Below are 230,686 nucleotides of genomic sequence, written 5' to 3' on the forward strand. Positions count from 1 at the left end.
TCACTTTTGGTGAGTTCATTCTTCTTTATCTCGTAGCCTATGAAATCTTTGCCCTACTCGGTATGGCTTCAGGTAGAGGTCTTAGTCATCTTACAAACAAGCAGAAAAGTAAAAAAATAGGATAAAAGCCTTGAAAAATCTCGCAATCATGCTATAATAATCCATAGAGACAAGTCACTTAGTCCCTTTCTACTAGAGAGTGCGTGGTTGCTGGAAACGCATAGAAAGCCTAAACTGATACTACTCTACTGACTTTTATGCAAACATAAAACGGTGGCTACGTTAAAGCCAATCTGAGGTGTCCCTCTTTTTTGAGGAACATAAATGAAGGTGGAACCACGTTGCGACGTCCTTTTAGGATGTCGTTTTTTGTTTGGAGAATAGAGATATTGCCAGATTAAATGAAACATAGCTAAAAAAAGAAGATGGAGGTTGATATGAATAAATCATTGTCTTGGGTGATTCCCTGTGCCTTCCTTGTCGTCTATGTATGGCTAATGAAAACTCTCAGTCTATGGGGGTTAGAGTACATTGTTGTCTTTTCATTTTTTGCATTTGTTCCTCTTTTGCCATTTCTAGCTCCTTTTTTTGGTATCTTAATGTTTTTTAAGAAAAAGAAACTCATCCTATCAGGATATTTCCTAAGTCTAACTGCTGGTATTTATTTGGTTAATGCTATAAGAAACTATCCACTAAGGATATACATGAGAGGTGAGATGACTGATGAACAATATCTGTCTCTAATCCTTTCCTTAGTATGCTATCTATTCATTTCTACAGCTTTCTTTATCTTTAGAATGAGAAAGTTAAACTATCATTTATTTAGATAATCAACCGTTATCATTCTTTGTAGATAACGAATCCTCTACTTCTTCAACCTCAGTTTTTAAATATGATAATTTTTTAAGGAGAAAACCATGATTAAGATTACTTTCCCAGATGGCGCTGTTCGTGAATTCGAATCTGGCGTTACTACTTTTGAAATTGCCCAATCTATCAGCAATTCCCTAGCTAAAAAAGCCTTGGCTGGTAAATTCAACGGCAAACTCATCGACACGACTCGTGCTATCACTGATGATGGAAGCATCGAAATCGTGACACCTGATCACGAAGATGCCCTTCCAATCTTGCGTCACTCAGCTGCCCACTTGTTCGCCCAAGCAGCTCGTCGCCTCTTCCCAGACATTCATTTGGGTGTAGGTCCAGCTATCGAAGATGGTTTCTACTATGATACGGACAATCAGGCTGGTCAAATCTCCAACGAAGACCTTCCTCGTATCGAAGAAGAAATGCAAAAAATCGTCAAAGAAAACTTCCCATCTATTCGTGAGGAAGTCACTAAAGACGAAGCACGTGAAATCTTCAAGAACGACCCTTACAAGTTGGAATTGATCGAAGAACACTCAGAAGACGAAGGTGGGTTGACTATCTACCGTCAGGGGGAATACGTGGACCTTTGCCGTGGACCTCACGTTCCATCAACAGGCCGTATCCAAATCTTCCACCTTCTTCATGTAGCAGGTGCTTACTGGCGCGGAAATAGCGACAACGCGATGATGCAACGTATCTACGGTACAGCTTGGTTTGACAAGAAAGACTTGAAAAACTACCTTCAAATGCGTGAAGAAGCTAAAGAACGTGACCACCGTAAACTTGGTAAAGAGCTTGACCTCTTTATGATTTCACAAGAAGTTGGTCAAGGTCTACCATTCTGGTTGCCAAACGGTGCGACTATCCGTCGTGAATTGGAACGCTACATTGTCGACAAGGAGCTGGCTTCTGGCTATCAACACGTTTACACTCCACCACTTGCTTCTGTTGAGCTTTACAAGACTTCTGGTCACTGGGATCATTACCAAGAAGACATGTTCCCAACCATGGACATGGGTGATGGGGAAGAATTTGTCCTTCGTCCAATGAACTGTCCACACCACATCCAAGTCTTTAAACACCATGTTCATTCCTACCGTGAGTTGCCAATCCGTATCGCCGAAATCGGGATGATGCACCGTTACGAAAAATCTGGTGCCCTTACTGGTCTCCAACGTGTGCGTGAAATGTCACTCAACGACGGTCACCTCTTCGTTACTCCAGAACAAATCCAAGAAGAATTCCAACGTGCCCTTCAGTTGATTATCGATGTTTATGAAGACTTCAACTTGACTGAATACCGCTTCCGTCTCTCTCTTCGCGACCCTCAAGATACTCACAAGTACTTTGACAACGATGAGATGTGGGAAAATGCCCAAACTATGCTTCGTGCAGCCCTTGATGAAATGGGTGTTGACTACTTTGAAGCTGAAGGTGAAGCAGCCTTCTATGGACCAAAATTGGATATCCAGGTTAAAACTGCCCTTGGAAAAGAAGAAACCCTTTCAACTATCCAGCTTGACTTCTTGCTTCCAGAACGCTTCGACCTTAAATATATCGGAGCTGATGGTGAAGAACACCGTCCAGTTATGATTCACCGTGGAGTTATCTCAACTATGGAACGCTTTACAGCTATCTTGATTGAGAACTACAAGGGCGCCTTCCCAACATGGCTTGCACCACATCAAGTGACCCTCATCCCCGTTTCTAACGAAAAACACGTAGACTACGCATGGGAAGTGGCTAAGAAACTCCGTGACTGTGGTGTCCGTGCCGATGTGGATGAGCGCAATGAAAAAATGCAGTTCAAGATTCGTGCTTCACAAACTAGCAAAATTCCTTACCAATTGATCGTTGGTGATAAGGAAATGGAAGACGGAACTGTCAACGTTCGTCGCTACGGCCAAAAAGAAACACAAACTGTCCCAGTTGATGACTTTGTTCAAGCTATCCTAGCTGATATTACCAACAAATCACGTGTTGAGAAATAATACTCTTCGAAAATCAAATTCAAACCACGTCAACGTCGCGGCTAGTTTCCTAGTTTGCTCTTTGATTTTCATTGAGTATAAGAGCCTAGCATAAAAGCCTCCATTCGGAGGCTTTTTCTCATTTATGTTTACTCAATAACGAGCTTCACTTCAGCGAATTTAATCCTTACTATCGTTCCTTTTCCAACCTCAGACTCGATGCGAATCTGGTGACCCAGTTCTTCAGAAATTTTCTTAGATAGATAAAGTCCAAGTCCAGATGACTGCTGGGTCAAACGCCCATTGTAGCCTGAAAAGCCACGTTCAAAGACTCGGAGCACATCGCTGTTTTTTATCCCGATTCCCGTATCCTTGATACAGAGTTCCTGACCCTCCATATAGATCTCTAGCCCACCTTCCTTGGTGTATTTGAGACTGTTTGAGAGGATTTGTTCAATGACAACCAACAGCCATTTCTTATCAGTCACGATGATTTTGTCAAGGTCATGGAGATTGAGCGCCAGTCCTTTTTGGATAAAGAAAAGGGCATATTTGCGAACCACTTCCTTCACCAGATCCTCCACTTGAACCTTTTCAAATACCAAGTCATCGTGGAAGCTCTCCAAACGAAGATACTGCAACACCAGATTGGTATAGGAGTCAATCTTAAAGATTTCCTGTTCCAGTTGCTGCTTGGCCTCACGATCAGAGACTTCTGCTACCAAGAGACGACTCGCTGCAATGGGGGTCTTGATTTGGTGAACCCACAAGGTGTAGTAGTCCAGCAAATCCGTCAGTTTGCCCTGCGCTTCCGACTTCTTTTGATACAATTCAGACTCACGCTCTTCGAGCTTTTCTGCTAGCGCACATTCCAGAGGAGACTTGGGGTCTCGCTCAGCATAGAGTACTTCCTGCCGGTAAACCTGAGCTTCTGCAAATATATCCCAAGCCAAAAATAAGAAGGTCAAAAAACTACTGAGCAGAAAGAAATAAAGAAAATAAGTTCCTAGACTAGCAAATAAAAACTGAAAGAGAAGGACGAGAAAGTCTAATGAAAAAATATAGGTAAAAACGCGACTGCGAGAACGCAGGTAGGCTAGAAAAAATGATTTCCAATCAAGCATGTTTCAGTCCGTATCCTATCCCTTTCTTGGTTTCGATAAAGCCTGCTAAACCTTGCTCCTCCAACTTTTTACGCAAACGAGCCACATTAACAGACAGGGTATTGTCGTCGATAAAAAAGTCGCTGTTCCAGAGTTCCCGCATCAGGTCATCACGCGCCACGATATTACCCGCATGTTCAAACAAGACCCGCAAAATTTGAAATTCATTCTTGGTCAAGCTCAGGACTTCACCCTGATAGTGCAGATCCATAGACTTGGTATTGAGAATCACACCTGCATACTCTAGCAAACTTTCATCCCGCCCAAACTCATAGGAACGGCGCAACAAGCCTTGAATCTTGGCAAGGAGCACCTGCTGGTCAAAAGGCTTGGTCACAAAGTCATCCGCTCCCATATTGATCGCCATGACAATATCCATAGCCTGATCTCTCGAAGACAGAAACATGATAGGTACCTTGGAAATCTTACGAATTTCCTGGCACCAGTGATAACCATTAAAAAGAGGCAAACCGATATCCATGAGGACCAAATGAGGCTCCGACCGGACAAATAAGCTCAACACTTCCATAAAATCCTCTACCAAAACGACTTCAAATCCCCACTCAGAGAGCAATTTCCCAACTTGTTGCCGAATAACTTGGTCATCTTCTACTAGTAAAATCTTGTGCATGCGCTCCTCCTTTACTCTTGTTCAAAATATCAAATACCTTAATAAAAAATCTATGGATTAGTATCTCTTACCTATTTTTCAAATTCAGATTAGTAAACGGACGCTAAATAGAGAATCATCCCATTGATATCATACCTTATTTTTAACTATAGTTCCAGCCTTATCCTATATTTTCCTTTTTGTGCTCATTTAGTTAGCGTTTCTTTAACTTATTTAATAGATCTAGCCTTCTTATTGACAAGCTAGCCATGATTTGTTAGAATATGAATGAACAGATTTATTTATTCATTCATGGAACAAAGGAGGTTAAATCATATTGGACAAAAAACAATCTTTAAAGACAGCAGCCTATGAAGTTTTTTCGAAAAAAGGTTACAAGGCAACAGGAATTTCAGAAATTGCTAGACAAGCTGGTATGGCAGTAGGCTCTTTTTATAACTATTACGAGAGTAAAGAAGCCATTTTTCTAGACATCTATATAGATGAAAACAACCGTGTTCGCCAAACTATGATCGAAGAACTGGATTGGGAAATTGATATGATTGATCTTATTAGTCAACTCTTTGCTCAGTCCAGAGCACTCGTTTCTTCCAATAAAATCCTTGCAGAATGGTACAATCCTGCCATAGCCGATGACTTGCATAGCTACTATTCCTCAGAAGAGGGCAAAGTCGCAAATCCATTTCATCAGTTTCTAGTAAAAACTTTTACAAACCGTATGCAGGCTGAGGGGTATTCTCCAGAAAAGATTCAAGAGATTTTACAAGTTTACAACCTATTTTACTACATGGATATGCATATCACGGAAAAAGATTTTCCAGATATTGGCAAAACTGTCGAAATACTTGCAACCAACTTCATAAAAGGAGTTCTAAAATAAAGAAAATGGTTTTCTTTATTTTTTTTTTGGAAATGTATGAATGAATTTATTTTTCGTTCATTCAGTGATTAAAATTAGGAGTCATAAAAAATGAAAAGAGGTAAAAAAATGTTTATTATCATTCTATCAACACTTGGATTACTAGCCCTTATAACTTGGGGTGCCATCGCCTATCTTGGACGAAGTCAAACATTATCGATAAAATCCATCGAAAACCCCAGCGGAGATTTATATTTAATTCATATCACAAAACCGAGTCATCAAATCTGGAAAGCTGGGGCTTATGCTAAGTTTACACTCCCTGATACCTCGTCCGCTACTAGGAAAAACGAAGCTAAGGGAGAGCAGACCAGTCGATGGCTAACCATTGCCTCCACACCTGATGAAGATGAAATCCTCATTTTAACGCATAATAGTGGTAGCCACTTTAAGGAAACCTTGACACATTTACCGACTGGCAGTGAGATTGAGATGAGTTGGCTTGATTCCTCTTTAACCGTTAAAGATACGAATCAGCCACTAGTTTGCTTTGCATCTGATGTTGGTATTTCTGCTCTACGCCCCCTTATCAAAGAATGGGCTGGTAAAGCACCAATTATTCTCAACCATTTTGACAAAGGAGTTACTATTTTCGATAATGAGATGAAGGAACTGGCTCAAAAAACATCGAATTTTACTTATAAAACTAGCGATGAATTTTCTCAAAGTCAAGCATTTTTAAAACACGCTATTGATGAATACGGCAATCAAGCCAGCTATCTCATCACAGGTCAGCCTGATGATGTAAATGAGATGAAGAATTTTTTAAAGGAAAATGGCATTGATAACAAAAATATCCAAGCAAGCTCGTTTAGGGGGTTGAAATAAAAGCAATCTGTCTTCTCTATATCTGAATCAAACCCTAACTACTAGGTCATTATGTAGAGCGGCTAAACAAGCCTACTAGCTAATTCTATGTAAATGTGGTAGGATAAACATAGAGAAAGGAGCTTTTATGGCCAATATTTTTGATTACTTGAATGATGTAGCATACGATTCCTTTTATGACCTTCCCGTGAACGAGTTAGATGTTCTTGCCTTGACCGAATTAACCTACCTTGCTTTTGATGATGTAGTTACCCAAGAACCACAGCGTCTCATAGATCTTGCACCTCAAATCCCTAGAGACACGACGATGTTGACCAATAAAAACCGTCTCCAGTTGTTGGATCAGCTCGCTCAACACAAACGCTTTAAAAATTGCAAGCTCTCAGACTTTATCAACGATATCGATCCTGAATTGCAAAAACAGTTTGCGGCTATGACTTATCGTATCAGTCTCGATACTTATTTGCTTGTTTTTCGTGGGACGGATGACAGTATCATCGGTTGGAAAGAAGATTTCCATATGACCTATATGAAGGAAATCCCAGCTCAAAAACATGCCCTCCAGTATTTAGAAGACTTTTTTGCTCAACATCCTAATCAAAAGGTTGTCATGGCAGGACACTCAAAAGGGGGCAATCTAGCTGTCTATGCTGCCAGTCAACTTGATCCAAACTTACAGAAAAACATTGTCGCTGTCTACACTTTTGATGCCCCTGGGCTTCACAAGGAACTAACCGAAACACCTGGCTATCAAAACATGATGGAAAAAACGAGAGTGTTTATCCCGCAAGGGTCTATCATCGGAATGATGCTGGAAATTCCGGATAAAAAAATCGTCGTTCGAAGCACCGCCTTAGGTGGCCTTGCCCAGCACGACACCTTTAGTTGGCAGGTTGAAGACAAACACTTTGTCCAACTGGACGAGACCAATAGTGACAGCCAGCAAGTCGATACTACCTTCAAGGAATGGGTTGAGACGGTCCCTGATACGGAACTGCAGCTCTACTTCGACCTCTTTTTTGGAATCATTCTCGATGCAGGTATCTCTTCTATCAACGACCTTTCTTCCTTCAAGGTCATTGAACACGTTCACCATCTCTTTGTCCAAGCCCAGTCCCTCACTCCTGATGAAAAAGAAATCATGGGGCGCTTAACCCAACTCTTGATTGACACCCGTTACCAAGCTTGGAAAAATCGAGAATAGACAAAAACCAACTAATCCAATGATTAGCTGGTTTTTTGTTTAAGAAACTAAAGGATACTACTTAGAATCTCGAGTATAGAATTAGTCTTCTTTTTTCTTGCGAGACACAAGTCCAAATCCGCTCATCAAACCAAGTACTCCTAGAGTTGCCAAAGCTGCATGATCTTCCGTACCAGTATTAGGTAATTCTTTGGTTGCTTTAGTAGTTAGAGATTGCTCAGTCGGTTTTTGTTGAGGAGCAGTAACAACTTTTTCGTAGACATGTTCTGTGTCACCGTTTGGAAGTTTCTTAGTCTCTATGGAATATCTTTCTTAGGTTGTTCACCGTCTTCGCTTGGAATTAATGTATTCCCCTTAGTATCTACAAATGAAGTAATTGGACGGACAGTCGGAGTGTATTTTGCAGTTATTTCTGTTCCGTTCTTATCAACTCGTTTGACTGTAACTCCTGAAGCCTTCCCAACAAAGTCTTTTTCTGGTGTGAAAGTTACCACACCATTTTCATCAATGGTATAAGTTCCTTCTCCCGGAACAACTTTCTTAGTTGTGCCATCATCAAAGGTTGGTTTAACATTTTCATCAATTTCAACAGTCTTCTCTACACCGTTTACTTCAACTTTACCACCAGTAAAAGTTGGTGTACCGTTTTGTGTTTGTCCTTTAGGTCCTTCAGACTCATCATCTGTAGAAGTTGGTTTAACAGGTATTACAGTCGGAGTATACGTTGCTGTAGCAGTTGCTGTAATATCCGTATCATTAGCATCTTTTCCTAATTTTGCAGTAAGTGAAACTGTGACAGGTGTAGCTGTACCGGTAAATGTCTTCAATGGAACAAAAGTTACTTCACCTGTTTCATTATTAATTGAGTACGTGCCCTGACCATCAATTGTTAGTGTATCAACAAATCCACCTGTTTTTGGATCTACTAACTTAGCAGGCGAAGAAGCACTTGGTTTTACTGGCGATCCATCTCCAACAGATGTAAAGGTTGGAGTTTCTTTTTGAGTAGCACCTTGAATATCAGTCGAAGTCACATTATGTCCTTCAATCGTATCAGTCACTGTAATATGGTAGGTTGTTGTAGCGGTTGATGAATCAACTCCATGATCAACTCCCGACTCAGTTCCACCGATTGTTGCTTCAGTAGTGTAATTTCCATTACTATCAATAACATCAATCTTAACAGTATATACTCCTACTTCATTTAAGCTATATCCACTAGCAATATTGTAGTTATTTGTATCTTGTTTAGTATCAAATACTTTTTGAACTCCTGAAGGCGAAGTTACTGTGATTCGAGTGATATAGGTAGTTTTTCCATATTTAGCATCTTCAGAGTCTGAGATGCTTACTGCAGCTTTTGCTTCATTACGAAGGTCGACAGCTGTACCTTTTGTTGAAGTATAATCTTGTGAAGTTGCTGTTGGTTTTGTATTTACAACCGTTGCCACATCCGTATTTGTGGCAATAGTCCCTCTAATAATACCACCAAATCCTGACTTAGTATGAACTTCCCAAGAGTCATTTCCAAGCTTAGTAGCAGTCACTTCCGTTCCATCAGATGACGCCCAGGTATTTGAATGTTTGTCATAAGTGACAGTTACTGACATTCCATCACCTACCTGATTAGTATTCTTAGAAACATAAATCGTTTCTGGGCGAGTTGGCGTTTCTACACTTGTCACTTTCCCAGTGCTATCAAGCTGTCGAATGTACTCATAGATATAAAATTTCATACCACCGTCTTGCTGAGCTTCTGTGTACACTTGACGTTTAGTCCATCTTGTCGTACCATCACTATTCAGTGTTTTACTTTCAGCATAGTCGCCAGGTAACTCCCAGTGTCCGGTAGCCTTATTAAAAGTAGCAGTATGTTTTTGCCCATCCGTTCCATTTAACTCAACTTGTTCACGTAAGAAAGTTCCCTTAACATTTTCAACAGATGCTTCCACTTTAATATTGTCCACACCAACTTTGGCAGTTGCCTCTGATGTCACAGGAATATTAAAGACTGTATCGGAATCTACAATACCTAATTCTTGATTTTCAGAAACAGCTGTGTTGGTTGAGGCACTGTCTACGAGCCATTTGCCATTAACTGCTTTTAGATTGGTTACAGTACCATCAGGCATTGTTACCTTAGCACTTGATGCACCTTTAGAAATTTTAACTGGTACAACCGTTGAGTAAGTCTCAACGTTTTGAACCTCAACCTTTGGTTTCACAACTAATGTTACGGTAGCATGTGCTTCTTGTCCAGATTGGTTCCAGACATTATTATTAGCCAACTTATCATAATCTTTTGCAAATACGGAGACTGTGTAAATTCCTGCTTCAGTTAATTTTCCAGAAATGATTCCTCTCCCCATATTCGTTTGATCAGCAGCTTGCTCATCAGAAGTACTGTTTGCAACACTATAGCTAGTACCTGGAATTAGGACTTTAGAATCATCTAATTGTTCACCAATGGTGTTATATCCTGAAACTCCTGTCACTGCTCTAGAAAATCTTTGAGGTACTCTTACAACTTTTCCTTCAACCGTTGTATAGTTATAAGTTCCTCGACTATTTGCTGGTGTTGCACTTGCACCTGACTCATCATAGAATTGAATATTTACATTAGCATCATCACCTACTTTACGATCATAACGCTCAGAGTCTGACTTTATTTTAGGAGGCGTGCTATCTTGCCACCCGACCCAACCAGCACGAAGATTCTGAATTTGGAAAGTTACTGTTCGACCATCTGTATTGGTCGCAGTAATATTAAATCGTAAATCATAAACTCCATTTTCAATATCCGCTATGACTTTTCCTTGAATTGTGTCTGTTTCTGAATCGTATGTCAAGCCCGGCACAAGGTTAGTTGGGGTTACAGAAGTTAAACTCCAACCAGCTTGCTTGGCACTTTCAGAAACAGCAATACGATTTTTCAAACCTTTAATATATACACGATCAATTCCTTGTTCATAACCCAATCCATAAATTTCTGTAGCTAGGTATTCATAACCACCATTAGCAGAGTAAATCGAAGTTGCAGCATTTGAAATTCTTGACCCATCCGCACGAAGTTTGTTTCTCCAAAGAGGTGCTTCTTCTGCTAATTTTTTAGCGGCATCAGGAGTTAATGGATAGTCTACACGTCCTTTGTTGTTATGACCTGTCTTTCCACCTTGTTCTGTATGCATCCCGTTTCCAGCATTTGTATCATTGCCAACTCGCTGATTAGAATAGACTTCTATCTCTAACCCTGTAGCATCAGTACCCGTAATTAATTTAATTTCTTGGACTGGAATCGTATAGGTATCCTTACCTGTATGATTTGCAGCGTTTGTTTCCGATGCATGAGTTGTGTTAGAACCCTCTTCAGCATAGAAATCTTGAGCAGCCAAAGCGACTCCAAAGTTTCCATCTTTTCCGATTCCTGCTTTCTTCAAATCATTGTAGACAGCAATAATGGAATCATTTAAGCGTGACAATTGATCATTGATTTGTTTAGCTGTAACGCTATCCGTAACTAACACTTTTTTAGCTTCCGCAATAACTTCCTTATTATTAGCTATCGCCGCCTCAATTGCCGCTTTGTTTTCAGCCTCAAGCTTATTTTTCCGGACTGCTTCAGTTGCTAAAACATTGGTTACCTCAGCTTCAGAGGTAACTTGTTCTAAGACTTTTTTACCTTCTTGGACTGGTTCGACAGTTTCTTTTGTTTCTTCTACTTTTTCTGCTTTTTCTGTAGATTCCGTTATTTTCTCAACTTCAACAGACTCAGCAAATACCGTAATTAAATCTTTAATCTTAGCAAGTTCAGTATCCACTTCCTCTTGCTCAACTATCTCTTTTGAGATGACAGATTTCGCAGAATCTAATAGTTCTTTAGCAGATGTTAGTACCACGTCATCTATATTCTTTACAGTATTTACTTTCTCTTCAAGTTCTGTAATTTTTTTAACTAAATCCGTTTTATCAACCGTCTTAAAGGCAACTTCTTTTTCTTTTTTTATCGAATTTTCGGGTGTTTTTGTTTCCGTAGAAGATTCCGTATTCAATGTCGATGTTGAAACAAGCGTAGTATCTGCTCCTTGAAGTTCCATCGCAGATACTGCTCCATTGCCCAAAAACATCAAACCTGCTGAAATTGCTACTGATGCTACTCCTAAACTATACTTTCGAATCCCGTATCGAATGTATTTCTCCGTTCTAAAACCCTGTTGCTTACTCTTCATAAGATACACAACCTCCCTATTTTTATTATGTTGATATTGAAATATAGAAAAACAAAATTTCTTTCTCTCCTTAAAAAGGCTTTTAAATTTTGATATTTCAAAAGGATTATATCCTCATATTCAATATGCATATTCATACTAACACTTTTCCCTATCTTTTTCAACAATTTATATAATTTTATTTTAGAAAAATACAAAAATAATTTAATGGTAAATACTTTAAAAAACCAATATTCATGCAGGTTTACAGCGTGTAAATTCCAGGAACCATTTATCTTAAAATTAAATAAAATACACTTTAATGTATCAATTTATTTTTTAGAGTCTTGTAGAAGTTAAATTTTTTCAAGCCTTACATTGTTATAACAAAAAATTTTCTATAAGAAGTGCATAAATTTAACAGTATATTTCTTAGCCATTATTTATAGATTATCATGAAGATTTGACTTAGAGGCCTAGAACCTAAACCTTGACTAGAGATTCTTTTTTTGTTAAAATGTAACAAATCTTATTACATCTAATATAAGATAAATCCATGAAAGGAATTCTACTATGAAATCATTAAAAGGTATTTTATTTATCGGACTTAGTATGCTTCTGACTATTCTAGCTTGGCTCAGTTCAGGTGCTAGTCAGTTTCTAATCCCTGGTTTAGCTCTCACTACCCTCTCACTTACTTTTATACTAGCTAGCCGTTTACCCTTGCTTGAGGCTTGGTTTAACGGACTTGAAAAGATGTACCTAGCTCATAAATTCACGGCTTTTCTATCCATTCTCCTACTAACCCTACACAACTTTAGCATGGGCGGTCTCTGGGGTTCGCATTTAGCCGCCCAGTTTGGAAATATCGCTATCTATATCTTTATCAGCATCGTTCTGGTTGCCTATCTGGGACAATATATCCAGTATGAAGCATGGAGATGGATTCATCGATTGGTTTATCTAGCCTATATCTTTGGCCTTTTTCATGTTTTGATGATCATGGGAAATCGTCTCCTCTCCTTTAGTTTCCTAGGTCTTATCTTTGGAATCTATGCTCTTTTAGGCTTGCTTGCAGGTTTTTATATTATTTTCCTTTATCAAAAGGTCGGTTTCACCTATCTTGGAAAAATCGTAGGAATCAAACGCCTCAATCACGATACAACTGAAATTGAAATAGAACTCAGTCACCCTTTCACCTACGAATATGGACAATTTGCCTTTCTAAAAATTTTCCAAAAAGGTTTTGAGACTGCTCCACACCCTTTCTCCATCTCTGGAGGGCAAGGACGAACTCTTTATTTTACGATAAAAAACTCTGGTGACCACACCAAGAATATCTATGACAATCTTCAAGTTGGTAGCAAGGTTGCAGTTGATCGCGCCTATGGACATATGACTATGGAACATGGTCCAAAGCAGCAAATCTGGATTGCAGGTGGAATTGGAATGACACCTTTCATCTCTTATATCCGAGAACACCCTATCCTAGACAGGAACGTCCGCTTCTACTATAGTTTCCGTGGAGAGGAAAATGCTGTCTACCTAGATCTACTTCGTGACTACGCCCGTCAAAATGCTAACTTTGACCTGCAGCTGGTCGATAGCAATGAAAAAGGATACCTGACTTTGGATCAAGAAGAAATCCCTGACCAGACTACAGTCTATATGTGTGGACCTCTTCCTATGATGAAGGCCCTTGCCAAGCAAATCAAGAAAAAGAATCCCAAAACAAAACTCATTTACGAAGGTTTCAAGTTTAAATAAGATTATTGTCCCTCTAACACAAAAGAGAGACTTTCTTTTCACTTTATTTCTCTCTTCTATGCTATACTTAGTTTAGTACATTCTTTGAGATTGGAGCCAGTATGAAAATCCATAAAACCGTGAATCCCGTTGCCTATGAAAACACTTATTACCTGGAAGGAGATCAACACCTGATTGTGGTTGACCCAGGTAGCCATTGGGAAGCTATCCGCAAGACTATCGAAAAAATCAACAAACCAGTCTGTGCGATTCTCCTGACCCACACCCACTACGACCATATTATGAGTCTGGACTTGGTTCGTGAAACTTTTGGAAATCCTCCAGTTTATGTAGCAGAGAGTGAAGCTAGCTGGCTTTACACTCCAGTCGATAATCTCTCTGGTCTCCCTCGTCATGATGATCTGGCAGATGTGGTCGCAAAACCAGCAGAACACACCTTTGTCTTTCACGAGGAATACCAGCTTGAGGAATTTCGTTTTACAGTTCTACCAACCCCAGGGCACTCTATCGGCGGTGTTTCTATCGTCTTTCCTGATGCTCATCTAGTCTTGACGGGAGATGCTCTTTTCCGAGAAACCATCGGACGGACAGACCTTCCTACAGGTAGCACGGAACAACTCCTCCATAGCATTCAGACGCAACTCTTCACTCTTCCTAACTACGATGTCTATCCTGGACATGGTCCAGCTACGACTATCGCTCACGAAAAGACTTTTAATCCCTTTTTTTAGAAAACAAAAAACCAAGGATAACATCCTTGGTTTTTGTCTTACCAAATAATCACACGGTCTTCTGGTGAACGCCACATGCCGTCGCCTTCTTTGACATCATAGGTTGTAAAGAAGTCATCGAAGTTTGGTACTTGAACGTTGACACGGAGTTTGGCAGGCGCGTGCACATCGACACTGGCCATGAGTTTCATCAACTCAGGACGGCCTTTCATGCGCCAGATACGAGCAAAGTTGTGGAAAAATTCTTCAACTGAGAAGTCTGGTTCTCTCTTAGCAGCTTCAAGGGCTGCAGCAATTCCGCCCAAGTCAGCAACGTTTTCTGATACAGTTAGTTTTCCGTTGATTCTTGCTCCGTAAGATTCTTGGCCATCAAACTGGTCGATAACTTTTTGTGTTTTTTCTTTAAAGGCAGCATAGTCACTCTCTGTCCACCAATCCTTGAGGCTACCATTTTCATCAAAGGACGCACCATTTGTGTCAAAGGCATGAGAGATTTCATGGGCAATAACAGCACCAATACCACCGTAGTTGGCAGAAGACGACTGATGCAAATCATAGAATGGAGCCTGTAAAATGGCAGCTGGGAAGACAATCAAGTTCTTCTGAGGATTGTAGTAGGCATTGACCATATGAGCTGGCATGCCCCATTCCTTGTAATCAACAGGCTGATTCCACTTGCTCCAGCTGTGCTTGATTTCCACACGCGCAAAGGCTAGGGCATTCTCAAAGAGACTGACAGTTTCGTCCACTACCTTGTCCTTATAGCGTTCTGGCAATTCCTCTGGATAACCGATATAAGGCTTGATGACATTGAGTTTGACAATGGCCTTATCTCGTGTTTCAGGCGTGAGCCAGTCGTTCTTAGCCAAACGTTCCTTATAAACGTCAATCATAGTCGCCACTTTTTTCTCTACGTCTGCCTTAGCTTCTGGAGAGAATTTTTCATGCGCATACCAGAGACCAAGGGCTTGCTTAAAGGGACCTTGGGCCAAGTGATAGGCTGCCTTGACCTTATCCTGAGCTTCTGGAACACCTGAAAGGGCACGACCATAAGCACCTGACAAGACACGAATCTCGTCTGTGAGATAGCTTGTTGAGAGATTGACCACACCCAAAATCAAGGTTGCTTTAAATAGAGGCCACGCTTCTTCACTATAAAACTGATCTGCTGCTTGCCAAAAACGTTCCTCGTCTACGATAACCTTATCTGGAGTTTGTCCAATTACTGCTTGGAAGAAGTCATCTAGAGGTAGTGCAGGGGCAAACTTTTTGAAATCTTCATAAGCGTATGGATGATAGAGTTTGGCATATTCTGAACTTTCTTCGTTTGAAAGAACCACTGCTGCGATACGACGGTCCAATTCCAATCGTTTCTCTAAAAGATCTTCGATTTCTTCATCTGAGAAGTTATAGGCTTTGAGGAGATTAGAAGTACTTTCTTTCCAAAGATTCAATAATTCCTCACGCTGAGGATGGTCTTCGGCATAGTAGGTTGTATCAGGCAAGATAGTTCCTGGAGCACTAGCCCAGAGAACATTGGTTCTAGCATCCATAAAGTCTGGTGATACGCCAAATGGAAGGAAATTTGGTTTGCCAGCTAATTCAAATGCTGCTAATTTGCTGGTAAAATCCGCAAAACTCTCCAAATCTTGGTATTCCTTGAGCAGAGGAAGAACAGGTTTGATCCCATCAGCTTCTCTCTTATCAAAATCACGTACCATACGATGGTACTTAACAAAGTTTGCGAGGATAGCGTCCTCTGGAACATCTTCCCCTTCCAACCACTTGTCCGTAGTTGCCAGCATTAACTCTTCAATCTCCTCATCAAGGTCAATAAAGCCACCTGTTCGAGATTTATCAGCTGGAATGACAGCTGTCTTTTCCCATTCGCCATTGATTGCATCATAAAAATCGTCTTGATAACGTGTCATCTTGTTCTCGCTTTCATTTTTTCACTTATTCTTAGCTTAGCAAAAAACACTTGGGAATGCAATTAAAAATGGTCTCTCTTTTTTCTTCATTTTTCAGTTATTATTTTAAATTTTTTAAAAATTAACTTGACTTAATTTTTTTTTTAAGGTATATTAAAAGACAGGAGGAAAATAACTGTATGATACGTATCGAAAACCTCAGTGTCTCCTACAAAGAAACGTTGGCACTAAAGGATATTTCACTAGTGCTCCAAGGACCAACTATTACCGGAATTATTGGTCCAAACGGTGCTGGAAAATCAACTTTATTAAAAAGTATGTTGGGAATTATCCCACACGAAGGCCAGGCCTTTCTCGATGACAAAGAAGTCAAGAAATCTTTACATCGAGTTGCCTATGTCGAGCAAAAAATCCATATCGACTACAATTTCCCTATCAAGGTCAAGGAATGTGTCTCACTGGGACTCTATCCATCTATCCCGCTCTTCCACACTTTAAAGGCCAGCCACTGGAAAAAAGTGGCGGATGCACTTGAAATCGTTGGACTCTCAGACTATGCTGATCGCCAAATCAGTCAGCTCTCTGGAGGACAATTTCAACGTGTGTTGATTGCCCGCTGCTTAGTGCAGGAAGCTGACTACATCTTTTTAGATGAGCCTTTTGTCGGGATTGACTCGATCAGTGAAGAGATTATCATGAATACACTGAGAGACCTTAAAAAAGCTGGTAAAACAGTTCTCATCGTCCATCATGACCTCAGCAAAGTCCCTCATTATTTCGACCAAGTTATGCTTCTCAATCGAGAATTGGTTGCTATTGGTTCAACTGAAGAAACCTTTACCGAAGTCAATCTCAAAAAAGCTTATGGTAGTAAGCTCTTCTTTAATGGAGGTGACCTATGATAGTAGAATTTATCGATGGATTGCAACATTTCCATTTCCTACAAAATGCCTTGATCACAGCTATAGTCATCGGGGTGGTTGCTGGAGCCGTGGGATGTTTTATCATCTTACGTGGAATGTCTCTCATGGGGGATGCCATCTCTCACGCAGTTTTGCCCGGCGTAGCCCTTTCCTTTATCCTGGGAATTGATTTCTTTATTGGAGCGATCATCTTTGGCTTGATGGCTTCCATCATCATTACCTACATCAAGGGGAACTCTATCATCAAGAGTGACACTGCCATTGGTATTACCTTTTCATCTTTCTTAGCCTTAGGTGTCATCTTGATTAGTGTTGCCAAGAGTTCGACAGACCTCTTCCATATCCTTTTTGGGAATATCCTCGCTGTCCAAGATACGGACATGTGGATCACCATTGGTGTGGGGGCATTGATTCTCTTGATTATCGGGATTTTCTTTAAACAACTATTGATTACATCCTTTGACGAGCTTTTGGCTAAAGCCATGGGAATGCCTGTTAATTTCTATCACTACCTCCTCATGGTACTCTTGACCCTTGTGTCAGTCACTGCCATGCAAAGTGTTGGAACGATTCTTATCGTGGCCATGTTGATCACCCCAGCTGCGACGGCTTACCTTTATGCGAATAGCCTAAAGAGCATGATTTTTCTTTCATCAACCCTAGGGGCAACCGCTTCTGTTTTGGGACTCTTTATCGGCTATAGCTTCAACCTCGCAGCAGGATCCAGCATCGTGCTCACATCTGCCAGCTTCTTCTTAATCAGTTTCTTTATCTCTCCAAAGCAACGATACTTGAAACTAAAAAATAAAAAAATCAATAAATAAGGGGAAACCCTTCTGGAGGAATCTAATGAAAAAATTAGGTACATTGCTCGTTCTTTTTCTTGCTATCATTGGATTAGCTGCCTGTGCTAGTGGGAAAAAAGATACAGCATCTACAAACCAAAAACTAAAGGTTGTAGCGACTAACTCTATCATTGCTGATATTACTAAAAATATCGCTGGTGACAAGATTGATCTTCATAGTATCGTTCCTGTTGGTCAAGACCCACACGAGTACGAACCACTTCCTGAAGACGTAAAGAAAACTTCTGAGGCTGACCTCATTTTCTATAACGGTATCAACCTTGAAACAGGTGGCAATGCTTGGTTTACCAAATTGGTCGAAAATGCCAAGAAAACTGAAAACAAAGACTACTATGCAGTTAGTGACGGCGTAGATATCATCTACCTTGAAGGTCAAAACGAGAAAGGCAAAGAAGACCCACACGCTTGGCTCAACCTTGAAAATGGGATAATTTATGCTAAAAATATCGCTAAACAGTTGATTGCAAAAGACCCTAGCAACAAGGAATTCTACGAAAAAAATCTCAAAGACTATACTGAAAAGCTAGACAAACTGGACAAGGAAGCCAAAGAGAAATTTAACAATATCCCTGCTGAGAAAAAACTCATTGTAACCAGCGAAGGATGCTTCAAATACTTCTCTAAAGCTTACGGAGTTCCAAGTGCCTACATCTGGGAAATCAACACGGAAGAAGAAGGTACTCCGGAACAAATCAAGACCTTGGTTGAAAAACTTCGCCAAACAAAAGTTCCATCACTCTTTGTTGAATCAAGTGTCGATGACCGTCCAATGAAGACTGTTTCACAAGACACAAATATCCCAATTTACGCACAAATCTTTACTGACTCAATCGCTGAAGAAGGTAAAGAAGGTGACAGCTACTACAACATGATGAAATACAACCTTGACAAGATTGCTGAAGGTTTGTCTAAGTAATCCATTAAAAACGTCGTTCTCACATGAACAGGCGTTTTTTATCGCTTAATTTCCAGTCAAATCATTGGAAAAATCTGACAATTCTCGGTAAAATAAAAGAAAAAAGAATGGAGTAGTTTCATGACCACTTTTCTCGGAAATCCTGTAACTTTTACAGGTAAACAACTGCAAGTCGGAGACAAGGCACTTGACTTTTCTCTTACGACAACCGATCTCTCTAAAAAAACGCTAGCTGACTTTGATGGAAAGAAAAAAGTCTTGAGTGTTGTCCCTTCTATCGATACTGGTATCTGCTCAACGCAAACACGTCGATTCAACCAAGAACTAGCTAACCTCGACAATACCGTCGTTCTTACTGTTTCTATGGACCTACCATTTGCCCAAGGACGCTGGTGTGGGGCTGAAGGCCTTGACAATGCCATCATGCTCTCAGACTACTTTGACCATTCTTTCGGACGCGATTATGCCCTTTTGATCAACGAATGGCATCTCCTTGCACGTGCCGTCTTTGTTCTCGATACTGACAATGTCATCCGTTATGTAGAATACGTTGACAACATCAATACAGAACCAGACTTTGAAGCTGCTATTGCTGCAGTAAAAGAACTGGACTAAAATCAAAGCCATTAGGGCAGAAGGCTAGAGAAATCTAGCTTTTTTTGATATACTAGATGGAGAGAAAAGACAAGAGGAAACGAATGACTCCAAATAAAGAAGACTACCTAAAATGTATTTATGAAATCGGTACGGAGATGCAGAAAATCACCAATAAGGAAATTGCTGCCCGTATGCAGGTCTCTCCGCCTGCTGTAACAGAGATGATCAAACGCATGAAAAGTGAAAATCTCATCCTCAAGGATAAGGAGAATGGCTATCTATTAACAGATATTGGTCTCAAACTGGTCTCTGAGCTCTATCGTAAACACCGTTTGATTGAAGTCTTTCTAGTTCACCATTTGGACTATACTAGCGATCAGATCCACGAAGAAGCTGAGGTCCTAGAACACACTGTCTCCGACCTTTTTGTAAAGAGACTGGATAAACTGCTTGGTTTCCCTCAAACCTGCCCCCACGGTGGAACCATACCAGCCGAGGGAGAACTCTTGGTTGAAATCAATAACCTGCCACTAGCAGCCGTCCAGGAAGCTGGAACCTATCTCCTGACTCGTGTTCATGATAGTTTTGAACTACTCAAATATCTAGAAAAGCACGCAATTCATATCGGTGACCAAGTCCATGTCAAGCAGTTTGATGGCTTTTCCAATAGCTTTACTCTGGTCAACAAAGACGAAGACCTCCAAGTTAGTATGGATATCGCCAAACAACTCTATGTCGAAAAAATCAACTAACCCCTTATTCCTGAAAGAAATTCCTTTCAGGGATTTTTTATTATGTTAGTTGCAACTCCCATTCATTTGGTGTAGAATGAAGGTAGATAAAAGAGGGAGGTCATCCTATGAAAAAGCTCTTTAGAATCCATTTTGCAGCTATTGCAGTCAGCGATTTGCTACTATTAGCAATTTTTATCTCCAAAACCGACCCCTCTGTAGACTGGCTCCTGCTGTCTGGTTTTATTTTCATCCTTGCTCAAGGACTACTGCTATTTCGCTTGGTCAACCGACTCAAAAAACATTTCTCTGAGATTTATCCTCAAATCAATAAAAAGTTTCGCTTCTACTATTTAGGAGTGCTCATCAGCGATTTTCCTCTCTTATGCCAATCGTCACTTCTTGCCATTCTACTTTTTATTATATAATGGCTAGCCACATAAGAGAAAACTATCCAGACTTTTACGACAAACACATCTCTTTCTGGGAGTGTCTATAAACAAAAACCAAGCCAGCTGGGCTTGGTTTTCTTATCTATTTTTAGTATCAAGGATAATGGTGACTGGTCCGTCATTGACCAGCTCAACCTGCATATCTGCTCCAAAGATACCTGTCTGAACGGGCACTTCTTGCGCTAGCTTTTGATTGAAAGCATCATAGAAATCTGATGCCATATCAGGCTTGGCTGCACCTGTAAAGGCGGGACGATTGCCTTTCTTAGTGTCCGCAAAGAGGGTAAACTGAGAAATAGAAAGAATTGCGCCCTCAATATCCTTAACAGACAGATTCATCTTGCCTTCTGCATCTGAAAAAATCCGCATGTTGACGAGCTTTCGGACAGCATAGTCCAGATCTTCCTCTTGGTCCTCTGGTCCTACTCCGACCAACAATAAGAGCCCCTGATTGATTTTTCCCTGAACCTGACCTTCAATACTCACTTGAGCTTTCTTAACTCGTTGGATAATAATTTTCATAATAGCCTTTCTAGTAACTGAAGGGAGAATTAGCCGTTGGTCCGTTTGACAGAGTAGACCTCTGGCACACTCTTAATCTTGTCCACGACTGTAGTCAGTGTAGAGAGGTTGGAAATACCAAAGGAGACATGGATATTGGCAAATTTCATATCCTTGGTTGGTTGAGCATTAACGGTCGAGATATTCTTAGTTGTGTTGGAGAGAACTTGTAAAACATCGTTCAAAAGCCCTGTACGGTTGAGACCATAGATATCGATGTGAGCAGTGTATTCCTTGCTTGAGAATTGATCTTCCCACTCCACATCAAGGAGACGTTGCTCGTAGTTTTCTTGGGCACGGAGGTTCATACAGTCCACACGGTGAATAGCCACACCGCGTCCCTTAGTAATGTAGCCGACAATGTCGTCACCTGGCACTGGATTGCAACACTTGGCAATCCGAACTAGGAGACCTGAAGCCCCTTCAATGACCACACCACCCTCATGCTTAACCTTGAGGGTTTCTTTATTTTCAACCTTAACTTCGCCACCTTTGACAAGCTCTTCTGCTTCCGCCTTGGCCTTAGCGCGTTCTTCCTCACGACGTTCCTTTTCTGTCAAACGGTTAAAGACGGTAATAGCGCCAATTTCTCCAAAACCAATGGCTGCGTAGAGAGCCTCCTCTGTCTTGTAGCTGGTCTTTTGAAGAACCTCATCCATATGGCGCTTGTCCATGAATTTATTGGCTACATAGCCGTTTTCTTGGAACTGGGCCATCAACATCTCACGGCCCTTATTTACAGATAATTCCTTGTCTTGATTTTTAAAGAACTGACGAATCTTGTTGCGCGCCTTACTGGTCTTGACCATGTTGAGCCAGTCACGACTTGGACCAAAGGAGTTGGGGTTGGTGATAATTTCAACCTGATCCCCTGTCTTAAGCTTGGTTGTCAGTGGAACCATACGGCCATTGACCTTGGCACCGGTCGCTTTTTCACCGACTTTGGTGTGGATTTCATAGGCAAAGTCAATCGGTCCTGAATCTTTTGGAAGGGAGCGAACCGCACCATCTGGAGTAAAGACGTAAATCTCCTCCGCCAGATAGTTTTCTTTAACAGAGTCCACAAATTCCTTGGCATCATCAGCCTGGTCTTGGAGCTCCATCATCTCCTTGATCCAGTTCATCCCAATAGCAGATTCCTTGCTATTGACCTGCCCTTTAATACCTTTCTTATAAGCCCAGTGAGCCGCAACCCCGTACTCAGCCACTTCGTGCATTTCCTTGGTCCGAATCTGGAATTCAATCGGCCCTTTTGGCCCATAAACAGTCGTATGAATAGACTGGTAACCGTTGGCCTTGCGGTTAGCGATATAGTCTTTGAAGCGGCCTGGCATGGGTTTCCAAAGTTCATGCACATAACCCAGCATGGCGTAAACATCACTCTGGGTATCTAAGATACAGCGAATGGCAATCAGGTCATAAATTTCCTCAAAGCGTTTCTTCTTATCCTGCATCTTGCGGTAGATCGAATAGATATGCTTAGGACGACCATAGATTTTCCCTTTGAGATTGCGTTCGGTAGCATAGTCCTCCAACTTGGTTACGACTTCGTCGACCAGAGCCTCACGTTCTCTGCGTTTTTCCTTCATCATGTGGGTGATCTTGTAAAACTCAGTTGGATTGAGATAACGGAAAGATAGATCTTCCAACTCCCACTTGACACTGGAAATCCCTAGACGATGAGCAAGTGGTGCGTAAATTTCCATGGTTTCTCTGGAGATACGTTCTTGCTTGTCCTTTCGCAGGTGTTTGAGAGTCCGCATATTGTGCAAACGGTCCGATAATTTAACCAAGATAACGCGGATATCCTCAGACATGGCCATAAGCATCTTGCGGTGATTTTCAGCCAATTGTTCCTCGAGTGATTTGTACTCAACCTTACCAAGCTTGGTCACCCCGTCAACGATAATCCGAACATCATGACCGAACTCTCTCTCCAAATCATCCAGTGTCGCATCTGTGTCTTCAACCACGTCATGCAAAAAACCACAGGCAACGGTTACAGCATCCAGCTTGAGCTTAGCCAAAATGCCTGCTACCTGAATGGGATGGATAATATAGGGCTCTCCTGATTTCCGAAACTGCCCACTATGACAATCAACTGCGTAAATCAATGCTTTTTGTACAAAAGCAACGTCTTCCTTTGTTAAATATTCTTTCGTTAAAGCGACTACCTGATCGCCCGTCAAATTCACTTCTTTCGGCATCTATACTCTCCAATTCTTCCTACCATTTTATCACTTTTTTAAGGATATGAAAACTAGAAAAGCCTGTTTTTATGCCAATACCAATCATTAAAAAAACACTACCAGATTTCTATAGTAGTGTTTTGACATTTCATTTTCTTAGTAGACTGTTTTTTCAGTTTCTACATCGAAGAAGTGTGCTTTGTTCAAGTCAAATCCAAGTTCAACTGTTGCACCTGTTTGCAAGTAGTCACGAGCATCCACTTTTGCAACAAATTCATCTTTACCAACTTGGCAGTAAAGGTGAGATTCTGAACCAAGCAATTCTGATACAGAGATAGTTGCTTTAACAACTGATTCTGGGAATGTTTCAAGGAAAGCAGGTTCTGCATTCACATCTTCTGGACGAATACCGAAGATCAATTCTTTTCCTTCGTAGCCTTTGTCACGAAGAACTTTCAAAGCACCTTCTGGCACTTTCAAACGGAAACCGTCAGAAACAATTTCGCTACCAACCAATTTCACATTGATGAAGTTCATAGCTGGGCTTCCGATAAATCCTGCTACAAATTTGTTAACTGGGTTTTTGTAAACTTCTTGAGGGGTACCGATTTGTTCAACACGTCCGATAGTACCTGTACCAGCAGGGTTCTTAGTAGCTGACATGATAACAATACGGTCTGCAAGAGTCATCGCTTCTGTTTGGTCGTGAGTTACGTAGATAGTTGTAGCTCCGATACGACGGTGGATTTTCGCGATTTCAGCACGCATGGATACACGAAGTTTGGCATCCAAGTTTGACAAAGGTTCGTCCATCAAGAACACTTTTGCATCACGGACGATCGCACGACCCATGGCAACACGTTGGCGTTGACCACCTGAAAGGTCAGCTGGTTTACGATCCAAGAATTCTTTCAAACCAAGGATTGCTGCTGCTTCTTGCACACGTTTGTCGATGTCTTCTTTGCTGTATTTACGCAATTTCAAACCGAAAGCCATGTTGTCATATACAGTCATGTGTGGGTAAAGAGCGTAGTTTTGGAATACCATGGCGATGTCACGGTCTTTTGGAGCTACGTCGTTGACAACCACGCCATCGATAGATGCAGTACCTTCTGTGATGTCTTCAAGACCAGCAATCATACGAAGAGTTGTTGATTTACCACATCCTGAAGGACCTACGAAAACGATAAATTCCTTGTCTTTGATGTCCAAGTTGAAGTCTTCAACTGAGTAGTGTTCGCTGTTTGGATATTTTTTGTAAATGTTTTTAAGATTTAATTCTACCATCGAGGTGAACTCCTTTTGTCTTTTGATAGTTTTATTATAGATGAAAACGCTTTATTTTTCTATGGCAAGGTGACCAAAAAAATAAAAAAGTTCTGTGCAACTTGCACAAAACTTTAAAGAATATCTGGTAAAATCAACTGATAACAAAGAGTGAGATCCGTCAACTCCTTCAACTGAAGTCCTGTCAATTCTTCCCATCTATCAATCTTGTATTGGAGAGAGTTGCGGTGCAGATAGAGTTGCTGGGCTGTTTTAGTCAGAACAGCACTGTTTTCCCAGAGAGAAAGGATAATTTCCTGAATCTGGTCTTGATCCAAGATCATCTGGTGCAGGCATTCCTTGGTTACCTTCAGGTCCACTAGTCTTTCTCCCATACTCCATAGATAGAGTTGTGAAAAGGTGTGTACACCTTGGTGACCCTGACGCCACCAAGTCTTAAACAAATCTCGCTCCGCTTTGATTAAGTCTGATAGGGCCTGAGGACCTGTCTGAGACCAAACCTGCCCCAACATGATCGACAGACGAAGACCAAAATCATACTCAACTGCCTCAATCGTATCAGATAAGATCGAGCGAACAGAGGTGTACTTATCTTGTTGAAGCACAAATACATAATCCTGAGCCCCGACCTGCAATACTGTCTGGCAGTTGGGAAAGAGGGTCCGCATCATGTCTAGCCAAGAGGATAGATTTTCCTGTTGGAAATAGGAAAGATGGCAATAAACCAGTTGTATCTTTTTAAATGTTTGCGGTGCCTGCCCCTTCCCCTCAATCAGATAGGGATACCAAGGATTGAGCGAACGAGCCTGCTCTTGCTGGGTCAAAAGGGCAACCAGCTGCTTTTCACGCTCGCTGAGCCCAGCTTCCTCCAGTAAAATCCACTGCTGAGAAGCTAAAGGGAGAGTGAGATAGCCTGGTTTCTCTACTGGCTGATCTGAAATCTGAGCTTCAGGAAACCAGTCTTGTAATTCCTTTGCAATCATGTCCTAGCCCTCCACTTTTTGGATGCACCAAGAAATTATAGTCTCTAGACGCTCCACATTTTCAGTCAGATGGAGATAGCCCATCACTGCTTCAAAACCTGTAGACATGCGGTAAGTCACCACATCTGCATTTTTAGCCTTTGTGTGACTATTGGTATTGCGGCCACGTTTGTAGATTTCTTCTTCTTTTTCCGTCAGGACTTGCTCTTCCAACATGAGGGAAATCAAGCGAGCCTGAGCCTTGGCTGACACATACTTAGTCGCCTCTTGGTGGAGTTTGTTGGGTTTGGTCATGCCTTTAAGGATGAGATGGCGACGGATATACATGGAATAAACCGCATCTCCTTCGAAGGCAAGCGCAATCCCGTTAATGAGATTGACATCAATCACGAGTCCACCTCACTCCATCCTTGGTGTCAAGGAGCTTAATTCCTTGAGCCGCTAATTGATCACGGATTTGGTCTGCTGTCGCAAAGTCACGATTAGCACGCGCTTCTTGGCGCTTTTGGATCAAGGCTTCAATGTCTGCATCCAAAACTTCCTCAACAAAGACAATCCCAAAGACCTCTAACATAGCCGCAAGAGCTTCCTTAACACTTGCATCATAGTTTCCTGAGTTGATCCATTTGGCCATTTCAAAGACAACTGTGATACCGTTGGCAGAGTTGAAATCCTCATCCATAGCGGCAACAAACTTATCTTTAAAAGCCTGTAACTCTTGAGCATCTACAGTCCCAGAAAATGGTTGCTCATAGGTGTTCTTTAGATACTTGAGATTGGTCTCGGCATCACGCACTGCTTTTTCTGTAAAGTTGATCGGCTTGCGGTAATGCTGAGTCGCAAAGAAGAAACGAAGTACTTGCCCATCAATGGTCTTAAGAGCATCATGCACGGTAATAAAGTTGCCCAAGGACTTGGACATCTTGACATTATCGATATTGACAAAACCATTGTGCATCCAGTAGTTGGCAAAGATCTTGCCTGTTTTGGCTTCTGACTGGGCAATTTCGTTGGTATGGTGAGGAAACTCCAGATCAGCTCCCCCACCGTGGATATCAATGGTATCGCCCAAAATCTCTGTTGACATGACCGAACACTCGATATGCCAGCCCGGACGACCAGGTCCCCAAGGACTGTCCCAAGAAATCTCGCCTGGTTTTACAGCTTTCCAAAGGGCAAAGTCTACAGGATTTTCCTTGCGAGCCGTTTCTTCATCGGTACGACCTGATGCACCTAGCTCCAAATCTTCCAAGGTTTTGTTAGCCAACTTAGCATAGTTATGGGATTTTTCCACTCGGAAGTAAACATCTCCTTGACTCTCGTAGGCATAACCTTTTTCAATCAAGTCTTCCACAAAACGAATGATGTCAGCCATAAACTCTACTACACGCGGATGACGAGTCGCAGGTTTCACGCCCAAAGCCGTCACATCCTCACGAAAGGCAGCGATGTACTTGTCCGCAACCTCCAGAGGCGTGATACCTTCTTCCTTGGCACGGTTGATAATCTTATCGTCTACATCCGTGAAATTGGAAATATAGGCAACTTCGTAGCCACGGTATTCGAAATAACGACGAATGGTATCAAAAGCTACTGTTGAGCGGGCATTGCCGACATGGATATAGTTGTATACAGTTGGCCCACAGACATACATCTTAACCTTGCCGTCCTCAATAGGTACAAATTCTCGCAAATCACGAGACATGGTGTCATAAATTTTAATCATGCGGTCCACTCCCTTCTCTATTTCTGACTTTTTCGGCTGAAAACCAGCTCTGCAAAAGGGCCAAATTGTCTGAGGCTATCCAGTTGGTAAAAGTGCTGCCCTTCCTCTTGAGTAAAGAGGGGAACTCCCTTTCCTAGGATAAGGGGCGCTATCTGAATAATGAGGTGGTCGAAAAGATCCGCATCCAAGAGCGGTCCTACCAAGGAATTACCACCAATCACAAAGACATTTTTGCCTTTGTCAATCTGTTGAACAAAGTCCACCACATCCCCAGCTACTGGCTGGTAATTGCTGACAGGCAGGTGCCTATCATGTGTAAAGACATAGTTTTCCGTAGCTTGATAAAAACTTTCTACATCTTGCAAATCTTGGATTTCCTCAAAGGTCCGCTTGCCCATGATGGTGATATCCATTTGCCTGTAAAAGTCATCATAGCCTGTATCCTCTACAGAACCAAGCTGATGCAGCCAGTCTATCCTGTGCTGACTGTCTGCCAAGTAGCCATCCATGGTGATACAGCCGTAAAAATATACTGCCATTCTTGTAGTTACCTTTCTAGTTCCTCGGCTATTATCAAAGCGATAGTGAAAAAAGTCATGGCATCAGCTGTCCGCTCTTCATGGCGGGCATCCCAGATTCGGTTATGATGATCCACATAGTCAGCTGTGTAGAAGAACTGATAGACTTTACTCTTGCGAAATTGACTCCAAGCCATGATAGCTGAAGCTTCCATGTCCACCACTTTGGCTCCAGCAGCCAAGCGACGCTTGACCTTATCAGGCGTTTCTCGATAAAAGGCATCAGTCGTCCAAGACTTGGTGCGGATATGTTCGATATTGTGCTTGTCAAAGATGGCTTCCAGCTCGATCAGCAGAGACTCGTCATAGGCGACTTCGTCACCCGGTGGGGCATAGTGATAGCTAGTTCCTTCATCACGCAATGCAGCTGCAGGCAGAATAATCTTGTCAGCCTCAATTGAGCGGTCCAAAACGCCACAGGAACCTAAAATGATGAAATTTTTGAAGCCTCTGGCCGCCAACTCCTCCAGCTGGCCGACTATCATGGGAGCCCCAATTGGAGCCAACATAACTGCTAGCTTGCTAGGTCCTTGGCCATAAATATACCATGGATGATGGCCGTTTATGCTTTTCAAATAGCCTCCCTGATAGACATTTTCTGACTCAATCAAACGTTTCAGAATCTCGCCATTAAAGGACAGGATGATGGTTTCGCACACCTCACCCTTGTCAGGGACTGGCTTTTCAGTTGGCTCAATAACTGCTGCTACATCTTCAAATTCCTCTAATAGCATAACTTCTCTTTCTTTAAGGCTTCAGCAAATCCGCCTTCATTTTATTTAGACGGCGCAGTTTGGTCTCATCTTTTTTGGCTTCACTGATATAATGAGCCCATTCACGCTGGTGGCTAGGTGGCAGTTTAATAAAGCGCTCCTTAGCAAGACCATCCAAGCGTTCTTGCAACTCAAGAACTGCCTGGTTCAAAATTGCATCTGATAAATCTGACATAGTTCTTACCTCCTGTCATACTTCACCTCGATAACTTTGCTACCCTATCCTACAGACTTGATGAATGGTGACTGGCTTCACGGGCATGTTCTAGCTTGTCTAGATAGTATTCTCGTTTTTCTTCAACTTCGTGGATCATCGGCTCATCTTTCTGTCCATGAACTCGGACGATCTTAGCTGGGATTCCGACAACTGTCACATCGCTCGGAACATCTGCCACAACCACTGCACCCGCCCCAACTTTGGCTTTCTCTCCAATTTCAATAGGGCCAATCACCTGAGCATGGGCTGAAATCAGCGCCCCTTTTCGGACAGTCGGATGGCGTTTACCAACATCCTTCCCTGTTCCACCAAGAGTCACTCCGTGATAGAGAAGAACGCCTTTTTCAACAATCGCCGTCTCTCCAATCACCAGGCCTGAGCCATGGTCGATAAAAACACCTGATTCTATCTGAGCACCCGGATGAATCTCTATCTGAGTCCAAAAGCGCCAAAACTGACTATGCAGCCGAGCCAGGAGTTTGAAGCCGTGCTTCCAGAGAAAATGCGAGAAACGGTGGGCAGCTAAGGCCTTGACACCTGGATAAGTCAGCAAAACTTCCAAACTGTTGCGTGCCGCTGGATCATTTTCTTTTACAATATCAATGGTTTCGCGCCACCATCCCATACATTTCTCCTTTTCTTATTCTGAATCTTTTGGTGTTTCTGTAAATTCTTTCTTAGGTTTGTGGTCCTTGTGATGACGTGGACGGTGAGGTCGCTCAGACTTTTCGCCTTTTTCATCATGATCAGGTTTTGGAGGACGAGGAAGAAGAGCCTTCATAGAGGCATCGATACGGCCTTTTTCATCAATCTTGATAACCTTAACGTCGACTTCATCACCGATAGCTACCAAATCTTCGACACGGTTGGTACGAGTCCAAGCCATTTCAGAAATGTGCACAAGTGCATCTGTCTTATCAAAGAGGTTGACAAAGGCACCAAATTTCTCGATACGAACAACCTTAGCATGGTAAACTTCATCCACTTTGGCTTCACGAACCAAGCCAGCGATGATTTCTTTGGTTCGGTTAATAGCAGCTTGGTCGCTAGAGTAGATAGAAACATTACCTTCTTCGTCGATATCAATCTTAACGCCTGTTTCAGCGATAATTTTGTCGATGGTTTCTCCACCCTTACCGATGACAATCTTGATCTTGTCCACATCAATCTTGATAGTATCAATTTTCGGTGCAGTTGGAGCCAATTCTGGACGAACTTCTGGAATAGTTGCTTCAATCACATCAAGGATTTCAAAACGAGCTTTCTTGGCTTGAGCAAGGGCCTCAGTCAAGATTTGTGCAGTAATCCCTTGGATCTTGATATCCATTTGAAGGGCTGTAATCCCGTCACGAGTACCGGCAACCTTAAAGTCCATGTCTCCAAAGTGGTCTTCCAAACCTTGGATATCTGTCAATACAGTGTAGTTATTTCCATCTGAGATAAGTCCCATGGCAATACCAGCTACTGGCGCCTTGATTGGCACACCACCAGCCATAAGGGCGAGCGTTCCCGCACAGATAGAGGCTTGAGAAGATGAACCGTTTGATTCTAACACTTCAGCTACCAAGCGAATCGCGTATGGAAATTCTTCCAAACTTGGCAAGACTTGAGCAAGAGCACGTTCACCGAGAGCCCCATGACCAATTTCACGACGACCAGGCGCACCGTAACGACCAGTTTCCCCTACAGAGTATTGAGGGAAGTTATAGTGGTGCATAAAGCGTTTCTTGTACTCTGGATCCAAACCATCAATGATTTGAGTTTCACCCATTGGAGCCAAAGTCAAAACTGAAAGAGCCTGAGTTTGTCCGCGAGTGAAGAGACCTGAACCGTGCACACGAGGAAGGAAGTCAACAACCGCATCCAAAGGACGGATTTCATCGACCTTACGCCCGTCAGGACGCACCTTGTCTTCTGTAATCAAACGGCGCACTTCAGCGTGTTCCATTTGTTCCAAGATTTCAGCCACATCACGCATAATACGGTCAAATTCTTCGTGGTCTGCATATTTTTCTTCATACACCGCAGTCACTTGGTCTTTAACTGCTTGAGTCGCAGCTTCTCGAGCCAATTTTTCTTCTACTTGGACAGCTTTTTGGAGGTCACTGTTGTAGGCTGCGATGATTTCAGCCTGCAAGTCAGCGTCTACATGAAGCAATTCCACTTCTGCTTTTTCCTTACCAACTGCCGCAACGATTTCTTCTTGGAAGGCAATCAATTCTTTGACTGCTTCGTGCCCTTTGAGAAGGGCTTCCAACATGATTTCTTCTGACAATTCTTTGGCACCAGACTCTACCATGTTGATGGCGTGTTTGGTACCAGCTACTGTCAATTCAAGGAGAGATTGCTCTGCTTGTTCTTGCGTAGGGTTGATGATGATTTGACCATCTACATAGCCCACTTGCACCCCAGCAATTGGTCCGTCAAACGGAATATCTGAGATAGAAAGTGCCAAGGATGAACCAAACATAGCCGCCATTGGAGCAGAGGCATTTTCATCATAAGAAAGGACGGTGTTGATAACTTGGACTTCGTTACGGAAACCTTCCGCAAACATAGGACGGATTGGACGGTCAATCAAACGCGCTGTCAAAGTCGCATCTGTTGAAGGACGTCCTTCACGTTTCATAAAGCCACCAGGAAACTTCCCAGCCGCATACATTTTTTCTTCGTAGTTGACTTGAAGAGGGAAGAAATCCCCAGTTGCCATTTTCTTAGACATAACGGCAGCAGTCAAGACAGTTGACTCACCGTAACGCACGACAACAGAGCCATTTGCTTGCTTAGCAACCTGACCAGTCTCTACAATTAACTCACGACCAGCAAAAGTCGTTTGAAACACTTGTTTTGTCATTTTAATCCCCTTTGGATTGATGAAATTATACGCCTTGCCTACAAAGATCAAGATACTAAAGTCGCAAAAAGCAAAGTAAAAATAGGAAACTGGCGAAGTCTTCGATAAAGACAAGACAGTTTATCTTTTTTACACAGCTTTTCGGCCGTGTTCAATTACTCATGATTGCATAAATTAACGCAGTGTGCGATGCACACCAGGAAATCTATCTTTTTCACTAGGGATTTAGCCCGTGTTCAACTATCAAGATACAAATCATTAGAAAGGTTTGATGCTAAAGCATCTAATCCTTTCACGCTAATCGCTATTAGGCGATTAGCTAAATACTTTACTAACTCTCTCGTCAAATAACATCGATTTGACTCGTTCGTGTCGCTCAAACTAAATACTGAAAAGAACAAATTATGAAAAAATTTCTATCATAAAATTGAGAATCGACAAAGCCTTTAAAACTTTTATACCCTCATCTTTGTATCAAGTACGTACAGAGTCTATTTTATCATATTTTTCTTAAAAAGTACGGGCTTTTCTATTAAAAAGGAACCATTCCCCTCACCTGAGAAGAATGGTTTGCTTTTTATTATCCTAAAGACTGATGATTAAACAAGGCATGGGTTGCTTGGTGGATGTATTTTGCTGTTTCAGCATTGTTCATGGTGTAGAGATGCACACCAGCAACATCCTGAGTTACCAAGTCCACGATTTGATCCACTGCATAGGCAAGTCCTGCTGCTCTGAGCGACTCAGGGTCATGCTCATACTTGTCTAAGATGGCTTTAAATTTACGTGGAAGGTGGATATTCTCACAAGTCTTCAAGAGACGAAGCGCTTGGTTACGGTTAAGAATGGGCATGATCCCCGCATGAATGGGAACATCAATCCCTGCCAAGGTACACTTATCTTGAAAATCATAGAAGCGCTCATTGTCAAAGAAAAGCTGCGTTACGAGGCTGGAACAGCCTGCATCCACTTTCTTCTTGAGATTTTGAATATCTGAGATCTGGTTTGGAGAGTCAGGGTGCCCCTCTGGGTAGCAAGCGCCAATAATATCAAATTGAGGGGCTTGTTCCTTGATGAACTCGATCAAATCCGTTGCGTAGCGGAAATCCTTTTGTGGTTCCACATCAGGGATAATATCCCCACGCAAGGCCAAGATTTTCTGTACCCCAACCTTATCCAAGTCTGCAATGGTTTCAGCAACTTTATCCTTGGTCAGATAGATAGCTGGCAAGTGGGCAATAGTTGGAATCGCCAAGTCATTCTGGATAAAATCAGCCAAACGAACCGTTGTTTCCTTGATATTAAATTTATTATTGCTGGCAGTCACACTGATAAAGTGAGGTGTCAGCTCCCGCATATCCTGCAAGGCTGAAATAATTTTATCATTACCCACTGCTGGGTTTGGAGGGAACACTTCAAATGAAAGTGACGGTGTTTGGCGTGACATAGTCATTATCCTTTTCTTTTTGATTTCATGATTGCTGAGCCGGCTTGGGCCAAGCAGTTCCTTGATCAGTCAGTGTCAAGAGAGAAATCTTATCTTACAATTTCTCACGCGCAGCTTTTGCTGCTTCGACAAGGCGGATCAAGCTTTCTTTTGTTTCTGGAATACCACGTGTTTTCAAACCACAGTCAGGGTTGATCCAAACTTTCTTGCTTGGTACTTTGGCAAGAATAGCATCAATCGTGTGGTCGATTTCGCCTTCGTTTGGCACACGAGGTGAGTGGATATCGTAAACCCCAGGTCCCACTTCTGTTTGGAAGTTTTTCGCTTTGAGTTCGTCCAAGATTTCAAGGTTTGAACGGCTTGCCTCAAATGAAATAACGTCCGCATCCATGTTGTCGATAGCTGGGATGATATCTGTAAATTCTGAGTAACACATGTGAGTGTGGATTTGAGTATCTGGCGCAACTGTAGAGTGTACCAAGCGGAAGGCTGGAATAGCCCAGTCAAGGTAGTCTTCGTACCAGTCGCTACGACGGAGTGGCAATTTCTCACGAAGAGCAGCCTCGTCGATTTGGATGATTTTCACACCTGCAGCTTCAAGGTCAAGAACTTCATCCTTGATAGCAAGGGCGATTTGAAGAGTTGAGTCCTTGATAGAGATGTCTTCACGTGGGAATGACCAGTTGAGGATGGTAACCGGTCCAGTCAACATACCTTTGACAGGCTTGTCTGTACGGCTTTGTGCGTAGCTAGACCATTTGACAGTGATTGGGTTAAGACGAGTGACGTCACCCCAGATGATTGGTGGTTTCACCCCACGCATACCGTATGATTGTACCCAACCATTCTTAGAGAAGAGGTAACCGGACAAGTTTTGACCGAAGTACTCAACCATGTCGTTACGCTCGAACTCACCGTGTACAAGCACGTCAAATCCAACTTCTTCTTGCCATTTGATCCATTCGTCGATGGTTTCAGCAAGGAAAGCGTCGTACTCTTCTTGTGACAATTCACCCTTACGAAAGGCCAAACGTTTGGCACGGACTTCCTTAGTTTGAGGGAATGAACCGATGGTTGTTGTTGGAAGAGCTGGAAGTTTAAAGGCTTCTTCTTGGATGGCTTCACGTTCTGCAAAGGCTGGCAAACGAGTGTAGTCTGCGTCAGTCAATCCAGCGATGCGCGCACGAAGTTCTGCATTTTCACCCACACGCTCAGTCGCAAAGAGTTCTTTGTTAGCTGCAAGAGCTTCTGCACCTTGACCATTGCGGATAGCATCCAAGTCACGGATCTCATCCAATTTTTCAACTGCAAATGCAAAGTGGTTCAAGATAGCTGGTTCAAATTCTTCGTTAGCAGTTGTAAATGGCACGTGAAGAAGTGAGCATGAGCTTGTCAATACGATGGTTTCAGCTGGGATTTGCTCAAGAACAGCCAAGCTCTTTTCGTAGTTGTTGCGCCAGATGTTTTTACCATTGACGATACCAGCATAGAGAGTCTTGTCAGCTGGGAAACCACCTTTAACGAGTTCAAGAGTTTTCTTACCTTCAACGAAGTCCAAACCAATGGCATCTACTGGCAAGTTCACAAGATCAGAGTAGACGTCACGAACGTCACCGAAGTAAGTTTGAAGCAAGACTTCAAGACCTTTCTTGTCAGCCAAAAGCTTGTTGTAGAGGTTCAAGAAGAGAGCTTTTTCTTCAGCTGTCAAGTCTTTGACAAGAGCCGCTTCGTCGAGTTGGATGCGAGTTGCACCAAGCTCCGCCAATTTAGCAAAAACTTCTTGGTATGCAGCCACTAAGCTATCTACGAAGTCTTCAGCTTTCACGCCTTCTTCAAAGTCTGACAATTGAAGGAAAGTGAATGGACCTACAAGAACAGGACGAGTGTTGAGACCAAGTTCTTTTGCTTCTTGGAACTCATCAAAGATCTTGTGACCAGCCAATTTAACTTGAGTGTCTTTTTCAAATTTAGGAACGATGTAGTGGTAGTTGGTGTTGAACCATTTCTTCATCGGAAGGGCACGAACATCCCCTTTTTCTCCTTGGTAACCACGTCCCAAAGCAAAGTAACGCTCAAGGTCAGACAAGTCCAAGTTTTGAACTGAAGCAGGTACCACGTTGAAAAGGAAAGCTGCATCTAGGAAGTTGTCATAGTGAGAAAAGTCATTTGAAGGGATTTCAGTGATGCCTTTTTCTTTGACAATGTTCCAGTGTTTAGCACGCAAGTCTTTTGCTGCTGCCAAGAGTTCTTCTTCTGAGATTTCTTTTCTAAAGTATTTTTCAGTTGTAAATTTTAATTCGCGGAATTCGCCCAAACGAGGGAAACCGATGATCGTAGTTGACATGATGTGTCCTCCAAAATTTGTTGTTGAAACTATCTTAACAGAAAAGAAAGGGTCTGTATAATTGTAAATAATTAGGCTTTGATATAGTTTGAAACTATATCATTCTTTTGGACAAAAGAAAAAGACTTGAGACCAGTGTCTCAAATCCTTTGTATTGCTTATTTTATGACTGTATTTTAGTTGGAATGCTCAAACGAGCTATTGACAATTCTCATCAGCGACTATGGCTTGCTATTAGAAAAGACTATAGGGTGGTTTTCTTTTGTAATTCTGATATTTCCCTGAAAAAATGCGGACGGGAGATGAAATTGTCCAGTGGATGATTTTAGAAATCCAAGGAATTTCATCCTATCAATTTTTTTCCTGTTCAAGTGGGACGACTGCTAGTGTCTTTCCTAAACTGGCTAAGACTTTTAAGACCGTATCCAACTGAGGACTAGTCTTTCCTGTTTCCATCCTAGCTATGACAGGCTGGCTTACTCCACTGAGTTCCTCTAGCTTTTTCTGACTGATACCTTGCTCATGTCTAGCCTCAATCAACTCACTCATAATAGCCACTCGCATATCACTTTCAAGAATTTCTTCCTTGGTAAAGAGTTCTGTTCGGACATCCTTCCAATTACTTCCAATGGTACTATTCTTCATCACTTAACCCTCTTTCTTTTATGTCCTTCAGTTCACGCTTGGCTTTTTTAAATTATAACTTAAAAGTTATTAAAAATAAATCCTAATATTCATAAAAAGAAGACCTTCAGAAAAACTCTAAAGGTCTCATCTTTATTATTCGAAAAAATTATGAGAAGAGTTATAATGTGGAGCTAATCCTGACTCTTACACCAACTCAATGCCTTTCTCACGGAGATTAGCCAGACATTCCTCATAGTATCCTGCATCATGCTCACTATAGATGGGCTTGCCCAACTTTTCCTCAGGCAAGTCTTCATAAGGAGGGCAGGTCTTACCTCGGTAGTTCTTGTCCAACCACTCTGGACTGACATTGTAGCCACGGTTAGCCATCTCCTCCATGATCAAGCGATGATAAGCATAGAGTTGATAGGGCGAGTGAGTAAAGACATAGTCCACCGTCGCATGCTTTCTCCCCCAGCCATTGCCACGCAGGGCACAGCACTCTCGATGTTGTCCCAAGAGTTGCGGACGGGGAAGTTGTGAAATCAAATCCTCATGCCAAAGTCTCATTGGAGTCTCCTTTCAGTAAGGTCGAATATTGCAAGTAGGTATTTGGATAGTGTTCAAGCAAGTCTCGAGTTTTAACGACTAAGTCTTCCTTGGAAGCCTGACCAAAGCGGTAGCGATCCAGCAAGAGCATATAGTCCTTACGCTCAACATCTGTCGCTTTCTTTTTGAAATAGCCCCAAATATGCTGAAAGGCATTGCAAACCTGACCCCTGTGTTCGGGGATTTGACAGGCACGGTCAATCATCTCTTGAACCTGACTCACCTCCACCTGTTCATTCTTCAAGTATTGGCGAATCTCATTATAAATATTACTGGAATGGCTCAAAACGAGGTATTTGTTTCTAGCCCAGAGTTGTTGGCACTGGGATTTTTGGTTAATTTGTTCCATGTTCCTCCTTGCTGTCTATCAGTTTCCAGGAAATATGGAAACAAAGTTGTATCTAAAAAATGAGCGAATTACGAGCGGATCAATTAAGCCCATCACCCTTTAAAGTTTTTCAAAAACTCTTTAAGTTCAGCATCGGCTTCTGGTGTGGTTCCGTGGAGTTGGTTGAGTATTTCCAATAATGAAGCTGTTTGGCTTTCGATAGCTTTATTTGTCTCGTTAATCTTGCTGACGATTTCTGTCAGTGGCTCTACTTCTTCTTCCTCAAAGGTATCTACATAGCGAGGGATATTGAGGTTGTAGTCATTTTCGACGATTTCTTCATAGCTTGCTAGGTGGGCAAACTTATCCATCTCCTCACGTGACTTGTAGGCTTCCAAAATCTTCTCAATATGAGCATCCGTCATGATATTTTGGTTTTTGCCTTTATCAAACTCCTTAGAAGCATCGATAAAGTAGACATCCCGATTGGTACGGTTCTTTTTGAGAATGATAACCGTGGTCGGAATGCTGGTATTAAAGAAGATATTGGCAGGTAGACCGATAACCGTATCAATAGCACCTTCTTCTAGCAAAGCCTTACGAATGGTCCCTTCCGCATTACCACGGAAAAGGACACCGTGGGGAAGGACGATAGCCATAACACCATTATCCTGCTTGAGATGGTAGTAACCATGCAAAAGAAAGGCAAAATCAGCCTTGGATTGGGGCGCTAGTTTCCCAAAAGGAGAGAAACGAGGATCATTCAGGAAGCCAGAACTTGCGGACCACTTGGCAGAGTATGGAGGGTTCATGAGAACCCCGTCAAAGTTGGTCGGTTCCTGTGTCGGCCAGTCTTCGTCTAGTGTATCGGCATTGTGGAGAAATTGATTCTCAACTGGAACACCGTGTAGAATCATATTCATCCGAGCTAGGTTATAGGTTGAGGTATTGAGCTCCTGACCAAAGTAGACCACTGTCTGCGGTTTATGAGAGTATTTCTTGGCATTGAGCAAGAGAGAGCCAGAGCCCATGGTCGCATCATAGATGGTAAATCCTTGCTGGTCCTCACGATCTAAAAAGGCAATCTGAGTCATGAGCTTGGCAACAGGTTGAGGCGTATAGAATTCACCTGCTTTCTTACCCGAGTCAGTCGCAAACTGACCGATCAGATACTCATAGGCATCCCCCAGCATATCACCAGCATGACCAGCCACATCTAGCACAGCCAACTCTTTCATGACTGCCGCCACTGTTTGGTTTTGCTTTTGTGGAGTTGCCCCTAGCTTTTTGGAATAGAGATCAATATCTTCAAAGAGGTTTTCATAAAGGTCGTCACTCTGCTCGATATCACGAAAACCTTGAGCCAGATCTTCTAGCTGAAAAGTCCCCTCATTGACACGTGCTACCAGAGCCGTAAAGGTCAGGTCAGGCTTGATACTATAGTTGAGTTCGTCCTTCATGACTGCAATAAGATCCTCGTGAGTGTCCGCATCCTCGTAGTAGTTACGATAGACCTCAAGAGCATCCTCAAGACTATCCGTCCCTTCTTCCATAGTCTCCGCCACGAAAAAGAGCATCTTGTCTGACAGATACTTATAAAAGACCATGCCCAAAAGATAAGACTTGTAGTCGTTGGCATCCATCTTAGAGCGGAGAACATCCGCTGAGTTCCACAGGGCTTGATAGAGCGACTGGGAAGTTTGTGTTGTTTCCATAATGTTTCTTTCTAAGTTTTGCAATTAATTTTTTTAAACAAGCAATCATTTATAACAAATCACTTCTTTTTCAATCGTTCGAATCAAATCTAAAGGAATAGAGGAGACTGGAAGTTGATAAACGATGTTTTTTCGAGGGTTATAAAATCCAAGATTTTCGATAGAAAGGAAGTCAGGATCATAGGAATGTAAACCCATGATGTAGTATACAAGTACTTGTAGCGTATGGTCTTTATTTGGAGCTGTTTTAGTAACCTTAAAATCCCACAGTGTATCCTTGGTCAGAAAATCTCCATCACCCTTATCAATCGTTTCTGTATAACCTCCAAGAAAATGAAAGCCATCCTTTACCAAAGGACCATAGAGGTCGAAAAAGCAAAGACTTCGTTCTACCATGATACGAATATTCTCTATCGTTTCTGCATCCACCAAAATTTCCTCAAAAGGCTTATAATACTGTTTCCCCGCACGATAAACAACATCAAAAGAAACCAAACGACACGCACTTTCTATCGATAAATCGTCCAATCCTGTCACCAAATCGAGCAGTGCTTCTGCTAGGTCTCCCATGCCCACCATCTGAGCTCCCTTGAGAGAAATTCTGAAAGCATCATGGGCTTCTGTCCCTTTCATAAAGCGTGTCAAGTAGTCCACACAAATGCCCACTAAACTAGGAGATACAGACTCTACAGGATGCAGAACTCTATGGTCTTCGAACTGCTCTACTGAAAATAACTTGATGGGCAGATAACCACCTCGAGGTTGGTTAATTTCTTTTATACGTTGTGTTACAGATACCATTAATACTCCTCTTTATAGATAATTTTTTAAAGAATGTTACTTCAGTTTTCCTTCTTCCGTAATCGCCTAGCAGAGCTGGCTTCCATCTGATGACTTGTAATTGGATTAGTATATAATCTCCCTAACGCCAATTTTAAGAAACTTGTCAATCGTTTGTTGGTATCAATAATAAATTTTCCTTCTGAAACCTTGAAATCCTGCTCTGGATATTGTTCATATGATGTTAATAAGGTGCTAATTATTGAGGTATCAGATAGGTCAATTTCATCATCTTTTAGAATTGCCACCATTTTTAAATTATTAGATTTAATTTCAAAATCTGAGAAAGTAACTAAATCAATTCTTTTTAATTCATCAACTTCTGCAAGACTAGCTATACGGTAATAATCATCAATACCTTTGAATAGACTATGAATCGTCCTAAAACTTCTAAAGTACAATTTATTATTTCCATCAAAATAGGCATCGTTCTCAGATTTTAATTCTATACCATTTTCAATAATTGTTCTCTCAGCTTTTCTACGTCTCCATTTCAAGATTGACTTATCAACCATTCTCTTTGATTTAGTTATTTTTTGAAAAACTAAACCGTCATTTTCAACTTTTCGAAAAATCAAATCAATTTTCGAGAACTCTTCCTCAGTTACATCATTTAAACTTACAGTACTTGAAAACTTATCCCCATATTCTTTGACCATAGACATATGTTCATCATCAATTTCAATATAGAACCATTCCTCATGTTCTAACTTTATTTCTGGATCAAATTCTCTACTATTTTCAGGATCAATCTCCGGAGCAACTAATTCAGAAATATCATCCGTGTTATCCAATTTTCTATACGTTCGACCTACTTTTACTAAAAACATACTATTCCTTCTCCAAAAAAGTAAAATTATTTATTCTAACTAGTCCTTTTATAGTCCCAGTTTCTTTAACATCTTTTTTCTTACTATAAATAATAAAGACATTGCCGTTTTTATCAGTGACTCTGTAATAACGATATGAGAGCAACCATATCAAATTAAAATAGTATGACCTCTCCATAAGAATCCACCATATTAGAAAAATGAGGACTATTACTACAATCTGATATAAGAATGTTAATTCACCTAAACCCAGCATAATTACAAAAAGGCCTAAGTAAGTTGGAATGATTTCATTTTCTACTGGTTGTATACTTTCAACTTGAGCAGTATCATTTGCTTCTTTAAATCTTTTCAAATACTGTAAGACTCCAAAAGAAAAAGAAAGCATCAGGAAAATCAACACTCCTATTTTTAGAAAACTACATACATAAGAATCCTGTGAGGGAAAAATATCTATAGTAAATAGATACAAGACTAAACCTGGCGAAAAAGAACAAATTGATAAACAAAACGACAAACATAATCTTCTAATTTTTTTCATAACAAAATTCTATATAAACATATCCCGCAAGAGTTTCTTTTTCAAAGTCTCAAGCTGAGAAATTTTTTCTTGATGAGAATTGATGAGGTTATCAAGGTTAGAGAAATAGGAGCCGATAGCACGTTGTTCCTCCATAGAAGGATAGTGTAAGACAACTTTTTCTAAATCGTTATTTCTTAAGTGTACGACTGACTTCCCTTGTGCTCTTTTAATCAATTCTTTCTGTTGACTTCCATTTGAAATAGTTAAAGCTAAGAAAATAGAGTCCACTTTATTTTCATCTGGATAGATTATATTTAAATCACCACCCAAAATAATTCCTGATTTCTCAACAACTGATGCTCTTGAAATATCTTCTGCAGTTTCACCAGATGCTGGAACTATAACTTCTCCACCTTTACTAATCACAGTATTTACTTTTACTGATGTGACAAAAGTGTTAACTTTAGAAATTATAGTTTGATAATTAGTATAAAGTCGACCATATAGAATTATCTCTTTGCCCGAATTAACCAAATCATTTTTGGTATAACCATTCCCTTTAGAAAAACTAGCTAATTCTTTTAAAGTTTGAACTTCCCACTCACCTTCAAATCCATCCAAGCGAATCTCAGGTACCGTATGTCCAGTCTTCGGAAACATCTTTGAGAGCATGGTCGCCTTGAGAGATTGGTAGTTGGCGAGATTGTCCTTGTAGCTAGACAGAAGGTCATCGAGGGTGTGGAAGAGGGAGCCGATGGCGGATTGTTCGTCTTGACTTGGTAAATAAATTTCAGCTGATTTTATATCACTTGAATTAATGCTCTCAAAAGTTGAACCTGTAGAAAATTTTGCCCAATAATTTGTTTGCTTCATCCTTGACAATAATTGAAATATAAACTCATTTCCTCTTATTGCCGCTACCCCACGTCCGATAACAACATTATAATCTGTCTTACCTATATCTCCAACAGGTGCTCGAACACTTAATATAAAATCACCTTTTTCAGCTAACTTTGTAATCTGTGTTGTCCAGACTCTTGGGACAACCCTACCATTCTGCATATCTGCATTACCTTGTACTAATATATAATCATTTGGATTATCAGTATAGTTTTTACTATCGGGTGATTGCCCCATAATTATTTCGACAGTTTTTCCAAGGCTTTGGCGAATCCATTCATCATTAAAGCTACTATTTCTATATTTAGGAACTTTTTTGGAATAAGATTCTCTTAATGATTTGAGTTCTTCTTCATAACCAAACAATGAAATTTCTTTACTATCATTCCCTTCAATATTAGAGCAAGAGTTGCATGTTTGTTCTCGGTAAACAACTTGCAGAAAATTCTCTTTACTAGATAAAGCATAATCTAGCAAATTACTCTTGTATAAGTAAACATAAATAGAGCATGCTTCAGCTTGACAATTTTTTGATTTATTTGGATTAAATTCTATATCAGTAAATGTATCATAATTTATAATTTGATTAGCCAAGAATTGGTTTTTGTGAAGAGAGTTAATATAAAGCCAATTATAAAAAAATGTTTGAGGTTTTAGTGGAAATATTTGACCAAAAGATTCAAAAGAAACTAATTCATCAACTTGGTGAAGTTTACCAATATACTTTTTTAATTCTTTTGACGTCATTTGATCTATCAAGTGCAGTTGAGAGCCACCTCGCCTAAATTTCTTACTCCCTTGAAAAATCTGTTCAACAGAAAACTCTTTTCCAGATTTTAAAATTACATTTAAGTTAAATGCACTAGCTTGTCTACCTATTTCGTCAAGAGATTTACTAGATACTTCTAGTATCTTTCTACCTGGAAAATTCCTAATAATACTATTATGCAAGGATTGAATTGACTTTTGTTTTTGAGACAAAGAAAATCCTGTGAAAAACTCAAAATCAATCATGTGCTTTTTATACCCAAAAGCATCTCCATAAAATACTGGTCTATAAGCCATCTTTACTCCCTATAATCATTTAAATTTACTGGAAAGTCGAATGGAACTCTTCCACTATTTAACCATCTAAGTGTCTTGTAACTATCAAATAAATCTGTTGATTGTCTTAACTCAATATTTGCTTGATTTACTAATTTAAAGATATCATCGTCAAAAAAATTTTCATGAAAAATAATAGCTTCAATTTGGCTAACTGGAATGCACTCTTTTATCAATACTTCTGCCTGTAAATTAGAAGGGATACTAGAAATCCATTTAGAATTCCTATCCCATCCATCATTCAGAAATATAGATTCATAAGCTTCAACTCCATCACTCACATATTTACCACATTCCTTAGCTGCATTGACAGGGCAAAACAGGCTTGTATCGTCAATAATATAAGGATTAATTTTAAAGATAATCCAGTCTTCAATATTCGTTCCGGTTTTCTGTACCATGTTATTCAAACAATATGTATTAGGTAATTCTACAGATGTACATACGTACTCTGTATAACCATCAGCTCTATCTTTATCATTCCATTTACTATAAGGAATATTTCTTGATGACAAAATACCATTTTTTAGTATATTACTTAAATTTGAAACATGTGTGAAATGACAAAGCCTATGGATTTGTCTAGATTTAGTAATTAAATCATATGGATTGTTATAAGGCATTTTTTATCCTCCACTTTATAAATTATTTTAGTATAAAATCACTTATTTCTCAAAATATTCTAGAAATTTATCTCCAAATATTTCTTTAAAACCATTCAACAATTCCTGCATATATTTCTTATTTCTCAGTCTCCCATAAAACTAAGTCTTACATCAAATAAAATAATAGTCTTTTCATATTGTTTACAAAGATATTTTAATTAATCCTTGGTAGAGATATATTTTTGTTCTACTAAAATTATACCATGAATCCACCAAAAAACGCCTTTAGATAATAATATATCTAAAGACGTTTATTTTTTATCCTGCCACTTGTGTCGCTTCTTCTGTTTTCACTTTCTTCTCCTTCTTATTGAAACCAGTCAATCGTCGCTTACTATCTCGGATTGTATTCAGGTCTTTAAGGAGTTTAGTCAGGTGTTCTTTTTCTGGATAGGCTTCTGCACTGGCTGCGGTATAGCGCATAAAGAGATCGTAGATACTGGTTAGTTCGGTACGGACTTGTCTGGTCTTGCCGACTTCCTTGGCAGACTTATGCGCACGCGCCTGACTTTCCACCTTATCATAGTCTTCCTGCGCACTGATCACCGCCTGTAGCATAGGTGTCAGTCCTAGGCTGGTCACTGCCGTGTGGTAGGGTTCTTCACTGAGGGTTTTGAGCAAACTCTTGATTTCTGCCGTTTCCACATCATTGCTGTGCTTGGTGATATCCTTGTACTTGGCAAAGACTGGTTTCAAGATCTCATGAGCTTCTTTGAGTTTGGTCTCCTTGATCTTAGCAAATCCTCGATGAAGAGTAAAGAGACCGACTAGGGCGCTGTCACGATTGCGATCGACTTCGGTCAGGTTCGTCGCCTCTTTCTTTTCTACGATAGCGAGTTGGCCTTGGAAGTCTGCTAGCTTGCTCTTGAAGGAATCAAGGTGCTTACTATACATAGTCTCGTCCTTATGAGCCTTAGCAAAAACTTCTAGTACTTGACCCGTGTCTACCATGAGACTTTCAAACTCACGGTTGGTAAAGTTGGTATAGCTTAGCGGACGGATATTGAATATTTTTGTCATGATGATAACCTTTCTATTTAACGAATCATTTCGTTTTTTCTTTATCAAATAAAGACTGGATTAGTTCTGGAAGATAGACCTGTTTTTGATCTGTTTTTACAATGCTTCCTTGTCTAGGAGGTTGAATCAAAGGTCTATCCTTTCTTACATAGACTTGAAGCAATACACAGACCAAAAATAGGAGTCCCCATAGAGGAAGGGCCGATAGAAAACTCTCCTCATTTTCTTTATCTTTCTTCATCAGATTTCTCCTTTAAGTTGATAAGACAATTCTAACAAATAGCAAAGAACTTATGACACTCATCCGCTCAACTGTCTACTTTATCATCCCAACAGCACTTTTTTGGGCTATTTTTTACTTTTATAGAATAAATCCGTCATTTCAAAAACAAAAATCCCTATCTGACTGGAAATACACTCCGTCTGTCAGATAGAGACTCTTACTATTTTCAGATTTTAACTTTTCTAGCCTTAGAATACATCTAAACTTTAGGAAAGACGACTATTCGAAAGTTCGAAGACCCCAAAACTTTCTCAGATAGACTATTCGAAGCTTAGAATACTCATAAATTTATGTATTTCTTATCATTCTAAGTTTAGAATGCATATAAACCTTAGGAAGTCTATGTCTTCGAAACTTAGAAGGACTATCTCCCCACCCTCAACGGCTCAATCACTTCTTCGACAAGTTGCTTATAGGCTTCCTTGATTTGTTTTTTATAGAGGAGAGGATTGAGGGCGTCTGCCACTTCTATCTTATAGTCCTGATAACGCTGGCTCTTGGTCAGCTGGCTCTCTCCTAGTTGTTTTTTGGCTCCCTTGCGGTAGTGTTCGACATAGTAACGGAGTTCATCCTCTCCGACATACCAACGCTTGCTAAAGACTTGGATGTGTTGCTGGATAACCGCCTCGATCATCTGATCCAAGATATTTGCGATAGACTGACCACGATAGCTTTCTGGATTTGCTTGGACTTCTCTCCACAGTTCAGTGATAATCTGGGCAAGATTGGGGTTAGTCTTCTCCAGACTTTGGATATAGGTATCCACCGCTTCTCTATCTTGAGCGCTTAGGTTCTTTTCTTGACTCTGACCTTGCTCGATCAGACTTTGGATTAAGGTTAGGATATAGGCATAGTTGATCTCATCCACTTGGATAGACTCTAGTTCATAGTGGATATCAAGGGGTTCCCCATCCTCATCACCATCATCTCTTCGGCTTTTTAATTCTGCAAGGATATTTTGATAAAAGCCTAGATAGTTTTCCAATTCTTCTGCGCTTAGTCCTGTCTGGGCGTAAATTTCTTCCTCATCATACTCTTTATACACTCGGATAGAGGCTAGATATTTATCAAAGACTTGATAGGCCTTGGCGAGCTTTCTCAACTCAGGTGTAGAAATTTGCTCGATTTGAAGCCCTTCCTCCGGATCATCTGTGATGAGATTTTGGAAATCACTGCAACTCCGCAAAAAGTTTCTCTTTTCCTCTTCCCAGCTAGGCGCTAGAACCTCATTTTCTCCACCATTTGAGTAGAGCTTGAGGGCATTGTCCACCGCTTCCTTAAAAGCTAGAGGCTTTTGGAAGGTGATGATATGACCATAGGTCTTACTAGAATCAAAAATACGGTTGGTTCGACTAAAGGCCTGAATCAGATCCTGTGGTTGCATGGGCTTTCTGTCAATAAAGAGGGTCGATAGACAAGGCGCATCAAATCCTGTTAAGAGACGATTGACCACGATAACCAAGTCCAACTGCTCATTGCGATAGAGGTATTTATCCTGTTTCCTAGCTAGACGGTTATTGACATCGGTGTTAAAGCCACGAAGATCCGCCATGGTAAAGTGAGTATCAAACTCTTGGTTGTAGTCCTCTAAGACCTGCTTCATGTGGTCTTGGTTGGCTCTTGACTCTTCTTCATTTTCCGTAACGGAGTAGGTGATGGTCGCCTTTGGAAAGTCTGGAAGGACCTGCTTGACCCTCTCAGATACCTTGACACGTGTCTGACCAGCCTTGACTCGTTTGAGCAAGTCATAGTAGGCTTGGGCTTGAGGGATGGATTTGACGGTTAGGATGGCATTGTAGGTCTTACCTACTCCCTTTTGGAAGCCTAGCTGTTGGCGGGATTTATTGATAATGGCATCCAAGACTTCCAGCATGTGCTCCTCATTCTCATAGACGCTATCAGGTATTTCATTTTCAGACTGGTCTGTGATGAGGGTATTGCGATAGTCTACCTTAAAGCCTAAGACAGCTCCGTCATGGATGGCTTCCTTGACTGTATACTCATGGAGACGGTCTCCATACTGTTGCTGGGTGGTTTGGGCGAGGTCGCCGACCTGCTGGCGTTTATTTTCCTTAAAGATAGGCGTTCCTGTAAATCCATACCAGAGGGACTGAGGGAAAAAGGCTTTAATGTCTTTTTGTGTTTGTGGTGTCACTGCACGGTGGCATTCATCCACGACAAAGACCACTCGGAGACCCTTGATTTTATCCGCATCTCTTTGGTAAAGACCTTGGTCAAACTTGCGCATCATGGTGGTGATTTTCTGGATGGTGGTTACCACCACACGCTTATCATTGCTTCCTAAGCGCTTGACCAAATCATGGGTATTATCCGTCTCATCAATATCAATGACATCATTGGTCGCATAAGAGAGAAAAGATGAAGTGGTCTGTTGGTCCAAGTCCCTGCGGTCAACGACAAAAATCGTCTTTTGGATGGAAGGAATCTGAAGGAGATTCCTCGCTACCTTATAAGAAGTCAGAGTCTTTCCTGAACCTGTCGTATGCCAAACATAGCCTGATGCTTGCTGACGAGATGCTTCCTGCACTGCTTCAATAGCATGAATCTGGTAGGGGCGCAAGAGGATGAGAGCTTTCTTGCTATCATCAATGACAGAATACTGCATGACCATCTGGTGAGCACGAGGGATAGAAAGGACTTCGTGGGCAAAGCTAGTCAGGTTTGTCACAGGATGATTGTCCTTATCCACCCACTTGGTTAGAAATTGCTTGTTGAGTTTATTTTCACGAGCTGCAGCGATATAACGAGTATCGACCTTGTTAGTCACAACAAACATCTGCAAGCTAGAGTAGATACCACGGAACTTGCCTTCGCGGTCATATTTTTTAATTTGGTGAAAAGCATCGATAAATGCTGCTTGGGAACTCTTAAGTTCGATTTGAATCATGGGTAAACCGTTGATGAGAAGAGTAACATCCAGTCTACGGTCTTGGTCCATAGGATTTACTTTTTCTCGTTGGACTTGATTGACAACTTCATAGCTAGACTTACCAGCAGCGATATTATCTCGCCAGATGACGGATAATCGGATGGTTCCTAGGCTGGCATCCTCTCTCTGAACTTCAACCTTGGCAATGCCGTTTTCACCGACCAACCACTTAGCAGCATCGTAGTAGCTGATAAAGTTGAGTTGGTTTTGAATCTGGCGTTTTTCCTGTTCAGTCAAGGGATGGTCTGCCAGCAGGGAAACGTTGTTTTGGGCTAGTTTCTCAAAGAAATTGTCCCATAGTTGTTCTTCTGTTTTGAGGTCTTCTCTATAAGTCCATTGGCTTTCACCAGTTACCAGTTGGGTGATTAGTTGTTTTTCTATCTCCAGTTCTGGTTTTACTTGCATCATTCTCTCCTTTATAATGCACAATTTTACTATATTATATCATGTTTCAGATAGATTTTCCCATACGCCCCTACTCCAACCGGCTTTTAACCTTCTTCTTAGTCAAGGTACGATCATTTTTGTTAGAGAGAGCTTTGATACGAGCTTCGAGAAGGGTTTTCCGTCCGGCCTCTGTTCGTGTGTAGACGAGGTGATAGCGTCCGATAGTTGGCCTCAGAAAGTCAAGGAATTTCTGTGCTTCTTCCTTGCGCTTATCAAAAAGACTAGGCACGACATAGTAAGGTGACTGACCTTGTCGGACTTTCTCTGCCTTCAAGAGATAGCGCTGATTGTCCACTGGAGCAAAGAACTCTCCCACAGTCTGCGCAAACAGCTCCTTGTCCCTCATGCTTCCTCCCTTGAGATAGGCAAAGACCATGTAGTTTTCCTTGTCCTCCTCTACCTGAACACGGGATTGATCATCCGTTAGATGCCCCGAATCTAGCAGAGCCTTTCGGATCTGCTCACCCAGAGACTGCAAACGTTTATAAGGACTCTTATAGCGTAGGTAGCGCCAAGATGCAAAGGCCAAAAATAGGAGACAGGCTGTCGTAAGCCACCAAACACCGATTAGTCTCAGTCTAAATAGCAAAACCAACAAATCCACTGCCAACAAGAGTAATGACATGCGAACCCATTTTAATGCATCAAGCAAGAGCATGACTGGGATCTTCTGTTTTTGGGTTGCGACTTCTGTAACTATCTCAAATTGATCCGCTACGACAAGAGCTTCCTGCCATTTTTTTCTCAAGCCTGCTCGATCCTTGGAGAGACTCTTAACTCGCTCATTGTACTCACTAATTTGCTTTTTCTTAAAAGGGGGCTTTGGAAAATCCAAACGATCCAAACCGGTCTCAATACTCTCCTGATTATAGGCCAATCCAAGAAAATGCTCCATCCGTCGCGACAAGGTCTGCAGATCTTGATTGCTCTCTGGTCTAGGCTCCTCACCAGGAAGAGTGATAAGTGCTTGCGCTTGAACGGCTACCAGATGCCAGATGTTGCTAGTCTTTTCTGGATGTCCCGGCCAGATACGAATGGCACGCCCGCGCATCTGGTTACTCAGCATAAAGCTCCCCACAAAGCTTCCGAGGATTAGGGAATTAACACAAGGAGCATCCCAACCCTCTCCGAGGAGAGATTTGGTTCCGACTAGGACTTGAATCCGTCCTCGTTGAAAAAGCTCCGTCACTGCCGTTACGATTCCCTTAGCTGAGCTCGGAAAACCTACCTGAACATAATCTTTTGGATCTAAGTGACCAATAGATGAGAAACTAAGAGGAACCTGAGGCAAGAGCTCCTTCAACTCTGCTGCCACATCGGTAGGCAAAATAACGACACTACCTGACAAGACAGCCAAAGACACAGGTATCTCTTGCTCCTGAGCTTTTCGACGAATGCTTTCAAAATAAGGGAGAACCCCCAACTGAGAAATGGTTGCTTGATTATCTCCCAGATAGGTGGCAAAATCCTTGCGAATATAGTCAGCTAGTACTAACTGTCTCAGTTCCTGACCTAGACTCTCATACTCTGTCAAGAAGATATCGGCAATGGCAGACAACTTCCCCAGAGATTGGGTTAAAAGCTGGTCAGAAGCCTTGGACTTAACTAGATAAACCTGACGTTTTTCCACCAAGCCACGCGCCTTCAAGTCAGCCTCTAACTTTTTCCTATATCCATTTGGATCCTCATACCAATCTGGTGTCTGATAGAGGATGCTCTGCAACAGCATCTCCAGCCAGTAGGAGGTCAATGCAGGAAGCTTCTGGGTTCCCAGTAAATTTTGCAAAGATGGAGGAATCGTTAATCCCTGAGAATGCATATAAATCAACATAGCAGACAAGTACTTGGGATCTTCTAAGAGCAAATCAGATGATATATCCCCTTTGAGGACCTTAGACCCTGCTACAAATGTTTGAAAATCAGGATCGACTATAAGGTGATGAATATAGTCCCACTTAGTCTCCTCAAACCGTTTGAGACGTTCCGACTCTTCAGCTGTTGGTGAACACATATAGACAAAATCCTGATGAGGGCAAAGAGTGTCTTCCTTGACTAGTTCAGGTACCGTGATTTCTTGATCAATCTCCCCACACATACGGATATAGCGTTCCCAGAGTTCAGGCTCACTATCGTAGGGTGGAGTCGCCGTCAGGGAGATGAGTTTCAGCGGTCCATACTGCTTGCGAAAGACTTCCAGACTTTTCCACCATTCATTGCGCAGGTGGTGGCATTCGTCCAAACAAAGAGTCGCAACTTTCTGAGTTCTTAGACTTGCAAGCAAATCAAACCCCACAAAATCCTCTGCTTCTCCATCTTCTTGTGATTGCAGTTGGTTCATGGCACTATGAAAAGCCTGATAGGTCACAATCGTTAATGCCTTCATCTCCTTTAAGTTTTGGGAAACGAGGTCTGAAAGCCTCTGACCCTCCCCTAGAAATGCAGTTTGAATCCTATCTACCCATTGTTCACGAATGATGACAGTCGGAACTAAGATGAGGGCTGGGTTGCCAAAACGAGCGATTAGCTCGATACCAATGGTGGTCTTTCCAGACCCTGGGGCAGCCACTAGATGAACATGACCGTCTGCTTGATAGTCCTGAAAACGATCCAATACCTGTTTTTGATATTGGCGCCAGCTTCCTTTAAAGTTTAAACCTAACATGATACCCCTCATTCTATACCGTCATTTTCTTATTCTCATTTTACCACACTTATTTCGCCAGTCAGATAATCCAGATAGTTTTTCTCCATAAAATATGGTATAGTAGAATCATACTATCTATGAGGAGTTTACATGTCACAGGATAAGCAAATGAAAGCTGTTTCTCCCCTTCTACAGCAAGTCATCAATATTTCATCTATCGTCGGGGGAGTCGGCACCTTGATTTTCTGTATTTGGGCCTATCAGGCAGGAGTGTTACAGTCAAAGGAAACTCTATCGGCCTTTATCCAGCAAGCTGGGGTTTGGGGGCCACCACTCTTTATCTTTTTACAGATCCTACAAACCGTCGTTCCGATCATTCCGGGAGCTTTGACCTCAGTGGCTGGGGTCTTTATTTACGGCCACATCATCGGAACCATCTATAACTATATCGGCATCGTGATTGGCTGTGCCATTATCTTTTACCTCGTCCGTCTCTATGGAGCTGCCTTTGTCCAGTCCGTCGTCAGCAAGCGCACCTATGACAAGTATATCGGTTGGCTAGATAAGGGCAATCGTTTCGAGCGGTTCTTTATCTTTATGATGATCTGGCCTGTCAGTCCAGCTGACTTTCTCTGCATGCTGGCTGCCCTCACCAAGATGACCTTCAAGCGCTATATGATTATCATCATTCTGACCAAGCCCTTTACCCTAGTGGTTTATACTTATGGTTTGACCTATATTATTGATTTCTTCTGGCAGATGTTTTGATAATAGAAAATAGCCTGATACTAAATATACTTTGGTATGGAAATCATGCCAACTTTTCGATAGTGAATCGAGGACTAACCTAGCCTTTCCGCCGTGATAAAAACACCTGAAATCTCATGGTTTCAGGTGTTGGGAAACTTTGAGACAGTAGGCTCAAAGTTTCGATATGGAATTTCGAAGAAAGTCGCTACCGTCCATAATCACTTAAGGAAAGGCTCAAAAAAATTGTCTTCAAACAAAACATCCGTTTGGTTGCCCAAGCGGATATTTTCTTTGTTTTATTTTGCGACACTCTTAGCAAGGACAAAGTTCCCAAGTGTGGCAGAACCATTGCCTGCGACTGCTGGAGTCACGATATAGTCACGCACGTCTGGTACTGGTAGGTAACCATTTAGAAGAGCAGTGAATTTCTCACGTACACGGTCCAGCATGTGTTGTTGGGCCATAACCCCACCACCAAAGACGATGACGTCTGGGCGGAAAGTCACAGTAGCATTGACCGCAGCCTGAGCGATATAGTAGGCTTGAACATCCCAGACAGAGCTGTTGAGTTCGATGTTTTCGCCACGAACACCTGTACGAGCTTCTAGACTTGGTCCAGCCGCAAAGCCTTCCAAACAACCCTTATGGAAAGGACAGACGCCGTTAAATTCTTTTTCTACATCCATTGGGTGTTTAGCCACATAGTAGTGACCCATCTCAGGGTGACCGACACCACCGATAAACTCACCACGTTGGATAACACCTGCACCGATCCCTGTACCGATCGTGTAGTAAACCAAGTTTTCGATACGGCCACCAGCATTGTTACGAGCAACTACTTCACCATAGGCAGAGCTATTTACGTCTGTGGTGAAATACATGGGTACGTTGAGGGCACGACGGAGAGCCCCAAGTAGGTCTACATTTGCCCAGTGAGGTTTTGGAGTCGTTGTGATAAAGCCATAGGTTTTTGAGTTTTTGTCGATATCGATCGGACCAAATGAACCGACAGCAAGACCAGCAAGATTATCGAATTTTGAAAAGAACTCGATGGTTTTATCGATAGTCTCGATAGGAGTTGTTGTTGGAAATTGTGTTTTTTCCACAACATTAAAGTTTTCATCACCGACAGCACAGACAAACTTTGTACCGCCCGCTTCTAAGCTTCCATATAATTTTGTCATGATAAACCTCTTATCTTTGTTTTCTCTATTATAGCACATTTTAAAGGGCTAGATTTCTCAATATTTTAGATTTTCCTCTGTAAATCTTACCATCCAAGTAAAAACGAACAAACATAATATTTGTTCGTTTTATTTTTAAATCTGATTTTCGAAGAGGACTAGGCTTTCACTTCGATGATAGCGTCACCCTTGACAACTGAACCGCTTGCGACTGGTGTCACAGAAGCGTAGTCTGCTGTGTTGGTTACGATAACCATTGTTGTGTCGTCAAGACCTGCAGCAGCGATTTTGTTTGAGTCAAAGGTTCCGAGAACATCACCAGCTTTGACCTTGTCGCCTTGAGCAACTTTTTGTTCAAAGCCTTCACCGTTCATAGTCACCGTGTCGATACCAACGTGGATCAAGATTTCAGCTCCGTTTGCTGTCTTCAAACCGTAAGCATGTCCTGTAGCAAAGGCGATTGATACTTCTGCATCAGCTGGTGCGTAAACCACGCCTTGGCTTGGTTTCACTGCAATCCCTTGTCCCATTGCACCACTTGAAAAGACTGGGTCATCAACATTCTCAAGGGCAACTACGTCCCCAACGATTGGAGTTTGGATTGTTTCATTTTGAGGAGCTACTGGAATGTTACCAGTTGTTTCTTCTTGAACCAAACGTTCTGTCGCTACTTCACTAGCAACTTCTTCTTCGTCCTCGTAACCAAACATGTAAGTAAGTGCAAAACCAAGAACGAATGATACAGCTACCATAAGGATGTATTGGAATAATTGACCGTTACCAATGTACAACATTGTACCAGGGATGATGGTGATACCATTACCAGTACCAGCAAGACCAAGGATTGAAGCCAGTCCACCACCGATAGCACCAGCAATCAATGAAAGGAAGAATGGTTTACGGAAACGCAAGTTCACCCCGAAGATAGCAGGCTCTGTAATACCGAGGAAGGCAGAAAGAGCAGCTGGGAAAGCAAGTGTTTTCAGTTTAGGATTTTTAGTTTTGACACCAACGGCAACAGTTGCAGCCCCTTGAGCTGTCATAGCTGCAGTGATAATGGCGTTGAATGGGTTGGCATGATCGGCAGCAAGCAATTGCACTTCAAGCAAGTTGAAGATGTGGTGTACACCTGATACGACAATCAATTGGTGAACCCCACCAATCAAGAAACCACCAAGACCAAATGGCAAGCCAAGAATCGCTTTTGTACCGATAAGGATGTAGTTCTCAACAACATGGAAGACTGGTCCGATGACAAAGAGTCCAAGGATAGACATCACCAAAAGTGTCACGAATGGCGTCACCAAGAGATCCAAGACATCTGGAACAACCTTACGAACTGCTTTTTCAAACTTAGCTCCGACAACCCCGATGATGAAGGCTGGAAGAACTGAACCTTGCAAACCTACAACTGGGATAAATCCGAAGAACTGCATTGCAGTTACTTCACCACCAGACGCAACAGCCCAGGCATTTGGAAGTGAATCAGAAACGAGCATCATACCAAGAACGATACCAACAGCTGGGTTACCACCGAATACACGGAAAGTTGACCAAACAACCAAACCTGGCAAGATAATAAAGGCAGTGTCTGTCAAGATCTGAGTATAAGTTGTCACATCTTCTGGAAGTGTCATTCCAAGAGCAGTCAAGAGACCACGCACACCCATGAAGAGACCAGTTGCTACGATAACTGGAATGATTGGAACGAAGACGTCACCGAAAGTACGGATGGCACGTTGGAACCAATTTCCTTGTTTTGCAGCTTCTGCTTTCATATCTTCTTTAGAAGATGTTGGCAACCCAAGAGCTACGACTTCATCGTACATCTTGTTTACTGTACCAGTACCAAAGATGATTTGGTATTGACCTGAGTTAAAGAAAGCACCTTGAACTTTTTCCAAGTTCTCGATAGCATCTTTGTTAATTTTCGCTTCATCTTTAACCATCACACGGAGGCGAGTCGCACAGTGCGCAACACTGTTAACGTTCTCACGTCCACCTAAGGCTTCGATGACTTTTTTTGCAATTTCTGTATTGGTCATTTGCAAAAATCTCCTTATAAAAAAATTTGTTCTTATTTGAAAGCGATTTTACTCGCCCTACGAGTATTATTTTATCATCTTTCAAAAATATGTCAAGCGTTTTGCAGAAATTTTTAAACCCTTTCTTTTTTCTCTGATTATTTTTGCTCGTTTTTGAGGGAAATTCTCTTTTTCCTCAAAAAAATATCTTTATACTTGAGGAATAAAGGTTTTTATTTACATTTTCTTTCATATTTTCGTGAAAATTTGCCAGATTTCCTTTACTTGATTTTTGGCAATCGTTTGACATATTTTTCTCTTTTTTAACATAAAAGGCTTGCTTTTTTTGCCGAAAACGTTTACTATTAATAATAGAATAGAACTTATGGAGGAAAGATAAAATGGAATGGACAACTGAGCGTCGTTACAGACGCTACGAAGACTGGACAAATGATGAAGTCAAGCAAATCAAGGAAAAGATGGCACAATCTCCTTGGCATACTCGTTACCATGTTGAGCCTAAAATGGGGCTTCTCAATGATCCAAATGGCTTTTCTTATTTTGATGGCAAATGGATTCTCTTTTACCAAAACTTCCCCTTTGGTGCAGCCCATGGGTTGAAGTCTTGGGTGCAGCTTGAAAGTGATGATTTGGTGCACTTTACAGAAACTGGAGTCAAAGTTTTGCCAGATACTCCATTTGATAGCCACGGTGCCTACTCTGGTTCTGCCATGCAGTTTGGCGATCAGTTGTTCCTATTCTATACAGGAAATGTCCGTGATGAAAACTGGATCCGTCACCCATACCAGATTGGCGCTTTGATGGACAAGGATGGCAAGATTACAAAGATTGACAAGATCTTGATTGACCAGCCAGCAGACTCTACTGACCACTTCCGTGACCCACAAATTTTCAACTTTAAGGGACAATATTATGCTATCGTCGGTGGACAGGACTTAGAGAAAAAAGGCTTCGTCCGTCTCTACAAGGCTGTGGACAATGATTACACAAACTGGCAAGCAGTTGGCGACCTTGACTTTGCTAATGACCGCACTGCCTACATGATGGAATGTCCAAATCTAGTCTTTGTAGGGGAGCACCCTGTCCTTCTCTACTGTCCACAAGGATTGGATAAGGGTGTTCTAGACTATGATAATATCTATCCAAACATGTACAAAATCGGTGCTTCCTTTGATCCTGAAAATGCCGAAATGGTAGATGTGTCTCCATTGCAAAATCTAGACTATGGCTTTGAAGCCTATGCAACTCAAGCATTCAACGCTCCAGATGGACGTGCACTAGCAGTAAGTTGGCTTGGGTTACCAGATGTTTCTTACCCATCTGACCGTTTTGACCACCAAGGAACCTTCTCATTGGTCAAAGAACTCACTATCAAAGATGGCAAACTCTACCAATATCCTGTCGCAGCCGTCAAAGAACTTCGTGCTTCTGAAGAGGTCTTCTCAAATCGTACTCAAACCAACAACACCTATGAACTCGAGCTCAACTTGGAGGCCAATAGCCAAAGCGAGATTGTCTTACTTGCTGATAAAGAAGGCAAGGGGCTTTCAATCAACTTTGACCTTGTCAATGGACAGGTGACAGTGGATCGTAGTCAGGCTGGTGAACAGTACGCCCAAGAATTTGGTACGACTCGTTCTTGCCCTATCGATAACCAAGCTACTACTGCCACTATCTTCATCGACAAGTCAGTCTTTGAAATTTTCATCAATAAAGGAGAAAAAGTATTTTCTGGTCGTGTCTTCCCACATGCGGACCAAAATGGTATCCTGATCAAGTCTGGAAACCCAACTGGAACTTACTATGAATTAGATTATGGTCGCAAAACTAACTGATGTCGCAAAACTTGCAGGCGTCAGCCCCACTACCGTCTCACGGGTCATCAATAAAAAGGGTTATCTATCTGAGAAAACCATCCAAAAGGTTAATGAAGCCATGCGAGAATTGGGCTACAAGCCCAATAATCTGGCTCGAAGTCTCCAAGGAAAATCTGCCAAGTTGATTGGACTTATTTTTCCAAACATCAGTCATGTCTTTTATGCAGAGTTGATTGACAAGTTGGAACACCAACTCTTCAAAAATGGTTACAAAACCATCATCTGTAACAGCGAACATGACTCTGAAAAAGAACGGGAGTACATTGAAATGCTGGAGGCCAACCAGGTCGATGGTATCATTTCTGGAAGTCACAACTTGGGAATCGAAGACTACAATCGTGTGACGGCACCGATTATTTCCTTTGACCGAAATCTATCACCAGACATCCCTGTCGTCTCCTCTGATAACTACGGTGGCGGGGTCCTCGCAGCCCAAACTCTGGTCAAGACTGGAGCCCAGTCTATCATCATGATTACAGGAAATGATAACTCTAACTCACCGACTGGACTGCGTCATGCTGGCTTTGCCTCTATTCTCCCAAAAGCGCCTATTATCAATGTTTCGAGTGACTTTTCTCCCGTCAGAAAAGAAATGGAAATCAAAAATATCTTGACCCATCAGAAACCAGATGCGATTTTTGCTTCGGATGATTTGACAGCTATCCTGGTTATCAAAATAGCTCAGGAGCTAGGTATCTCTGTTCCTGATGAGCTCAAGGTCATCGGCTACGATGGGACTTACTTTATCGAGAACTACTATCCTCACCTGACAACGATTAAGCAACCTATGAAAGAGATTGCCCAACTCACTGTTGATCTTCTCTTGCAGAAGATTGAAGGCAAGGAAGTTGCGACAACTGGTTACTTCTTACCAGTCACCCTATTACCTGGAAAAAGTATTTAAGTACAAAAAACTCAGACGAATTCGTCTGAGTTTTTTATGATCTTAAGTTTTCGAGATAGCGCTGGGCTGTCTCTAAGTTAAAGGTTTTCTCCGATATTAAGCGCTCAACTAGGGGAACAACTTCAGACTCGCTAGCACCAGCTAGTAGAGCTAAGGATTTGGCCTGCAACTTCATGTGGCCTTGCTGGATGCCCGTACTCACCAAGGCTTTCAGAGCCGCAAAGTTTTGTGCCAGTCCGATAGAAACGATAATTTGAGCTAATTCTTTGGCAGAAGGATTTCCCAGTAGTTCATGACTAAGAGCTACACGGGGATTGAGACCGATAGAGCCACCCTTGGTCGCTACAGGCATAGGTAGGGTCATCTCACCGACCAATTCTTCTCTTTCCATGTCCAGCGTCCAGCGACTAAGACCTTGATAGCGTCCGTCTCGACTGGCAAAAGCATGACCCCCGGCTTCGATGGCACGCCAGTCATTACCCGTGGCGATTAAAATGGCATCAATACCATTAAAAATCCCTTTATTATGAGTAGCTGCTCGGTAGGGATCAGCCTGCGCAAACTGGCTGGCCAAGGCTATTTTCTCCGCAATTTCTCGTCCTTGATCCTTTTGAGGGTTCAAGTAGCGAAAGGCGATACGACAGCTTGCAGTCACCAGAGAATCGGTCGCGTAATTGGACAGGATTCCCATGAGACTCTGTCCCTGACTGAGTTCTTCTAAGACTGGTTTCAAGGCTTCAAGCATGGTATTGAGCATATTGGCTCCCATGGCTTCCTGGGTATCGATATGGAGATAGACGACGAGAAAGTCTGTTTCTCCCTTAATCTGCTCTACACGCAAATCACGCGCACCACCTCCTCGTTTAACGATAGAAGGATAGGCTTGATTGGCAAGTTCCAAGAGTTCGGCTTTCTTACTGGCAATCTTCTCTTGCGCTTGTTCAGGATCAGCAACTTGATAAAGGGCTACCTGACCAATCATCTGGCGCTCATGTACTTGAGCAGTAAAGCCGCCTGCTCGCTTGATGATTTTACTAGCATAGCTGGCCGCAGCAACCACTGAGGGTTCTTCTGTCACATAGGGAACTGTGTAGTCCTGACCGTTCACCAAAAGCTCTGGAATGATGGAATAAGGTAGAGAAAAAGTTCCTACCACATTCTCACTCAGCTGGTCTGCAACAGCCAAGCTGACTTGTTCATCCTGCTCCAGACTGGTTTGCTTTTCAGGACTAAGGAGCGCCTGAGCTCGCAACAACTCCAGGCGCTCATGGTATGATTTTTTAGAAAATCCATTCCAACTTATCTTCATTATTTTTCAACCTTGCTATAACGGCGTTGGTGGTCGACAATTTCAACCAAGGCATAATCTTGATGTTCATAGCCTGCAAATTGGGCTGAGCCAGACTCATCCAACTGTACCTCTTCGAAGAAGACTTTTTCATAGTCTGCAACAGACAGTGCTGTACGTTGTTTGAGTTTGCTCAAGCGATCTTTGTCGAGATAGGCCTCATAGCCTTCGACCAATTCACCACTAAAGAACTCTGAAACCGCTCCACTTCCGTAGCTGTAGAGGGCAATTTTATCTCCAGCCTTCAAAGTTTCTGTATTTTCCAAAAGGGAGAGAAGGCCGAGGAAGAGGGAACCTGTATAGATATTTCCAATCATCTGACTGTAGAGAATGGACTTATCAAAGTTTTCTTGCAGACTATCCTTTTTCTCTTGAGATAAGTTCTTGTCCATCATCTTGCGCAAGCCTTTTAGGGCCAACTTAGGATAAGGCAAGTGGAAGCAGATAGCCGCAAAGTCATCCATAGTCCAATCATAGCGTTTCTTGTATTCATCCCAAGTCGTTGTCAGGCAATCAAGATACTGTTGGGTCGAGTACATGCCGTTTACATAAGGAGTGCTTGAATAGTTCGGACGCCAGAAATCCATGATGTCGCGCGTTTGGGCAACGTTATCATTGTTAAAGGCCATAATGCGCGGATTTTGGGTGATCAACATCGCCACACTTCCAGCACCCTGAGTTGGTTCGCCCGGAGTTCCGACACCATACTTGGCAATATCACTGGCAATAACCAAAACCTTAGACTCTGGAGAATTTTCCACATGCAATTTAGCATAATGAAGGGCAGCTGTCGCTCCATAGCAGGCTTCTTTGATTTCAAAGCTACGGGCGAAAGGCTGAATGCCTAATAGGCCATGAACAAAGACTGCCGCTGCCTTACTCTGGTCAATCCCTGACTCAGTCGCCACGATGACCATATCGATTTCTTCTTTTTCTTTGTCTGTTAAAATAGAGTTGCTTGCACTAGCTGCCAAGGTAACAATGTCCTCAGTCAGTGGAGCAATACTAATTTCATTTAACAAGAGTCCCTTGCTAAATTTTTCGGGGTCAACTCCCCTCGCTTCTGCTAAGTCTTGTAATTTCAAGACATATTGACTGGTCGCAAAACCAATCTTATCAATACCGATTGTCATATTTACCTCTGTTTTTTCATTCATTGTAAAAAATCGTTTCATTCTATTTTATCACAAATAGGAACAAAAGAGAGAAAAAAGACTTGATTCAACAAATCAAGTCTTTGCTTTGACTGCATTAGGAAGAGATTCCTCGTTGTTTGCGGATGTAGTAATAAAGCTTTAGAATTACCGTTCCACTTGCCATTCCAATAGAAATAACAAGAGCTAACATAACCACCAAAGTCGCGCTGGCAATAGCATGGCTGTAATCGCCTGTCACAAAGAAAGCTGTCGTTCGATAGGATAAATAACCCGGCACCAAGGGGGCAAGAATGGCCAAGACAAAAACTACCGCTGGTGTCTTATAGACAATACTTAAAATCTGGCTGATGCAAGAGCCAATTACTGCTGCGATAAAGGTCGCGACAATAACATTGGTTGGTTCTTTGAGCACGAGATAGAGGAGCCAAACGCCCATTCCCAAAATACCACCAGGTAGGAGCATGGAGCGTTGAACATTCAGTACGATTAGAAAGGTGATAATGGCGAGTAAACTCGCTACTGCTTGGAGTAAAATACTTGTTAGAGTCATCTTATGTCATCAAAACTAGGGCGACGGAGGTACCGGCCCCTAAAGCGAGGGTAATGAGCAGGGATTCAAACATCTTGCTCATACCAGAGTTGATATGGTTGGTCATGATATCCCGTACCGCATTTGTCAGAGCAATCCCTGGAACAAAGGGCATGACCGCTCCTGCTATAATCAGGTCTGCTGTCGAAGGAAAGCCTGTATAGCGGGCCCAGAACTGGGCGATCAAGCCGAAAACAAAGGCACCTGCAAAGGCCGTTACAAAAGGAATGCGGACAAACTTCTCGACATAGAGAGAGAAGGCAAATCCAAATAAAGTTGCAATAGCTGCACCAAAAGCGTCATAAACATTGCCCCCAAACATAATCGAGAAGAAAGGGGCACTGAGGGTCGCTGCTACAGTCACTTGGAACTTTGTATAAGGAAGGGCTTGATTACCAATTTCTTTGAGCTTTTTAAAGGCTGTCGAGAGATCAATCTGCCCGCCCACAAGCTCCCGTGATACTTGGTTGACATCGCAAACTTTTTCAATGTTATAAGAGGATGAGGTCACCCGTTTCATCCGAGAAATATTGGTATTTTCAATAGAAAAGAAAATAGCTGCGGGCATGGCAAGAACATTGCAATCCAATATTCCCTGCGAATGGGCAATACGGATCATCGTATCCTCGACCCGATGAATCTCTGAGCCACTTTTCAGGAGAATGGTTCCTGCTAGCATAATCACATCAATGACGGCATTCAACTCTCTCGATTCGTCCATTTTCTCCTCCTTTTTCTACTCCCTATATTTTATCACAAAATCTTGTGAAAAAAAATCTTTGTCATGAAATCATGACAAAGATTCGTCTAATCTCGAGAACTTTCGTGAGATCCTTCACTATTGGATGAACTGCTAGAAGGAGTGTTCCCTTGTTGATTTCCTTGTTGGTTCCCCTGGTTTGGACTTGTAGGAGAACCCTGGTTCCCACGTTGGGCAGGATTAGAGGATGAAGTTGATGGTGGTGTTTTTGGTTTGTAGATGGAAAGTTTGATACGTGTACTTGCAAGATCAACCAGTTCTCCTGCTCTTGGCGTTTGACTTACAACAGTTCCTTCTGCCGTTCCTTCAGGAGCAGTCGATACTTCAACAACCTCAATATTTGCTTCCTTCACACCGACAATCTGAGTCAAGTTATTCTTTGTAAATTCGAGGCTTGAACCAATGTAGTTCGGCATGCTGACACTAGTCACCTTCTTAGCCACTGTTAAGGTAATCGTAGTGGCTTTTGAGAGGTCATAAGTCGAACCTGAAGCAGGGGTTTGTCTGAGGATAGTTCCTGGTTCGCTTTCGCTGGATTCTTCCTCTTCCATCTTGATTAGATTTTCAGGAACCTTCTTCTCCTTGAGTTCAGCTACAACTTCTGTATACTTGCGTCCGACGTAATTGCTCAATTGGAAGGATTGCTTTCCAGAAGAAACAACCAAATTGACCTTGGTCCCTTCTTTTCGGCCGCTACCAGCTTCTGGATCCGTTCGAATAACACGTCCTTCTGCTACTGTATCGCTGGCCTCTGACTTTTCTTCACCAGCTTCAAACTTGGATTTTTTAAGAGTTTCCTTAGCCTCTGCAACGGTTTGTCCAGCTACGTCAGGAATAGGAATCGTTGCTGGTGTCCTTGATAAAATCCAGACCAAAGAGGCTACAACCAATAGAAGACTGGCCAAAAGAATCATATAGCGAGCCTTAAACTTCCGTTTCTTGGCTGGTTTTGGCGCTGGAGCCGGCTCTGCGACCGGTTGAGTTGGTTTCTTTGGCTGAGGGCGTTCTTCTTGCGCCGGAGCTTTAGGAATCGATGTCAGTGTACTTTGTGGAACTTTAGGTAAAGTCTTCGTGTCTGCCTTACTCGCATCGTCAAAGACCAGCTTCGGTTCATTCCGACGATTATAAGACAAGCTAGTTGACAAGTCCACATACATTTCTGAAACAGACTGATAACGGTCTGACAGCTTCTTAGCGGTTGCCTTGATGACAACATTTTCTAAAGCCTGAGGGACAGATGGATTTTCAGCTATGACGGACGGAAGTGGTTTCTGGAAATGCTGGAGGGCAATCGTAACCGCACTATCCCCATCATAAGGGATATGTCCCGTCAGCATCTCATAGAAGATAATCCCCATTGCATAGATATCACTCTGGAAGGTCGCTTTAGAACCACGCGCTTGCTCAGGTGACAAATAATGAACAGAGCCTAACATTGAGTTTGTCTGGGTCAGACTGGTCTCCGCAAAGGCTACGGCAATCCCAAAGTCCGTGACTTTAGCTGTGCCGTCAGGTGTCAAGAGGATATTTTGAGGTTTCAAATCCCGGTGAACGATTCCTCGAGTATGGGCTAAGCGCATGGCCAAGAGGATTTGCCCCATAATCCGAACCGCTTCTTCATTTGAAAGAGGATAGTGTTCTTTAATATAACGCTTGAGGTCAAGGCCTGCTACGTATTCCATAGCTAGGTACTGTTGACCATCTTCCTCACCAATATCTGTTATCCGAACGATATGAGGATGGTCCAGATCCGCCATGGCCCTCGCTTCACGCTGGAAACGTGCCACAGCAATCGGGTCCGTCTGGTAGTTGGTCCTCAGGACCTTCACTGCCACTTCTTCCCCGTCTAGGATCAAATCCTTGGCCAAGTAAACATCTGCCATGCCTCCTCGACCAATCTGCTTGACAATCCGATACCGCCCGGCAAAAATCTTGCCGATTTGGATCATTCTGCTGCCTCCTCGTTCATGTAAACAAGGGCAACCGTAATGTTGTCTAAACCTCCTGCATTGTTAGCGAAACGAATAAGGGTTGCCGCCTTGTCTGCTAGGGAAATATCGCTGATTACGATATCATAAATCTCGCTTGCCGAAATCATATTGGTCAAACCATCACTATTGAGCAAGAGATAATCTCCTGACTCCAGTGTAATCATCCCAAAATCTGGCTGGATTTCATCTTTTTGTCCGATAGACTGGGTGATGATATTCTTTTGAGGGTGAGTTTCTGCTTCTTCTGGAGTCAATTGACCAGCCTTGAGCAATTCATTAACCAAAGAATGGTCACTCGTCAACTGGTGGTATTCTTCTCCACGAATCAAACCGATACGAGAATCTCCAATGTGAGCATAGATGGCTTGGTTGTCAATAAACGCAACAGCTTCTAGCGTTGTTCCCATGCCTCTGTAAGCTTCGTCCTGACCTAGTTGATGAATTTTTTGATTTTCAATCTCCAGGTAGTGGGCAAACCACTCACGAACTTCATTGACTGAGTCAATTTGGGTATCCACCCAAGCCACACCAAGGTCTGTTACCGCCATCTCACTAGCGATATTTCCTGCACGGTGTCCCCCCATCCCGTCAGCCAAGATGATCATAGTGCGTCCTGCTCGGTTGACAAAGTGATTGACATAGTCCTGATTATTTGTCCGTTTCTGACCAACATCTGTTAATAATGCTATTTCCATTGTGTCAGTTCCTTCCTATTCTGATATCTTGCGAAATTGGCTGATAAAGAATCCATCACTTCCATACAATTCAGGAGTAATCAGGATGCAGCCATCTTTCAGGATATCTTTACATTCGTGTTCTAGTTTAACCTGCTCGAACTCGGGATGACTTTCTAAAAACGCCTCAACGACTTGAAAGTTCTCCTCAGAGACAATAGTACAGGTACTATACGTTATTATACCACCTTTACGTAGTGTTTGACAAACACTACCTAATATTTCCAGCTGAATTTCCTGTAAGGATGTGAAATCTGCTGTTTCTTTATTGTATTTGATGTCTGGTTTGCGGCGTAAAAGTCCAATCCCAGAACAGGGAGCATCTACCAAAATCTTATCAAAAGAATCCCGACCGAAAAACTCATGAACCTTTCTGGCATCCAATTTTTGCGTTTGCACTCGTTCTGCCACACCTAAACGCTCCGCATTTTCTTGGATCAAGTCCAACTTATGGTCATACAAGTCCAGAGCAGTTACCTGACCTGTAGCGAGATAAGAAGCTATATGAGCTGTTTTTCCACCCGGAGCGGCACAGGCATCCAGGACCTGCTCATCGCCTTGTAGATCAAGAGTCGGAGCAACCAGTTGACTGGACTCGTCTTGGATGGTTATAGCCCCTTCTGCGAACAAATCATGTCCTGCAAAGTGGCCTTGCTCCTTGACCAGACCAGTGGCCGCTAAAGGGGAATCGGTCGCCTCTAACAAAGCTTTGATTTCCTCTTTTCGGCTCAAGTTGGTCACCCGGATGCTAGCTTTGTTGCGCACCAAGAGACTTTTAAAGATGGCTTGTGCTCTCTCTTCACCGTATTCTTCCTTGAGTTTAGACACGAGCCAAACTGGGAGAGAATAGGCAATGGAATCACGCTTGTTTTTGCGTTTGATACTGTCAATGTCTGGCCAGCCTTCTCGCAAGATACGACGAAGGACGGCGTTGACTAATTTTTCACTGCCTTTTTTACGCGCTTTGGCTAGTTCCACTGCTTCATTAACAACAGCGTGATTAGGAATCTTATCCAGATACCGAAGTTGGTAAGCGCTCAGAAGGAGCAGGATATAGAGCCAGTTATCTAGCTTATCCCGGTCTTCGATAAAGTGGGACAGGTACCATTCCAGAGTCAGTTTTCGGGCTACCGTACCGTAGACAATCTCTGTCACCAACCCCTTATCTGTTGCTGAGAGGTGACTGCACTTGAGGTGTTTGTTTAAGGCAATATTGGAGTATGCTTGGTTGATAAAAACATCCTCTAATACTGCTAGAGCTAGACTTCTAGCCGTTTCTACTTTAGTCACCAAATCGTTCTCCTACAGTCAATGTACGTCCCACTCCGTTGAGGAAGGAAGCAATATCCATCTTAGGTTTACCAGCTGGCTGCACTTGCTTGAGAGATAGAGCTCCTTCAGCCGCTGCAACGATTAATTGTTTCTTGCCAATAGAGAGGATCTCACCTGGAGCTCCCTGACCTTCTACTGGCAGGGCTTCATAAATCTTAAAGCGGTCGCCTTTAAGGAAAGTGTGGGCAACAGGCCATGGATTCATGCCACGTATTTGGTTGAAGAGTTGACGGTTAGTCTTATTCCAGTCCAATTTTTCTTCCTCTGGTTTGATATTTGGCGAGAAAGTGACCTGACTAGGATCCTGTGGTTCAGGTTGGATTTCTCCTGTTAGGTAGCCAGGTAGCGTATCCAAAAGCAAATCACGACCAACAATGGCTAATTTCTCAAACAAGGTGCCGACATTGTCTTCATCTGTGATAGGAATACTGCGACGGGAAATCATGTCTCCTGCATCCATTTCCTTAACCATCTCCATAATGGTCACACCAGCTTCCTCATCCCCTTGAATCAAGGCATAATGAATGGGCGCGCCACCACGGTGTTTGGGAAGGAGGGAGGCGTGAACATTGACCGCAAAGTCCATGCTATCAAGGAGTTTACTAGGGAGAAATTGTCCAAAAGCAGCGGTCACAATCCCATCCGCTCCTAAATTCATAATGGCTTCCAGCTCTGGGCTTCCAGATAATTTTTCTGGTTGGTAAATAGGAAGGCCTGCTTCTTTTGCAGCCTGCTTGACTGGAGTTTCTTGGATCACTTTTTTACGGCCGACAGCGCGGTCTGGCTGGGTCACAACAGCTAGAATCTCGTAACAATCATCTGATAACAACCCCTTCAAAACTGTCGCTGAAAAATCAGGGGTCCCCATAAAGATTAGTTTTGTCATTTCTTCTCCTTCTTATAAAAATTGCTGCGGTTCATGGTCAATACTGAGACGAAGCTCGCTATTTTCCCGTTCTTGAGTCAAGGCCAAGACCTGGTTGAGAGTCTGTCCCAGCTCATCTTCTAAACGGTATTTAATCAAAATCTGGTAATGATAAAGGTTGTGAGTACGGGTGATGGGTTTTGGCGTTGGTCCAAGGATTTTACTAGTTTCCGATAAACCTGAGCGCAAAATTCCCATGACTTCATAGGCACGTTTGACAACCTCTTCTTCTTTCTTGTGAGAGAGGGTAATCCCAATCGTAAAATAATAAGGCGGATAGCCGAGTTGGCGTCTGATACCCATTTCATAGGCATAAAAGCCTTCATAGTCTTGGTCTTTAGCAAAACGAATGGCATAATGCTCTGGATTGTAGGACTGAATCAAGACCTGTCCAGCCTTTTCTGCACGACCTGCGCGACCAGCAACCTGAGTTAAGAGCTGGAAGGTTCTCTCAGAAGAACGGAAATCAGGCAAGTTCAGGGCTGTATCTGCATTGAGGACTCCGACTAGGGTCACATTTGGAAAATCCAAGCCCTTAGCAATCATCTGAGTTCCCAACAAGATATCTGCTTCCCCTCGGCCAAACTGGTCAAGAAGAGCTTGGTGACTGCCTTTCTTGCGGGTCGTATCCACATCCATCCGCAGAATGCGAGCCTGAGGAAAGAGTTCTGCCAGTTCATCGTAAGCTTTCTGAGTCCCCGTCCCGTAGTAACGAATACTGCGGCTCTGACAGTTGGGACAGACATGAGGAATTCCCTTCGAAAAGCCACAGTAATGGCAGTTCATGGTCTTGGTATCCATGTGGAGAGTCAGAGAAATGTCACAGTTGGGACAAGTATCCACCGTCCCACACTCCCGACACATAACAAAGCTAGAATAACCCCGACGGTTGAGCATGAGGACTACCTGCTCTTTTTTATCCAAGCGGTCTTGGATGGCTTCTAGCAAAGGGGGCGTAAAGTTTGACGTCTCATTCTGCCCGATATAGTCCCGAAAGTCAATCACTTGAACCTCAGGAATAGTGGCTAAAGGATTGGCCCGTTGGGTCAGACGTAAGTGTTGATAGACGCCTTTTCCAGCCCGCGCACGGCTTTCTAAGCTCGGTGTTGCCGAACCAAGGACTAGGGCTGCTTGATTGTACTGGGCCCGTAAAATGGCGACCTCTCTGGCATGATAACGGGGATTGCTGTCTTGTTTGTAGCTAGCTTCATGTTCTTCATCGATAATCATGACACCCAGATTTTTCAAAGGAGCAAAGATAGCTGACCGAGCGCCAACAACAACTTGGGCATCTCCACGCTCAACCTTGCGCCATTCGTCGTACTTCTCACCATTGGATAGGCCTGAGTGAAGAATGGCTACTTTCTCACCGAAACGAGCAATGAACCGCTCCGTCATTTGTGGCGTCAGAGAAATCTCAGGTACCAGTAAAATAGCCGTCTTACCCTTATCCAAGGCTCCTTGGATAATCTGCAAATAAACCTCTGTCTTCCCACTTCCTGTAATTCCTTGAAGGAGGAAAGGAGGCTGTTGACTGCCAATAGCACTGACAACGGCATCACGCGCCTGTCTTTGTTCTGGATTCAATTCCAAAGGTTGGCTGGCTTCAATGCCTTCAAAATAAGCAGCTGAGCGTTGCACTTCCTTTTGGACTATGGACACAGCACCTTGTTCCACAAGGAAGTTGACTTGCTCGCGTGAGTAGGATTCTAACAAGCTAGCCAGAGGAGCACTCTTAGGATGAGACAGCAAATAGTCTCTCAGCTCTGCCTTTTTCTTAGCACGCGCAGAAATCTCAATCTGCTCTAGTCGAGTAGTATCAACCTCATACCAAGACTGGGTCTTGACCTTCTTTTGATCGACTGCCTGGTATTCTAAGCGGAGCAAACCTTTCCTGGTCAAGCGCATCATTTCTGCCTGCTTGGCCAAATCTAGGGAAGAAAAGGCTAGCGAATCTTCTGAACCAAACAGACGCTCTCGTTCTGCCTGGCTCAGACCTTCCAGAGGATAGAGAATCTTATCATAACTGGAGTTTAAAAATCCTGGAAGCATGGCCTTTAGGATGGAGATTTTGTAAGAAAAGACGGACTTGCGTAATTCCTCAGCCAACCAGAGTTGCTCTCGAGTCAATACTGGAGAAAAATCCAGCACTTCCGCAATCTCTTTCAAGTTCTGATTGGCAGCTTCTTCATCCGACTGGGACTCCAAGCCTAGCACAATCCCTTGAATCAAACGATTGCCCTTGCCAAAAGGAACATGGACCCGCATACCGACTTCCAGCATCTCTACAAATTCCTCTGGGACCTTATAACTATAGGGCTGGTCCGTCTGCATCAGGGGAACATCCACGATAATCTTTGCGATAGCCATTCTCTCACCTCCTTCTTGTCAGTAAATTCTTGCAATAGAAAAAATAAGATTGAGTCCCCCCAACCTTAAATTTTTTCACCATCTTCTTTTTCTTTAGCAATTTGCTCTTTGATTTTCTTTTCTTCTTCTTCTTTGCGGCGTTTTTCTTCTTCGATACGGAGACGAACCGCTTCACGTTTTCCTTCTGGATCTGGGTGAATCGTAACATTTCCTGACTCGATTTCTTCTAAAGCACGAAGAGTTGATTTTTCGGACTTAAACTCTTGAGTCGCTGGCGCACCTGCTTCTAGTTCGTGGGCACGTTTTGCTTCCAAGATTACGAGTGAATATTTTGATGGTACCTTGTCTAGCAAGGTATCAATAGAGGGTTTTAACATCATTTGCTTGTACCTGTTTCCTATAGTTTATCGAGTAGTTGGAGATTTTGGCAACATCTCCTGGTAGTGACCAATGACACGGTCCACACGGAAGTGTTCTGCTTCGATCACACGCTTGACACGTTCAGCAGCGAGGGGCACCTGATCGTTGACAATGGCATAATCATACTCACGCATGAGAGCAATTTCTTCCTTGGCTTTTTCGATTCGTTGGGCAATCACTTCTGCACTATCTGTTCCACGACCTACCAAGCGGTCTTGCAATTCATCCAAATCTGGTGGCGTTAAAAAGATAAAAACAGCATCTGGAACCTTTTTCTTAACCTGAAGTGCTCCTTGGACTTCAATCTCAAGAAAGACATCGATTCCCTTGTCTAGGGTTTCGTTGACATAGGTCAGCGGAGTTCCATAGTAGTTACCGACATATTCTGCATATTCCAACATCTGACCTTGACGGATCAGCTCTTCAAACTCTTCACGAGTACGGAAGAAATAGTCCACTCCGTCCACTTCACCAGGACGTTGCGCACGCGTCGTCATCGATACAGAGTATTGAAATTGATTCTCAGAACTCTCAAAAATCTCTCTTCTAACCGTTCCTTTCCCAACTCCTGAAGGACCAGAAAAAACGATTAGCAAGCCTCGGTCTGCCATTATGTCTCCTTTAGTTAGTCTGTGAAATAAAGTGAAATTTCTCTTGGATACTGATGATAGCGTCAGTTATCCTTCTACAGTCTTTCTATCTAGTGTAACAAAAAAGCAGTAATATTTCAACTGCTCTTTCTTATTTATTTAGCATAATCTACTGCACGAAGTTCGCGAATCACGGTTACCTTGATATTTCCTGGGTAATCGAGATTGTTTTCAATTTTCTCACGAACTTTGTGAGCCAAGATTGTGACTTTGTCGTCTTTGATTTGTCCTGGATTAACCATGATACGGATTTCACGTCCTGCTTGAAGGGCAAAACTATTTTGCACTCCTTCAAAGCCATTGGCGATTTCTTCCAAATCATGGAGACGCTTGATGTAGCTTTCAAGAGATTCACTACGAGCACCTGGACGCGCTGCACTCAAGGCATCTGCTGCAGCAACGATCACTGCAATGACGCTTTCGGCTTCCACATCGCCGTGGTGGCTAGCAATGGTATTCACCACAACTGGGTGTTCCTTGTACTTGCGTGCCAACTCTGTACCAATCTCAACGTGGCTACCTTCAACCTCGCGGTCAATAGCTTTCCCGATGTCGTGAAGGAATCCAGCACGACGGGCAAGAGCTGCATTTTCACCAAGTTCACTGGCGATGATACCAGATAACTTAGCAACCTCAATCGAATGACGCAAGACATTTTGTCCGTATGAAGTACGGAACTGCAAGCGTCCCATAATCTTCATCAAGTCCGGATGGAGGTTTGGCGCACCAATCTCATAGGCAGCAGCCTCACCATATTCACGGATTTTATTGTCAATCTCCTGACGGTTTTTCTCCACCAACTCCTCGATACGAGCTGGGTGGATGCGACCATCCTTGAGCAACATTTCCATGGTCATACGAGCAATTTCACGACGAATCGGATCAAATCCTGACAAGGTTACCACTTCTGGCGTGTCGTCAATGATGACATCTACCCCTGTCAAACTTTCAAAGGTACGAATGTTTCGACCTTCGCGTCCGATAATGCGTCCCTTCATGGTATCATCTGGTAGGTGAACTGTCGAGTTTGTTGACTCTGCTACATAGTCACCAGCGATACGCTGCATAGCCTGAACCAAGATATCTTTCGCAATCTTGTCTGAACGTTCCTTGACTTCTTGCTCTGCCTCACGAATGCGGCTAGCAATTTCCTTGGTTAAGTTTTCCTCTGTCTGAGCCAAGATAATATCTCGAGCCTCAGTTTGGGAAAGGGAGCCGATACGTTCAAGTTCAGCTTCTTTTTGTCTTTCGACTTCCTCTAATTGCTCTTCACGTGCATCAAGGTTTTTTGCTCTATCAGAAATACTTTGTTCTTTTTGTTCAAGTGTTTTTTCTTTGTTCGTCAAATTGTCGTCCTTACGGTCAAGGCTCGCAGCTCTCTCCGTCAAACGACTTTCAATTTGCTTGAGCTCCTGACGTTCTGACTTAAATTCAGCGTCCACTTCTTCACGGTATTTTCTGGCTTCCTCTTTGGCCTCCAATAGTGCTTCTTTTTTAAGAGACTTGCTTTCGCTCTTGGCTTCATTTAGCAATAAATCCGCTTCGCGCTCAGCTTGTCCTCGTAAATTAGTTGCTTCTTGTTCAGCATTTAGAAGCATCAACTCTGCAGCCTCTTGAGATGATTTCATCTTAGCTGAGATGCTGACATATCCAATGACTAAACCAATGATGACGGCAAAAACAGCAATCGCAAGTGTCATGATTTCCATGTTTTTACCTCATTAAATTTGTTTATCGAATGACATACATTCCTTAATATTCTATCATAAAAAACCGATTTTCACAAACCCAAATTGAAGAGTTTTGTGTGAATTTTAGGACTACAATTCTTCGGATCCCTTCAAACTTTTATACACATCATCAAAAAATATATTTGCTACTCTCTTCTTGAACGAATCATTATTTAATAGAGCACCATACAAATCCTGACTCTGAGAGTACCCTTCTATCAAGACATTGTCAATTTCTTCTTCAAAGGCAAATACGAAATCATCCCTAGAATTAACACGCGCAGATTGTTTAAGCCTTGGATTCTTTTTCATCAATTCACGAATCGAAACAGCTCCACTTAAGCCAACTTGCTGGTCAATGTTCAAATTTAACTGTTCGTTCATTTCGTCTAAGATTTCAGATAAATGTTTTTCTTGATCTCCAGTAACATCGCTCAAACTTGGTTTAGGAAGAGTTAATTCAGGCTGATATTCTAATTCAGAAACTGCCCTGAAAGAACCTGTTTGCTTATGTTTCATATAATCAACGACAATCTTATCTGCAATTGTAAAATCATTTCCTCCTAAACGAACATCAATCATCTTAACAAGACTTTGAAGATAGTTATATCGTTCGTGTAAAACCTCATTTTGATAAGCCGTTGCCTGAATCAAGAAAGTATACATCCGAAGAAAACCGCGAATAACCTTTCGAATAGACAATTGTTCTTTTTCATCAAAGCGTTTCACTCTATCATAACCTTTATTCAACAAAGCGACCATCTTTTGTTTTTCTCTACTTGAACGTTTTTCTTGATATAAAAATTGATTAAACTCTTGAACCTCTTCGCTGTCCAGAATACCATATTCATCAATTTTACGATCCAACTTTAAGACATCACTAGGAGCAATGGTATCAGCTAAAATCGTCTCTCGATAGTAGGGAGCAAAGGCTGAGCGAATATCGTCGTAGGTATTTTTAAAATCAAGGATAAATGTTTTCTTGTTATAGCCTCTAAAGATCCGATTCAGGCGCGACAACGTTTGCACCGCAGCCACACTACGCAATTTTTTATCCACATACATGGCAACCAACTTAGGTTGGTCAAAACCAGTCTGATACTTGTTCGCAACTATCAACACCTGATAAGCATCAGTATCAAAACGTTCTTTTAAATGCTCTTCCTTAAACTGATTCATTTGAGATTCCGAGAACTCTCTCCCTAGATAATCAACCTTACCAGAAAAAGCAATCAAGGTACCAATGCTGGTGATACTGTGATCTTTAAAGTATTTTTCAAAAGCCAACTGGTACTTGACCGCCACTTCACGACCAGATGTCACAAGCATGGCTTTTCCTTGACCACCCAACTCTGCCATAATATCATGACTGATAAAATGGTCCATGATAATTTCAACCTTTTGATTGATATTCTCATCAGATAATTCCACGAATTTAGCAATCTTACGCTTAGCAAGCGTAGTTTTTAGTTCAGGATCTTCTTCTACTACTTTATTAAGTTGGTAGTAGGTTTTATAAGTCGTATAGTTATCTAAGACATCTAGGATAAAACCTTCCTCTATAGCTTGCTTCATACTGTAGACATCAAAAGGGGCTTTAGAGCCATCGGGCTGTGTTGTACCAAACAACTGTAGGGTAGTTGCCTTAGGAGTTGCCGTAAAAGCAATGATTGAAACATTGTCTTGCTTTCCTGTACGCGCAATCTCCTGCTCAATGGCATCCGCAACTGTCACTTCCTGAATCTCATCAATAGTTCCATCCTCCGTATCCGTTTCAGTCAAGACCTGACTAACTGAACTCATGTAGGAGCCTGTCGTTGAACTATGGGCTTCATCAATCAGGATGGCAAATTTCTTTTTCGCAGTATTCCCTACAGACATCCAGTTGGATTGGTTGATTTGGGCAAACTTATGGATAGTCGTTGCAATGATCTTTGTGTTCCCAGCAATGGCATCAGCTAAATCACTAGATGTCTCACGATCACCCATCACCTTCACAACACCGTTCTTATGGTCAATCTGTCTAACAGCATCTTGTAACTGACGGTCTACTACTATACGGTCTGTGACAATTAAAACTGTATCGACGATATTTCTATTTTGGTCATCATGAAGTGAAACCAGACTATGAGCTAACCATGCTATGGTATTGGTTTTACCAGAACCAGCCGAATGCTGAATCAGATAATTACTATCAGTATGGTTGACTTTCATGTCTTCTAGGAGACGACTAACAGCTCTACGCTGATGGTACCTAGGAAAAATTAGTGTTCTCTTTTTAGCATCATTCTTATCAAGCTCAAAGAAGATAAAACTTTCAATCAGCTGAAGAATACTATCCTTGGTCAATACATCAAGCCACAAGTACTCTGTATCTACACCATTAGGGTTGTGAGGATTGCCACTCCCCATATCAATACCTTCCCCTTTCCCCATATTAAAGGGAAGGAAGTAGGTTTCTTGACCCTTTAACTGAGTTGTCATGTAGATTTCCATAGTATCTACAACAAAGGAAGCTAAGACTCCCTGCTCAAAACGAAAGAGACGATTATTAGGATTGCGACCTTTGAGTTGTTTGATGGCATCCTGAACTGACTGACCACTAGGATTAAACTTGAGCTCGATAGCAAATAGCGCTAACCCATTGATAAAGATAACAAGGTCAATGCGGCCACCCTCTTCATAAACCACTTCCTCAATTACCGACAAACGATTGGCATTATATTGCTGAACAGCTTTTTCATTAAAACTAGTAGCTGGTTTACGATAGAGGAGGCGCAGTTGCTTGTTTTCAATAAAGACTCCCTCTTTTAAGGCGAACAAAAAACCACCCTTGACGATTTCCTTATTGATAAGAGTGATAATCGTCTCCTTGCTCAGTTTTTTAAGGAGATAATCCACGGTCTCTTCCTGAGTCTCCATCAGAAAATCCCATAGGAGTTCCTCATCCATGGCTAATCGAGGATTGTACTGAGCATTATCCCGCTGAATATAGCCATTCTTATCTTTCAAGTCTTTGATAATCCACTGCTGGAAATCATAGCGCTCCTTCAAGCCCAAATTTGCCATAGTTTCTCACTTTCTTGATTTTAAAATTATATTATTCGATACATTCCAATCAAATTTCTATCAGTCAAATAAGGTCATTTGACCAGAAATTTCTTTATTCTTAGATTTTATACGGTGTTCAAATTCGACGACATGTTCATCATCTACAGCATAATGAGTAACTTCCAGAACTTCCCATGCACACTGCTCCTTACCAGCAATACTTTTATCAATCTTTCGTAATTTACATCTTATGAAAAAACCTGTGTTGAACGAGATAACTTTGTTTTGTGATTTTTCTAAAAAATCCTTGTCCTTGATACTAAAACGTATTTTATCCCCTTCATACTCACCTGTCCACTTTTCTGTTACACCAGCTACTAACACAGGAGATATAATATAAACTTTAGCATCGTAAATAACTGTCTCACTAGTCTGGTTATTAGAAATGTAATTATTAAATTCGCCACTACCTATATTACTGGTTACTTGCCCTTCTTGTGTTATCTCGATTTCTGAAATCTCTTTATCAATTTTATTTGCTTTAAAAAAAGCATTTTTGTACTTAGCAAGGCTAGAAAATTCTTCAATGTATGTCTTTGCCTGTTCTAGTGTCAGATCTCCCTTATTTATTTTTTCTTGTAAATCAAGTACTAATTTTTCACGATCTAACGTTGTACTTTTAGGTTCTTGAACTTGTTGAAAAAAAGCAGTAAGACTTATTGAAATAATAGACGTAATACCAGCTATAAAAATTTTGTCTAGATTCTTTTTCCATAAAATTTTAAACTCCGATTTAAAACTGCCTTTATCTCTCGCCAATGCTCTAATTTCAATTGAGAGACCAAATTGATTGGTTATTTCATATAAAAAATCAGCTAAATTTTGTTCAGATTTTAATAGTGTCTTAGCATCTAACTCATGTTTTTTAGAATCCTCAAAAATCCATCGAATGGAATAACTATATTCTCCTATTTCTGTATCCATTACACCCTCCTCTTCCCTGTCACATAATCATAAATAAGAGTTTGTCGTTGTTTGTTAATATTTTTAATTTGCTGATTCTTGATTTGTATAAGGTTATCAATTTGAGCGGTTTTTTCATACAAAAGATTAGCAATTTTTTGTTGCTCAACAAGACTTGATGGAAAAGTAATTTTCATATTTTTTATATATTCCCAACTTGCTCTAGGCATTTTGTTTCAACAAATTTCCCAGTTTGACTTTCTATATTTTCTAGTCCTATATAAGGTACAGAAGAGTCTGTTATTCTTTTTTCACTTCTAGTAGCTACTAAATATCTTATTTTAGACATCTCCCACTCTTCTGGTATCTGTCCGATCCAGTCGATGCCACTCTCTTTCATCCTAGTCATGTTTTAGTTCCTCCAAGAGAGTCTGTAGCTCTGCTTCTAGGTCATAGAACTCTTCCAAAAGCTTCTCTGCACTTTCTGGTGCTTGGTATTTATAGAAATAGCGGGTAAAAGGAATCTCGGCTCCATAGCCCTTTTCTTCATCAAACCAGTAGTGGGCGTCAGGTACATGGGGATAGACCTCACGAGCAAAGTAGTCTTCCACATCCTCTGTCAGTTTGACGATTTCACTGTCCTTGGTGGTCTTATCATAGACAATCCCTCCAGCAATCTCATTTGGCTTGTCCTTCTTCTTAGTACGGATGACTTCTGCCGTCTTGTCCATTTCACTCATAGCCAAAGCTAAAGCATTTATGTTGGCAGGCGTTACCTTGATGTCTCCCAACAAGTCCTTAATGACTTGGACAAAGCTTTCAAAGTTAGGATAACTGTCATCTGTAATTCCCTCACGAAGAGCATCTAAGATAGCTTCTTGCTTGGCCTTCCCAGCTTCAAAGTCTTGTAATTTCTTCTCATCCTTGGCTGAGCGTGGTTCCATCTCTAGCAATTCTTGAAACTGGTATTCGTCAAACAGTTTAGCTAGGAAAGGAACGCTTTTTGCCTTTTCAATGGTTTCTTCAGTAATCCAGCCACGACGTTGCAGAGGTTGCATGACTGTATATTCTCGGTAAAGAAACTCTTCCTTATCAAAGATTTTCACATGGTCATTTTCTTTGAAATCATCATACCATTGGAGGATCTGGCGGATATTGTCTTGAGACAACTCACGACGTTTTTGTCCAAGTGACTTACGCAAAGGGACAAACTCCTCTGTCGCATCGATAAACTGGACCTTGTTTTGACGCTCAGGAGATTTATTTTTATTGTAAATCCAGATATAAATTCCAATCCCTGTATTGTAGAAAAACTGTCCTGGAAGGGCAATAATAGCTTCCAACAAGTCATTCTCAAGGATGTAACGGCGGATCTGACTTTCCCCAGATGAAGTACCTCCAGAAAAGAGAGGGGAACCATTTGAGATGATAGCAGCTCGACCATTTTCTTCTAATTTCGCTAACGCATGAAGATGAAAAAGCAGTTGGGCATCGCCAGTTCCCGGAGTCGCTACAAAACGTCCTTGTTGACCTTCTGTACTCTCAAAGAGATTATGGTCTCTTTTAACTGCGTCTTCTACGCCATCATCTGCATCTTTCCCGCCCCAGGATTGACCAAAAGGAGGATTGGCAATGACAAAACTCATCTTCTTATCTGGGAATGGATCCGGATCTTTTAAGGTATCGGTCTTCACGAAATAGTCCGAGTCTTCCTGACGAATCAACATATCCGCTTGACCAATCCCGAAAGTCTCAGGTAAAACTTCCTGACCAAAAAGACGGACAGTTGCCCCTGTATCGAGCTTACGGATATAACTTTTGGCTGTCGCTAGCATACCACCTGTCCCAGCAGCCATATCTAAGATTTTCAACTCTTTTTTATCGACAAATAATTCTTCATCGGCTTCGATCAAGAGAAGATTGACCATTAGAGCAATTACTTCACGAGGCGTATAGTGGGAACCTGCTTCCTCATTTTCAGAAAAACGGCGGATAATATCCTCGAACATATAGCCCATCACCATAGAGTCAACAGAACTTGGCGATAAATCAATCTGAGAAAATTTCTTAATCACTGTAAAAAGACGTCCAGACTGTGCAAGTGTGCGGACCTGCTCTTTAAACTTAAGGTTTTCGATAATGTCCTTCACACGACAAGAATAACCATCTAGGTAGTCGATGAAATTTTCTTCTATCGCATTAGGATCATTTTGGAGATTTTCTAGCGTGAAAGAACTGGTATTATAGTATTTGTAGCCAGATTTATTCTCAAGAACTTTTTCAGGCGTATTGGGATTTGACTTATAAAGTGCAACTACTTCATCTTTCGTTGGCAATAAAGCAGCTTCTAAGCGAGTCAAGACAAACATCGGAATGATGACATCTCGATACTTATCTGCACGGTAAGCCCCACGTAAGGTATTGGCAATCGACCAAACTGCATTGACTACATTTGAAATCTGAACATCGTTCGACTGGAATAGCGGTAGTTTTTCTTTGAAATTAGACATTTGCTTCCCCTGTTTTTAATATTAACAATTCTCTTCATTATACCACAAAATAAGAGTTATAAAGCGGATTCAAGGGACAAGAATCTAATTATTATACTAATAATTTTTCACTGATTTTCTAACTTAGGAAATCTATCATTTTCCAAAAAACTTTATCTTCAATTGACTATCTAAAATTTCTAAAATAAAAAAGCCTACCTTTCAATAGACTTAGTAATAATCTTTAAAGGATAAGAAAGCCACGCTATCTCCATCCATCATATAAATCAAGCGATTTTCTGCATCAATGCGCCGCGACCAAGCTCCTTGATAGTCATACTTGAGTGGTTCTGGTTTCCCCATTCCTACAAAAGGATCGCGTTGAATATCCTTGATTAATTTATTGATTCTTTTTAATGTTTTCTTATCTTGGTTTTGCCAATAGCAATAATCCGCCCGGGCATCTTCTGTAAATTTGAGCAGCATTCCTCACTCCTCAATCACATGCACCTGAGTGCTTCTAGCACGAACTTGAGCCATTCCTCGCAAGACCTTGTCAGAAAGTTCCTTATTTTGAGCGATTCTCAGGGTTTCCTGAATACTATCCCACTCGCTCTTTGAAAGGACTACAATATCCTCATCTGGATTTTTATTGACCACCGTTAAAGGCTCAAACTCATCGTTTACCTTTTTCATGTAGTCCTTTAAATGATTTCGGAATGTTGAGTAAAGAACTGCTTCCATAACCATACCTCGTTTTACCTCTTTTCCACTATTATACACAAAAAGAAAGAAATTGTCAGGAACTTGTACAAGATTTTTCTTTTCCATCTATTTATTCGAAAATCTTCTAAAAAAGCCTACCTTTCAGTAGACTTAGTTTGATTCGATTTTGATAGGCACTCTGCCAAAATTCTGCTCTGCGATACTTGGGTGTCCTAGTTGGTAAATCTGGTCTGCCTTTTGAGTCATAGCATCCCAAGGTTCTTTGCCAATTCGACTGACTAGATGGACCTGCCCTTTCAGAGACTTGAGGTGTTGTCTGCCTTTCTCGGTAAATCCAAGGACATGAATGGCTTCTGGCAAGTCGCTTTCTCTGGCCTGCACCAAAATATAGGTCAAGAGGCGTCTGACACGCGCCTTGGTATAACGCTTGGTGGCAACTGTCTCGACCAATTCGTCAACAGACTGGGCTGTTTTGATAACTTCCTTGATGCGCACAGCCATTTCTTGATTGACCTGATAGATGGTCGTTAGTTCTGGATTTGACAAGATTTGATAGCGGAGAAATGGAAAATAGTCATCCCAGCTTACCTTACTGGCCTGTTCAAAGAGAGCAACAGAAGGCATAAAGCGTTCTAAGAAACCTTGGTCTGATTGATGCTGACGAAGGGCTGTCGCCGAGGCAAAGTCCACATCCTTGTCCACAGAATGATAACCCGCTCCCTGACGCTGAATCGGATGGAGTTTGATTCTACGTCCCGCAACCGCCTTGGCATAGGCCAAAGCTAGAACATGATTGGGCGTATTGCCAGAAAAATCAAGGCCTGCAAATTCCTTCCACATAGCTTGAGTTTTCTGGGGATAGGAGAGGGAATCAGGCAGATTTTCCACAAATTTCTCCATCTCAGTACCTTGCTCTGTGTATAAGTCAGATATCTTTTGATAATCCAGAACTTCCTCTGTCCCAAAGGCTAGGGTATCAATGCCCAAGCGAGCCAAGATATCCACGGCTCCTTGACCGAAGAAATCTGCTGCCTGAACACTGACTAAAAAGGGCAATTCCACTACCAGATCCGCTCCATTTTCCAGCGCCATCTGGGCCCGTGTCCACTTGTCCACGATAGCAGGCTCTCCACGCTGCATGAAATTTCCAGACATGGCAACGATTTTCAGTCCCTTCGCCTGATCCAGCAGGTATTTATGCCCATTATGAAAAGGATTAAACTCCGCGATAATACCTGTGATGGTCATGATATTCTCCTACTTCTGCGCGACAAAAAACCAACGGGTGCTGGTTTCTGTCGGCTCCTTGTCCTCAAAGTCCGCAAAGAGTTTGAAGGACTTGAAACCAGCCTGCTCCAGCAAAATATCATAGGTCAAAACCTCATAAGTCCGCTCCTCATGCACTTCATCGTGACGACTAAAGGAACCGTCAGCCTCCTTGATAAAGAAAGTCAACTCATGCACGATGGAGTGAGGAGCTTCGTCCTCATAGGTGTCCCAAAGCATGGCAAAATCTTCCGCATTTTCATGGTAAGAATAGCCTGGAAAAACTTCATCTGTCTGGTAGGTCGAATGTACATCAAAGATAAATACTCCGTCTTCATTGAGGGCATTATACACTTCCTTAAAGACGTCTCCTACTTCCACCTCATCCTGCATGTAACAGATCGAGTCCGAATAACAAGTAACAAAATCATATTTCCCTGCTTTGGACAAATCCAGCATGTTGCCTTCAATAAAATCAATCTTTTGCTTGGCTGAAGCAGCTCTCTTCTCCGCAATCTTCAGCATATCTGCGCTCAAGTCAAGCCCCGTCACATCAAAGCCTGCTTGAGAAAAGCGCACAGACTGGATACCTGTCCCACAAGCCAATTCCAAAAGCTTCTTTCTCTCCTTGGTCTTAGGCAAATGACGCAGAGAAAAATCCGTCCATTTATCGTATAAACTGTCATCCATGACCGCATCATAGACTGCCGCAAAGGTTTCATAAGTCGCCATATTCATGATACCAAGTCCGCCCGTAATCGGAATGAAAATTAGGAGCTTGACGATGGAGCCGAGCTCCAAGGAAGGCTATCTATTTTCCGACGATTACAGGACGGGTTCAAATCCTTTCTAAGATACAAAGAGCGTTAAAAGCTAAGAGAAAATAGGAATCTTACCGACGTAGCGTCAGATACAAAGGAAGTTCCTCTTTTTCTCACAGCTTTTAGCTCGTGTTCAGTTTCAAGATCAACCAAACACGACGCCCTCACCTTTCTATCAATTTTTTCTAAAATAAGCAAAGAAACCCAGTTGCCTGCAACTGAGTTCATCTACTATGCTAAGGCTTCTGAAATGTCTATTGAGCTCGCCTCATGCCATAGTTTTTCTAGGTTATAATGGGCACGCATTTCTTCTGAGAAGATATGCACAACAACACCGCCGAGGTCCAACAAAACCCATCCTCCAGCTGCATCACCTTCAACATGACTGCCTTTAAAGCCTGCTTCCGCTACTTTTTCACGGATATTATCTGCGATAGCGTCCAACTGACGGCTATTCATCGAGCTCGTGATGACAAAGTAGTCCGTCACGCTAGTCAAATCTTGTACGTCAAGTGCGAGAATATCCTCCGCACGTTTCTCATCAGCCGCTTTCACGACTAGTTCTAGTAATTCTTTTTCGTTCATTTAGTCCTCTTTCAAATAGTGTACAAAGGCGTTATAGGTTTCAAGGGTTTGGGGATAGATGGGAAATCCCTGATGAGCTAGATGCTCCACGGTACGAGCTGTTTCGTAGGCCACTGCCTTATTGAGCGATAGCACAGCAATCTCACGTGCCTCGTCCACTCCAGGAAAGGCACGATTGTGCTCGATATAATCTGCGACGTAGATGACTTTGTCTAGATCGGTCATCTGACCAGCTCCGACTGTATGGATTTCAATAGCTCGCAGGATTTCAGAGTCTTGCAAATCCAAGTCCTCCTGAATCTTGTAAATTCCAACCATGCCATGCCAGACATTATTGCTCCAGTTTTTGAGATCAGAATCTAGCTGGTAACGGTCAATCAAATCCAGAAATTCCTGATCTGACAGCTTTTTAGCATAGTCATGAAGAAGGCCTGCAAGACCTGCTTTCTCAGTATCCACACCGAATCGCTGGGCCAGTTCTATGGCTGCACGCTCCACACCCAAACAATGGGTTAAGCGTTTTTCAGGTAGAAGCTCTGCCATTCTTTCCAACAAAGCCTCTCGGGAACAGTTGATATAGTCTTGATAGGCCATCAGTAAAGCCCCTCCTTCTCTATGTAGTCTAGCACTGGCTGAGGTAGGAGAAAGTTGGGTTTCCGACCTTGGGCAATGAAGTCACGCACCATGCTGGACGAGATGTCCATGAGAGGCACATCCACCCAGATAACTGGATAGGAAGTCCCTGCCTTGTAGCGCGGGCGCTGAACTCCAACAAACTGAACCATGTCGACCAGCTCATCAATTCGGTACCATTTAGGCAGATAGTCCACCATATCAGCCCCGATAATGAAGTAATAATCCGTATCTGGATGTTGCTCTGTCAAAATCTTCATAGTGTCGTAGGTGTAGGAAATGCCCTTGCGCTCCAGCTCAATAGTTTCAATGGCTAAGCCTTCAATCCCCTCAATCGCCAACTCAAGCATCTTGAGACGGTGGTGCTCGGGGATGGTTTCCTTTTTATCCACATGAGGTGGTTGGTATTCGGGCATAAGCAGGACCTGGTCCAGTCCTAACTGTTGTCGTACTTGGTCCGCCACAACAAGATGGGCATTGTGAACAGGGTTAAAATTCCCCCCTAAAATCCCGACTTGTTTGCGTTTTTTCTCCTTGATTTCTGGCTCCAACTCTACCTTGGTAAAGGGAGTCAATAATTCGATTGCCATAGGCTCGTCTTCCTTTAATTCTCTGTAAAAACAGTTGTTTGGAGTAGGTTTTAGATTTCTTTGACTTTCTTGGAAATCTTGCGATTTTCTTTCTTGCTGGATTGTTTAAACAAAATCAAGATGCGTCCGATTTTTTGGACAGTATCCACACCGATTTCTTCTTCCAAGATTTCAGCTACTTCGTGGATGTTTTCATCTGTGTTTTGCAAGAGCGTAACTTTAATCAATTCGCGGGCGTCAAGGGCTTGACGGACGCTGGTTTTGATTTGGTCGTTGAGTCCATTTTTCCCGATTTGGATGATGGGTTTGAGGGTATGTGCCTGGCTGTTGAGGAAGGCACGTTGTTTTGATGTTAATGACATAATTTCTTTAAAAGAGTTTCTTTTAATACTTTTCTGAAGTGGTGACGGACGTCAGCAAAGTCCTTCGGACTTTCATGACTAAAATTTGAGCCTAAGGTCTCAAATTTTCCGCAGTTGGTACAACTCCTTGTACCAACTGACACCACGGCGAAAAGTATTCGTTATGGGCTCGCAGAGCTCGCCCGAATCCAGACAACTCTTTCCTTTCTGTATTTAAATGATTGCTTTTCGTGTGACGACGGCGACGCCTTCTGGTGCCCAGATAGCAACTTTGGCGGTGCCTGTTACGCGGATCCAGCCTAGGCCTGAAATGACTAGGTCTGTCTTGTCCTTGATGGTAAATACATGTTGGACTAGTTTTGGAAAATCTTCTTTTTCTTTGCTATTTGGTGGTGTCAAAAGGATTCCCAGGTGCTTGTCATAAAAGGCACTAGCGCCTTCTAGCTTGGTACGGTGGAGTTTGAGTTCGTTGTCAAAGAAAGCTGTGAATCCTTGCTTTTCTCCTGATATGAAGTCAAAGCGTCCGAGACCACCTAGAAACAGGGTTTGTTCAGGGTTAAGCTGATAGGTTTTGGGCTTGATTTCCTTTTTAGGGCTGACATACTTGAGGTTTTTGGCCGTCAAGTAGTGGGCCATCTGGTGGCGGTGAATGATTCCCGGTGTATCGTAGATATAAGATCCGTCATCAAGTGGGATTTCAATCTTATCCAAGGTTGTCCCCGGGAAACGCGAAGTCGTGATGACATTCTGGTCACCTGTGATTTCTTGGATAATAGCGTTGATAAGGGTTGATTTTCCAACGTTGGTTACCCCAACTACGTAGACATCGCGGCCCTTACGGTAGTGTTCAATCTTGTCAATGACTTCCTTAATAGCATGCTTATTCTGTGCTGAAGTCAGGACGACATCCACTGGACGAAGTCCTTCTTCGTGGGCACGCTCCATCAGCCACTGGCTAATCTTGCCCGGTTTAACAGACTTGGGCAGGATATCTTTCTTATTTCCAACCAAGAGGACATCATTGCCCGATACAAAGCGTGGCAAGCCAGGGATGACAGAGCCATTAAAATCAAAAATATCAATGACATTGACCACCAAGGCATCACTGTCTCCCACCTCGTGCAAGAGCTTGAGGAAGTCGTCGTCCGTCAACTGGACATCTGTGATTTCATTGTAATGACGAAGACGGAAACAGCGTTGGCAATAAACTTCGCCTGTCTCCAAACCTTTTTCAAGTGCCGACTGGGGAGTGAAACCAAGACCAGCCTTGTCTGCCGTCTGAATGGTTGCTCCACAACCAATACAGAGAATTTCTTCCATAGTTAAATTCCTTTTTTATATGTAATCGGTCCGTACTTTTCAGTGATTTTTCGCATAACACGGCGCTCGCGAGCCCGGTTGATTTGCGTTTTGATAGAGTCATGTTGGACCAAGGGTTTGACTAAGATCGAGCGAATACCTGCACGGTGGGCTGCTCGTATATCCGTCATGAGCTGGTCGCCGACCATGACCACTTCATTTTTCTCATAGTGGAATTCCTTCATGGCACGGTCAATCCCAAATGTGAAAGGTTTCAAGGCCCAATAAATGTAATCAATTCCAAACTTTTCAACTGCTCGTTGGACTCGTTTTTTAGTGTTATTTGAGACCACGATGATGCGAATACCCGCGTCCCGAAGATCATGTAGCCATTGTTTCATCTCTGGCGTCCCATCAGGGTTGTTCCAAGCAATGAGGGTATTGTCCAAATCGACCAAAACAGCCTTGATACCATGCGCTTGCAGGCTTGGGACTGTCAGATCATAAACTGCTTCCACAGCAAAGTCTGGCATATAATTTTCAATCGCCATTCTGGCTCCTTTTCTTTTTAATTTCTAGCAATATTCTTTAAATATTGGGCTAAGACTACCCATAAAATGAGACTAGCTATCAAAATATAAATCCAAGCATTTGGTTCATCTGCAAACGGTAAGGGAACATTCATTCCGAAGAATCCTGTAATAACCGCAAGGATAGCTAGCAAGACTGAGATAATTGTCAAAGTTGTCAAATTATCATTTAGATTATTATTTAGGATGTTGTTGTAAGAGGCTGAGAGTTGTTGCAAAACTTGAGAAATCAAGTCTGTCATCGAAACCAACTGATGCGCTTCAATCATGGCATCGTCAAACTGCTCTCTTTCTACCTCATTAAAATTGCGATAAAGAGCATGCCCTTGGATGTGTTCCAAGAGGAGACGATTTTGTTTGGCAGCTGCTGTCAGGTAAACCATACCAGTTTCCAAGTCAGAGAGGGCAAAGAGATTTTTTTTAGTTGTTTTCTGACGAAGAAGTGCACTGATTTCATCCTTACTTTTATCCATCTCTTCAATCACTGGATAATAAGCATTGCTTATAATCTCTAAACTGGCAAAAAGAAATTTGTAGATTGAAACAACTTCATGGCTTTCAAGGTAGGTTGCCATACGTTTAATCACATAACTATTCTTGTGATTGCTAATTGTGATCAGCCGTTGTTTTTCAACGATAAAGGTCATCGGAATCGCTTCATAATATTCTTTGTCTTTTTCTAAATCAAGAACATTATAAATAAAGGTTACCGTTCCCGTTTCACGGTGATAGTCCATGTGGGCACGCTCATTTCTATCCAGAGCATACTCGATAGTTTCCTTGTCCAATCCATAGACATCCGAAAGGTCTTCCATGTTTTTAATTTTGTCCACATCAAGGTCTATCCACGTACAATCGTGACCTAATTTTTTCTCTACAAATAGCATACTCTCTCCTTTACCAAACTCCTTCTATTGTACCACAAATCTGCTAAAATAGCCGGCCTATTCAGTACGAGATAGATTGCTGACGACGGTGATATTACGATTGGGAACAAAGTGAAGGGCTTGATCGTCACCTCGCAGTTGCGTTGTACGGATCCCTACGCTAACGACCTTTCCAGAAACGGTAATCGGTCCATTTGTGAGAACGACTTCATCACCCACATCAAGCTGGCGTTCAAAAAGGATGAAGAAACCATTAATGACATCGGATAGAAAGCCTTGCGCCCCCATACCAATGGCCACCCCAGCAATCCCCGCACCGGCAAGGAGGCTGGAAACTGGCAGTCCTAAAATAGACAGGATACAGTAGAGCAAGAAGAAATAAAGAATGTAATTAAAGACATTCTCTAGCAAACGCGAGATGGTCTTTTGTCTTCCTGCATCTCGATTTGAAAATTTAAGTGAGGGTTTGACAATCTTTCGTACAGTCGCATGAAGCATCTTTTTAGCTATATAAAATAGTAAAAACAAAATCAAAAGAGAAATCACCTTGGTTAAGAGATTCTCTAACATGGTTGTTAAATCAAGTTTATCAAAATAGCGTTGAAAAAAATCTTGCATATAAAACTCCTTTCCCCTATTATACCATAAAATCGTCCTTCTCTTTTCTTTCATAATTATTCAATTATCGGCCCTATTTTCAAAATATCACTTGCCTCTATAGCATATTTATACTATAATTATAAACAATACATTTTGAAGGAGACTGCTATGAAACGAATCATTAGAGCCTGGATCAAGGCAAGCCTCATCAAACGAATCCTTATTGGAATGATTTTTGGAGCGACATTGGGGATGCTCTTTCCAAACCTTACAGGAATTGGCCTGCTTGGAGATCTCTTTGTAGGTGGACTGAAAGCCATCGCTCCTATTTTGGTTTTTGCCCTTGTTGCCAATGCCCTTTCCCAACACCAAAAGGGACAAAACACCAATATGAAGACGGTTATTTTCCTATACTTGCTCGGAACCTTTGCTGCTGCATTGGTAGCCGTTCTAGCTAGTTTCTTACTGCCTGTACAAATCACCCTGACCAACGCAAATACAGAAGTTGCTGCTCCTGATGGTATTGGTCAAGTCCTCAGCAATCTACTACTCAAACTGGTGGACAATCCCTTGAATGCCATTGTTGAAGCCAACTATATCGGGATTCTCTCTTGGGCAGTTATCTTTGGCTTGGCTATGAGAGAGGCAAGTAAACACAGTAAAGAATTACTGAAAACCATGGCGGATGTCACCTCTAAAATCGTAGAATGGATTATCAACCTAGCTCCCTTTGGGATTTTAGGCTTGGTTTTCAAGATCATCTCTGACAAGGGCATTGCTAGTTTGGCTAACTACGGTGTCCTCCTAGGACTTTTGATTGCTACTATGGCCTTTGTTGCTCTCATCATCAACCCGCTCATCGCCTTTCTCTTTATGAGGAAAAATCCCTATCCCCTTGTTTTGAAATGTCTACGTGTCAGTGGTATTACAGCCTTTTTCACTCGTAGCTCTGCCGCCAATATCCCTGTCAATATGAAACTCTGCCAAGACTTGGGACTGAATCCTGACACCTACTCTGTCTCCATCCCGCTTGGTTCGACCATCAATATGGCTGGCGCTGCAGTTACCATAAATGTCCTGACCCTGGCTGCTGTCAACACACTCGGAATCTCGGTAGACTTTGGGACAGCATTTGTGCTCAGTGTCGTGGCTGCCATTTCTGCCTGCGGAGCCTCTGAAATCGCTGGGGGATCCCTTCTCCTTATTCCTGTAGCTTGTAGCCTCTTTGGGATTTCCAACGACTTGGCTATGCAGGTTGTCGGAGTCGGTTTTGTGATCGGAGTCGTGCAAGACTCCTGCGAAACAGCCTTGAACTCTTCAACAGATGTCCTCTTTACAGCGGTTGCCGAGTATGCTACAAACCGAAAACTTCGCCCCTAGTCTCCGACTCCTCGTTAAACACTTGACTCTATTAGTTTAGGAAATTTTCATGTCTCTCACTCAACGTACGACAAAACTGATCTTAGCGACCTGTCTCGCTTGTTTTCTCGCTTATTTTTTAGATTTATCATCAGCAGTTTCAGCTGGAATCATCGCTCTCTTAAGCCTCTCCGACACGCGCAGAAGCACGCTGAAATTAGCACGTAACCGCCTCTTTTCCATGCTCCTAGCGCTCGCTATCGGTGTTCTAGCCTTTCAGCTGACGGGCTTTCACATCTGGAGTCTGGGCCTCTATCTGGCTCTCTATGTCCCTCTTGCTTACAAAATGGGTTGGGAAATTGGCATCACCCCTAGCAGTGTCTTGGTCAGTCATCTCTTGGTACAGGAGTCTACCTCCCCAGATCTCTTGCTTAATGAAGTACTCCTCTTTCTCATAGGGACAAGCTTTGCTCTATTGGTCAACCTTTACATGCCCTCTCGTGAGAAAGCCATCCAAAGTTACCACCTTCAGGTCGAAGAAAAGTTAAAAGACATCTTGCTTCGCTTTAAATACTATCTGTCAAGAGGAGACGGGCGCAATCAAGCCCAACTCGTTGACCAATTAGACAAGCTCCTCGATGAAGCCCTCAAGCTGGTTTATTTGGATCACTCGAATCATCTCTTTCACCAGACGGACTACCATATCCACTACTTTGAGATGAGACAGCGACAAAGTCGCATCCTACGAAACATGGCTCAGCAGATTAATACCTGTCACCTGGCCGCCAGTGAGAGTTTGATCTTGGCCCAGCTCTTTTCTAAGATTGCTGCCCAGCTAAGCCAGACCAATCCTGCTCATGACCTACTTGATGACATCGAACGCTATCTGCAAGTCTTCCGCAATCGGAGTCTCCCTAAAACACGTGAGGAATTTGAGACCCGTGCCACTCTCCTGCAACTACTACGCGAAGCCGAAACTTTTATCCAGGTCAAGGTCGATTTTTACCAGAAATATGGAAACTAGAATGCAAAGAACCTCAGAGGAAGTCCTCTGAGGTTCTTTTGTTTTGCATTTGGAAGGGAATTTTATTCCCTCACACTGTTCTCAAAAAAGAAATAGCAACTCCTAGTCGTCCATTACTCCGCCTGTAAGTTGGTACATGAGGTAAATGTGCTCCAAGACTTTTACCTTATCCATGTGGTCTACATCTTTTACGCCTCCCAAGGCCAGCAAAGGAACAAAACCGAAACACTCATCGTAGGCTAATCGACCATGTTTGGCGACCGCTTTTTTGTAGAGTGGAATATCGAAATAATCGTCTTTGAAATCTTCATCATCAACATACTCTATGAAACGGTCCATACGCTTAATCATAATATCCAAATCTTGAATATTATATTGGACAATTCCCACGTAGGTATTCTTTTCCCAAGTAATAATATCTCCAAATGCTGTTACAAACATAGGAAAAGCGACATCTCCTCTGAAATAACTATCTTGGAGAAGTTCAAGATAATCCTCTGGATTAATCACCTTCAAATAACCATCTAAAAAGGTTCCCAGACCATCCTCCTGCCAAATTTGAACCAACTCAGCTGGAACTTGATTTTTATATTTTTCAATAACATCTTTGGGCATATCTGCCACTTTTATAAAGTTTTCTAACATTTTTTCCTCCTTTTTCAGTTTATAGACAAAAATATTAGATGCTATTCCCCTCATTCGTAGAAAATCTAAAATAGGTTGCTTTCCCTCCCAAATAAGTCGGGTAGCTTTACAAAGAGGAAAAAATTTCCTCATCTTGCTCATTCAGAATCGTCTGAATATCTCCACCATTAACTACTACTAGGTAGTCCTCTGGTAGAATCAAAGATTTTATTAGTTTTGGATTCTTTTTCAATATTTCAAAAGCATACATAGCAACAAAATCATCTGTATCTTGATTTTGATAGCCAACAAACCATCCCGAATCACCTTTTCGATCAGTATCTTGTCTCTGCAAATAGTAATGTTCACACTCAAAGACACCTTTAGCCAACACTATTTTCTCATCAAATCTGATTTCAGAAACTTCAATCTTAATCTCTTTAGCTAGTGTACTTTGTTCAGACTGAATCCAAAGAGCCAAGGTCAAATCATCAGTAAACTCTTTAAAAGGATTTGTTTCATAGTTGACTGACACTATCCTAAATTGGTCCATGTTCAATTGAGCAAGTTTATATATGCTGAAACCGATTTGTATTAGCAGGCCATCTTGTATTCGTTCCTTCGAGGGCAGTACATTCACAACTTTGAGCCATTCCTCAAAAAGACCTTCAGAGAATGTCCCGTAAAAGATCAAACCATTCTTCTCTACTTTTGTATCAAGCACTTCCGTCATTTTTCAAACTCCTGAAAATTTCATTTTGTAGCTTAGTTCTAGCTTCACGCTCCAAAGCTATCATTTTTTCTCTTATCTCAGCCGGAATATCTCCTAATTTGGAATGCCCCTGCCAATCACTCCAAGTTTTAGACCCTTTGGAACTATTGGTAGGTTTACCTAATCCCATAAAATTATCCTCAAGATTCAAAACCTCTACCTTATCAACATCAGATAGAGGAGCAAATCCATCCATTTCGGTAATTTCTTTCATAGAGACAATATGGTCTGCTTCGAGGGTTTCAACTGGATAACCATAAATTGGATCAAATTTTTCTCCATCAATATTATTGACATGATCGCGTATCTCTTGACTTGGTGTTTTCTTGCGAAGAGAATTATATTCTTCTTTTGAAATTCCTTTAGAAGTACTCGCTACATCATCACTATGCTTAGCCAACTGCTCGCTGGCTTCTTGGCGGAATTCTTTAATTGCTTTCTTGCCGACTTGTTCTGCCGCTTCTTTCATGCCTCGAGCGACATCATCAGATGCATTGTGGACACGGGCACCACTTTTTGTAAAGTTGTCACTAAAGTTTGCTGGCTCTACAAACCTAGTATACCATAAAACCTATAGACCAACGTTTGATAAACCAGAAAAGACCACCATTAAGGTGGTCTTTTCTCCAATTTCGTGCCTTATTTCCAATTACGAAGGTCGCATGTCAACTGGGAGCGAGGTTGGACTCACAACTGATATTGATGAGGTTAAAAATAGGAAAAACTCCCCTCCGACCCCCTAGACGAAGATAAAAAATTTATTACACTACAGAAGGTCTCATAAAATCATAAACATCTATCTGATGTTCTTCAAACAATTCCTCTAACTTCTGTGCTCCCACTTCGGCTCCATGCTTTTCTATAAATTGAAGCTCAGCTTCTGTAATCGGGATAGCTTGTAACCACGTAACATACTCTTCATCAAAATCAAAAGATTCTAAATCCCACAAGAAAGGCTGAGTGAAGAATATATGATTTACTTTCGCATTGGGATAGTAATTTCTAATAATATTTGGATAGACTGCACCTGGAGAGATGCTGTACTCTCCCCTCACAATATTAAAACCACAGTCTGCTATAATATTTGGAAAATATTCCAGCTCCGCATCAGCTGCTCCAATGATTTCAACTCTTAAAGGCTTACCATTTATTCGACGATAAATGGTATATTCTGATAAACCGATTGTTGCTGCAGTTGTTAAATAATCATCCGGACAATTCTCTCCAATGAATAAATCTAATTTGTTATCGTGATTTCTAAATGTATAGGCTTGAGGAACTCCCCCTACAGCCCTTGCAATTTCCTGTGCAATTTTAATTTTATCGTATTTCATTTGATTCTCCTCTTAAAGTTTGCTGGCTCTACAATCCCAGTATACCATAAACCTTATGGACCAGCGTTTGATAAACCACAAAAGACCACCTAAATGGTGGTCTTTTATCAAACAAACTATTTCCCATTATGTTCTCTTTGGAAGGCTTCCATAGCCTTGAACTGTTCTAGTTCTTTTTCATTAGCTGGTTGCTTGCCGAGATATTTATATTCAAACAAGTCCATTCGAGCACTTGGACCATAACCACTTTCCAACCATGGGGCATAATCGAAGTCTACTGATAATTTATTATTTTCATCTAAGTGAATAATACAAATATACCAATCTGCCAAGTCGTTCTCAACAAATACTTTTTTTAATTCTTGCGACTTCTCAAACAATCGATCTGTTTGACTATAAATTTCGAATTTATCTACACCAAAATCTCTAGGAATGTATAAATAATAGTGATATTCATTCTTATATTTAAAATAAAAATAAACTTCTCCACTAAATGTTTTGTCCATTTCAATTACAATATACAAATCATCCCACTCTACTGGAATCATATCGTTGGCTTGATGCACGATTTCGATAATTTTTTCATTCATTAGTTCTTCCATTCTATCCTCCGATTTGCTTGGATCTTTTTTTCGTGTTTAGTTTTCCTCATCTGTGAATGGAACTGCATCCTTACTGATAGGTCACCAACATAAAAACGAGGAGCAATACAAACAAGGCTATGCTAATCAAGAGAGTTAAAACTTTCACCAAGCGGTTGTTCTGCCAGTAGCCTGGTTTTCCGATATTGCTAGTCGCATCCATGGAAAAGAGTTGGCTTTGGCGAGGTTGGATGAGAACCAGGACAATTAAGGCGACGGCTAGGATTATTCCTATAAGCATCAAAACTTCCATCATTTTCACCTCAAGATTCCTAATAATGTAAAGATCAGGGTAAGAAGGATGAGCAAGCCGAGTAAAATGGAGAAGGTTTTACTGATCTTTTCTCCTCGGGTAGGCTTTTCTTTCTTAAGCGCTCCTTGCTTTAACTCTTCCATACGTCCTTCGACATCCTTGTAAAATAAATCTTTTTTAGTCATGTCCTTCCCCTATTATCCTTTCCATCCTCTCTTGGTAAGTAGCCAAGTCCACATAGTTGGCATGGCGGCCTTGATGTCCAAGGGCTTGGCCCATCTTGTCAAGACTGCTGAGAGCTTCTTGAATCCTCACAATCATGTCTCCAACAGCCTGCACATCAAAGAGGTGTTCTGGAGCTGTGTAAAGTCTGTTATGAGCTGTCTGGTCAAAGGCTAGGATGAGCATATTGTGCTCGAAGGCTTGACGGGCAGCATCCAAAAGCTCGTTTCCGTAATTGATGTCTAGATAGAGATCCGACAGCTGGTAGAGTTCTCGAATCTTTTGCGGACTAGCGTTTTGATAGAGAACGACATTGGGATAGGAAAGCAAGGTCAGCAACTTGGACGACATTTCAGTCACTGCCGCGATTCGGAAGGTCACCATTGGCAAGGACTCAATCAGAGTTTCGATATGCTGGATCTGATCTGAGTTGGTAACGATCAAGGCATCTGGTCGAACGAAATTTTCTCTCTTAAATTGATAATGATAACCTAGATGGAAAAACTTGTCATGATAGGCTGGGTTGGTCAAGGCCAAGGCCTTTTCATAGGTAGCCTTATCTGGTATGAGGATCTGCTTGGCTCTCAGCTCCTCTTGCTCCAAGAGCAGCTGCATATTCCCAGGAAGACAATCATCTAGCGGTTCTTGCCAGACTAAAGTGTCCCGTCCACTCTTGTCTGGATAATGGTATGAGACCAAGAAAGAGGTTGCGAGAGTGTTAAAGAGAAGGTGGCGAGTGTCGATTCCTAAGTCTTGCAAAAAGAAAATCGTGAATTCTACTCGATTTTTAAAATGGCGCAGGGCTTGTCCGGGCAAGGTTAGGAGGATATCGCCTGTCACATGGTTTTCTAGTACAATTTCCTGTCCCTTTGCATCCTGGTACTTGGTCAGGATAGCCTGTCCATCTGCACTATAGGTGGTCTTGGCAAAGCAGGCTCCGTATCGGTTATAGTGGTCTGCTTGGTAGATGCGACCAGATAGGTCCTTCCAGTCGACTTGCTTGACCAGACGGGCCTGAGGAGCCTCCACATAGTGAATCACGCCCCTCTCCCGAGAATCCTCTAGGATATGCGCAAACTGGTTATTACCCGCAATCTCCCAAAATTCAGGTACAGCTACTTGGTTGAAATAAAGAGCTTTTCCCGACTCGTAACCTAGATAGTAGGTAAAGGGAGAAAGAATCCCATCTGGGAGAAAGCCATCTGGCTCGATCACAACCGTGACATGGGACAGGCCAGCAGCTTCTAGACTTTCATGTAAATCTCGACTTTCCTGGCCATATCGATCAAATAGTTGAATCATGCAGGACCTCCTCTATCGTTTTCTTCCACTTGTCCCTTACTTTGTCTGTTAAAAATTCTCTCGCTAGGTCATAAGATGCTGTTCGCATAGCTGGCAAATGATTTTCCTGATAGAGCTGGCAGATCTTTTCCGCGAAGGCCCTTTTAATTTCCATTTCAACATGGTCGTCTGAACTTGGAATCAAGTAGCCATTTTGACCGTCCTGGATAAAGGTTTGGTTGCCATAAGGCACATCAAAGCCAATCAGGGGCAAGCCTGAACCAACTGCCTCCATCAAGGTCAGACCAAAGCCTTCACTGGTTGAGGCTGTCAGATAGACCTCATACTGGGGATAGATCTGAGCCAGGTCTGCATGCCCCTTGAGCTGGATATAGTTCTCCGCTTGGTGAGCCGTGATGATTTCCCTTAAAAGGGACTCCTCACCCCCACTACCATAAATGTCAAAGGTGAGCTCAGGGAGGACTTGATGCGCTTGGATAACCGCCTTGACGAGCCAGTCAATGTGTTTTTCCTTGGCTAGACGCGAAGCCGTAATGAGAGAAAAGGGTTTGCGTTCCCTAGCAGGATCAGTCAGCTGATCAATGCTCCCAACTGGAATCGTGACGATTCGTGGGCGATGCTGGCTGTACTGGGCAAATTGACCTTCGAGAATCTCCTTCTGCCGATCCGTAGACACGATAAAACAATCGACCTTGTCTGCATTTGTAAACTGATACTCATAATAGTTATTCCAGAGGAGATAGTCTTCGTTACTAGCATTTTCACTATAGTGTTCTGCGTGAACGACAACTGCTAGATGGGCCTTTTGTGCTTCTTCAAAAACAGCCTGACCAATCCCTGTTTCCCTATCCAAGATGACCAAATCAGACTTGCTCAAGTTCAAACTTTGCATAAAATAGCGCATAAGGGCTGGTTTTCCGTACAGAATCCGGTCCTTAAATCGATAGACCTCTTCCTGGCCTTCAGTCAGCAAGATATCGTAAGCGGTGCTGCCGTCTTCATTGAAAAAGCTTCGTTGATAGAGCCTAGCCATCTGGTCTTTGGGCGCGAAATATTCTGTACAGTAACGTGTGTAGGAGAAATAATCCTTGCGAATCAAGTTCCCCCCAAACACATACTCTGCATGCTGTACTAGATTCTTAGCCGAGTCTACCAAGTAGCAGGTCACAAATTTATCCTCATCTGAAAAGTAGACACGCAAGATCTTGCCATCTTGCTCCCTATGACTCTCAAGGCCACCGAAAGAGGCCAAGACTTCGTCAACTGTGACACTGGTCGGGGCTAGCTTGATATCTGTAAAATGATTGTAAAGCCAGATTACCTGATCATCCGCAAAGCCGATATTGGCCGTTAAATGCTGGATATTATCTGCCAAAATCAAGTCGGTAAAGATAAACTTAGATGCTAGGTCTAAACTTCTAAGAATCCCTGCTCGGTAGGCCTGGGCATACTCGACACCACTACTCGCCCAACCGATTCCTAGATTTATGTTGTAAATTGTCATATGATCCTCTTTTTATGGAAAATGGGTGAGAATCTCACCTTTGGGCGTTACTTCCACAATCCCCATGAGAAGATTGCGAACCATATCTGTACGGATTTGTTGCTTCATGATTTCAAAGCCTGCATAAGCCTCCTGATAGTACTCCACGATAGGGTTCTTTTGAGAAGCAGACTGGCTCCCAATTGCTAGACTGAGCTGTTGGAGATAGTCGACTTGCTCAACCCAGTTGTCATCAATAGCCTTGAGCATGGATATTCTCAGAAAAGAGTCATAAAGCTGGTGAGGTTGGAGGACTTCCTTTTTAGCTGCGATTTCCTTGGCTATTATTTTCTCTAGTAACTCCCGAATCTGATCTGCATCAGCTAAATCCAGATCAGCCGGTAATTCTCTCATCCCAAAGCTAATATTGGTCACGATGAAGTGAAAGAGCTCTTGGGGACTGCTATAGGCTTTTTCTGAGATTTGTTTGGTATAGTCTGCTAGTATGTCCTCAAGAATATGCTCTAAATCACGGCTCCCATCCAGCAAGCGATCTCTTTCTTGGTAGACCATCTGACGCTGGATATTGACGCTTTCCGCATACTCTAAGGTTTGTCTGCGTACTGAGCGACTGGCACTATCACTAGCCTCTTGGGCTTTTCTGACGAGATTGCGGTACTTGCGAGCCTTGAGTAGGATAGGTTTGCTGATATCTTCCACTTGGTAGTCTTGATACAGGTCGTGAACCCAAGACGGCCCGAACTTTTTGATCACATCATCTTCAAGCGACACGAAAAATTGAGACATGCCTGGATCGCCCTGGCGGCCAGAACGACCTCTGATTTGCAGGTCAATTCGTCGGCTCTCCATCCGCTCGGTACCAATCACAATCAAACCGCCCAATTCTGCGACTCCTGTACCTAGTTTGATATCTGTCCCTCGACCTGCCATAGAAGTCGCAACGGTCACTGCCCCCATCTGTCCAGACTCTGCGATGATTTGGGCTTCACGCGCCGCATGATTGGCATTAAGGACATTGTGGGAAATCCCCTCTCGCAAGAGCAAGGACGAGTAAAGCTGGGACATTTCTACAGATCCGACAAAAATCAGGAGTGGATTGCCTTTGGCGTGGTAAGTCTTGATAGCATCGAGAGAAGCATACACCTTCTCAGGGAGGGTCACATAGAGATTGTCCGGATGGTCCATTCGCCTAAGTGGGCGATTGGTTGGGATGCGAATGACGGCCATGTTGTAGGTTTCGAAAAACTCTTTTTCTGCAACCTTTCCCGTTCCTGTCATACCTGAGATTTTGCGAAACATCTTAAAGAGACTCTGGTAGGTGATTGAAGCCATGGCTCTGGTTTCAGGAGAAAGCTTCACATGTTCCTTGGCTTCGATGGCTTGATGAAGACCACCTTGAAGCTTGGTCATTTCCATCAAACGCCCTGTGCTCTTATCCAGCAAAACCATCTCTTGCCCTCGAACCAGGTAGTCCTTGTCCTTGGTAAAGAGCGTATGGGCTCTAAGAGCATAGACCAGATGCCGAACATAACTGGCGTACTCTTCCTTATAGAGATGATCGATTCCTAGGAAACCTTCGACCGTATGGGCACCTTTTCGGGTCAACCAAACCTGGTCTTTTTCTTCCTTGTAGATGTAGTCTTCTCCCTCAACCAAGGTCGTCACTAGGGTATCAATCATCCCATAATAGTTAGACTGGACGCGGGGAGAACCTGCGATAATCAAGGGAGTTTGGGCACTATCGAGTAGAATATCATCGATCTCATCAATGATGACATAGTTAAAGGGAGGCAGGAATTTCCCCTCACGAGTGGAGGCAAGATTGTCATTGAGATAGTCAAATCCCAGTACACTATTGGTTGTGTAGACGATGTCTGAGGTGTAGATCTTTCTTTTCTCTTCGGCAGTCAAGTCCTCTTTTGGATCCTCTGAAAAGGGCAGACCGACAGTTAGACCTAAAAATTGGTAGACTGGGCCCATTTCACTTGCGTCCCGTCTAGCCAGATAGTCATTGGTCGTGACTAACATACTGCCTTTTCCCGTTAGGGCATTGAGGTAGAGGGGCATGGTTGCAGTCAAGGTCTTACCTTCACCCGTATTCATCTCAGCCACATTTCCTTGGTGGATCACAATGGCTCCCATGACCTGCACATCATAGGGAAAGAGACCCAAGACACGTTTATCGGCCTCACGGACAAGGGCATAGGCTTCTACCAATAGCTCATCCAAGGTTTCTCCCTGGGCAAGGCGCTGGCGAAACTCCTCTGTCTTTGCAGCCATTTCCTCATCACTGAGGGCAGCCATCTCTTCTTTGAGGGCGTTGATTTGGCTTAAAAGTTTCTTGACCTTTCTCAGTTGTCTTTCCTGATACAAACGATTAAACACCAGCATCCTCCTCAATAGAAAACGAAACAAAGTCAAGAGCCTCAAAACCTGCGCTAATCAAGGAAAGGCGGTAGGTGTAGGCCGCTTCAGGATAGGTGAAGCTAAAAGAAAATTGTCTTTCAATCTTCTCCTCGATGATTTCCTCATAACGGTTTAAAAAGGTCAGTTTGAGATAGAGGCCATTGGTCGGTTGAACCTGCATCTTCATAGAGAGACGGTAGGTGAGAGTTTTCTTGAGAAGAGGGAGGCTCGGTTGGCTTCTGGTAGCCTGGTAGTTGACACTGGAAAACCAGGTTTTAAGGGTTTCACCTGAAGCCAGTAAAGGGTTTTTTAGTGTAACGCTACCATCTGCATGATAGGTGATCTGGCTGCCATAAAGATAAGTGGCTCCCATCTCGCCCCACCTAATATCCTCTCTCTTAATGATAATCATGTCTCACCTCTTCCGTATTCTTCTAGTATCATCTTGTAAAAATGAATAAACCAGGAAACGTTTGTACCTGTGTCATCATTGTGTCGACCTGCGGTACCTTTGGACAAGATCTTGGCTCCTGTCTGACAAAGTGTCTCCACTAGCTGGTCATAGGCTCCACTATCCATATCCTCGTCCTTCATGTAAGAAAGACCAAAGGTCGTCTGGGAAAAATCAGCTTGTTTAAATCGGGTCCAAAAACGTTGATCCAATTCCTTCATGTCTTTTTGGCTCACTCCTCCTGTCTGAAGGTGCAAGACATCAAAGCTGGTCGGGAAAACTCCTGGCGCTTCTAGTCGCCCCCTCTGTGCGATGGTTCCTAGATTTGTCAAGGGTTTTCCGACTACGATTCCTTTGGGCTCAAAGTGAGAACCATAATAGAGGGCCGGGAAGGTTCCCATTGACAGCCCAGATAAGATCAAGTCACTTCTATCCAAACCTAGATAATCTAAATAGTACTGGATGGTTGCTTGAATCTTATCTTCCAATTCCTCACTTCCTAGGTAAAAGGCTCCTCCTTCTAATCGAGGGTCCGAAAAGAGGAGAAAGGGGCATTGGAGATTCTTCATCATCCAGTAACCCTCAAAACCCTCTGCGGGACGGTAACCAGAAAAATAGACTGCTAGAGGAGGCTTGAAATCTCCTGGGTGAAGGAAATAGTTGATTTCCTCACGTTTTTTGTCATGTAGGATATTGCCTCCGAGAACAAATTTTCCAAACTGTTTCCGGCTCCAGCGTTGGTGGAGATTGCCGATGTTGACCTTTCCCTGACCACGCGCTTCAAGAGAAATGCTCAGATAAGCGTCATAGTCTTGTTCCACAATGATTGCTTGGGAAAAGTCTGCTTCCTCAAGGAGAATGTCCTGACTAATCTCTGAGATAGAGCCTGCTGGGATTTTTCGCAAACGCAGGCGCAAGTCTACCGTCTCAGTCTTTTCATATTCGAGCCAGAGTTCAATAGGTGCATGGGCTTGGACAGACTGATTATAGGCCCAAGAGACTAGCTGGGTATAGGTTTTCCCAAAATCACCTTCTAATTCCAGATGCTCAAATCCTTGATAGGAGATAGATCCTTGGAATCTAGGGTGAATCCGTATCGTAGCTGGACTCAGCTTGTCCCCATAACCACCTTCAAAGAGGGAGGTGGAAAGGTCCCGAACAAAGCCCTGTCGGTCTGACAGGTCCATCGCCTGCATGCAGTGCTGTTTTATGAACTTCTGAATGTTTTTATCCTGACTTACAAACGGTTCTGGATAGAAAACTGTATAGGGTTCCAAGCTAGATGCAAAAGGCAACAAATCTACTAGGTAAGCCCCATCCGTGAGAATGACAGCATGAAAGTGATCCAGGTCATTCTCATCCATGATTTTCTGGATGGCAGACGGTGTGTTGGGAGGAACATGATACCAGTCTAGTTGGGCTGGTAGGGCAAGTGTATCCCGCCAATCCTCAGGACCGATTTGCAAGATCTTATACTTCTTTTCCATGAGTCACCTCCTCCAACCACTTTTCTAGCTTGATCAGGAATTGCTCCCCAGTGTGTTCCTTTATCTTTTCGATGGAATGGATCAGAGCATCATTCCACACCTGCAGGCTATCGAGATAGTAATGGGCAGCTTGCGCAAAATCAGCTATATTTTCCAACAGATAGCCATTCTTCTGATGGCTGACATACTCTGTTTTGACCCTATTGATTTGAGGGATACCAGCACTGATCCCCGCTATCTGGGTATAAAGAAGAGGTTGCCTGTTCAAATCGACAATCAAACGAACAAATTCCAGCTGCTTGATTAACTCCGATTCATCCTTCATATTGACAAACGAATAGCGCTTGCTCTGATGGCGATTGTCCTCAAGCGGATTTTCGGCTCCTTGGTAATCAACTTCCTTCTCCAGTTCCTGGTCTTGAAACTGCTCTGAGACCATCTCAGCAACTCGTGTTTCCAGCTGCTTCACTTCTTCTTGACTAGCAGCAAATGCTCCAAAGACCAGCTCTGTATCCTTGTTTTCAGAAAGGAAATGCAAGACCTGATAGAGCTCTTGGTCCTCTATCCCCTGCTCAAAGTCCAGTTGATAGTAGATGAGCGACTCCTTCCGAGTCTGGCTCTTTCCCAGCTCCAAGCGGGTATCAAAAGGCGATAAATGACGAAACTTCGTTGCTTGATTTGGAAAGGCAGACTGAGCCAAGTGCAAGGTGTCCTCTCTGTCGACCAGAACAAGGTCCACCTTAGGCAACAAATTCGCCAACTGAGGTAGTTTCTCTTGGGGATTTCGTCCGATAAAAAGGCTGAGAACCTTAGTGGTTTGGTGAGGCAATCGTTCTAAAAGGAAGTCATTGTGCTGATCACAAGCAGGCAGAAAATAGGTCGCTCCTTCCTCAGGGAGTTGAGCTAATCTCTTCTCAAAAAACTCCGAAATCAATTCCCCCATATCTCGGTAGGCCTCTTTTTGGAAGCGAAAAGCAAAGATAGGATTGACCTCGATACGGCCCCCATCTTGCAAATGCTCTCTAAACTGCCACAGTCCCTTGGGATTGAGGTAGTCTTGGCAGAGAGCCTGACCCTCTTCGTAGTAAATCACACTGGAAACCAGGCCCCGATCATCCATCAGGTAATTAGCAGACAATAGCCCATCTTCCTTGAAATACTGAATCGTACTGATGAAACCTTCAATTCCATGCTCCACCTGAGCATAGGGCTTGCCATTCTTCAGCACCAGAATAGTAAAGGGACTGTAAACAAAGTCGCAATCCTTATCCCACTCAATATCTCTGAGCTGCAAGACCTGCGGTCGAATCTTATGAAAATCCTGCAATTCATCAAATAAGGAATAAACCGGTGCTTCTAAAATGCCTTGGCGATGGAGAAAATAGCGCAGATGAGGCTGATAGGACAAAAGGAGGACCTGTGCAGAGATCCCTTGGCGTTGCATCAAGCGAATCTGATTAAAGGTGTCATCAAATTCTAGCTTAAAATGAGAATAATACCAGGGTGTCAAATCAGCATGCCAGGGACGCTCCTTGCCATACCAAGCTGGGATAAAGTAATACATCAAAACCTCCTAGAATAGTGGCCGATACCTTTCATTTAGTCGGAGCGCTTGCAGTTCATCATGAATCGTAAACAACATGCCACTCAAAATTAAAAAGAGTCCAGGAATCATGCTGACTTTGAACAAACTCTCATCCTTCAAGACAAACAAGATCGGAAGTCCAGCCAAGGTAACGTTAATGACTGCACCTATCAGAGCAAATCGGAGAACCAAGCGATTGATAAAGCGACTGGTATCCTCACCAGGATAGACCCCGTAGATGTAATCTCCTGATTGCTTCATCCGATCTGCGATTTGTTCGCCACTCACATTAACAAAGGCAAAGGCAATGCTAAAGACAAAGAGGATAAGGATATAAGCGTATATCCACAAGGGTTTCCTCATCGCATACTGCTCCAGTAGGGCAGGGTAGAGAGGATTACCCTTATCCAGATGTTGAAGCAAGAGCAAGAGATAAGAAGGCAAGCCCATAAGACTCATCACATACATATAAGGCATGCCACCTGCAGGATTGAGCATGATTTCCAGATAAGAATAGCGTTTAAAGCGAGAATGAAGCCCGATTTTATTGATAGGGATGCGGTATCGCGCTCGGTAAAAGAGCACGACTAGATAGGTAAAGAGGACACCAAGCACTACCAATAGGAAAAGCAGCCAAGGGGAGATCTTATGAACCTGGACCGATTGGATGATGTCCTGAGGGAGTGAAGCCACCATACTTGCCAATAAAATAACGATTGGGCCTCCAACTCCGATAGACGCATTGATGTCTGACAGCCAAACTAAGAAGAAGGTCCCCGCAACCAAAAGGCTGGTATTGAGGAGAAAGACCAAGAAGGGATTGTAGGGAGCTTGGACAGGAAGGTTTGTAGTCAAGGCCAAGGCCTGAATTAAGGCAATCCCTAACGTCAAGTACATTTTCCGTCTATCTTGGACTTCCGAAGAAACCGAGTTTAAGCCCAGTTTCTTTGAAAAGGAAAACATCTGCCACAAGATCATAGCTGACATCCAAGGGGAGAGCCCGATGGAAAAGAGAGAGAGGCTCCGAAGATTTCCACCAGTCAGGGCTACTGAAAAGTCCAGATAGGCTGCGCCTCCTCCGAGAAAATCCCGACTATTGAGGTCAACAAAAGGAAGAGCCAGACGACTCCCGAGCACATAAATAAAGAGCAAAAACAGGGTGTGCATCCCTTTTTTTACTGCTATCGATGAACGAAATTCTTTCACTAGCTCCTCCTTTTCTTTTTATCTTTCAATTGTCCTGTCATACGGGACCAATCCAGCCTTTTTATCTTAGCATCTTCAAATCTCTATCTCAGTTTTCGTGAGTTTTCTCGTCCAGATAAACCTTCAAAGTAGCCACCATTTCTTCTGGTCTTTCTGCTGAGAAGATACCCGCATAGGCACTTTCAGCTAGTTCCTGGGACTGGGTATTGTCAAAAGTCAAGATTGGTTTCTCAAAGCGTGAAATATAGTCATAAACAACACTCAACTTGTCATCGTGGTTAATATCAAGATAGACATCTGTCTGCTGAACCAGTTTCTCAACCAAGAGAGGGAAGGTGTTAGGATAGAGAGTAACATTTTCAAAACGTGACAAGAGCATGAGTTCAGGTGCCATCGTCGTATAGGCTGCAATGTAGAAATGCAACTCTGGCAAGGCTTGAACCAGATAGTCGATTTTCTCAAGATGCCAGGAGTTAGTCAAATTAACACAAGACATAACTGGCTGATAGACTGTGACTGGATAGTCAATTCCAGCCTGACGCCATTTTTCAGTAATGGTAGACCACTCCATCAGATGATAGTGCCACCAAACCTCACGCAAACGCCCAACCGAATGAGTGTTCCAAGGTTTGTCCTGAGAGAGGAAATGCAAGATAGCTGGCAGGGGCTCTAGGGGAATCTGGAAGATAAATTCATGTCCATGTGAGGCAGCCCCACTATCAAAACCAATCTGGAAATTATAGTTCTGATCCAGAGGAGCATAGCTGTCATGAAAGAGCATATTGAGGATGGACTGGTCTCCCTCACTCACATGTTGGTGTTCCCGCTCTGTCAACTCAACTAGCTCTTGTCTCACAGCTTCTGCCCGCCATTTTTTGTTATTGATCAAGAGCACACCTGCATTAAAACCAACCCCAACTCCAAAACAAGATGGTGCAGCAGCCAGGTAGTTTTCTCCTAAGTCCATTTCAAAGAGGGACGTCAAATCAGCCGTCACTACCAGATCGCTGTCCAAGTAAAGTACCTTGTCCTCTTCAACAAAATCAGGGATAAAATAACGGGCAAAGGTCATGTGGTTGATATGGGGCAATTTGTTACTCCAGTTCATCTGAAACTGGGCACCAAGCATCTTGACATCCACCAACTCACCACCCATTTGCTCTACTATCGGTCTGAGAGCGCGGAACCATTCTTGGGGAACATCCTGGTTAAAGATATAGACCTTGACATGGCTATTATGATAGCAGAGAGACTTGAGCGCTGTTTCAATCTGGCGGATATAGGCATAATCTCCTGCGAGAACAATTGTTTTTTTCATTTAGTTTCCTTCAGTTCACAACGACTGCTTCTGTGATTCCAAAAGCGTGCGGATAGACTCGATCATTTGATCTACGGCTGCTGGTGAGTAAACGTGACTGTAACCACTCGAGTCATGACTAGTGGTTTCAAAAGCAAATATAGGGATTTCTCTTTGCTGCACCTCTTGGATAATGTTTGCAATTTCATCCTCATGATTGATATCCAAGTAAAAGTCAATCTTTTCTAAGACTTTTTTGACATTCATGGGATTAAAGTAAGGATAGAGGCGTACATTCAGATGCGATTGCAAGTTCATGATTTCCGGCGCAAAATTGGTATGAGCTAGGATAGAGAACTCTACATCAGGCAGTTCTTGGATCAGGTGTTCGATTCTCTCTATGTGACACGTATTGGTAAAAATTGCGGTCGCATACTGGGGAGCTTGAACTAAAGATGCTAATCCTTTATGGAAATCACATTTTTTCATGACAATATCAGACCACTCTAGTCCGTAGTAAAACCACCAGTCCTCCCTGAAACGATTGAGGTTGATTTGGTACCAAGGCTTGTCCCCTGTATAATGGATAATCTTGGCTGTTTTCTCAGTAGCAAGAGAATCCCTATACCAAGAATCCATCTGGTAATTTCGAGCCACTGTATCCATACCAACCATAAAATTATAGGTAGCTGGCAGCGATTTCCAACGACCTTCAAAGAGGTGATTTAACACGCCCTGATCACCAAAAACTTGGTCATGCAGTTGGTCTGTCAAACTCAACAAGTGCTCCGTCACCTTTTCTTGACGCCAGAGAGCCACATTAATCAGTAAGACACCTGCATTAAAAGTGCTAGGAACTAGAGCATCTGCTACAGCAGCTACTGGCCAGTCCTCCATGTCTTCTAAAAAGAGTTGATCCAGGTCTGATCTAACGATGATATCCGAATCCAGGTACAAGGCTAGGTCTTCGCTAACAAACTGAGGAATAAAATAACGAAAGAAAGTTGCATAACTTAGGTGGGCTAGTGGCAAACTATACTCTTTCAAACCTTGATGACTAATCTTGACATTGACGATTTTTGAGGCTAGAGGCTCTAGACGTCTCTCCATGAGCTGAAACCATTCAGATGGCAAATCATCATTGAAAACATAAAAAGTCACTGCTCGGTTATGGGCACAGATTGACTTGATTGTTGTCTCAATCTTGTCCATATATGCATTATCACCACCGAGTACAATGGCTTTTTGAAGCTCTTTTTTCATTTCGTCCCCTTTTCTTTTCACATTCTTTTGGCTACTTTTCTACTACTGTAGTTCTGATTTTTTCGATGATTATCTCACCTTCCTATTATACCTTTTCCCCTAGTTTATTTCAAACTCGAAAGAGGATTTTCCCCTTCTCACATATAGAAAAAACCTTTGAAAAATCATGTTTTCAAAGGTTTTCCATTTTACTATTTATTCATTGATTTTTATATCTTATCAATGACTTTCTTGATCGTCACTCTGACTCTTCTTGGCAAGAAGACCGATACCTGTCACAGCTGCCAATGCTCCCAATAAAGCAGATGCTACGGAAGTCGACGCTCCTGTATTTGGCAAGACTTGTTTCGGCTTGCTTGAAGCGGATTGACCTTGGCTTGCAATGTTTGCCATTGAGAGAGAGGTGCTTGTTGAAGTAGATACCAGAGCACTTGCTGACGCAGATCTACTAATAGAATCTGAAGTCGAGAGACTAGCGCTAATCGACGCAGACTCGCTCACTGACATACTTGCTGAAATCGAAGCACTTTCTAGAGTCGATTCACTGGCTAACATGCTAGCTGAGAGTGATGCGCTCGTTGAAGTAGATTCGCTCACTGATGTACTTGCTGAGATCGAGGCACTCTCCAACGCCAACTTGTCTGCTAGCATACTTGCAGAAGTTGAAGTACTTGTTGAAGCAGATTGACTCGAGCTGACTGAGGCGGACTGGCTTGAGCTGACTGAGGCTGATTCACTTGAGCTTACCGATGCTGACTCACTGGCGCTCGCTGAAGCAGATTGGCTAGCACTCACCGATACAGATTGGCTTGAGCTTACAGATACTGATTGACTCGCGCTGGCTGAGGCTGACTGACTAGAACTTACCGAAGCAGACTGGCTCGCACTTGCAGATGCTGATTGGCTGGCACTCACTGAAGCAGACTGGCTAGCGCTAACTGAAGTGGATTCGCTGGAGCTTACGGACGCAGACTGGCTCGCGCTCGCTGATGCTGACTCACTTGCACTCAATGATGCGGATTGGCTCGAACTTACAGAAGCAGATTGGCTAGCGCTCACTGAAGCGGATTGACTAGAGCTCACTGACGCTGACTGACTAGCACTTGCAGATGCTGATTGGCTCGCGCTGGCTGAGGCCGACTGGCTGGCGCTCGCTGATGCAGATTCGCTGGAGCTTACAGACGCTGACTGACTAGCACTCAATGAAGCGGATTGACTTGCGCTCACTGAAGCGGACTGGCTAGCACTCACTGAAGCCGATTGACTTGAGCTCACCGATACAGATTGGCTCGCGCTCGCTGAAGCGGATTCGCTAGCGCTGGCTGAAGCGGACTGACTAGCACTTGCTGATGCAGATTGACTGGCGCTCACTGAGGCGGATTGACTAGAACTTACTGATGCGGACTGGCTTAAGCTTGCCGACGCAGATTGACTCGAGCTGACTGAAGCGGATTCACTTGAGCTTACTGAAGCCGATTGACTCGCGCTGGCTGAAGCGGATTGGCTTGTGCTTACAGACGCTGATTGACTGGCGCTCACGGATGCTGATTGGCTGGAGCTTACTGAAGCGGATTGGCTAGCACTCAATGAAGCCGATTGACTAGAGCTCACTGACGCTGATTGACTTGAACTCATTGACGCTGATTGGCTAGCACTCGCTGAAGCTGACTGGCTTGAACTTACTGAGGCTGACTGGCTGGAGCTCGCTGAGGCTGATTGGCTAGCACTCACTGAGGCAGACTGACTTGCACTTGCTGAGGCCGATTGACTCGAGCTCGCTGATGCAGATTCACTTGCACTCAATGATGCAGATTGACTCGAGCTTACTGAGGCAGACTGACTTGCGCTCACTGAGGCTGATTGACTTGAGCTCGCTGAAGCGGATTGGCTTGCGCTCGCTGAGGCGGATTGACTTGCGCTTACTGAGGCGGACTGGCTAGCACTCAATGAAGCCGATTCGCTCGAACTTACTGAGGCGGACTGACTAGCGCTGACTGAAGCTGACTGACTCGAACTTGCAGATGCAGACTGACTGGCACTCACTGAAGCCGATTGACTCGAACTTGCCGACGCAGATTGACTAGCGCTGGATGAAGCCGATTGACTTGAGCTTACAGACGCTGATTGACTAGCGCTGACTGAAGCTGACTGACTTGCGCTGACTGAAGCGGACTGGCTGGAGCTTGCAGATGCAGACTGACTGGCACTCACTGACGCTGACTCACTCGCACTTACTGAAGCAGATTGACTAGCACTCAATGAAGCGGATTGGCTTGAGCTTACGGAAGCAGACTGGCTGGCACTCAATGAAGCAGATTGACTCGAGCTGACTGAAGCAGACTGACTTGCGCTCGCTGATGCAGATTGACTGGCGCTCGCTGAAGCTGACTGACTCGAACTTGCAGATGCAGACTGACTTGCACTTACTGAAGCTGATTCACTTGTGCTTACAGATGCTGACTGACTGGCACTCAATGAAGCAGATTGACTCGAGCTGACTGAAGCTGACTGACTGGCGCTCGCTGATGCAGATTGACTGGCGCTGGCTGAAGCGGATTGGCTTGAACTTACCGATGCTGATTGGCTAGCACTCGCTGAGGCGGATTGACTTGAGCTTACAGATGCCGATTGACTCGAGCTGACTGAAGCTGATTGACTGGCACTCACTGATGCGGACTGACTCGAACTTGCAGATGCTGATTGACTCGAGCTTACTGAGACAGACTGGCTCGCACTCGCTGAGGCTGATCGACTAGCACTGGCTGAGGCGGATTGACTTGAACTCATTGACGCTGATTGGCTAGCGCTCACTGAAGCTGATTGGCTGACACTCGCTGAAGCTGATTCACTTGCACTCACCGATGCTGACTCACTTGCGCTTACTGAAGCTGATTGACTCGAACTCAATGATGCAGACTGACTCGAGCTTACAGATGCAGACTGACTCGAGCTTACTGAAGCTGATTCACTTGAGCTTACTGAAGCAGATTGGCTATTACTTACTGAAATTGACGCTTGATTTGGCGTAATTTGTCCATTAAACACATCTGAAACCAAACCATCTACTGTCGTACTAGCAGTCACTGGTCCACTTGGAAGTCGTCCTCCATTGCGATCATATACTTTCTTCAAGTCAGTTGCAGTAAAGGTTACACTGGTAGAACTCCCCGTTGCCTGTTTGGTAAATGTTTCACCTGCAATTGTTAAAGTAACTGTCCCACCTGGAGCAACCCCATCTACCGTAATCGCTTGATTTGAGAGCCCACCTTTTTCGTTAAGATATTGATTCTCTATCCTTGGCGTCTGAGGGCGCACAGTAAAGCTCACGTCAATTTCATCCGTACTTCCATCTGGATAAGTTACCACCGCTGTCAAAGTATGCCGACCAGCAGACAAATTCGTATTGGTTCCAGATTTCCAAGTATAGGTTGTTCTAGTTCCCTTAGTAATTCCTGTAGTAGGTAATTCTGGCGTCCCTGTAGCATTCGTGATGTACTGACTAGCTTCACCAACAGAGATTGTCCCCGAATTTGTCGTAAGAGTAAAGTCTCGATTACTTTCAGCATTGATAGCTGGTTCGTACTTTTCAGACTGAGCATGGACTTCAAATTGAATTGCGGCAGGGTTGGCTGTTAAATCTTTTACAAGTCCAACGTCAGTAGTATTTCCGTTAAAATTACCTTCCTGATCATAGGTGAAAACATAACGAGTCCACACACTATTTACTGCTTGATTTTTTCCAACAGAACCCGTGATTGAAACTGTGAAAGGATTTGAAGCTGTAGCATTTCCATCTTTGGCTAGTTTATTTGTCGGAACAATCATTCTGATACTTTGACCATTACTCGTAGTGAATGAGACAACAGTTGAAGTAGCCGGATATGCCGCGGGTACAGAAGTGGGTACAAATTTTGCATGTTCAATTCGACCACTGTTATCAGTAAACTCAATGGTCCCAGAAAAATTTTCTTCTCGATAAATTTTAAATTTTTGCCCTTCTAGAACTGCGCCACCTGTAACGGTTATTTTCTGAAGTTCTGGCTTCTCAGTATCCCTAGCAGCTCTGAAGCTAGCGGTATTTGAAGCTTGGGTCAAAGCTTGTCCATTTCTGCTGTCACGAAGTCCAGAGTTGGCACGTAATACAGCATTTGCAATACTGTTTCGAGCTTCTGTAGCCTTATTCAAAATAGGAGTAAGATCAGAAAGCTCCCCTTTCAAGGACTTTTCAATCTCATTGTTGACAAGACTAGCCTTGGCAATTGCCTCATCCGAGTTTGGAAGTCCCTGCGCTTGAGCTAGAAATTGCCCAATCTCGGCTGATAAGGACTCTAATTTCTTCCGTTTTTCTTCACTTTGCTTTTCTGTCAAGGCTACAGAAGTCATTGTGAAACTCGATTCAGCCGTCACACCTTCATTCTTTACACGACCAGACTGACTTTGAGGCAAGGATTCTGTAGAAAAAGCAACTGCTTTTAATTCTTTTGAAGGTTGTGATTCTTTCACTGTCTCCCGAGCTGACTCACTTGCTTGGTACTGACTTTGAACACCAACTGAAGCTCTCTCTGACAAACCACTATTCGCTTGATTTTGTGTTCCAAGGGATTCACTTGAACTAGCAGTTACACTTTGACTGTTTGCCAAGGATTGACTAGTAGAAGCAGATTGGCGCATCGACTGGCTCACGCTAGAAGAGCTTGAAGCACTGATAGACTGACTCGTAGAGGCAGATTGACTGGCGCTCTGCGAATTGAATTCTGACAATGACTGGCTTTGACTGGTAGACAAAGACAAGCTAGCAGCATCTTGATGATCCTGTGTCGTCCCTAGCACTACTGAATCTCTCGTCGCCAGGGTATCTTTTGATTCGACAGTCTTTTCAACAGCGACTGCATCATTGGCATAAACACGCGTTTGCGTCGCAGCAAAACCACCTAAGATCGTTCCCGTAGCTGCTATCCCTTTCAAGACATCCAAGCCGGTCAACTTCTGACCTTCTTGCTTTTCAACCATTTCTGTCTTTACTTGGCTCGTATCCGCACTTCCACGCATCACCTTAAATAAGCCAAAAAGGGAAGTCGAGGCCCGTAGCCAATGCTTCCCTGATTTGATTAATTTGAACCGAGTTACACGGTCTGTTTCTCTATATTCACCCTTCTGGCGTCTAAAAAACATGTTCATCCCCTCAACTTGAAAAAGATCTATTCACCTATAAAATACTATCTTCTTATTATATACCAAATATACCGACAATTCAATATCTATAACATATCCTAAAGAAAGAAAATGATTTCAAAAATGACTTTATTTCAAATCTATTCTGTTTTTTCAATATAATTTTCATTTTATTATTCTGTTAATATATTTTATTTATTTTTTAACCATTTCTATATGCTTTAAAAATTGAGCAAATAATTCCAATCACTCAGGGAATTGATTTTTATTCAAAATATAGAAAAAGTCCATGAATCAATAGCATCCACAGACTTTTAGGAGTAGAGTATTTAAAGGCAGTTTCACAAATGAATCAATGAGGCCAGTAGCTGAAGTAACTTTCTATCCTTTCCAACAAAAAATTCCATACTAATTAATAGCCGTAATCTACGACACTGAGTTTTACAAATCGATTTCATTTGTAAAACGTGGTTACGACGGAAAAATCCACGAATCGATAATATTCGTGGACTTTTCTTACGACGCATTTAAGCAAAATGCCATACTAATTAATAGCCGTAATCTACGACACGAAGAGGCGAAAACGATTATTTTTCGCCGATGAGTTAGTGAGGCAGTTAGGCAAGTCTAATAGGACTTGCTGTAGCCTACTTAGATTGCTTTGCAATCAAGTAGGCTTACTGAATCACATCTTCTCCTCCAACTCTACGTCTGGATACTTATCCGCAAACCAGCGGAGGGCAAAGTCATTTTCAAAAAGGAAGACTGGCTGGTCGAAACGGTCCTTGGCCAAGATATTGCGGCTTGAGGACATGCGCTCGTCCAAGTCCTCAGGCTTGATCCAACGAACGGTCTTTTTACCCATTGGGCTCATGACCACTTCTGCATTGTACTCGCCTTCCATGCGGTGCTTAAAGACTTCAAATTGGAGTTGTCCGACAGCCCCTAGCATGTACTCGCCTGTTTGGTAATTCTTATAAAGCTGAATGGCTCCCTCTTGCACCAATTGCTCAATCCCCTTATGGAAGGATTTTTGTTTCATGACGTTCTTAGCAGAAACTTTCATGAAAATTTCAGGGGTAAAGGTTGGCAGTGGTTCAAACTCAAACTTGTTTTTTCCAACCGTCAAAGTGTCTCCAACCTGATAAGTACCGGTATCGTAAACCCCGATGATATCTCCTGCCACGGCATTGGTCACATTCTCACGACTTTCCGCCATAAACTGGGTGACATTAGACAGTTTAGCCCCTTTACCAGTACGAGGTAGATTGACACTCATACCACGCTCAAATTCACCCGATACGATACGAACAAAGGCGATACGGTCACGGTGACGAGGGTCCATGTTGGCTTGGATTTTAAAGACAAATCCTGAGAAATCCTTGTCATAAGGATCCACAATTTCGCCATCTGTTTTCTTGTGTCCATGTGGTTCTGGAGCAAACTTAAGGAAGGTCTCAAGGAAGGTCTGCACCCCAAAGTTAGTGAGAGCTGAACCGAAGAAGACCGGAGTCAGTTCTCCTGCAAGAATAGCTTCTTCTGAAAACTCATTCCCTGCTTCTTGCAACAGTTCGATGTCGTCCTTAACCTGAGCGTAGAAAGGATTGCTTCCAAAGAGCTTATCCCCTTCTTCCAGACTGGCAAAACGTTCATCCCCTTTATAAAGTTCCAAACGTTGGTTATAGAGGTCATACAATCCTTCAAAGGCTTTCCCCATCCCGATTGGCCAGTTCATAGGATAGCTCGCAATGCCAAGGACTTCTTCTAGTTCTTGCAAGAGGTCCAGTGGCTCACGACCATCACGGTCTAGCTTGTTCATAAAAGTAAAGACTGGGATGCCACGGTGCTTCACAACCTCAAACAATTTCTTGGTTTGGGCCTCGATACCCTTGGCAGAGTCCACGACCATGACCGCAGCATCCACCGCCATCAAGGTCCGATAGGTATCTTCTGAGAAGTCCTCGTGCCCTGGTGTGTCGAGGATATTGACGCGCTTGCCATCGTAGTCAAACTGCATAACAGATGACGTGACCGAAATCCCACGTTGTTTCTCGATATCCATCCAGTCAGACTTGGCAAAAGTCCCTGTTTTCTTTCCTTTAACCGTACCAGCCTCACGAATCTCGCCCCCAAAATAGAGTAATTGCTCTGTAATGGTTGTCTTACCCGCGTCCGGGTGGGAGATGATGGCAAAGGTACGGCGTTTCTTGATTTCTTCTTGAATAGTCATAAGTTCTCTTTCTTTGATTTCTATTTTTAGTTGTTTCAGTTGCTAAGAATGATGTTTACATTGGATTGTACTATTCCTTTCAACTCTCCATTATAGCGGATTTTGGGGAGTTTTTCAATTGCTCATCTGATGAAAAGGCAAGCTAGAGCACAGATTGCACCTGATTTCTCTTTTTCCACCGTTTCTTAAACAAGATATCAAAAAGAACAAGAGCCAGTGAAAGGATGACCGACACAAGGAGGTACTTTATCCATAGAGGAGCATTCGAGATAAACGGGGTATCTCTTAAGAGACCATAATTTCCACCCGTCACCTGATTAACCCCAACTAGAAAGAGATTGAGGATAAAGGTATAGGCTACAATCATATATTTCTTGAGCAAGGTCTTGTCATAGTGATTCATCAAATAAACCAAGGAATTCACTAGAAGGGCATAGTGCCCAATCAAAAATGAAAAACTGGTGATATGGGGGAAATCATAGGGATCAAAAACAGGGTAAACCAAGGCAAAGACAGCTCCGCTTGCTCCTAAGAGGGCAAAATATTGCTTGCTCCGCCATTTATCTGGCAAGAAAACCACCGCAAACATAGCCAAACGGCAATGATAAAAAGGAAGGCTATTAGAAAATGGAATCCCAAAGCCAACATACCAGCTATATAGGGCTAGTAACTGGAGAATCTGAATCCCCTTAAACAAGCGAACAAATTTTGGATTTTTGTGATAAGCAAGTGCTCCATAAATACAAAGCACTAAGACAAGCATCATAACCCCATACCAAAAAAGCGAAATGGGAGGAGGAACCGTCTGAGATCTGGTGATAAATTGATGGAACATATTTCTATTCTAATTCTTATTTTCTCTATTCTCTAGTTTAACCATTATAGCGAATTAAAAGCGATTTTTCAATTTCTATTTCTTTTCAGTTTGGCTCCCTTATTTATAGGAAAATATGGTAAAATAGAACAGACTAAAAATCATCATTTCACGAAAGGATGCAAGATGAAAATTACGCAAGAAGAGGTAACACACGTTGCCAATCTTTCAAAATTAAGATTCTCTGAAGAAGAAACTGCTGCCTTTGCGACAACCTTATCTAAAATTGTTGACATGGTTGAATTGCTGGGTGAAGTCGACACAACTGGTGTCGCACCTACTACAACCATGGCAGACCGCAAAACTGTACTCCGCCCTGATGTGGCTGAAGAAGGAACAGACCGTGACCGCTTGTTTAAAAACGTACCTGAAAAAGATAACTACTATATCAAGGTACCAGCTATCCTAGATGATGGAGGAGATGCCTAATGACTTTTAATAACAAAACGATTGAAGACTTGCACAATCTCCTTGTCTCTAAGGAAATTTCTGCAACTGAATTGACCCAAGCAACGCTTGAAGATATTAAATCTCGAGAAACAGCTATCAATGCTTTTGTCACTATCGCTGAGGAGCAAGCTCTTGCTCAAGCTAAGGCTATTGATGAGGCTGGAATTGACGTGGATAATGTCCTTTCAGGAATTCCACTGGCTGTTAAGGATAATATCTCTACCGACGGTATCCTTACAACTGCTGCCTCAAAAATGCTCTACAACTACGAGCCTATCTTTGATGCGACAGCCGTTGCCAATGCCAAAGCTAAGGGTATGATTGTCGTTGGAAAAACCAACATGGACGAGTTTGCCATGGGTGGTTCAGGTGAGACTTCCCACTATGGTGCCACTAAAAATGCTTGGGACCACAGCAAGGTTCCTGGTGGTTCATCAAGTGGTTCTGCTGCAGCTGTAGCGTCAGGGCAAGTCCGCTTGTCACTCGGTTCTGATACTGGTGGTTCCATCCGCCAACCTGCCGCCTTCAACGGGATCGTTGGTCTCAAACCGACCTACGGAACGGTTTCTCGTTTCGGTCTCATTGCCTTTGGTAGCTCTCTAGATCAAATCGGACCTTTTGCACCTACTGTTAAGGAAAATGCGCTCTTGCTCAACGCTATTGCCAGCGAAGATGCCAAAGATTCTACTTCTGCTCCTGTCCGCATCGCTGACTTTACTTCAAAAATCGGGCAAGACATCAAGGGAATGAAAATTGCTTTGCCTAAGGAATACCTTGGTGAAGGGATTGACCCAGATGTTAAGGAAACCATTCTAAATGCAGCCAAACACTTTGAAAAACTTGGTGCTATCGTCGAAGAAGTCAGCCTTCCTCACTCTAAATACGGTGTTGCCGTTTACTACATCATCGCTTCATCAGAAGCCTCATCAAACTTGCAACGCTTTGACGGTATCCGTTACGGCTACCGCGCAGATGATGCAAGCAACCTTGATGAAATCTATGTAAACAGCCGTAGCCAAGGTTTCGGTGAAGAGGTGAAACGCCGTATCATGCTAGGTACTTTCAGCCTTTCATCAGGTTACTATGATGCCTACTACAAGAAAGCTGGTCAGGTCCGTACCCTCATCATCCAAGATTTCGAAAAAGTCTTTGCGGATTACGATTTAATCCTAGGACCAACTGCTCCAAGCGTTGCCTATGACTTGGATTCACTCAACCACGATCCAGTTGCCATGTACTTAGCTGACCTTTTGACCATCCCAGTCAACTTAGCAGGTCTCCCAGGAATTTCGATTCCTGCTGGATTTGCTCAAGGTCTACCAGTCGGTCTGCAATTGATCGGTCCTAAGTACTCTGAGGAAACCATTTACCAAGCTGCTGCTGCTTTTGAAGCGACAACAGACTACCACAAACAACAACCCGTGATTTTTGGAGGTGACAACTAATGAACTTTGAAACAGTCATTGGACTTGAAGTCCACGTAGAGCTCAACACCAATTCAAAAATCTTCTCACCTACTTCTGCCCACTTTGGAAATGACCAAAATGCCAACACTAACGTGATTGACTGGTCCTTCCCAGGAGTTCTGCCAGTTCTCAATAAAGGGGTTGTCGATGCCGGTATCAAGGCAGCTCTTGCCCTCAACATGGACATCCACAAAAAGATGCACTTTGACCGCAAGAACTACTTCTATCCCGACAATCCCAAAGCCTACCAAATTTCTCAGTTTGATGAGCCAATCGGCTACAACGGCTGGATTGAAGTGGAGTTAGAAGATGGTACAACCAAGAAAATCGGTATCGAACGCGCTCACCTAGAGGAAGATGCTGGTAAAAACACCCACGGTACAGATGGCTACTCTTATGTTGACCTCAACCGTCAAGGGGTGCCCTTGATTGAGATTGTATCTGAAGCAGACATGCGTTCCCCAGAAGAAGCCTATGCTTATCTAACTGCCCTAAAGGAAGTCATCCAGTACGCTGGTATTTCTGACGTTAAGATGGAAGAAGGTTCTATGCGTGTGGATGCCAACATTTCCCTTCGTCCTTACGGTCAAGAAAAATTCGGTACCAAGACTGAGTTAAAGAACCTCAACTCCTTCTCAAATGTTCGTAAGGGTCTTGAATACGAAGTTCAACGTCAAGCTGAAATCCTTCGCTCAGGTGGTCAAATTCGCCAAGAAACGCGCCGTTACGATGAAGCTAACAAGGCAACTATCCTCATGCGTGTCAAAGAAGGTGCTGCAGACTACCGCTACTTCCCAGAACCAGACCTACCACTCTTTGAAATCTCAGACGAGTGGATTGAGGAAATGCGAACAGAATTGCCAGAGTTTCCAAAAGAACGCCGTGCGCGCTACGTATCTGATCTTGGCTTGTCAGACTACGATGCTAGCCAGTTGACTGCAAACAAAGTCACTTCTGACTTCTTTGAAAAAGCTGTTGCCCTCGGTGGCGATGCCAAACAAGTCTCTAACTGGCTCCAAGGCGAAGTCGCTCAGTTCTTGAACGCCGAAGGTAAAACACTGGAACAAATCGAATTGACACCAGAAAACTTAGTAGAAATGATTGCCATCATCGAAGACGGCACGATCTCTTCTAAGATTGCCAAGAAAGTCTTTGTCCACCTAGCTAAAAATGGTGGTAGCGCGCGTGAATACGTGGAAAAAGCAGGCTTGGTGCAAATCTCTGATCCAGATATCTTGATCCCAATCATCCACCAAGTCTTTGCGGATAACGAAGCTGCCGTTGCCGACTTCAAGTCAGGCAAACGCAACGCAGACAAGGCCTTCACAGGATTCCTTATGAAGGCAACCAAAGGCCAAGCCAACCCACAAGTTGCTCTTAAACTGCTTGCACAGGAATTGGCGAAGTTGAAAGACAGTGAGTAATTTACTCTTTATACACTTTTTTCTACGTTTAAAACGAGAATGAGACAAGGGGAATGAATGAACAAATTTTTACGATTGCTATTTGTCTTAGTCATCATCGCTATGTTAGGCGCTTCTATACTACAAATTTTCTTTCCATCGTACATGGGAAGTCACTCCGGGTATGGAATATCTGCTGGTTGGCAACGAGAAATTGGAATATGGAATTTAGCCGTATTGATTATTATTCTCGCTGTCAATATTAAATACGATTGGTTCTATCTACGAATCGCACTTCTTGCTCTCATTATTGGCGGAATTGGAATAGGAACAAATCACTTACTCAATTATATGGAGTATCACTCTCCTGTAAATGCTATCGGTGCTTTTGAAAATTACTTGCTGGCAATAGGATGGATTGTGGGATGGCTCATCGAGCGCCATTCCATAAAGAAGCTAAATGCTAGTAAATAACGCCTAGTATATCTTAGATGATTTTTAAAGGTTATTAAATAGTTTAATAATCATTCGAATGCAGAATTCTACCTTTTCAATCATATAGTTAGGAGACACATGAAAAAGTTTTACGCTCTTTTAATGACCTGTTTATTACTTGTTTTTCTATCCGTGCCTCAAATCGTTGATGCGGGTGTTGGACATTCCAGAAGTGGAGGGAGCAGCCGCAGTAGCTCCAGAAGTAGTAGCCGCTCAAGTGGAGGTGGAAGTCGTTCTGGCGGCTCATCCTACCACTACTACCGCTCTGGATACGGATCATCCTCTGACAGTTCTACTAGCTCTCCCTATCTAGGATTTATGTTCATATTAGTCGGAGGAATCATACTAGTTGTTATCGTCAAATCCTTGCAGAATAAGTCTGGAGATTCGAGTTCAACCTACACTAATAATGATTATCAAACGCTCCATCGTCGAGTTGAACACAACACGCTGGCCATTAGTCGTGTGAAATATGGGGATCCAAACTTTGACGCGGAAGCCTTCACATCTTGGGTTAAGGAAGTCTACCTTAAATTGCAGGTTGCCTGGACTGAAAAAAATTGGAACTCTGTCCGCGCTTTGGAAAGTACCAGTCTCTACTCTCAACATAGCACCCAACTCGAAGACCATATTCGTGCTAAAACAACCAATGTTTTAGAGAAAGTTTGTATCGAAAATGTTCGCATCAAGGAGTTTATTGAAAATCCTGACGGAAACGATACCTTAGTGGTGATTCTATCATCAATTTTACGAGACTATGTCATTGACGATGAGACTCGTCGTGTCATTGAAGGAGACCCTAAAAAAGATCTCTTCACCGTGTATCAATTGAACTTTATCCGTCAACACGGTAGCCAAACGCAAGCAGTCAATCCAGACGAAGTTGTGAGCGACCACTGTCCAAACTGTGGCGCCCCATTGAAAATCTCTGCAGTTAGCGAGTGCGACTACTGTGGTGCCAATCTCTCTCGCAGTCCAAACCAATGGGTACTCGATACCTATGATGTTGTGGATGAAGACGAGCTTTATAATTAGGAGGAATTATGGGATTTATACGTGCAGCCTTATCAGCAGGCTTAAATAGTTTTAATGATAGTAAATTCAAGGAAGCCATTGTCCTTCCAGATAATGTCTCTGGCGACGCTTTGGCCGTCAAGGGTCAATTACTCACAAAAGACCCAGATGGACGTTCTCGTCACAGCAATCAAAATACTGGACTTTTGTCAGATGGCAGTGTGGTTATCGTTCCCCAAGGTTATACCGCTGTTTTGGTAAACAATGGTACCTTCCTTGGTGAAGTCCTCGAAGCTGGTAGCCACGAATGGCAAGCTGGTGATAACGCCTGGCTCCTTGAAAAAGGTGGTTTAAAAGGCACTTGGGAAAACTTTAAAAACCGTTTCTCTTTTGGTGGACAAGTCATCACCCAACAAGAAATTATCTTTATCCGCATGCAACCCATCGCGGGCAATAAGTTCGGCACACAAAATGCGGTCGAATACTTCAGCGAACGTTACCAACAACTGCTCAACATCCGTTTCTATGGCTTGTTTGATGTAAAAATAGCAGATCCAGTCCTCTTCTACGTGAGTTCTGTTAGCCGTCAAATTACTGACGGACAGCCATTTACTCTCCAAGATGTAGCTCAAGGAACGCTCCGTCAAAATATCGCACCAAAAATCGCGATTGCCATTGCCAAGTATACCAACGAAAACAAGGTTGATATCTATAGCCTCAATGCCAACCAAGACACCTTTAACGAACTCGCTAAACAAGAGGTCAACAAGGTTTGGACAGGCCTCTACGGTATTGAAGCAACTAATATCTTGCTTGAAGACCTCAGCTACGACCAAGAAAGTCTTGATATCGTTCGCAAGCTTGATAGTGAGCTCGTGGCAATGAAGTACAACACGATTGAAATCGAAGAACGCCGTGCTCGCAACGAAGCGCTTATTGCTGCAGCTGCAAACGAAGGGAATGGCAATGGGATGAACATGTTTATGGGCATGAATCTTGGCCAAACTCTGGGTGGTCAACTAAGCCAACAAGTTCAAAATCAAGCACCGGCTCAAAATACTGGACAAACTGCCAGCAAGAATTTTTACATCGAAGTCGATGGAAAATACGTCCTCGTTACCAAAGACGAAGATGGAAATATCGTACCAGTCAACTAATTAAGCTCCTTCTGACATTTGAGTAATGTTGTCTTTTATGGTACAATAAAGAGTAAATTATTTTATTAAAGAGGTAAAAACATGATTGAAGCAAGTAAATTAAAGGCTGGTATGACCTTTGAAACAGCTGACGGAAAATTGATCCGCGTTTTGGAAGCTAGCCACCACAAACCAGGTAAAGGAAACACAATCATGCGTATGAAATTACGTGATGTCCGTACTGGTTCTACATTTGACACAAGCTACCGTCCAGAGGAAAAATTTGAACAAGCCATTATCGAGACTGTCCCAGCTCAATACTTGTACAAAATGGATGACACAGCCTACTTCATGAACACAGAAACTTACGACCAATACGAAATTCCTGTAGTCAATGTTGAAAACGAATTGCTTTACATCCTTGAAAACTCTGATGTGAAGATCCAATTCTACGGAACTGAAGTGATTGGTGTTACCGTTCCTACTACTGTCGAATTGACAGTTGCAGAAACTCAACCATCTATCAAAGGTGCTACTGTTACAGGTTCTGGTAAACCAGCAACGATGGAAACTGGACTTGTCGTAAACGTTCCAGACTTCATCGAAGCAGGACAAAAACTCGTTATCAACACTGCAGAAGGAACTTACGTTTCTCGTGCCTAATCTCTAGAAAGAGGTCATTCTATGGGAATTGAAGAACAACTTGGCGAAATCGTTATCGCCCCACGTGTACTTGAAAAAATCATTGCTATTGCTACTGCAAAAGTAGAGGGTGTTCACTCTTTTTCAAACAAATCAGTATCTGATACCCTTTCAAAACTTTCACTCGGCCGTGGCGTTTATCTAAAAAACGTGGACGAAGAGCTCACAGCAGATATCTATCTCTACCTTGAGTACGGAGTAAAAGTTCCTAAGGTAGCTGTTGCTATCCAGAAAGCTGTTAAAGATGCCGTCCGCAATATGGCTGATGTAGAACTCGCTGCTATCAATATTCACGTTGCAGGTATCGTTCCAGATAAAACACCAAAACCAGAATTGAAAGATCTATTTGACGAGGACTTCCTCAATGACTAGTCCACTATTAGAATCTAGACGCCAACTCCGTAAATGCGCTTTTCAAGCTCTCATGAGCCTTGAATTCGGTACGGATGTCGAAACTGCTTGTCGTTTCGCCTATACTCATGATCGTGAAGATACGGATGTGCAACTTCCAGCCTTTTTGACAGAGCTAGTTTCTGGTGTTCAGGCTAAAAAGGAAGAACTAGACAAGCAAATCACACAGCATTTAAAAGCAGGTTGGACCATCGAGCGTTTAACACTCGTGGAGAGAAACCTCCTTCGCTTGGGAGTCTTTGAAATCACTTCATTCGACACTCCACAGTTGGTTGCTGTCAATGAAGCTATTGAGCTTGCAAAGAACTTCTCAGATCAAAAATCTGCCCGTTTTATCAACGGACTGCTCAGTCAGTTTGTAACAGAAGAACAGTAATTAGAAAAAGTGTTTGACAGCTATCAAACACTTTTTCTTTACTTCCTACTATCTAAAAAAATGATAATAGATATAATTATAAACAAAAATCCAGATGGGTTTTGCATAAATAAGGAAGTTGAAAAAACTATGGCACAGGATGGTAATTTTTAAGTTCTTTGTCCAACGGTAGACAAGGGCATAGAAGAGACCGCCTAAACTATAAATAATCAAACTGATAGGATCTCGATGAGTTAGGATCAAATGACTAAGTCCAAAGATAAGAGCAGATAGGATAACATCCAGATAGTACTTGGACTGGGGGAAAAAGGTATTCATAAAATACCCTCTATGAATCAGTTCCTCTAATATAGGTGCGAAGACTACTGTTAAACTAAAACTGAGAACAGTTGATAGAAAAGTTGGTTGCCCATTGGAGTATAGAATCGAAAGAAGGTCTTGAAAGATATACTTGTTATCAATTAGGTGATGAAACCGTAACTGAAAAGCATCCACCAATTGACGATCAAAATAAGTAGCCACTAGACCAACTATAAGGTAAAAGAATCTTGACTTCTTCGAGCCCTTTTTTTCAAAAATATAGAGCATCTCTTTCTTTTTGAGCCAGTAGATAAATAATAGCAAAAGAGCTATTACTTCAACTGTTAAAAAGATAGAATAGCCGTCTATCCCCCATCCTAAAAACTTAGTTAGATGCATAATCCCTAACTCTGGTAGATAAACCGATAGAAATACCAGTGATGTATAGACTCCCAAATGCCCTAGTTTTTTCATACTTACCCCTTTAATTTATCAATAGCCAATACCATAAGCACGTCTAGTCGCATGATTCAGTATTGTAATCCATTCTGTCGCCAAACTATATGCATATGGCGAAGCCCAATGTCTATCATCAACTAACCAAATCATACTACCACCTGAAACTTACTCTAAGTCTTCAGATGGAAGAACTGTAAATGTATCTGTACCTATCATATCAAGTAGCTCCTTAAAATAAATTTTTGTCAGCTTACATCTACAGTATACATCTTTTTTGTCTTTTTTATAGTCTATCTCTTAAACTGTCAATTTTTTATCCTAAACGGCAGCTTTACTCATCGAGAAATAAGAAATTGATAAAAGAGATTTCTCCATCTTCCCATTAAATCATAACCACCCGTCTAACGGGTGGTTTGCACCAGGGGCACCTTACGGAGCGAGACGGACTAATAGTCACATAATTAGAAAAAGTGTTTGATAGATATCAAACACTTTTTTCTTTGCCTACCACTATCTAAAAATCAAATAATAGATATAAAATAAGAGCGACGGAGCATAGGGAATAACATTATAGAAACTATGACAAACAATGGTAAAACGAAGACTGCCTGTAACTCGATAAGCGACTGCAAATAGAAGACCGAGAATACTATAAATTATGAGACTGATGGGGTCACGATGGGATAGAACCAAGTGACTGAGCCCAAAGATGAAAGAAGACAAGATCACATCCAAATAAAACTCCGACTTCGGAAAGAAGGTATTCATAAAATAACCTCTATAGATTGTCTCCTCAACAACAGGTACAATCGAAATGTTAAAGATTAAAAATATAAGACTTGATAGAGTCGTTTCTCTTCCGTTTAAGTAAAGTTCTGAAAGAAGGTCTTGGAAAATAAAACTATGGTCAATCAATCGAATATTCTGCATTCTAAATCCATTTAAAAAAGAATATATAAGAAAGCAAGCCACTAAGAAAGCGAGATAAGACCAGCGCCAACCCTTTTTCTCGAAGATAAAGAGCATCTTCTTCTTTTTCAACCACAAAACGAATAAAAAGAAAATAAGCAACACTTCTCCAACTAGGAAGATTATATAGCTGTCCATTCCTAAACCAAATGTCCTAGCTATAGTTATAGCTCCTAATGGCGTTAAATAAATGTACAGGAACATTAAAATCATACAGATTCCTAAATGTATTGTCTTTTTCATTCTTTCTCTCCTAATGGTAAACTCTCTATTAGGGGAATATAGAGGATATACTATTGATTGTTTTTCTTATTTATCTAGAGTATTCATGTTTATCCATGCTCTATTATCAAAATAGCTAGAACACATAGTTCTAGCTTTTAAAATTTCTTAGTATTTTCTAAAGCGTTGGTAACGTTCTTCGATAAGTTGGTCGAGTTGTAGTTCTTGCAACCTATCTAGTTCTACACGCAATTCATTTTTAACGCAACCTAGCAGTTCTTTACTTGACAGCCCTGCTTCTGAGATTACCTTGTCTACGATTCCCATTTCTAGGAGTTCGTGTGAAGTGATTTTCATCAACTCCGCCGCTTCCATAGCACGACTTCCATCCTTCCAAAGGATAGAGGCAAATCCTTCAGGGCTAAGTACGGCGTAGATTGAGTTTTCTAACATCCAGACACGATTAGCTACGGCTAGAGCTAGAGCCCCACCAGATCCTCCTTCACCAATAATAATCGCGATGATTGGAACCTTGAGGTCACTCATTTCCATCAGGTTTCGGGCGATTGCTTCACCTTGTCCACGTTCCTCGGCACCAACACCTGGGTAAGCACCCGCCGTATTGATAAAGGTCACAACTGGACGGCCAAACTTTTCTGCCTGTTTCATCAGGCGCAAGGCCTTACGATAGCCTTCTGGATGTGGTTGCCCAAAATTTCGTTTGAGGTTATCATGAAGACTTTTTCCCTTTTGGATACCAAGGACAGTTACTGCCTGTTCACCTAACCAGCCAATTCCACCGATAACCGCACCATCATCACGGAAAGAGCGATCTCCATGCAATTCGATAAACTCGTCAAAGATTCCATTGGCAAAATCAAGTGCAGTCAAGCGACTCTGCTCGCGTGCCTCTCTGACTATTTTTGCAATATTCATCCGCGACTTCCTCCATGCAATCTCACTAATTTAGCAATTGTTTCAGGCAATTCTCTCCGTTTGACAATTGCATCAACAAATCCATGTTCAAGCAGAAATTCTGCCTTTTGGAAGTCATCCGGCAAGGTCTCCCGAACTGTATTTTCGATAACACGACGCCCAGCAAAACCAACCAAACTTTGGGGTTCCGCTAGGATAATATCCCCTTCCATAGCAAAAGAAGCGGTCACTCCACCCGTTGTCGGATCGGTTAAAATAGTTAGGTAAAAAAGTCCTGCCTTGGAATGACGTTGAACTGCTGCAGAAATTTTAGCCATCTGCATCAGGCTCATGATTCCTTCTTGCATACGGGCTCCACCAGAAGCTGTGAAGAGAACGACTGGCAAGTTTTCTACCGTTGCATACTCAAACAAGCGTGTGATTTTTTCACCCACAACGGTTCCCATAGAAGCCATGATAAAGTTTGAATCCATGATCCCAAGGGCAACTTTTTGTCCCTTGATGCTAGCTGTACCAGTTAGTACTGCTTCATCCAAACCTGTCTTTTCACGCATAGTAGCCAATTTTTTCTGGTAGCCAGGAAAGTTTAATGGATCTTGAGTTTCAATACCCGTAAACATCTCCACAAAGCTGTCAGAATCAATCGTCAAATCCAAGCGTTCCTGAGCTGAAATACGGAAAGTATAGCTACAATGGGGACAAATTCGTTCGCTTCCAAGATCCTTTTGGTAAATGGTGTGTTTACAACCAGGACACTGGGAGAAGAGTTCATCCGGAACCTCAGGCTTGGCTTGTGGTTTCTGCCTTACGGAACGGTTAGGGTTGATCCGAATATACTTATCCTTTTTACTAAATAGAGCCATAACTCCCCCTTTTAGTTCTCATACTGTTTGAAAGTCTATTCTTTTTCTTGGTATTTTGGCAAGAAAGTTTCCATCAAGAAGGAAGTATCGTAGTCACCAGCGATAACTCGGCGGTCTGAAATCAGATCCAACTGGAAGTCTGCATTGGTTTGCACTCCTTCAATATCAAGTTCATAAAGTGCCCGTTGCATCTTCATAAGAGCATCAAAACGATTCTCCCCATGAACAATGATTTTGGCAATCATACTATCATAGTAAGGGGGAATGGTATAGCCTGGATAAACTGCTGAGTCCACGCGCAAGCCAACTCCACCACTTGGTAGATAGAGATTGGTAATTTTCCCTGGGCTTGGAGCAAAGTTAAATGCTGGATTTTCTGCATTGATCCGGCACTCGATAGCATGGCCTCGTAGGACGATATCTTCTTGTTTGAAAGGTAAAGGTTGCCCGGCAGCAATGCGGATCTGTTCTTTCACGATATCAACACCTGAAACAAACTCTGTGACTGGGTGTTCAACTTGCACACGAGTATTCATTTCCATGAAGTAGAAATTGCCACTGGCTTCATCGAGAAGAAATTCAATCGTCCCTGCATTTTCATAGCCTACAGACTCTGCTGCACGAACGGCTGCAGCACCAATTTCATTACGAAGGGTTTTACCAATCGCAATAGATGGGCTTTCTTCTAAGACCTTTTGGTTATTCCGTTGGAGTGAACAGTCCCGTTCACCAAGATGGACAACATGACCCTCTTGATCTGCAAGAATCTGAACTTCGATATGGCGAGCTGGATAGATCACACGCTCAAGATACATAGCGCCATTTCCAAAATTGGCCTTGGCTTCACTGGATGCTGTTTCAAAGGCTGCGACCAAGTCTTCTGCCTTTTCAACCTTACGAATCCCTTTTCCACCACCACCTGCCGATGCCTTAAGCATGACTGGATAGCCAATTTTTTCTGCAACTGCAAGCGCCTCTTCAGCCGTGTGAACTTCACCATCAGATCCTGGGATAACTGGAACCCCAGCCTTGATCATTTGCTCACGCGCATTGATCTTATCTCCCATGGTATCCATTACAGCCCCAGAAGGGCCGATAAACTTAATCCCCACTTCATCACACATCGTGGCAAACTTGGAGTTTTCGCTAAGAAAACCAAAGCCTGGGTGGATGGCTTCTGCTTCTGTCAAGACTGCAGCAGACAAAATTGCATTGATATTGAGATAAGATTCTGTCGCCTTACCAGGTCCGATACAGATAGCTTCATCCGCTAGGAGTGTGTGAAGGGCTTCCTTATCAGCAGTTGAATAAACTGCCACGGTCGCAATGCCCAATTCACGCGCAGCTCGAATAATGCGAACCGCAATCTCACCACGGTTGGCAATCAAAATTTTACGAAACATGGAGATCCTCCTTAGTTTCCAATTGCAAAGGTAAGAGTACCACTCGCTGCAAGCTTACCATCTACTTCAGCCTTTGCTTCAACCACAGCAATCGTACCACGACGTTTAACAAAAGTAGCCGTCATGACTAATTGGTCACCTGGTACAACTTGCTTCTTGAACTTAACCTTATCCATGCCAGCATAGAAGACCAGTTTCCCTTTATTTTCAGGTTTGGACAATTCCAAGACACCAGCAGTCTGAGCCAAGGCCTCCATGATAAGAACACCTGGCATGACTGGGTATTGAGGAAAATGACCATTGAAGAAAGGTTCGTTGATGGTCACATTTTTAATGGCAACAATGGTATCTTCGCTCACTTCCAAGACACGATCCACTAGGAGCATGGGGTAGCGATGGGGTAGAGCTTCTTTGATTCCTTGAATATCGATCATTTGATGCGTACCAATCCTTTACCGAACTCAACCATTTCTTCATTTGAAACGAGAATTTCTGTCACCACACCATCCTTAGGTGCAGGAATCTCATTCATGACTTTCATGGCTTCGATGATCACCAAAGTCTGACCTTTTTTAACACTGTCTCCAACTGTGACAAAGGCAGGTTTATCTGGTCCAGCGGCCAAGTAAGCCACCCCTACAAGTGGGCTCTCAACGACATCACCCTCTGGAGTAACCGTCGTTTCAGCTGGTGCTGGTGCTTCTTCCACTGCACTCTCAACTGGAGTTGAAGGGGTAGAAACTACTGGACTTGCAGCTACTGCAGCTGGCGCTGGAACAACTTGAGCTGGTACTTCAGAAGCCATTCTTGCTTCATTCTTACTGAACTGCAATTCGTCCGTTCCATTTTTATAAGAAAATTCTCTCAAACTTGATTGGTCAAATTGAGCCATCAAGTCCTTGATCTCATTTAAATTCATAATTATTTATTCTCCCAACGTTTGAAAGCAAGAACCGCATTGTGTCCACCAAAACCAAAAGTATTTGAAATAGCATAAGGGATTTCTTGCTCCAAGCCTTGTCCATAAACGACATTCGCTTCGATATAGTCTGATAACTCACTTGTTCCAGCTGTCATTGGTACATAGTTATGACGCATGGCTTCGATGGTAGCGATGGCTTCCACTGCTCCTGCAGCACCAAGCAAGTGTCCTGTGAAGGACTTAGTTGAAGATACAGGTACTTCTTTACCAAGAACAGCTACGATAGCACCACTTTCTCCTTTTTCATTAGCAGGAGTTGAAGTTCCGTGGGCATTGACGTAAGCCACTTGCTCTGGAGAAATTTCTGCTTCTTCCAAAGCCAACTTCATGGCCTTAATCGCACCTTGACCCTCTGGATGAGGTGAAGTCATATGGTAAGCATCACAGGTATTACCGTAGCCAACTACTTCAGCCAAGATAGTTGCGCCACGTTTTTCAGCATGTTCAAGACTTTCAAGAACCAACATACCTGAACCTTCTCCCATCACAAAACCATTACGGTCTTTGTCAAATGGGATAGAAGCACGAGTTGGATCCTCTGTAGTTGATAGGGCAGTCAACGCTTGGAAACCAGCGATGGCAAAAGGAGTGATAGATGATTCTGATCCACCAACTAACATGACATCTTGGAAACCAAACTTGATTGAACGGAAGGCATCTCCGATGGCATCATTTGATGAGGCGCAGGCTGTATTGATTGATTTACAGATACCGTTTGCTCCGAAGCGCATGGCAACATTTCCTGAAGCCATATTTGGCAAGGCTTTTGGAAGTGTCATTGGTTTAACGCGTTTTGGACCTTTTTCATGAAGACGGATAACCTGATCTTCGATTTCCTTGATACCACCGATACCAGAAGCCACGATGACACCAAAGCGATCTTTATCGATTGCTTCTACATCAAGATTTGCATTTGTCACCGCTTCTTGAGCCGCATACAAGGCATACAAAGAATAGTTGTCAAAACGGTTAGTATCTTTTTTGACAAAGTATTTATCAAATGGGAAATCTTGAACTTCTGCCGCATTGTGCACAGCAAATTCGCTGTGGTCAAACTTAGTGATTTCTCCAATTCCAATCTTCCCAGTTTGCAAACTGTTCCAAAATTCTTCTGGAGTATTTCCGATAGGAGAGGTCAATCCGTAACCTGTTACTACAACTCGATTTAGTTTCATCTGTCTTACCTATATCTTTCCTTATTTTTTACATGCTAAGTCCGCCATCAACAGCGAGAACTTGTCCAGTCAAATAATCTTGTCCAGCCAGGAACACTGTAGCATCTGCGATATGTTCTGCTTGACCGAAATGTTTCATTGGGATTTGGGCCAATGTCGCTTCCTTGACCTTATCAGATAAAACAGCAGTCATATCTGACTCAATCATCCCTGGTGCAAGAGCATTTACGCGTACGTTGCGATTGGCAACTTCACGTGCAACTGACTTGGTAAAACCAATCAAACCTGCTTTAGAAGCTGCATAGTTGGCTTGTCCGATATTTCCCATCAAACCGACCACACTAGACATGTTGATGATCGCACCTTCACGTGCCTTGATCATCTGTTTCAAGACTGCTTGCGTCATGTTGAAAGCACCTGTCAAGTTGATCTTAATCACTTTTTCAAAGTCTTCTTCGGTCATCTTGAGCATAAGCGTATCCTGAGTAATCCCAGCATTGTTGACCAAGACATCGACAGAACCGAGTTCTGCAATCGCTTGATCTATCATACGCTTGGCATCTGCAAAGTCTGAAACATCACCTGATATCGGTACTACTTTGACGCCGTAGTTTGAAAACTCAGCCAGCAATTCTTCTGAGATTGCTCCTCGACTATTCAAGACTACATTAGCGCCTAGTTGGGCAAATTTGTGAGCAATGGCAAGTCCGATACCACGACTTGAACCTGTTACAAAGACATTTTTGTTTGTAAGTTGCATTCTATTTCTCCTATTTCCTGTTGTATTTTGTGGGAGAAGGGATCATTAGTTTCCTAACAAAGCATCCAAGCTTGCTTGGTCTTCAACGTTAGCTAGCTGAGCTGTTTTATCGATTTTTTTGACAAAGCCTGATAGGACCTTACCAGGACCAATTTCAATAAAGTTGGTTACCCCAGCATCCTGCATCACAGCAATACTTTCATAAAAACGAACAGGTTCTTTGACCTGACGCGTCAAAAGCTCTTGGATTCGATCTTTTTCCATAACAGCAGCTTCCGTATTGCCGACTAGTGGGCAAGTAAAATCAGAGAAACTCACTCCCTCAAGAGCTCCAGCTAGTTGCTGACTGGCTGGCTCAAGAAGGGCTGTATGGAAAGGACCAGATACATTTAAAGGAATCAATCGTTTAGCTCCTGCTTCCTGCAAGAGTTCAACTGCGCGGTCAACCGCAGCCACCTCGCCACCGATAACGATTTGGCTTGGGGTGTTGTAGTTAGCTGGAGTCACTACTCCAACTTTAGAGGCTGTTTCACAAGCTTCCTCAATCACTTCAACTGGAGTATTGAGAACCGCAACCATCTTCCCAGAGCCTGCAGGTGCAGCCTCTTCCATATAAGCACCGCGCTTAGCAACCAAGGCAACTGCATCCTCAAAGTCCAAGGCCCCACTTGCTACAAGAGCAGAATATTCCCCAAGAGACAATCCTGCTACCATATCTGGCTGGTAGCCTTTTTCTTTCAATAGTCGGTAAATAGCAACCGAAGTCGCTAAAATAGCTGGCTGCGTATAACGAGTCTGGTTTAACTTGGTTTCTTCCTTATCAATCAAGTCACGAAGGTCATAACCCAAAACCTGACTGGCTTGGTCAATTGTTTCCTTGACGATAGGATAGCGATCATAGAGATCACGCCCCATTCCTAGATACTGAGCACCTTGACCCGCAAATAGAAAGGCTGTTTTAGTCATTTCTTACAACTCCTGCCCAACGAGAGGCTTCTTCTTGAATTTTTTTGGCTGCGCCATAGTATAAATCTTTTAGGATTTCTTCGACAGTTTCCTCTTTAGAAACCAAACCAGCGATCTGACCTGCCATGACAGATCCACCTTCAACATCTCCATGAACAACGGCTTTAGCAAGAGCACCAGCTCCCATTTGTTCAAAGATTTCTAAATCTGGATTTTCTTGTTTAAAGGCATCTTTTTCAGCCTGCTCAAAGTCACGTGTCAACTGATTTTTAATGGCACGAACAGCATGTCCAAAGTGTTGAGCGGAAATAGTCGTATCGATATCACGCGCTTTTAAGATTTTTTCCTTGTATTTTGGATGGGCGTTAGATTCCTTAGCTACTACGAAACGCGTACCAACTTGAACGGCCTCGGCACCAAGCATAAAGCCTGCAGCGACACCTTCACCGTCCGCAATTCCTCCAGCTGCGATAACTGGAATTGAAACAGCTGCAGCAACTTGGCGAACCAAGGTCATCGTTGTTAATTTACCAATATGTCCACCGGCTTCCATCCCCTCTGCAATAACTGCATCTGCACCAATTTTTTCCATGCGTTTTGCCAAAGCAACACTTGGAACAACAGGAATAACTGTAATTCCTGCATCATGGAAACGAGTCATGTATTTACTTGGATTTCCTGCACCAGTTGTCACCACCTTGACCCCTTCTTCAATCACGAGATCAACGATGTCTTCTACAAAAGGTGACAAGAGCATGATGTTAACACCAAAAGGTTTGTCCGTAAGTGATTTGATTTTATCGATATTAGCCTTTACGACCTCTTTAGGTGCATTCCCACCACCGATGATCCCTAGACCACCAGCTTTTGATACTGCACCAGCCAAGTCACCATCCGCAACCCAGGCCATTCCTCCTTGAAAAATAGGATAATCAATGTTCAATAATTCTGTAATACGTGTTTTCATAGTGCCTCCATCATTCCTTGCTTACGTAATAGTTCGATGAGTTTATCATTTGAGTTTCAAACTATTACCTAAACAAGAGGGAGTGGGTTTCCCCTACTCCTTCTAGTAATATGTTAATTATTTTGTTTGCTCTTCAACGTAGGCAACCAAGTCACCAACTGTTTTCAAGTTATCTTCTGCTTCGATTTGGATATCGAAAGCATCTTCGATTTCAGAGATTACTTGGAACAAGTCCAATGAATCTGCATCCAAATCATCAAAAGTAGATTCAAGTGTTACTTCTGATGCGTCTTTCCCAAGTTCTTCAACGATAATTTCTTGTACTTTTTCAAATACTGCCATGATAGGACTCCTTTAAAATATAAAAAATTTATAACTATGTGTTTACCACATGATTACCTAGATTGTAAGAATGAGTGTGCCCCATGTCAAACCTCCACCGAAGCCTGATAGGAGAATCGTCTGGCTACCATCTAAACGAATCATGCCATTCTCCACACACTCTGAGAGCAAAATCGGGATACTTGCTGCACTGGTATTTCCATACTCCATCATATTGGCAGGAAGCTTGTCTCGGTCTACGCCGATCTTCTTAGCCATCTTATCCAAAATGCGGATATTTGCCTGATGAAGCAAGAGATAATCCAATTCCGATGCTGCGATTGGACCATTTTCTATGGTTTCTTTGATTGATCTAGCAACATCACGATTTGCAAAATCAAAAACTGCTCGTCCATCCATCTTCAAAAAAGCAGGAACTGCTTCTTGATCTGAGAAAGGAGAAGCCAAAGCCGTTTGACCATAGGTCAAACACTCGCTCCGAGAGCCATCTGTATAGAGACTTTCCACAAGGAAGTGACGTATTTCGCTCGCTTCCAAGAGAACCCCTCCAGCACCATCCCCAAAGAGAACAGCTGTCGAACGATCTGACCAATCAACTGCCTTGGATAAGGTCTCAGCCCCGATAACAATCCCTTTTTTGAACTGTCCAGAACTTAAAAACTTTTCTGCAGTTGAGAGAGCGAATACAAAGCCACTGCAAGCTGCTGTCAAATCAAAGGCGAAAGCTCTATGCGCTCCGATATTTGCCTGAACTCGAGCTGCTGTGGAAGGCATCATCGAATCTGGGGTAATCGTCGCTACAATGATAAAATCAATCTGATCTGCTGTTAAGCTCCCTTTAGCCAACAGGCTCTTAGCTACTTCTGTCGCCAAATCACTTGTAGACTCTGTTTTTGAGATATGTCTCTGTTTAATTCCTGTCCGACTTGAAATCCACTCATCGCTTGTGTCCATGATTTGGGCTAAGTCATGATTAGTGACCACTTGCTCTGGAACATAATGAGCAACCTGGCTTATTTTTGCAAAAGCCATTATTTCAAATCCTCCAAAAATTGATAAAGGTTCGTTAAACCTCTGCCCATGACCTCTTTTTCCTCAGGGCTCATGCCATCGATGATTTTTTCGACCATAGCCTTGTGGAACCGTTTATGAAGGCGGTGAACCAAACGACCTTGCTTTGTCAAATGCAGATAGACCACTCGACGGTCTTGGTCAGAACGAATACGCTCAATATAACCTTTTCTCTCCAGGTTATTCAAACTCGTCGTCACTGTCCCAAGAGTTACCATCAGTTCTTTTGAAACCTTACTTGGCGTTGCCTCCGGGAACTTCCCAATCACATCGATCGTGTGCATTTCTTTGATGGAGATGTCTTTGAATCGACTACCTCGTAAGCTAACCTCCTCAATCACAAGGACGTTATTAAAAATAGATGTTAGATAATCATTTACTTGTTGGTAGTCCAAATCGTTTCCCTCCCCCTCAAAAAGCTTTTACAATCAAAACATTTGATAAAAGAAGTATAACAAACTTCAAAAAATTGTGCAAGTATTTTTTTACATTCCTGTAAATTTCGGTCTTCTTCTTTCAGAATGTGCTCGAACCCCTTCTTTAAAATCTTCAGTTAGAGATAACGATTCTTGTAGTTTCAATTCTAATTCAGCATAATTCTGCCAATCCTTAAATTGACTTTCCCAAACTAACTTTTTAATCGCTGCGTATGAGTTTGCTGAACCTCTTCTTAATTTTTTCAGAACTTGTTCTCTTGTTTTTTCTAATTTGTCAACTTCACAAACACGGTATACCACGCCCCATTCTAGCGCTTTTTCAGCAGTCAAAGCTTCACCTGTCATAGCAAGTTGTGCAGCCCGTGTTACCCCGATACTACGACTCAAGAGATGAATCCCACCAGCGTCTGGCGCCAATCCAACTCCAACAAAGGCTTGAATGAATTTTGCCTTGTCAGTCGCTAAACAGAAATCAACTGCTACTGCCATATTTGCTGCAGCACCAGCGACCGCTCCATCTACCTCCATCAAAACAGGTTTTGGAATTTGCTTGATTTTAAAAGAAATTGTATTGACTAATTCTGCAATCTTATTCAAAGATGGGATATCATCTTCGTCCACTGCGCGTTTCATCTCAACCAAGTCTCCTCCAACTGAAAAGACCTTCCCATTCGCATTAATCAAGATGAACTGCACAGCTTGATCCTGCTCTGCTAGGGTCAAAGCTTCTAAAATTTCCTCACACATTGGGATATGAAAACCATTTGCCACTTCGGGACGATTCAAAGTAATGATAGCCAGATCATCTACGATCTGATATAAGATATGATTCATAGCTTCTCCTTTTCTTTTATAAGGCAATGAAATTGTTTTATCATCAAAGTATACCTTTTTTTGGATAAAGAGGCAAGGAAAAACTAAAGGAAAGTGTCTCAGCTGATTATTTACCCATCATTTATGAGTGTGAGTAAAATTTGACACTCTTACTTTTAAATCGTTATCGCTTTTCAGAATAAGTTAGTGTTTTCTTCTATTATAATAGGAAGTTATTTTCGTCATTGAAAAATGCCCCTCTTTCTGCTATAATCGTATAAAATACTTACTTGAGGAGTCCTTATGAAGGTTGTAAAATTTGGTGGAAGCTCGCTTGCCTCTGCTGGTCAGTTAGAAAAAGTTTTAAACATCGTTAAAAGCGATAAAGAGCGCCGTTTTGTGGTTGTTTCTGCACCCGGTAAACGCAATGCTGAAGATACCAAGGTAACTGATGCCTTGATCAAATACTATCGCGACTATGTGGCTGGAAATGACATCAGCACTAGCCAAAATTGGATCATTGACCGTTATGCCGCTATGGTTAGTGAACTAGGGTTAAAACCTGCTGTTTTAGAAAAAATCTCTAAAAGTATTCGGGCCTTGACAACTCTTCCTATAGAGGACAATGAATTTCTCTATGATACCTTCCTAGCGGCTGGAGAAAATAACAATGCCAAATTGATTGCAGCCTACTTTAACCAAAACGGCATCGATGCACGCTATGTTCACCCAAGAGAAGCTGGAATTGTTGTCACAAGTGAACCAGGAAACGCACGCATCATTCCATCTAGTTATGACAAGATTGAAGGCTTGGCTGATAGCAACGAAGTTCTTGTCATCCCTGGTTTCTTTGGTGTGACTAAGGAAAATCAAATCTGTACTTTTTCACGTGGTGGTTCAGATATCACAGGTTCTATCATTGCAGCAGGTGTTAAGGCTGATCTCTATGAAAACTTTACGGACGTAGATGGTATCTTTGCTGCCCATCCTGGTATTATCCACCAACCTCACTCCATTCCTGAATTAACCTACCGTGAAATGCGTGAGTTGGCTTACGCTGGATTTTCTGTCCTTCATGATGAAGCCCTTCTACCCGCTTACCGCGGAAAAATTCCTCTTGTTATCAAGAATACCAACAACCCTGACCACCCAGGTACGCGTATTGTTTTAGAACACAGTAGTGATAAATTCCCAGTAGTAGGGATTGCAGGTGACTCAGGATTCGTCAGCATCAACATGTCAAAATACCTCATGAACCGCGAAGTCGGGTTTGGTCGCAAGGTTCTGCAAATCCTTGAGGACCTCAATATCGGTTGGGAACACATGCCTACAGGTATCGACGATCTTTCAATCATCCTCCGCTCCCGTGAATTGACTCCTATCAAAGAAGAAGAAATTCTACGTCAACTCGTTCAAAAAGCTGAAGTAGACCATGCTGAAATCGAACATGACCTTTCCATCATTATGATTGTTGGAGAAAAGATGAAGAGCCATATCGGGGTAACTGCTACTGCAACACGTGCTTTGTCTGAGAATAAAATCAACATCCAGATGATGTCCCAAGGTTCAAGTGAAGTTTCCATCATGTTTGTTGTCAATAAAGAGCAAGAAAAAGCAGCTATCAAGGCTCTCTATCATGCCTTTTTCGGTGAAAGTAAGGAAGACTAATCATGGCCCAATCACTCAATCAAGTCATTGACCTCCAAACTACTGGGACATCTTACCTCTCTATCTCTGGAAAAGTTGGAAAATTTCTAGTTGGTGATCAAGCCTTAGAGTTTTATCCTGATGTCAATGTCGAACAATATATCCAAATCCCTTGGTCCAGCATTCAACAAATCGGAGCCAACGTAAGTGGTCGCAAGATCAGCCGTCACTTTGAAGTCTTCACCGATCAAGGAAAATTCCTTTTCGCTTCAAAAGACTCTGGAGCTATCCTAAAAATCGCTCGGGAAAAATTAGGAAACGACAAGGTTGTGAAACTTCCGACTCTACTCCAGACCATTGGACAAAAACTTAAAAATCTATTTGCAAAAAAGTAGAAACTTTAGTATAATCATAGCAACGGATAAGTAGGTTATCCTCTTCTTTCAGAAAGTCTGCGGGTGCTGTGAGCAGATAGGAGGGATAGGTGAAATTCTACCGTTATTCACAATCAAATACACAATCAAGTGCACACCTGTGAAGTTGGATGGAACCGTGGCCCTGCCACTCCAACGCTTTGTCAGGTGTGCTTTTTTCATAAAGGAGTTCTTATGTTAGATATTAAACGTATTCGCACAGATTTTGATGCTGTCGCTGAAAAATTAGCTACACGTGGTGTAGATGCTGCTATCTTAAATGAGATGAAAGAAATCGATGCTAAACGTCGTGACATCTTGGTCAAGGTTGAAACTCTAAAAGCAGAACGTAACACAGTTTCTGCTGAGATTGCCCAAGCCAAGCGAAACAAGGAAAATGCCGATGACAAGATTGCTGCTATGCAAACCCTATCTGCTGAAGTCAAAGCCTTGGATGCTGAATTGGCGGACATCGATGCTAAATTGACAGAATTTACCACTACTCTTCCAAACATCCCTGCCGACAGCGTTCCTGTTGGGGCTGATGAAGATGACAATGTGGAAGTTCGCCGTTGGGGGACTCCGCGCGAGTTTGAATTCGAACCAAAAGCTCACTGGGATCTTGGTGAAGACTTGGGTATCCTTGACTGGGAACGCGGTGGTAAAGTAACAGGCGCTCGCTTCCTCTTCTATAAAGGACTTGGGGCTCGTTTGGAACGTGCTATCTACAACTTCATGTTGGATGAGCATGGTAAAGAAGGCTATACGGAAGTCATCACGCCTTACATGGTTAACCATGACTCTATGTTTGGTACTGGTCAATATCCAAAATTCAAGGAAGATACTTTTGAATTGAAAGACACTAATTATGTCCTCATTCCTACAGCTGAAGTTCCTCTTACAAACTACTACCGTGATGAAATCCTTGACGGTAAAGACCTACCAATCTACTTTACCGCTATGAGTCCATCATTCCGTTCTGAGGCTGGTTCTGCAGGTCGTGATACACGTGGTTTGATTCGTTTGCACCAATTCCACAAGGTTGAAATGGTCAAATTTGCCAAACCAGAAGAATCTTATGAAGAATTGGAAAAAATGACAGCTAACGCTGAAAATATCCTTCAAAAGCTCAACCTTCCATACCGTGTCGTTGCCCTCTCTACTGGAGATATGGGCTTCTCAGCAGCCAAGACTTACGACTTGGAAGTTTGGATTCCAGCCCAAAATACCTATCGTGAAATCTCAAGCTGTTCAAATACAGAAGATTTCCAAGCCCGTCGTGCCCAAATCCGTTACCGTGATGAAGCCGATGGCAAGGTGAAACTCCTTCACACTTTGAACGGTTCTGGACTTGCAGTTGGACGTACGGTGGCTGCCATTCTTGAAAACTACCAAAATGAAGATGGTTCTGTAACTATTCCAGAAGCTCTTCGTCCATACATGGGTGGCGCTGAAGTTATCAAACCATAAAAAATAAGGCCTAGCTATTTCTAGCTAGACCTTTTTTCGTAACCAAATCAGATAAGCACCCAATACAAAGAATAAAATAGTGAGGCATATAACAGTTTCAGCAAACACCAGACAATCCAGAAATGGAAGTTTCAAGATCCCCTGAGCCATCTTGAGCGAAGTAGCTGTGATAATGGTTGGAAAGGTGAGGGCTGAGAAAGCTGGTTGAAATCCTTGTTTTAAAATATTGGGCAGGCGAGTCAAAACAAAGAAAAAGAAGGACTGAGATGCCAAAATCATGACAATCAAGAGCCAAGTCGGTAGGCCTGCTCCTCCAACTCGAACTAGAGAAGCCAAGAGTAGGGAAAAGGGAGCACAGTAGATTCCTTCCTGTCCAAGCAAGGCCACTGGGAGTGGATCTTTCTTTAAATCACTATAAATAAGGGGATAGAGATAGAAGGTCAAGACAAAACCAAAACTCAAGGTTGCATAGGCAATTTCAATGATACCGACAAGAGGATAGGTCAGGGCTGCTACTGCTATCCCTACATAGAGTACCGTCCAGCTAGGAGTCGCATTAACCCTCCGACCTGGACAGGCAAATTTGATGGTGAAAGTCGCAATCAAAGCCAAATCCAAGAGAAAGGAAAACCACCAGATCCCTTGTGCTAGCAAAGAAAGAGCAGGGAATACGCGAAAGACATAGGTCGATAAAATCATCCCAGCCATAGGAAAAGTGGCCATCCCAGACAAAAGAGGGGGCTTGGTCAATTCTTGCTTGGTTTCTTCCCAATTAAAAAGATGAAGAATCAGAAAGAAAAGCCACAAAACTAAACCAATCAGACTCAATAAATGCGACAGAACAGGCCAAGTATCTGCAATCAGATTTCCTGCACCTGCTAAGCCTAGTAAACAGCCAGAAAATACCAAGGGGAGTTTTTTCATCCGAGCCTCCAATAATCATGTTATTATTAGTATAGCATAAAAGCACTTAAATGAGGACTTAAAAAACGAAGTTGGAAATTCAAACTTCGTTTTTATTCTACTATTTTTTAACTCGTTGCTAAGATATGGCGCAACTGAACAGCGCTTGGAGAGACAATCGGAAGAAAGGCTCCTTCATTCCAACGACGGGTAAAACCAGATGTTGATTTGCTAAAGTAGCCTCTACCTCCACCAGCTTGTAACTCTAATAGCAGACTCTGAGCAACCACATCCACAATGTCTATTCTTAACTGAAAGAGTTCACGCGGATTGGTAACGAAATAGGAATGGTCAGACAATCCCTGATAAAGAGCTTGCCGAATAGCATCTAACTGCTCTATCTGGTATTGCCATTCATCTGTTAATACACTTCGTTTCCCCAATTCTTTTTCTACTTCTGATAGGGAGCGTCCAGCTAATCCAAAAGCCAAACCAAATTGGTAACCTAAAAATGTGGGACGATTTTGAGTTAAAAATTCTTTAGCATTCTTGGATAGAATCCACTCTTCTTTTAAAGGAACTCGATTAAAGGTCAAAGCAGCAGTGTTTCCTCCCTGAAGAGAAACGAATTCTAAGTCTTCCGAACGACTAAAATTCTCTGCATCTGATGGCACAGCCACCACATAACTTTTACTTGGATCATCAGCAAATCCTGCTACAAAAATGGTTAAGAATCGATTTCTACGGGCATTGGTTACCCATGGTAGGCGCCCTTTTAGATAAAATTGTCCATTTTCTTCGACGATATAAACATTCAGCTCTTCTAAATCAGATAAATACTTGACAGCATTAGACAGGGCGGTTGCGCCTGCATATTCACCGGACAAGAGTTTTTCCAGATAGTTTTCTTTCAAATAGGAATTCTCTGAATGGAGAATATTGTCAATTAGGGTGCGTTGTCCCCAAGAAATAAAGGAGGCCGTCAAGGAATGTTGAGCGAGCTCTGCTAGGATATCAATGACATCATGATTGCTTCCGCCTGAACCACCGAGAGATTCCGGAACACCTACACGAAAAGCTCCTTCTGCTGCAATCCTTTCAATCAGTTGCTCTCCAGCCTCACAAGACTGTTTATCAATTTCATCAGCATGCTGGTCTAACCAGCTCAAAAACTCTTCGGAAAAAAATCCCATACTCTTCCCTCCTTTTATGCATAAGGCTGCAATTCTGGGTTAATAGGGGTATTGGCTAGGTTGTTAGCATAGTTGCAAAGGCTAGCAAGACTAACACCGAGAACCACATCCAAGGCATTTTGTTGTGTGTAGCCAGCTTCCAAAAATTCAGCCAAGGCTTCATCACCTACACGCCCTTTGGTATTGATGACCGCCAAGGTAAACTTAGCTAGGGTGTCCAATTTAGAATCTGTTTCAATCGGAGTACGGTTGCGGAGGGCTTGAAGAAGATCATCATTCATCTGGATTTGTTTGATTGAAAAGGCTGTGTGACCTGCGACGCAGAAAGCACAACCATTGGTTACGGCAGCTGTGATTTGCACCACTTCACGTTCTACTGGTGTCAAGCTATTGCGGCGGTTGATGGCTCCGACAGTTCGGTAGGCTTCAAGCGCGGTTGGGGCATTGGCCAAGAGACCGATTAGGTTGGGAATATAGCCATTGTTATCTTTTTGTACTGTTTCAAGAACTTCTTTTACTTCTGCTGGTGCTGATTCTACTGTGTGGATGGTAAATGTTGTCATAAGAAACCTCTTTTCATTTTATTGTCATTTAGTCTATCATAGAATTTTCCCCTTGGATAATATATATTTTCAATCGCCTTGATAGGAAATGTCTATGAAATGAAAAAATCACACTAAAAGTGTGATTGGGTTAGTGTTTAAAATACTTTTTAGTCTCAGCAATGACGACTGGCGACAAGACTAAGAGGGCAATCAAGTTTGGTAAAGCCATCAAGGCATTGACGATATCTGCGATAATCCAAACCATATCCAACTCGATAAATCCTCCCAACAAGACCATGACTACAAAGACTACACGATAGAGCCAGATAAAGCGGACACCAAAGAGAAACTCAAAACAGCGTTCTCCGTAGTAGTTCCATCCGAGAATCGTCGTAAAGGCAAAGAGGACGAGGAAGATGGTCAAGAGGGCAGGTCCAAAGTGTGAAAAAACTGTTGAAAAGGCTGACTGAGTCAAGACAACTCCATTCAAATCACCACTCCAAACACCAGTTACCAAGATTGTTAAACCAGTCAACGTACATATAATGAGGGTATCAATAAAGGTTCCTGTCATGGAAATCAAGCCTTGCTCGACCGGTTCATTTGTCTTAGCTGCAGCCGCTGCGATGGGAGCTGAACCAAGACCAGATTCGTTAGAAAAGACTCCTCGCGCCACACCATTTTGGATAGCCATCCGAATGCTGGCACCTGCAAAACCACCTACCGCAGCAACTGGACTAAAGGCTGAAGTAAAGATGAGAGCAAGTGTAGCTGGGACTTTCTCGATATTAAAGAGAATAACTGTAAGAGTTCCTAAAATATAGACAATAGCCATAAAAGGAACCACTGCTGTCGAAACTTTTGATATGGATTTGAGGCCACCAAAGACAGCAATCCCTACAAAAATGGATAAAATCAGAGCCGTGATAGCTGGATTAACTTGGGCTGTATTTTGAATGGATTCTGTAATCGAATTGACTTGGGTAAAGGTACCAATCCCTAGGAGGGCTACCAATACACCCGCTAGGGCAAAGAAGATAGCAAGTGGACGCCACTTTTCTCCCATCCCCAAAAGGATGTAATGCATGGGTCCTCCAGCTACAGCTCCATTTGCATCCTTAGTACGGTATTTGATGGCCAGCAATCCTTCGGCATATTTGGTCGCCATCCCAAAGAAGGCCGCCATCCACATCCAAAAGAGGGCCCCTGGTCCTCCAACCTTAATGGCTGTCGCTACCCCGATGATATTTCCCGTACCAACTGTGGCTGCTAGAGCCGTACAGAGAGCAGCAAAGCTCGACACATCGCCGTGCCCCTTGTCCTTGGTAAAGATCAACTGAAAGGCCTTAGGGAGACGAGTAACCTGCAAAAGGCCCAGTCGGATGGTCAAATAGATACCCGTTCCGACCAATAAGATCAAGAGGGGAGGCCCCCAAGCAAAAGCATCAAGCGCTTTAAGCAATTCTAACATGTCCTTCTCCTATCTTTCAACCCCAAAAGAAAGAGTACATGCAAGATACATGTACTCTGGAATGCTTAGATAAATGCCAAAAAGCGGTCTATCCTAGCTCTGTCCTTTTACCTGAGAGTTTGAGCAGTTACCTGCCTTGCCCCTTCGGTGCCTTTACGGTCTCTCCAGAGTTCCGTCCATTTACAGTCATGGAAAACAAACCTTTCTCCACTTCTATTAAACTTCATTCGGTGTTGGTATTTTATTTTTTATTATTCTACAAGAAAAGTTAGCCCTTGTCAATATATTCTATGAAATTTTTTGACTTTTCACTTCTTTTTTCAGAAAGAGTGAATCCTTCTTCTCTCTATCCTTTAAAGGTTACAATGGTGGCGCCACTGCCTCCAGCATTTTGTGGAGCATAGCCGAAACTCTTGACATGCTTGTTTCTTTGCAGGTATTTGGTGACGCCCTCACGGATGACTCCCGTACCGATACCGTGGATGATGTCGACTTGCGCCATGTTATTGAGCAGGGCTTGGTCGATAAAGGCGTCCAGCTCATTCATGGCCTCTTCGTACCGTTTGCCACGAAGATCCAGTCTGGCTTGTGGGCCACGACCAGATGCACGTTTCACGACATTGACTTGTTTTTTCTTGACTGGGGCTTCTTGCTGGGCCTGAACAAGGTCAAATTCTTTCTCTTCCAAGGTCATCTTGATCAAACCAACTTGGGCTTCCCAACGGCCGTCCTTAAGTTGATTGGTCAAGGTTCCACGTTGTCCATAACTGAGGACCACAATATCATCCCCCACCTTCGGAGCTCGTTTTTTCTTGGCCTTTTGAAGGACCTTGTTTTTAGACAAGTCGACTTTTTCAGGAGCCAGTTTTTTCAGCTCAGCCTTGGCTTCAATGATTTCGTGGGGTTTGAGTTGAGACTTACTGTGAAGATTCTTGAGAATCTGGTCACTCTCATTTAGAGCGAGTTCCACAATTTCAGCAGCTTGTTCACGCGCCTTGTTGAGCTCAGTTTCCTTCTCGCGATTGAGTTCGTTGTAAAGTTTTTTGAGTGCTCGGTTCATCTTGAGGTTTTCTTGCTCCACCTCACGGATATTGTCCAAGCGTTTGCGACTTTCAAGCGTTTGCTCTTCTAATTGCTCAATGATACGGTTGACATCATTATCTTGATTGACCTGCTGGCTGGCATCTCCTACGATGACATCTGACAAGCCCAGACGTTTTGCAATTTCAAAGGCATTGCTTCGACCAGGAACTCCCTGCATAAAGCGATAGGTCGGACGCAGGCTGGCTGTGTCAAACTCCATGCTGGCATTTTGCACAAAGGCTGTCTCAATACCATAAGCCTTGAGTTCTGGATAGTGGGTCGTCGCCATAGTCTTGACCTGACGCAGACGAAGATCCTCCAGAATAGCCATAGCAAGCGCTGCTCCTTCCTGCGGATCGGTACCTGCCCCGAGCTCATCTAGCAATAAGAGCGAGTGCTGATTGACCTTGCCAAGAATATCTACGATATTGGTCATGTGGCTCGAGAAGGTAGACAAGCTTTGCTCGATAGACTGCTCATCCCCAATATCTGCGAAGATTTCTTCGAAAATACCAACACGGCTCCCCTTATCAGCTAAAATGGGCAAGCCTGACTGGGCCATGAGTTGAGTCAAACCCAAGGTTTTGAGCATGATGGTCTTCCCACCTGTATTGGGACCTGTAATGACAATGGCCGTTAATTCCTTACCAAAGTGTACATCGTTTGCCACTGCATTTTTGACCAAAGGATGGCGAACATGAAGGAGTTGAATCTCTTGGTTCTCTGAAAGTTGAGGAACGACTGCTTGTCTTTCTTGAATAAAGCGAACCTTAGCACGAATCAGGTCTAGATGGCCGATAATCCATGCGTCATTAGCAATCTCTGCCGCATGAGGGCGGACGCGTTCCGAGAGCTCCTGTAGGATGCGAATCATCTCATAGCGTTCGTCAGCTCGCAGACTAGCGATTTCTTCGCTCAGCTTGACCACCTCACGTGGCTCGATATAAACCGTATTACCACTAGCAGAGATGTCATGGACAACACCTGCAATCTTATTGCGATAGGTGTTCTTGACTGGTAAGACTTGACGGCCATTTCTGCTAGCGATTATGCCTTCCGTCAACATCTGCGCTTTTTGCTTGAGCAAGTCTTGCAAGACATCTCGAACTTGACTCTCGCTATCATGGATTTTCCGACGGATACGTGCTAGCTCTTCGCTGGCAAAATTATCGATAAATCCTGCATCATTTAGGGCTTGGAGACTCCCTTGCAAGTGTGGGAACTCATGTAGTTTTTCAAACCATCTCGCCAGCTGCTCCAAGCGTACGTTTTCGAGATTGGTATAAAATCCTTGCAACTCTCTGCTAGCCAGCAAGACCCGTTTGAGGAGCAAGAACTCCTCGATATTGAGGTCCGCCCCCATCTCCAGACGCTTGCAAACAGCTGATATCTCACGCGTCGCTAGGATGGTAAAGTGAGGTTGCTCCACAAATAGGGCTTGCATTTCCTCCATCTCTGTAAAGGCTTGTTTGATCTTATCCGCCTTGGCAGTTGGAGCCAAGCCTTTTAGCTCCTCTAGTCCTTGTTCAGTCAGGAGATGAGGTTCAAACAAAGCTTTGATTTTATTGAATTCTAAAGTTTCTAGTATTTTTGTATTCATATTTTTTCCTTGTGTACTGGTTTACAAGATTATAGCAACTAGAGGTTTTGACCTAGTCCTCCAATCTGTAAACAAAGGGCTAGGAAAAATCCCGCCCTTTTTATCCGATTAAATTTGTCACCCAGAGTTGTTTGATAAGGTTTGTCGTAAAAGGGACACTTTGGATGATGTGTTTGGCTACTGTACTTTTTTCGAGTGAATTTTGAATGACTGCCAGAGGCACTGTTGCAAGGATGGTCAGAGCCATTTGCAAGACAAATAAGGTTACCAATAGAGACAAAACGCCTGATCCGATACGCAACCATTTGACATCAAGCTTTTTAGTTGGAATCAAGTGCAGGAACAAACCGATAAAACGTCCGATACTATAACAAATTCCGAAAACTAAAAGGTAGGCTAGGCCTGCATAAAAGACCTTGTCTAGGTGAAACAGCTGGTCTGAAGGGAAGAAAAAGGTGCCCTGTCCTTCTTGAGGATTGGCATAAGGGACAAGTAAGTGGAAGTGATCTCCCAATGATTTATAAAACTGTCCCGCAACAAAGGCTGAAATCACTGCAACGAGGAAATAATAAACTTGCAGGACCAAACCTCTACGGTAGCCGATGTAAAAGCCCCAAGCCAGAACCAATAAGAGTAGGATTGAAATCATAGGGAATCCTCAATCTTGCTCTGTTCTTGTTTGACAGCAATCAACTTGTGGCGGAGTTCTAACAACTCTTGCTCCTTGTCATCAAATTCAATCTCACGGTTGAGCTGTGTAGACAGACAATTGACCGCCAAAAGAAGCGCAATGGTTTCATCATCCGCCCCAGGCATTTGTTCTTTAATTGCTTGGTATTTTTCAGTCGCAACCTTGGCAATTTCCTCCATAAAGAGGTTGTCATGCTCGGTTGTCAAGGTTAATGTCTTTTTCCCGAATGTAAACTTATATCGATTTAGATTTGCCATAAAATTCACCTCACGATATTATACCAAATTTCGCTAACTTTGTCAGTTTTTACCAATTCTCCTGCTTTTGTGGTACAATAGAGACTATGGTAAGTATCACACTCACACCAAGTGAACAGGAAATTCAGAGCTTTTTAAGTCAGTATCAGAAGGCTCTCAGTCCTAGTAAAAATCCTTATATTCGCTATTTTTTGCGCCTGCCTCAGGCAACGGTTTCCATCTATACTTCTGGAAAAGTCCTCCTGCAGGGCGAAGCTGCTGAACAGTACGCTAGTTTCTTTGGCTATCAAGTTGTAGAGGAAACCAGTGGACAAGATTTTCCTATGATTGGGACTGATGAGGTGGGAAATGGTTCCTACTTTGGTGGGCTGGCTGTCGTGGCCTCCTTCGTGACACCTGACCAGCACGACTTCTTGCGAGAACTTGGTGTGGGGGATTCAAAAACCCTGACAGACCAAAAGATTCGTCAGATTGCCCCTATCCTCAAGGAAAAGATTTCGCACCAAGCGCTCCTCCTTTCACCGAGCAAGTACAACGAAGTTATCGGAGAGCGTTACAATGCTGTTTCTGTAAAAGTTGCTCTTCACAACCAGGCTATCTTTCTCCTCCTCCAAAAAGGAGTCCAGCCAGAAAAAATCGTGATTGACGCTTTTACAAGCCCTAAAAACTATGACAAGTACTTGGCGCAAGAAGCCAACCATTTCCCAAACAAGATTACTTTGGAAGAAAAAGCCGAGGGAAAATACCTGGCTGTTGCCGTTAGCTCCATCATCGCGCGGGAGCTCTTCCTCGAAAACTTGGAAAATCTTGGACGAGAACTGGGCTATCATCTGCCAAGTGGCGCTGGAACTGCATCTGATAAGGTAGCTAGCAAAATCCTGCAAGCCTATGGCATGAAAGGACTTCATTTCTGTGCCAAACTACATTTTAAAAACACTGAAAAAGCCAAAGCACTTCTAGAAAGGTGAGTTATGAATTTGTTTAAAACATTTCTAAAAGAATGGGGAGTTTTCTTCCTGATTATCGCACTGGTAGGTCTTAGCCGTATCTTTCTATGGAGCAATGTCCGTGTGGAAGGACACTCTATGGACCCTACCCTAGCTGACGGAGAAGTTCTCTTCGTTGTTAAACACCTCCCAATTGACCGCTTCGACATCGTGGTTGCGCATGAGGAAGACGGAAATAAAGACATTGTCAAAAGGGTTATCGGTATGCCTGGAGATACCATCCGCTATGAAAATGACAAGCTCTTTATCAACGGTGAAGAAACGAATGAACCTTACCTAGCTGAATATCTCAACTTGTTCAAAACAGAAAAGTTGCAAAACACCTATACTGGAAAAGGATTTGAAGGCAATAAGGGAGTTTACTTTAGAGAACTTGCTCAAAAAGCACAAGCCTTTACGGTCGATGTCAATTCCAACACTAGCTTCAGCTTTACTGTCCCTCAAGGCGAGTACCTTCTTCTTGGTGACGATCGTCTAGTCTCTAGCGACAGCCGCCATGTTGGTACCTTCAAGGCTAGCGAAATCAAAGGCGAAGCAAAATTCCGTTTCTGGCCACTTAACCGTATCGGAACTTTTTAAGATAAGGAAGAGGCCGAGAATGCTAAGTCTCAGTCTCTTTTTCTATTGCGAGAAGAAGACCTTTTAGTCTCCTAGCTTGTTGAAAGAAGCTAAGGGTCCAACTCTCACGAACTCATGTAAAGGAAAACTATGGAAGTTTATTTTTCAGGCACCATTGAACGGATTATTTTTGAAAATCTCAGTAATTTTTATCGCATTCTCCTCCTAGATATTGAAGATACGGACGCGGAGGACTTTGACGATTTTGAAATCATTGTTACAGGAACTATGGCGGACGTGATTGAGGGTGAAGACTACACTTTTTGGGGGCAAATCATTCAGCACTCCAAGTATGGAGAACAGCTACAGATCAGTCGTTATGAGCGAGCAAAACCAACTAGCAAGGGCCTCGTCAAGTACTTTTCTAGCAGTCATTTCAAGGGAATTGGTCTCAAAACTGCTCAGAAAATCGTCGATAGCTATGGTGAAAATACCATTGACGAAATTCTGGAACATCCTGAAAAGCTAGAAAGTATTGCAGGACTCTCTGCCAAAAACCGTGAGGCTTTTGTTTCCACCCTTCGTCTTAACTACGGAACCGAGATGGTCTTAGCTAAACTAGCTAACTACGGCATTCCCAATAAACTGGCCTTTCAGATTCAAGACTTTTACAAGGAAGAAACGCTGGATATTGTCGAAAACTATCCCTACCAACTGGTTGAAGATATCAAAGGATTGGGTTTTACCATTGCAGACCAATTGGCTGCCGAACTAGGCATCGAAAGTCAAGCTCCCGAGCGCTTCCGTGCTGGCCTTGTCCATAGTCTCTTTCAAGGTTGTATGGATACAGGCGATACCTATATGGAAGCCCGAGATTTGCTGGAACAAACCCTGACTCTCCTCGAGTCTTCCCGTCCTGTGGAACTAGACCCCAGTCAAGTAGCTCAGGAATTATCTCATTTGATCGAAGAAGACAAGGTTCAGCAGATTGATACCAAAATCTTTGATAACAGCCTCTTTTTCGCTGAAGAAGGCATTCGCAGTCACTTGGTTCGTATCCTTGAAAAAGGAAAGCAGAAGAGTCAGAACTTAGAAACCATTCACAAGTATATCGCTACTGTCGAGCAAGAACTGGGCATTCAGTACGATACCATTCAAAAACAGGCTATCTGCGACGCTATCCAGAACAAGGTCTTTATCCTGACAGGTGGGCCTGGTACAGGTAAGACGACTGTTATCAATGGAATTATCGCTGTTTATGCCCTTTTAGAAGGGCTTGATCTCAGGAAGAAAAGCAACCTGCCGATTCTTCTCGCTGCTCCAACTGGTCGAGCGGCTCGGCGCATGAATGAATTAACAGGTTTGCCTAGCGCGACCATACACCGTCATTTGGGGATGACAGGAGACGATGATACCAGTCATCTGGAAGATTATCTGGATGCCGACTTTATCATTGTAGATGAGTTTTCCATGGTGGATACTTGGCTAGCTAACCAACTCTTCTCCAACATCTCTTCTAACAGTAAAATCCTCATCGTGGGAGACAGCGACCAGCTACCTTCTGTCAGTCCTGGCCAAGTTCTGGCCGACCTGCTCCAGATTGCACTGATTCCCCAGACTCGCTTAGAACGGATTTACCGTCAGAACGAGGAATCAACCATCGTCACCTTGGCAAGTCAGATTCGACAAGGCATCTTGCCAGCCGACTTTACCCAGAAAAAAGCAGACCGCTCCTACTTTGAAATCGCTAGCGGCCATATCCCAGCTACCATTGAGAAAATTCTTGGCGCTGCCCTCAGAAGTGGTATTTTGGCTCGCGATATTCAGGTGCTAGCGCCTATGTATCGAGGAACTGCTGGCATTGACGCCATCAACCAGCTTATGCAAGACCTGCTCAATCCTCAGCAAAAGGGGCAAGTTAGCTTTGAAGCAACTCAGTGTCACTATCGAATAGGTGACAAGGTCATTCACCTAGTCAACGATGCCGAAGTCAATGTCTTTAACGGAGACCTAGGCTACATCACAGATTTGATTCCTGGAAAATACACCGAGTCTAAACAAGATGAGATTGTCATTGATTTCGATGGCAATGAGGTCATCTATCCTCGAAACGAATGGTACAAAATTCGTCTAGCCTATGCCATGAGTATCCATAAGTCGCAGGGAAGTGAGTTTCCCGTTGTCATCCTTCCCATCACCAGTTCCAGCAAGCGCATGCTGGAACGCAATCTCATCTATACAGCTATTACACGGGCCAAGAGCAAACTCATCCTTCTTGGCGAATTACAGGCCTTTGACTATGCAGTCAAGCATATCGGAACTGCCCGCAAGACCTATCTGATTGAGCGCTTCAGTGATTTAATTGAAAATAATATTGAAGAAAGTAAACAAGCCTTCTCTGAAACTACCACAGCAAGTGACTCTGAACAATCCTACATCCTCACCGAGGAAAACTGGTCTAGTATTCCAGCCATGATCGGGATTACAGACGCAGACCTCAAAGAGATTTTTGGAAAATAGACCAGCAGAAAACCCACCTAGTCAGGTGGGCTTTTTATCTTTTAAGATTATTTTACAGTTGCTGTGCTTGTGATCAATTCAACAGCTTTTTTGATTGCGATATCGTGTTTCAACATATCAGCTGAAAGCAAGTTTTGAACTTGTGCCACTTCCATGTTGTAATCTGCTGCTAATTGCTCGATTTCTTTTTGGATTTCTTCTTCTGAAGCGTCAAATCCTTCAGCTTTGGCAACTGCTTCGATAACAAGGTTAGTCTTCGTACGTGACTCAGCCTCTGCTTCGTATTGTTTGTGAAGGTCTTCTTGAGTAGTTCCTGTGATTTGGAAGTACATGTCAGGGTTGATACCTTGACGTTGCAAGTTTCCAAGGAATTCATTTACTGAACGGTGAACTTCTTCGTGGATCATTTCTTCTGGAAGTTCTACGATTTCAGCATTTTCTACAGCTTTATCGATTGCTGCACCTTCAACGGCATCTTTGTATGCTTCTTCTTTTGCAGCAGTCAATTCTTTGCGGTATTTTTCTTTCAATTCGTCAAGAGTTTCCACTTCTTCGTCGATATCTTTTGCAAGTTCATCATCAAGAGCTGGAACTTCTTTAGCTTTTACTTCGTGGATAGTTGTTACGAATTTAGCTTCTTTACCTGCAAGGTCTTCTGCTTGGTAGTCTTCTGGGAATGTTACGATAACATCAACAGTTTCACCAGCTGAGTGTCCAACCAATTGGTCTTCAAAACCAGGGATAAATTGACCTGATCCAAGTCCAAGTGAGAAGTTTTCACCTTTTCCGCCGTCGAACTCAACACCGTCGATAGAACCAACGAAGTCAATAACAACAGTGTCGCCATTTTCAGCAGCGCCTTCTTTGATAACCAATTCAGCCAAGTTGTTGCGTTCACGTTCGATACGTTCTTCAACGTCAGCGTCAGTTACTTCTTTTTCTACATCAACTGATACTTCAAGGTTTTTGTAGTCGCCCAATTTAACTTCAGGTTTTGTCACGACTTCAGCTGTGATAACCCAGTCTTGACCTTTTTCCATTGAAGTTACGTCAATTTTTGGTTGCGCAACGACTTCAAGACCAGCTTCTTTTACTGCAGCTTCATAAGCGTTTGGCAAAAGTGCGTTCATTGCATCTTGATAAAGAGCTTCTTCACCAAATTTTTGGTCGAAGATAGGGCGTGGAAGGTGACCTTTACGGAAACCAGGAACGTTAAGAGTTTTCTTTACTGAGTTAAATACACGGTCCAATTCTGGTTTGATTTGGTCTTGAGAGATAGTGAAAGTCAAGACACCACGGTTTGTTTCTTTGTTTTCAAATGATACAGACATTCTGTCATTTCTCCTTAAAATTTTTAATACAGTCCATTATACCATATAATAGCGACTTTTTTCAAGTAATGAATGCGCTTTTCAATAGTGCTAGAGGTACTTGCTCGCTTCCTTTATACTAAGTTCAGCCATTCGTTTCTTATTTTTCTCAATATAACGTGCTACCCATTCGGGATTGGTTTTAGAGTAGTCTCTTAGAGCCCAGCCGATGGCTTTGTTGATAAAAAATTCTGTCTGGTCCAGATTGTTGACCAGGATCTTTTCCATCAGTTGGACATTTGTTTTTTCTTTTCTTAACAACTGGTGGTCAATAGCGACTCGCCTCAACCAGATATTGTCTGATAGGCTCCATTTTAAAAGCACTTCTTCAAGTTCCGGATGGTTAGCCACTAAACTTCCTACTACTCGATCTAGAATATCTACCGTGTCCCACCAGGACTTGGTCACGACCAGACGCTCAAGTTTAGGCAAATCGTCCTTCGTTAGATAAGTCTGCATGGCTTTCAAATAGTTGGCAGCCACATATTGGTATTCTCTAGGCTCCTTTTCCCAGCAAGTGTCTACAAAATCCCAATCGATAATCTTTGTTTTTTTCGCTTCTGGAAAATACTTTTTATAGAGTGAATTTCTTTCAGGACCTGCAATACCTAGAAAGGGAAACTGATGGCGCATATAGGCTTCCATTGGGCCTGCTTTCTCAGGGTCTTTTCCCGCTTCTAGCTCCACAAGTAAATCTGTAAGATTCATCTAAAAATCCTCCTGCCCTACCAAGTGGTGCTGAAAGGCATAGACTGCAGCCTGAGTGCGATCGCTGACCTCAAGCTTGGCTAGGATGTTGGATACATGGGTCTTCACCGTCTTTAGGGAGATAAAGAGTTCATCTGCAATGCGCTGATTTTCATAGCCCTTGGCGATGAGTTGAAGCACGTCTCGCTCACGCGCAGTCAGTTCTTCATGAAGCTCTATATGATTGCGGTGGTATTCGACTTTCTTACTAACTTCTTGCTCAATGGCCAACTCCCCAGCAGCAACCTTACGAACTGCATGAAGCAGTTCGTCTGCACTAGAAGTCTTGAGCATATAACCTTTGGCACCAGCGTTCAAGACTGGCATGATTTTTTCATTGTCCAAGTAAGAGGTCACAATCAAAATCTTGGCTTCAGGCCATTCTTTGAGGATGGACAAGGTTGCATCAATCCCATTTATCTCAGGCATGACAATATCCATGACAATGACATCTGGACGCAATTCCAAGGCCAAGTCAATACCTTGAGCCCCATTGGCAGCTTCGCCCACAACTTCTACATCGTCTTGGAGGTCAAAATAGCTTTTCAAGCCCAATCGGACCATTTCATGGTCATCTACCAGTAAAATTTTCATCTCTACTCCTTTATGATTCCTTATCTAACAGGGGAATACGGATATCGACCGCCAGTCCTTGCTTAGGTGCTGTCAAGAGTTGAACCGTTCCTGCCATATCTTCGACTCGCTCCTTGATGTTTCGCAGTCCATAACTCAAGTCATCTAAACTCCCCAACAGGAAACCAATCCCATTATCCACCACCTTCAGCTGCAATTCAACATCTGTCTGATAGAGGTAGACATCCAAACAAGATGCCTGGGCATGGCGAAGGGTATTGCTAATCAATTCCTGCAAAATGCGGAAGATATGCTCTTCGATTTTCTTGGGCAATTTAGACACATTTTGCTTGAGACTAACCTTGAGATCACTCTTGTCCTCAAGCTCTTTTAAGAGGATTTGAATCCCCTCAATCAAACTCTTCTCTTCCAACTCAACTGGTCGCAAATGTAGGAGCAAGACCCGCAAATCTTTCTGGGCTGTTTCTAGGATAGCTGCGACACCTTGCAACTGGGTCTGCATCTTTTCTCTATCCAGCTTCAAAGCCTGCTGACTGACACCTGATAAAATCATATGGGCCGCAAACAACTCCTGACTAACCGTATCGTGCAGGTCACGTGCTATCCGCTTCCTTTCTTTCTCGATGATTGCTTCTTCCTTGACCAGGCTTTGATTTTCAGCCTTTTGAACAGCCTCTGTCAAGAGGTTAAGCTTGCCAGACAAGGACTTAAAACTGGCATCCAAGTCTGGATCTGCAAAGGCAACCACCTCTTTTCCTGCTAGCAGTCGCTTGAGATTGACCTGCATTTTTCTGCGAGAGACTTCTTCTATCACGCGCCAAAAGAGGACAAAAAAGAAGGTCATGGAAAGGCTAAAGACCAAGATCAAGAAGATGATTTTCTCTGTTTTCTCGATATCCTGTAGCAAATAGGACCAATCAAGATTTAGAATATCAAGCAGACTATTAGCCAAAAAGAGAATAAAGAGGAGTGAAGTCAGGCCGATTAACAGATAAGATTGCTTTTTCATCCTCTGACCACCTCCACATCGCCAACCATAGTAGTTAGGAAAATCTTGACGCTCTTGTTACTCTTGAGATAGTCCCTGGTTTCCTGATGATAGTGTTCATTGCGAAGGGATCTCTTAGGCTGATGAAGGAAGGTAAGATCTCCATAGAGGCAGTTGACACTGAGACTGATTTCCACATCTACAGGTACGATAATCCTAGTCGTTCCGATCATCTTTCTAAGGATAATGACATTGTCATGATTGGTTAGGATAACTCTTTCCAAATGAATGGTGTCCTTGCCCATGAGGCGAAAGAGGTTGATATCATCAAATTGGCAGGTCTGGTGGCTAGAAAAATGATGGAGATTGCCAAACCAAGGATTGCGTTCATTTTTCACCGTTACCACCTCTTCAAAGACCAAGTCGGTCTCCTCTCTTTCTTGATTCATCATCGGATAGAGAAGAAAGAGACTGTATATGACCGCTACAAAGATGGCTAAAATCACAAAGGGATTGAGCATGACGATGAAAAAGAAAAGAATGGTTGCTACAAGGAGGAAAACGTTGTTGCCCTCTTTACCTGTATAATAACGAAGCAAAAGCAAAAAGAGGAATAGAATCAGCAGAAAACGCGAAAAATGCTCTGATACCATCAAAATCAGAGCTCCCGTCAATAGACAGGCTTCGATAAATAAAAAGATTTGAAATTTTTTCATAGATGCATCCTCTCCCTTCTATTTTATCACAATTCAAAAAAGTCACCTCGGTCTGAGGATGGAAAAAGGAGATTGGGCAGAAATCGCTCCTACAAGCTTGGTTCTTTCAGCTCACTACAGTTGACAAAAGGCTACAAAAAAGGGCGGGATTCTTGTCCCGACCTCTCTACATCTGATCTTTTGCTTCTTTTAGTTTACCATAAAGAATATAGTCTACGTTTTGCAGATCCGCTATGGTGGCACAGTTAAGGGCACACATGATCAAGCGTAAATCTTCTTTCCAGCCTTGGACAATGCTAATCACCTCTTCGACGGAGTAGGTTTCAATCAACTCAAGAACGGTACGTGACAGTCCTATAGCCTTGGCACCAAAGACCAGGCACTTAATCATATCAAGAGGATTTCGAACCCCTCCGCTGACCAAGAGTTCGACCTTTTCTTTCCAGTCTTGGGCATTGAGGAGGGCTTGCATGGTGGACTGGCCCCATTGATTGAGGTAATCACGCTGACCACTGCGACGGTTTTCGATATAAGCAAAGCTGGTACCACCACGACCCGACAGGTCAACCGTTCGAACACCCAATTCATAGGCTCGTTCGATGGTCTTCACATCCATCCCAAAACCTACTTCCTTGAGAATAATAGGAACGGGGATTTGCTTGCTATAGTCTGCCAGATGCGATTGCCAGCTTCGAAACTTTCTTTCTCCCTCTGGCATGAGCAATTCCTGCATAACATTGACGTGCACTTGTAAAAGAAGAGGATTCATCTCTTGCACAGTCTGAAGTCCCAACTCAACAGGCTTGTCCAATCCAATATTGGTTCCAAGGAGCAGCTTTGGATGGCTGGATTTGACAGAAAAAGAATCATCTGTTGGATCTTTTAGGACTGCACTATAAGAGCCCGTTACAAACAAAATCCCACAGGCTTCTGCCACCTGAGCCAGTTTTTGATTGATTTCTTTACCTTTTTTGCTCCCACCTGTCATGGCATTGATATAAAAAGGAAAGTCCCACTTTCGACCTGCAAACTCTGTAGACAAATCAATCTCATCCAGGTCATAAAGAGGCAGGGAAGAATGAATCAACTCCACCTCATCAAAGCTATTATAGGAACTTTTCTGCTCAAGGGCATAGCGGATGTGCTCATCCTTACGATTTGTCGTCATGTCCTATCCTTTCTTGGTATAAGAGCTCAATCCCCAGATCGGCCCAACGGTTTTTTAAGGTTTCAGTTGATTGCTCATCAAAACTCAAGGCAATGCCACAGTCACCACCACCAGCGCCACTACTTTTGGCAACAGCCAGCAAATCTTGACTGGCTTCTTTCAACTGTCTCAGCGAAGGCGTGTAAATATCTGGGCTCAAGCCTTCTAAAAGCTGACTGGCTGTTTCCACCTGATCGATAATTTTTTCTGCATTCCCCTGCTCCAAGGCTTCTACCAAAGTAACCACTGTTGCTTTTGAGGAAGTTAAAAAGTTCTGGTCTATGTTTTGTTTGATTTGCTTGACCATTTGACTCGATACGGCCACTTGCTTGGTCCATCCCACTAGGAAATCACATTCTAGGCCCGGTTGCACTTGTGAGATAGAAAAGCCCCAGTCACGCTCCAAAACCGTCGCCAAGCTTTCTTCTTCCAACCACGCAGCTATCTTCTTTCGATCAAAAGACTGGTAGAGAACCAAATCTTCTGCCACAATACAGGCAAGGTCTCCCATAGAACCATTGTCGCCTCGCTTGAGCAAGACCGCGCTAGCCAGCTTAAACAAGAGTTCCGGATCAACCGTAATATCATATAGAGCCAGCAGGGCCTTAATCACCAAGACAACGACGCTACCACTAGAACCTAGACCAAACTTTTTGCCTTCCCGTTCCATTTTTCCACGGATTTCCAAGGAAAAAGGTCGCAAAGTCTGACCACGATTGGCGAGGAAGTCCCCCATCAAAGCAATAGTTTCTTGAATCAAACTGTAGTCAGGATTTGGCGTCAAGTCCACTGCAAAATCAAACAGATCTGAGTAGATACGGTAGCTGTCAGAAAAAGCAATCTCAGCCTTCATATAGATGGGGATGGCCTTTATCAAGGCCAACTGCCCTGGCTCTAGAATAGCATATTCACCTGCCCAATAGAGTTTCCCGCAAGTTTTAACAGCAATCATCTTGGCTCAAATCCTTTGTTTTTGACACAATCAAGCGATAACGTTGACCAAAGATTTCAGATAGATGATCCAAATCTTTCTCCTGACAGAGGACCTTGACATTGGGACCGGCATCCATTGTAAAGTAACAGGCTTCACCTTGCTCACGAAGCTGACGAACAAAGTCCATCGCTTCATAGGACGCATCCGTTAGATATGAAAAGGCTGGACTAGCAGTCTTGGTCGTAGTGTGCATAGCAAGGGCATTTTTCTCCGTTAGTTCCCCAATCTTGGCAAAGTCATTATCTTTGAGATAGACCAGCATCTCCTGATAGTCCTTTTCAGACTGGCGCACCCAGTCGTCAAAAGTCGTCGAGGTTTCCACACAGAGTTTCATCCCATCACGGCTAGAGATTGGTTTTTTCTTGTCCTCCAGCACCAACATAATCATAGCTAGTTTCAAGTCTGTTTCTACAGGGTAAATTTCCCCGCTATCCTTATCCCAAGCACCTAGCGGTCCATAAAAACTGCGAGAGGACGACCCTGAGGCAAACTTAGCCTCCTGCGCCAACTGGCTCCGATTCAGACCAAGCTGGAAATAAGCATTGCAAGCCTTGACCAAGGCGGACAAACCACTAGAACTGGATGACAAGCCAGCCGCAGTCGGCATGTTGTTTTGGGTATCGATACGAACAAATCCCTCACCTTCTGGACGGTAACGGTCGATGATTTTGCTCATCTTGGCATGTTCAGCCTCACTCTGAAGCTGACCATTGATATAAAATGTATCCGCCGTCGCATGGACTGGTAGAGGCGACAAGGTCGTTTCCGTATACATGTTTTCCAAAGTCAATGAGATACTGCTAGTAGCAGGCACCATCTCTTTTTCTTTTTTCTTTCCCCAGTATTTGATAATGGCAATATTTGCGTAGGAACGTACGGTTACAGGCTTTCGATCCATGTCTGAACAGCTCCTTTCTCTTCTAATCGTTTTGCTAGTTCTTCTGCTTGATCCAGATTGGCTACCAAGGCGATAATACAGCCTCCTAGCCCACCCCCACTCATCTTGGCACCTAGAGCACCATGGCTAAGAGCCGTTGCAACAAGGGAGTCTGCTTCAGGGCTACTGACACCAATTTCTTTTAAATGTAAATGCGCTTGACTGAGGATTTGTCCCAGTTCCTCAGCATCTTTTCGTCTAATCGCAACTTCTGCTTGCTGGGTCAATTCTCCCAAGGCATGCAAAAACGGTAGGGCATCCTTGCCCTTACTTTGAACCACTTGGATGGCTTCACGAGTGTGACCATAAACACCCGTATCTGCAATCACCAAATAGGCAGATAGGTTCATCTCAAGTTCTGTAAAACCAACATTCTTGATAAAGCGAATGGGTTGGTCACTGAGACAGGTCTTGGCATCCAACCCGCTTGGATTCATATGGGCAATCATCTCAGCCCGATTGACCAGTATTTCCAGTACATCATGAGGCAGATTGGCTTGATAGTAGTCAAATACCGCACGTATGGCCGCTATGCTGATAGCCGCTGACGAACCCATTCCCCGTTTTTCAGGGATAGCTGAGTCAATCACACATCGAATGCAAGCTTCTTTGATATCCAAATACTCCAGCGATGCATAAACTGCCATGGACAAGGTATCCTCCTCATAAAGACGCCACGGATTTTCAGCAGGGACCACCTTACATGTCACCTCCACCTCCAAAAGAGGTAGGGAAATGGCAGGATAGCCGTATACGACAGCGTGCTCTCCTATTAAAATAATCTTACTATGTGCCTGACCGACACCAACTTTTTTTGTCATGTTTTCCTTTAACCAGACGAAAAGACCGTCTCATTTCATACAGTAGTATTTTCTCCTATCTATTTTATTATATTTTCACAAAAAAAGCGATTGTTTCCTTCACAATCGCCTCTTTCATTATTGAACCCATTCGCCATTATAGTTGACCGAATAGCCTTCTACGGTCGTATTCACTGCTAAAGCACCTGAGCTGTATGCGTAGTACCATTTGCCATTGACCTGGAACCAGCCTGTCTTCATATCTCCATTACTTGCATGTAAGTAGTACCAAGTCGAACCTACCTGATACCAGCCAGTCGCCATGGCTCCTGATGAACGAGCCAGTCGCCATGGCTCCTGATGAACGGAGATAGTACCATTTATTACCAAGATGTTGCCAACCTGTTTGCATGATGCCAGTTGTTGGATCTAAGTAGTACCATGGAGCAGGTTTGCTTCTATCAATGCCAAAAGTAACATGGAAATCTTGAGTCCAACCCTTAGCAACTTCACCAATTGGTAGTGGATTGTAAGAATCATCGCCAGAAATTCCTAGCTTATTTAAATAATACCAATTGCCGTCTTCATAAGTCCAGCCTGTCTTTACAGCATAATGATTATCAAAATAATAAGTTCTCTTTTCAGGAGATGGAGGATATTGTTCACCATATACTTTTCCTGTATTTTCAGACGTTTTTGCCTCTAGTACTTGTTTATCTGTTTGTTCTAGCAAAGCACCATCTGAGCTAAAATAATACCATTTTTGTTGGAGTCCGATTTCATTAACTGGTTGGTTATCTAATAAATTATCACGATAACCTGTTCCAGGAATTTCTAAGTATTGCCAACCGACAACCATCTCTCCTCTACCACCAAAATAGTACATTTTCCCGTCTATTTTATGCCAGTAGATAGCCTTATTCTCATCTTTTATATAATATTTTCTATTGTCCTTTTCAGCAAACTGTCCACCTGTGGTATCCGCCAATACGGTACTTGTCGCTAGCAAAGCAAAGAAAAAGACTGCTAGTCCAACTTGCATCATTTTTTTCAAAAATTTCATTAGATTTTTCCTCCATAACTGATTGTAGCAAAGGTCTGATTGTATGTCAATATAGAAAAATTCACAAAAAAGCAGTTCCAAATGAACTGCAACTGCTTTTCTATTCTTGCATGGTGTAACCAACACCACGCACGGTTTTAATGTAGCTTTTTTGACCTTTTACGTCAAGCTTGCTACGTAGATAACGGATATAAACATCCACGATATTGGTTTCTGTCGCACTTTCGTACTTCCAAACACTTTCCAACAACTGCTCACGAGTCAAGACCTTCTTGCTTCCCATGAGAGTAGCCAAGAGGTCATACTCACGGCGCGTCAGAGCAATCATCTCCTCGCCACGATAAACGGTATGATGTTCTACATCCATACGTAGGTTGCGGTAAGACGTTGGAACCTTCATCTGACTACAGTGTTGGTCAATGAAGTCCCGACCTCGGAAAATCGCTGAAATACGAGCTACTAGATTATCAATAATCACTGGCTTATAGATGTAAGAAACGGCGAAGCGCTGGATTGTCTCAATCTGGTCTTGCAATTCTTCGCGATGGTCCAAGACCATAATCACTGAGGCTGGTTTTGTTCGACTCAGCCTCTCTGCAAAATCCTGGGCCGTCATATCCCCCAGACGAGCATTCAGTAAAATCAAGTCATAATCTGTCTGGAGAGCCATGGAGAGGGCTTTTTGCCCCTCCTCGACCAGATCAACACGGTATTGCTCTTTTTGGAGTTCCAGACTGAGAAAATGAGCGAGATTTCGTTCTTTCTCAAGTAATAAAATCCGTTTCCCCATGGCAGACCTACTTATTTTTCGTCATACCAAGAGTAGTGGAATGTTCCTTCTTTGTCTTTACGTTGGTAAGTGTGGGCACCAAAGTAGTCACGTTGCGCTTGGATCAAGTTAGCAGGAAGGTCAGCTGAACGGTAGCTATCAAAGTAAGTAATAGCTGCTGAGAAGGTTGGCACTGGTACACCAGCTTGAACAGCAAGAGCTACGATATCACGCACTGCTTGTTGGTACTTAGCAGTAACATCCAAGAAGTACTCATCCAAGAGAAGGTTTGCAAGATCAGCATCGCGGTTGTAAGCATCTGTGATCTTTTGCAAGAAACGAGAACGGATGATACAGCCATCACGCCAGATAGATGCGATGTCCGCAAATGGCAAGTTCCAGTTATTTTCTTTAGAAGCTACACGCAATTGTGCGAAACCTTGTGCGTAAGAGATAATTTTTGAGAAGTAAAGGGCTTGACGGATTTTTTCGATCAACTCAGCCTTGTCACCTTCAAATTTGAAGGCAGCTGGTTTTGGAAGGACCTTGCTAGCATGTACACGCTCTTCTTTGTATGTAGAGATGTAACGTGCAAATACTGACTCAGTGATAAGTGACAACGGCACACCAAGGTCAAGAGATGATTGGCTAGTCCATTTACCAGTTCCCTTGTTTCCTGCAGCATCCAGGATGTAGTCTACGATTGGTCCATCTTGACCTTCATCATCTTTACGGCTCAAGATATCAGCTGTGATTTCGATCAAGTAGCTGTCCAATTCACCCTTGTTCCACTCAGTAAAGATTTCAGCCATGTCTTCTGCAGAAAGGCCAAGCAAGTGTTGCATGAGGTCATAGCTTTCTGCGATCAATTGCATGTCACCATACTCGATACCGTTGTGGACCATTTTCACATAGTGACCAGCTCCATCAGGACCGATGTAAGTCACACATGGTTTGCCATCTTCTGGTGCTTTAGCTGAGATTTCTTCAAGAACATCAGCAACCAATTCGTAGGCTTCTTTTTGTCCACCTGGCATGATAGAAGGACCTTCAAGGGCACCTTTTTCACCACCAGAAACCCCTGTACCGATAAAGTTGATGCCTGAGTTTGCCAATTCTTCATTGCGACGGATGGTATCTTTGTAGAAAGTGTTTCCTCCGTCAATCAAAATATCTCCCTTGTCAAGGTGGGGAAGAAGAGCTTGGATAGTTGCATCTGTACCAGGTCCAGCTTGAACCATCAACATGATACGACGAGGTTTTTCGATTGAGTTTACAAAGCTTTCCACGTCATAGCTTGGCACAAAATTCTTTTCGGGATGGCAAGCGATTACGTCTTCTGTTTTTTCTTTACTACGGTTGTAAATGGCAACTGTATAACCACGAGATTCGATATTTAGGGCAAGGTTACGACCCATTACGGCCATACCAACGACACCAAAGTTAGCTTTTGTCATGTGACACTCCTCTTGTTTAATATGTTTTATTTTATCATTTTTACCTATGAAAGGAAAGAATTTTGTAACGGTTGCTTAGTAGTCCAAGTCATCAGCATGACCAGAACCATTCCCTACAAAGTAACCCGTCTTACAGTTGAGGGTGAAGAGATAGGTTCCATCTGGTTTATAGAGGTTGTAATAACCATTTCCGTTTACAATATTGACACGTTCTAGGATGTATTGATTTCCAGTGATATAGCCACGAGCACGTGATGTTGCTAGAACTTGTTCCAATACACCATCCGCAAACGTCCAAGCAGGGTTGTTGCTATCGTCTACAGCTGATTGGTTGTAGGGTACACGACTAGCACTTCTTTGAAGATTAACCCCATCGCCAGACAAACCACCATTTGTGTCTCTAGCTGGTGCCGTAGTGCTAGTTGAAGGTGTAGTGCTGCTCGCATTGCTTTCTGTAGCTGAACTTGAGCTTGCTTGACTCGTGCTAGAGCTCGAACTTGAGCTGGAAGCACTGGTTTGTTGACTCTTACCAAGACTAATGGCCTTATCCAAGAGTTTGTCTAGTTCTGTGTTCCCTGTCTTGATTTCTGTAAATTTAGCGTCTGCCTTGGCTTTCGCATTGGTATCCAAGACACCATCAGTGATTGCTGGGCTTTCAAAGAGGGCATTAACATCTTGAATGGCCTTGATTTGAGTTGCTAGGCTATCATATCTTGACTTAGCTAGTGTATAATCACGGCTACCTTCTAACTTATCTAGCAAGGTTTTCAGTTGGCTCAATTTATCAAACTGGCTGTTTTTCAGAGCTGTCTTATTAGCATCTGTATAGAAAGTATCATAGAGATCATTGAAGTCTTTCAAAGCTGTTTGTGTCCCTTGATCATCCGAAGAGGCTGCTTGAGAAGACTGGATTTCTTGGTTTGAACGAGACACTTGACGGTAGACATAATATGTTCCAGCAAGCACAAGGATTGCAGCTACTACCGAAGCAATGATGATGACACCTTTCTTCTTAGAGCCTGTTTCAGGTTCTGTTTGAGCCGAACGTGATAGAGGTGTATAGGTCTCCTCTTCTTGTTCCTCATTTATTTCCTTGGGCTCTGTTTCTGTTAAAACGAGAGGCTCTATTTCAGCATTTTCTTCATCTTGAAGTGGGGGAACAAACTGAGTAGTCTCATCATTTTCTATCTCTTCAATAGATTCCTCAGCAACCATGTCTGAATTGTCTACCTGATCAGAAGGTTCACTTGATTCACGAACTTCTTGGATCATTTCCTCTAGGTTTTGAGTAGAAGCTAGCTCTTCTTTTTTAAACTGACGAGTTTCAAACTTGTCGGCTTCGATTTCTTCACGGTGCTGTTTGATGTATTTGTCTAAGATACTGTCCTCAGGCAATACTCCTGCTTCGACCTCTTCATTCTTACGAATGACTTGACCAACAGTCAAGTCTTTTGCTTCATCAAAGTCGAATTGTGGTTCTTGATGTCCTTTTTTATGACGATCACGTCTTTTCTTACTCATGAGTTCACCTTTCTATTTTACCTCTTGGCGTTTGACACGCTGACCAAAGTATTGATACAAATCCACTTTTAAGGTCCCGTTATAGAGTTTTCGTTTTTTGTCAGCTGGACTTCCGTACTTGCTTTCAAAAGCTTCGTCACTCGTCAGGATAAACTTACTCCACGTTTTCAGTGGTGCAAAGACTTGTCCCATCTCAGCATAGAGCTTGGTAACTCCTGCATCATCAGACAAACGTTCCCCATATGGTGGATTGGAAATGATAACGCCATTAATCTTGTCAGTGCGCAAGTCCTGTACCCGCATTTGCTTAAAGGTGATATCACCTGCGACACCTGCTGCTTGAGCATTTGCCTTGGCAATTTCCACCATGCGAGCATCTATATCACAGCCCATAATGTCCAGTTCCAGTTCACGATCAATTTTCTTAGCCGCCTCTGTGCGAACTTCCTGGATTAACCGATCGCTGACCCAGTTCCATTCCTCAAATGCAAAGGAACGTCGAAGTCCTGGCGCCATCTTTCTGGCAATCATAGCCGCCTCGATACAGAAAGTTCCTGACCCACAGGTCGGATCAATCAAGGGCTTGTCCGGATACCAGTTAGATAGTTGCAAAATGGCTGCGGCCATATTTTCCTTGATAGGCGCTCCACCCTTTTCCGTACGATAACCACGTTTAAAAAGGCTAGAACCTGTCGTGTCAATCATGACAGTTGCCACATCTTTCAGGATAGATACCTCAATCTTAAACTCGGGACCAGTTTCCATCAAGGGAACTCCTTCTGGACGGGCATAGTGTTTTTGTAATTTCTTCACAACAGCCTTCTTAGAAATAGCCTGAACACTGGGCTCGTTGTGGAGTTTAGACTTGACACATTTTGCCTTTGATATCGGGAAACGTGCTCCTAGCGGGAGATAGTTTTCCCAATCTAGAGCAAAAACACCTTGAAAAAGCTCTTCAAAAGTCTTAGCTGGAAAACTTCCGACTACAATCTTGATGCGATCCGCTGCACGAAGCCAAAGATTGGTCTCAATGATTGCCTTCACATCTCCTTGGAAGCGGACACGCCCATTTTCAACCTGGCAATCATAACCAAGGTCTCGCACCTCACGTCCAACGACAGACTCAAGACCCGCCGCAGCAGTTGCGATTAAATTAAATTGTTCTTTCATTTCTAGTCTTGCAAGACCTTTCTCTTGTTCACTTTAAAAAATGAGGTTGAGAAAGATTTCTCAGCCCCAACCTATATGCAATTTTCTATAAGCCATGTTTTGTTCCAGAAGTGACTAGGACCACTTCCTTCGATAATCATCTGTCTACCGCTAACAGCATAAATCTGCTAGCAGTCAGAGTACTACGTTCGTTTCCGTGCACTCCATGCCCCGACCAAAATTTGGGTTGCTAGCTTGAGGGGTTTACCGCGTTCCACTCTCTCTGTTTCCAGAAAGACTCCGTCACTGTGGCACTTTCAAGCCTATTTTGACCTATCCGAAGACTTAGCCATTTCGACTGCCGTAACGATTTCTCGTCCCTAGGCTTATGGATTCGCCTAGCACAAACACTACAGGCATCACAGCCTGTGCTAGCATGGACTTTCCTCATGAAAAGAGAACCTCTTCACGCGATTATCCAAAAATTGCACTCATTCCTTAGTCAATTATAAATCTTGGTTGTCTAAGATTTGCTTACCAAATACTTCTTTTTCGAGACGATTTAAGCGTTTCAAAATATCAAAGTTTGTCATTGAAGTAGAAGCTGTTACTTCAATAGAGTCTGGTTGAGTTGGCGCTACCTGTGGTTTATGAGATAATTCTTCTTTCAAATCAGCAATCTCTTGACGAAGGGATTTGACCAAAGCTGCGTAGGTTTCATAATCCTTAATCACATCGTCTAGGAATTCGTCTACCTCTGCTTTGCTGTATCCACGTACTTCACGTCCAAATTCTTGTTCAAAAATATCTTTCGCTGAAAATATAATACTTGCCATGTCTCTCTCCATTCTGGGTTACTAGTATTATTATATAAAAAAAGACAAGTAAAAATCAAGGTCAAAGGCTTACTTTTCAGAAAAATTTTCTACTATTTCATTCAAGTCCTCAAATGTTAATCTTCTTGTAACATAGTCCGCTTGATTTTTCATCATTTGGTAAAAATATCGTAACTTGGTTTCGTTTTCTTCGTCGTAAAAAAGGTAGCAAGTATCTGTATTTTCCAGCAGAAATTTTTGATAATCGCGTAATTGTCCCTTGTGCTCATATTGTGGATAGGCATATTTGACAAAATCAACCTGCTTGAACTCACTCAATTTCGCTTGATTTGCTTCATTCCAGTTACTGCCATGGGTTTCAAAATCAAAAATGGTCGCCAGTTGAAATCCATAGTCTGCTTTCATGTCTTTTGCCACCTGAAGCGCCCAGTACTCAAAGCCCAAAGTCCCTGTAAAGACAAGCCAAGTCACCCCATCCTCTGCTAGACGTTCCAAGTCTCTCCGAATAGCTGTTTTGATAATATCAACGCGAATATCCTTGTCATTAAAGAGACCAAGGTCGAAGGCTGAATAGCCTAAAATCAAGGCTGATGTCATTTTTAACCCTTTCTTTGTAAATTTATGATATAATAGAGTGATGTTATTGTACCAATAAGGAGAATTATGGTCAACTATCCACATAAAATTTCATCTCAAAAGAGACAAGCACCCCTGTCACAAACTAAAAATTTCGCAAATCGGGGAATGTCTTTTGAAAAGATGATCAATGCTACGAACGACTACTATTTGTCGCATGGGTTAGCTGTTATTCACAAGAAGCCGACTCCCATCCAAATCGTACGTGTCGACTATCCCCAACGAAGTCGTGCCAAGATCGTTGAAGCCTACTTTAGACAAGCCTCAACTACTGACTATTCAGGGGTTTATGATGGATACTACATCGACTTTGAAGCAAAGGAAACCAGGCAAAAACATGCGATACCGATGAAGAATTTTCATCTCCATCAGATCCAGCATATGGAACAAGTCCTTGCCCAGCAAGGAATCTGCTTTGTACTCCTTCACTTTTCTTCTCAGCAAGAAACCTACTTATTACCGGCTATTGACCTCATCCGTTTCTATCATCAAGATAAGGGACAGAAGTCAATGCCACTTGGATATATTCGAGAAAATGGATATAGGATTGAGCCTGGGGCCTTTCCTCAAATTCCCTACCTCGACATTATCAAAGAACATTTACTAGGTGGTAAAACAAGATGAACAAACAAACTTTTCTGCGAATAGCTAAGTATGTCAGTATCAGTCTCTTAACTGTATTTATCGCAGCTGTAATGCTTGGTGGAGGTCTCTTCCTCTACTATGTTAGCAAGGCTCCCGAACTTTCTGAAAGTAAACTAGTCGCTACAACGTCAAGTAAGATCTATGATAGCAATGACGAGCTTATCGCTGATCTTGGTTCGGAACGTCGGGTCAATGCCCAAGCAAACGAAATACCGACCGATTTGGTCAACGCTATTGTTTCGATTGAGGACCATCGCTTCTTTAATCACCGAGGAATTGACACGATCCGTATCCTAGGTGCTACCCTCCGAAACCTTCGTGGTGGTGGAGGTCTGCAAGGAGCTTCAACCTTGACGCAGCAGTTGATTAAGTTAACTTATTTTTCTACGTCAACTTCTGATCAAACCCTTTCTCGTAAGGCTCAGGAAGCTTGGTTAGCCGTTCAGCTAGAACAAAAAGCGACTAAACAAGAGATCTTGACCTACTACATCAACAAGGTTTACATGTCAAACGGTAACTACGGAATGCAGACAGCTGCCCAAAGTTACTATGGCAAGGATCTCAAAGATTTAAGTATTCCTCAATTGGCTCTCCTTGCTGGTATGCCTCAGGCTCCAAACCAGTATGATCCATACTCGCATCCAGAAGCTGCTCAAGAACGTCGTAATCTCGTCCTCTCTGAGATGAAGGGACAAGGTTACATTTCAGCTGAGCAATATGAAAAAGCGATTAATACTCCGATTACAGATGGACTTCAAAGTCTAAAATCGGCTAATAGTTATCCTCCATACATGGACAACTATCTCAAAGAGGTAATCGATCAAGTCGAACAAGAAACAGGCTACAATCTCTTAACGACTGGTATGGACGTCTATACCAACGTTGATCCTAAAGTTCAACAACATCTCTGGGATATCTACAATACCGACGAGTATGTCAACTATCCAGATGATGAAATGCAAGTAGCTTCAACGATTGTGGATGTGACAAACGGGAAAGTCATTGCTCAGTTAGGTTCTCGTCACCAATCAAGCAATGTTTCCTTCGGAATCAACCAAGCTGTTGAAACCAACCGTGACTGGGGTTCTACCATGAAGCCGATCACAGACTATGCTCCTGCCTTGGAGTATGACATCTACGACTCAACTGCTTCGATTGTACATGATGTTCCATACAACTATCCTGGAACAGATACCCCTGTTTACAACTGGGATAGAAGTTATTTTGGAAACATCACCATCCAATATGCGCTCCAACAATCACGTAACGTTACAGCCGTAGAAACCTTGAACAAAGTCGGTTTGGATAGAGCCAAGACCTTCCTAAATGGAATCGGTATTGACTATCCAGATATGCACTATGCCAACGCGATTTCAAGTAATACGACTGAGTCAAACAAAAAGTACGGAGCAAGTAGTGAGAAAATGGCTGCTGCTTACGCTGCTTTTGCTAACGGTGGTATCTACCATAAACCAATGTATATCAACAAAATCGTCTTTAGCGATGGTAGCTCAAAAGAATACGCTGATCCTGGTACTCGTGCCATGAAAGAGACGACCGCCTATATGATGACAGAAATGATGAAGACTGTCTTGGCATACGGAACGGGTCGTGGTGCTTATCTCCCTTGGCTACCTCAAGCTGGTAAGACTGGTACATCAAACTATACAGATGATGAAATTGAAAACTACATCAAAAATACTGGTTATGTAGCTCCAGACGAAATGTTTGTTGGTTATACTCGCAAATATTCAATGGCTGTGTGGACAGGTTACTCAAACCGCCTTACTCCTATCGTTGGTGATGGCTTCTATGTTGCAGCTAAGGTTTACCGTTCAATGATGACTTATCTGTCTGAGGATAACAACCCTGGCGACTGGACTATGCCAGAAGGTCTCTATCGAAGTGGTGAGTTCGTCTTTAAAAACGGTGCTCGTTCTGCATGGACTGCTCCTGCTCCGCAACAGGCTCCAACACCTGAAAGTTCGAGCTCGACATCAGAAAGTTCAACTTCACAGTCAAGCTCATCTACTCCAAGCACGAATAATAGTGCAAACAATAATACCAATAGCCAGCAACCAAATACAACGCCTGGTCAACAAAACCAGAACCAAAATCAGAATCCTCAACCAGCACAACCATAACATTTATCACCCAGAAAAATCTGGGTGATTTTTTCATAGCACTATTGCATCTATCTGCTTAACAAAAGCCTGAGAAGACATCTTCTCAGGCTTTTTCTGTACTATAAACCTCATTGGGAAAGATAGGAAACGGATTTCGTAATCTTGTTAAGAGGTTTTACTAAATACTAGTCTTTCTTTGTTTTTGCTACAAAGAGAGCAGATAGGGCTAGGCTAACACCTGCTAGGAAGAGGGCTGTGTCAGATTGACTCTCACCTGTTGCTGGCAAGCTTTGTTCAGCTGTTTCTCGCTTCGTCATTTCTTGTTTTAGTTCCGGTGCCGGTGCCTTACCTTCATCTGAAGCAAGTGAGCTAAGTTTAAACTCAGGTTTCTCTACTGTCGGAGCGGCTTGGTCTCCTATGACACCGCCCTTGAACTCAGGTTTCTCTACTGTCGGAGCAGCTTGGTCTCCTACTGTCGCTACTGGGCCTGTGTACTCTGGAAGTTCATGTACTAGGGCTTCAACTGCATTGACACCACCTGTGAATTCAGGAACCTCAAGAACGGGTGCTGGTTCTTCTCCCTTGCTTGATTGGAGCGGTTCTTCTGTTAATTCTTGATGGAAGCTTGCCAATTCATAAAATTCTGCCTTGCCACCTTCCCAGACTAATTTGACATCTAGAAGAGAGCCACCATTTCGGATAGCGAAGGTTTGGAGACTAGATGTAATGGCACCGAGGTCTGTCCAGCTGTCTTGACCATCCTTGAGTGTTCTAGCAAGAACACGTGCTTGCGCTCCTTCAGGGAGACTAGAAACAAGACGAAGGTGGTTAGCTTTGGTTGGTTCAGACAAGTGATACACCAATTCGCCCTTGTCTTTTTCAGACTTGTAGCTGGTCAAGACTTTGCCGTCTACAAGATTATTATAAAGGTTACCTTGGCTTTCTCCACTACTTCCTTCTACTGTTGGATCATTGATTGGTTTGACAAACTCACCATCGTTGATGACCAATTCTGTAAAGCCTACAAAACGGGCATCATAGTCTGCTGTATAGAGGACACGGAGATAGTTAGCTTTAACTGGTGTCGTCAATTCACCCTCGATATAGCGATTTCCTGGCATCTTAGAATCATGTGTCCAACCATCTGTCAATGAATCATCGTGTGTGCTATTGGCCACACCATCTCCTACTGTCACGACATCAGTCCAAGTTTTACCGTCTTGGCTGACTTGGATCTTACCATCACGAAGGTAGTTTTGAGTTCCGTCTTGGATGTAGGCTCTGATCTTCTTGATGGTACGTTCGCTACCAAGCTTCAAGGTTACGTGACCATCTTTATGGGCGTAGTCTGAAAACTCAACGAAGTTGTTGTAAACACCGTCAAATAGTTGATCTAGGTTGTTCAGCTTACGAACATCATTGCTTCCGTATGTTGGATGAATGCCCATAGTTGTAGATTCTAGTTTGGTTGGTTGCACTTCTTTGGTTGTCACAAGGAGAGAAGTGGCTGTCACAGCTTGTTCCTGATCTGTTTTATTGACCAGACGCACATAACGTACTAAGTGGCTTGCTACAGATCTATCAGTCAACTGGCTAGCTGGCATCCATTCTTGAGCATTTGCAGAGTACTCAAGGCTAAGAGCTGGGTTGGCTTGGCCTTGGAGCTGGATGCTCTTGACCTGATGGATACGGTCAAGTTTCATACCTAGATAGCTATTTGCAGGAAGTTTAGTTCCTGCTGGAATTTGAAGTTCATAATGTCCCAAGCTATCCACTACCGGCGTTTCCTTCAAAGCATCAACGTTGGTGTCCGTTAACTCACTGTTTCCAGAACGTGTCTCAACAGAGAAGTCTTGGATACGCCACCAGAGGTCGAGCGCTTTAGTATTGCGTACTCGGATATAACGAGCATTGATTGCTCTAGTCACTTCCTTGGTTTGCTCACCTGCCAAGCGATCAAGTTCCTGCCAAGTAGTACCGTCTGTAGAATACTCAAGTACACCTGCGGCAAGTTTATCACCTGTTCCTTGGCGAAGTCGTACTTTAGTGACTGACTTGACTTCACCGAGGTCAAGTTGTGCCCAAGCATCTACTGGAGTGGTATTGCTACCGTCAGCGTTTGCCATCATGGCTTCTGTATTGTCCTTGCCATCAGTGATTTGACGAGCTGAGGTATTTAGTTTGTAAACTAAGTTTGAGCTTAGACTAACTGTCGTTGCTTGTTGGCTACGAGCTTTTTCAACTGGACGGTTGACTGCAATTTCCTGAACTGCAAACCAAGTGTTCTCGCGGTCTGCTGTCGCAATCATGCGAACTGCTTTGGCCTTGATGTTGAGATTCTCAAACTTAAGCAGGGATTCATTTCCGACATAGCTTGGCTCTTTCAAGGTTACCCAGTTGTCATTTTCATCTAGATACTGCACTTCTGCCTTACTAAAGGTATCACGTGGATTTGCCTGCGTTCCCATAGCAAAGGTCAAGGTTTGAATCGCTACTGGCTTGTTAAACTTCATACCAATATAATCACCTGTCTTGATGCTATTTGGTGATTTAATAATCGCATGGGTTGCCAAATCGCCATCCGTTACTTCTGCCAAACCACCTTCTACACCTGTTCGATTGGTGATAAAGGTGCTGATGATTTGGTCTGGATGCAAGACTTTTTGAACTTCAGACGCTAGAACTTCTTTCAAGGATAGGATAAATGGACGAATATGTTGAACACCCAATTCAGCCTTTTCCATATGGTCTACATAATGGAAGGTGTGAGTTTGAGACTGTTCGTACAATTTCAAACCTTTATAGTAGCTATCCCAAAGTTTGGCTGCATCGTTTGTAGCCATGGCTTCAGTTCCTGTAAGGAAGGCATCGAGAGCATTCATTTGGTCAATTGCATTATCCAACCAATAGTGGATTTGGGCAACCATTTTTTTATCGCCTGATGCTTTATAGAGTTCGGCTGCTTCTTTAATCTTGGCAAATTCTGCACGCAAGGCTGCACGTTCTGCAGTCACATCCTGACCTGCTTTGAGCTTGGTCATGAAGTCTGTTAATTTTGGAGCCAAATCTACAGATTCTTCCAGTTTGACGACACGATTATCCATGTTTTGGTTGATCATGTGCTTACCAAGTTCGCGGAAGGCTGCTGATACCTTGCTATCTTCAAAATGACCATTTTCTACAAAGTTGAAAGCAATGTCATTGATTTTCTTAGCTTCTTCTTCTGATTTCCACTGTTTCCATGAGTATTGAGCTCCTGAAAAGAGGGCAATCTTAGATGGCTCAGACTGTTGCATTGGGTTCAACATGATACCAGATAGCAAGCTTGGATCCACATTTGGATGAAGGAATTTCTCACCACCACCTAGAATCAAGTGTTGTTTAGAGTTATCTGTTACAGGCCAGTTAATCCAAAGTGAAACTGGGCGATAGGTCTTGCCACCTGCGGATAGATTGTTCTTGAGAGTTGAAAGGAAGCTTTCAGAGACTTCACCCCAAATCTTACCACCCGTCAAGGTCATGGATGTTGAACTTGGGAGATTTTCATTGAGGGATTTCAACTCATCCTCACGTCCATTACCCCAATACTGTCCAGGAACAAAGATCATTTCTTTACGAAGACCGCTATAAGTTCCCTGCATTTCAGTCAACCACTTGGTCATATCTTGCATCAAGCGGTTGTAGCTATTGTAGCCTCCGACTGGACTTGGAGCATCATCTGCTAGGATACCAAATTCGCGGACACCCACTTTCATCAACTGGGTAAATTTGGCTTTGATGGTAGCCAGGTCTTCTTGGTAGTCCGCTTCATTGCCAAAGCGGATGCGGTTGTTCATGAATGGATGGATGGTCCAGACATAGCGTGTTTTACTTTGATTTCCGACACGAGCAAGTTCACGGATTTCAGCTAGTTTTTCTTCCGGATAGAGTTCACGCCATTTCTTGTTGTGGTATGGATCATCTTTTGGTGCAAAGAAGTATTGGTTCAATTTCAAATCGCCACCGTAACGCATGAGCTCTGCACGATCGGCATTCGACCATGGGTTTCCATAGTAACCTTCGATGAAACCACGATTCTTGAGCTCTGCGTAATCTTCTACTGTCACATTGTGAAGGACTGGTACTTGGCTTTCCTTGAGCATATGTTTCAAGGTTGTCAAACCATAGAAGACCGCATCTGTGTCTTTTCCGACGATGGAAATCGAGTTATCCTTGATGCTCAAGACATAGGCGTCAATCTTGTCAAAGAGACCTGCTGAAACATTGGACAAGTTTTGCTCTGCTTGTGAGCCTTGTCCATGCACCCCAAGATAGATATTGGTTGCGCCAGCGATTGCTGCCTTACCAGTTGTATAAGATACTTGATTATCCTGCAAGACACTCTTCAAGCGATTACGAGTATAGATATCGAGTTGATCGCCCATAACCAGATTGACTTGCTTACGAAGGGCTGTAACACCTTCGCCATAAGTCACTTTTTGTGGCGTTGGGAAGACCTTGTACTCTTTCTTGAGATAGTCTGCGCTCTTGCTGGCAGCTGCAATGCTGTCCTCGCTAGCTGGTTTACTTGCAGTGAATTGATCTGCCAATTCAACTGTTCCATCACCTGTTTGCTCTACTTTTGGTTTTTCAGGTGTAGTTGGTTTTTCTGGTTGACTTGGTGCAGGCGTTTCTTGCTCTTCTTTGACAGGTTTCAATAGATGAACTTCAGCCGCACTTGCAAAACCACCAACGCCTTCCAATACTTTCAACTCAATCTTGTTGGTATGTACCGCCGCAAAGTTGACTGTTTTTTCTTGGGCGTTGTTGTCCCAGCTTCCTTCTGAAACCTTGACCATTTGGCCATCTTTTTGTGCGTAGATTTCGTAGCGCGTCACAACACCATTTCCACCACCTGGACGTGGGAGATACGTCAAGCCATTGACTTTTTCTGCTTCTTTCAAGGTCATAGTAAGGGTGTATGGCCCAGTGTCACCAGTCCATTTAGTATGCCAGAAGGTATTTGGATCATTGTCAAAGGCCTTTTCAACAGCGCCTTCAGTATCGTTTCCTGGAAGTTGCTGACTGCTTGCGGTTGCAGTAATTTTATCATTTGAAATCAAACGAGGATTTACAAATGGTTTGTCTGACAACTCTGCACTATGCAAGATTCCTTTGAATCCACCGATGCTTTCAAGCGGTAGTACCAAGCTATTGTGGGCAAAGCGAGGGTGGGCTGGATTTGCAATACGCTCAATCTTTTCACCATCCACATAGACTTCTGTAGATTGTGGTTTGGTTACGATGGAGATTTGATAACGTTTGTTCTTTTCAAGTTTTTTATTGAATTGGATATGAAACTGTTCAAATTGATAAGCAAGGTAGCCGTCTTTATCAGCTAGATAGATACGGTTGTCCCCACTTGTTGAGAAGGTTTGTTCCCCGTCTCCAGTGACAGTTACATCAAACTTCAAGACGTGACTTGGACCAACATCATCAGCCAAGCCTTCGATACTGCTATCTTTCTCAAAGGCCAATCCCTGTTCGCTTGCCTTCACCTTCTTGCTTGCATAGTTCTTCACTGTTTCAGGATTGATGGTAAACAAATCACTTTGATCAATCTCTTTTTCAGGATTTGACTGGGGTGCATAAGGGCTCGTTGGTAGGGTGCGTTCTGCAAAGGTCGCAGCTGCACGGTCAGATCCCCAGGTGCGTTCTGCAGTGGTTTGCATGCTCTTGAAGAAGCGTTTAAAGATATCATAAGAGGTCAAACCGGTCTCATGAAGGTCGATATTATCATTCCAAACTGCGTGACCACCACCAAGGATACTTGGATGAGAAGCTGGTAGAAGTGGACCTCCACCTGTTCTAAAATCATTCGGTGTCCAGCTATTGTACTGACGTTCGTAGTTAGCATAGTCCCCGTAAGCTGCTTGACTATTGCTTCCACTTGGCACACTATAGGTCGGTACATCTGTGATGTTGATAATCTTAGCTCCCTGAGCAATGGCTTCATTTGGTCGTTGCCAATGGATGCTCCAGATATCAACTTCTACTCCGTTCCAATCAACAGGAGTGCTCCCACGTTTCGCACTGAGTGAGCCCCAGATACGAGGTGTATAGCCTTTAGACTTGATATATTTCGTCAAGTCATTGACATAGCGGCGATAGCTTTCGCGACTGCCATAGTATTCATCCGTTCCGATATGAACAGTGGATACACCATGCAAAGGAGCATCTGGTCCATCTAGGAGTTTGTCATAGACGGATTTGACAAATTTAAGAGTTTCTTCATACTTAGTATCCAAGTCTAGCATGGCAACTCGTTCGACATTGTGCTTGCCTGCATAATCACTCAGACTACCTTGATACATGAGGTCTGGACGAACTTTGACAAAGGACAGTGCATGACCTGGTGTGTCAATTTCTGGTACTAGGTTGATATGAAGAGCCTTTGCCAATTTAATCAGATTTTGCATTTCTTCCTTGGTATAATGCTCATCTGATGTTAATTTTTGACCATTCTCACCGACAATATCTGTCTCTACACGGAAACCAGTCTTGGCATGTTCAAGTACATACTTAAGTTGTTCTTCTGGAGATAGATTCTTACCTGCCAAGTGTTCCTTGAGGAAGATATAGTTATCATTAAGGTGCAACTGCAAGTCGTTCATCTTGTAGTAGGCCATGTTGAGCATGATGTCTACGAGGGTGTCATAAGGGATAAATTTACGACCTGTATCCAACATAAAGCCACGGTGGCTGAAACTTGGGAAATCTCGAATTTCGCCATTTTGTAGGTCTGTTTCTCCCATTTGAAGAAGAGTACGAGTTGCGTAAAAGGCTCCTGTGTTTGTGGCAGCTTCGATGGTAATCACATCATTTTGGATAGTGATACCGTACCCTTCTTTACCATAACCCTTGTTTTCAACCTTTTTAAATTCGATTCGTTTTTGAGCCTGTTTGTCACTTGTTGCAAGTTCCAATCCACGGCTTGCAAGGTCTGACTGGTAGAAGCTTGCTGCCTGATCAAAGCCCGAATCTCCTGTCGCAAGAACTGTATCTGAAGTGATAGAAGATTGACCTTCTTTTCCATACCATTGTTGAACAGCTGGTGCTACTTTTGGTTTTACACCCACACCCTCGTCCTGATGTAGCCCCTTGATGACTACTTCAAATTCCTTAGTGAAAGTATGACTGTCTCTGATTTGTTGCACCATGACCTTGACGCGTTGGTCTGTCAAAGGCTTATAGATGTGATTTTGAAGGTCAATCACACCTTGCTTGTTGCTTCCGATAAGGCTAACTTTCCCTGGTAAAGTTGGTAAGACAAGAGACTGTCCGTCTTCTGCTACTGTTAGTTCGGTTACTTGGCGGATATCCGTCACCTTACTATGGTCCGGAATGTTAGAATAAGCACGAATTTCTTGGATACCAACGTTTCTCCAACCCATTGTGCCCGCTTGGTAATCATTGACCTCAAGTTTGAGGTACTTAGCTTTGATACTTTCAGCTAGGTCTACTTTCTCATCTAAAACAGGATCTCCAGTTTTGGTATGAGCAAGTTTCCATTGTTTTTCTCCATTAGCGCCCACGTCTTCTTGACCTGCATAGTAGAGACTCCAAGATTTGATATTGGGGTCATTTTGCCCATTACGAAGACGACGATCCCAGTCAATTTCTACATGTTTGATTAAGGTTGTCTTAGGAAGGGTCAATTCAAAAGTTGGTTTTGGTGCGTCTTTGTCTGTAGCCCAACGAGTATTGTCATCTCCGTCGATAGCCTTATCTGCAGTAAAGTTGGTACCAGTCTCATGGTTGCTCGCCTGAGCAGTAGCACCTTCGAGATGATTGACATCTTCTCTATCTTCGATTTGCTTTTCAGCTGGTTTTGGTGCGGGCGTAGCTGTTTCAGCTGGTTTATTGTCTGCCTTTGGTGTTTCAACCGGTTTCGGCGTTTCTGCTGGCTTGGGACTTGCAGGACTTGTATCTGGTTTTGCATCTTCACTTGCTGCAGGATTGGTTCCTCCGTCAGTCGCTGGAGTTTCTTCATGACTTGCTTCTGTTGCAGCTTCTGCATCCGCCTTTTTAAGCGCATCGGCTAAATCATCGGGTAACTTATCCAGTGCTTGAACATGGGTGATGCTTCCCTCTGTTTCTGAAGGCGCTGCTGTTTCTGCTGCCTGAACCATATTGGCTCCAAAGATACTAGCACCAATCATAACGGAGGCTGCACCTATTGCAAATTTTCTTATACTATAGTGACAGCGTTTCTCAAAAAAATGTCTATCCATCTTTCTCCTATTCCTTTCATCCGCGTACATGAGTAAGCGGTATCATTTCTCCTTTGAAAAAGGAGAGAACCAAGAGGTCCTCTCCGGCTGTTTGATCCTATTTGATTCGAGATCTTTTGGATTTCTAAAACCAAATCTGTTTAGTCTTCTTTTCGTTTTGTCGTAAGAACAGCAGCAGATAAAGCGATACTCACACTTGCTAAGAAGAGGGCTACTTCTGAGCTGTGCTCCCCTGTAGCAGGTAGTTTTTCTTCATCTTTCGCTCCCGGAGTTTTGGTCTCAGCTACTGGACTTGGAGTGAGCGGGTACTCAGGTTTTTCAACTGTTGGAGCTGCTTGATCTCCAGCTGTAGCCAATACACCTGTGTAGGCTGGCTTTTCATTTACCAAGGCCTCAACTGCATTGACTCCACCTCTATACTCTGGAACTTCATTTGCAGCCGCTAGGACCGCATTGGCTCCGCCTTTGTATTCTGGTAATTCGTGAACCAAGGCTTCAACCGCATTAACGCCGCCTTTGAACTCAGGGACTTCATGTACAGCTGCTTCTGTTGCATTGACGCCGCCTTTGAACTCAGGTACATCAAGAACTGGTGGTTGTTCTTCACCCTTGCTACTTGTTGGAGCATCTGGTTTCGTAGCAGAATCTTTTAATTGGTTGAGATAGTCTGCGAAGTAGGCCACCATTCTTTCCGTCAAGAGATGGTTATCCGTCGCATATTTCATGCTCGCCTGAACTCCAGCTACTTCCTCTTGATTGTCTTTGTCTGTTAATTTCTGCGCCTTAGCCAAAGCTGCTTCATAGCCAGACATGTCAAGAGGTGTTTCTGCTACTTGTGGACGGGTAAAGATGAGTTCCGCTGCAGATTGGTATTTATCGCCACCATCTCCGTAAGTCTTGGTACCAGTAAGGACAATTTTCTTAGCCTTGATTGTCTTGCCAAAGTCAATGTCTTTTGGCTTGTTGTTATTTGGCCAATCTGTTACGTTAAAGGTATGTTCCTTACCAGACTCATCTGTGACAACCAGTTTCACATCACGCAAGTTTCCATTTGAATCAGAGGCACGTGGAACATAGCGAAGTCCAGTGATTTCAGTTGGTTCTTTCAAGACCATGGTTGCAGGCTTGCCTACATCTCCACCATTCCAAGATGTATGCCATAGGCTAGATACATTACCATCAAAGGCATTCTCAAGACCTTCACCTGGTTGAGCTGGCGCATCCAAACTTTCAAAGTCTTCTGCTACCAGAGCTGTTTTCTTCTGAACCAAAGCATTCTTCAAGGCTTCAATCTTGGCAATCTCTGCACGCGCTTCTTCCACGCTAATGTCATCATCTGCCTGACTGAGGTTAAAGACCGCCTCTTTCAAAGCATCCATAGACTCTTTCGTATAGTTGGTCATGGTAACCGTTGGCAAGTAGTTCTTCAGAGCATTTTCTGTCAACATCTTACCTGTTAGGGTAATTTCCTCGATGTGAAGATTGTCCATCATGAAGTCGTTATAACCACGGAAGTTTGCATTTCCACCAGAATCACCACGAGTATTGCTTGCATTTCCAGTTGAGTAGATACCTACCCAAGTATCGCCTGTTTCTGCACCTGTCACGAGGAAGGTTACTTTCTTGGCTTTCTTAGAATCTGTCCAAGTATTTGGCAATTCATGCATTTCCAAGTTGCTTGCTTGACTACCACGACGACCTGACTGGAATTCTCCCTTACCGACTACAAAGGCATAGGTATTGTCTGATCCTGCTTCGTATTCAAAAGTTACACGATAAGTCTTACCTGCCTCAAAGCGGAAGTTTTGCGGAATAGTTTGGTAAACCAAGTTACGACGGCTCACTAGTCCATTTGTCTTCAATGACCAATTTCCTTCGATAACATCATCGACTTTCTTACCATTCCAACCACGCTGTGTATATGGATCGTGTTTTTCAGACAAGTGAGTGCGGTTGTCTTCGACACCTTCGACACCGCCCACTACAAATGGGAAGATTCCTTGAGCTACATTTTCAAAGTCTTGTTTGAAGGTTCCTTGACCTGTATCATGCTTGTCTCCGTACATGCTTGAATTGTTTTCAAAGGTACGAATTTCATCAAAGTAAGTTGCTTCATCACCAGCTTCACGACTCAATGTCAGAGTGACATTTGATACGTCAGATCCAGTTGTAAAGAAGGCGTACATATTTTGGAAGTAACTTGTATCGTCAACTGTAGCATTTTCACGACGATTGTTATGAGCATAAGCTTTGATATAGTTGAGAGCGAGTGACTTATTGGTATAAGTAGTCACTTCTTTTTCGCCAGTATTCACTGTGATACTTGCCTTAGCATTACTACGGTTATCGACACCAACATAAACCGCATACTTGGTATTTGGTTTCAAGCCAGTCAGTTTCTGAGTAAGGCTGACCTTGCTCTTATTGCCTTGGATACGAAGCATATCGTTTGCACCCTGTGATTTGACAATTTCTGCCTTGGAAGCATCACCTGAAATGGTCCAGTGTTTCAAGGTTCCGCTGTTAAATCCTTGGTCGTAGATGTGCATGCCTTCGCTCCATGACATTTCAGGATTGGTTTGTTTTGAACGGTAAAGAACGTATGGTTGATTTGCTAGAAGGTCTAGGGTAATCTTGCCATCTTTTACAGTTAGTTCTTGCTCTTCTGTTTTACCTTGGTCAGTTAGCTTGTAAAGGTAAACCTTGCTATTTGCCCAATCACTCGGAAGGGTCCAAGTTGTTGCACCGGCCTGCGTATTGAAGTAGTACATCTTTTCCTTTTCAGTAGGAAGTTTCTTACCATTTGCATCCCAGTTCCAAGGAGTCAAGTAAGCTGAACCATCTTGGATGACACGTCCATTGAGCGTTACTGTACGTTCGCGGTATTGCGGGCTATTGACATCGTTTGACTTACGAGTCACAACAACCTTGTTACCTGCTGCATCGACTAGCTCAACCTTCATTTCTGGAGTCCATTTATAGGTGCTACCATTATCGGTCATGGTAACTGGTGTACCATTTTCCCATTTACTTACAGTGAAGTGTTGGAAGTACTTAGTCATGACGTCATGGGCAAAGAGGTTAGTCACGTAGCCATTGTAGTCGCTTCGTCCTTGCCAGCCTTCAAAGTCTTTCATGCTGTAGCCACCTAGAAGTGGGTAGTTGGCTGCACCACCGTAACTTCTGTAGTCCCCAACCCATGAATCTTTTTGGTGGTTGCGGATAAAGCGTGTGATAGCACTGTTGATACCTTTATTAGTGTAGCCACCATAGGTCAAGTCAGCTGCCCAGTGTTGGAAGGTAGAGTCGTATTCACCACCATGACCCCACTCGATCGCAAAGCGCCAGCCTTGTTTGTTGATTTCTTTGGCAAGAACGTGGGTAGCCCAGGCACCGTTATCACCTGATTGGCCATTGCCCCAAACATCCACATAGATAAAGTCGAGACCATCACCAAGTTTTTTCTTCAAGTCTTCCCAGCGAGCTAAGCGTCCATGCGCCAAGTCATAAGCAGCATCAATGTTGATACCTTGGTCTAACCAGTTCCAACCATAGCTGTAGCTTCCATCTGGATTCTTACGAAGAATATTTTCATTAAAGTACTTAGACTCAGGATAAGTCTCAGAAGCGTTCACGTGGATACCTAGATGAGCTCCATATTTCTTCGCTTTTTCAATCAATGTCTTGAAGTCTTCGACACCACCAATACGTTTACCAATATCAGCATAGTTCAAGTGACCAGAGTCGTGACCTTCACTACCATAACCTTTAAGGAGAACACCTTGCCCAAGACCATCTGTGTGGAGATTGATCTTCTTGATACCATCCAAGGTCATAAGGAATGGGTTTTGTGCTTGAGAACCAAAGTTCATCGCGATACGGTAAGCAGTGATATCCTTAACTTTTTCCCAACCTTGAGGGTTGTTCATGATGCTACGATAAGCAATGGCACCATCTTGCCAATCGACTTTGTTGTCAGCATTGGCGTCTTCGGTGATAACAACCTTGGCACTTGGAAATTCCTTGGTGTATTCTGGGAAAACAATGCCCTTATAAGCTTTTTCCCATTGCCATTCAGAACTTTGGATTCCCACATAGTTTGTATTTCCAACAGTTTGTTTGAATGCTGTCAAACGAGTCCAGTCATTCGAACCACCACCGTAGCTGTTTTGAGAGTTACTCCAAACACCTGCAGCAAGCTTATCTGTAGAAACAAAACCATACATATAGCCCTTAGACAAATCTTTCATTGGATTGGTTACAGCAATATGTTCATCTCCACTGATATGAGTGTTGTTTGACATGGTTGCCCCGTCAAACTTAGCTCCAGTTTGGTCGCTTGAAACTGACACAAGTGAGTTTCCTAAGAAATTGATAGAGGAGAGAAGTTTTCTTTCATCATCAATCTTCTGACCAGGAGTAACTTGATTGTGGTTGACAATCTTGGTCACATCAAAGTGCAATTGATTGTCCACAACTTGCAAGCGTACTGTCATATCTGCATTGATGAAATTCTTCTCGTCACGAAGTTTCATCAAGTACTCTGCAGTAGTATCATTGATCTTCTTATAAGTGACTTCAGGTGTAATTTCGTGATTGTTTACCAAGATTTTCTTAAGTTGTTGAACTTGTCCTGGCAAAGTATGCCCATTTAAAGTGTATTCTTTCACACGAGGAAAGGCTTGGTCAATTACCGCTTTCAGAACTGTTGACTGGATAGTGTCATAAGATACTTTACTATCGTCAACAATGTCTCCTTTTTCTTTCTCCACAGGAGTATCATCTGCTTTTACGCCTTCTTGATTGTCTGTTTTAACGCTGACAACCGTACGGTCATTGCTATAAGTTCCCGCCTTGAGAAGGATTTTCTTCTCATTTTTAAGATTTTCATTAACAGCAGCTGGCAAAGTAACCGTATCAAAAAGTTTTACATCATTATTTGTTGCATTCAGCTGACCATCTGATTTTAGGCTAATAGTCAGATGATTCACTGAGCCGTTTACTGGTGCAGCTACACGGTTGCCTTTATACCATGTGCTATTACCTGGAGTTTTGTATTCCCAGAACCAGCCACCTTGGTCATACCCAACAAAAACATTGTTCTTGGTATCTTTAAATTTCAAGAAGACACCAAAGCGTGATTTGCCCTTTTCAGAATCATCTTTGAAGGTTAAATCAACCGTCGCATTTCCATTAGCATCAACTGTCAATCCTTGTTTTTCAAACAAGGCTGGTTTGCCATCATTGTCATTTTGGGCCGTTGAAGACAATTGATTGTAGCGAATACCCTTTTCTTCACGAATAGTGACGGTTCCTTGTTGCTCTTTATTCGCTACCGTTTGCCATTCAGGAATTACTGTCTTAGGTGTTTCAGGTTTAGCAGCTGCAGGTTTATCCTCTTTTGGTTTTTCTTCAGCCGGTTTCTCTTTCTCTTCCAAGTCTGCTGGTTTCACACTTGAAATTCCCTGTATGTGGTCTTGAATCCATTTTAGTTGAGCTGGTGAGAAGAGAATGCCTCCACTCCGTTTTCCAACTACACCATTTTGGTGAACACCGACTAGTTTGCCTTCTGTATCAAAGACACCGCCGCCACTAGCACCCGGTTTTCCTCCTTGGTAACCAATTCCTTGGACACCTTCTCCGTATGGTTCCGCAAAATCAACTGTAGTATTGACAATCGGATTCAATTTTCCTTCTGGATAACCAAAGACATGGAGTTTATCTCCAATTTTCTTAACAACTGGCTTTTTAGTTACTTCAACAGGCGTATTTTCGAGAACTGTACGCAATCTCACTAGGGCCAAATCATTTTTGAAGCCTTTCAGGTAGCCTTCACGATCCCAATGAATAATATCTTTCTTGCTAAACTTGACATCTGGCAATCCTGGATATGAGATGCTATAGATATCTCCATCCCCTTGGTCATTATCCACAACCTTACGGATATTGCCGTCTTGGCTATCCTTGATAAAGTTGTGAGAAACCGTCAAGACAAGGTCTTTAGCAACGACAATACCGCTACCTTCTCCTGATGGCGTCTTGATCTTAACAGTCGCGCCATAGTTTAATTCCCCATTGGTAGTCTTAGCCACATCTTCTGGGACGAGCTTGCCAGTATCTTGGGCCAATTGATCCTTGTTAACTTCGCGCCCATTGTCTTCAGCTTTCTCCAACTTATCTTCTAATTCTTTTGGCAGATTGCTTGGCTTTTCAGACTTTTCTTTTTCTTGAGCCAACAACTCTTCTTCTGTTTGTGGGCCTTCAGTAGTCTCAGCTGAACCAGGATTCTGAGCGGCAGCTTCCTTGTCAAAATCGTGCCCCTCATCACTAGCCTTCTTATCCAAATCAGCTAGTTCACTCGGCAAATTATCTGTTGAACCAACTCTTGCTTGATCTGCTAAGACTGGAGCAGCAGCAAAGAAAGTCGCCCCAATCATTACCGAAGCTACTCCAAGCGTAAACTTACGAATACTGAACTTACAGCGTTTTTCAAAAAATCGTTTATCCATGAACTCCTAAATCCTTTCATTTTCCAGTAAGCGTTTACATTTCTTTTTTAAAAAATACTCCTTTCTCTGAAAGTGCTCTGCTTAACTGTTATAAATAAAAATTAATTGTACTTTTAATATAACAAATAAAAAGGCAGAAAGCAATAGGAAATAGGTAAAATTCACTAAAATTTTCTCTTTTCTGAAAAATTCTATCTCTCATCATTCAGGGACTTATACAAAGATAAAAAAGGACTTAACCATCATATCGATGGCTAAATCCTTTACTTTTTTAAAGTTATTTCACATGGTTTGCGAGATCTTCTTGGGCCTTTTTATTTGACTCTTCTTTTTCTTTCAACCATTTTTCTTGAGCTTTTTGGTATTCTTCTGTTGTCTTAGAAGTGTACTTATAAGACTGACGATTGATATTTGTGCCTACTAAATAAGTAGTAGAATCTTGTTGGGTATAATCGTGTTCCCGAACCACCTGCAAGAATAATACCTTTCATAATGAAGTAATCTTTCTAACGAACTGATCAATGAGTAGCTTCAAATTCTTACTTCAATTTAGAAATGGCCGATTTCAGATAATCTCCACTTCGAATCGCTACTCCTACTTGTCTGGCATTAGCCGACAGTTCCATGTAATCTTGATCTGTCAAATCGTCTAATGCCTTTTGGAGGTCATGTAGAGAATCAATTGCTATACCACATTGCTTATCTAGCACAAAATGCGCAAGGGCAGACTCTTTCCAAACAACTAGAGGAAAGCCCGAAGCCAAATAAAGAGAAGCCTTGTGGGAGTTGTTAATACGTAGGTAATTTCCGAAAGAACCTTTGCAAGTTTCTGAACTATCACCATCCCACACCAAACCAAAACTACCTTGAAGAGCATTTGGGAGGTCATCTGGCATAAAGGAACCAAAGTAGGTGGTATTTTTCAATGCACGACTTTCATCGTACCCCATTCCATAGAGATTATAGGCTGGCTGTTCTGGCAAATTATAAAGATAGCCTGATTTTGTTGGAATTAGATTTCCGGCGATGATAATCGCTTCTTCTTTTTGGGGAACATTTTTTTCCTCAAAGTTCGGAATCAGATAGTCAAAAATCTCCAAGCTAACCATTTTATCTGATGGTACGCCTTGAATTGTCAAGGCATTTTTCATGATATCATTATGAACGATAATGCCATCCACTGATGTAAGAGCTGCCTTCTCTTGGAAGTAATTTCTCACTTTATGACGAAGTTTCACTGCTGAATTTCCTACATGACGCAAGGTTTCAACATCATGGATCACAAGATAGAATTTGACTCCTCTATTTTGCGCCTGCTTAATGAGTTGTGAGATGAAAAATGTATGGTGTATAATCGGGAACTGAATCAGCAATTCATCTCCAGATCCTAACTGATCAAACACAGACTTGATTGCCCGATATTTGTGTTGCTGAGCTTTAAAGAAATTCATCTTATACCAATTCTCAACCTTGAGTTCCAACCCCTTATAACCCTCTGAGACTAGAATAGCTTCCACGTCATTTCGTGCCTTATTTCCTGCATTCTTTTCATATTCATTACTCAGAAATGAATCCTTCAGATAATATTTCACCTTTTCTCCCCTTTATCTGTGATGTTCTTAGATACTCCCTAGTTCTTCCTCTACCACATCCAATGCACGTTCGATTACCACATGCATATCGTAGTATTTATAATCTGCTAAACGTCCACAGAAAATAACCTTATCATTCTGTGCTGCTTCTTCTTGATATTTAGCAAAGATAGCATTATTTCTCTCATCATTGATTGGATAATAGGGCTCATCTCCACGTTTCCAATCAGCTGGGTATTCGCGAGTAATAACCGTTTTCTCCTGAGTACCATACTCAAAATGTTTATGCTCAATAATGCGAGTATAAGGAATCTCACGTTCTGTATAGTTTACTACAGCATTCCCTTGATAATTTTCTTCATCCAAGACTTCATGTTCAAAACGAAGGCTACGGTATTCCAACTCCCCGTGTTTGTAGTCAAAGTACTGGTCAATCATCCCTGTAAAGACAACTTTTTCAGCTGATGCTTCTAGCTCTTCACGATTGGCAAAGAAATCAACACCAAGCTCTACTTCTACATCGCCAAGCATGTTTTCAATGATGACGTTGTAACCCCCAATTGGAATACCTTGGTAACGGTCGTTAAAGTAGTTGTTATCAAAGGTCAAACGCACTGGGAGGCGCTTGATAATAAATGGCGGAAGGTCTGTTGCAGAACGTCCCCATTGTTTTTCAGTATAGCCCTTGATCAACTTTTCATAGATATCTGGACCAATCAACTTGATGGCTTGTTCTTCCAAGTTCTTGGGCTCAACATCTTTCATATCCGCCGTTTGCTGGGCAATCTTGTTCTTGACTTCTTGAGGAGTCTTGGTACCCCACATAGCATAGAAGGTATTCATGTTGAAAGGAAGATTGTAGAGGCTACCCTTGTAGTTAGCCACTGGTGAGTTGATGTAGTTGTTAAATTCAGCAAATTGATTGACATAATCCCATACTTTCTTATTAGAAGTATGGAAAATGTGGGCGCCATACTTGTGAACATTGATGCCCTCAACATTTTCACAGTAGATATTTCCACCAATGTGATCACGCTTGTCAATCACTTTTACTTTTTTACCGCGTTTTGTAGCTTCGTGTGCGAAGATTGCTCCAGACAAACCAGCACCAACGATAAGATAATCGTACATAGTGTTCTCCTTTTTATAATTTGACGATTCGATTGAAGTAAGGAATCTTCATTAACATTCCAACAATAATAAAACTAACACTTAAAGTAAATAGAGCAAAAAGTAAATATGCTCCTACAAAATTAAAACCAAATATCCTTTCCCACAATTTCATAATATAAGTGTGTATTATGAAAACTCCCATTGTTTGATTAGAAATGAAAACAATCCATTCGTTTCGGTTTTCATTCAACGTAAGCGTGAGGATAGTTAGAAAAATTCCTAGAGTACTGACTTTTACAAATAAAGTATCATAAAAATATTCAGCAAAAAGATTATGGTAAGTATTCTTTGCTAAGAAAAACAATATAATTGGTGAAATCAATAACAAAAGTATGCTAACTATTTTCATCCAATTTTTAAATCTATATTTGAGGTTGTCTATATTGAATTGCGCTATATAACCACCTAAAAGGTAGTAGAAAAACCAAGTCCATAATCTAAAAGTTTGCATAACATGAGTTTGTATAGGCATCTGAAGGAAAATATTTGCAAATTCAACTATAAACCCAATTGCCACCAATAAAGATAGAATGTATACATATTTTCTTTTAGAGTTTATAACTGTTTTCAAAACAGGCAAACATAAATAAATAAGAATCAGCGAACCAAAAAACCAAAACTGAAAGAAATACCCTTTTTGTAACAGAGAGCCTACAATTTTTTTAATTGGATTAAACGCAAAGTCTCTTTTAAAGAGCCAAACGATAATGTTCCATGATGACACTGTTATTAGAATCCATTTGACTTTTTGAAGTATGTAAGGATAAGTTATTTCCCTTTTGCCTAACAATAAATAACCATTGACCATAAAAAACAAGGGAATGGAGTAGGTACCTAAATAATATAGATATGCCAAAAGATTCCATGATCCTGTCTCTTTAAATCCGCCCATTGTTGTATGGAGTAAAACGACCCCAATACACGCAAGCACTTTTAATAAATCTAGGCTGATATTCCGATTTTTTTGCATTCTAGTTTTTCCTAATTATTTGTTTTAATTCTTTTACATCTACCACTTTCAAAGATAGAATTGCAAAAAGATAAATAATTCCACCAAGCCCTGCAAACGCTAGAACATTTAGGGTTGGCGAAAAATGTATAACTGTTTTTGAACCTAGCAGAATGCCATACATGATAGCTGACGCTAGAACAATTTTTGTCAAAGATCCGATAATTGGAACTTCTTTTAGGTATCTACGGGTAAAGTATAATTGTATCGCCCATACCAACGCCTCTGTCAGAACAGATACAATCGCTGCTCCGATATATCCCAGTTTAGGAAGGAATAGTAAGTTCAAACCTACACTGATAATTGCGGGAGCTGTTGTTGAAATCATGAATTCTTTATTTTGATTGTGAGGTATCAGTATCTGAATTCCCATGATATTGGTCCAACCGATAAAGAACATACGGAAGATCATAATGGCAATTGCATAACGTGCATCCTGAAAATCTTGACCAAGGAAAAAGCTAACAAAATCATCATTGACGATTAAAATTCCTGCCATCATCGGAAAAATGACTAAATTATAAATGAGGAAGGACATTTCATGCATCTTATTGACTGCCTTATGATCACCTGTCGCTAACAAATGCGCGACACGAGGCAACATAACGCTTCCCAAGGAAGTTACCAAGGTCAGAAGGATATTTACTAATTTTAGGGCCTGGTCATAAATCCCTACATCTTTTGTAGAAGCTAAGGCTCCAAGCATGGTACGATCCAGCGTAATGTACAAAGAAATAGCTACTTGAGGAAGGAATAATAATATGACCGGCTTTAAATGATGCCTAGCATATTCTATGCTAAAATGAGAACTGCCGATAAACTCCCGAGCAGGTACCCACATACTTAGTTGCCCTAAAAGTTCAAATATGGTTAGCAAAAAAACATAGAGATATAGGTCATTTGCAGATTTGACAAAGAGGAAGATTGAAATGACTCCAACGAGTTTAACTGTGATATTTCGAACAGTAATCTTTCGAAAATCTTCTAGCCCTTGAAAGAGCCAGGAGATGTCTAAACCTTTTGAAACTAAACTCAATCCCAGAATGTAGGCTACCGGATTTTGCATAGAGGGAAGAGTCATACAAAGAAGAGCATATAAGGATATAGAAAGAACTGTTGCCCCTAATTGTAGAGTGTAGATACCCCAAAAGTTTTTATTAATCTCATTACGATGTCCTGAAATGACCTTAGTACCATAGTTAGCAACTCCCAGCGTCGCTAAGAGGATGAAGTAGGTGACAATGGAATTAAAGTATCCATACGTCCCTAAATCATCCGAAGAAAAGACCCGTGTTACATAGGGAGTCGTAATAATTGGGAGTATAATCACTAATAACTGATAAGAAAGATTGTAAGCGTAGTTTTTTAATACTTTCATTTCAAGTCATCCAATTTAGAATTAATCAGTGAAAACAAAAAGTTTGACTGGTCATACTTATAATGGTCAATTATTCTAAAAACTTCTTTCATATTTCCTCTTTCCTACATTTTTTTGACACTTGTTGCAAATTAAATTGGATCTATGCACGATACTATCGTAGCAACAAATACAATCTAGGGTTTAACATAAAAATAAGGTATTTTAGTTTTAGTTTCCATGATAACTTATTATTTTTTAACAAGTCACTCATTTCGACTCTCAACAACTCTCTATCTTTTGAAAAATCTTTTAAGCCTGAGTCAGCTTTTGCACCAATTATTACAAAACCACCTAATAATTTTTTAGCTTGCAAAGCTTGCTTTAATTCTGGACTCTGAATGTACTCTCTTTTAATAACTTCCTCATTTTTTGCAACAGCTTCAAAGAAATCATATCTTTTTTCAGTAAATGTTGAACGAACTATACTCCCTTCCCTACGATAGTAATTGTAGGTTTCAAGTGGACTGATCACGATTCTTTCAGCTAAGGCAAGGTGTTCTGCTACAACATAAAAATCCTCATAGATTTTCCCAACTGGAAAAGGGACTCGTTCCAATATACTTTTTTTATAAAGCTTAGCACAGGCAGAAACCGTTGCAACTTTGTCATCCAACATTAGTTCCAGAGCCTTTTCTTTTGTAATCGGAGCCAAATCTTTATAGTCTGAGTCTTGCAATCGATAAGAAGTATAAGCATTATATTTTGAAGTAGCTTTTACCTTTGTTGAAATCAAGTCTGCTTGATGTGTTTCCTGAATTTTCACGATTAACTCTAGAGTATATTCTTCAAGATAATCATCCGGATCTAAAAAGAAAATCCAATCTGAGTTGGCTTTTGCCACTCCAAAATTACGTGCATCAGATAAGCCACCATTTTCTTTGTGGAAAACATGGATATTTTCATATTGTTTTGCATAATCTTCGCATAATATAGGAGAATTATCTGTGGAACCATCATTTACAAGGATTATCTCAAAGTTTTGATAGGTCTGTTTAATTAAGCTTTCTATCGCAAAATGCAGATAGTCTGCAACATTATAAACAGGAACAACGATGCTGATAAACAACTTAAACGCCCCTCTCTTTTTCTTTCTTTTCAGAGTATTTCTTCAAAATCGGATTAAAAATTATTCCCAAAGCAAAGTTAGTCCTATAATTTAAGTAAGACAATCTGTCAAATTTTTTCGTAGGAACGTATTTATATGAGCTTTGCTCAAGCTTTCTATATAGTTCCTTTAACGACCTTTCCGAATTATTGACCATCCATGACAACCAGTACTTCAAATTTTTTTTATCATTCGGAAGGACTTGTTGAAAAGACTCCAGCCCTTTTGAAATGTAGTCCTGAATATTACAACTGGGCATTACAATTGTTAATAAACAATCCTTCATCTTATCTCATAAATCGTCTCAATTAGTTCAATCCACTGCTTGAGAATTTTTTCCTTATCGAATTTATCCATATTATCCATGGCATGATTGGAGAAGGAACTTCGCAAGTTCGAATCTTCCATCAATTCAAGTATTCTATCACTCATTTTATCGGTATCATAACAATCAATCAGATAACCATTGACCCCATCTTCAACAATCTCATTTGGTCCTGTTGGACATCTGAAACTAACAATTGGGAGGTTGTATTGTTGAGCTTCCAGTAGAACTAGAGGTAAACCTTCATAACGAGAAGTCATGACATAAATCCCTTTATCTCCATAAATCAAATCTTGATTTTTTTCGAGTCCTTTTATAACTAACTTATCCTGTAAATCATATTCGGTGATGAAATTTCTGATTTTGTCCACTTCATCTTGATTGCCGGAACCGTAGATTTCCCAAGTCCAGTCAGACCTTTTCACAAACACTTTTTTCGCGACTTGAACAAGATAATCAAATCCTTTTTGATAATCAAAACGGCCAACCGTCACGATTTTAGTTGAATTTTTATTATAGGAGATATCTGAAAGAGAAGCCTCTTTCCAATTATAGATGTAGCAAATCCTTTCTTCAGGAACACTGTATTTTTTTATATAATTTTCACGGTCTTCTTGAGTAAGGGTCACGAGTTTATCAGCAAATTTCGCTCCAATATACCTTTGTATCTTCTTAACTTTAGTATCAATATCTACTATAGAATTTGTATGGTCGCAGGAAACAAATTTTGTTTTCAAACCAATTGTGCTTGCTACACCAACTGTATTCATACTCATTCCGATTCCAAAAACAATATCAATGTTCTCTTCTTTCAGATAGTTTCTCAACAACTTGACCGCTTCGAGAAAATTTTTACTCATAGATATTTTCTTTGATGATAAATTTTGATATCGAACCGATTGTTTCAGCGAGAAGAAATTGTTTTCTGTAGAAATCATCGAGAGAAGATGAACTTCATACATAGTTGATAACTCATTTGCAAGGCTGGTTGCTACTTTCAGTCCTCCATCTGTTCTATCGATACTCCATTTCACTAAAGCGATTTTTTTCATCTTTAAACTACACTTCCCCTTCATTTTCACCCAGTGATATAATCTCGTAGTGGTGAAGAGTTCTTTTGTCTTCTGGTGGCAATTGCATATAATCCGCTCCGTAAATGGCTGTTAAATATTCTTTGTATTTGCAAGGACAACAAAGTTTAAGATCTTCAAACTGTAATAGGACTGGTTCTCCAAAGTAATCACTCGGTACTATCTCTTTTAATTTGTAAGCTCCCGTATAATTTCCTGCATAAGCTTCATCAAACGAATATTTTTTTATCGTTTGTAAATATTTTTTCTGAGCCCATGTAAAGGAAATAATCTTCTCAATATTAACAGCATTCGCAAAAGCAATAATTATCTTTTCAATGAATGGTCGATTTTCTTTTTTCTGATTCACCAAACTATTGAATTGCGAGAGTTGAACCATCATCCTTGCGTACAAGTATCTCAAAGAATGAATTTTTTTCTTTAAAGCGTTAGAGGGCATACCATCTAGCGGGAAAATGTCTATCCACAAACTTTCTACCAATTCTTCTTTACTATAATTCATGATGATTTTTGTAGAATCATCTCGAATCACAGAGAAAGCTTTTTTATAGTTTAATGTATCTTCGCTTAAAAACTTGTAGTTTTCCGGCAAGACATTTGAAGCTATTTTTTTAAACTTTTCGTAATCTTCTCTCGGCATACCGATATCGATGTCATCATCCCAAGGTATGAAACCTTTATGACGTACCGCTCCTAACAAGGTCCCACCTAGAGCATAGTAGGTTAGGTTATTTTCTTCGCAAATATTAATAAACTCTTTCAAAATAGATAAAATCTTATCTTGAATGATTTTGATATCCGACATACTTTCCTCCTATATAAATAAATCGAAATTAAACCGTCGTCTCAGTCTATGCTCTTTTAAGTTCTCGTTAAATACTTCTTACCATTTCACTATACGATTTTTTCAAACGAACGTCCCCCTTGATCTTCATCGCTTTCATCAGAAAACTGATAATCCGAGTTTATTAAAACACCTACTAATATCCAAAAAATATTGTTATGAAGATAGAAATTCAAATCATCAATCATAGAGTGAAAACTCATTAATATCAAAATCAGAGCAAGAATCCACTGGCGTTTCTTAATGACTTTAAGTAGTGTCAAAGATAGAACTGAGACCATTAATCCCAGGATGAGTAGGCCAAATCTCTGTAAAATTTGGACATACAAATTGTCCACATACAGATAGGTCTGATAGTTTCTAACACCTTCAACAGTCAGACCATTCCCATTCCAGTAAACTGGTCGTCCAAAAAATCCAAAACCATAGAGATTTAAAGATTTATTAGCCAAGTATATCCGACCACCTAACATATGATTCACTTTAAAAAGAAGATCATTGATAAAAGAATGACTTGAATTGAGATAGGTAACGGAGACCCAAAAACTAATAACTGCATTTACAATAAAGGTTGGTTTAAAAACTTTAATCACATATCCTAACTTTGAAAATAGTTTCGGAAACCATTTTATTAACAAACTGCATGCCAGCAATACACAGGAACTATAAAATGTTAAACGAGAATCCGTTTGATCATATACCCAATAAACTGATAGAGCTAACAGTAGCCATTGCCAGTATTGGATTTTGTTTTGCTTTAAATAAAACACAATAGCAACTATATTCATCAGTAAAACCGAAGGAAATAGAGCATATCTAAAGCCTAGGTAGGCCCGTACTCGAGGACCAGAAATTTCTATATAATTCGTTATTATTCCTAATCTTGCGCTTATGATAACAAAAAACAACAAGCACATACTAACGACTAATGAAGTTTTCGCCACCTTCTTAAAGGGAATATCTCGTAAAGTATAAATAAATAATATACTTACAGGAAGTTCTGAACTGAGAGATGTCATTTTCCCCACTATAAAATAAATTAAAATCGTTGCAAACAAACCAATGAGAGTTCTATAATCATATTTTCTCTTAAACGACTCTTTTATAACCAAAAGAAAGAGGGAAAAAGCTATCGCCAATTTATAAACTGTTCCAGGCAGATACCGAGCATAAAAAGTTACATTTAATATCGAAACCGTTAAAAATATCCCTAAAGCAACAAGAGCCAAAAGTTCTGGTACAGATTTTATTTTTAGTACTAATTTCATTCTTATTATTCATCCCTATCTAAAAACTCTGTCCATATTTTTTTCCAAAGAATTTTGCTTGTAAAAAGGACCTCCCTTTTTGAATCAAATCAATTTTTTCCATATAAATGAACGGAATCTCTTTTACCCGCAAATCTTGTTTTGCCAACCAAACATTGAACAAGCGTTCACTGATACGACCAAATAATCTAGCGTCAAAAGCAGAATAGTCTGTAATGTCCAATCTTCTATAGAGTTCATCGATAATTGGGAACAACCATTCACAATAGGCTGCTACATTTTCTTTGGACATGATAAACATATTGAACATATAGCCACTGCGTTGTTTCATGACCTGTTCAAAAGCTTCGATATAATCCGGTCTCAACTCGCTAACAATCTGGCGTGTCACGTCTAAATGATTGACATCGTGAGTATGTGCATAGTGAGAGTATAGCGTTTCAATGTAATATTTCCGTTTTTTAGGAACGATAACATCATAATTCGACATCAAGTTTTTCACTTCTGATTTGGAAAGAATAATGTCATCCATACTAATTGCTTCTCTATATGAGTGTCGTTTTGATGTGAAATATCTACGGTAATGTACCAATCCTAGATAATCACATTCTAAATTTTTCCAAGCCCAATATAATCCTGTTAATTCACAATAATAAGGATTAAGGTGAGAAATATGAACTCCTTGATTATCTGGTTGATAACCTAAATCTTCCTTACCCTCACTACCAACTTGGATAGGGATATACAAGTCCTTATCCTCTGGCATTTGAAATCGTTTATGTGTTGCAACTATGATTCTATACGTTTTAGACATTTCTATATCCTAATTCAATTCCCTTCATCCATAACTAGCTCAACTACCTTTTAATCAAAATTGTAATCATTCTCTATTAAAAAATATCCAACCAAAATAGATTATCACTAAAACTATCTTGACCCAAAAAGATAAAATTGAATACCAAAGATATCCTTTTTGTATTCAATTTTATCTTTATATATTTCACTTTATGCCGACTCAGTTTGAATTCTCAATGAGCTCCTTCACGGGATAACACTCTTCTAATGGTCAAAAAGAAGATTTTGATATCTAACCGTAAAGACTGATTTCTAGGATAATATAATTCCATCTCACAACGTTCAGGATAATATACTCCACTCCTACCAGAAACTTGCCATATCCCTGTAATCCCAGGACGAACAGACAATAAAGTTTCCTGTTCATCCTCGGTATATTCATCTAGTTCATTTTCAAGAATTGGTCTTGGACCAATAAGACTCATATCACCTAGTAATACATTTATAAACTGTGGAACCTCATCAATACTTGTTTTTCTTATAAAGTCTCCTATATTTGTAAGTCGTGGATCCTCATTTGGTGGCAATTTATAGCTATTCTTTTTATACTTTTCATAAAGTTCCTTATTCGAAATCAGAATTTCTTCTGCGTTCTCGACCATCGACCTAAACTTAATGATTTTAAATTTTTTCCCTCTGAGACCTGCTCTGCACTGTGTAAAAAATATACTTCCTTTGTAACCTTTCATTTTATAGATTACAAAGATGACCAGAGAACAGGGTAAAACTATAAATACCGTTCCAAACAAGCCGATAAATACATCCATAGACCTTTTGAAGGCAATATAGATGATCTTGTTTTGTTTCACCTAAAACTCCCCCTTGTAATAATCCCCTTAGATAATTTTCCAACTACAAGATTCCCTACTTTTTCCCATAGTTTCCATATGCTCCATAGGAGCCATATTTTTCAACTGAAGTATTAAATTTATTTAGAACTACTCCTAGAAATGGTTTGCTTGTTTGTTCGAGTTGTTCTTTAGCTTTTTGGACATCACGACGATTTGTTTCACCAGCCGCAGTTACTAAAACAGAAGCGTCACACTGCTGCGTGATAATCGCCGCATCGATAACAACTCCAATCGGGGCAGTATCTACAACGATGTAGTCAAAGTACTTACGTAAGGTGTCAATCATGGTCGCAAAATTTTCACTTTGTAACAAAGCTGTTGGGTTTGGTGATACAGAACCCGCTTGAATGACAAACAGATTTTCAACATTGGTTTCACATAAACCTTGTGATAGGTCTGTTGTGCCTGACAAGAACTCTGTTAGGCCTGTAATCTTTTCCCGTGATTTAAAGACACCTGACATGACTGAATTACGAATATCCGCATCGATCAACAGTGTCTTATAGCCCGCACGCGCGAAAGCCCAAGCAATATTGGTAGAAGTTGTTGATTTTCCTTCCCCTGGTTTGACAGACGTAATAGAAATCACTTGCAAGTTATTCCCACTCAATTGAATATTGGTGCGAAGGGCATTATAGTACTCTTCTGCTTTTCTTGCCTGATCCAGTTTTTTATGTGCAATCTCTAACGTTGGCATTTTTCTCTCCTATTTCAATTTATCCAAATTTGGAACTACTCCCAATAGTGCAATTTGCAACACGTCCTCAATATCTTCTGGACGTTTCACTCGTGTATCCAAAATCTCAACAAGGAGAACTGTGACAACCATCACAACCGCTCCCGCAAGGAATCCAACCATGGTATTGCGACGAATATTTGGTGAAGATGGCGATGTTGCTGGGCGTGCTTCTTCAAGCGTTGTCACATCCGAAACGCGAGTGACGCTGATGATCTTTTGAGCCGCAACCTCTCTCAAAGAGTTGGCGATACGGCTAGCTTCCTCAGGTGCACGGTCTGTAACAGAAATCGATACAATACGCGTATCCACTGGAACTGTTACCTTGATTTTACTAGCTAGACCTTTTGGAGGGAGTTCTAGTTTCAAATCAGTCGCAACCTTCTCTAAAACATCTTGCGAGAGAATGATTTCACGATAGTCTTTTACCAAGTAAGATCCTGCTTGCAAGTCTTGGTTAGTCAAGCCAGGCTTATCTCCCTGATTACGATTGACCACATAAATTCGGGTCGTACTCGTAAACTCCGGCTTCACAATAAAACTACTGTAGGCAAATGCTACTGTCCCTGTCACGAATGCTACCAAAGCAATTAACAATTTTCGTTTCCAAAGGATTTTAAGCAAGTGAAATACATCGATTTCCATCATATTTTGTTCTTTCATTTTTTCTCCTAAATCAATTGATCCATTATTATTTTTCGGGGATTATCCTTAAAAAGTTCCTTAGCCTTATCTTCACTGTATTTTTGGGCAATGATATCATAGGCTTCCTCCATATGAGGAGGTCTGTGATCCAAGTTGTGCATATCACTTGCTATCACGTGAACCAGATCTCGTTCCAAGAAATACTGGGCTCTCTTTTTCATAAATTTATAGGTTTCTCCGAAGAGTTTTGGTTTCAAAACATGAGAACTATTAATTTGAGTATAACATCCCATATCAATCAGCTCTCGAACGCGCTTTTCATTGTTTTCTAAAGCATCGTAGCGTTCAATGTGGGCAATGACGGGTGTAATGCCTAACATTAGAATATTACTCAGCCCCTTATGTATATCCCGATAAGGTGTATTCATACTAAACTCAATCAAAGCATAGCGACTATCGTTAAGCGTTGGGATTAATTTCTTTTCTAACTTCTCAACAACATCTGGCGTATAGTAGATTTCTGCCCCATAGGCAATAATTAAGTCATTCGCAACTTCCTTAGCCATTTCTCGCACCTTCAGAAAGTTAGTTGCGATTTTTTCTTCAGGAGTTTCGAACATCCCTTTTCGTCTATGCGAAGTGGAAACGATTGTCCTCACTCCTTGACTATAGGCCTCTCTTAGAAGCTTTTTACTTTCCTCTATCGACTTTGGACCATCGTCCACATCAAAAACGATGTGCGAATGGATATCTATCATGCTACTTGCCCTCCATCACATCATTGATAGCAGCTTTCGCAGCGGCCAAACTACTTTCATCAATTTCCATCATGTAGAGGTTACTATCTGGCATAGCGTATGAAGGAAGATCCGTGCGTCCAGTTCCCTTCAAGTCTTGAGAGTTGACTTTGTAGCTCCCACCACTCTCCAATTGAGTATTAACCAGATCCATCATGGTTTCCAAAGGCATATTGGTCTGAAGAGAATCTTGCAATCCCTTGATGATGTTATCGTAGTTTTTTAAAGCCTCAGTTGACGTCAACTTCTGAATAATAGCTACAATAACCTTTTGTTGGTTCCGACCACGATCTCGATCTCCATCTGCTAGAGAGTAGCGCTCACGGACAAAACCAAGAGCCTGCTCAGAGTCTAAATGAACATTCCCAACAGGATAATACTTCCCGTTAGTATGTGCTGTAAACTCCTGATCATTATAGACATCAATTCCACCTAGAAGGTCAATCAACTTCAAGAAAGAGGTAAAGTTTAAGCGCACATAATAGTTAATATCCACTCCATAGAGATTTTCCAAAGTATGAATTGATGAGTCCACTCCATAAATCCCCGCATGAGTCAATTTATCCTTTTGATTATTTCCCCCATCCGCAATCGGAACATAGGAATCTCGAGGCGTTGTAGTCAGAAGGATTTTCTTGGTATCTCGGTTCACAGTCATTAGAATATTCACATCTGAACGCGAAACGGAACTAATCGGACCATAGGTATCAATACCACTCACATAAATATTGAAAGCTTTATTCTTCGATACCTTTGGTGCCGCAACATCCTTAGTTAATTGTTTTGTATAGATTTTTTTGATTTTTGAAGCATAATCTGGATACTCTGCTTCAATGATATTTTCAAAGACACTATTTAAGACAATCGCTTTCGTTTCGCCAGAAAGCAGACTCTTATAAGCTGCTAGATAAGAAGCACTCTGTTCAACTGTCAAGTCTTTACTCTGTGTCGTCTTAATATCCGCCACCAACTTTTGGATATTATCATTATCTGTTTCAGTCGGACCTGTTACACTCTCTAACTGAGTCACATTATTGATTTCACTATCTTTCAAAACGACTACACTCATCGAATACTCTGAGTAGTTTGAGGTCGCATTGATATGATTGGTAAAACCGACAAACTGTTGCAAAGCATAAAGAGAAACGGAGCTAACTACGATAGCAAGTGTCAAAAAGAAAACCGTAAACTTCTCGGCTTTTTTATACACTATCAGAAGGATTGCAATTATAGCAGAAATGAGAATAAGAACCGCAGTAAGGATATTGAGGTACCGAAAAGCTAGGATATTATGTTTGAAAATTAAGAACAACAAAAAACCACTCAATAACAAATAAATGGTTGCTAAAACTATATTAATATTTCGTTTTACATTCCCTAAACGAGCTCTCTTTGAACGTCTACTCATGATAATCCCCTATACACGTTAATAGTTATAAATATTATATCACAATCATGATGGAAATTCCATCCATCCTTGCTATTTTCAGCGTTTTCATTCGCTTTTGTTCTCTTAAATTGCTCTAAAATATGGGCAAAGTTCCGAATGCCATTCTACACAAAAAGACAAGGCGCTCAGGGGCAACCTTGTCTGTAATCTTATTTTACGTGGTTTTCAAACTCTTTTTGACTCTTTTCGATAGCCTTTTTACTTTCTTCTTCCCACTTAGCCTTGGCTTCATCAAATTGTTTCTTGGTAACAGGGTCTTTTTGTAATCTCATGTACTTATAATTATTTCCGTCACCCTTGATTCCTACTAGAGAGTAGGCACGTGTAAACGGAGTTACTTTGGTTACAGAGGCTGTACCACCATTTGACATAGCAGACATGACTAGAGAATTGTCAATCATCCAAGCTTGAGCTTCAGCGTATTTTTCATAACGCTTTGCAACATCTTTGTTCTCAGCATCTGCTTCTTTTAGAAGTTTCGTATAGATATCGAGCCCCAAACTCTTAATGAGCTCTTGGTCTTCTTTGGCATCAAGACCAAAAATCTTGAGATAGAAGCCAGTTTCAGCATTGAAGGGATCTAGATAAGTTGATGGATCCTGGTAATCACCAACCCAACCATCAAAGTTTAGGTCGTAGTCACGAGCTGCTGGATTTGGTGCTAGGAAGGCAACATTTCCAAAGTCATCTGTAGAAAGCTGTTGAACATCAATGACGATATTGTCAGAACCTAGTACTGTTTCAAGGGTTTGTTTAACCGAGTTCATACCAGAGACCGCATTTTTATTTGTCTGATCAACAGGGACATCCAAATGGATTGGAAAAGTCACGCCTTGAGCTTCCAATTCCTTTTTAGCTTCCGCAAATTTTGCTTGGGCCTTTTCCTTGTTGAAGTAAGCATCTTGAGCATCTGCCAAATTGATACCTGACCACTCAGTTCCGTAGTCCACAAGCTTAGAAGCTGTTACTTCTCCAAAGGTCTTATCTCCCACCTGGACAAATGTTGGGGGAACCAAAGTATTACGAAGGGTTTTGCTCGCTGCTTCTTCACCGTTAGATTGAGCAGAGTAGGCTGTTCGATCAATTCCAAAGTTGATAGCCTGACGGAAATTTTTATTTAAGATAGCTGTTTGAGCTGATTTCTTTTGTTCGTCCGTTGTTTTAGCGGTATGATTATAGGTTTTGCGGTTGACGTTAAAGTTAAAGTACCAAGATGTCTTGTCTTGTAAGCTATAGACGATATTGTCTTGGTATTTTTCTTTTGTCTTAGCATAGTTCGAACTATTTGGATAGACTCCTGCAATCGAGTAAGCACCACTTTCAAAGTTTCGAATGGTCATCTCCTGATCTGACCCATCAAAGTAGGCTAACTTAACTTTTTCAATGGTTACTTTATCATGGTCATAATAGTGTGGATTCTTCACATATTCGATCGAAGATTTTGATGTGAAATCTTTTAACAAATAGGGACCATTATAAAGGATACTGTCTGGTGTCAAGGTACCAAAGTCTTTATCTTTTGATTTCAAAAACTCTTCGTTGACTGGGAAAAGAATACTATTGGTTGTCTTTGAGTTCCAGTACGGCTCTGGTCGAGTCAAAGTGTACTCGACTGTGTAATCATCCAAGGCTTTGACACCGACAGTTGAAAAGTCATTGGTCACACCCGTCACATAGTCATTCAATCCCTTGATTGAATTTTGGATCAGATCCATGGCTTGCCCCTTATTGTCCGCGGCATATTTGATCCCAGTGACAAAATCCTGAGCTTTGACTGAAGCGTATTCCTCACCATCAGCCGTATACCACTTGGCATCTTTTCTAAGCTTATAGGTATAGGTCAAACCATCTGATGAAACAGACCAATCCTCCGCAAGAGCAGGTACGAGGTTCCCATAGCTGTCATTTTCTAACAAACCATCTACAAGATTGGTAATAACGGCAGTGTTATCTGCATAATAATCTAGGAGATAGTTAAAAGTTGTTGGATTCGCACTAAATGTTGATGAATAAGTGCTAGTATCTGTGTTGGACTGTCCACATGCAGAGAGCAAAATCCCTGTCGCTAAGACAAGACCTGTCCCAATCAGTCTTTTTTTCATTTCGATCATTATTCACTCCTTTATGTCACTTTTTATAACATAGCCATATTTTATCAAATTTATTCAAAAATGTAAAGTTACTGCTTTTATGACAACTGGTGTCTCAAAACAAAAAAGGAAGCACAGTTTCCTGCAACTTCCTTTTCTATTTATAGATTACTTGACGTGTTTTTCAAGTTCTTTTTGGTATTTGGCATTTGTCTCGATTTTTTCTTGTTGCCATTTCTTGAAGGCTTCTTCGTATTCTTTTGCAGTCACAACATCCTTTTGTAACTCCAATCCTTTGAACACAAATGGGTCTCCCTTGATTCCGACTTGAGAGTATGCTTTTGTGAATGGTACAGTTCGGCTAACCGTTGGAGAACCACCTGAAGAAGCAACTGGGATTAAAAGTGAACTATCCGATACCCAAGCTTGAGCTTTAGCATATTTTTCATAACGCTTGTTAAGGTCGCTGGTTTCAGCTGCAGCGTCATCCAAGAGTTTCTTGTATTCGTCCAGTCCAACTTGAGCCATCACTTCTGGATCATTTCCGCGCTTGATCCCCAAGTGTTTAAGGGCAGAACCCTTCTTAGCATCAAGGATGTTGAGGTAGGTAGCTGGGTCTTGATAGTCAGGGCCCCAACCAGTTCCGTTCAAGTCATAGTCTTTTTGAGATGGAACCTTGGCTTGAGACGTAATGCTCATTTTCTCATTATCTGTCATTTGAAGGACATCGACAATGACATTTTCAGTACCAAGTGATGATTCGATAGACTGCTTGAGTGAGTTGGTTTGTTGAACCGCGATTACATCTGTTTGTTCAACGGGGATATCCAAATGGATTGGGAAGGTAACCCCTTTGCCCTGCAATTCTTCCTTGGCTTTAGCAAAGGCTGCCTTAGCTTTTTCAGGACTGTAAATTGTATCCTTGCCATCTGTAAGAGCTACATCTTTCCACTGGTCTCCATATGAAACGAGCTCTGCCTGTGCCAACTCTCCAAAGGTTTTTTCACCCACTTGAACGTAGTCATGAGGCACTAGGCTGTTACGGATAATCTTGTTCGCACCTTCTTCACCATTCAACTGAGCAGTATAAGAATGACGGTCAAGAGCAAAGTTCAGCGCCTGACGGAAGTTCTTGTTGAGAAGAGCTTCTTTCGTTGAAGTTTTTTGAGCCTCGTCTGTTTTGGCTGTTTTATTATAAGATTGGCGGTTTACGTTAACAGTGAGGTAGTAGCTTGTCGCTTCTTGTGGACTGTAAACAATCTTATCGCCGTACTCTTGTTTAGTCGACTCAAAGTTTGAGCTTGTTGGGAAGAGACGAGCTGTTGTATAAGCACCTTGTGTAAAGCTACGAATCAAAGATTCTTGGTCTGATCCATCGTAGAAAGTTAGTTTAATATTGTCAATCTTGACATTGTCCTTATCCCAGTAGTTTGGATTCTTTTCATATTCAATGACTGATTTTGAAGTCAATGATTTCAAGAAATAAGGACCATTATATAGGATACCTGATGGGGTTGGTGCACCGTAGTCGCTCCCTTTAGAATTCAAAAATTCTTCATTAACTGGAAGCATGGTTGCAGTTGTGACCTTAGAGTTCCAGAAACTTTCTGGTTTGTTGAGCGTGTATTCTACCGTGTAATCATCAACAGCCTTAACTCCTACGGTAGAGAAATCATTGCTCTCACCACTAACATACTCTGCCAAACCTTTGATAGAATCCTGAATCAAAGAAAGACCATCTGATTTTCCGTCAGCAGCATGTTTAAGCCCAGTAACAAAGTCTTTGGCCTTAACTTCAGCGTATTCTTCTCCATCAGAAGTATACCATTTTACACCCTTACGAAGTTTGTAGGTGTAAGTCAAACCATCCTTTGAAACAGACCAGTCTTCTGCAAGTGATGGAATTAAGTTCCCATACTTATCATTTTCCAAAAGACCATCAACAACGTTTGCTATAACGTCAGAGGTTGAGCTCTTGCTCGTCACACTATAGTCCAAAGAAGATGGATCCATAGCGTAGACATAAGAGAATGTTTTGGGAGCATCCGCTTTCTTTTCACTTTGCCCACAAGCAGTTAACAGTAGGGCTGCACTCAAAACAGCACCTGCTCCTAAGAGCCACTTTTTCGATTTCATAAGTAATCTCCTTAAAGATAGTGTTTTCACCATTATACCCTATTTTTTCATAAAAGCAAGGACTTTCGCCAGATTTTTTAGAAAATTCTAACAAATATTTTTTAAAGACTTTTCTATATATTTTTCAACAAAAGAACCCCAAGCATCAAAGGCTTGAGGTTCACTTATTTTAATCCGTTAGTTCCACACAGAAGGCATCCCATGGAGCCAAGGTTTGTTTTTCAACTGCTTCTTTAGCAGTAGTGTTTTCAATCAAGATTGACTTAACTCTTCCTTCTACTGAAAAGTTTTGTTTTTCATTGGACAAGTTAGCCACAACTAGGAAGCGACGGTCACCGTCCTTACGAATATAGGCAAAGACCTTATCAGCTGTATCAAGCAATTCAAAGTCAGCTCGAATCAGCCAACTATTCTCCTTACGGATTTGAACGAGTTTTTGATAAGTATAGAAAATAGAATCTGGATTTGCCAGAGCTTCTTGAACGTTGATTTTTTCGTAGTTTGGATTAACTGCCAACCAAGGTTGACCTGTTGAGAAACCAGCGTTTTCGCTCTCATCCCATTGCATCGGAGTACGGGCATTGTCGCGACCAATGACACGGATACTGTCCATGATTTCTTCTATCGGAACGCCTTTTTCAAGAGCTTCATGCGCATAGTTGAGGGATTCAATATCTTCTACTTGATCCAGTGTTTCAAACGGATAGTTGGTCATCCCAATCTCCTCACCTTGGTAAATATAAGGTGTCCCTCTCATCAAATGAAGCAAAATCGCAAAGGCTTTGGCAGATTTTTCACGGTATTCTTGGTCATTACCCCAGATAGAGACGATACGAGGAAGGTCATGGTTGTTCCAGAAAAGGGAATTCCAGCCGTCCTCAACTCCTAACTCTGTCTGCCATTTGTTGAAAATTTCTTTTAACTTCCCTACATTTAACTCTTTTTGGTAGTGCCACTTAGGTTGCCCTTCCTGATACTGAAGACAGATGTGTTCAAACTGGAAGACCATAGACAATTCTTGTCCCTTTGGATCCGAGTAGAGCTTGGCAATCTCTGGTGTTGCTCCCCAGGTCTCTCCTACTGTCAAGAGATCTTTGTCACCAAAGGTCGCCTGATTCATTTCCTTGAGATAGGGATGGAGCATAGGACCGTTATTGACTACTTTCTCGTCAGGAATTTTCCCAATCATATCAATGACATCCATACGGAAACCGCCAATGCCCTTATCAATCCAGAAGTTCATCATCTCATAAATTTTCTGGCGCAGTTTTTCATTCTCCCAGTTGAGATCCGGCTGTTTCTTACTGAAAAAGTGGAGATAGTATTGACCCGACTTTTCATCGTATTCCCAAGCAGACCCACTAAAGATAGACTCCAAATCATTGGTCTCATCCCGCCAGATATAGTAGTCACGCTCAGGGCTATCAGGCTTCTCACAAGCCTCGACAAACCATGCGTGTTCATCCGAGGTATGATTGACCACCAAGTCCATGATAATTCGAATATCACGCTTCTTAGCTTCTGCGATGAGTTCATCCATGTCCTCCATGGTCCCGAAAATAGCTGCAATTGCTTGATAATCAGCAATATCGTAGCCATTATCATCCATCGGACTGTCATAAACAGGAGAAAGCCAAATAGCTGTAATCCCTAACTTAGCTAGGTAGTCCAACTTACTAGTAATTCCTGGCAAATCGCCAATTCCGTCTCCATTGCTGTCCATAAAACTCTTTGGATAGACTTGATAGACTACGGCATTGTGCCACCATTTTTCTTGCATCTTCTTACCTCATTATTTTAATAATCTATAGTCTATGATAGCGCTTTTTAAAACTTAGCGCAAGCGTTTGCCTAATCTTTTTGATTTCTTTTTTGACTCCGTAGTTTCCTATCTTCCAATTTTTTATTATAATAGAGGTCAGAGGTAAAAAAATGAAAAAACAAGCTTTTAGTTCTGAACAATATTTAAATCTACAGCGCGACCACATTTTGGAGCGCATTAACCAATTTGACGGCAAGCTCTACTTGGAGTTTGGTGGCAAAATGTTGGAAGATTTCCACGCTGCTCGTGTACTACCTGGCTATGAACCTGACAACAAGATCAAACTCTTGCAAGAATTGAAAGAGCAGGTTGAAGTTGTGATCGCCATTAACGCAAGCAACATCGAGCATTCTAAAGCGCGTGGTGACCTAGGCATTTCTTATGATCAAGAAGTTCTTCGTTTGATTGACAAATTCAATGAGCTGGGAATTTTTGTTGGTTCGGTTGTCATCACACAATACGCTGGTCAACCAGCTGCAGATGCCTTCCGCAACCAGTTAGATAAAAACGGGATTGATTCCTATCTTCATTATCCAATCAAAGGATACCCGACTGATATGGACCACATCATTTCTCCAGAAGGTATGGGGAAAAACGACTACATCAAAACCAGCCGTAACTTGATCGTCGTGACAGCTCCTGGACCTGGTTCTGGAAAATTGGCAACTTGTATGTCCAATATGTACCATGACCAACTCAATGGCATCAAGTCTGGTTACGCTAAGTTTGAAACCTTCCCAGTCTGGAACCTGCCCCTTCATCATCCAGTCAACTTGGCCTATGAGGCTGCCACCGCAGACCTTGACGATGTCAATATGATTGACCCTTTCCATCTCCAAACCTACGGAGAAACCACTGTCAATTACAACCGTGATATCGAAATTTTCCCAGTGCTCAAACGTATGTTAGAACGCATTCTCGGTGAATCTCCATACGCTTCACCAACAGACATGGGTGTCAACATGGTTGGTTTCGCTATTACAGATGATGAAGCTGCTGTCGAAGCTTCTAAACAAGAAATCATCCGTCGCTACTATCAAACTGTTCTTGATTTTAAAGCTGAAAAAGTCGGAGAAACTGCTGTCAAGAAGATTGAACTTCTCATGAACGACCTCGGCATCACACCTGCAGACCGTAAAGTAGCTGTTGCTGCACGCCAAAAAGCAGAAGAAACTGGTGGCCCTGCCCTAGCCCTTGAATTGCCAAATGGGGAAATCGTGACTGGTAAAAACTCTGAACTCTTTGGTCCTACAGCTGCTGCCTTGATCAATGCTATCAAAAAATCAGCTGACATCGCTAAGGAAGTGAAACTAATCGAGCCTGAAGTCGTCAAACCAATTCAAGGCCTTAAAATCAATCATCTCGGTAGCCGCAATCCTCGCCTCCACTCAAATGAAATTTTGATTGCACTTGCAATCACAGCTATGGAAAATCCTGATGCTGCGCGTGCCATGAAAGAACTTGGGAATCTCAAAGGAAGCGAAGCTCATTCAACCATCATCTTGACCGATGAAGACAAGAACGTCCTTCGCAAGCTAGGTATCAACGTAACCTTTGACCCATTCTACCAATACGATCGCTTGTATCGCAAATAAATAAACAAGGCTGGACAAAAACTCCATTTGAGAGAAAAATCCAGTAAATCTTTACATAATAAAAAAATCAAACGCATAATATCAAGTCTTTTGGACACTTGGTATTATGCGTTTTTATGATTTTCCATTCTCATTTATTTCAATGAAATTGTCAACTCGACAGAGGCTCCTCCTTGGTATAGATTGAGCAGGGTCAGACGACCACCATGCAAGAGAGCTACCTGCTTAGAAAAGGCTAAGCCGATACCATGATGGGGATTAGCTGAATTGCGGCTTTGGTCACTCTGATAAAAGAGCCGTTCCGCTCCTAGCAGCATCTCCTCTGAAAATGCAGGTCCATTGTTCCAGATAGCAAAAACCAACTGGTCCTGCTGCACTGATACCGTTAGCTTGACTTCCTTTTGATTCTGGTCTGCATGTTCAAGCGCATTCAGTAAAATATTGAGCAAAGCTCGCTTGAGATAGTCCAAATGAATGGACAATCTCAAGCTAAGATCACAATCTTCTTGGAGGTAGAAACGATGGCTTTCCTGTTTGCTGAACAGTGCCCAATCATCCTGTAGATAAGCCAAAAAGTCCCCTAAGGAAAGCTGAATGAACTGATTAGAATCAATCTGAAAAGTCTTAGCGTAATCAATCAAAGAGCCACAATACTCTTCCATCTTGTGACTAACCTGCAAAATCTCAGCAGCATAGTCTGCCTGTGGATGGCCTAACTGTGCCAATTCCAAGAGCTCAGCATTCCCCTTAATCACAGTTAGGGGCGTCTTCAAATCGTGCGATGTCGCTGATAGCTGTAAAATCAACTCCTGATTATGCTGCTGCTCTCTTTCTAGAAGACGAGCATTTTCTTGGTGGCTGCTCCGTAAATCGCTATAAACTTCTAGCATTTCCTCAATCCGAAAAAACTGACTTTGATTTTCTTCTAAAAGCTTCTCGCTCTTTAGCATTTTTATTTCCCTGTCGATTTTTCGGAGCAATTTCAAAATATGATAAAAAGTAATCAGCAGCAAGCTCCCCGCCCAAAAGAACAAGGTGAAAAGAACGTGATCACTTCCTTGCGTAAATTCATAGCCTATAAGCACAAAAATCAAAACATGAAAAAATACGATTTTTAAACTGGTTGTCCAGACTAGGCTTTTGAAATTTCGGGTTCTAATTGCCATCTATAGCCTACTCCTCTCACTGTTGCGATTGCTTGCAGCCCTTCTTGTTTGCATTTTTGGCGAATCTGATATACGTATTCTGAGATGGAGCGAAGCTGTGTTTCTGAGCTTTCTGGGTAAAGTAAAGTATGCAGGCGTTCAGCTGAAAAGGTCTGCTTGGGATTGCTAGCTAGTAAATGCAGCAACTTAAACTCTCGCTCTGAAAATTTCAAGACTTTACCAAAATAGGCAACTTCATAGCGCTCTGGATAAAATTGACAAGAAGCAATTTCAGAATATCGCTCCTCCCGTCTTTCCTCCCGCCGAAGATGAGCTCTGACACGCGCCAGCAATTCTTTGGTCCCAAAAGGCTTGACAATATAGTCATCTGCTCCGCGAAAGAGCCCTTCCACCTTGTCCGCCTCTAACTCCTTAGCTGTCAGAAAGATAATTGGACACGAAAGATGAGGACGAATGTAGGAACACAGCTCAAAACCATTAACAGGCTCCATCATCACATCTAGCAAAATCAAGTCATATCCGACAAAATGCGTCAGCTCTAGCTCTTCTATTCGATCAAGCGTCGTCACATCATAAGCATCGAGCTCTAGGACATTTTTCACCAGCTTCAAAATGCTCCGATCGTCATCAACCACCAAAATACGATACTGTCTCATGATTTCCATTATAGCATACCTCTAGCGAACATCTCGTTTCAAGGTCAAGAATATAGCAGAGCTCCAAATCAAAGCTAGCCAGAACAGCTGTATTCCCAACCCTGATAGATCTATCGAATTCTGAAGCCCTTCATACTCAAAAAGATTTAGCGTAGCCAGATCGGGCAGGTACTTTGCTTCTTTGATAAAAGTTGCCAATAAACGGCTAAGACCAATCAAGAGAGGAAATAGCACCGACACCGGCACAACCCAAGATTGAAAGAGCAAAGCGAGGCCAGCAGCTAAAAGAGCCAGAAAAAGATTGCTGAGAAGACCAAAAGAGCTGTAATAGAGGAATTTCCCCAGTAAGGGCCAGCTAAAGTCTAGGTCAAATCGAGCCAGCATAACAAAGAAACAGCTGCCTATCATGACACTGTAGAGAACCAAGAGCAGAACGGCCAGAAAAAGGAATTTCCCAGCCAACCAAGCCTTTCTATTTGATACGGTTAGAAAATTCGTTCGCATCCCAGACTTGACAAACTCCTGGGCAAAATAGAGGGAAGTAAAGATGACGATGACAGGCTGCGCCAGATAGAGAGCATGCAAAGCTTCACTCAGAGCCTTTGTCTGGCCAACTGCTGTCTGACTGTAGTCAAGATTCATCAGAAAAAAAGGAACGACTACCAGAGCCACAAATGCGGCACCAAGAACGAGATAGTAAGAACGAAACTTAATCCATTCACTTTTAAGCAGAGCTTTTATCATCAGTAGCGTCCTCCTAAATCCGTCTTCAAAAAGCGCAGAGAGGCCATGACGCCGATGACTAGCAACCATACGCTTAGTATCAAGAGTCCTTGCAAGGGATTGTTGGCATATTGGGAAGTTGGCGTTGCAGCAAACAACTCTACTGCTGGCTGTGGCAAATATGCCCCCCAACTCGTATGAGCTGCCAGGTAGTTTCCCAGATTATAGAGCTGGGGCACAAGAAAGAGTAAGGGAAGCAACATCGTCCGCCCAAGCAATCCCAATAAAAAGGACAAGAGACCTAGCAATGCAGTAGCTAGTGCCTTCCATAAAAGATGACTCCAGGCAGCTTGATTAAGTAAAATTGGATGTAGCCCTTCTTTTCCTAAAGCCAAGTGCATGACAATATAGCTCAAATAAATGGATAACAAGCTAATGATGAGTGAAAACAAACCAAAGGTCAATATTTTCCCCATAAGTAGCTTCAAGCGGTTATTACAAGCCAATAGACTGGTTCGCAAGCTATGAGACTGAAATTCTGTTGCTCCCAAAATTCCAGCTAAGATGACTAAAACCATACCACCCATAGAAGCGCAATTAAGACCTAGATATTCAAGCGGATCAATAGCTTCTGCCAGACCGGGAACCGTCTCAGGTGTGGCACCCAATCCGACAGATAAATACTGACGTCCCTCTAGCCATGACACAACAGGTACCAATAACACCATAAAGACCACACTTACCCTGAAAGCCTTGGTTGATTGGATTTTCAACCACTCTGAATGCAATAAGGACATCGTCTCTTTCATCTTAAACCTCCTCTGTTAAGTCGAAGAAGAGCTCTTCTAAACTATCTGTTCCTTGTAATACATCTTCTAGCGTTCCCTGTTCGATAATTTGCCCATGATGAATCAAGACTACATCATCTGTTACCATTTGTACCTCAGATAGGATATGAGAGGATAGAAGGACGGTTTTCCCAAAATCAGCCTGCTGGCGAATGAACCTTCTAAACCACTTAATCCCACTTGGATCCAGTCCATTGGTCGGCTCATCTAATATTAAAAACTGGGGATCACCTAGTAAAGCTACTGCCAACCCCAGGCGCTGCCCCTCTCCTAGAGACAGGCTTGATAAGAAATCCTTTTTCTTATGAGCGATCCCAGTCATATCCAATACCTCATCAATCCGAAACTTCGGAATAGCATTACTTGCAGCAATAATATGCAGATGGTCGTAAACCTTTCTATTTGGCAGACCTCCAATACCGTCAAAAGCTGCACCTACTGTTTTGAGAGGATAAATCATTGACTGATAGGTTTGTCCATCAAAAGTCGCAGTTCCTGCTGTCGCCCGATCTAAGCCCAAGAGAATCCTCAAGGTCGAGCTTTTTCCTGCACCATTATGTCCTAGGAAAGCCGTAATGCGACCACTCCTAGCTGTAAAAGAAATATCCTTTAAAATTTGCTTGTCTCCATATTTTTTAGAAACACGATCAATTTTTACAATATGTTCCATACTGAACTCCTTTATCTTTATTTTCTCCAGTATACCCAATCTAGTTCAGAATTAGTTCAGAGATTAAACAGAAATTTCAGAAAAAGTTGGTCCACTTTTCAAAAGTCACCTGAGTTCCACTAGAAAAACTAAACTTTTCTTTCACAAGGTATTCTTCTCTCCATTCTTTCTTTATAATTCTGAGGTTTATGTATAGAGACTTTATTATCATTCTAGTACCAAAAAGTCATTTATCAAACTCCATCAACAGCACCCTTTATGTTATAATGAAAGAAGAAAACTGAAAGGATTTACCATGTCAAAAGAAGTTATTGTTGAAAGTTTTGAACTTGACCACACCATTGTTAAAGCACCTTATGTTCGCTTGATTGGGGAAGAAACAGGGCCAAAAGGAGATGTCATCTCCAACTTTGATATTCGCTTGGTACAGCCAAATGAAGACTCTATCCCTACTGCTGGGCTTCACACTATTGAGCACCTCTTAGCCAAGCTCATCCGTACCCGCATTGACGGTATGATTGACTGTTCGCCATTTGGTTGTCGTACAGGCTTCCACATGATTATGTGGGGACGCCATACCAGTGCTGAAATTGCAGCCGTTATCAAGGATTCGCTCAAGGAAATTGCTGAAACCACTACTTGGGAAGATGTCCCTGGAACAACCATCGAATCTTGCGGAAACTACAAGGACCACAGCCTCTTTTCTGCTAAAGAATGGGCAAAACTCATCCTGGAACAAGGAATTTCAGATGATGCCTTTGAGCGCCATGTCATCTAAACACAAAAAGGAACCAGCTTTTAGCTAGTTCCTTCTTTTTTTATTCTCAAAATCGTAAGTTAGGCTTTTTCACGAATGACCAAAACGCCATCTTCCATATCTGCTTCCAAATGTTTAGCATCTAGATGATCCAAGTGGAAGTCTGTCACCTTATCACGAATTTGTTGTTCAACCACGCGACGGAGAGGACGAACACCCATAACTTCGTCATAACCTTCTTCTGTGATAAAGTCCTTAGCTGCTTGGCTGACTTCCAAATCAATGTCTTTCTTAGCCAAGGTTTGGTTGACTTCCGCCAACATCAGGTCTACAATCTTAGAAAGGTCTTCCTTATTCAAGTGTGAGAACTCGATAACTGCGTTAAAGCGGTTAAGAAACTCTGGACGGAAGAATGGTTTCAAACGATCCATCAACTCTGGTTTATCCGCATCTTCTGTCAAGTTGGCTTCATAGCCAAATCCAGCATTTGATGTTGCAATAATGACCGTGTTCTTAAAGTTCACTGTATTTCCTTGACCATCAGTCAAACGACCATCATCCAAGACTTGGAGGAGAAGGGTGATTACTTGAGGATCAGCCTTTTCAATTTCGTCCAAGAGAATGATAGAGTATGGATTGCGACGAACACGTTCTGTCAAGGTATTGCTATTGTCATCATACCCAACATAACCTGCTGTTGTACCGATCAATTTAGATACGGCTGTGCGGTCACTGTATTCAGACATATCCAAACGGATAATCGCATCCTTGGTACCAAACATATCGAGCGCTAATTGCTTAGCAAGTTCTGTCTTACCAACCCCAGTTGGACCTACAAAGAGGAAGCTACCGATTGGGCGATTGCCTTCATCAAAACCAGCACGGTTACGACGGATAGCACGAGCCACTGCTTCTACTGCCTTATCTTGGCCGATTACCTTGTGTTCCAAGCGATGAGCCATATCTTTCAAACGTTCGATGTCTGATGCTCCCATTTGTGACACTGGAATACCTGTCATTCGTTCCACAGACTCAGCCACATCGTTGATGCTTGCAGTCACTTTCATGTCTTCTGTGTGGTTTTCGACTTTTTTCTCTAATTCTGCAATACGTGTCTTGGCATTGAGAGCTGCTTCAAAGTCTTCTGCCTCAACTGCTTTTTCTTGCTTGTCTTTTTCTGCCTCAATCTCCCGTTCAACAGCATGCACATCTGTTACAGGATGTTGAGCTGCCAAGTGAGCTGCTGTTACATCGACAAGGTCAATAGCCTTATCTGGCAAGCTGCGTTGTGGAATGTATTGAATCGAATAATCCACTGCTGCTTTCAAGACTTCGTCTGGCAAGATAACATTGTGGTGTTGTTGATAGAGATCACGAATTCCTTGAAGGATTTTGAAAGTATCTTCAGCTGAAGGAGCATTGACCTTCACTTCGTTGAAACGACGAGCAAGAGCTGCATTTTTCAAGATGGTGTTACGGTATTCGTCTTGAGTCGTTGCCCCAATCACTGTCAACTCACCACGAGAGAGAGCTGGTTTGAGAATATCTGCAAGACCTTTAGAACCACTATCTCCACCGATTGAGCCAGCGCCAAGGATTTGGTGAATTTCATCAAAGAAGAGGATAATATTCCCTGCTTCTTTTACTTCATTGACTAGATTTTGAACGTTTTCTTCAAAGCTACCACGGTATTGAGTACCAGCCTCAAGACCTGAGATATCAATAGAAATAATTTCCTTGTTCTTGATGGCAGCCGGAACATCTCCATTCACAATCGCTTGTGCTAGACCTTCGACAACGGCTGTCTTACCAACACCTGCATCTCCGACCAAAACAGGATTGTTCTTGGTACGACGTGAGAGGATTTCAGATGTTTCTTGAATTTCCTTGTTTCGTCCGATAACAGGATCCAACTTACCCTCACGAGCTTCCGCTGTCAAGTTGCGACCTAGTTTAGCAAGGACACCGTCTTGTTTCATACCTGAAACGTGTTGTTGCATTTGTCCATCAACTTCTGCATTTCCTGGCAATTGACCAGTTGCACGATAGTGAGCAAATTCCTCAGGTGTCACTTCACGTCCATTAATCAAGTAGCGACGATTTTCAGAACTATATCCTCGCATACCTCCCATCAATTGGTTAAATAAATCATCCATGTTGTTAAAGTTATTAAAGTTGTTGTTCATATTCTTTACCTCGTTTATTCTTAATTATATGCGATCTCTGATATTGACTATCTTTGACCTTTGTTTTAAAAATTTTAGACTAGCTAACTAGCTACCCTACGTATAATTTCTGGTTTTTCTTTCTTAAATAAGCCTTTTATCATCTTCTTTTCAAAATCTGTTAGATTTAACATAGGCCCCACCCCTTTCTAGGGTATCTATCATACATTTTCAATAAATAGAATCATTGAAAATGAAGTTTTCTAAGGAATTCATTTTCCTTATGTTCCTACTATATCACATTGGTCAGTAAAAGTCAACAATTTTTTGACCAAATTTGACTATTTTTTAAAAAAATTTTTTGAAGTACAAAAAAAGCCTCTAGAAAACGAATTTTCTAGAGACTTTCTCTATCAAGTTTAAGAGAGAAGGAATATTCTCACTTACCAAGTTTCATGTTTCTCCTACGAAAGCCTAAGCTTTACGTTTTACGAAGAATACCAATCCACTCAATGCCAAGACTGCAAATCCAAGTGCAGAAAGGAGAGAGGTTGCTTCCCCTGTGTTTGGAAGTTCAGCTTTACCTTTAGTCTCCGTAGCTGGAGGTGTTTGTTTTGGATCCTCTTTTTGTCCTGGATCAGTTGGTTCTGTTCCTGGAGTTGGATTTGTTCCTGGATTATTTGGCGTTGGATCTGGTGTTGGAGCTGGATCTGGCGTTGTTCCTGGATTATTTGGAGCTGGATTTGGTGTTGGTGCTGGATTTGGTTCTGGTGTTGGTGTTGGAACAGTGTATTTATTTGTAAATACAACTGCTTTACCATCTGCATATGAGACAGTCGCAGTCAAGAGACCTTGACCATCCGCAACTACTGTTACTGTTACAGTATGCTCAGTCTTATCGTATTCAATACCCTCTTCAGTACCAACTTTTTCAACCAAGGTATAAGTGTAAGTACCTGCTTCTTCGAATGAACGAACAAAGGCTACTTTACCTTCGGCAGTATTCTTAGCTGTAGCTACAACGGCGCCTTTCTCTTTCAATTCGAAAGTATAAGCGTCTGCCGCAAGTTCTTTACCTTCAAGTTTCTTAGTTGCTTCAATCGTAGCTTCTACCGCTGGTGCTTTGAAGCTATTCTTGAAGACACTACCTGCTGGATATTCAACAGCTGCCTTCAAAGTGTTGGTTGCTGCATCTTTGGTTACTTTTACCACCACAGTCTTTTCTGTATCGTAAGTAATACCAGTTGCTCCGGCACTCACTTCTTTTACAGTATAAGTATACTCACCTTCTGCATCATAGTTGATTGCATTAAATGTTACTTTCCCACCTTGGTTTGTTTTTGTATCAAGTAGTTTTGTACCTTCATACAATTCAAATTGGAATTCACCATCAACCAAAGTACGACCAGTCAATTCTTTCGTAAATTCAAGTGTTGCTGATGTAGCTGTTGGAGCTGGTGCTGTATAAGTATTTGTGAAGACACGTTCTGTATCCGCATCTTCTACAGTCGCAACCAATTGGCCTTTACCATCATCCGCAACAGTGACAATCACTTCATACGCATTTTGATCATAAGTGATTGTTTTATCGTCACCAGCTTTTTCAGTAATAGTGTAAACGTAATCGCCTGCTGCTGAGAAAGTGACGTTGAAGACAACTTCTCCTGAGGCAGTATTCTTAGCCGTAGCTACAAGGTCTGAACCTTCTTTCAGTTCAAATGTGTAAGCATCAGCTTCAAGCGCTTTACCTTTCAAGACTTTCTTAGCTTTGATTGTAGCTTGTGCAGGTTCTGCTTTATAGTCATTAACGAAGACCGGTGTTTCACTTGTAACTGTCGCGACAAGTTGACCTGAGCCATTATCTTTGACTTCTACAGTTACTGGATGTTCTGTTTTATCATAAGTTACACCAAGTTTATTGCCAACCTTTTCTGTAATAGTATAGTTATATACTCCTGCTGTTGAATAGCTAATTTCAGAAAAACGAATCAATCCGCCAGCAGCATTCTTTGCTGTCGCAACAACCTTGTCACCCTCTTTCAGTTCAAACTCAAACTCATCTATCTCCAGCTCTTTACCATTCAAAACTTTTTTAGCTTCAATAGCAATTTTTGCTGGAGCTGCTTTATAAGTGTTGGTGAAGGTTGGGTTGTTACCTCACCTTTTTTAAGTTCGAATTCGTATTTATCAGCTTCAAGGTCTTTACCGTTCAAGACTTTCTTAGCTGTGATAGTTTCTTTAGCTGGAGTTGCTTTATAGGTGTTAGTGAAAGTTGGTTCTGCAGATGTGACAGTTGCTGTTAAAACTCCACTTTGGAAAGTTGCTGCTACAGTAACTTCCTTGGCTTCTGTATCAAATGTAACGCCTGCAACTGCTGTTGAAGTGTCTTCTTTGATGATGTAGTGATAAGTTCCCGCACCTTTTACTTGGAGATTCTCAAAGGTAATAGTCCCATCAGCTTTTGATTTTGCTGTGGCTACTGGATCCTTCAAGTTCTCTGCAGTAAACAGGTTAAAGGTAAACTCATCTGCTTTTGGAAGCTTATCTGCACGTCCTTCTACTACTTTCTTAGCCGTCACATTGAACACAGCTGGAACAGGTTCGTCCTTAAGGTTGATCGTAGAACCTGCTGCTCCGAGTTTGACTGTATACTCTTTTTCATCTAGTTTATAACCTGCTGGAGCAGTCTTCTCTTTGATCTTAAACGTTTTACCTTCCCATTTCTGATCATAAGTTTTCGTAAGCGCTACTCCTTTTTCATTCGTAGTCACTTCTGTTGTTTCACTTGCATCATCTGCTGCTGTCACAGTATATACTGCACCCGAAACTGGAGCAAGAGTGAAGGCATCAGTCTTATGAATCTTAATTTGGTAAGCAGTAGATGCTACAATCGTTCCAGAAATCAAAGACGTCGCCTCAGCTGTCATATCAAGTGCTCCCGGACGACTTGTATTCTGTGCTAATTTAGTCCCGTCAGCCAATGACAGAGCAACCCTATTTCCTACTTTACTTCCATCATTAGGAGTTGTTGTGTTATAAGATACTATATAAGAGGTCGTTCCATCTTTAAAAATGATATCGAATGAAGTATAGTTTTCGTTCCACGAAACGGTATAGTCTTGTCCCTCCGTTAACAATACTGCATCATCTGGAACAGCAGAAGTCCCAACAGTGATATTTGCCTTATACACTTTTAGAGTCTCAGGAATATACTGTGCAGGAGTGTAACTAGTATCATCATTTGGTATAGTATCATGTAATACAATATTTTGTCCTAAGTCTTGTTTCTCTGTATTTACACGTACGCGCCAGGTAGACCATGCATCTCCCTTGCTAACCGAACCAATCTCAGCCAGTTTTGGAGAGTTCCAATTTTCAAGGGCAGCACGACCCCCAATTTTAGCATAATTTTCAGTACCAACTTTGGGACCATCGATTGTTTTTGATGAATAAATGTGAGTCACTTCTTGCTTCAATGAGGATGAATTAAAGTTAATACGGGTTTTATTCTGATCCTTTAAGAATCTAAAAGTAACAGAAAAATTCCCTGACACATCCTTTACCTTATCTCCACCAGTTTTCTCTAGATATTTATCCAAGTTTTTTAAGGTGATTTTTGCTTTCCCACCTTGATCAGTACCATTTGAAGTCACTTCTGCTTCTCCAATAGTAACTTTTGTTGTCGGATCAATTAAATCCTGACTCCCTTCATAAACTGCCATAGGAGCAGGTATATCAAAGGTAAAATAATCTCCATTATTCAGATGTTCATTATACTGTTTGAGATCAAAAGTCACACGAAGCTTATATGCTAAATTCGTACGAAGCTCGAAATCTCCTTCTGAACTCACATTTTGCTTAGTATCTGAAGCATCTAACAGATCAATGTCTGTAATTACTTGTGTTAATTCTTTTGATACTGGATTATCTGCTTTAACAATGCCTACTAAAACAGATGCTAGAGCTAAAATAGCAAAAACTAACGCAGAAAATTTAGAAAGCATTTTTAACGCTTTGCTTTTCGACATTTCTTCTCCTCTTTTCTATATGAAATTTTTATTTCTAATCTCCCTAAGAGATTACATCATAACATTTTGACAACCTCTATCACTAACTAGAGCTTGTCTATTATATTATAACATCTCAATACAATCTATTCAAGTATATTAACTTAAAAATACACGTATTTGCATCATTCTATAACCTAGCCATTCAATTTTTATCTATTTATATCGGTAAACCAATATAAATAGCTTAATATATGTTGCATCTGTAATTAGGTCAATCTTTGATATTATAGTAAAAAGCCAGTCCTATAGACTAGCTTTCTTTTCATTCTAATTGAATCTTAGCTCAATGCGTCATCCATTGAAAGAACTTCGTGGAAGACACGTTGTGTCAATTCAGTTTTTTGTTCTGGAGTGAGGTATTTAGTGTTTACACAGTATCCAGAGATACGTACGATAACGTCTTCACCTGACATGATCTTTTCGTAAACATCGTTCAAGTCCATAACGTTCAAGTTAACGTGTTGTCCACCGTTTTCGAAGTAACCATCAAGGATTGTTACCAAGTTATCAACTTGTTCGTCACGAGTCTTACCAAGAGCACGTGGAGAAACTTGAGTTGTCAATGAGATACCGTCAGCTGCGTAACCAAAGTCAAGGCTAGCAAGTGAGTTCAAGTTTTGCAACCATCCACCTTTAGCTTTGTTAGATGGGTTCGCACCTGGTGAGAAGAATTCAAGTTTAGACAAGTTCACAGAACCATCTTCGTTGAGGTATACACCTTTGTGGACTGGTGAGTTACCAGTTTGTTTAGAGTAAGCAACGTTAGATGTGATTGTCAAAAGTGATACAGTTGCTTCTGCGTCTTTGTATAGTTTGTGGCTACGTAGACGAGTTGTATAAGCTTCGATCAACCATTCTGCCAATTCGTTTGAACGTGGGTCATCTTCACCCCAACGTGGGTATTCACCGATTGTTTCGTAATCGTAGATGTATCCATTTTCGTCACGGATTGGTTTAACGATAGCGTATTTGATAGCTGACAATGTATCAACTGTGTTTGCAAATCCACAGATACCGAATCCCATGTTAGCACGTTGTTTAGTTGGCAAGAAGGCCATTTGAACAGCTTCGTAGTTGTACTTGTCAGTCATGTAGTGGATGATGTTCAAAGCATCTACATAAGTGTCAGTCAACCAGTCAAGAGATTTTTCAAAGTTCGCTTTAACTGATTCGAATTCAAGAACTTCGTCACGGATAGGATCGATGTCAAATACTTTGTAGTCTTTGTGAACATCGTCGTAACCACCGTTCAAACCAGTAAGAAGGGCTTTCAAAACGTTTACACGAGCACCGAAGTACTGGATGTTGTGGCGTTGATCTTCGTTTTCTGGGTCAAGTGGTGACACACAGCATGAGATACAGCTCATTTCTCCGTATCCGTCTTTAGCCATTGTTGTTACACCTTCATATTGGATAGAAGAGTGTTTGTGGCTCATGTGCATACAGTAGCGACGGAAGTTGTATGGCAATTTGTCAGTCCAAAGAACTGTCAAGTTTGGCTCTGGAGAGTTACCGATGTTGTCAAGAGTGTTCAAGAAACGGTAGTCCATCTTAGTAACACGGTGACGACCATCGTTACCCATACCAGCCATAGAAGTTGTGATGAAGGTTGGGTCACCTGAGTACAATTGGTCATAAGCTTTTGTACGAGCAAATTTAACTGTACGAAGTTTCATAACGAAATCATCAACGAACTCTTGGATTTCTGATTCAGTAAATGTACCACGAGCAAGGTCACGTTCTGCAAAGATATCCAATACGATTGGCACACGTCCTAGAGATGTAGCAGCACCGTTAATAACACGGCAGACAGCCATGAAGGCGATGTTAACCCATTGGATGGCTTCTTTCGTGTTCATCGCTGGTTTGCGGACATCAACTCCGTAAAGGTCACCCAAGCGAACAACTTGTTGCAATGCTTGGTATTGAAGGTTTACTTCTTCACGAAGACGGATTGTTTCTTCATCAATTTCTTTGATCGCATTCCAGTCGTTTACTTTTTCTTGCATCAAGTAGTCAGCACCGTAAAGAGCAAGACGTGCGTAAACACCGATGATACGTCCACGTGAGTAGGCATCTGGAAGACCAGTTACAGTGTGAGCGTGACGAGCGCGACGAATGTTTGAAGTGTAGGCACGGAAGATACCGTCGTTAACTGTTGTTACGTATTTAGTGAAGATTTCGTGAACAGCTGGATCTGGTTCATATCCATTTTCCTTCAAAGTAGTTTCAGCCATACGGATACCACCTTTTGGCATGAAGTTCAATTTGAAGAGTTCATCGTTTTGGATACCGAAGATAACTTCATTTTCTTTGTCGATAAATCCAGCAGGAATATCAGCAATAGATGTTGGACGAGTGTCCATTGGGAAACGAGTTTCTTCGTAGTGTGCTTTTGTTTCTTCTACAATTTTTTTGATGTGAAGTGAACGTTCTGTTGGTCCAGCAAGGAAACTTTCATCTCCATCGTAAGGTGTGTAGTTAGCTTGAACGAAGCGAGAAATACTTGCTTTTTCTTTCCAATCTACGCCTTTGAAGCCTTCCCAAGCTTTATCAAAAATATCTTGTGCTTCAACAACTGTCTTAACAACCATGTTAATGTCCTCTTTTTTCTAGTAACAGTCATCTGTTACATTCTTGAGTCAAGTATACCATACAGTAACCGATTTCAACAAGAGGGAATCGGCATTTTAGACGCTTTCTTTTATAATACAGTCTCTTTTTTGCTCTTATCTGTATTATATTTTTGAAAGTCAGGCTGAACTTTCCCATTTTTTCAGAAAAAAGGGTATAATAAATAGAAAATGACACTAGAAAGGGATTGGGATGCTCATATTTCCATTGATAAATGATCTGTCCAGAAAAATCATCCATATCGACATGGATGCCTTTTTTGCTGCGGTGGAAATCAGAGATAATCCCAAGTTAAAGGGCAAACCTGTTATCATCGGAAGTGATCCCAGACAAACAGGTGGTCGAGGTGTCGTTTCTACCTGTAGCTACGAGGCACGAGCTTTTGGAGTTCATTCAGCTATGAGCTCTAAAGAAGCTTATGAGCGCTGTCCCCAAGCTATCTTTATCTCTGGAAATTATGAAAAGTATAAGGTAGTGGGGCTTGAGATTCGTGCTATTTTTAAACGATACACTGATTTGATTGAACCTATGAGTATTGACGAGGCATACTTGGATGTAACGGAAAATAAACTCGGTATCAAGTCAGCTGTCAAAATAGCCCGCCTCATCCAACAAGATATCTGGCAGGAGCTACATCTGACTGCTTCTGCAGGCGTCTCTTATAACAAATTCTTAGCTAAAATGGCTAGTGACTATCAAAAACCGCATGGTTTAACAGTTATCCTCCCAGATCAGGCTGAGGATTTTCTCAAACAAATGGACATTGCTAAATTTCATGGTGTGGGAAAAAAAACAGTTGAACGCCTTCATGAAATGGGCATTTATACTGGTGCGGACTTATTGGACGTCTCAGAAGTCACTTTAATCGATCGGTTCGGCAGACTCGGTTTTGACCTTTATCGAAAGGCAAGGGGCATTCATAACTCACCGGTCAAACCCGACCGCATTCGTAAGTCCATTGGCAAGGAAAAAACCTATGGAAAGATCCTACAAGTAGAAGAAGACATTAAAAAAGAGCTGACTCTCCTCTCTGAAAAAGTAGCTCTCAATCTCAGTAAACAGGACAAAGCTGGAAAAATCATTATCCTAAAAATACGATATGCTGACTTCTCCACTCTGACTAGACGAAAAAGCCTCCCACAAGCAACACAGGACGCTAGTCAGATTTCTCAAACTGCCCTTCAACTCTACGAAGAACTAGCTGACAAAGAAAAAGGTATTCGTTTACTAGGAATTACGGTAACAGGATTTTAAAAAGCTTGAAGGAATCTCCCTTCAAGCTTTTTCTTATACAAACAAACGCACAAAACTATAGAGCAACAAGACACTACCGAGTACAATACGGTATTTACCAAAGAGTGTAAAGTCGTGCTTCTTCACATAGCTGGTCAAGAAACGAATAGCAACCATGCTGACCGCGAAGGCAACACCCATAGCAACCAAGAGCAAGAACAGTTGTCCAAAACTCAAGAGTTGACCTGCTTTAATAAATTTGAAAATCTTTAAAGCGCTGGCTCCGAACATAACAGGAATTCCGAGATAGAAGGTAAACTCTGTTACGACAGAGCGGCTCGTTCCATTTAACAAACCACCAACAATCGTCGCACCTGAACGGCTCGTTCCCGGGAAGAGGGCGAGGACTTGGAAGAGCCCAATGTAAAGGGCTGTTTTATAAGGCAGCTTGTCAAGCTCTATTACTGTTGGTTCAATGGCTTGCGCCTTATTTCGTTTTTCAAGGTAGATAAAGGCAACACCATAGATAATCAACATAATCGCAACTGAAACCATGTTATGGAAGTTAGCATCAAACCAATCATCTAGTTTAAAAACCAATAGCAAAGGCAAGGTCGCAACAAAGACTTTTGACCACAACTGCCAAGTTCTACGAACTTCTACCTTAGTTTTACCAGGTTTGAAAGGATTAAGCTTGTTAAAGTAAATGACCATAACTGCTAAAATGGCACCAAGCTGGATGACAACATTAAACATGGACATGAAGGCTTCATTCTGGTCCTTGTATTGGACAAATTCTTCAACCAAGATCAAGTGGCCAGTACTTGAAATCGGCAACCATTCTGTAATTCCTTCAACAATCCCAAAAAAGATTGACTTCAAAATTTCAATAAAATACATACATTACTCCTTTTTCTGTCCTCTATTATAACATAATTTCAGATGTTGCGATAGATTTTTTAGAAGGCGCCGATGCTACCACCGCCTCCGCCTCCTGAGAATCCTCCACCTGAAGAACCACTTCCAGAAGATACAGAGTAATTGCTAGCTGTATTTGCGACAGCAGTATATTGCTTGATTTGTGCAGTTGAGGTGTAGAACTGTGAGTGCCAACCATAGGCTACATAAAGATTCAAATCTGGATTTTCAAGCTGAATATGACGGACTTTCATTAACTTGCTCACCTTCTTGGCATAACCAAAGAGAGTCGCATAGACCAGTAGACGATTCCAAAGGACGATGCTCTCTAGCTCGGCCTGATCCAGATGAGCGATGTCGCGAAGCATATTTTCGAAACTCGTCCAGAGATAGAAGATTTCCGCTCCTTCCTCTGTTAGAACTCCATCTCGATAGGCTCCTCGCGTGGCAAGGTAAACCCAGAAACTAGTCCCTAATCCTGTCAATCCTAAGAGTAGAAATGGGATTGAAAAGAAGCCATGTGTTTTCCAGCTATAGTAAAAGAATAGCAGTCCACCTAGAGCTGTTATGGCTGAACAGACCCGCATCCCGAGAGCAAGGCGACGTTCCTCACTTGTCAAGGGACGATAGTAGCTTGGGATACGAAGTACATGGACCTTATCCTTGACACAAGACTGAATGCGTTGAAGTCTTCCTTCAAAGGAGCGTTTGAGACGCAAGCCTGTTTCTCGGATATGTTTTTCATCTGACTCTTTGGCACCACGGTAAAGGGAAGATGAAACTTGGTAATCAGGGAAGAGCTCTGAAATAGCCAATTCTTTCTTATTTGACAAAGTCATGCGCAGGCATTCCTTCTCAAAATTGGACAAACCCTTTTCACTGATAATGCGCACATAAGGTTCTTCATCCCCTTGGAAAATAGATAAATGGCCTCGATCTACTAAATCCAACAAGGTTGCCTGAATCAAACGTTCAAAAGTAAATTTACCAAACCCTGATTTGTTTAGGGGATTGACTTCCTCTAAGGAAGTTGAATACACTGCTTCTGCTAAAACCATTGGAGGTAAATCCATCGGTGGTTCGTAGAGTCGATGATCTTTTGGAAAGACCTTTTTAATGCTTGTACTCTGACGAAACTTCCTATAGAAGAGAGGAACTAAAAGTAAGAGACTCATAAAAATGACGGGAAGCATCCATTTCATCAAAATCTCACTTTGCGCTTTTTCTGTTGCTATATTGCTTTCAATCCGGTTAAAATCGGTTAAACGTTCTTCCTCTAATCCTTGATCTGGAGCTCCTGCAAAAGCACTTCTAGGCCAGTATGCGTGTAATTCGATCTGTCGCTTTCTAGGAAGGTCTTTCATTTTGACATGATAGAGATTATTTACTTTTTCAACACTAGAGTCCCTTAGGAGTTGGCCTGCATGAAAATAAAGTTTCTCTGCTGGGGTATCAGAGCTAACCTTAAACTCAATCTCTTTGATATCTCCAGTACTATCTGTCAAGGGTTGCCAATTTAGCTCTGCGATATCCTTATATAAGAAGAGAAGGTTTGTTAGTTTCCAGGTAACCGTTACACGAACAGTATCTCCAGCATATCCAGCATTGTAAATTTTTACCTTGTAACCGTCCTCTTCCTCCATAGTATAGAAAGAAGCATTTTGAACAATTCTTCCATTTTTAGAGACCTGAACGGTCGGATCGGGATCAATGTCAAATCCTTCTGGCATTTTCCCAGCTTTCCCGAGTCCAACTAACTGACCATTATAATCATCTCCAAAGCGGTAGGTAATTGTTTCCTTAAAAATTGCAGTATTATCTGCATGAATATTCAAATCACCCTGATAGAATAAGATATCAAAGTCTACTGCAAAAACCAGGCTCGGTATAAATAATAAATAAGTAAATACCAAAGCCAACAGCCATCTTTTTTTCATAATCGGTTCCCTTTCAATCTTTTTACCATTATATCATTTTTTATAAGTAAAGGCTTACTTGTATTGAAAATCTCACTATTTTTAGATACAATAGAGAGAGTCATTTTTAGACTAGAAATAGGAGAAAACATGAAAAAATTATGCTTATCTATCCTTGCTAGCCTAGCCCTTACCTTAGGACTAGTTAGCCAAGTCCAAGCCGACGAATATTTACGCATCGGGATGGAGGCAGCTTACGCTCCCTTCAACTGGACTCAAGACGACGATAGTAACGGCGCCGTCAAAATCGACGGTACCAACCAATATGCCAACGGCTACGATGTTCAAATCGCTAAAAAGATTGCCAAAGACCTTGGCAAGGAACCTTTGGTCGTAAAAACCAAATGGGAAGGACTTGTTCCAGCCCTTACTTCTGGTAAAATTGATATGATCATTGCCGGTATGAGCCCAACCGCTGAACGCAAACAAGAAATTGCTTTTTCAAGCAGTTACTATACTAGCGAACCCGTTCTATTGGTAAAAAAGGACTCTGCCTATGCAAATGCCAAATCTTTGGAAGACTTTAGCGGAGCAAAAATCACGTCTCAACAAGGTGTTTACCTTTATGACCTGATTTCCCAAATTCCAGGTGCCAAAAAAGAAACTGCTATGGGTGACTTCGCTCAGATGCGTCAAGCTCTGGAAGCTGGTGTTATTGATGCCTATGTTTCTGAACGACCTGAAGCAATGACCGCTGAGTCTGCTAACGCTAAGTTCAAAATGATCCAACCTCAACCAGGTTTCAAAACTGGCGAAGAAGATACAGCTATTGCCATTGGACTTCGTAAAGATGACAGCCGCATCAGCCAAATCAATGCGAGCATCGAAACCATCTCTAAGGATGAACAAGTAGCCCTCATGGATCATATGATTAAAGAGCAACCTGTAGAATCTACAACAACAGAGGAAGAAAGTAGTTTCTTTAGTCAAGTCGCTAAGATCCTTTCTGAGAACTGGCAACAACTCTTGCGTGGTGCTGGTATCACACTCCTAATCTCCATTATCGGAACCATCACAGGTCTCCTTATCGGACTTGCAATCGGGGTCTTCCGTACCGCTCCACTATCTGAGAACAAGGCAATGTACGCCCTACAGAAACTAGTCGGTTGGATTCTCAATGTCTATATCGAGATCTTCCGTGGTACACCGATGATTGTTCAATCCATGGTTATCTACTATGGAACTGCCCAAGCTTTCGGTATCAACCTTGACCGCACACTAGCCGCTATCTTCATCGTCTCAATCAACACAGGTGCCTACATGACTGAAATCGTCCGTGGTGGTATCCTAGCAGTAGACAAAGGACAGTTTGAAGCTGCAACTGCTCTTGGTATGACCCACAATCAAACCATGCGTAAGATTGTCCTACCTCAGGTTGTCCGTAATATTCTACCCGCTACTGGTAATGAGTTTGTCATCAACATTAAAGATACCTCTGTATTGAACGTTATTTCAGTTGTTGAGCTTTATTTCTCAGGAAATACTGTAGCAACACAAACCTATCAATACTTCCAGACCTTTACCATCATCGCCGTGATTTACTTTGTCCTCACCTTTACTGTGACCCGTATCCTACGCTTCATCGAACGTCGTATGGACATGGATACTTACACTACAGGTGCTAACCAAATGCAAACGGAGGATTTGAAAAAATGACACAAGCAATCCTTGAAATCAAACACCTCAAAAAATCCTATGGGCAAAACGAAGTGCTAAAAGACATTTCTCTCACCGTCCATAAAGGAGAGGTTATTTCCATCATCGGGAGCTCAGGAAGCGGAAAATCAACCTTCCTTCGTTCAATTAATTTACTCGAAACACCTACAGAGGGAGAGATTCTCTATCGAGGAGAAAATGTCTTAGAAAAAGGCTATAACCTCACCCATTATCGTGAAAAACTCGGTATGGTTTTCCAATCTTTCAATCTCTTTGAAAATCTGAATGTCCTCGAAAATACAATCGTCGCTCAGACGACTGTCCTTAAACGTGATCACTCTGAAGCCGAAAAAATTGCCAAAGAGAATCTCGAAAAAGTTGGCATGGGAGAACGTTACTGGCAAGCCAAGCCGAAGCAACTCTCAGGTGGGCAGAAACAACGCGTGGCTATCGCCCGCGCACTCTCCATGAATCCTGATGCCATTCTCTTCGACGAACCAACATCTGCCCTTGACCCAGAAATGGTCGGAGAAGTTCTCAAAATTATGCAAGATTTGGCTCAAGAAGGCTTGACCATGATCGTCGTAACCCACGAAATGGAATTCGCTCGCGATGTCTCTCACCGTGTCATCTTTATGGATAAGGGCGTCATTGCTGAAGAAGGCAAACCAGAAGAACTCTTCACGAACCCTAAAGAAGAACGAACAAAAGAATTTCTTCAACGTTATCTCAGCTAATAAACAAAGACTGCATAAAGAATGCAGTCTTTTTAATTTGTAATTGTAAAGAAAAGGCAGACTCGATTCAGGAATCTGCCTGTGACCACAGTTTAATCTTCAAATTTTTCATGATTTTTTTCATAGAAATCGATTAAACCAAGAGCTGTTTCAAATGAAATATTTTTAACTTTTGCGCGTCCTTGTGCTAGAGCAATGATAGACATTTCACGCGCATTCGTTTCTTTAGAGATACGGTAGCCTGTGATTTTCTTATCACGAACCCAGCCAACAACTGCTTCTACTTTTTCAAAGTTCGACTTAGCCATGTTCTTCTCCTAAATTATTCTTTACAATACTTAATTGTATACGTTTTTATTTCATTTGTCAATAAAAAAACATATATTCGTCGTAACTATATTATTCTGCATATTTTTATTTGGCTTTTAAAGCCGATAATATATGAGTTCTTATGTCCTCGACTCCATTAGGATTTGCTGGTAGGAAGATTGTATTATTACCCTCTTTATCTGCAAAATTATTCAACGTATCTAAATACTGGTTCGTTAATAGGATAGACATGATTTGTTCTTCAGTTAGCTCAACATTGGCTCCCTTTAACTCTTGGATAGAATCAGCTAGTCCGTCAACAATTGCTTTACGCTGCTCTGCAATCCCTACACCATGTAGGCGATCTTTTTCTGCTTCTGCTTCTGCTGCGGTCACGATTTTAATCTTATCTGCTTCAGCAAGCTCTTGCGCCGCAACTCTCTTACGTTGAGCTGCGTTAATTTCATTCATTGATTGTTTTACTTCAGCATCAGGTTCAACCTTAGTAATCAGCGTTTTGACAATGATATACCCATACGTAGACATTTCTTCAGCCACTTGTTTTTGAACTTCTAAGGCGATTTCATCCTTTTTCTCAAACAACTCATCTAGGGTTAGCTTTGGTACAGATGAACGCAAAGCATCTTCAATATAGGATTTAATCTGGGCTTCTGGACGCATCAATTTATAATAAGCATCTGTGACATTGTTTTCATTTACTCGATACTGAGTTGCCACATTCATCGTTACAAATACATTATCTTGCGTCTTTGTCTCTACAACAATCTCACTTTGCAACAAGCGTAGTTGAACTCTTGCCGCAATCCTATCAATCCCAAAAGGAGCTCGTAAATGAATACCGCTATTGCTCAACTTTTGGTATTTACCAAAGCGTTCTATGATAGCGACAGATTGTTGTCGAACCACATATACAGAACTAACCATGATCACTGATGCAATCACCACTAAAAACAATAAAACAAGTAAAATTTGTAAAAACATGGGAATCTCCCCCTTTCGTCACCCTCATTATAGCACCATCATTACCATTACGCAAATAATATGATAATAATTTTATTTTAGCTTAAACTAACATATTATACAACGTTTCGTTCCCATTCAAATTAATATAAGATGGGTCAAACTTTTCCATTCGATGAATCAATCCAGCATAATCATGTTTATTTGCAAGGGCTACCCCAATCAAGACAGGGCCTGTCCCCTTGCTTGCTCGTTTGATATATTCAAAACGAGTGATGTCATCATTTGGCCCCAAAATGTCATTTACAAACTCTCGGAGAGCTCCAGGACGTTGTGGGAAATTCACTACAAAGTAATGCTTGATTCCATCGTAAATCAAGGCACGTTCTTCCATCTCTGGCATGCGGTTGATATCGTTATTTCCTCCAGAAATGATACAACAAATCGTCTTGCCTTTGATATAGTCTGATAAAACTTCTAAGGCTGCAACGCTGGCAGCTCCGGCTGGTTCCGCTACAATACCTTGTTTGGAATAAAGATCAATCAAGGTTTCAGAAATCAATCCCTCGTCCACCCCAATCAGCGTTTCAACATTCTTACGGGTCGCTTCATAAGTTAATTGTCCAACCTTCTGTACGGCTATCCCATCAGCGAACTTATCAATTTCTTTGAGCTTAACTGGTCCCCCAGCTTCAAAGGCAGCTTTCATAGAGCGAGCACCATTAGCTTCTACCCCGATCACTTCAATAGTCGGATTGGTTTCCTTAATATAAGTAGAAACACCGGCAATCAATCCGCCACCACCTACTGGTACAAGTACTGTATCAAAATCAATAGACTCTTTACGGGCTTCTTCAAGAATTTCATAGGCTACAGTCCCTTGACCAGCCTGAACATGCGCATCATCAAAAGGATCGATGAAGGTGCGGTTTTCTGTTAATGTAAATTCTTGTGCTGCCTTAGCAGAAGCATCAAAGGTATCCCCAACCAACTTGATTGTCACGAACTCTCCACCGAAAAAGCGAACCTGCCCAATCTTTTGTTGCGGTGTTGTAATAGGCATAAAGATCGTTGCAGGAATCTTCATCTCATTACAAGTATAGGCGACACCTTGGGCATGATTTCCCGCAGAGGCACAGACTACACCACGCTCGCGTTCTTCTTTTGATAGTTGAGAAATGGCATAATAGGCTCCACGAATTTTAAAAGAGCGAACTCGTTGCGCATTCTCCTTTTTGAGATAAATCTTTGCTTGGTATTTTTCTGATAAATAATGATCATATTCTAGTGGTGTATCAACTACTACACCACTCAAAACTTTGTGGGCTTTCACCACATCTTTTGCACTTAGCATTGTCTCCTCCTCAAATACTGTTCAAGATAAAAAACGAGTTAGGTACCCCCAACTCGCCTTCTGTCTCTCTTTACAAGAATTAATTGTAGATTTTGAATGCGTCGTCGTCGTTTTTACCAACGAAAGGCATTGCTTTACGCAATTCTGCACCAACTTTTTCAATTTCAAGGTTAGCTGCTTGTTCACGGTAAGCAGTTAATTTTGGACGACCAGCCTTGTAGTCATTCACAAAGTCATTTGCAAATTTACCATTTTGGATATCTGCCAAAACAGCTTTCATGTTTTCTTTCACTTGCTCAGTAATCACACGTGGACCTGATACATAGTCACCGTATTCAGCAGTGTTTGAGATAGATTGACGCATTTTCTTGAATCCACCTTCATAGATCAAGTCAACGATCAATTTCATTTCATGAAGAACTTCAAAGTAAGCCAATTCTGGGGCATAGCCTGCTTCTGTCAAAACTTCAAAACCTGCTTCGATAAGGGCAGTCAAACCACCACAAAGTACAGCTTGTTCACCAAACAAATCTTCTTCAGTTTCTTCTTTGTAAGTTGTTTCAAGCAAACCAACACGAGCTGCCCCAACACCTTTACACCAGTCCATAGCAATGTTTTTAGCATTTCCTGTTGCATCTTGGTAAACTGCGTAAAGAGCTGGAACACCAAATCCTTCTTCGTAAGTACGACGTACCAAGTGTCCTGGTCCTTTAGGAGCACACATGAAGACATCTACATCTGCAGGAACTTTGATAAATTCAAAATGGATATTGAAACCATGAGCAAATCCAACAGCATTTCCAGCTTCCAAGTTTGGAGCGATTTCTGCTTCGTACAATTCTTGTTGAATTTCGTCTGGTGCCAAGATCATGATAACGTCAGCCAATTTAGTGGCTTCTGCTACTGTGTAAGTGTCAAAACCGTCTTCTTTTGCTTTGTCAAAAGATTTACCTGGACGCACACCGATGATGACATCACGACCTGAATCACGCAAGTTTTGCGCATGCGCATGTCCTTGTGAACCATAACCGATTACGGCGATTTTTTTACCGTCAAGCGCTGCTACTTTAACATCTTTTTCGTATTCCATTTGAACTGCCATAGTTTTTCTCTCTTTTCTATTTTTATTGCCTTAATAGGCTGGTTTAACAAATTTATGCTGGATTTTATACTCATTGAAAATCAAAGAGTATTAGTCGCGGGTAAATCCAGTTGCACCCGTACGAGCGATATTTTTAATACCATATGGTCGAATCACTCGTAATAAAGCTTCACTCTTCTCAGCATTTCCCGTCATCTGGATGGTGATTGAGCTTGGAGCCACATCTACTACCGTTGCACGGAAAGGTTGGATAATGGCCAAAATTTCTGCACGCTTCTCAGCAGGAGCAGATACTTTTACCAAGATAACTTCTCTTTCCAAGTGTGGTTTATCTGTGATATCTCGAATGCGAATCACATCAATCTGACGATTGAGCTGTTTAATGATTTGCTCTACTTCATCATGAGATGCTACATCAATAATGATGGTGATACGAGATACATTGGGGTTCTCTGTCGCACCAACCGAGATACTCTCAATATTGACTTGACGACGAGAAAGGACACCTGTAAAACGATTCAAAACTCCTGAACGGTTTTGCAATCTAGCTGTTAACATTCTACGCATGGAACTTCACCCCCAACATCTCATGATTGCTCTTACCAGCTGGTACCATCGGTAAGACCTGTTCCTTACGAGAAATATCCACCTCGATAAACATGGGCACATCCTCCAGAATGACTTCTAGATCCTTCTCTATCGTCTCTGGATTATCAAATTTATAGTTTTTGATGCCATAAGCCTGTACCATCAACTGGAAGTCAGGAAGTGTATCAAAGACTGACTCAGAAGTTCTACCCTCATAGAAGGATTCCTGCCACTGACGAACCATTCCTAGTGAGTGGTTATTCAACATGACAACCTTAATCGGCACCTTGTAGATGTTTAGGATCGCTAGCTCTTGGTTGGTCATTTGGAAACCACCATCACCAACAAAAAGGATGACCTCTTTTTCTGGATTGGCAATCTTGGCTCCGATAGCTGCAGGAACTCCGAATCCCATGGTACCCAAACCACCTGAAGTGACTAACTGACGCTCATTTTGGTAAGGATAATACTGAGCTGTCCACATTTGGTGTTGCCCTACGTCTGTGACAACAATGGCATCTCCATTCGTCAACTCACCGATGCGTTCAATAACGGCCTGCGGTTGAACCACACGCTCTTTCTTATCATAAGAACGAACTCGATTCTTGTCCTTGGTGACTTTTTCAATCCACTTTTCAGTATTGTTATTAACAGTTGGTTCTGCCAGTAGCATCTGCAAGGCTTTCTTAGCATCCCCCACTACAGGAATATCTGCACTGATAATCTTACCAATCTCAGCTGGGT

The 230,686-nt window shown here is 42.1% G+C and carries 193 protein-coding genes, 1 other RNA gene, 4 pseudogenes and 3 other annotated features (2 of these 201 only partly in view); of the genes and pseudogenes, 41 read left to right on the forward strand and 157 right to left on the reverse strand.

Annotated elements, in window-relative coordinates; translation table 11 throughout:
- From V470_07260 to V470_07270, 3 genes are all read left to right on the forward strand, one after another.
- A protein-coding gene (locus V470_07260) for a membrane protein (protein AHZ48215.1) crosses the window boundary here: on the forward strand, window positions 1-125 show its 3' portion. It extends 241 nt beyond the left edge of the window; 125 of the gene's 366 nt are visible here — the last part of the coding sequence; the start codon falls outside the window, past its left edge; its stop codon occupies window positions 123-125.
- A 29-nt stretch (window positions 126-154) separates the two neighbouring features.
- Window positions 155-357 (forward strand) — a sequence feature (T-box leader).
- Window positions 358-458: 101 nt separating this feature from the next.
- Window positions 459-830, forward strand: a complete 372-nt coding sequence (locus tag V470_07265) for a hypothetical protein (GenBank protein ID AHZ48216.1) — start codon at window positions 459-461, stop codon at window positions 828-830.
- A gap of 87 nt (window positions 831-917) precedes the next feature.
- Complete coding sequence (locus V470_07270) at window positions 918-2,861, forward strand: threonyl-tRNA synthase (GenBank protein ID AHZ48217.1); 1,944 nt, start codon at window positions 918-920, stop codon at window positions 2,859-2,861.
- A gap of 128 nt (window positions 2,862-2,989) precedes the next feature.
- Here V470_07270 and V470_07275 read toward each other — a convergent pair whose 3' ends face one another.
- Together V470_07275 and V470_07280 are read right to left on the reverse strand one after the other, a co-directional pair.
- Window positions 2,990-3,964, reverse strand: coding sequence for a histidine kinase (locus V470_07275; GenBank protein AHZ48218.1), 975 nt, complete (start codon window positions 3,962-3,964; stop codon window positions 2,990-2,992).
- Complete coding sequence (locus V470_07280; protein AHZ48219.1) at window positions 3,957-4,634, reverse strand: transcriptional regulator; 678 nt, start codon at window positions 4,632-4,634, stop codon at window positions 3,957-3,959. Before V470_07280 ends, V470_07275 begins: the two co-directional genes overlap by 8 nt.
- Window positions 4,635-4,944: 310 nt before the next feature.
- Between V470_07280 and V470_07285 the strand changes: the two genes are divergently transcribed.
- From V470_07285 to V470_07295, 3 genes are all read left to right on the forward strand, one after another.
- On the forward strand, window positions 4,945-5,514 hold the full coding sequence (locus V470_07285; GenBank protein ID AHZ48220.2) for a TetR family transcriptional regulator: 570 nt from the start codon (window positions 4,945-4,947) through the stop codon (window positions 5,512-5,514).
- A 90-nt stretch (window positions 5,515-5,604) separates the two neighbouring features.
- Window positions 5,605-6,381, forward strand: coding sequence for a ferredoxin reductase (locus tag V470_07290; GenBank protein ID AHZ48221.1), 777 nt, complete (start codon window positions 5,605-5,607; stop codon window positions 6,379-6,381).
- A 127-nt stretch (window positions 6,382-6,508) separates the two neighbouring features.
- Entirely contained in the window at window positions 6,509-7,585 is a 1,077-nt protein-coding gene (locus V470_07295) for an alpha/beta hydrolase (GenBank protein AHZ48222.1), read from the forward strand.
- A gap of 81 nt (window positions 7,586-7,666) precedes the next feature.
- Here the strand turns inward: V470_07295 and V470_07300 are convergent.
- Window positions 7,667-11,811: pseudogene (locus V470_07300) on the reverse strand (cell wall anchor protein).
- A 552-nt stretch (window positions 11,812-12,363) separates the two neighbouring features.
- Between V470_07300 and V470_07310 the strand changes: the two are divergent.
- On the forward strand, window positions 12,364-13,557 hold the full coding sequence (locus tag V470_07310; protein AHZ48224.1) for an oxidoreductase: 1,194 nt from the start codon (window positions 12,364-12,366) through the stop codon (window positions 13,555-13,557).
- A gap of 101 nt (window positions 13,558-13,658) precedes the next feature.
- Complete coding sequence (locus V470_07315; GenBank protein ID AHZ48225.1) at window positions 13,659-14,288, forward strand: hydrolase; 630 nt, start codon at window positions 13,659-13,661, stop codon at window positions 14,286-14,288.
- 38 nt (window positions 14,289-14,326) lie between these two features.
- On the opposite strand, the gene V470_07320 is transcribed toward V470_07315, so the two are convergent.
- Window positions 14,327-16,219 carry an endopeptidase gene (locus tag V470_07320; GenBank protein ID AHZ48226.1) on the reverse strand — a complete coding sequence of 631 codons (1,893 nt, stop codon included), beginning with the start codon at window positions 16,217-16,219 and terminating at the stop codon, window positions 14,327-14,329.
- A gap of 179 nt (window positions 16,220-16,398) precedes the next feature.
- Here V470_07320 and V470_07325 point away from each other — a divergent pair, with 179 nt between their 5' ends.
- The 6 genes and pseudogenes from V470_07325 (at window position 16,399) to V470_10710 (ending at window position 20,751) form a co-directional block, all read left to right on the forward strand.
- The gene (locus tag V470_07325) at window positions 16,399-17,121 is read left to right on the forward strand and encodes a manganese ABC transporter ATP-binding protein (protein AHZ48227.1); all 723 of its coding nucleotides are present in this window, start codon (window positions 16,399-16,401) and stop codon (window positions 17,119-17,121) included.
- Window positions 17,118-17,966: a manganese ABC transporter substrate-binding protein gene (locus V470_07330; GenBank protein ID AHZ48228.1), complete on the forward strand. Its 849-nt coding sequence runs from the start codon at window positions 17,118-17,120 to the stop codon at window positions 17,964-17,966. The genes V470_07325 and V470_07330 overlap by 4 nt, the downstream gene beginning before the upstream one ends.
- A 25-nt stretch (window positions 17,967-17,991) precedes the next feature.
- Window positions 17,992-18,924, forward strand: coding sequence for a manganese ABC transporter substrate-binding protein (locus V470_07335; protein AHZ48229.1), 933 nt, complete (start codon window positions 17,992-17,994; stop codon window positions 18,922-18,924).
- A gap of 120 nt (window positions 18,925-19,044) precedes the next feature.
- Window positions 19,045-19,539: a thiol peroxidase gene (locus V470_07340; protein AHZ48230.1), complete on the forward strand. Its 495-nt coding sequence runs from the start codon at window positions 19,045-19,047 to the stop codon at window positions 19,537-19,539.
- Between the two features lie 83 nt (window positions 19,540-19,622).
- Window positions 19,623-20,273, forward strand: coding sequence for a MarR family transcriptional regulator (locus V470_07345; protein AHZ48231.1), 651 nt, complete (start codon window positions 19,623-19,625; stop codon window positions 20,271-20,273).
- A 107-nt stretch (window positions 20,274-20,380) separates the two neighbouring features.
- Window positions 20,381-20,751, forward strand: a pseudogene (locus tag V470_10710) (membrane protein).
- 31 nt (window positions 20,752-20,782) lie between these two features.
- Here the strand turns inward: V470_10710 and V470_07355 are convergent.
- From V470_07355 to V470_07485, 27 genes and pseudogenes are all read right to left on the reverse strand, one after another.
- Complete coding sequence (locus tag V470_07355) at window positions 20,783-21,226, reverse strand: tyrosyl-tRNA deacylase (GenBank protein AHZ48232.1); 444 nt, start codon at window positions 21,224-21,226, stop codon at window positions 20,783-20,785.
- Between the two features lie 29 nt (window positions 21,227-21,255).
- Complete coding sequence (locus tag V470_07360; protein ID AHZ48233.1) at window positions 21,256-23,472, reverse strand: GTP pyrophosphokinase; 2,217 nt, start codon at window positions 23,470-23,472, stop codon at window positions 21,256-21,258.
- Between the two features lie 138 nt (window positions 23,473-23,610).
- A complete protein-coding gene (locus tag V470_07365; protein AHZ48234.1) occupies window positions 23,611-24,741 on the reverse strand; it encodes a sugar ABC transporter ATP-binding protein in 1,131 nt (376 codons plus the stop codon).
- Between the two features lie 113 nt (window positions 24,742-24,854).
- On the reverse strand, window positions 24,855-25,724 hold the full coding sequence (locus V470_07370) for a regulator (protein AHZ48235.1): 870 nt from the start codon (window positions 25,722-25,724) through the stop codon (window positions 24,855-24,857).
- A 3-nt stretch (window positions 25,725-25,727) separates the two neighbouring features.
- Entirely contained in the window at window positions 25,728-26,114 is a 387-nt protein-coding gene (locus V470_07375; protein AHZ48236.1) for a Mini-ribonuclease 3, read from the reverse strand.
- Window positions 26,107-27,450 (reverse strand): cysteinyl-tRNA synthetase, encoded by a 1,344-nt coding sequence (locus tag V470_07380; GenBank protein AHZ48237.1) that lies wholly within the window; start codon window positions 27,448-27,450, stop codon window positions 26,107-26,109. The genes V470_07375 and V470_07380 overlap by 8 nt, the downstream gene beginning before the upstream one ends.
- A gap of 17 nt (window positions 27,451-27,467) precedes the next feature.
- The gene (locus V470_07385; GenBank protein ID AHZ48238.1) at window positions 27,468-27,989 is read right to left on the reverse strand and encodes a diacylglycerol kinase; all 522 of its coding nucleotides are present in this window, start codon (window positions 27,987-27,989) and stop codon (window positions 27,468-27,470) included.
- Between the two features lie 8 nt (window positions 27,990-27,997).
- Window positions 27,998-28,762 carry a phosphorylase gene (locus V470_07390; GenBank protein AHZ48239.1) on the reverse strand — a complete coding sequence of 255 codons (765 nt, stop codon included), beginning with the start codon at window positions 28,760-28,762 and terminating at the stop codon, window positions 27,998-28,000.
- Between the two features lie 13 nt (window positions 28,763-28,775).
- Entirely contained in the window at window positions 28,776-28,976 is a 201-nt protein-coding gene (locus V470_10715; protein AJZ74455.1) for a bacteriocin, read from the reverse strand.
- Window positions 28,977-29,025: 49 nt separating this feature from the next.
- The gene (locus V470_07400; protein ID AHZ48240.1) at window positions 29,026-29,643 is read right to left on the reverse strand and encodes a serine acetyltransferase; all 618 of its coding nucleotides are present in this window, start codon (window positions 29,641-29,643) and stop codon (window positions 29,026-29,028) included.
- A gap of 15 nt (window positions 29,644-29,658) precedes the next feature.
- Window positions 29,659-31,872, reverse strand: a complete 2,214-nt coding sequence (locus tag V470_07405) for a polynucleotide phosphorylase (GenBank protein ID AHZ48241.1) — start codon at window positions 31,870-31,872, stop codon at window positions 29,659-29,661.
- Window positions 31,873-32,452: 580 nt separating this feature from the next.
- A complete protein-coding gene (locus V470_07410; GenBank protein AHZ48242.1) occupies window positions 32,453-33,319 on the reverse strand; it encodes a 5,10-methylenetetrahydrofolate reductase in 867 nt (288 codons plus the stop codon).
- A gap of 94 nt (window positions 33,320-33,413) precedes the next feature.
- Entirely contained in the window at window positions 33,414-35,663 is a 2,250-nt protein-coding gene (locus V470_07415; GenBank protein AHZ48243.1) for a 5-methyltetrahydropteroyltriglutamate--homocysteine methyltransferase, read from the reverse strand.
- 351 nt (window positions 35,664-36,014) lie between these two features.
- Entirely contained in the window at window positions 36,015-36,308 is a 294-nt protein-coding gene (locus tag V470_07420; GenBank protein AHZ48244.1) for a transcriptional regulator, read from the reverse strand.
- A gap of 186 nt (window positions 36,309-36,494) precedes the next feature.
- Entirely contained in the window at window positions 36,495-36,860 is a 366-nt protein-coding gene (locus V470_07425) for a hypothetical protein (GenBank protein ID AHZ48245.1), read from the reverse strand.
- Window positions 36,844-37,248, reverse strand: coding sequence for a hypothetical protein (locus V470_07430; GenBank protein ID AHZ48246.1), 405 nt, complete (start codon window positions 37,246-37,248; stop codon window positions 36,844-36,846). Before V470_07430 ends, V470_07425 begins: the two co-directional genes overlap by 17 nt.
- A 92-nt stretch (window positions 37,249-37,340) precedes the next feature.
- Window positions 37,341-38,942 (reverse strand): restriction endonuclease subunit M, encoded by a 1,602-nt coding sequence (locus tag V470_07435; protein AHZ48247.1) that lies wholly within the window; start codon window positions 38,940-38,942, stop codon window positions 37,341-37,343.
- 45 nt (window positions 38,943-38,987) lie between these two features.
- Window positions 38,988-39,743, reverse strand: coding sequence for a hypothetical protein (locus tag V470_07440; protein AHZ48248.1), 756 nt, complete (start codon window positions 39,741-39,743; stop codon window positions 38,988-38,990).
- Window positions 39,744-39,784: 41 nt separating this feature from the next.
- Window positions 39,785-40,612, reverse strand: coding sequence for a hypothetical protein (locus tag V470_07445; GenBank protein ID AHZ48249.1), 828 nt, complete (start codon window positions 40,610-40,612; stop codon window positions 39,785-39,787).
- Between the two features lies 1 nt (window position 40,613).
- Window positions 40,614-41,153 (reverse strand): hypothetical protein, encoded by a 540-nt coding sequence (locus V470_07450; GenBank protein AHZ48250.1) that lies wholly within the window; start codon window positions 41,151-41,153, stop codon window positions 40,614-40,616.
- Between the two features lie 9 nt (window positions 41,154-41,162).
- Entirely contained in the window at window positions 41,163-42,401 is a 1,239-nt protein-coding gene (locus tag V470_10720; GenBank protein ID AJZ74511.1) for a hypothetical protein, read from the reverse strand.
- Window positions 42,381-43,100, reverse strand: a pseudogene (locus V470_10725) (hypothetical protein). The gene V470_10720 and the pseudogene V470_10725 overlap by 21 nt, the downstream one beginning before the upstream one ends.
- A 2-nt stretch (window positions 43,101-43,102) precedes the next feature.
- Window positions 43,103-43,762 (reverse strand): hypothetical protein, encoded by a 660-nt coding sequence (locus V470_07465; protein AHZ48251.1) that lies wholly within the window; start codon window positions 43,760-43,762, stop codon window positions 43,103-43,105.
- A gap of 300 nt (window positions 43,763-44,062) precedes the next feature.
- Window positions 44,063-44,824: a hypothetical protein gene (locus V470_07470; GenBank protein ID AHZ48252.1), complete on the reverse strand. Its 762-nt coding sequence runs from the start codon at window positions 44,822-44,824 to the stop codon at window positions 44,063-44,065.
- A gap of 25 nt (window positions 44,825-44,849) precedes the next feature.
- Window positions 44,850-45,065, reverse strand: coding sequence for a hypothetical protein (locus tag V470_07475; protein ID AHZ48253.1), 216 nt, complete (start codon window positions 45,063-45,065; stop codon window positions 44,850-44,852).
- A gap of 406 nt (window positions 45,066-45,471) precedes the next feature.
- A complete protein-coding gene (locus tag V470_07480) occupies window positions 45,472-48,465 on the reverse strand; it encodes a DEAD/DEAH box helicase (protein AHZ48254.2) in 2,994 nt (997 codons plus the stop codon).
- Window positions 48,466-48,532: 67 nt separating this feature from the next.
- Window positions 48,533-51,166 carry a helicase gene (locus V470_07485; protein ID AHZ48255.1) on the reverse strand — a complete coding sequence of 878 codons (2,634 nt, stop codon included), beginning with the start codon at window positions 51,164-51,166 and terminating at the stop codon, window positions 48,533-48,535.
- A 132-nt stretch (window positions 51,167-51,298) separates the two neighbouring features.
- On the opposite strand from V470_07485, the gene V470_07490 reads away from it, so the two are divergent.
- Window positions 51,299-51,916 (forward strand): hypothetical protein, encoded by a 618-nt coding sequence (locus V470_07490; protein ID AHZ48256.1) that lies wholly within the window; start codon window positions 51,299-51,301, stop codon window positions 51,914-51,916.
- Window positions 51,917-52,194: 278 nt separating this feature from the next.
- On the opposite strand, the gene V470_07495 is transcribed toward V470_07490, so the two are convergent.
- Both V470_07495 and V470_07500 read right to left on the reverse strand, forming a co-directional pair.
- A complete protein-coding gene (locus tag V470_07495) occupies window positions 52,195-53,082 on the reverse strand; it encodes a fructokinase (protein ID AHZ48257.1) in 888 nt (295 codons plus the stop codon).
- 158 nt (window positions 53,083-53,240) lie between these two features.
- Window positions 53,241-55,127 carry a PTS sucrose transporter subunit IIABC gene (locus V470_07500; protein ID AHZ48258.1) on the reverse strand — a complete coding sequence of 629 codons (1,887 nt, stop codon included), beginning with the start codon at window positions 55,125-55,127 and terminating at the stop codon, window positions 53,241-53,243.
- A gap of 380 nt (window positions 55,128-55,507) precedes the next feature.
- On the opposite strand from V470_07500, the gene V470_07510 reads away from it, so the two are divergent.
- Window positions 55,508-56,962: a sucrose-6-phosphate hydrolase gene (locus tag V470_07510; protein AHZ48259.1), complete on the forward strand. Its 1,455-nt coding sequence runs from the start codon at window positions 55,508-55,510 to the stop codon at window positions 56,960-56,962.
- A complete protein-coding gene (locus V470_07515) occupies window positions 56,943-57,908 on the forward strand; it encodes a LacI family transcriptional regulator (GenBank protein AHZ48260.1) in 966 nt (321 codons plus the stop codon). Before V470_07510 ends, V470_07515 begins: the two co-directional genes overlap by 20 nt.
- A gap of 34 nt (window positions 57,909-57,942) precedes the next feature.
- On the opposite strand, the gene V470_07520 is transcribed toward V470_07515, so the two are convergent.
- The 28 genes from V470_07520 to V470_07655 form a co-directional block, all read right to left on the reverse strand.
- A complete protein-coding gene (locus V470_07520) occupies window positions 57,943-59,217 on the reverse strand; it encodes a 3-hydroxy-3-methylglutaryl-CoA reductase (GenBank protein ID AHZ48261.1) in 1,275 nt (424 codons plus the stop codon).
- Window positions 59,217-60,389 carry a DNA-binding protein gene (locus tag V470_07525; GenBank protein AHZ48262.1) on the reverse strand — a complete coding sequence of 391 codons (1,173 nt, stop codon included), beginning with the start codon at window positions 60,387-60,389 and terminating at the stop codon, window positions 59,217-59,219. Before V470_07525 ends, V470_07520 begins: the two co-directional genes overlap by 1 nt.
- A 118-nt stretch (window positions 60,390-60,507) precedes the next feature.
- On the reverse strand, window positions 60,508-60,963 hold the full coding sequence (locus V470_07530; GenBank protein AHZ48263.1) for a membrane protein: 456 nt from the start codon (window positions 60,961-60,963) through the stop codon (window positions 60,508-60,510).
- A 1-nt stretch (window position 60,964) separates the two neighbouring features.
- Window positions 60,965-61,723 (reverse strand): membrane protein, encoded by a 759-nt coding sequence (locus V470_07535; protein AHZ48264.1) that lies wholly within the window; start codon window positions 61,721-61,723, stop codon window positions 60,965-60,967.
- A gap of 86 nt (window positions 61,724-61,809) precedes the next feature.
- Window positions 61,810-63,711 carry a serine/threonine protein kinase gene (locus V470_07540; GenBank protein ID AHZ48265.1) on the reverse strand — a complete coding sequence of 634 codons (1,902 nt, stop codon included), beginning with the start codon at window positions 63,709-63,711 and terminating at the stop codon, window positions 61,810-61,812.
- Window positions 63,708-64,448 carry a protein phosphatase gene (locus tag V470_07545; GenBank protein AHZ48266.1) on the reverse strand — a complete coding sequence of 247 codons (741 nt, stop codon included), beginning with the start codon at window positions 64,446-64,448 and terminating at the stop codon, window positions 63,708-63,710. The genes V470_07540 and V470_07545 overlap by 4 nt, the downstream gene beginning before the upstream one ends.
- A gap of 15 nt (window positions 64,449-64,463) precedes the next feature.
- Window positions 64,464-65,777: a 16S rRNA methyltransferase gene (locus tag V470_07550; GenBank protein AHZ48267.1), complete on the reverse strand. Its 1,314-nt coding sequence runs from the start codon at window positions 65,775-65,777 to the stop codon at window positions 64,464-64,466.
- On the reverse strand, window positions 65,770-66,705 hold the full coding sequence (locus tag V470_07555; protein AHZ48268.1) for a methionyl-tRNA formyltransferase: 936 nt from the start codon (window positions 66,703-66,705) through the stop codon (window positions 65,770-65,772). Before V470_07555 ends, V470_07550 begins: the two co-directional genes overlap by 8 nt.
- 12 nt (window positions 66,706-66,717) lie before the next feature.
- Window positions 66,718-69,114, reverse strand: coding sequence for a primosome assembly protein PriA (locus V470_07560; protein AHZ48269.1), 2,397 nt, complete (start codon window positions 69,112-69,114; stop codon window positions 66,718-66,720).
- 65 nt (window positions 69,115-69,179) lie between these two features.
- Window positions 69,180-69,494, reverse strand: coding sequence for a DNA-directed RNA polymerase subunit omega (locus tag V470_07565; GenBank protein AHZ48270.1), 315 nt, complete (start codon window positions 69,492-69,494; stop codon window positions 69,180-69,182).
- Window positions 69,495-69,518: 24 nt separating this feature from the next.
- Entirely contained in the window at window positions 69,519-70,145 is a 627-nt protein-coding gene (locus tag V470_07570; protein ID AHZ48271.1) for a guanylate kinase, read from the reverse strand.
- Between the two features lie 134 nt (window positions 70,146-70,279).
- Window positions 70,280-71,893 (reverse strand): ribonuclease, encoded by a 1,614-nt coding sequence (locus V470_07575; GenBank protein AHZ48272.1) that lies wholly within the window; start codon window positions 71,891-71,893, stop codon window positions 70,280-70,282.
- A gap of 111 nt (window positions 71,894-72,004) precedes the next feature.
- Window positions 72,005-74,983, reverse strand: a complete 2,979-nt coding sequence (locus V470_07580; protein AHZ48273.1) for a restriction endonuclease — start codon at window positions 74,981-74,983, stop codon at window positions 72,005-72,007.
- A 60-nt stretch (window positions 74,984-75,043) separates the two neighbouring features.
- Window positions 75,044-75,949 (reverse strand): hypothetical protein, encoded by a 906-nt coding sequence (locus tag V470_07585; protein ID AHZ48274.1) that lies wholly within the window; start codon window positions 75,947-75,949, stop codon window positions 75,044-75,046.
- Window positions 75,950-76,130: 181 nt separating this feature from the next.
- Window positions 76,131-76,337, reverse strand: a complete 207-nt coding sequence (locus tag V470_10730) for a hypothetical protein (GenBank protein AJZ74456.1) — start codon at window positions 76,335-76,337, stop codon at window positions 76,131-76,133.
- Window positions 76,330-78,438, reverse strand: coding sequence for an N-6 DNA methylase (locus V470_07595; protein AHZ48276.1), 2,109 nt, complete (start codon window positions 78,436-78,438; stop codon window positions 76,330-76,332). Before V470_07595 ends, V470_10730 begins: the two co-directional genes overlap by 8 nt.
- A gap of 210 nt (window positions 78,439-78,648) precedes the next feature.
- Entirely contained in the window at window positions 78,649-78,903 is a 255-nt protein-coding gene (locus V470_07600; protein AHZ48277.1) for a toxin YoeB, read from the reverse strand.
- A 3-nt stretch (window positions 78,904-78,906) separates the two neighbouring features.
- Window positions 78,907-79,167 (reverse strand): prevent-host-death protein, encoded by a 261-nt coding sequence (locus V470_07605; GenBank protein AHZ48278.2) that lies wholly within the window; start codon window positions 79,165-79,167, stop codon window positions 78,907-78,909.
- Window positions 79,168-79,293: 126 nt separating this feature from the next.
- Window positions 79,294-80,391 (reverse strand): hypothetical protein, encoded by a 1,098-nt coding sequence (locus tag V470_07610; GenBank protein AHZ48279.1) that lies wholly within the window; start codon window positions 80,389-80,391, stop codon window positions 79,294-79,296.
- Window positions 80,392-80,400: 9 nt separating this feature from the next.
- Window positions 80,401-81,141 (reverse strand): SAM-dependent methyltransferase, encoded by a 741-nt coding sequence (locus V470_07615; GenBank protein AHZ48280.1) that lies wholly within the window; start codon window positions 81,139-81,141, stop codon window positions 80,401-80,403.
- Between the two features lie 320 nt (window positions 81,142-81,461).
- Window positions 81,462-81,815: a ribosomal silencing factor RsfS gene (locus tag V470_07620; GenBank protein ID AHZ48281.1), complete on the reverse strand. Its 354-nt coding sequence runs from the start codon at window positions 81,813-81,815 to the stop codon at window positions 81,462-81,464.
- On the reverse strand, window positions 81,816-82,409 hold the full coding sequence (locus V470_07625) for an HAD superfamily hydrolase (GenBank protein AHZ48282.1): 594 nt from the start codon (window positions 82,407-82,409) through the stop codon (window positions 81,816-81,818).
- A complete protein-coding gene (nadD, locus tag V470_07630) occupies window positions 82,409-83,038 on the reverse strand; it encodes a nicotinic acid mononucleotide adenylyltransferase (GenBank protein ID AHZ48283.1) in 630 nt (209 codons plus the stop codon). The genes V470_07625 and nadD overlap by 1 nt, the downstream gene beginning before the upstream one ends.
- 50 nt (window positions 83,039-83,088) lie before the next feature.
- A complete protein-coding gene (locus V470_07635; GenBank protein AHZ48284.1) occupies window positions 83,089-83,400 on the reverse strand; it encodes an RNA-binding protein in 312 nt (103 codons plus the stop codon).
- A 213-nt stretch (window positions 83,401-83,613) separates the two neighbouring features.
- Window positions 83,614-84,720 carry a GTPase gene (locus tag V470_07640; protein ID AHZ48285.1) on the reverse strand — a complete coding sequence of 369 codons (1,107 nt, stop codon included), beginning with the start codon at window positions 84,718-84,720 and terminating at the stop codon, window positions 83,614-83,616.
- Between the two features lie 2 nt (window positions 84,721-84,722).
- A complete protein-coding gene (locus V470_07645; GenBank protein AHZ48286.1) occupies window positions 84,723-85,250 on the reverse strand; it encodes an HAD family hydrolase in 528 nt (175 codons plus the stop codon).
- A gap of 17 nt (window positions 85,251-85,267) precedes the next feature.
- Window positions 85,268-86,176, reverse strand: a complete 909-nt coding sequence (locus V470_07650; protein ID AHZ48287.1) for a magnesium transporter — start codon at window positions 86,174-86,176, stop codon at window positions 85,268-85,270.
- A gap of 57 nt (window positions 86,177-86,233) precedes the next feature.
- Window positions 86,234-86,794 carry a small conductance mechanosensitive ion channel protein gene (locus V470_07655; GenBank protein ID AHZ48288.1) on the reverse strand — a complete coding sequence of 187 codons (561 nt, stop codon included), beginning with the start codon at window positions 86,792-86,794 and terminating at the stop codon, window positions 86,234-86,236.
- A 150-nt stretch (window positions 86,795-86,944) separates the two neighbouring features.
- Between V470_07655 and V470_07660 the strand changes: the two genes are divergently transcribed.
- Window positions 86,945-88,156 (forward strand): serine/threonine protein kinase, encoded by a 1,212-nt coding sequence (locus V470_07660; GenBank protein ID AHZ48289.1) that lies wholly within the window; start codon window positions 86,945-86,947, stop codon window positions 88,154-88,156.
- 49 nt (window positions 88,157-88,205) lie between these two features.
- Complete coding sequence (locus V470_07665) at window positions 88,206-89,159, forward strand: membrane protein (protein AHZ48290.1); 954 nt, start codon at window positions 88,206-88,208, stop codon at window positions 89,157-89,159.
- A 102-nt stretch (window positions 89,160-89,261) separates the two neighbouring features.
- Here the strand turns inward: V470_07665 and V470_07670 are convergent, their stop codons facing one another.
- From V470_07670 to V470_07760, 19 genes are all read right to left on the reverse strand, one after another.
- Window positions 89,262-89,804: a hypothetical protein gene (locus V470_07670; GenBank protein ID AHZ48291.1), complete on the reverse strand. Its 543-nt coding sequence runs from the start codon at window positions 89,802-89,804 to the stop codon at window positions 89,262-89,264.
- Between the two features lie 106 nt (window positions 89,805-89,910).
- Entirely contained in the window at window positions 89,911-90,516 is a 606-nt protein-coding gene (locus tag V470_07675; protein ID AHZ48292.1) for a hypothetical protein, read from the reverse strand.
- Window positions 90,500-91,024 carry a transposase gene (locus tag V470_07680; GenBank protein ID AHZ48293.1) on the reverse strand — a complete coding sequence of 175 codons (525 nt, stop codon included), beginning with the start codon at window positions 91,022-91,024 and terminating at the stop codon, window positions 90,500-90,502. The genes V470_07675 and V470_07680 overlap by 17 nt, the downstream gene beginning before the upstream one ends.
- Window positions 91,025-91,316: 292 nt before the next feature.
- Window positions 91,317-91,889: a hypothetical protein gene (locus V470_07685; GenBank protein AHZ48294.1), complete on the reverse strand. Its 573-nt coding sequence runs from the start codon at window positions 91,887-91,889 to the stop codon at window positions 91,317-91,319.
- A 116-nt stretch (window positions 91,890-92,005) separates the two neighbouring features.
- Window positions 92,006-92,491 carry a hypothetical protein gene (locus V470_07690; GenBank protein ID AHZ48295.1) on the reverse strand — a complete coding sequence of 162 codons (486 nt, stop codon included), beginning with the start codon at window positions 92,489-92,491 and terminating at the stop codon, window positions 92,006-92,008.
- A 70-nt stretch (window positions 92,492-92,561) separates the two neighbouring features.
- The gene (locus V470_07695) at window positions 92,562-92,786 is read right to left on the reverse strand and encodes an accessory secretory protein Asp5 (protein ID AHZ48296.1); all 225 of its coding nucleotides are present in this window, start codon (window positions 92,784-92,786) and stop codon (window positions 92,562-92,564) included.
- 2 nt (window positions 92,787-92,788) lie between these two features.
- Window positions 92,789-92,968: a hypothetical protein gene (locus V470_07700; GenBank protein ID AHZ48297.1), complete on the reverse strand. Its 180-nt coding sequence runs from the start codon at window positions 92,966-92,968 to the stop codon at window positions 92,789-92,791.
- Window positions 92,961-94,307: a glycosyltransferase gene (locus tag V470_07705; protein AHZ48298.1), complete on the reverse strand. Its 1,347-nt coding sequence runs from the start codon at window positions 94,305-94,307 to the stop codon at window positions 92,961-92,963. The genes V470_07700 and V470_07705 overlap by 8 nt, the downstream gene beginning before the upstream one ends.
- Window positions 94,291-95,811, reverse strand: coding sequence for a glycosyl transferase family 4 (locus V470_07710; protein ID AHZ48299.1), 1,521 nt, complete (start codon window positions 95,809-95,811; stop codon window positions 94,291-94,293). Before V470_07710 ends, V470_07705 begins: the two co-directional genes overlap by 17 nt.
- Window positions 95,812-95,823: 12 nt before the next feature.
- Window positions 95,824-98,196 (reverse strand): preprotein translocase subunit SecA, encoded by a 2,373-nt coding sequence (locus tag V470_07715; GenBank protein AHZ48300.1) that lies wholly within the window; start codon window positions 98,194-98,196, stop codon window positions 95,824-95,826.
- The gene (locus V470_07720; GenBank protein ID AHZ48301.1) at window positions 98,189-98,629 is read right to left on the reverse strand and encodes an accessory secretory protein Asp3; all 441 of its coding nucleotides are present in this window, start codon (window positions 98,627-98,629) and stop codon (window positions 98,189-98,191) included. The genes V470_07715 and V470_07720 overlap by 8 nt, the downstream gene beginning before the upstream one ends.
- Window positions 98,626-100,155, reverse strand: a complete 1,530-nt coding sequence (locus tag V470_07725) for an accessory secretory protein Asp2 (protein AHZ48302.1) — start codon at window positions 100,153-100,155, stop codon at window positions 98,626-98,628. Before V470_07725 ends, V470_07720 begins: the two co-directional genes overlap by 4 nt.
- Window positions 100,139-101,719: an accessory secretory protein Asp1 gene (locus V470_07730; GenBank protein ID AHZ48303.1), complete on the reverse strand. Its 1,581-nt coding sequence runs from the start codon at window positions 101,717-101,719 to the stop codon at window positions 100,139-100,141. The genes V470_07725 and V470_07730 overlap by 17 nt, the downstream gene beginning before the upstream one ends.
- A gap of 9 nt (window positions 101,720-101,728) precedes the next feature.
- A complete protein-coding gene (locus V470_07735) occupies window positions 101,729-102,946 on the reverse strand; it encodes a preprotein translocase subunit SecY (protein ID AHZ48304.1) in 1,218 nt (405 codons plus the stop codon).
- Window positions 102,947-103,034: 88 nt separating this feature from the next.
- Complete coding sequence (locus tag V470_07740; protein ID AHZ48305.1) at window positions 103,035-104,264, reverse strand: glycosyl hydrolase family 8; 1,230 nt, start codon at window positions 104,262-104,264, stop codon at window positions 103,035-103,037.
- A gap of 15 nt (window positions 104,265-104,279) precedes the next feature.
- Window positions 104,280-105,506 (reverse strand): glycosyl hydrolase family 8, encoded by a 1,227-nt coding sequence (locus V470_07745; protein ID AHZ48306.1) that lies wholly within the window; start codon window positions 105,504-105,506, stop codon window positions 104,280-104,282.
- A gap of 219 nt (window positions 105,507-105,725) precedes the next feature.
- Window positions 105,726-110,678 (reverse strand): cell wall anchor protein, encoded by a 4,953-nt coding sequence (locus tag V470_07750; GenBank protein AHZ48307.2) that lies wholly within the window; start codon window positions 110,676-110,678, stop codon window positions 105,726-105,728.
- Window positions 110,679-111,363: 685 nt separating this feature from the next.
- Window positions 111,364-112,908 (reverse strand): peptide chain release factor 3, encoded by a 1,545-nt coding sequence (locus V470_07755; protein AHZ48308.1) that lies wholly within the window; start codon window positions 112,906-112,908, stop codon window positions 111,364-111,366.
- A 142-nt stretch (window positions 112,909-113,050) separates the two neighbouring features.
- Window positions 113,051-113,743 carry a membrane protein gene (locus V470_07760; GenBank protein ID AHZ48309.1) on the reverse strand — a complete coding sequence of 231 codons (693 nt, stop codon included), beginning with the start codon at window positions 113,741-113,743 and terminating at the stop codon, window positions 113,051-113,053.
- 165 nt (window positions 113,744-113,908) lie between these two features.
- Between V470_07760 and V470_07765 the strand changes: the two genes are divergently transcribed.
- From V470_07765 to V470_07805, 9 genes are all read left to right on the forward strand, one after another.
- A complete protein-coding gene (locus V470_07765) occupies window positions 113,909-114,211 on the forward strand; it encodes a glutamyl-tRNA amidotransferase (protein ID AHZ48310.1) in 303 nt (100 codons plus the stop codon).
- The gene (gene gatA / locus V470_07770; protein AHZ48311.1) at window positions 114,211-115,677 is read left to right on the forward strand and encodes a glutamyl-tRNA amidotransferase; all 1,467 of its coding nucleotides are present in this window, start codon (window positions 114,211-114,213) and stop codon (window positions 115,675-115,677) included. The genes V470_07765 and gatA overlap by 1 nt, the downstream gene beginning before the upstream one ends.
- Complete coding sequence (locus V470_07775; protein AHZ48312.1) at window positions 115,677-117,122, forward strand: glutamyl-tRNA amidotransferase; 1,446 nt, start codon at window positions 115,677-115,679, stop codon at window positions 117,120-117,122. Before gatA ends, V470_07775 begins: the two co-directional genes overlap by 1 nt.
- A gap of 57 nt (window positions 117,123-117,179) precedes the next feature.
- A complete protein-coding gene (locus V470_07780) occupies window positions 117,180-117,575 on the forward strand; it encodes a hypothetical protein (protein AHZ48313.1) in 396 nt (131 codons plus the stop codon).
- A gap of 99 nt (window positions 117,576-117,674) precedes the next feature.
- On the forward strand, window positions 117,675-118,631 hold the full coding sequence (locus tag V470_07785; GenBank protein ID AHZ48314.1) for a transporter: 957 nt from the start codon (window positions 117,675-117,677) through the stop codon (window positions 118,629-118,631).
- A gap of 8 nt (window positions 118,632-118,639) precedes the next feature.
- On the forward strand, window positions 118,640-119,767 hold the full coding sequence (locus V470_07790; GenBank protein ID AHZ48315.1) for a membrane protease: 1,128 nt from the start codon (window positions 118,640-118,642) through the stop codon (window positions 119,765-119,767).
- 81 nt (window positions 119,768-119,848) lie between these two features.
- Window positions 119,849-120,409: an elongation factor P gene (locus tag V470_07795; protein AHZ48316.1), complete on the forward strand. Its 561-nt coding sequence runs from the start codon at window positions 119,849-119,851 to the stop codon at window positions 120,407-120,409.
- Window positions 120,410-120,430: 21 nt separating this feature from the next.
- Entirely contained in the window at window positions 120,431-120,820 is a 390-nt protein-coding gene (locus tag V470_07800; protein ID AHZ48317.1) for a hypothetical protein, read from the forward strand.
- Entirely contained in the window at window positions 120,813-121,235 is a 423-nt protein-coding gene (locus tag V470_07805; GenBank protein ID AHZ48318.1) for an antitermination protein NusB, read from the forward strand. Before V470_07800 ends, V470_07805 begins: the two co-directional genes overlap by 8 nt.
- Before the next feature lie 48 nt (window positions 121,236-121,283).
- On the opposite strand, the gene V470_07810 is transcribed toward V470_07805, so the two are convergent.
- The 15 genes from V470_07810 to V470_07880 form a co-directional block, all read right to left on the reverse strand.
- Window positions 121,284-122,009: a peptidase gene (locus V470_07810; GenBank protein ID AHZ48319.1), complete on the reverse strand. Its 726-nt coding sequence runs from the start codon at window positions 122,007-122,009 to the stop codon at window positions 121,284-121,286.
- A 495-nt stretch (window positions 122,010-122,504) separates the two neighbouring features.
- A complete protein-coding gene (locus tag V470_07815; GenBank protein AHZ48320.1) occupies window positions 122,505-123,206 on the reverse strand; it encodes a peptidase in 702 nt (233 codons plus the stop codon).
- A gap of 147 nt (window positions 123,207-123,353) precedes the next feature.
- The gene (locus V470_07820) at window positions 123,354-124,121 is read right to left on the reverse strand and encodes an acetyl-CoA carboxylase subunit alpha (protein ID AHZ48321.1); all 768 of its coding nucleotides are present in this window, start codon (window positions 124,119-124,121) and stop codon (window positions 123,354-123,356) included.
- Window positions 124,118-124,984 carry an acetyl-CoA carboxylase subunit beta gene (locus tag V470_07825; protein AHZ48322.1) on the reverse strand — a complete coding sequence of 289 codons (867 nt, stop codon included), beginning with the start codon at window positions 124,982-124,984 and terminating at the stop codon, window positions 124,118-124,120. The genes V470_07820 and V470_07825 overlap by 4 nt, the downstream gene beginning before the upstream one ends.
- Before the next feature lie 35 nt (window positions 124,985-125,019).
- Window positions 125,020-126,387, reverse strand: coding sequence for an acetyl-CoA carboxylase (locus tag V470_07830; protein AHZ48323.1), 1,368 nt, complete (start codon window positions 126,385-126,387; stop codon window positions 125,020-125,022).
- An 11-nt stretch (window positions 126,388-126,398) separates the two neighbouring features.
- Window positions 126,399-126,821 carry a hydroxymyristoyl-ACP dehydratase gene (locus tag V470_07835; protein AHZ48324.1) on the reverse strand — a complete coding sequence of 141 codons (423 nt, stop codon included), beginning with the start codon at window positions 126,819-126,821 and terminating at the stop codon, window positions 126,399-126,401.
- Window positions 126,818-127,306, reverse strand: a complete 489-nt coding sequence (locus V470_07840; protein AHZ48325.1) for an acetyl-CoA carboxylase — start codon at window positions 127,304-127,306, stop codon at window positions 126,818-126,820. Before V470_07840 ends, V470_07835 begins: the two co-directional genes overlap by 4 nt.
- 2 nt (window positions 127,307-127,308) lie before the next feature.
- On the reverse strand, window positions 127,309-128,544 hold the full coding sequence (locus V470_07845) for a 3-oxoacyl-ACP synthase (GenBank protein AHZ48326.1): 1,236 nt from the start codon (window positions 128,542-128,544) through the stop codon (window positions 127,309-127,311).
- 28 nt (window positions 128,545-128,572) lie between these two features.
- Window positions 128,573-129,304, reverse strand: a complete 732-nt coding sequence (locus tag V470_07850; protein ID AHZ48327.1) for a 3-ketoacyl-ACP reductase — start codon at window positions 129,302-129,304, stop codon at window positions 128,573-128,575.
- A gap of 45 nt (window positions 129,305-129,349) precedes the next feature.
- Window positions 129,350-130,270 carry an ACP S-malonyltransferase gene (locus V470_07855; protein ID AHZ48328.1) on the reverse strand — a complete coding sequence of 307 codons (921 nt, stop codon included), beginning with the start codon at window positions 130,268-130,270 and terminating at the stop codon, window positions 129,350-129,352.
- Complete coding sequence (locus V470_07860) at window positions 130,263-131,237, reverse strand: 2-nitropropane dioxygenase (protein AHZ48329.1); 975 nt, start codon at window positions 131,235-131,237, stop codon at window positions 130,263-130,265. The genes V470_07855 and V470_07860 overlap by 8 nt, the downstream gene beginning before the upstream one ends.
- Before the next feature lie 117 nt (window positions 131,238-131,354).
- On the reverse strand, window positions 131,355-131,579 hold the full coding sequence (locus V470_07865; GenBank protein AHZ48330.1) for an acyl carrier protein: 225 nt from the start codon (window positions 131,577-131,579) through the stop codon (window positions 131,355-131,357).
- A gap of 57 nt (window positions 131,580-131,636) precedes the next feature.
- Complete coding sequence (locus tag V470_07870; protein AHZ48331.1) at window positions 131,637-132,611, reverse strand: 3-oxoacyl-ACP synthase; 975 nt, start codon at window positions 132,609-132,611, stop codon at window positions 131,637-131,639.
- Window positions 132,611-133,045, reverse strand: a complete 435-nt coding sequence (locus tag V470_07875; protein AHZ48332.1) for a MarR family transcriptional regulator — start codon at window positions 133,043-133,045, stop codon at window positions 132,611-132,613. Before V470_07875 ends, V470_07870 begins: the two co-directional genes overlap by 1 nt.
- Before the next feature lie 90 nt (window positions 133,046-133,135).
- The gene (locus V470_07880; protein ID AHZ48333.1) at window positions 133,136-133,921 is read right to left on the reverse strand and encodes an enoyl-CoA hydratase; all 786 of its coding nucleotides are present in this window, start codon (window positions 133,919-133,921) and stop codon (window positions 133,136-133,138) included.
- Window positions 133,922-134,203: 282 nt separating this feature from the next.
- Here V470_07880 and V470_07885 point away from each other — a divergent pair, with 282 nt between their 5' ends.
- From V470_07885 to V470_07895, 3 genes are all read left to right on the forward strand, one after another.
- Complete coding sequence (locus V470_07885) at window positions 134,204-135,568, forward strand: aspartate kinase (protein ID AHZ48334.1); 1,365 nt, start codon at window positions 134,204-134,206, stop codon at window positions 135,566-135,568.
- 2 nt (window positions 135,569-135,570) lie between these two features.
- A complete protein-coding gene (locus V470_07890) occupies window positions 135,571-135,942 on the forward strand; it encodes a ManO (protein ID AHZ48335.1) in 372 nt (123 codons plus the stop codon).
- A gap of 14 nt (window positions 135,943-135,956) precedes the next feature.
- Window positions 135,957-136,119 (forward strand) — a sequence feature (T-box leader).
- A 36-nt stretch (window positions 136,120-136,155) separates the two neighbouring features.
- The gene (locus V470_07895) at window positions 136,156-137,430 is read left to right on the forward strand and encodes a serine--tRNA ligase (protein AHZ48336.1); all 1,275 of its coding nucleotides are present in this window, start codon (window positions 136,156-136,158) and stop codon (window positions 137,428-137,430) included.
- Window positions 137,431-137,454: 24 nt separating this feature from the next.
- Here V470_07895 and V470_07900 read toward each other — a convergent pair whose 3' ends face one another.
- From V470_07900 to V470_07930, 7 genes are all read right to left on the reverse strand, one after another.
- Window positions 137,455-138,354, reverse strand: coding sequence for a C4-dicarboxylate ABC transporter (locus V470_07900; protein ID AHZ48337.1), 900 nt, complete (start codon window positions 138,352-138,354; stop codon window positions 137,455-137,457).
- Window positions 138,355-138,461: 107 nt separating this feature from the next.
- On the reverse strand, window positions 138,462-139,526 hold the full coding sequence (locus V470_07905; GenBank protein ID AHZ48338.1) for a dehydrogenase: 1,065 nt from the start codon (window positions 139,524-139,526) through the stop codon (window positions 138,462-138,464).
- 14 nt (window positions 139,527-139,540) lie between these two features.
- Complete coding sequence (locus V470_07910; protein AHZ48339.1) at window positions 139,541-140,089, reverse strand: alkylhydroperoxidase; 549 nt, start codon at window positions 140,087-140,089, stop codon at window positions 139,541-139,543.
- Window positions 140,090-140,219: 130 nt separating this feature from the next.
- Window positions 140,220-141,542, reverse strand: a complete 1,323-nt coding sequence (locus tag V470_07915; GenBank protein AHZ48340.1) for a sodium:alanine symporter — start codon at window positions 141,540-141,542, stop codon at window positions 140,220-140,222.
- An 89-nt stretch (window positions 141,543-141,631) separates the two neighbouring features.
- Window positions 141,632-141,720, reverse strand: a binding site (glycine riboswitch).
- 168 nt (window positions 141,721-141,888) lie between these two features.
- The gene (locus V470_07920) at window positions 141,889-144,225 is read right to left on the reverse strand and encodes a DNA mismatch repair protein MutS (GenBank protein AHZ48341.1); all 2,337 of its coding nucleotides are present in this window, start codon (window positions 144,223-144,225) and stop codon (window positions 141,889-141,891) included.
- Between the two features lie 100 nt (window positions 144,226-144,325).
- Entirely contained in the window at window positions 144,326-144,874 is a 549-nt protein-coding gene (locus V470_07925) for a colicin V production protein (protein AHZ48342.1), read from the reverse strand.
- A complete protein-coding gene (locus tag V470_07930) occupies window positions 144,871-145,173 on the reverse strand; it encodes a seryl-tRNA synthetase (protein AHZ48343.1) in 303 nt (100 codons plus the stop codon). The genes V470_07925 and V470_07930 overlap by 4 nt, the downstream gene beginning before the upstream one ends.
- An 86-nt stretch (window positions 145,174-145,259) precedes the next feature.
- On the opposite strand from V470_07930, the gene V470_07935 reads away from it, so the two are divergent.
- The 3 genes from V470_07935 to V470_07945 all read left to right on the forward strand — a co-directional run bounded on the left by V470_07935 (window position 145,260) and on the right by V470_07945 (window position 149,258).
- Window positions 145,260-146,141 carry a ribonuclease HIII gene (locus V470_07935; GenBank protein AHZ48344.1) on the forward strand — a complete coding sequence of 294 codons (882 nt, stop codon included), beginning with the start codon at window positions 145,260-145,262 and terminating at the stop codon, window positions 146,139-146,141.
- Between the two features lie 3 nt (window positions 146,142-146,144).
- On the forward strand, window positions 146,145-146,759 hold the full coding sequence (locus tag V470_07940) for a signal peptidase (GenBank protein ID AHZ48345.1): 615 nt from the start codon (window positions 146,145-146,147) through the stop codon (window positions 146,757-146,759).
- 129 nt (window positions 146,760-146,888) lie between these two features.
- Window positions 146,889-149,258: an exodeoxyribonuclease V subunit alpha gene (locus tag V470_07945; protein AHZ48346.1), complete on the forward strand. Its 2,370-nt coding sequence runs from the start codon at window positions 146,889-146,891 to the stop codon at window positions 149,256-149,258.
- Window positions 149,259-149,305: 47 nt separating this feature from the next.
- On the opposite strand, the gene tig is transcribed toward V470_07945, so the two are convergent.
- The 18 genes from tig to V470_08030 form a co-directional block, all read right to left on the reverse strand.
- A complete protein-coding gene (gene tig, locus V470_07950) occupies window positions 149,306-150,589 on the reverse strand; it encodes a trigger factor (GenBank protein AHZ48347.1) in 1,284 nt (427 codons plus the stop codon).
- Window positions 150,590-150,679: 90 nt separating this feature from the next.
- Window positions 150,680-151,336, reverse strand: a complete 657-nt coding sequence (locus V470_07955; GenBank protein ID AHZ48348.1) for a DNA alkylation repair protein — start codon at window positions 151,334-151,336, stop codon at window positions 150,680-150,682.
- Window positions 151,337-151,969 (reverse strand): LuxR family transcriptional regulator, encoded by a 633-nt coding sequence (locus V470_07960; protein ID AHZ48349.1) that lies wholly within the window; start codon window positions 151,967-151,969, stop codon window positions 151,337-151,339.
- Between the two features lie 10 nt (window positions 151,970-151,979).
- The gene (locus tag V470_07965) at window positions 151,980-152,978 is read right to left on the reverse strand and encodes a histidine kinase (protein ID AHZ48350.1); all 999 of its coding nucleotides are present in this window, start codon (window positions 152,976-152,978) and stop codon (window positions 151,980-151,982) included.
- A complete protein-coding gene (locus V470_07970) occupies window positions 152,975-153,673 on the reverse strand; it encodes a transporter (GenBank protein ID AHZ48351.1) in 699 nt (232 codons plus the stop codon). The genes V470_07965 and V470_07970 overlap by 4 nt, the downstream gene beginning before the upstream one ends.
- 166 nt (window positions 153,674-153,839) lie before the next feature.
- Window positions 153,840-154,841, reverse strand: a complete 1,002-nt coding sequence (locus V470_07975; protein AHZ48352.1) for an isopentenyl pyrophosphate isomerase — start codon at window positions 154,839-154,841, stop codon at window positions 153,840-153,842.
- Window positions 154,825-155,832, reverse strand: a complete 1,008-nt coding sequence (locus V470_07980) for a phosphomevalonate kinase (GenBank protein AHZ48353.1) — start codon at window positions 155,830-155,832, stop codon at window positions 154,825-154,827. The genes V470_07975 and V470_07980 overlap by 17 nt, the downstream gene beginning before the upstream one ends.
- Window positions 155,819-156,772, reverse strand: a complete 954-nt coding sequence (locus tag V470_07985; protein ID AHZ48354.1) for a diphosphomevalonate decarboxylase — start codon at window positions 156,770-156,772, stop codon at window positions 155,819-155,821. The genes V470_07980 and V470_07985 overlap by 14 nt, the downstream gene beginning before the upstream one ends.
- Window positions 156,754-157,632: a mevalonate kinase gene (locus V470_07990; GenBank protein ID AHZ48355.1), complete on the reverse strand. Its 879-nt coding sequence runs from the start codon at window positions 157,630-157,632 to the stop codon at window positions 156,754-156,756. The genes V470_07985 and V470_07990 overlap by 19 nt, the downstream gene beginning before the upstream one ends.
- Window positions 157,633-157,749: 117 nt before the next feature.
- Window positions 157,750-157,872, reverse strand: a complete 123-nt coding sequence (locus V470_07995; protein ID AHZ48356.1) for a choline-binding protein C — start codon at window positions 157,870-157,872, stop codon at window positions 157,750-157,752.
- Between the two features lie 7 nt (window positions 157,873-157,879).
- Entirely contained in the window at window positions 157,880-158,674 is a 795-nt protein-coding gene (locus V470_08000) for a hypothetical protein (GenBank protein AHZ48357.2), read from the reverse strand.
- A 100-nt stretch (window positions 158,675-158,774) separates the two neighbouring features.
- Window positions 158,775-159,464, reverse strand: a complete 690-nt coding sequence (locus V470_08005) for a transcriptional regulator (protein AHZ48358.1) — start codon at window positions 159,462-159,464, stop codon at window positions 158,775-158,777.
- Between the two features lie 11 nt (window positions 159,465-159,475).
- Window positions 159,476-160,900: a 6-phosphogluconate dehydrogenase gene (locus tag V470_08010; GenBank protein AHZ48359.1), complete on the reverse strand. Its 1,425-nt coding sequence runs from the start codon at window positions 160,898-160,900 to the stop codon at window positions 159,476-159,478.
- Window positions 160,901-160,975: 75 nt separating this feature from the next.
- Complete coding sequence (locus tag V470_08015; GenBank protein ID AHZ48360.1) at window positions 160,976-162,421, reverse strand: Holliday junction resolvase; 1,446 nt, start codon at window positions 162,419-162,421, stop codon at window positions 160,976-160,978.
- A 12-nt stretch (window positions 162,422-162,433) separates the two neighbouring features.
- Entirely contained in the window at window positions 162,434-163,591 is a 1,158-nt protein-coding gene (locus V470_08020) for an N-6 DNA methylase (GenBank protein ID AHZ48361.1), read from the reverse strand.
- A gap of 72 nt (window positions 163,592-163,663) precedes the next feature.
- Window positions 163,664-164,060: bacterial RNase P (locus V470_11105), an RNA gene on the reverse strand.
- Window positions 164,061-164,076: 16 nt separating this feature from the next.
- Window positions 164,077-164,406 carry a cell division protein GpsB gene (locus V470_08025; GenBank protein AHZ48362.1) on the reverse strand — a complete coding sequence of 110 codons (330 nt, stop codon included), beginning with the start codon at window positions 164,404-164,406 and terminating at the stop codon, window positions 164,077-164,079.
- Window positions 164,407-164,475: 69 nt separating this feature from the next.
- Window positions 164,476-165,003, reverse strand: a complete 528-nt coding sequence (locus V470_08030; protein ID AHZ48363.1) for a hypothetical protein — start codon at window positions 165,001-165,003, stop codon at window positions 164,476-164,478.
- Between the two features lie 66 nt (window positions 165,004-165,069).
- Between V470_08030 and V470_08035 the strand changes: the two genes are divergently transcribed.
- Both V470_08035 and V470_08040 read left to right on the forward strand, forming a co-directional pair.
- Entirely contained in the window at window positions 165,070-165,666 is a 597-nt protein-coding gene (locus V470_08035; protein AHZ48364.1) for a Holliday junction endonuclease, read from the forward strand.
- Window positions 165,663-167,831: a penicillin-binding protein gene (locus tag V470_08040; protein ID AHZ48365.1), complete on the forward strand. Its 2,169-nt coding sequence runs from the start codon at window positions 165,663-165,665 to the stop codon at window positions 167,829-167,831. Before V470_08035 ends, V470_08040 begins: the two co-directional genes overlap by 4 nt.
- Before the next feature lie 167 nt (window positions 167,832-167,998).
- Here V470_08040 and V470_10735 read toward each other — a convergent pair whose 3' ends face one another.
- The 21 genes from V470_10735 to V470_08155 form a co-directional block, all read right to left on the reverse strand.
- Complete coding sequence (locus V470_10735) at window positions 167,999-176,086, reverse strand: hyaluronoglucosaminidase (GenBank protein AJZ74457.1); 8,088 nt, start codon at window positions 176,084-176,086, stop codon at window positions 167,999-168,001.
- Window positions 176,087-176,226: 140 nt separating this feature from the next.
- Complete coding sequence (locus tag V470_08050; protein AHZ48366.2) at window positions 176,227-181,773, reverse strand: endo-alpha-N-acetylgalactosaminidase; 5,547 nt, start codon at window positions 181,771-181,773, stop codon at window positions 176,227-176,229.
- Window positions 181,774-182,872: 1,099 nt separating this feature from the next.
- Window positions 182,873-183,070, reverse strand: a complete 198-nt coding sequence (locus tag V470_08055) for a hypothetical protein (GenBank protein ID AHZ48367.1) — start codon at window positions 183,068-183,070, stop codon at window positions 182,873-182,875.
- Between the two features lie 64 nt (window positions 183,071-183,134).
- Entirely contained in the window at window positions 183,135-184,187 is a 1,053-nt protein-coding gene (locus tag V470_08060) for a galactofuranosyltransferase (GenBank protein ID AHZ48368.1), read from the reverse strand.
- Window positions 184,188-184,214: 27 nt separating this feature from the next.
- Complete coding sequence (locus V470_08065; protein AHZ48369.1) at window positions 184,215-185,318, reverse strand: UDP-galactopyranose mutase; 1,104 nt, start codon at window positions 185,316-185,318, stop codon at window positions 184,215-184,217.
- Window positions 185,319-185,331: 13 nt separating this feature from the next.
- The gene (locus V470_08070) at window positions 185,332-186,330 is read right to left on the reverse strand and encodes an acetyltransferase (protein AHZ48370.1); all 999 of its coding nucleotides are present in this window, start codon (window positions 186,328-186,330) and stop codon (window positions 185,332-185,334) included.
- Window position 186,331: 1 nt separating this feature from the next.
- Window positions 186,332-187,747 (reverse strand): polysaccharide biosynthesis protein, encoded by a 1,416-nt coding sequence (locus tag V470_08075; protein AHZ48371.1) that lies wholly within the window; start codon window positions 187,745-187,747, stop codon window positions 186,332-186,334.
- Between the two features lie 154 nt (window positions 187,748-187,901).
- Window positions 187,902-188,855 (reverse strand): glycosyl transferase, encoded by a 954-nt coding sequence (locus tag V470_08085; GenBank protein ID AHZ48372.1) that lies wholly within the window; start codon window positions 188,853-188,855, stop codon window positions 187,902-187,904.
- A 1-nt stretch (window position 188,856) separates the two neighbouring features.
- On the reverse strand, window positions 188,857-189,051 hold the full coding sequence (locus V470_08090; GenBank protein AHZ48373.1) for a hypothetical protein: 195 nt from the start codon (window positions 189,049-189,051) through the stop codon (window positions 188,857-188,859).
- A gap of 125 nt (window positions 189,052-189,176) precedes the next feature.
- Window positions 189,177-190,271, reverse strand: a complete 1,095-nt coding sequence (locus V470_08100) for a glycosyl transferase family 1 (GenBank protein ID AHZ48374.1) — start codon at window positions 190,269-190,271, stop codon at window positions 189,177-189,179.
- Between the two features lie 7 nt (window positions 190,272-190,278).
- On the reverse strand, window positions 190,279-191,115 hold the full coding sequence (locus V470_08105) for a lipopolysaccharide cholinephosphotransferase (GenBank protein ID AHZ48375.1): 837 nt from the start codon (window positions 191,113-191,115) through the stop codon (window positions 190,279-190,281).
- An 89-nt stretch (window positions 191,116-191,204) separates the two neighbouring features.
- Complete coding sequence (locus V470_08110; GenBank protein AHZ48376.1) at window positions 191,205-192,422, reverse strand: polymerase; 1,218 nt, start codon at window positions 192,420-192,422, stop codon at window positions 191,205-191,207.
- A gap of 19 nt (window positions 192,423-192,441) precedes the next feature.
- A complete protein-coding gene (locus V470_08115) occupies window positions 192,442-193,236 on the reverse strand; it encodes an exopolysaccharide biosynthesis protein (protein ID AHZ48377.1) in 795 nt (264 codons plus the stop codon).
- A gap of 214 nt (window positions 193,237-193,450) precedes the next feature.
- The gene (locus V470_08120) at window positions 193,451-194,086 is read right to left on the reverse strand and encodes a multidrug MFS transporter (protein ID AHZ48378.1); all 636 of its coding nucleotides are present in this window, start codon (window positions 194,084-194,086) and stop codon (window positions 193,451-193,453) included.
- A 55-nt stretch (window positions 194,087-194,141) separates the two neighbouring features.
- Window positions 194,142-194,825, reverse strand: coding sequence for a tyrosine protein kinase (locus V470_08125; GenBank protein AHZ48379.1), 684 nt, complete (start codon window positions 194,823-194,825; stop codon window positions 194,142-194,144).
- Between the two features lie 9 nt (window positions 194,826-194,834).
- On the reverse strand, window positions 194,835-195,527 hold the full coding sequence (locus V470_08130) for a capsular biosynthesis protein CpsC (GenBank protein ID AHZ48380.1): 693 nt from the start codon (window positions 195,525-195,527) through the stop codon (window positions 194,835-194,837).
- A gap of 8 nt (window positions 195,528-195,535) precedes the next feature.
- The gene (locus V470_08135) at window positions 195,536-196,267 is read right to left on the reverse strand and encodes a tyrosine protein phosphatase (GenBank protein ID AHZ48381.1); all 732 of its coding nucleotides are present in this window, start codon (window positions 196,265-196,267) and stop codon (window positions 195,536-195,538) included.
- Window position 196,268: 1 nt separating this feature from the next.
- Entirely contained in the window at window positions 196,269-197,714 is a 1,446-nt protein-coding gene (locus V470_08140; GenBank protein AHZ48382.1) for a LytR family transcriptional regulator, read from the reverse strand.
- Between the two features lie 191 nt (window positions 197,715-197,905).
- A complete protein-coding gene (locus tag V470_08145) occupies window positions 197,906-199,867 on the reverse strand; it encodes a peptide ABC transporter ATP-binding protein (GenBank protein AHZ48383.1) in 1,962 nt (653 codons plus the stop codon).
- 147 nt (window positions 199,868-200,014) lie between these two features.
- Window positions 200,015-201,982: a peptide ABC transporter ATP-binding protein gene (locus V470_08150; GenBank protein ID AHZ48384.1), complete on the reverse strand. Its 1,968-nt coding sequence runs from the start codon at window positions 201,980-201,982 to the stop codon at window positions 200,015-200,017.
- A 169-nt stretch (window positions 201,983-202,151) separates the two neighbouring features.
- Window positions 202,152-203,762 carry a glucan 1,6-alpha-glucosidase gene (locus V470_08155; protein ID AHZ48385.1) on the reverse strand — a complete coding sequence of 537 codons (1,611 nt, stop codon included), beginning with the start codon at window positions 203,760-203,762 and terminating at the stop codon, window positions 202,152-202,154.
- Window positions 203,763-203,914: 152 nt separating this feature from the next.
- Between V470_08155 and V470_08160 the strand changes: the two genes are divergently transcribed.
- Window positions 203,915-205,399, forward strand: coding sequence for a hypothetical protein (locus tag V470_08160; protein AHZ48386.1), 1,485 nt, complete (start codon window positions 203,915-203,917; stop codon window positions 205,397-205,399).
- A 134-nt stretch (window positions 205,400-205,533) separates the two neighbouring features.
- On the opposite strand, the gene V470_08165 is transcribed toward V470_08160, so the two are convergent.
- Genes V470_08165 through V470_08185 form a run of 5 tightly spaced genes read right to left on the reverse strand, consistent with a single transcriptional unit; the run spans window position 205,534 to window position 209,462 of the window.
- Window positions 205,534-206,565 (reverse strand): histidine kinase, encoded by a 1,032-nt coding sequence (locus V470_08165; GenBank protein ID AHZ48387.1) that lies wholly within the window; start codon window positions 206,563-206,565, stop codon window positions 205,534-205,536.
- Window positions 206,532-207,230: a chemotaxis protein CheY gene (locus V470_08170; GenBank protein ID AHZ48388.1), complete on the reverse strand. Its 699-nt coding sequence runs from the start codon at window positions 207,228-207,230 to the stop codon at window positions 206,532-206,534. Before V470_08170 ends, V470_08165 begins: the two co-directional genes overlap by 34 nt.
- 12 nt (window positions 207,231-207,242) lie before the next feature.
- Entirely contained in the window at window positions 207,243-207,965 is a 723-nt protein-coding gene (locus V470_08175; GenBank protein ID AHZ48389.1) for a lantibiotic ABC transporter permease, read from the reverse strand.
- Window positions 207,965-208,753 (reverse strand): lantibiotic ABC transporter permease, encoded by a 789-nt coding sequence (locus V470_08180; GenBank protein ID AHZ48390.1) that lies wholly within the window; start codon window positions 208,751-208,753, stop codon window positions 207,965-207,967. Before V470_08180 ends, V470_08175 begins: the two co-directional genes overlap by 1 nt.
- Before the next feature lies 1 nt (window position 208,754).
- Complete coding sequence (locus V470_08185; GenBank protein AHZ48391.1) at window positions 208,755-209,462, reverse strand: ABC transporter; 708 nt, start codon at window positions 209,460-209,462, stop codon at window positions 208,755-208,757.
- Window positions 209,463-209,757: 295 nt separating this feature from the next.
- Here V470_08185 and V470_08195 point away from each other — a divergent pair, with 295 nt between their 5' ends.
- The gene (locus tag V470_08195) at window positions 209,758-210,240 is read left to right on the forward strand and encodes an S-ribosylhomocysteinase (GenBank protein AHZ48392.1); all 483 of its coding nucleotides are present in this window, start codon (window positions 209,758-209,760) and stop codon (window positions 210,238-210,240) included.
- A gap of 59 nt (window positions 210,241-210,299) precedes the next feature.
- On the opposite strand, the gene V470_08200 is transcribed toward V470_08195, so the two are convergent.
- The 3 genes and pseudogenes from V470_08200 to V470_08215 all read right to left on the reverse strand — a co-directional run bounded on the left by V470_08200 (window position 210,300) and on the right by V470_08215 (window position 219,048).
- Window positions 210,300-212,405, reverse strand: a complete 2,106-nt coding sequence (locus V470_08200) for a Clp protease ClpX (GenBank protein AHZ48393.1) — start codon at window positions 212,403-212,405, stop codon at window positions 210,300-210,302.
- Window positions 212,406-212,858: 453 nt separating this feature from the next.
- A pseudogene (locus tag V470_08210) lies at window positions 212,859-216,412 on the reverse strand (cell wall anchor protein).
- 320 nt (window positions 216,413-216,732) lie between these two features.
- The gene (locus V470_08215; GenBank protein AHZ48395.1) at window positions 216,733-219,048 is read right to left on the reverse strand and encodes a formate acetyltransferase; all 2,316 of its coding nucleotides are present in this window, start codon (window positions 219,046-219,048) and stop codon (window positions 216,733-216,735) included.
- 232 nt (window positions 219,049-219,280) lie between these two features.
- Here V470_08215 and V470_08220 point away from each other — a divergent pair, with 232 nt between their 5' ends.
- Entirely contained in the window at window positions 219,281-220,342 is a 1,062-nt protein-coding gene (locus V470_08220; protein ID AHZ48396.1) for a DNA polymerase IV, read from the forward strand.
- Window positions 220,343-220,375: 33 nt separating this feature from the next.
- On the opposite strand, the gene V470_08225 is transcribed toward V470_08220, so the two are convergent.
- Together V470_08225 and V470_08230 are read right to left on the reverse strand one after the other, a co-directional pair.
- Window positions 220,376-221,221 carry a UDP pyrophosphate phosphatase gene (locus V470_08225; protein ID AHZ48397.1) on the reverse strand — a complete coding sequence of 282 codons (846 nt, stop codon included), beginning with the start codon at window positions 221,219-221,221 and terminating at the stop codon, window positions 220,376-220,378.
- A gap of 59 nt (window positions 221,222-221,280) precedes the next feature.
- Window positions 221,281-223,176, reverse strand: a complete 1,896-nt coding sequence (locus V470_08230; GenBank protein AHZ48398.1) for a threonine dehydratase — start codon at window positions 223,174-223,176, stop codon at window positions 221,281-221,283.
- A 129-nt stretch (window positions 223,177-223,305) separates the two neighbouring features.
- Here V470_08230 and V470_08235 point away from each other — a divergent pair, with 129 nt between their 5' ends.
- Window positions 223,306-224,871: a glutamine ABC transporter substrate-binding protein gene (locus V470_08235; protein AHZ48399.1), complete on the forward strand. Its 1,566-nt coding sequence runs from the start codon at window positions 223,306-223,308 to the stop codon at window positions 224,869-224,871.
- On the forward strand, window positions 224,868-225,608 hold the full coding sequence (locus V470_08240) for an ABC transporter (GenBank protein AHZ48400.1): 741 nt from the start codon (window positions 224,868-224,870) through the stop codon (window positions 225,606-225,608). Before V470_08235 ends, V470_08240 begins: the two co-directional genes overlap by 4 nt.
- A gap of 92 nt (window positions 225,609-225,700) precedes the next feature.
- On the opposite strand, the gene V470_08245 is transcribed toward V470_08240, so the two are convergent.
- From V470_08245 to V470_08270, 6 genes are all read right to left on the reverse strand, one after another.
- Window positions 225,701-225,916, reverse strand: a complete 216-nt coding sequence (locus tag V470_08245) for a hypothetical protein (protein AHZ48401.1) — start codon at window positions 225,914-225,916, stop codon at window positions 225,701-225,703.
- 106 nt (window positions 225,917-226,022) lie between these two features.
- The gene (locus V470_08250) at window positions 226,023-226,919 is read right to left on the reverse strand and encodes a protease (GenBank protein AHZ48402.1); all 897 of its coding nucleotides are present in this window, start codon (window positions 226,917-226,919) and stop codon (window positions 226,023-226,025) included.
- Window positions 226,920-227,001: 82 nt separating this feature from the next.
- Window positions 227,002-228,252: a threonine dehydratase gene (locus V470_08255; GenBank protein ID AHZ48403.1), complete on the reverse strand. Its 1,251-nt coding sequence runs from the start codon at window positions 228,250-228,252 to the stop codon at window positions 227,002-227,004.
- A 79-nt stretch (window positions 228,253-228,331) separates the two neighbouring features.
- Window positions 228,332-229,354 (reverse strand): ketol-acid reductoisomerase, encoded by a 1,023-nt coding sequence (locus V470_08260; GenBank protein AHZ48404.1) that lies wholly within the window; start codon window positions 229,352-229,354, stop codon window positions 228,332-228,334.
- Between the two features lie 90 nt (window positions 229,355-229,444).
- Window positions 229,445-229,921, reverse strand: a complete 477-nt coding sequence (locus V470_08265) for an acetolactate synthase (GenBank protein ID AHZ48405.1) — start codon at window positions 229,919-229,921, stop codon at window positions 229,445-229,447.
- Window positions 229,914-230,686, reverse strand: partial view of an acetolactate synthase catalytic subunit gene (locus V470_08270; protein ID AHZ48406.1) — the 3' end only. Its footprint extends 928 nt past the window's final position; only the last 773 of its 1,701 coding nucleotides appear in the window; its start codon lies beyond the right edge, outside the window; the stop codon is at window positions 229,914-229,916. Before V470_08270 ends, V470_08265 begins: the two co-directional genes overlap by 8 nt.

It is taken from the genome of Streptococcus sp. VT 162 (assembly GCA_000688775.2).
Taxonomy (GTDB): domain Bacteria; phylum Bacillota; class Bacilli; order Lactobacillales; family Streptococcaceae; genus Streptococcus.

What these genes read in the sequence shown, in the direction of transcription:
- V470_07945 (AHZ48346.1), top strand. Translation starts at nt 146,889, where the DNA reads ATGGAAGTTTATTTTTCAGGCACCATTGAACGGATTATTTTTGAAAAT.
- V470_08020 (AHZ48361.1), bottom strand. Translation starts at nt 163,591, where the DNA reads ATGAAAGAACAATTTAATTTAATCGCAACTGCTGCGGCGGGTCTTGAG.
- V470_07515 (AHZ48260.1), top strand. Translation starts at nt 56,943, where the DNA reads ATGGTCGCAAAACTAACTGATGTCGCAAAACTTGCAGGCGTCAGCCCC.
- V470_07805 (AHZ48318.1), top strand. Translation starts at nt 120,813, where the DNA reads ATGACTAGTCCACTATTAGAATCTAGACGCCAACTCCGTAAATGCGCT.
- V470_07655 (AHZ48288.1), bottom strand. Translation starts at nt 86,794, where the DNA reads ATGCAAGATTTTTTTCAACGCTATTTTGATAAACTTGATTTAACAACC.
- V470_07555 (AHZ48268.1), bottom strand. Translation starts at nt 66,705, where the DNA reads ATGACAAAACTAATCTTTATGGGGACCCCTGATTTTTCAGCGACAGTT.
- V470_07370 (AHZ48235.1), bottom strand. Translation starts at nt 25,724, where the DNA reads ATGATTGCAAAGGAATTACAAGACTGGTTTCCTGAAGCTCAGATTTCA.
- V470_07785 (AHZ48314.1), top strand. Translation starts at nt 117,675, where the DNA reads ATGAAAAAGTTTTACGCTCTTTTAATGACCTGTTTATTACTTGTTTTT.
- V470_08240 (AHZ48400.1), top strand. Translation starts at nt 224,868, where the DNA reads ATGACACAAGCAATCCTTGAAATCAAACACCTCAAAAAATCCTATGGG.
- V470_07690 (AHZ48295.1), bottom strand. Translation starts at nt 92,491, where the DNA reads ATGGAAGAACTAATGAATGAAAAAATTATCGAAATCGTGCATCAAGCC.
- V470_07275 (AHZ48218.1), bottom strand. Translation starts at nt 3,964, where the DNA reads ATGCTTGATTGGAAATCATTTTTTCTAGCCTACCTGCGTTCTCGCAGT.
- V470_08250 (AHZ48402.1), bottom strand. Translation starts at nt 226,919, where the DNA reads ATGTTTTTACAAATTTTACTTGTTTTATTGTTTTTAGTGGTGATTGCA.
- V470_07705 (AHZ48298.1), bottom strand. Translation starts at nt 94,307, where the DNA reads ATGATTCAACTATTTGATCGATATGGCCAGGAAAGTCGAGATTTACAT.
- V470_08105 (AHZ48375.1), bottom strand. Translation starts at nt 191,115, where the DNA reads ATGTCGGATATCAAAATCATTCAAGATAAGATTTTATCTATTTTGAAA.
- V470_07675 (AHZ48292.1), bottom strand. Translation starts at nt 90,516, where the DNA reads ATGACGGAAGTGCTTGATACAAAAGTAGAGAAGAATGGTTTGATCTTT.
- V470_07540 (AHZ48265.1), bottom strand. Translation starts at nt 63,711, where the DNA reads ATGATCCAAATCGGCAAGATTTTTGCCGGGCGGTATCGGATTGTCAAG.
- V470_08230 (AHZ48398.1), bottom strand. Translation starts at nt 223,176, where the DNA reads ATGAAAAAAAGATGGCTGTTGGCTTTGGTATTTACTTATTTATTATTT.
- V470_10735 (AJZ74457.1), bottom strand. Translation starts at nt 176,086, where the DNA reads ATGGATAGACATTTTTTTGAGAAACGCTGTCACTATAGTATAAGAAAA.
- V470_07585 (AHZ48274.1), bottom strand. Translation starts at nt 75,949, where the DNA reads ATGGATACAGAAATAGGAGAATATAGTTATTCCATTCGATGGATTTTT.
- V470_07995 (AHZ48356.1), bottom strand. Translation starts at nt 157,872, where the DNA reads ATGAAGACAGGCTGGTTCCAGGTCAATGGCAAATGGTACTACGCATAC.
- V470_07760 (AHZ48309.1), bottom strand. Translation starts at nt 113,743, where the DNA reads ATGTTCCATCAATTTATCACCAGATCTCAGACGGTTCCTCCTCCCATT.
- V470_07385 (AHZ48238.1), bottom strand. Translation starts at nt 27,989, where the DNA reads ATGGCAGTATATTTTTACGGCTGTATCACCATGGATGGCTACTTGGCA.
- V470_07730 (AHZ48303.1), bottom strand. Translation starts at nt 101,719, where the DNA reads ATGTATTACTTTATCCCAGCTTGGTATGGCAAGGAGCGTCCCTGGCAT.
- V470_07295 (AHZ48222.1), top strand. Translation starts at nt 6,509, where the DNA reads ATGGCCAATATTTTTGATTACTTGAATGATGTAGCATACGATTCCTTT.
- V470_08145 (AHZ48383.1), bottom strand. Translation starts at nt 199,867, where the DNA reads ATGATCGAAATGAAAAAAAGACTGATTGGGACAGGTCTTGTCTTAGCG.
- V470_08140 (AHZ48382.1), bottom strand. Translation starts at nt 197,714, where the DNA reads ATGAGTAGACGTTCAAAGAGAGCTCGTTTAGGGAATGTAAAACGAAAT.
- V470_07280 (AHZ48219.1), bottom strand. Translation starts at nt 4,634, where the DNA reads ATGCACAAGATTTTACTAGTAGAAGATGACCAAGTTATTCGGCAACAA.
- V470_08170 (AHZ48388.1), bottom strand. Translation starts at nt 207,230, where the DNA reads ATGGAAATCATGAGACAGTATCGTATTTTGGTGGTTGATGACGATCGG.
- V470_07745 (AHZ48306.1), bottom strand. Translation starts at nt 105,506, where the DNA reads ATGAAAAAAGAGCTTCAAAAAGCCATTGTACTCGGTGGTGATAATGCA.
- V470_07820 (AHZ48321.1), bottom strand. Translation starts at nt 124,121, where the DNA reads ATGAATATTGCAAAAATAGTCAGAGAGGCACGCGAGCAGAGTCGCTTG.
- V470_07600 (AHZ48277.1), bottom strand. Translation starts at nt 78,903, where the DNA reads ATGCTGCTCAAATTTACAGAAGATGCCCGGGCGGATTATTGCTATTGG.
- V470_07800 (AHZ48317.1), top strand. Translation starts at nt 120,431, where the DNA reads ATGGGAATTGAAGAACAACTTGGCGAAATCGTTATCGCCCCACGTGTA.
- V470_07775 (AHZ48312.1), top strand. Translation starts at nt 115,677, where the DNA reads ATGAACTTTGAAACAGTCATTGGACTTGAAGTCCACGTAGAGCTCAAC.
- V470_07330 (AHZ48228.1), top strand. Translation starts at nt 17,118, where the DNA reads ATGATAGTAGAATTTATCGATGGATTGCAACATTTCCATTTCCTACAA.
- V470_07850 (AHZ48327.1), bottom strand. Translation starts at nt 129,304, where the DNA reads ATGCAACTTACAAACAAAAATGTCTTTGTAACAGGTTCAAGTCGTGGT.
- V470_07520 (AHZ48261.1), bottom strand. Translation starts at nt 59,217, where the DNA reads ATGAAGATAAGTTGGAATGGATTTTCTAAAAAATCATACCATGAGCGC.
- V470_07445 (AHZ48249.1), bottom strand. Translation starts at nt 40,612, where the DNA reads ATGTTTTTAGTAAAAGTAGGTCGAACGTATAGAAAATTGGATAACACG.
- V470_07405 (AHZ48241.1), bottom strand. Translation starts at nt 31,872, where the DNA reads ATGACAAAACAAGTGTTTCAAACGACTTTTGCTGGTCGTGAGTTAATT.
- V470_07320 (AHZ48226.1), bottom strand. Translation starts at nt 16,219, where the DNA reads ATGACACGTTATCAAGACGATTTTTATGATGCAATCAATGGCGAATGG.
- V470_07380 (AHZ48237.1), bottom strand. Translation starts at nt 27,450, where the DNA reads ATGATTAAAATTTATGACACCATGTCTCGTGATTTGCGAGAATTTGTA.
- V470_07660 (AHZ48289.1), top strand. Translation starts at nt 86,945, where the DNA reads ATGAAACGAATCATTAGAGCCTGGATCAAGGCAAGCCTCATCAAACGA.
- V470_08215 (AHZ48395.1), bottom strand. Translation starts at nt 219,048, where the DNA reads ATGGTTGTTAAGACAGTTGTTGAAGCACAAGATATTTTTGATAAAGCT.
- V470_07390 (AHZ48239.1), bottom strand. Translation starts at nt 28,762, where the DNA reads ATGCTATTAGAGGAATTTGAAGATGTAGCAGCAGTTATTGAGCCAACT.
- V470_07270 (AHZ48217.1), top strand. Translation starts at nt 918, where the DNA reads ATGATTAAGATTACTTTCCCAGATGGCGCTGTTCGTGAATTCGAATCT.
- V470_07535 (AHZ48264.1), bottom strand. Translation starts at nt 61,723, where the DNA reads ATGGACGAATCGAGAGAGTTGAATGCCGTCATTGATGTGATTATGCTA.
- V470_08010 (AHZ48359.1), bottom strand. Translation starts at nt 160,900, where the DNA reads ATGACAAAAGCTAACTTTGGTGTCGTTGGTATGGCCGTAATGGGTCGT.
- V470_07695 (AHZ48296.1), bottom strand. Translation starts at nt 92,786, where the DNA reads ATGATGGAAGTTTTGATGCTTATAGGAATAATCCTAGCCGTCGCCTTA.
- V470_08125 (AHZ48379.1), bottom strand. Translation starts at nt 194,825, where the DNA reads ATGCCAACGTTAGAGATTGCACATAAAAAACTGGATCAGGCAAGAAAA.
- V470_08110 (AHZ48376.1), bottom strand. Translation starts at nt 192,422, where the DNA reads ATGAAATTAGTACTAAAAATAAAATCTGTACCAGAACTTTTGGCTCTT.
- V470_07495 (AHZ48257.1), bottom strand. Translation starts at nt 53,082, where the DNA reads ATGACAAAATTATATGGAAGCTTAGAAGCGGGCGGTACAAAGTTTGTC.
- V470_08030 (AHZ48363.1), bottom strand. Translation starts at nt 165,003, where the DNA reads ATGACATCAGCCTTGATTTTAGGCTATTCAGCCTTCGACCTTGGTCTC.
- V470_07980 (AHZ48353.1), bottom strand. Translation starts at nt 155,832, where the DNA reads ATGATTGCTGTTAAAACTTGCGGGAAACTCTATTGGGCAGGTGAATAT.
- V470_07670 (AHZ48291.1), bottom strand. Translation starts at nt 89,804, where the DNA reads ATGTTAGAAAACTTTATAAAAGTGGCAGATATGCCCAAAGATGTTATT.
- V470_08200 (AHZ48393.1), bottom strand. Translation starts at nt 212,405, where the DNA reads ATGAACAACAACTTTAATAACTTTAACAACATGGATGATTTATTTAAC.
- V470_08235 (AHZ48399.1), top strand. Translation starts at nt 223,306, where the DNA reads ATGAAAAAATTATGCTTATCTATCCTTGCTAGCCTAGCCCTTACCTTA.
- V470_07870 (AHZ48331.1), bottom strand. Translation starts at nt 132,611, where the DNA reads ATGGCTTTTGCAAAAATAAGCCAGGTTGCTCATTATGTTCCAGAGCAA.
- V470_08195 (AHZ48392.1), top strand. Translation starts at nt 209,758, where the DNA reads ATGTCAAAAGAAGTTATTGTTGAAAGTTTTGAACTTGACCACACCATT.
- V470_08225 (AHZ48397.1), bottom strand. Translation starts at nt 221,221, where the DNA reads ATGTATTTTATTGAAATTTTGAAGTCAATCTTTTTTGGGATTGTTGAA.
- V470_07360 (AHZ48233.1), bottom strand. Translation starts at nt 23,472, where the DNA reads ATGCCGAAAGAAGTGAATTTGACGGGCGATCAGGTAGTCGCTTTAACG.
- V470_07965 (AHZ48350.1), bottom strand. Translation starts at nt 152,978, where the DNA reads ATGAAAAAGCAATCTTATCTGTTAATCGGCCTGACTTCACTCCTCTTT.
- V470_07915 (AHZ48340.1), bottom strand. Translation starts at nt 141,542, where the DNA reads ATGTTAGAATTGCTTAAAGCGCTTGATGCTTTTGCTTGGGGGCCTCCC.
- V470_07955 (AHZ48348.1), bottom strand. Translation starts at nt 151,336, where the DNA reads ATGAATCTTACAGATTTACTTGTGGAGCTAGAAGCGGGAAAAGACCCT.
- V470_07970 (AHZ48351.1), bottom strand. Translation starts at nt 153,673, where the DNA reads ATGAAAAAATTTCAAATCTTTTTATTTATCGAAGCCTGTCTATTGACG.
- V470_08180 (AHZ48390.1), bottom strand. Translation starts at nt 208,753, where the DNA reads ATGAAAGAGACGATGTCCTTATTGCATTCAGAGTGGTTGAAAATCCAA.
- V470_07485 (AHZ48255.1), bottom strand. Translation starts at nt 51,166, where the DNA reads ATGTTAGGTTTAAACTTTAAAGGAAGCTGGCGCCAATATCAAAAACAG.
- V470_07605 (AHZ48278.2), bottom strand. Translation starts at nt 79,167, where the DNA reads ATGGTTATGGAAGCAGTTCTTTACTCAACATTCCGAAATCATTTAAAG.
- V470_07560 (AHZ48269.1), bottom strand. Translation starts at nt 69,114, where the DNA reads ATGGCTATCGCAAAGATTATCGTGGATGTTCCCCTGATGCAGACGGAC.
- V470_07960 (AHZ48349.1), bottom strand. Translation starts at nt 151,969, where the DNA reads ATGAAAATTTTACTGGTAGATGACCATGAAATGGTCCGATTGGGCTTG.
- V470_08065 (AHZ48369.1), bottom strand. Translation starts at nt 185,318, where the DNA reads ATGTACGATTATCTTATCGTTGGTGCTGGTTTGTCTGGAGCAATCTTC.
- V470_07645 (AHZ48286.1), bottom strand. Translation starts at nt 85,250, where the DNA reads ATGGCGATTGAAAATTATATGCCAGACTTTGCTGTGGAAGCAGTTTAT.
- V470_08070 (AHZ48370.1), bottom strand. Translation starts at nt 186,330, where the DNA reads ATGCAAAAAAATCGGAATATCAGCCTAGATTTATTAAAAGTGCTTGCG.
- V470_08155 (AHZ48385.1), bottom strand. Translation starts at nt 203,762, where the DNA reads ATGCAAGAAAAATGGTGGCACAATGCCGTAGTCTATCAAGTCTATCCA.
- V470_08255 (AHZ48403.1), bottom strand. Translation starts at nt 228,252, where the DNA reads ATGCTAAGTGCAAAAGATGTGGTGAAAGCCCACAAAGTTTTGAGTGGT.
- V470_07410 (AHZ48242.1), bottom strand. Translation starts at nt 33,319, where the DNA reads ATGTCACGCCAAACACCGTCACTTTCATTTGAAGTGTTCCCTCCAAAC.
- V470_07610 (AHZ48279.1), bottom strand. Translation starts at nt 80,391, where the DNA reads ATGACCATCACAGGTATTATCGCGGAGTTTAATCCTTTTCATAATGGG.
- V470_08025 (AHZ48362.1), bottom strand. Translation starts at nt 164,406, where the DNA reads ATGGCAAGTATTATATTTTCAGCGAAAGATATTTTTGAACAAGAATTT.
- tig (AHZ48347.1), bottom strand. Translation starts at nt 150,589, where the DNA reads ATGTCTGTATCATTTGAAAACAAAGAAACAAACCGTGGTGTCTTGACT.
- V470_07545 (AHZ48266.1), bottom strand. Translation starts at nt 64,448, where the DNA reads ATGGAAATAGCATTATTAACAGATGTTGGTCAGAAACGGACAAATAAT.
- V470_08265 (AHZ48405.1), bottom strand. Translation starts at nt 229,921, where the DNA reads ATGCGTAGAATGTTAACAGCTAGATTGCAAAACCGTTCAGGAGTTTTG.
- V470_07925 (AHZ48342.1), bottom strand. Translation starts at nt 144,874, where the DNA reads ATGATTTCAATCCTACTCTTATTGGTTCTGGCTTGGGGCTTTTACATC.
- V470_08115 (AHZ48377.1), bottom strand. Translation starts at nt 193,236, where the DNA reads ATGTCTAAAACGTATAGAATCATAGTTGCAACACATAAACGATTTCAA.
- V470_07755 (AHZ48308.1), bottom strand. Translation starts at nt 112,908, where the DNA reads ATGACTATTCAAGAAGAAATCAAGAAACGCCGTACCTTTGCCATCATC.
- V470_07620 (AHZ48281.1), bottom strand. Translation starts at nt 81,815, where the DNA reads ATGAACGAAAAAGAATTACTAGAACTAGTCGTGAAAGCGGCTGATGAG.
- V470_08185 (AHZ48391.1), bottom strand. Translation starts at nt 209,462, where the DNA reads ATGGAACATATTGTAAAAATTGATCGTGTTTCTAAAAAATATGGAGAC.
- V470_08035 (AHZ48364.1), top strand. Translation starts at nt 165,070, where the DNA reads ATGGTCAACTATCCACATAAAATTTCATCTCAAAAGAGACAAGCACCC.
- V470_07885 (AHZ48334.1), top strand. Translation starts at nt 134,204, where the DNA reads ATGAAGGTTGTAAAATTTGGTGGAAGCTCGCTTGCCTCTGCTGGTCAG.
- V470_08015 (AHZ48360.1), bottom strand. Translation starts at nt 162,421, where the DNA reads ATGAGTAAGAAAAGACGTGATCGTCATAAAAAAGGACATCAAGAACCA.
- V470_07855 (AHZ48328.1), bottom strand. Translation starts at nt 130,270, where the DNA reads ATGACTAAAACAGCCTTTCTATTTGCGGGTCAAGGTGCTCAGTATCTA.
- V470_07920 (AHZ48341.1), bottom strand. Translation starts at nt 144,225, where the DNA reads ATGAATACAAAAATACTAGAAACTTTAGAATTCAATAAAATCAAAGCT.
- V470_07365 (AHZ48234.1), bottom strand. Translation starts at nt 24,741, where the DNA reads ATGGTAGAATTAAATCTTAAAAACATTTACAAAAAATATCCAAACAGC.
- V470_07845 (AHZ48326.1), bottom strand. Translation starts at nt 128,544, where the DNA reads ATGAAACTAAATCGAGTTGTAGTAACAGGTTACGGATTGACCTCTCCT.
- V470_10715 (AJZ74455.1), bottom strand. Translation starts at nt 28,976, where the DNA reads ATGTCAGATTTATCAGATGCAATTTTGAACCAGGCAGTTCTTGAGTTG.
- V470_07510 (AHZ48259.1), top strand. Translation starts at nt 55,508, where the DNA reads ATGGAATGGACAACTGAGCGTCGTTACAGACGCTACGAAGACTGGACA.
- V470_08040 (AHZ48365.1), top strand. Translation starts at nt 165,663, where the DNA reads ATGAACAAACAAACTTTTCTGCGAATAGCTAAGTATGTCAGTATCAGT.
- V470_07435 (AHZ48247.1), bottom strand. Translation starts at nt 38,942, where the DNA reads ATGGAAACAACACAAACTTCCCAGTCGCTCTATCAAGCCCTGTGGAAC.
- V470_07725 (AHZ48302.1), bottom strand. Translation starts at nt 100,155, where the DNA reads ATGGAAAAGAAGTATAAGATCTTGCAAATCGGTCCTGAGGATTGGCGG.
- V470_07525 (AHZ48262.1), bottom strand. Translation starts at nt 60,389, where the DNA reads ATGACAATCGGTATTGATAAGATTGGTTTTGCGACCAGTCAATATGTC.
- V470_07570 (AHZ48271.1), bottom strand. Translation starts at nt 70,145, where the DNA reads ATGGCAGACCGAGGCTTGCTAATCGTTTTTTCTGGTCCTTCAGGAGTT.
- V470_07450 (AHZ48250.1), bottom strand. Translation starts at nt 41,153, where the DNA reads ATGAAAAAAATTAGAAGATTATGTTTGTCGTTTTGTTTATCAATTTGT.
- V470_07685 (AHZ48294.1), bottom strand. Translation starts at nt 91,889, where the DNA reads ATGAAATACGATAAAATTAAAATTGCACAGGAAATTGCAAGGGCTGTA.
- V470_08175 (AHZ48389.1), bottom strand. Translation starts at nt 207,965, where the DNA reads ATGATAAAAGCTCTGCTTAAAAGTGAATGGATTAAGTTTCGTTCTTAC.
- V470_07720 (AHZ48301.1), bottom strand. Translation starts at nt 98,629, where the DNA reads ATGATTATCATTAAGAGAGAGGATATTAGGTGGGGCGAGATGGGAGCC.
- V470_07650 (AHZ48287.1), bottom strand. Translation starts at nt 86,176, where the DNA reads ATGCTATTTGTAGAGAAAAAATTAGGTCACGATTGTACGTGGATAGAC.
- V470_08150 (AHZ48384.1), bottom strand. Translation starts at nt 201,982, where the DNA reads ATGAAATCGAAAAAGTGGCTCTTAGGAGCAGGTGCTGTTTTGAGTGCA.
- V470_08075 (AHZ48371.1), bottom strand. Translation starts at nt 187,747, where the DNA reads ATGAAAGTATTAAAAAACTACGCTTACAATCTTTCTTATCAGTTATTA.
- V470_07825 (AHZ48322.1), bottom strand. Translation starts at nt 124,984, where the DNA reads ATGGCTCTATTTAGTAAAAAGGATAAGTATATTCGGATCAACCCTAAC.
- V470_07415 (AHZ48243.1), bottom strand. Translation starts at nt 35,663, where the DNA reads ATGTCAACTACGATCATCGGTTTCCCTCGTTTGGGCGAATTCCGCGAA.
- V470_07355 (AHZ48232.1), bottom strand. Translation starts at nt 21,226, where the DNA reads ATGAAAATTATTATCCAACGAGTTAAGAAAGCTCAAGTGAGTATTGAA.
- V470_07315 (AHZ48225.1), top strand. Translation starts at nt 13,659, where the DNA reads ATGAAAATCCATAAAACCGTGAATCCCGTTGCCTATGAAAACACTTAT.
- V470_08005 (AHZ48358.1), bottom strand. Translation starts at nt 159,464, where the DNA reads ATGGGGAAACGGATTTTATTACTTGAGAAAGAACGAAATCTCGCTCAT.
- V470_07795 (AHZ48316.1), top strand. Translation starts at nt 119,849, where the DNA reads ATGATTGAAGCAAGTAAATTAAAGGCTGGTATGACCTTTGAAACAGCT.
- V470_07335 (AHZ48229.1), top strand. Translation starts at nt 17,992, where the DNA reads ATGAAAAAATTAGGTACATTGCTCGTTCTTTTTCTTGCTATCATTGGA.
- V470_07475 (AHZ48253.1), bottom strand. Translation starts at nt 45,065, where the DNA reads ATGAAGAAAGATAAAGAAAATGAGGAGAGTTTTCTATCGGCCCTTCCT.
- V470_07865 (AHZ48330.1), bottom strand. Translation starts at nt 131,579, where the DNA reads ATGGCAGTATTTGAAAAAGTACAAGAAATTATCGTTGAAGAACTTGGG.
- V470_07910 (AHZ48339.1), bottom strand. Translation starts at nt 140,089, where the DNA reads ATGACAACATTTACCATCCACACAGTAGAATCAGCACCAGCAGAAGTA.
- V470_07345 (AHZ48231.1), top strand. Translation starts at nt 19,623, where the DNA reads ATGACTCCAAATAAAGAAGACTACCTAAAATGTATTTATGAAATCGGT.
- V470_07890 (AHZ48335.1), top strand. Translation starts at nt 135,571, where the DNA reads ATGGCCCAATCACTCAATCAAGTCATTGACCTCCAAACTACTGGGACA.
- V470_07880 (AHZ48333.1), bottom strand. Translation starts at nt 133,921, where the DNA reads ATGAATCATATCTTATATCAGATCGTAGATGATCTGGCTATCATTACT.
- V470_07750 (AHZ48307.2), bottom strand. Translation starts at nt 110,678, where the DNA reads ATGTTTTTTAGACGCCAGAAGGGTGAATATAGAGAAACAGACCGTGTA.
- V470_07940 (AHZ48345.1), top strand. Translation starts at nt 146,145, where the DNA reads ATGAATTTGTTTAAAACATTTCTAAAAGAATGGGGAGTTTTCTTCCTG.
- V470_07290 (AHZ48221.1), top strand. Translation starts at nt 5,605, where the DNA reads ATGAAAAGAGGTAAAAAAATGTTTATTATCATTCTATCAACACTTGGA.
- V470_07500 (AHZ48258.1), bottom strand. Translation starts at nt 55,127, where the DNA reads ATGACCAATACAGAAATTGCAAAAAAAGTCATCGAAGCCTTAGGTGGA.
- V470_07580 (AHZ48273.1), bottom strand. Translation starts at nt 74,983, where the DNA reads ATGGCAAATTTGGGCTTGAAGGAGCGCTATGATTTCCAGCAGTGGATT.
- V470_07625 (AHZ48282.1), bottom strand. Translation starts at nt 82,409, where the DNA reads ATGGCCTATCAAGACTATATCAACTGTTCCCGAGAGGCTTTGTTGGAA.
- V470_07420 (AHZ48244.1), bottom strand. Translation starts at nt 36,308, where the DNA reads ATGAAGAATAGTACCATTGGAAGTAATTGGAAGGATGTCCGAACAGAA.
- V470_07400 (AHZ48240.1), bottom strand. Translation starts at nt 29,643, where the DNA reads ATGGGATGGTGGCGCGAAACCATTGATATTGTAAAAGAAAATGATCCA.
- V470_07565 (AHZ48270.1), bottom strand. Translation starts at nt 69,494, where the DNA reads ATGATGTTAAAACCCTCTATTGATACCTTGCTAGACAAGGTACCATCA.
- V470_07790 (AHZ48315.1), top strand. Translation starts at nt 118,640, where the DNA reads ATGGGATTTATACGTGCAGCCTTATCAGCAGGCTTAAATAGTTTTAAT.
- V470_07430 (AHZ48246.1), bottom strand. Translation starts at nt 37,248, where the DNA reads ATGGAACAAATTAACCAAAAATCCCAGTGCCAACAACTCTGGGCTAGA.
- V470_07480 (AHZ48254.2), bottom strand. Translation starts at nt 48,465, where the DNA reads ATGATGCAAGTAAAACCAGAACTGGAGATAGAAAAACAACTAATCACC.
- V470_07810 (AHZ48319.1), bottom strand. Translation starts at nt 122,009, where the DNA reads ATGAAAAAACTAGGGCATTTGGGAGTCTATACATCACTGGTATTTCTA.
- V470_08135 (AHZ48381.1), bottom strand. Translation starts at nt 196,267, where the DNA reads ATGATAGATATCCATTCGCACATCGTTTTTGATGTGGACGATGGTCCA.
- V470_08260 (AHZ48404.1), bottom strand. Translation starts at nt 229,354, where the DNA reads ATGGCAGTTCAAATGGAATACGAAAAAGATGTTAAAGTAGCAGCGCTT.
- V470_07815 (AHZ48320.1), bottom strand. Translation starts at nt 123,206, where the DNA reads ATGAAAAAGACAATACATTTAGGAATCTGTATGATTTTAATGTTCCTG.
- V470_07575 (AHZ48272.1), bottom strand. Translation starts at nt 71,893, where the DNA reads ATGGAAATCATGACACTTGCGATTGCTGTTTTTGCCGTCATCATTGGT.
- gatA (AHZ48311.1), top strand. Translation starts at nt 114,211, where the DNA reads ATGACTTTTAATAACAAAACGATTGAAGACTTGCACAATCTCCTTGTC.
- V470_07325 (AHZ48227.1), top strand. Translation starts at nt 16,399, where the DNA reads ATGATACGTATCGAAAACCTCAGTGTCTCCTACAAAGAAACGTTGGCA.
- V470_07780 (AHZ48313.1), top strand. Translation starts at nt 117,180, where the DNA reads ATGAACAAATTTTTACGATTGCTATTTGTCTTAGTCATCATCGCTATG.
- V470_07900 (AHZ48337.1), bottom strand. Translation starts at nt 138,354, where the DNA reads ATGAAAAAACTCCCCTTGGTATTTTCTGGCTGTTTACTAGGCTTAGCA.
- V470_07935 (AHZ48344.1), top strand. Translation starts at nt 145,260, where the DNA reads ATGGTAAGTATCACACTCACACCAAGTGAACAGGAAATTCAGAGCTTT.
- V470_07440 (AHZ48248.1), bottom strand. Translation starts at nt 39,743, where the DNA reads ATGGTATCTGTAACACAACGTATAAAAGAAATTAACCAACCTCGAGGT.
- V470_07830 (AHZ48323.1), bottom strand. Translation starts at nt 126,387, where the DNA reads ATGTTTCGTAAAATTTTGATTGCCAACCGTGGTGAGATTGCGGTTCGC.
- V470_07930 (AHZ48343.1), bottom strand. Translation starts at nt 145,173, where the DNA reads ATGGCAAATCTAAATCGATATAAGTTTACATTCGGGAAAAAGACATTA.
- V470_07740 (AHZ48305.1), bottom strand. Translation starts at nt 104,264, where the DNA reads ATGAAAAAAACAATTGTTCTCGCAGGAGATTATGCCTATATCCGCCAG.
- V470_08165 (AHZ48387.1), bottom strand. Translation starts at nt 206,565, where the DNA reads ATGGCAATTAGAACCCGAAATTTCAAAAGCCTAGTCTGGACAACCAGT.
- V470_07895 (AHZ48336.1), top strand. Translation starts at nt 136,156, where the DNA reads ATGTTAGATATTAAACGTATTCGCACAGATTTTGATGCTGTCGCTGAA.
- V470_07985 (AHZ48354.1), bottom strand. Translation starts at nt 156,772, where the DNA reads ATGGATCGAAAGCCTGTAACCGTACGTTCCTACGCAAATATTGCCATT.
- V470_07490 (AHZ48256.1), top strand. Translation starts at nt 51,299, where the DNA reads ATGTCACAGGATAAGCAAATGAAAGCTGTTTCTCCCCTTCTACAGCAA.
- V470_07530 (AHZ48263.1), bottom strand. Translation starts at nt 60,963, where the DNA reads ATGACTCTAACAAGTATTTTACTCCAAGCAGTAGCGAGTTTACTCGCC.
- V470_07640 (AHZ48285.1), bottom strand. Translation starts at nt 84,720, where the DNA reads ATGGAAGAAATTCTCTGTATTGGTTGTGGAGCAACCATTCAGACGGCA.
- V470_08130 (AHZ48380.1), bottom strand. Translation starts at nt 195,527, where the DNA reads ATGAAAGAACAAAATATGATGGAAATCGATGTATTTCACTTGCTTAAA.
- V470_08100 (AHZ48374.1), bottom strand. Translation starts at nt 190,271, where the DNA reads ATGAAAAAAATCGCTTTAGTGAAATGGAGTATCGATAGAACAGATGGA.
- V470_07990 (AHZ48355.1), bottom strand. Translation starts at nt 157,632, where the DNA reads ATGACAAAAAAAGTTGGTGTCGGTCAGGCACATAGTAAGATTATTTTA.
- nadD (AHZ48283.1), bottom strand. Translation starts at nt 83,038, where the DNA reads ATGGCAATCGAATTATTGACTCCCTTTACCAAGGTAGAGTTGGAGCCA.
- V470_07635 (AHZ48284.1), bottom strand. Translation starts at nt 83,400, where the DNA reads ATGTCATTAACATCAAAACAACGTGCCTTCCTCAACAGCCAGGCACAT.
- V470_07710 (AHZ48299.1), bottom strand. Translation starts at nt 95,811, where the DNA reads ATGACAATTTACAACATAAATCTAGGAATCGGTTGGGCGAGTAGTGGT.
- V470_07905 (AHZ48338.1), bottom strand. Translation starts at nt 139,526, where the DNA reads ATGGGATTTTTTTCCGAAGAGTTTTTGAGCTGGTTAGACCAGCATGCT.
- V470_07665 (AHZ48290.1), top strand. Translation starts at nt 88,206, where the DNA reads ATGTCTCTCACTCAACGTACGACAAAACTGATCTTAGCGACCTGTCTC.
- V470_08220 (AHZ48396.1), top strand. Translation starts at nt 219,281, where the DNA reads ATGCTCATATTTCCATTGATAAATGATCTGTCCAGAAAAATCATCCAT.
- V470_08000 (AHZ48357.2), bottom strand. Translation starts at nt 158,674, where the DNA reads ATGAAATTTTTGAAAAAAATGATGCAAGTTGGACTAGCAGTCTTTTTC.
- V470_07835 (AHZ48324.1), bottom strand. Translation starts at nt 126,821, where the DNA reads ATGATCGATATTCAAGGAATCAAAGAAGCTCTACCCCATCGCTACCCC.
- V470_07680 (AHZ48293.1), bottom strand. Translation starts at nt 91,024, where the DNA reads ATGAAAGAAGCGGCAGAACAAGTCGGCAAGAAAGCAATTAAAGAATTC.
- V470_07425 (AHZ48245.1), bottom strand. Translation starts at nt 36,860, where the DNA reads ATGAGACTTTGGCATGAGGATTTGATTTCACAACTTCCCCGTCCGCAA.
- V470_07340 (AHZ48230.1), top strand. Translation starts at nt 19,045, where the DNA reads ATGACCACTTTTCTCGGAAATCCTGTAACTTTTACAGGTAAACAACTG.
- V470_07860 (AHZ48329.1), bottom strand. Translation starts at nt 131,237, where the DNA reads ATGAAAACACGTATTACAGAATTATTGAACATTGATTATCCTATTTTT.
- V470_07465 (AHZ48251.1), bottom strand. Translation starts at nt 43,762, where the DNA reads ATGCCTTATAACAATCCATATGATTTAATTACTAAATCTAGACAAATC.
- V470_10730 (AJZ74456.1), bottom strand. Translation starts at nt 76,337, where the DNA reads ATGACTAGGATGAAAGAGAGTGGCATCGACTGGATCGGACAGATACCA.
- V470_08160 (AHZ48386.1), top strand. Translation starts at nt 203,915, where the DNA reads ATGAAAAAACAAGCTTTTAGTTCTGAACAATATTTAAATCTACAGCGC.
- V470_07310 (AHZ48224.1), top strand. Translation starts at nt 12,364, where the DNA reads ATGAAATCATTAAAAGGTATTTTATTTATCGGACTTAGTATGCTTCTG.
- V470_07595 (AHZ48276.1), bottom strand. Translation starts at nt 78,438, where the DNA reads ATGTCTAATTTCAAAGAAAAACTACCGCTATTCCAGTCGAACGATGTT.
- V470_07765 (AHZ48310.1), top strand. Translation starts at nt 113,909, where the DNA reads ATGAAAATTACGCAAGAAGAGGTAACACACGTTGCCAATCTTTCAAAA.
- V470_07615 (AHZ48280.1), bottom strand. Translation starts at nt 81,141, where the DNA reads ATGGCGACTTATGAAACCTTTGCGGCAGTCTATGATGCGGTCATGGAT.
- V470_07700 (AHZ48297.1), bottom strand. Translation starts at nt 92,968, where the DNA reads ATGACTAAAAAAGATTTATTTTACAAGGATGTCGAAGGACGTATGGAA.
- V470_08090 (AHZ48373.1), bottom strand. Translation starts at nt 189,051, where the DNA reads ATGGTCAATAATTCGGAAAGGTCGTTAAAGGAACTATATAGAAAGCTT.
- V470_07470 (AHZ48252.1), bottom strand. Translation starts at nt 44,824, where the DNA reads ATGACAAAAATATTCAATATCCGTCCGCTAAGCTATACCAACTTTACC.
- V470_07975 (AHZ48352.1), bottom strand. Translation starts at nt 154,841, where the DNA reads ATGACGACAAATCGTAAGGATGAGCACATCCGCTATGCCCTTGAGCAG.
- V470_08245 (AHZ48401.1), bottom strand. Translation starts at nt 225,916, where the DNA reads ATGGCTAAGTCGAACTTTGAAAAAGTAGAAGCAGTTGTTGGCTGGGTT.
- V470_07840 (AHZ48325.1), bottom strand. Translation starts at nt 127,306, where the DNA reads ATGAATTTAAATGAGATCAAGGACTTGATGGCTCAATTTGACCAATCA.